Origin of the sequence: Aliirhizobium wenxiniae (assembly GCF_019511445.1) — a bacterium.
In the GTDB taxonomy this organism is placed as follows: domain Bacteria; phylum Pseudomonadota; class Alphaproteobacteria; order Rhizobiales; family Rhizobiaceae; genus Neorhizobium; species Neorhizobium wenxiniae_A.
This window is the reverse complement of the sequence record NZ_JAEUAN010000012.1, coordinates 1-182,901: the sequence shown is the minus strand read 5'-3', so window position 1 is coordinate 182,901 and position 182,901 is coordinate 1. Positions and strand designations below refer to the sequence as shown.

176 protein-coding genes, 1 tRNA gene and 10 pseudogenes are annotated in these 182,901 nt (G+C 57.2%); 87 read left to right on the top strand and 100 right to left on the bottom strand.

From position 1 onward, the window contains the following. Positions 1-128 precede the first annotated feature (128 nt). Positions 129-732 (bottom strand): annotated as a pseudogene (gene nadE / locus JNB91_RS16500) (ammonia-dependent NAD(+) synthetase); the annotation flags it as partial. Positions 733-2,503: 1,771 nt separating this feature from the next. Between nadE and JNB91_RS16495 the strand changes: the two are divergent. Both JNB91_RS16495 and JNB91_RS16490 read left to right on the top strand, forming a co-directional pair. Beyond that, a complete protein-coding gene (locus tag JNB91_RS16495) occupies positions 2,504-2,755 on the top strand; it encodes a DUF982 domain-containing protein (protein ID WP_220326602.1) in 252 nt (83 codons plus the stop codon). A gap of 85 nt (positions 2,756-2,840) precedes the next feature. Continuing rightward, positions 2,841-3,029, top strand: coding sequence for a hypothetical protein (locus tag JNB91_RS16490; RefSeq protein ID WP_220326601.1), 189 nt, complete (start codon positions 2,841-2,843; stop codon positions 3,027-3,029). Between the two features lie 2 nt (positions 3,030-3,031). On the opposite strand, the pseudogene JNB91_RS30745 reads toward JNB91_RS16490, so the two are convergent. Both JNB91_RS30745 and JNB91_RS16485 read right to left on the bottom strand, forming a co-directional pair. After that, positions 3,032-3,311: pseudogene (locus JNB91_RS30745) on the bottom strand (plasmid maintenance toxin (PemK-like)); the annotation flags it as partial. Further along, positions 3,298-3,576, bottom strand: a complete 279-nt coding sequence (locus tag JNB91_RS16485; protein WP_220326600.1) for a type II toxin-antitoxin system Phd/YefM family antitoxin — start codon at positions 3,574-3,576, stop codon at positions 3,298-3,300. The pseudogene JNB91_RS30745 and the gene JNB91_RS16485, both read right to left, overlap by 14 nt. 148 nt (positions 3,577-3,724) lie before the next feature. On the opposite strand from JNB91_RS16485, the gene JNB91_RS16480 reads away from it, so the two are divergent. The 3 genes from JNB91_RS16480 to JNB91_RS16470 all read left to right on the top strand — a co-directional run bounded on the left by JNB91_RS16480 (position 3,725) and on the right by JNB91_RS16470 (position 6,120). Continuing rightward, positions 3,725-3,898 carry a type II toxin-antitoxin system Phd/YefM family antitoxin gene (locus JNB91_RS16480; RefSeq protein ID WP_220326599.1) on the top strand — a complete coding sequence of 58 codons (174 nt, stop codon included), beginning with the start codon at positions 3,725-3,727 and terminating at the stop codon, positions 3,896-3,898. Continuing rightward, entirely contained in the window at positions 3,895-5,025 is a 1,131-nt protein-coding gene (locus JNB91_RS16475; protein ID WP_220326598.1) for a site-specific integrase, read from the top strand. Before JNB91_RS16480 ends, JNB91_RS16475 begins: the two co-directional genes overlap by 4 nt. Before the next feature lie 126 nt (positions 5,026-5,151). Further along, positions 5,152-6,120 (top strand): LysR family transcriptional regulator, encoded by a 969-nt coding sequence (locus tag JNB91_RS16470; RefSeq protein WP_220326597.1) that lies wholly within the window; start codon positions 5,152-5,154, stop codon positions 6,118-6,120. On the opposite strand, the gene JNB91_RS16465 is transcribed toward JNB91_RS16470, so the two are convergent. The 3 genes from JNB91_RS16465 to JNB91_RS16455 all read right to left on the bottom strand — a co-directional run bounded on the left by JNB91_RS16465 (position 6,094) and on the right by JNB91_RS16455 (position 9,223). Further along, positions 6,094-7,371 (bottom strand): CitMHS family transporter, encoded by a 1,278-nt coding sequence (locus JNB91_RS16465; protein WP_220326596.1) that lies wholly within the window; start codon positions 7,369-7,371, stop codon positions 6,094-6,096. The two genes, JNB91_RS16470 and JNB91_RS16465, sit on opposite strands and share 27 nt — an antisense overlap. A 164-nt stretch (positions 7,372-7,535) precedes the next feature. Next, positions 7,536-8,234 carry an RraA family protein gene (locus tag JNB91_RS16460; RefSeq protein ID WP_220326595.1) on the bottom strand — a complete coding sequence of 233 codons (699 nt, stop codon included), beginning with the start codon at positions 8,232-8,234 and terminating at the stop codon, positions 7,536-7,538. Positions 8,235-8,239: 5 nt separating this feature from the next. Next, the gene (locus JNB91_RS16455; RefSeq protein ID WP_220326594.1) at positions 8,240-9,223 is read right to left on the bottom strand and encodes a hydroxyacid dehydrogenase; all 984 of its coding nucleotides are present in this window, start codon (positions 9,221-9,223) and stop codon (positions 8,240-8,242) included. A gap of 708 nt (positions 9,224-9,931) precedes the next feature. Between JNB91_RS16455 and JNB91_RS16450 the strand changes: the two genes are divergently transcribed. Beyond that, positions 9,932-10,849, top strand: a complete 918-nt coding sequence (locus JNB91_RS16450) for a recombinase family protein (RefSeq protein WP_220326593.1) — start codon at positions 9,932-9,934, stop codon at positions 10,847-10,849. Positions 10,850-11,010: 161 nt separating this feature from the next. Here the strand turns inward: JNB91_RS16450 and JNB91_RS16445 are convergent, their stop codons facing one another. From JNB91_RS16445 to JNB91_RS16425, 5 genes are all read right to left on the bottom strand, one after another. After that, a complete protein-coding gene (locus JNB91_RS16445) occupies positions 11,011-11,577 on the bottom strand; it encodes a type II toxin-antitoxin system VapC family toxin (protein WP_220326592.1) in 567 nt (188 codons plus the stop codon). 1 nt (position 11,578) lies between these two features. Continuing rightward, positions 11,579-11,902: a hypothetical protein gene (locus JNB91_RS16440; RefSeq protein ID WP_223218210.1), complete on the bottom strand. Its 324-nt coding sequence runs from the start codon at positions 11,900-11,902 to the stop codon at positions 11,579-11,581. Between the two features lie 1,267 nt (positions 11,903-13,169). Next, on the bottom strand, positions 13,170-13,574 hold the full coding sequence (locus JNB91_RS16435) for a type II toxin-antitoxin system VapC family toxin (protein ID WP_220326591.1): 405 nt from the start codon (positions 13,572-13,574) through the stop codon (positions 13,170-13,172). Then, on the bottom strand, positions 13,571-13,804 hold the full coding sequence (locus tag JNB91_RS16430) for an AbrB/MazE/SpoVT family DNA-binding domain-containing protein (RefSeq protein ID WP_220326590.1): 234 nt from the start codon (positions 13,802-13,804) through the stop codon (positions 13,571-13,573). The genes JNB91_RS16435 and JNB91_RS16430 overlap by 4 nt, the downstream gene beginning before the upstream one ends. Before the next feature lie 195 nt (positions 13,805-13,999). After that, entirely contained in the window at positions 14,000-14,305 is a 306-nt protein-coding gene (locus JNB91_RS16425) for a hypothetical protein (protein ID WP_220326589.1), read from the bottom strand. Between the two features lie 504 nt (positions 14,306-14,809). On the opposite strand from JNB91_RS16425, the gene repA reads away from it, so the two are divergent. From repA to JNB91_RS16390, 7 genes and pseudogenes are all read left to right on the top strand, one after another. After that, entirely contained in the window at positions 14,810-16,018 is a 1,209-nt protein-coding gene (gene repA, locus JNB91_RS16420) for a plasmid partitioning protein RepA (protein ID WP_220326588.1), read from the top strand. Continuing rightward, positions 16,015-17,031 carry a plasmid partitioning protein RepB gene (gene repB, locus JNB91_RS16415; RefSeq protein WP_220326587.1) on the top strand — a complete coding sequence of 339 codons (1,017 nt, stop codon included), beginning with the start codon at positions 16,015-16,017 and terminating at the stop codon, positions 17,029-17,031. The genes repA and repB overlap by 4 nt, the downstream gene beginning before the upstream one ends. A 157-nt stretch (positions 17,032-17,188) precedes the next feature. After that, the gene (gene repC / locus JNB91_RS16410) at positions 17,189-18,403 is read left to right on the top strand and encodes a plasmid replication protein RepC (RefSeq protein ID WP_220326586.1); all 1,215 of its coding nucleotides are present in this window, start codon (positions 17,189-17,191) and stop codon (positions 18,401-18,403) included. Positions 18,404-18,795: 392 nt separating this feature from the next. Further along, positions 18,796-19,788, top strand: a pseudogene (locus JNB91_RS16405) (DUF3991 and toprim domain-containing protein). Between the two features lie 141 nt (positions 19,789-19,929). After that, entirely contained in the window at positions 19,930-20,532 is a 603-nt protein-coding gene (locus tag JNB91_RS16400; protein WP_220326585.1) for a DUF1419 domain-containing protein, read from the top strand. Positions 20,533-20,544: 12 nt separating this feature from the next. Continuing rightward, a pseudogene (locus tag JNB91_RS16395) lies at positions 20,545-20,832 on the top strand (DUF3085 domain-containing protein); the annotation flags it as partial. Positions 20,833-21,023: 191 nt separating this feature from the next. After that, a pseudogene (locus JNB91_RS16390) lies at positions 21,024-26,129 on the top strand (DEAD/DEAH box helicase family protein). A 211-nt stretch (positions 26,130-26,340) separates the two neighbouring features. Here JNB91_RS16390 and JNB91_RS16385 read toward each other — a convergent pair. Further along, the gene (locus JNB91_RS16385; RefSeq protein WP_220326584.1) at positions 26,341-26,853 is read right to left on the bottom strand and encodes a hypothetical protein; all 513 of its coding nucleotides are present in this window, start codon (positions 26,851-26,853) and stop codon (positions 26,341-26,343) included. Between JNB91_RS16385 and JNB91_RS31170 the strand changes: the two genes are divergently transcribed. Beyond that, entirely contained in the window at positions 26,854-26,988 is a 135-nt protein-coding gene (locus JNB91_RS31170; protein WP_262928010.1) for a hypothetical protein, read from the top strand. A 256-nt stretch (positions 26,989-27,244) separates the two neighbouring features. Here the strand turns inward: JNB91_RS31170 and JNB91_RS16380 are convergent, their stop codons facing one another. Together JNB91_RS16380 and JNB91_RS16375 are read right to left on the bottom strand one after the other, a co-directional pair. Next, positions 27,245-27,460: a hypothetical protein gene (locus tag JNB91_RS16380; protein ID WP_220326583.1), complete on the bottom strand. Its 216-nt coding sequence runs from the start codon at positions 27,458-27,460 to the stop codon at positions 27,245-27,247. A 63-nt stretch (positions 27,461-27,523) separates the two neighbouring features. Continuing rightward, positions 27,524-28,774, bottom strand: coding sequence for an ATP-binding protein (locus JNB91_RS16375; protein WP_220326582.1), 1,251 nt, complete (start codon positions 28,772-28,774; stop codon positions 27,524-27,526). A gap of 415 nt (positions 28,775-29,189) precedes the next feature. Here JNB91_RS16375 and JNB91_RS16370 point away from each other — a divergent pair, with 415 nt between their 5' ends. From JNB91_RS16370 to JNB91_RS16360, 3 genes are all read left to right on the top strand, one after another. Beyond that, complete coding sequence (locus JNB91_RS16370) at positions 29,190-30,950, top strand: ParB N-terminal domain-containing protein (RefSeq protein WP_220326581.1); 1,761 nt, start codon at positions 29,190-29,192, stop codon at positions 30,948-30,950. Positions 30,951-31,072: 122 nt separating this feature from the next. After that, a complete protein-coding gene (locus tag JNB91_RS16365; RefSeq protein ID WP_220326612.1) occupies positions 31,073-31,546 on the top strand; it encodes a hypothetical protein in 474 nt (157 codons plus the stop codon). After that, positions 31,543-32,436 carry a DUF7007 domain-containing protein gene (locus JNB91_RS16360; protein ID WP_220326580.1) on the top strand — a complete coding sequence of 298 codons (894 nt, stop codon included), beginning with the start codon at positions 31,543-31,545 and terminating at the stop codon, positions 32,434-32,436. The genes JNB91_RS16365 and JNB91_RS16360 overlap by 4 nt, the downstream gene beginning before the upstream one ends. A gap of 172 nt (positions 32,437-32,608) precedes the next feature. On the opposite strand, the gene JNB91_RS16355 is transcribed toward JNB91_RS16360, so the two are convergent. Next, a complete protein-coding gene (locus tag JNB91_RS16355) occupies positions 32,609-32,752 on the bottom strand; it encodes a hypothetical protein (protein ID WP_220326579.1) in 144 nt (47 codons plus the stop codon). 29 nt (positions 32,753-32,781) lie between these two features. Between JNB91_RS16355 and JNB91_RS16350 the strand changes: the two genes are divergently transcribed. The 4 genes from JNB91_RS16350 to JNB91_RS16335 all read left to right on the top strand — a co-directional run bounded on the left by JNB91_RS16350 (position 32,782) and on the right by JNB91_RS16335 (position 36,475). Beyond that, positions 32,782-33,162: a hypothetical protein gene (locus JNB91_RS16350; RefSeq protein ID WP_220326578.1), complete on the top strand. Its 381-nt coding sequence runs from the start codon at positions 32,782-32,784 to the stop codon at positions 33,160-33,162. A gap of 386 nt (positions 33,163-33,548) precedes the next feature. Continuing rightward, positions 33,549-34,160 carry a hypothetical protein gene (locus JNB91_RS16345; protein WP_220326577.1) on the top strand — a complete coding sequence of 204 codons (612 nt, stop codon included), beginning with the start codon at positions 33,549-33,551 and terminating at the stop codon, positions 34,158-34,160. Positions 34,161-34,479: 319 nt separating this feature from the next. Next, a complete protein-coding gene (locus JNB91_RS16340) occupies positions 34,480-35,406 on the top strand; it encodes an ArdC family protein (RefSeq protein WP_220326576.1) in 927 nt (308 codons plus the stop codon). Between the two features lie 751 nt (positions 35,407-36,157). Continuing rightward, positions 36,158-36,475 (top strand): DUF736 domain-containing protein, encoded by a 318-nt coding sequence (locus tag JNB91_RS16335; RefSeq protein WP_220326575.1) that lies wholly within the window; start codon positions 36,158-36,160, stop codon positions 36,473-36,475. A gap of 132 nt (positions 36,476-36,607) precedes the next feature. On the opposite strand, the gene JNB91_RS16330 is transcribed toward JNB91_RS16335, so the two are convergent. Beyond that, positions 36,608-36,886 (bottom strand): HU family DNA-binding protein, encoded by a 279-nt coding sequence (locus JNB91_RS16330; RefSeq protein ID WP_139679322.1) that lies wholly within the window; start codon positions 36,884-36,886, stop codon positions 36,608-36,610. A gap of 349 nt (positions 36,887-37,235) precedes the next feature. On the opposite strand from JNB91_RS16330, the gene JNB91_RS16325 reads away from it, so the two are divergent. The 15 genes from JNB91_RS16325 (at position 37,236) to JNB91_RS16255 (ending at position 54,263) form a co-directional block, all read left to right on the top strand. Further along, on the top strand, positions 37,236-37,442 hold the full coding sequence (locus JNB91_RS16325) for a hypothetical protein (RefSeq protein WP_220326614.1): 207 nt from the start codon (positions 37,236-37,238) through the stop codon (positions 37,440-37,442). A 1,855-nt stretch (positions 37,443-39,297) separates the two neighbouring features. Further along, complete coding sequence (locus JNB91_RS16320; RefSeq protein WP_220326574.1) at positions 39,298-39,750, top strand: hypothetical protein; 453 nt, start codon at positions 39,298-39,300, stop codon at positions 39,748-39,750. Between the two features lie 459 nt (positions 39,751-40,209). Continuing rightward, entirely contained in the window at positions 40,210-41,019 is an 810-nt protein-coding gene (locus tag JNB91_RS16315; RefSeq protein WP_346269351.1) for a lytic transglycosylase domain-containing protein, read from the top strand. Continuing rightward, positions 41,016-41,387, top strand: a complete 372-nt coding sequence (locus JNB91_RS16310; RefSeq protein WP_220326572.1) for a TrbC/VirB2 family protein — start codon at positions 41,016-41,018, stop codon at positions 41,385-41,387. The genes JNB91_RS16315 and JNB91_RS16310 overlap by 4 nt, the downstream gene beginning before the upstream one ends. A gap of 2 nt (positions 41,388-41,389) precedes the next feature. Then, on the top strand, positions 41,390-41,716 hold the full coding sequence (locus JNB91_RS16305) for a VirB3 family type IV secretion system protein (protein ID WP_220326571.1): 327 nt from the start codon (positions 41,390-41,392) through the stop codon (positions 41,714-41,716). A gap of 2 nt (positions 41,717-41,718) precedes the next feature. Then, positions 41,719-44,238 (top strand): VirB4 family type IV secretion/conjugal transfer ATPase, encoded by a 2,520-nt coding sequence (locus tag JNB91_RS16300; RefSeq protein ID WP_220326570.1) that lies wholly within the window; start codon positions 41,719-41,721, stop codon positions 44,236-44,238. Beyond that, on the top strand, positions 44,216-45,391 hold the full coding sequence (locus JNB91_RS16295) for a lytic transglycosylase domain-containing protein (protein WP_220326569.1): 1,176 nt from the start codon (positions 44,216-44,218) through the stop codon (positions 45,389-45,391). Before JNB91_RS16300 ends, JNB91_RS16295 begins: the two co-directional genes overlap by 23 nt. 91 nt (positions 45,392-45,482) lie before the next feature. Further along, on the top strand, positions 45,483-46,205 hold the full coding sequence (locus tag JNB91_RS16290) for a conjugal transfer protein (RefSeq protein WP_346269350.1): 723 nt from the start codon (positions 45,483-45,485) through the stop codon (positions 46,203-46,205). Further along, positions 46,202-46,411, top strand: a complete 210-nt coding sequence (locus tag JNB91_RS16285) for a hypothetical protein (protein ID WP_220326567.1) — start codon at positions 46,202-46,204, stop codon at positions 46,409-46,411. Before JNB91_RS16290 ends, JNB91_RS16285 begins: the two co-directional genes overlap by 4 nt. Before the next feature lie 40 nt (positions 46,412-46,451). Then, entirely contained in the window at positions 46,452-47,525 is a 1,074-nt protein-coding gene (locus JNB91_RS16280; RefSeq protein WP_220326566.1) for a TrbL/VirB6 family protein, read from the top strand. Between the two features lie 67 nt (positions 47,526-47,592). After that, positions 47,593-48,327: a VirB8 family type IV secretion system protein gene (locus JNB91_RS16275; protein WP_220326565.1), complete on the top strand. Its 735-nt coding sequence runs from the start codon at positions 47,593-47,595 to the stop codon at positions 48,325-48,327. Continuing rightward, positions 48,324-49,157 carry a TrbG/VirB9 family P-type conjugative transfer protein gene (locus JNB91_RS16270; protein WP_220326564.1) on the top strand — a complete coding sequence of 278 codons (834 nt, stop codon included), beginning with the start codon at positions 48,324-48,326 and terminating at the stop codon, positions 49,155-49,157. The genes JNB91_RS16275 and JNB91_RS16270 overlap by 4 nt, the downstream gene beginning before the upstream one ends. A gap of 9 nt (positions 49,158-49,166) precedes the next feature. Continuing rightward, complete coding sequence (virB10, locus tag JNB91_RS16265; protein ID WP_220326563.1) at positions 49,167-50,531, top strand: type IV secretion system protein VirB10; 1,365 nt, start codon at positions 49,167-49,169, stop codon at positions 50,529-50,531. Continuing rightward, the gene (virB11, locus tag JNB91_RS16260) at positions 50,528-51,577 is read left to right on the top strand and encodes a P-type DNA transfer ATPase VirB11 (protein WP_220326562.1); all 1,050 of its coding nucleotides are present in this window, start codon (positions 50,528-50,530) and stop codon (positions 51,575-51,577) included. Before virB10 ends, virB11 begins: the two co-directional genes overlap by 4 nt. Next, on the top strand, positions 51,546-54,263 hold the full coding sequence (locus JNB91_RS16255) for a type IV secretory system conjugative DNA transfer family protein (RefSeq protein WP_220326561.1): 2,718 nt from the start codon (positions 51,546-51,548) through the stop codon (positions 54,261-54,263). Before virB11 ends, JNB91_RS16255 begins: the two co-directional genes overlap by 32 nt. A 228-nt stretch (positions 54,264-54,491) precedes the next feature. Here JNB91_RS16255 and JNB91_RS16250 read toward each other — a convergent pair whose 3' ends face one another. Both JNB91_RS16250 and JNB91_RS16245 read right to left on the bottom strand, forming a co-directional pair. Further along, on the bottom strand, positions 54,492-55,832 hold the full coding sequence (locus JNB91_RS16250; protein ID WP_220326560.1) for a hypothetical protein: 1,341 nt from the start codon (positions 55,830-55,832) through the stop codon (positions 54,492-54,494). Between the two features lie 12 nt (positions 55,833-55,844). After that, positions 55,845-56,129, bottom strand: coding sequence for a hypothetical protein (locus JNB91_RS16245; RefSeq protein WP_220326559.1), 285 nt, complete (start codon positions 56,127-56,129; stop codon positions 55,845-55,847). A gap of 349 nt (positions 56,130-56,478) precedes the next feature. Here JNB91_RS16245 and JNB91_RS16240 point away from each other — a divergent pair, with 349 nt between their 5' ends. Next, the gene (locus tag JNB91_RS16240; protein ID WP_220326558.1) at positions 56,479-56,814 is read left to right on the top strand and encodes a helix-turn-helix domain-containing protein; all 336 of its coding nucleotides are present in this window, start codon (positions 56,479-56,481) and stop codon (positions 56,812-56,814) included. Positions 56,815-56,831: 17 nt separating this feature from the next. On the opposite strand, the gene JNB91_RS16235 is transcribed toward JNB91_RS16240, so the two are convergent. The 4 genes from JNB91_RS16235 to JNB91_RS16220 all read right to left on the bottom strand — a co-directional run bounded on the left by JNB91_RS16235 (position 56,832) and on the right by JNB91_RS16220 (position 59,176). Continuing rightward, positions 56,832-57,368: a hypothetical protein gene (locus tag JNB91_RS16235; RefSeq protein ID WP_220326611.1), complete on the bottom strand. Its 537-nt coding sequence runs from the start codon at positions 57,366-57,368 to the stop codon at positions 56,832-56,834. Between the two features lie 197 nt (positions 57,369-57,565). Further along, the gene (locus JNB91_RS16230; RefSeq protein WP_220326557.1) at positions 57,566-57,880 is read right to left on the bottom strand and encodes a hypothetical protein; all 315 of its coding nucleotides are present in this window, start codon (positions 57,878-57,880) and stop codon (positions 57,566-57,568) included. A 1-nt stretch (position 57,881) separates the two neighbouring features. Continuing rightward, a complete protein-coding gene (locus tag JNB91_RS16225) occupies positions 57,882-58,484 on the bottom strand; it encodes a thermonuclease family protein (protein ID WP_223218208.1) in 603 nt (200 codons plus the stop codon). 14 nt (positions 58,485-58,498) lie between these two features. Next, positions 58,499-59,176, bottom strand: a complete 678-nt coding sequence (locus JNB91_RS16220; protein ID WP_223218207.1) for a thermonuclease family protein — start codon at positions 59,174-59,176, stop codon at positions 58,499-58,501. A 678-nt stretch (positions 59,177-59,854) separates the two neighbouring features. Between JNB91_RS16220 and JNB91_RS16215 the strand changes: the two genes are divergently transcribed. The 4 genes from JNB91_RS16215 to JNB91_RS16200 all read left to right on the top strand — a co-directional run bounded on the left by JNB91_RS16215 (position 59,855) and on the right by JNB91_RS16200 (position 63,830). Beyond that, positions 59,855-60,265, top strand: coding sequence for a hypothetical protein (locus JNB91_RS16215; protein ID WP_220326555.1), 411 nt, complete (start codon positions 59,855-59,857; stop codon positions 60,263-60,265). Positions 60,266-60,332: 67 nt separating this feature from the next. Beyond that, complete coding sequence (locus tag JNB91_RS16210) at positions 60,333-61,082, top strand: ParA family protein (protein ID WP_220326554.1); 750 nt, start codon at positions 60,333-60,335, stop codon at positions 61,080-61,082. A 4-nt stretch (positions 61,083-61,086) separates the two neighbouring features. Further along, the gene (locus JNB91_RS16205) at positions 61,087-61,491 is read left to right on the top strand and encodes a hypothetical protein (RefSeq protein WP_220326553.1); all 405 of its coding nucleotides are present in this window, start codon (positions 61,087-61,089) and stop codon (positions 61,489-61,491) included. A 356-nt stretch (positions 61,492-61,847) separates the two neighbouring features. Further along, positions 61,848-63,830 carry a relaxase family protein gene (locus JNB91_RS16200; protein ID WP_220326552.1) on the top strand — a complete coding sequence of 661 codons (1,983 nt, stop codon included), beginning with the start codon at positions 61,848-61,850 and terminating at the stop codon, positions 63,828-63,830. 48 nt (positions 63,831-63,878) lie between these two features. Here the strand turns inward: JNB91_RS16200 and JNB91_RS16195 are convergent, their stop codons facing one another. The 4 genes from JNB91_RS16195 to JNB91_RS16180 form a co-directional block, all read right to left on the bottom strand. Further along, the gene (locus JNB91_RS16195) at positions 63,879-64,262 is read right to left on the bottom strand and encodes a DUF5321 domain-containing protein (RefSeq protein WP_220326551.1); all 384 of its coding nucleotides are present in this window, start codon (positions 64,260-64,262) and stop codon (positions 63,879-63,881) included. A gap of 500 nt (positions 64,263-64,762) precedes the next feature. Beyond that, the gene (locus JNB91_RS16190) at positions 64,763-65,470 is read right to left on the bottom strand and encodes an acyl-homoserine-lactone synthase (RefSeq protein ID WP_220326550.1); all 708 of its coding nucleotides are present in this window, start codon (positions 65,468-65,470) and stop codon (positions 64,763-64,765) included. A 75-nt stretch (positions 65,471-65,545) separates the two neighbouring features. Further along, complete coding sequence (locus JNB91_RS16185; protein WP_220326549.1) at positions 65,546-66,289, bottom strand: LuxR family transcriptional regulator; 744 nt, start codon at positions 66,287-66,289, stop codon at positions 65,546-65,548. 245 nt (positions 66,290-66,534) lie between these two features. After that, entirely contained in the window at positions 66,535-67,275 is a 741-nt protein-coding gene (locus tag JNB91_RS16180) for a LuxR family transcriptional regulator (RefSeq protein ID WP_220326548.1), read from the bottom strand. 115 nt (positions 67,276-67,390) lie between these two features. On the opposite strand from JNB91_RS16180, the gene JNB91_RS16175 reads away from it, so the two are divergent. The 7 genes and pseudogenes from JNB91_RS16175 to JNB91_RS16145 all read left to right on the top strand — a co-directional run bounded on the left by JNB91_RS16175 (position 67,391) and on the right by JNB91_RS16145 (position 71,949). Then, positions 67,391-67,816, top strand: a complete 426-nt coding sequence (locus tag JNB91_RS16175) for a hypothetical protein (RefSeq protein WP_220326547.1) — start codon at positions 67,391-67,393, stop codon at positions 67,814-67,816. Between the two features lie 3 nt (positions 67,817-67,819). Then, entirely contained in the window at positions 67,820-69,223 is a 1,404-nt protein-coding gene (locus tag JNB91_RS16170; RefSeq protein WP_220326546.1) for an amidase, read from the top strand. A gap of 226 nt (positions 69,224-69,449) precedes the next feature. After that, on the top strand, positions 69,450-70,040 hold the full coding sequence (locus JNB91_RS16165) for a hypothetical protein (RefSeq protein ID WP_220326545.1): 591 nt from the start codon (positions 69,450-69,452) through the stop codon (positions 70,038-70,040). Between the two features lie 76 nt (positions 70,041-70,116). Beyond that, positions 70,117-70,374: an IS66 family insertion sequence element accessory protein TnpB gene (gene tnpB, locus JNB91_RS31655; protein ID WP_220326544.1), complete on the top strand. Its 258-nt coding sequence runs from the start codon at positions 70,117-70,119 to the stop codon at positions 70,372-70,374. Next, positions 70,364-70,588 (top strand): annotated as a pseudogene (locus tag JNB91_RS16155) (IS66 family transposase); the annotation flags it as partial. The gene tnpB and the pseudogene JNB91_RS16155, both read left to right, overlap by 11 nt. A gap of 181 nt (positions 70,589-70,769) precedes the next feature. Beyond that, on the top strand, positions 70,770-71,261 hold the full coding sequence (locus tag JNB91_RS16150) for a GNAT family N-acetyltransferase (RefSeq protein ID WP_223218215.1): 492 nt from the start codon (positions 70,770-70,772) through the stop codon (positions 71,259-71,261). Positions 71,262-71,724: 463 nt separating this feature from the next. Beyond that, the gene (locus tag JNB91_RS16145) at positions 71,725-71,949 is read left to right on the top strand and encodes a hypothetical protein (RefSeq protein WP_220326542.1); all 225 of its coding nucleotides are present in this window, start codon (positions 71,725-71,727) and stop codon (positions 71,947-71,949) included. A 273-nt stretch (positions 71,950-72,222) separates the two neighbouring features. On the opposite strand, the gene JNB91_RS16140 is transcribed toward JNB91_RS16145, so the two are convergent. Next, positions 72,223-72,495 (bottom strand): hypothetical protein, encoded by a 273-nt coding sequence (locus JNB91_RS16140; protein ID WP_220326541.1) that lies wholly within the window; start codon positions 72,493-72,495, stop codon positions 72,223-72,225. Beyond that, a complete protein-coding gene (gene budC, locus JNB91_RS16135; RefSeq protein ID WP_220326540.1) occupies positions 72,476-73,237 on the bottom strand; it encodes a meso-2,3-butanediol dehydrogenase in 762 nt (253 codons plus the stop codon). The genes JNB91_RS16140 and budC overlap by 20 nt, the downstream gene beginning before the upstream one ends. A 189-nt stretch (positions 73,238-73,426) precedes the next feature. Between budC and JNB91_RS16130 the strand changes: the two genes are divergently transcribed. The 3 genes from JNB91_RS16130 to JNB91_RS16120 all read left to right on the top strand — a co-directional run bounded on the left by JNB91_RS16130 (position 73,427) and on the right by JNB91_RS16120 (position 74,393). After that, positions 73,427-73,711, top strand: a complete 285-nt coding sequence (locus tag JNB91_RS16130) for a hypothetical protein (RefSeq protein WP_220326539.1) — start codon at positions 73,427-73,429, stop codon at positions 73,709-73,711. Between the two features lie 19 nt (positions 73,712-73,730). Beyond that, positions 73,731-73,976 carry a DUF2934 domain-containing protein gene (locus JNB91_RS16125; protein WP_220326538.1) on the top strand — a complete coding sequence of 82 codons (246 nt, stop codon included), beginning with the start codon at positions 73,731-73,733 and terminating at the stop codon, positions 73,974-73,976. A 261-nt stretch (positions 73,977-74,237) separates the two neighbouring features. Then, a complete protein-coding gene (locus JNB91_RS16120; RefSeq protein ID WP_220326537.1) occupies positions 74,238-74,393 on the top strand; it encodes a hypothetical protein in 156 nt (51 codons plus the stop codon). A gap of 279 nt (positions 74,394-74,672) precedes the next feature. Here the strand turns inward: JNB91_RS16120 and JNB91_RS16115 are convergent, their stop codons facing one another. From JNB91_RS16115 to JNB91_RS16070, 10 genes are all read right to left on the bottom strand, one after another. Further along, positions 74,673-74,909, bottom strand: a complete 237-nt coding sequence (locus tag JNB91_RS16115; protein WP_220326536.1) for a Uma2 family endonuclease — start codon at positions 74,907-74,909, stop codon at positions 74,673-74,675. Between the two features lie 21 nt (positions 74,910-74,930). Beyond that, on the bottom strand, positions 74,931-75,551 hold the full coding sequence (locus tag JNB91_RS16110; protein ID WP_220326535.1) for an ATPase: 621 nt from the start codon (positions 75,549-75,551) through the stop codon (positions 74,931-74,933). Positions 75,552-75,554: 3 nt separating this feature from the next. Further along, positions 75,555-75,728 carry a hypothetical protein gene (locus JNB91_RS16105; RefSeq protein WP_220326534.1) on the bottom strand — a complete coding sequence of 58 codons (174 nt, stop codon included), beginning with the start codon at positions 75,726-75,728 and terminating at the stop codon, positions 75,555-75,557. Positions 75,729-75,901: 173 nt separating this feature from the next. Next, the gene (gene acnA / locus JNB91_RS16100) at positions 75,902-78,523 is read right to left on the bottom strand and encodes an aconitate hydratase AcnA (protein ID WP_220326533.1); all 2,622 of its coding nucleotides are present in this window, start codon (positions 78,521-78,523) and stop codon (positions 75,902-75,904) included. A 193-nt stretch (positions 78,524-78,716) separates the two neighbouring features. Next, the gene (locus tag JNB91_RS16095) at positions 78,717-79,601 is read right to left on the bottom strand and encodes a GntR family transcriptional regulator (RefSeq protein WP_220326532.1); all 885 of its coding nucleotides are present in this window, start codon (positions 79,599-79,601) and stop codon (positions 78,717-78,719) included. Between the two features lie 86 nt (positions 79,602-79,687). Continuing rightward, the gene (locus tag JNB91_RS16090; protein ID WP_220326531.1) at positions 79,688-81,187 is read right to left on the bottom strand and encodes a tripartite tricarboxylate transporter permease; all 1,500 of its coding nucleotides are present in this window, start codon (positions 81,185-81,187) and stop codon (positions 79,688-79,690) included. Positions 81,188-81,196: 9 nt separating this feature from the next. Further along, positions 81,197-81,670, bottom strand: a complete 474-nt coding sequence (locus JNB91_RS16085; RefSeq protein ID WP_220326530.1) for a tripartite tricarboxylate transporter TctB family protein — start codon at positions 81,668-81,670, stop codon at positions 81,197-81,199. A 53-nt stretch (positions 81,671-81,723) separates the two neighbouring features. Next, entirely contained in the window at positions 81,724-82,656 is a 933-nt protein-coding gene (locus tag JNB91_RS16080) for a Bug family tripartite tricarboxylate transporter substrate binding protein (protein ID WP_223218213.1), read from the bottom strand. 1,025 nt (positions 82,657-83,681) lie between these two features. Continuing rightward, positions 83,682-84,278: an aldehyde dehydrogenase family protein gene (locus JNB91_RS16075; protein ID WP_223218206.1), complete on the bottom strand. Its 597-nt coding sequence runs from the start codon at positions 84,276-84,278 to the stop codon at positions 83,682-83,684. Then, entirely contained in the window at positions 84,193-84,903 is a 711-nt protein-coding gene (locus tag JNB91_RS16070) for a helix-turn-helix domain-containing protein (RefSeq protein ID WP_220326528.1), read from the bottom strand. Before JNB91_RS16070 ends, JNB91_RS16075 begins: the two co-directional genes overlap by 86 nt. A gap of 333 nt (positions 84,904-85,236) precedes the next feature. Here JNB91_RS16070 and JNB91_RS16065 point away from each other — a divergent pair, with 333 nt between their 5' ends. Beyond that, entirely contained in the window at positions 85,237-88,320 is a 3,084-nt protein-coding gene (locus tag JNB91_RS16065; RefSeq protein WP_220326527.1) for a GAF domain-containing protein, read from the top strand. 118 nt (positions 88,321-88,438) lie between these two features. Continuing rightward, a complete protein-coding gene (locus tag JNB91_RS16060) occupies positions 88,439-88,978 on the top strand; it encodes a hypothetical protein (RefSeq protein WP_220326526.1) in 540 nt (179 codons plus the stop codon). 140 nt (positions 88,979-89,118) lie between these two features. Here the strand turns inward: JNB91_RS16060 and JNB91_RS16055 are convergent, their stop codons facing one another. The 7 genes from JNB91_RS16055 to JNB91_RS16025 form a co-directional block, all read right to left on the bottom strand. Beyond that, entirely contained in the window at positions 89,119-90,279 is a 1,161-nt protein-coding gene (locus JNB91_RS16055; protein ID WP_220326525.1) for a M20 aminoacylase family protein, read from the bottom strand. Positions 90,280-90,666: 387 nt separating this feature from the next. Beyond that, positions 90,667-91,905 (bottom strand): CapA family protein, encoded by a 1,239-nt coding sequence (locus JNB91_RS16050; RefSeq protein WP_220326524.1) that lies wholly within the window; start codon positions 91,903-91,905, stop codon positions 90,667-90,669. Between the two features lie 91 nt (positions 91,906-91,996). Then, positions 91,997-93,679, bottom strand: coding sequence for a dipeptide ABC transporter ATP-binding protein (locus JNB91_RS16045; protein ID WP_220326523.1), 1,683 nt, complete (start codon positions 93,677-93,679; stop codon positions 91,997-91,999). 1 nt (position 93,680) lies between these two features. Beyond that, positions 93,681-94,535 (bottom strand): ABC transporter permease, encoded by an 855-nt coding sequence (locus JNB91_RS16040; protein WP_223218205.1) that lies wholly within the window; start codon positions 94,533-94,535, stop codon positions 93,681-93,683. Between the two features lie 26 nt (positions 94,536-94,561). After that, on the bottom strand, positions 94,562-95,533 hold the full coding sequence (locus tag JNB91_RS16035; protein ID WP_220326521.1) for an ABC transporter permease: 972 nt from the start codon (positions 95,531-95,533) through the stop codon (positions 94,562-94,564). Between the two features lie 10 nt (positions 95,534-95,543). Further along, positions 95,544-97,136: an ABC transporter substrate-binding protein gene (locus JNB91_RS16030; protein WP_220326520.1), complete on the bottom strand. Its 1,593-nt coding sequence runs from the start codon at positions 97,134-97,136 to the stop codon at positions 95,544-95,546. 301 nt (positions 97,137-97,437) lie between these two features. Further along, positions 97,438-98,082, bottom strand: coding sequence for a hypothetical protein (locus tag JNB91_RS16025; RefSeq protein WP_220326519.1), 645 nt, complete (start codon positions 98,080-98,082; stop codon positions 97,438-97,440). Positions 98,083-98,216: 134 nt separating this feature from the next. On the opposite strand from JNB91_RS16025, the gene JNB91_RS16020 reads away from it, so the two are divergent. Both JNB91_RS16020 and JNB91_RS16015 read left to right on the top strand, forming a co-directional pair. Beyond that, positions 98,217-98,441: a helix-turn-helix domain-containing protein gene (locus tag JNB91_RS16020; RefSeq protein ID WP_220326518.1), complete on the top strand. Its 225-nt coding sequence runs from the start codon at positions 98,217-98,219 to the stop codon at positions 98,439-98,441. A gap of 38 nt (positions 98,442-98,479) precedes the next feature. Continuing rightward, complete coding sequence (locus tag JNB91_RS16015; protein WP_220326517.1) at positions 98,480-98,926, top strand: site-specific integrase; 447 nt, start codon at positions 98,480-98,482, stop codon at positions 98,924-98,926. A gap of 21 nt (positions 98,927-98,947) precedes the next feature. Here the strand turns inward: JNB91_RS16015 and glmS are convergent, their stop codons facing one another. Continuing rightward, positions 98,948-100,774: a glutamine--fructose-6-phosphate transaminase (isomerizing) gene (gene glmS / locus JNB91_RS16010; protein WP_220326516.1), complete on the bottom strand. Its 1,827-nt coding sequence runs from the start codon at positions 100,772-100,774 to the stop codon at positions 98,948-98,950. A gap of 236 nt (positions 100,775-101,010) precedes the next feature. Between glmS and JNB91_RS16005 the strand changes: the two genes are divergently transcribed. From JNB91_RS16005 to JNB91_RS15990, 4 genes are all read left to right on the top strand, one after another. Next, positions 101,011-101,694, top strand: coding sequence for an acylneuraminate cytidylyltransferase family protein (locus JNB91_RS16005; RefSeq protein WP_220326515.1), 684 nt, complete (start codon positions 101,011-101,013; stop codon positions 101,692-101,694). Beyond that, positions 101,691-102,719 carry an N-acetylneuraminate synthase family protein gene (locus JNB91_RS16000; protein WP_220326514.1) on the top strand — a complete coding sequence of 343 codons (1,029 nt, stop codon included), beginning with the start codon at positions 101,691-101,693 and terminating at the stop codon, positions 102,717-102,719. Before JNB91_RS16005 ends, JNB91_RS16000 begins: the two co-directional genes overlap by 4 nt. Beyond that, positions 102,716-103,846 carry a UDP-N-acetylglucosamine 2-epimerase gene (gene neuC, locus JNB91_RS15995; RefSeq protein WP_223218204.1) on the top strand — a complete coding sequence of 377 codons (1,131 nt, stop codon included), beginning with the start codon at positions 102,716-102,718 and terminating at the stop codon, positions 103,844-103,846. The genes JNB91_RS16000 and neuC overlap by 4 nt, the downstream gene beginning before the upstream one ends. 167 nt (positions 103,847-104,013) lie before the next feature. After that, a complete protein-coding gene (locus tag JNB91_RS15990) occupies positions 104,014-105,219 on the top strand; it encodes a DUF6716 putative glycosyltransferase (protein WP_220326513.1) in 1,206 nt (401 codons plus the stop codon). Positions 105,220-105,345: 126 nt separating this feature from the next. On the opposite strand, the gene JNB91_RS15985 is transcribed toward JNB91_RS15990, so the two are convergent. Next, positions 105,346-106,662 carry an alpha-2,8-polysialyltransferase family protein gene (locus JNB91_RS15985; protein WP_220326512.1) on the bottom strand — a complete coding sequence of 439 codons (1,317 nt, stop codon included), beginning with the start codon at positions 106,660-106,662 and terminating at the stop codon, positions 105,346-105,348. A gap of 571 nt (positions 106,663-107,233) precedes the next feature. Between JNB91_RS15985 and JNB91_RS15980 the strand changes: the two genes are divergently transcribed. Beyond that, the gene (locus tag JNB91_RS15980) at positions 107,234-108,115 is read left to right on the top strand and encodes a hypothetical protein (protein WP_220326511.1); all 882 of its coding nucleotides are present in this window, start codon (positions 107,234-107,236) and stop codon (positions 108,113-108,115) included. 16 nt (positions 108,116-108,131) lie between these two features. Here JNB91_RS15980 and JNB91_RS15975 read toward each other — a convergent pair whose 3' ends face one another. From JNB91_RS15975 to JNB91_RS15935, 9 genes are all read right to left on the bottom strand, one after another. Continuing rightward, complete coding sequence (locus tag JNB91_RS15975; protein ID WP_220326510.1) at positions 108,132-108,527, bottom strand: hypothetical protein; 396 nt, start codon at positions 108,525-108,527, stop codon at positions 108,132-108,134. An 811-nt stretch (positions 108,528-109,338) separates the two neighbouring features. After that, on the bottom strand, positions 109,339-110,982 hold the full coding sequence (locus JNB91_RS15970) for an FGGY-family carbohydrate kinase (RefSeq protein WP_220326509.1): 1,644 nt from the start codon (positions 110,980-110,982) through the stop codon (positions 109,339-109,341). A 31-nt stretch (positions 110,983-111,013) separates the two neighbouring features. Next, positions 111,014-112,642: a fucose isomerase gene (locus JNB91_RS15965; protein ID WP_220326508.1), complete on the bottom strand. Its 1,629-nt coding sequence runs from the start codon at positions 112,640-112,642 to the stop codon at positions 111,014-111,016. Beyond that, entirely contained in the window at positions 112,639-114,141 is a 1,503-nt protein-coding gene (locus tag JNB91_RS15960; RefSeq protein WP_220326507.1) for a tripartite tricarboxylate transporter permease, read from the bottom strand. The genes JNB91_RS15965 and JNB91_RS15960 overlap by 4 nt, the downstream gene beginning before the upstream one ends. A gap of 3 nt (positions 114,142-114,144) precedes the next feature. Then, entirely contained in the window at positions 114,145-114,639 is a 495-nt protein-coding gene (locus JNB91_RS15955) for a tripartite tricarboxylate transporter TctB family protein (protein WP_220326506.1), read from the bottom strand. Positions 114,640-114,784: 145 nt separating this feature from the next. Continuing rightward, the gene (locus JNB91_RS15950) at positions 114,785-115,753 is read right to left on the bottom strand and encodes a tripartite tricarboxylate transporter substrate binding protein (RefSeq protein ID WP_220326505.1); all 969 of its coding nucleotides are present in this window, start codon (positions 115,751-115,753) and stop codon (positions 114,785-114,787) included. A 78-nt stretch (positions 115,754-115,831) separates the two neighbouring features. Then, on the bottom strand, positions 115,832-116,509 hold the full coding sequence (locus tag JNB91_RS15945; protein WP_220326504.1) for an RraA family protein: 678 nt from the start codon (positions 116,507-116,509) through the stop codon (positions 115,832-115,834). Further along, entirely contained in the window at positions 116,510-117,214 is a 705-nt protein-coding gene (locus JNB91_RS15940) for a FadR/GntR family transcriptional regulator (RefSeq protein ID WP_223218212.1), read from the bottom strand. A 41-nt stretch (positions 117,215-117,255) separates the two neighbouring features. Beyond that, complete coding sequence (locus JNB91_RS15935) at positions 117,256-118,074, bottom strand: SDR family oxidoreductase (RefSeq protein ID WP_220326502.1); 819 nt, start codon at positions 118,072-118,074, stop codon at positions 117,256-117,258. A 266-nt stretch (positions 118,075-118,340) separates the two neighbouring features. Between JNB91_RS15935 and JNB91_RS15930 the strand changes: the two genes are divergently transcribed. Continuing rightward, positions 118,341-118,688: a RidA family protein gene (locus JNB91_RS15930; RefSeq protein WP_220326501.1), complete on the top strand. Its 348-nt coding sequence runs from the start codon at positions 118,341-118,343 to the stop codon at positions 118,686-118,688. A gap of 77 nt (positions 118,689-118,765) precedes the next feature. Here the strand turns inward: JNB91_RS15930 and JNB91_RS15925 are convergent, their stop codons facing one another. Further along, the gene (locus JNB91_RS15925; RefSeq protein ID WP_223218203.1) at positions 118,766-118,939 is read right to left on the bottom strand and encodes a hypothetical protein; all 174 of its coding nucleotides are present in this window, start codon (positions 118,937-118,939) and stop codon (positions 118,766-118,768) included. 187 nt (positions 118,940-119,126) lie between these two features. Between JNB91_RS15925 and JNB91_RS15920 the strand changes: the two genes are divergently transcribed. Further along, the gene (locus JNB91_RS15920; protein WP_220326500.1) at positions 119,127-119,324 is read left to right on the top strand and encodes a DUF982 domain-containing protein; all 198 of its coding nucleotides are present in this window, start codon (positions 119,127-119,129) and stop codon (positions 119,322-119,324) included. 768 nt (positions 119,325-120,092) lie between these two features. On the opposite strand, the pseudogene JNB91_RS30740 reads toward JNB91_RS15920, so the two are convergent. The 5 genes and pseudogenes from JNB91_RS30740 to JNB91_RS15900 form a co-directional block, all read right to left on the bottom strand. Continuing rightward, positions 120,093-120,568: pseudogene (locus JNB91_RS30740) on the bottom strand (helix-turn-helix domain-containing protein); the annotation flags it as partial. Between the two features lie 629 nt (positions 120,569-121,197). Then, a complete protein-coding gene (locus JNB91_RS31650) occupies positions 121,198-121,449 on the bottom strand; it encodes a DUF982 domain-containing protein (protein ID WP_220326499.1) in 252 nt (83 codons plus the stop codon). A 561-nt stretch (positions 121,450-122,010) separates the two neighbouring features. Then, complete coding sequence (locus tag JNB91_RS15910) at positions 122,011-122,250, bottom strand: hypothetical protein (RefSeq protein WP_220326498.1); 240 nt, start codon at positions 122,248-122,250, stop codon at positions 122,011-122,013. Then, a complete protein-coding gene (locus tag JNB91_RS15905) occupies positions 122,247-122,420 on the bottom strand; it encodes a hypothetical protein (RefSeq protein WP_220326497.1) in 174 nt (57 codons plus the stop codon). Before JNB91_RS15905 ends, JNB91_RS15910 begins: the two co-directional genes overlap by 4 nt. A 451-nt stretch (positions 122,421-122,871) precedes the next feature. After that, the gene (locus tag JNB91_RS15900; RefSeq protein ID WP_220326496.1) at positions 122,872-123,399 is read right to left on the bottom strand and encodes a hypothetical protein; all 528 of its coding nucleotides are present in this window, start codon (positions 123,397-123,399) and stop codon (positions 122,872-122,874) included. 127 nt (positions 123,400-123,526) lie between these two features. On the opposite strand from JNB91_RS15900, the gene JNB91_RS15895 reads away from it, so the two are divergent. The 3 genes from JNB91_RS15895 (at position 123,527) to JNB91_RS15885 (ending at position 124,824) form a co-directional block, all read left to right on the top strand. Continuing rightward, a complete protein-coding gene (locus JNB91_RS15895) occupies positions 123,527-123,877 on the top strand; it encodes a hypothetical protein (protein ID WP_220326495.1) in 351 nt (116 codons plus the stop codon). Between the two features lie 60 nt (positions 123,878-123,937). Continuing rightward, a complete protein-coding gene (locus JNB91_RS15890) occupies positions 123,938-124,096 on the top strand; it encodes an entericidin domain-containing protein (RefSeq protein WP_220326494.1) in 159 nt (52 codons plus the stop codon). 542 nt (positions 124,097-124,638) lie between these two features. Further along, the gene (locus JNB91_RS15885) at positions 124,639-124,824 is read left to right on the top strand and encodes a hypothetical protein (protein ID WP_220326493.1); all 186 of its coding nucleotides are present in this window, start codon (positions 124,639-124,641) and stop codon (positions 124,822-124,824) included. Positions 124,825-124,962: 138 nt separating this feature from the next. Here the strand turns inward: JNB91_RS15885 and JNB91_RS15880 are convergent, their stop codons facing one another. Together JNB91_RS15880 and JNB91_RS15875 are read right to left on the bottom strand one after the other, a co-directional pair. Further along, entirely contained in the window at positions 124,963-125,604 is a 642-nt protein-coding gene (locus tag JNB91_RS15880; protein WP_220326492.1) for an outer membrane protein, read from the bottom strand. A gap of 694 nt (positions 125,605-126,298) precedes the next feature. Further along, the gene (locus tag JNB91_RS15875) at positions 126,299-126,667 is read right to left on the bottom strand and encodes a hypothetical protein (protein ID WP_220326491.1); all 369 of its coding nucleotides are present in this window, start codon (positions 126,665-126,667) and stop codon (positions 126,299-126,301) included. A 1,975-nt stretch (positions 126,668-128,642) separates the two neighbouring features. Here JNB91_RS15875 and JNB91_RS15870 point away from each other — a divergent pair. Together JNB91_RS15870 and JNB91_RS15865 are read left to right on the top strand one after the other, a co-directional pair. Continuing rightward, positions 128,643-129,131 (top strand): PRC-barrel domain-containing protein, encoded by a 489-nt coding sequence (locus JNB91_RS15870; RefSeq protein WP_220326490.1) that lies wholly within the window; start codon positions 128,643-128,645, stop codon positions 129,129-129,131. Between the two features lie 282 nt (positions 129,132-129,413). Continuing rightward, positions 129,414-129,719, top strand: a complete 306-nt coding sequence (locus tag JNB91_RS15865) for a hypothetical protein (protein WP_220326489.1) — start codon at positions 129,414-129,416, stop codon at positions 129,717-129,719. A gap of 644 nt (positions 129,720-130,363) precedes the next feature. On the opposite strand, the gene JNB91_RS15860 is transcribed toward JNB91_RS15865, so the two are convergent. The 4 genes from JNB91_RS15860 to JNB91_RS15845 all read right to left on the bottom strand — a co-directional run bounded on the left by JNB91_RS15860 (position 130,364) and on the right by JNB91_RS15845 (position 133,490). Next, a tRNA-Ser gene (locus JNB91_RS15860) sits at positions 130,364-130,453 on the bottom strand. Between the two features lie 149 nt (positions 130,454-130,602). Next, positions 130,603-130,938, bottom strand: a complete 336-nt coding sequence (locus tag JNB91_RS15855) for a hypothetical protein (protein ID WP_220326488.1) — start codon at positions 130,936-130,938, stop codon at positions 130,603-130,605. A 60-nt stretch (positions 130,939-130,998) separates the two neighbouring features. Further along, on the bottom strand, positions 130,999-132,231 hold the full coding sequence (locus tag JNB91_RS15850) for a hypothetical protein (protein ID WP_220326487.1): 1,233 nt from the start codon (positions 132,229-132,231) through the stop codon (positions 130,999-131,001). 188 nt (positions 132,232-132,419) lie between these two features. After that, a complete protein-coding gene (locus JNB91_RS15845; RefSeq protein WP_220326486.1) occupies positions 132,420-133,490 on the bottom strand; it encodes a class I SAM-dependent methyltransferase in 1,071 nt (356 codons plus the stop codon). A 503-nt stretch (positions 133,491-133,993) separates the two neighbouring features. Here JNB91_RS15845 and JNB91_RS15840 point away from each other — a divergent pair. Together JNB91_RS15840 and JNB91_RS15835 are read left to right on the top strand one after the other, a co-directional pair. Next, entirely contained in the window at positions 133,994-134,242 is a 249-nt protein-coding gene (locus tag JNB91_RS15840; RefSeq protein WP_220326485.1) for a hypothetical protein, read from the top strand. 256 nt (positions 134,243-134,498) lie between these two features. Further along, positions 134,499-136,145 (top strand): hybrid sensor histidine kinase/response regulator, encoded by a 1,647-nt coding sequence (locus JNB91_RS15835; protein ID WP_223218201.1) that lies wholly within the window; start codon positions 134,499-134,501, stop codon positions 136,143-136,145. A gap of 14 nt (positions 136,146-136,159) precedes the next feature. Here JNB91_RS15835 and JNB91_RS15830 read toward each other — a convergent pair whose 3' ends face one another. The 6 genes from JNB91_RS15830 to JNB91_RS31165 form a co-directional block, all read right to left on the bottom strand. After that, positions 136,160-136,780, bottom strand: a complete 621-nt coding sequence (locus JNB91_RS15830; protein WP_220326484.1) for a LuxR C-terminal-related transcriptional regulator — start codon at positions 136,778-136,780, stop codon at positions 136,160-136,162. A gap of 139 nt (positions 136,781-136,919) precedes the next feature. Continuing rightward, positions 136,920-137,855 carry an ATP-grasp domain-containing protein gene (locus JNB91_RS15825; protein ID WP_220326483.1) on the bottom strand — a complete coding sequence of 312 codons (936 nt, stop codon included), beginning with the start codon at positions 137,853-137,855 and terminating at the stop codon, positions 136,920-136,922. A 98-nt stretch (positions 137,856-137,953) separates the two neighbouring features. After that, positions 137,954-138,151 (bottom strand): hypothetical protein, encoded by a 198-nt coding sequence (locus JNB91_RS15820; protein ID WP_220326482.1) that lies wholly within the window; start codon positions 138,149-138,151, stop codon positions 137,954-137,956. A gap of 152 nt (positions 138,152-138,303) precedes the next feature. Then, entirely contained in the window at positions 138,304-140,439 is a 2,136-nt protein-coding gene (locus tag JNB91_RS15815) for a peptidase domain-containing ABC transporter (protein ID WP_220326481.1), read from the bottom strand. Further along, on the bottom strand, positions 140,436-141,737 hold the full coding sequence (locus tag JNB91_RS15810; RefSeq protein ID WP_220326480.1) for an HlyD family secretion protein: 1,302 nt from the start codon (positions 141,735-141,737) through the stop codon (positions 140,436-140,438). The genes JNB91_RS15815 and JNB91_RS15810 overlap by 4 nt, the downstream gene beginning before the upstream one ends. A gap of 143 nt (positions 141,738-141,880) precedes the next feature. After that, entirely contained in the window at positions 141,881-142,003 is a 123-nt protein-coding gene (locus JNB91_RS31165) for a hypothetical protein (protein ID WP_262928009.1), read from the bottom strand. A gap of 440 nt (positions 142,004-142,443) precedes the next feature. Here JNB91_RS31165 and JNB91_RS15805 point away from each other — a divergent pair, with 440 nt between their 5' ends. The 3 genes from JNB91_RS15805 (at position 142,444) to JNB91_RS15795 (ending at position 143,234) form a co-directional block, all read left to right on the top strand. Then, a complete protein-coding gene (locus JNB91_RS15805; protein WP_220326479.1) occupies positions 142,444-142,599 on the top strand; it encodes a hypothetical protein in 156 nt (51 codons plus the stop codon). A 245-nt stretch (positions 142,600-142,844) separates the two neighbouring features. Then, on the top strand, positions 142,845-143,024 hold the full coding sequence (locus tag JNB91_RS15800; protein ID WP_220326478.1) for a class IIb bacteriocin, lactobin A/cerein 7B family: 180 nt from the start codon (positions 142,845-142,847) through the stop codon (positions 143,022-143,024). A gap of 42 nt (positions 143,025-143,066) precedes the next feature. Beyond that, entirely contained in the window at positions 143,067-143,234 is a 168-nt protein-coding gene (locus JNB91_RS15795) for a hypothetical protein (RefSeq protein ID WP_220326477.1), read from the top strand. 659 nt (positions 143,235-143,893) lie between these two features. Here JNB91_RS15795 and JNB91_RS15790 read toward each other — a convergent pair. Further along, positions 143,894-144,742 (bottom strand): polyprenyl synthetase family protein, encoded by an 849-nt coding sequence (locus tag JNB91_RS15790; protein WP_220326476.1) that lies wholly within the window; start codon positions 144,740-144,742, stop codon positions 143,894-143,896. Between the two features lie 243 nt (positions 144,743-144,985). Here JNB91_RS15790 and fni point away from each other — a divergent pair, with 243 nt between their 5' ends. The 4 genes from fni to JNB91_RS15770 are packed head-to-tail and all read left to right on the top strand — an operon-like array spanning position 144,986 to position 149,707. Continuing rightward, entirely contained in the window at positions 144,986-146,014 is a 1,029-nt protein-coding gene (gene fni / locus JNB91_RS15785) for a type 2 isopentenyl-diphosphate Delta-isomerase (protein ID WP_220326475.1), read from the top strand. Further along, positions 146,014-147,297, top strand: coding sequence for a lycopene beta-cyclase CrtY (gene crtY / locus JNB91_RS15780; protein ID WP_220326474.1), 1,284 nt, complete (start codon positions 146,014-146,016; stop codon positions 147,295-147,297). Before fni ends, crtY begins: the two co-directional genes overlap by 1 nt. Then, positions 147,294-148,787, top strand: a complete 1,494-nt coding sequence (locus JNB91_RS15775) for a phytoene desaturase (protein ID WP_220326473.1) — start codon at positions 147,294-147,296, stop codon at positions 148,785-148,787. Before crtY ends, JNB91_RS15775 begins: the two co-directional genes overlap by 4 nt. Further along, complete coding sequence (locus JNB91_RS15770; protein WP_220326472.1) at positions 148,784-149,707, top strand: phytoene/squalene synthase family protein; 924 nt, start codon at positions 148,784-148,786, stop codon at positions 149,705-149,707. The genes JNB91_RS15775 and JNB91_RS15770 overlap by 4 nt, the downstream gene beginning before the upstream one ends. A gap of 17 nt (positions 149,708-149,724) precedes the next feature. On the opposite strand, the gene JNB91_RS15765 is transcribed toward JNB91_RS15770, so the two are convergent. From JNB91_RS15765 to JNB91_RS15750, 4 genes are read right to left on the bottom strand one after another with little or no spacing between them, the layout of a single operon-like run. After that, on the bottom strand, positions 149,725-150,219 hold the full coding sequence (locus JNB91_RS15765) for a sterol desaturase family protein (protein WP_220326471.1): 495 nt from the start codon (positions 150,217-150,219) through the stop codon (positions 149,725-149,727). A gap of 20 nt (positions 150,220-150,239) precedes the next feature. Next, entirely contained in the window at positions 150,240-151,001 is a 762-nt protein-coding gene (locus JNB91_RS15760) for a fatty acid desaturase (RefSeq protein ID WP_223218200.1), read from the bottom strand. Between the two features lie 11 nt (positions 151,002-151,012). Further along, positions 151,013-152,221: an ABC transporter permease gene (locus JNB91_RS15755; protein WP_220326469.1), complete on the bottom strand. Its 1,209-nt coding sequence runs from the start codon at positions 152,219-152,221 to the stop codon at positions 151,013-151,015. After that, complete coding sequence (locus JNB91_RS15750) at positions 152,218-153,162, bottom strand: ABC transporter ATP-binding protein (RefSeq protein WP_220326468.1); 945 nt, start codon at positions 153,160-153,162, stop codon at positions 152,218-152,220. Before JNB91_RS15750 ends, JNB91_RS15755 begins: the two co-directional genes overlap by 4 nt. 244 nt (positions 153,163-153,406) lie before the next feature. Here JNB91_RS15750 and JNB91_RS15745 point away from each other — a divergent pair, with 244 nt between their 5' ends. Further along, the gene (locus JNB91_RS15745; protein WP_220326467.1) at positions 153,407-153,961 is read left to right on the top strand and encodes a DUF2585 family protein; all 555 of its coding nucleotides are present in this window, start codon (positions 153,407-153,409) and stop codon (positions 153,959-153,961) included. 23 nt (positions 153,962-153,984) lie between these two features. Then, complete coding sequence (locus JNB91_RS15740; protein ID WP_220326466.1) at positions 153,985-155,256, top strand: glycosyltransferase; 1,272 nt, start codon at positions 153,985-153,987, stop codon at positions 155,254-155,256. Positions 155,257-155,492: 236 nt separating this feature from the next. Here JNB91_RS15740 and JNB91_RS15735 read toward each other — a convergent pair whose 3' ends face one another. Together JNB91_RS15735 and JNB91_RS15730 are read right to left on the bottom strand one after the other, a co-directional pair. Beyond that, positions 155,493-155,891 (bottom strand): nuclear transport factor 2 family protein, encoded by a 399-nt coding sequence (locus JNB91_RS15735; protein ID WP_220326465.1) that lies wholly within the window; start codon positions 155,889-155,891, stop codon positions 155,493-155,495. Positions 155,892-156,030: 139 nt separating this feature from the next. After that, entirely contained in the window at positions 156,031-156,984 is a 954-nt protein-coding gene (locus JNB91_RS15730; RefSeq protein ID WP_220326464.1) for an NmrA/HSCARG family protein, read from the bottom strand. A 132-nt stretch (positions 156,985-157,116) separates the two neighbouring features. Here JNB91_RS15730 and JNB91_RS15725 point away from each other — a divergent pair, with 132 nt between their 5' ends. Further along, on the top strand, positions 157,117-157,539 hold the full coding sequence (locus tag JNB91_RS15725) for a winged helix-turn-helix transcriptional regulator (protein ID WP_220326463.1): 423 nt from the start codon (positions 157,117-157,119) through the stop codon (positions 157,537-157,539). Here JNB91_RS15725 and JNB91_RS15720 read toward each other — a convergent pair. Continuing rightward, positions 157,521-157,694, bottom strand: coding sequence for a hypothetical protein (locus JNB91_RS15720; protein ID WP_220326462.1), 174 nt, complete (start codon positions 157,692-157,694; stop codon positions 157,521-157,523). The two genes, JNB91_RS15725 and JNB91_RS15720, sit on opposite strands and share 19 nt — an antisense overlap. A gap of 265 nt (positions 157,695-157,959) precedes the next feature. Here JNB91_RS15720 and JNB91_RS15715 point away from each other — a divergent pair, with 265 nt between their 5' ends. Further along, a complete protein-coding gene (locus JNB91_RS15715) occupies positions 157,960-159,114 on the top strand; it encodes an alpha/beta hydrolase (RefSeq protein ID WP_220326461.1) in 1,155 nt (384 codons plus the stop codon). A 91-nt stretch (positions 159,115-159,205) separates the two neighbouring features. Here JNB91_RS15715 and JNB91_RS15710 read toward each other — a convergent pair whose 3' ends face one another. Next, positions 159,206-160,123 (bottom strand): LysR family transcriptional regulator, encoded by a 918-nt coding sequence (locus JNB91_RS15710; RefSeq protein ID WP_220326460.1) that lies wholly within the window; start codon positions 160,121-160,123, stop codon positions 159,206-159,208. Positions 160,124-160,263: 140 nt separating this feature from the next. Here JNB91_RS15710 and JNB91_RS15705 point away from each other — a divergent pair, with 140 nt between their 5' ends. From JNB91_RS15705 to JNB91_RS15690, 4 genes and pseudogenes are all read left to right on the top strand, one after another. Then, the gene (locus JNB91_RS15705) at positions 160,264-161,253 is read left to right on the top strand and encodes an LLM class oxidoreductase (RefSeq protein WP_220326459.1); all 990 of its coding nucleotides are present in this window, start codon (positions 160,264-160,266) and stop codon (positions 161,251-161,253) included. A gap of 515 nt (positions 161,254-161,768) precedes the next feature. Then, positions 161,769-162,755 carry a zinc-dependent alcohol dehydrogenase family protein gene (locus JNB91_RS15700; RefSeq protein ID WP_220326458.1) on the top strand — a complete coding sequence of 329 codons (987 nt, stop codon included), beginning with the start codon at positions 161,769-161,771 and terminating at the stop codon, positions 162,753-162,755. Continuing rightward, positions 162,752-163,081, top strand: a complete 330-nt coding sequence (locus tag JNB91_RS15695) for an antibiotic biosynthesis monooxygenase family protein (protein WP_220326457.1) — start codon at positions 162,752-162,754, stop codon at positions 163,079-163,081. The genes JNB91_RS15700 and JNB91_RS15695 overlap by 4 nt, the downstream gene beginning before the upstream one ends. Before the next feature lie 139 nt (positions 163,082-163,220). Next, positions 163,221-164,241, top strand: a pseudogene (locus JNB91_RS15690) (zinc-binding alcohol dehydrogenase family protein). Positions 164,242-164,504: 263 nt separating this feature from the next. Here the strand turns inward: JNB91_RS15690 and JNB91_RS15685 are convergent. The 12 genes from JNB91_RS15685 to JNB91_RS15630 all read right to left on the bottom strand — a co-directional run bounded on the left by JNB91_RS15685 (position 164,505) and on the right by JNB91_RS15630 (position 175,627). After that, positions 164,505-165,881, bottom strand: coding sequence for a sensor histidine kinase (locus JNB91_RS15685; protein WP_223218198.1), 1,377 nt, complete (start codon positions 165,879-165,881; stop codon positions 164,505-164,507). Further along, complete coding sequence (locus JNB91_RS15680) at positions 165,868-166,542, bottom strand: response regulator transcription factor (RefSeq protein ID WP_220326456.1); 675 nt, start codon at positions 166,540-166,542, stop codon at positions 165,868-165,870. Before JNB91_RS15680 ends, JNB91_RS15685 begins: the two co-directional genes overlap by 14 nt. Positions 166,543-166,546: 4 nt before the next feature. Then, the gene (locus tag JNB91_RS15675) at positions 166,547-167,161 is read right to left on the bottom strand and encodes a hypothetical protein (RefSeq protein WP_220326455.1); all 615 of its coding nucleotides are present in this window, start codon (positions 167,159-167,161) and stop codon (positions 166,547-166,549) included. A 731-nt stretch (positions 167,162-167,892) separates the two neighbouring features. Continuing rightward, entirely contained in the window at positions 167,893-168,288 is a 396-nt protein-coding gene (locus JNB91_RS15670) for an ester cyclase (protein WP_220326454.1), read from the bottom strand. 301 nt (positions 168,289-168,589) lie between these two features. Then, positions 168,590-169,720 (bottom strand): pyrroloquinoline quinone biosynthesis protein PqqE, encoded by a 1,131-nt coding sequence (pqqE, locus tag JNB91_RS15665; protein ID WP_346269349.1) that lies wholly within the window; start codon positions 169,718-169,720, stop codon positions 168,590-168,592. Then, the gene (gene pqqD, locus JNB91_RS15660; RefSeq protein ID WP_220326453.1) at positions 169,717-170,016 is read right to left on the bottom strand and encodes a pyrroloquinoline quinone biosynthesis peptide chaperone PqqD; all 300 of its coding nucleotides are present in this window, start codon (positions 170,014-170,016) and stop codon (positions 169,717-169,719) included. Before pqqD ends, pqqE begins: the two co-directional genes overlap by 4 nt. Further along, on the bottom strand, positions 170,013-170,837 hold the full coding sequence (gene pqqC, locus JNB91_RS15655) for a pyrroloquinoline-quinone synthase PqqC (protein ID WP_220326452.1): 825 nt from the start codon (positions 170,835-170,837) through the stop codon (positions 170,013-170,015). Before pqqC ends, pqqD begins: the two co-directional genes overlap by 4 nt. Continuing rightward, positions 170,809-171,714, bottom strand: a complete 906-nt coding sequence (gene pqqB, locus JNB91_RS15650; RefSeq protein ID WP_220326451.1) for a pyrroloquinoline quinone biosynthesis protein PqqB — start codon at positions 171,712-171,714, stop codon at positions 170,809-170,811. Before pqqB ends, pqqC begins: the two co-directional genes overlap by 29 nt. Before the next feature lie 20 nt (positions 171,715-171,734). Next, positions 171,735-171,830 (bottom strand): pyrroloquinoline quinone precursor peptide PqqA, encoded by a 96-nt coding sequence (gene pqqA / locus JNB91_RS15645; protein WP_220326450.1) that lies wholly within the window; start codon positions 171,828-171,830, stop codon positions 171,735-171,737. A gap of 194 nt (positions 171,831-172,024) precedes the next feature. Next, a complete protein-coding gene (locus JNB91_RS15640; protein WP_220326449.1) occupies positions 172,025-173,005 on the bottom strand; it encodes an SMP-30/gluconolactonase/LRE family protein in 981 nt (326 codons plus the stop codon). 30 nt (positions 173,006-173,035) lie between these two features. Further along, the gene (locus tag JNB91_RS15635) at positions 173,036-173,779 is read right to left on the bottom strand and encodes a 3-oxoacyl-ACP reductase family protein (protein WP_220326448.1); all 744 of its coding nucleotides are present in this window, start codon (positions 173,777-173,779) and stop codon (positions 173,036-173,038) included. Between the two features lie 96 nt (positions 173,780-173,875). Beyond that, on the bottom strand, positions 173,876-175,627 hold the full coding sequence (locus JNB91_RS15630; RefSeq protein ID WP_220326447.1) for an outer membrane protein assembly factor BamB family protein: 1,752 nt from the start codon (positions 175,625-175,627) through the stop codon (positions 173,876-173,878). Between the two features lie 303 nt (positions 175,628-175,930). On the opposite strand from JNB91_RS15630, the gene JNB91_RS15625 reads away from it, so the two are divergent. The 3 genes and pseudogenes from JNB91_RS15625 to JNB91_RS15615 all read left to right on the top strand — a co-directional run bounded on the left by JNB91_RS15625 (position 175,931) and on the right by JNB91_RS15615 (position 178,727). Next, the gene (locus tag JNB91_RS15625) at positions 175,931-176,593 is read left to right on the top strand and encodes a hydrolase (protein ID WP_220326446.1); all 663 of its coding nucleotides are present in this window, start codon (positions 175,931-175,933) and stop codon (positions 176,591-176,593) included. 112 nt (positions 176,594-176,705) lie between these two features. Beyond that, positions 176,706-177,680, top strand: a pseudogene (locus JNB91_RS15620) (LLM class flavin-dependent oxidoreductase). Between the two features lie 156 nt (positions 177,681-177,836). Next, the gene (locus JNB91_RS15615) at positions 177,837-178,727 is read left to right on the top strand and encodes a LysR family transcriptional regulator (protein ID WP_220326445.1); all 891 of its coding nucleotides are present in this window, start codon (positions 177,837-177,839) and stop codon (positions 178,725-178,727) included. Position 178,728: 1 nt separating this feature from the next. Here JNB91_RS15615 and JNB91_RS15610 read toward each other — a convergent pair whose 3' ends face one another. The 5 genes and pseudogenes from JNB91_RS15610 to JNB91_RS15590 form a co-directional block, all read right to left on the bottom strand. After that, positions 178,729-179,667, bottom strand: a complete 939-nt coding sequence (locus JNB91_RS15610) for a LysR family transcriptional regulator (protein ID WP_220326444.1) — start codon at positions 179,665-179,667, stop codon at positions 178,729-178,731. A gap of 549 nt (positions 179,668-180,216) precedes the next feature. Next, positions 180,217-181,290 (bottom strand): NAD(P)H-dependent flavin oxidoreductase, encoded by a 1,074-nt coding sequence (locus JNB91_RS15605; RefSeq protein WP_220326443.1) that lies wholly within the window; start codon positions 181,288-181,290, stop codon positions 180,217-180,219. Between the two features lie 81 nt (positions 181,291-181,371). After that, positions 181,372-181,767, bottom strand: coding sequence for an L-alanine exporter AlaE (alaE, locus tag JNB91_RS15600; RefSeq protein WP_262928007.1), 396 nt, complete (start codon positions 181,765-181,767; stop codon positions 181,372-181,374). A 125-nt stretch (positions 181,768-181,892) separates the two neighbouring features. After that, a pseudogene (locus JNB91_RS15595) lies at positions 181,893-182,660 on the bottom strand (alpha/beta fold hydrolase). Positions 182,661-182,803: 143 nt separating this feature from the next. Continuing rightward, on the bottom strand, positions 182,804-182,901 hold a 98-nt coding region (locus JNB91_RS15590), incomplete at its 5' end, for an integrase core domain-containing protein (RefSeq protein WP_220326603.1).

The window sequence follows — 182,901 nt, the reverse complement described above, 5'->3', positions numbered from 1 at the left end:
CAGCGACGGCGGCGCTCAGGGCCGGACAGGACTTCTATCTTAGGACTGTGACTGGTCATAATGGGCACATTACCTCGCACACTTGTTAAGTGGGAGATCGTGTCCGGATATTTATGGGGCCATTACAGTGCGCCCATATGTTCCGCAATAGCCCTCACCCGCCGTTTGGTGAGACCTGCGAGCGGCAGGACGTCAGTCCCCGAATTTAGTAAAAAATCCCATCAGCGCTTCGGCCGCTTGATCGGTCCCGATCACCAGTCCCCCCGTTGCACCTGCCAAAGCATATTGTGCAATCATGCGTTGGCGAGGTTTGATGTTCCCAAAATGGAAGTCCTTCCGATCGGCACCAAAAAGATCCGCGCCATCGACCATCACCGCGGCAAGCATCGCGTCAGCAGCTGGCTTGATATCAATCGAGACGACACGATCCGGTTTGATAACGGCCAGAGATCGTTGGGCGTCCGCCTCGTCGGCTTGAACTCCGTATGGTAAGCGGACCGCTATGAACCGTGCCTGATAGCCGTCATCGCGAAGTCCTTTCGATGCGGCTTGGGCAAGCAGACCTGCAACAAGAGAATCGACACCGCCGCTTATGCCTAAGACGAAAGTTCGGCCGGATGCACTGCGCAGATAGCCCCTGAGGAAATCAACGCGCCTAGACACCTCTTGCGCTACATCGAAGTTAGCAGCTACGCCAAGAGTTTTGGCGATAGAATTTTGTGTTTCGTCCATCTTCAATCCTGTCAGGCGGGAACGGTTATCATCTGCCGAGGGGCTATAAGGAAACCGCCGTTTCTCTCTCCAGTTCCCTAGGCGCGCCGATATGGGAGGCCTGTCCTCGAGCCTGTTCTTGAGCCCTTCTGCTTACGCCGACTGTCCGGTCGAAAGTGGGGGCAGTTCATTGATAGTAATTAAAGCGAAGACTGTAGCCTTGGAACGATGTACCACCAACACGGTTCTGATCTTCAATTCGGGAGAACAAGATGGCGAACCGTAAAGTTGTCGAGACTGGCACAGAAGCACGACGGGGCAGAACCGGTCGTCCCATCCTGATTGTTCTCATCGCAAGCCTGGCGCTAGCTGGCATAGCTTGGCTCGGAGCAGAAATTTGGGGGGAGTCGACCGACGCTCCAGCGGAAAACACTGCAACGCCGCCCGCCCAAACCAACTCATCAACACAGCCGGCGGCGCCCAGTACGGGACCTGCAGTCTCGGCACCAACTGATCATGCCCCGCATCCAGACGGCGGCACAGGCGGTCCCTCTCAGTCAAATCAGCCAGCGGGTAGCACGACAGGACCGTAAGATGCGAGTATCCGGCCGGCAGCTCACGTAGCCTGTAGAGCAGCGGTTAAAGACAAATGCAACCTTTCGTGGCTTCATAACTGTAAGGCGCATTTGGTGCGCCATTGACTTGCAGTCCTTACTCGCCCCTCGGAACCACCCGAGGGGCCATTTGTGTGTACGGTTTCGTACTCTTTTCTTCAAAAGCATGGCGACTATATCGATAATCTGGGTGCGATGGAGGCTTGTCTCTTTCCAACTACCGTTTCTCTAGGCAATTGACATGTTGCTGCGTCGACTGAAGCGGTGCAGGCACCCGCAAAATGTCAGCGCCTCTGGGTAAGGGTTACACGAGTGCCCCCGTCAGCAGCGCCCCTCACGTTATTCATGACGGTAATCCTATGCTCGCCATCGCAACGATACACCAACGGGCCCAATCGAAAGCGTAGAGGCATGGTCTGCTAAACGGCTCGAGATGGCAGGCTGTTAGTGACGATGGAACCGAAGCCCCGCTTTCGCATTCTCGCTTCCGTCAGCCACTCACATTTCAGAGGAAATGATTATGAATAACATCGTTTGGCTTGTTGGAGCCGTCGTCATCTTACTCGCAATCCTTAGCTTTTTCGGATTGCGGTAAAAGTTAAGCTGCGTTCGAAGGCTGCAAAAACGTGCAGCGCAACGGGGCGTCCAGTACAAATTCAGTGTACAGGGTTGATATTGGGATCGCGCTTAGTGCGCGCCTCCTTCGACCTCATAGGGGCATCGGTTGCAAGAAAATTCCCCAAATCCTCTGCTGCGTACTCCGCCAACTTTGTCGCTTCATGAAAGTTATTGTTTGTCGCAACTACCAAGTCGCCTCACCGCGTCGATTGTATGAAGGCCTCATATCCACGAGCTCCACCCAGTTGGCGAAGGCTCCTCGCTGCGACTGCCTCGGCCAGTACGCTAACCTGCCGATCTGACGATGCAGCCAGCGCACGACGGAACGTGTCGCGCTTCTCGTGCCTGGTGCAGATGCCCTGCCAAGCCTCGTTGCCGGTCATCCTTCTTTTCCTCCCTCCTCCCGATGGAGACTTAGCGTCGGTTGCTTGGGCAGTTTGGCCAACCGTCCCGTCACCAGACAGTCTGTGGTCTAGTGTGAGTTTTCGGGAACCTCCACCCATCGACCGGGTTATGTGACGTCGGACTAACGTCTGACACATTGGGTGAAGGAGCATGCCATGCAGAAAATCTTTTGGGATAAGCCAGTAGTCGCCGGCGGAAGATTAATTTTCGGTCCAATGGAGGCGCAGCGTTTCCTTCACGCCAATTGGCCTCATGCAAAGAACCTAGATTATGCCGCTGCCGATATTTGCATCCTCAAGGTGCTTGACGGTCGAGCTACTCCCGACGAAGCGCGCGAAATGTTCGAGATTGCTGTCCAGTCTGCCGATCCGGCTCGTCACCCCGACGCGTTGAAACTGGCTGGCTAGCTTGGCTGGATTGCAGATCTCATGACCAGCGTCTCTGTCGGAACATCGCTCCGGTGTGGCGTTTGGATAAAATGAGGACAGCCCAATGACCACAATGACTTTTGCGCCAATGATTGCGCTCGCGGTCTTTCTGATCGTCGTTATCGGTGTTTTCACTTTCATCATCCTGCGACGCGGAAAGCTGAAGAACCGTAACCCTAGCCAGGTCGATCCAGACAAACCGACCGCCGAATGGCTGAAGCGCGAAGCTGCCAACGGGAAGCGCCCGTTCTGATTCCTTTCAACTTTGTTTTTAACGATCCACGAGCGCTCGTCGTCGAGCCCCAGGCGCCGTTTGGTCGCCGGCGGGATCTCAATTGCGTCTTCAGGATTGTTGGGCGGGCTATGGGTGATCGGCAGCACCGTACGGCCGGCGTGCCGTCGTCGAGATGCGCAACGATCGCCAGCACCAGCGCCGGGCGATCCTTGTCGCCCTCGTCGCGGCCTTCAACAAACTGCCAGTGCCATAGATACGAGTAGCGAAACACCACCCGATTCTGGGCTCAGTCGGCAGCATGCTTGCCCGTCAGCAGTTCGGCATTGAGATGATCGAGCGACCCGTCCATCTCCGAAGTTTCTATCGCGGTCAAATCGTCGTCGCCGAGCGCGCTTGTCAGCTCGACGCGCCGGTCGCGCTTTGTCAGCCGCAGATAATCTTCGTAGGCGATCAGTACGGTGCGCGGCCGGCCGTTCTTGGTAATGATAACCGGATCGCGGACGGCGGCATCCTGGTAGGCACCAAAGTTTTTGGAGACTGCAGCGGCCGTGACTGTGGAGGTCATGTCAAAACTCCTTTTTACGGGATATACGGAAATTACGGAAGTTTTGGAACGGCATGCTGCCGTCAGCACAGGCGGCGCCAGTGTGTGCCGCGTCAGGCGCTCTTTACGGCCTGCAGGTGTCGCGACCAGCGTGGATTAGGGGAAGAGAATGCGTATTTTCGTTGATGTCGATGAAGCTGCCGAGCGGTTTGAAGAATTGATCGAGCTCGCGCTCCGCGGTGACGAGGTGCTGATCTGCCGGGCCGGAAAACCGGTTGCGGAGCTTACCTCGATCCCGAAAGGTGTTAGCGCCTCGTATGAGAAGAGTGGAACACAGACATGAGTGTTGTGGATCGCCGCGCCCACGAACTCGACACGATCGCTGCTGTTTTGCCGATGGAGCGCCGCGACGAGCTTGCCGAGCTGTTGACCGACCAAGACGTCGAGACCTTGCGTCACCTAGTCAACGAAGGGATGGGCGCAAACACGCTTGACGCACTCACCTCTGATCTTACTTACCTGCAGGCTTGGTCGCTCGCGGCGACCGGAAAATCGCTGCCCTGGCCGGCGCCCGAGGCGCTGCTGCTAAAGTTCGTCGCGCATCACCTGTGGGATCCGGCGAAACGTGAAAATGATCCCGAGCATGGCATGCCGGCCGAGGTCGAGCACAACCTCCGCGGCCAGGGTTTTCTGAAGGTGACCACCCCGCACGCTCCCGACACGGTGCGTCGGCGGTTGGCCACCTGGTCGACCCTGACGAAATGGCGCGGTTTGACCGGGGCCTTCGCCTCCCCTGCCCTCAAGTCGGCCATTCGCCTCGCTGTCCGGGCCACGCCGCGGCCGCGAAAACGCAAGAGCGCCAGGGCAGTCACCGGCGATGTGCTGGCCAAAATGCTGGCGACGTGCTCGAGCGGCAGCCTGCGGGACATCCGCGATCGGGCGATCCTGATGGTGGCGTTTGCCTCCGGCGGACGGCGGCGCAGTAAGATCGCCGGGCTTCGCCGCGAGCAGCTGACGGTCGAACCGCCAATCGCCGTCGAGGACGGCCCTCCCCTTCCCTCGCTTGCCATCCATCTCGGACGCACGAAAACCTCCGGTGCCGATCACGACGAGGTCGTGTATCTCACCGGCCGACCGGTCGAGGCGTTGGATGCCTGGATCGACGCTGCCAGGATCGACAAGGGGTCCGTGTTCCGAAGAGTGGATCGCCGGGGCAATGTTTCGAAGCGGACGCTCGATCCGAAGTCGGTCAACGATATCGTCAAGCAGCGGGCGGTGCTGGCCGGGTTGGAGCCTGGGGAGTTTTCGGCGCACGGGCTGCGGTCAGGTTATCTCACAGAAGCAGCGAACCGCGGCATCCCACTCCCCGAGGCCATGGAGCAGTCACGTCATCGGTCGGTGCAACAAGCGTCAAGCTACTACAATAATGCTACCCGCCGTAATGGCCGGGCTGCTAGGCTGCTAGACTGAGTGTTGCATACTGTTAAGGACGTGGCAGCGCTTTTCTGGTCAATAGGTCCGTCGATCTGAGTTTCTCCGCAAGCGCTACTTTTAGCACTCAAAGTCAACGACCTCTGGCGGCAAGAGGAGCATTTAATGATCGATTTGAGAGACGCGAACTATTTTGTTGCGATTGCGGAGACGGGAAACCTCGCGCTTGCGGCGGAAAAACTTGGACGAACCCAACCAGCGCTAACGAAATGCATCCAACGGCTTGAAGCGGATCTGCGCACGGAATTATTTCGCCACGAAGGACGACGGCTTGCATTGACGGAAGCTGGCAGCATCTTTCACCTCCGAATGCTCGGCATGCTTCAATACGCCGCAGAGGTCCGTCGGGAGATTTCGGACCTTGGTGCCGGCATCGCCGGCTTGGTTCGCATCGGCAGCGCCGCCACTGCGGCGGAGTACATGCTGCCGGCCCTGACGGCGGAGTTGATCAGGCAGGCGCCAGCAGTAACGCTGGAACTAACGGTTGGGATGAACGACGTCCTGGTTCGCGCTCTTGTCGAGAAAAACCTCGACCTCGTATTCGGGCCCCTCACCCAGACGACGCGCGAGACAGACAGGTTCGAGGCATATCCTTTGGTCGGAGACGACGTGGTCGCTGTCGCGAGTAATGATCATCCGATCTTTGAACAGCCGATCACGATTGACGACCTATCCAGGTATAAATGGGTGCTGTCTGGTCGCGCAGTCGCGACGCGCCAATGGTTGGAAAACAGGTTTAGATCGCTTGGACTGGAAACACCTCGGGTTCAGATGGAAACTAGTTCTATCTCGCTTCTTCCGCGGCTGATCGCCGAAACGAAACTGCTCAGCTTCATATCCCGACGGAACTTGACCCCAGGTGCCGTCGGCTCGCAGTTGCGGGAAATTCCGCTGACTGAGACGACCATGCGCCGCGAGTTCGGTCTCATTCGGTTGAGGGACGCCTATTTCACTCCAGCGGCGAAGCTGCTCGTGCAGATCGCCGGAGAGAGCAATCTTAAGGCGGACGGCGGCGCGATGGAAGCGCCGCCGAGTGAGCCCGATCCCTTATCGATAGAGCGGGATCACGCCTAGAAGGAGGGCTGCTACGAGCATGATCAGCGAGGCCGCGACCGACCAACGGATCGTGTATTTCTGTGTTTCACCGTAATTGAGTTCAAGCCGGCTGATGAGAAGATAGGTCGAGGCGACCAGCGGGCTCAGGATATGGACGGGTTGGCCGACGAGCGATGCCCGCGCCATTTCCGCTCCGGTGATCCCAAAATGGCTCGCGGCCTCGGCCAGGATTGGCAGCATGCCGAAATAGAAGACATCGTTCGACACCAACCAAGTGACCGGAATGCTGATGAGCGCCGTAATCACGGCCATGTAAGGTCCGACAGTATCCGGGATGATCGCGACGATCGACTGCGCGAGCGCATTGGCCATGCCTGTCTCGTTGAGAATGCCAATGAAGACACTCGCGGAAAACAGCATCAGCGCGACCGATAGAATAGCGGAAGAATGTGAGGCGATGACTTCCTGCTGACGCGCATACTGAGGAAAATTGACAGCTACCGCGATCGCTGCGCCGATCATGAACATGTAGGACAGCGGCAGGAGCTCCAGGACGAGCGAAGTCATCAGGACGATCGTCAGCACCCAATTGAAATAGAGGCGCCATGTCGTGGGGCCGTGGTCTTCTATCAACTGGCTGGAATTGAACTCGATGATGCCGATGCGCTTGCGTTCGCGCATGCCGAAAATCCATGCCATGACGAATGCCCAGACGACGCAAGCCAGAAGCGGAAGGATGAGTGGCGTGAAGACATCCGACATCTCCACCTTCATCGAGGCGGCCGCACGCGCAGTCGGACCACCCCAGGGAAGGAGATTGCCGATGCCTGTACATTGCAGGAGCAAACAGGCGACCATCGGAAGCGAGAGTCCAAGACGCCGATAAAGCGGCATGAAGGCCGAGAGCGTGATCATGTAGACTGTTGCACCGTCGCCGTCGAGCGCAACGAGATAGCCCAGCGCTACGGTGCCGATGAATATCTTCACCGGATCGCCACCGACAGCGCCAATTATTCGCTTCACGATCGGGTCGAACATGCCCGCATCCGTCATCACCATGAAATAGAGCATGGCGAAGATGAGCAAGACCCCGGTGGGAGCGATCGTCTTGATCCCCTTCACGACCATGTCGCCCATCTCGGGGCCAAATCCGCCGATCAGGGCGAAGACGGTCGGGACGAGGATCAGCACGGCCATGGCAGACATGCGACTGCTGACCAAAAGATAGATGAAGCACACGAACATCGCGAAGCTGAGCGCTATGAGCATATAGGTTTCTCCTCCCACAGGCAGTTGCCCGCGAGCTATGTCGGTTTACGTTATTTAGGAACCAGCTGTGCCGTTTAGTTCGGAGACCAATCCGGTGGATTTCGGCTGGCGCGTCCCAAGGCGCCGGCCTGCTGCGGACCGTCTTCCCGCGAGACGAAACGGAATTAGACGGGCAGACCCTTTGCCCGCAGGATCGCATCGAAGCGCTCCGGATCGGAAGTACCTTTTATATTCGTCTCACGGATCTTTGCCTCGCGGTCCAGATGCGCAAGAGTTTTCGGCAGCAGAGCTGCGGCATCTCGCGCCGGTATGGCGATGACACCGTCGAGATCGCCAAGGACCAGATCGCCCGGTTGGACCACAAGGCCGCCAACGGAGACGGGAACGTTAATTTCTCCCGGGCCTTCCTTACTCGGACCGCGATGCGTATGGCCGCGGGCAAATACCGGGATTTCGCCCTCCGCCCATTCTGCCAGGTCACGAATGGCCCCGTCGATGACGAAGCCGCCGAGTTTCTTCGTCATCGCGGTCGTGCGGATGAGACCGCCGATCACCGCCTGGGTCAGGTCGCCGCCGCCATCGATGACGATGACGTCGCCGGCACCTGCCATCATCATGGCCTTGTGAACCATGAGATTGTCGCCGGGCCTGACACGGACGGTGATAGCCTGACCGCACATGATTTTGCTGCCATGATAGGCGCTAAGCCCCATCGTGCCGATCGAACGTCCCATACAATCGCCTGCGACGGCGACCGGGATCTTGCCGAAGGCGTCAAGGAGGTCCGACGGCAGGCTGGTATGGCGAGGATTGATACGATAGCCGGCCGGCCAAACGAGATCATTGGGATTCTGGTCGCTCATCGAATTTACTCCTTCGTCGATGACAGAGTGATCGGGTTCACGCAGGCGCTGGCCGGCGGCCGCGTCCCTGAAAGAAAGCCAAGCACATTTCCGGCTGCTCCCCTGGCCATGCCGGCAAGAGCCGCAGGGGTCGAGCCGCCTACATGCGGCGTCAGCACGACATTGGGCAGGCTCAGCAATGTATTATCCGGCGAGATCGGTTCTTCTGCGGTCGTATCAAGACCGGCCGCATATAGTCTGCCGCTCTGTAATGCGGCGATGAGGGCCGGCTCGTCGACCACTTCGCCACGGGCGGTGTTGATCAGAATCGCCTGATCCGGCATGGCGTTGAAGGCTGAAGCATCGATCATTTTGCGGGTGTGCGCGTTAAGCGGAACGTGCAGGCTCAGCACGTTGCTGGAACCGAGCAATCCATCCACCGCGGCAACCATCGTCACTCCATCGACAGGTGAGACCAATCCAATGCCGGGGTCGAATGCCTGGACCTTCATTCCCAAGGCAAGGCAGGCGCGAGCGAGTTTCTGTCCGATCTGCCCGAAACCGACAAGTCCGAGCGTCTTGCCGTAGAGTTCGATGCCGTCCTGCGCGCGCGACCAGCGGCCGGACCTGAGCTCCCCATCCATCCAGCTGATCTTGCGTGCCGCTGCCAGCAACAGCCCCAAGGCCATCTCGGCGACGGACTGAGCATTGGCGCCCGGTGTAACGAATACCGGGATCCCGCGTTCGGAGGCGGCCTCGACGTCGATATTGCTGACACCAACGCCGTGTTTGCTGATGACCTTGAGTGTCTCGCAGGAGCTGATAGCCTTCCGCGACAGTGTGACGGTGCGGGAAATAACGGCATCAACCGGATTTTCTGCCATGATCCGATCGACATCGGCCTCATCCGCACCTTTTGCGAGGAAGACGAGATTACAATCCGCGCTTTGAAGAACAGCCAATCCGTCTGGATGGAGAGAAGGCGCGGTGACAAAAACTGTATAAGACAAACGACTGGACTCCCTCGCAGCATCGGCACCAGCAGTCGCGAGCTACTTCTGCAGTGCCATCGCCAATACTAAGCGCGGAGTGGGGGCGGCGTTTGTGAATGTCTGGCCGGCTCCTCCGCACGGTCCTATCGTTCTATGATCTAGATCAATGAAATCAATTTCATTATTTTCATAAAAACATGCCTGCGGGGAATGTTTTACCGCTGCTCGTGGCAGAGAGGCGTTTCCGATGGATTTACTGGGTTCCGATTTGTTCAAGGCTTGCTCACGGGGATCAGTCGCGTAGTTCGACTGCCTTGAGACTTCTGTTGCCAACGCGTGGAGGAATGGCTTTATTTCTCGCTACCATGACTAATTCTCTGGCCGGCGGCCCTCCCCGTTCGTTTCGAGGCTTCTAACGGAGCTCGCAACGCAAAGCGCAAGCAGGAAGACATAGGCTAGTGATTACGAGGCGAGCAGAAGCCAGAGCCGTCGCAGCCGCTCTGACGCTTGCACCGCTGTTTTTTCTTCCGTCGTGCCATTCTCACAAATTTCAGCCGTAGACGGCCATCAGAGTGCATTTCACTCACGTAGTGGCCCTACGCTCATTTGAAGTCGCTTTTCGATTCTGGTGAGGCTGCATTTAGCCAATAAAACACGCTTGCAACTGATCCTTTTCTCACGCATTGCTTTTCTGTACAGAGCACCTGAAGATCGCAAGAGAAAACCATGGCAAAACGGCAAGCTACCGATCCATCGCCGGCCCCTAAACGTCTTATCGGCTATGCCCGCGTCTCGAGCGACGATCAGGTCCATGACGCGCAGATGGACGAGTTGCGTGCCGCCGGCTGCGAGCGGATTTTTCAGGAGCACGGCTCAGGTGCATCGCGCGCGCGGCCGGTGTTGACTAGACTACTCGGAGACCTGATTGCCGGCGACGTGCTTGTCGTCGTTCGGCTGGATCGCCTCGCCCGTTCCATCAGCCATCTGTTGCAGGTAATCGAGGATCTTGAAGAGCGCGGCGTTCATTTCCGATCGATCCGCGATCCGATCGACACGTCCACCCCGCAGGGGATGTTTTCTCTACAGGTGCTCGCAGCTGTCGCGCAGCTCGAACGGGCTTTGATCGCCGAACGAACCAAAGCCGGCATCAAGGCGGCAAAAGCGCGTGGCAAGCTGCCAGGCAATCCCGGGCTTCGAGAACGGCGCCCAGAGGCGGTCAAGGCGGTGTCGAAAGCACGAGAAAAGCTATATCTCGATGAGCTAGCATCGTCTGCCCAGACCTGGCTGCCCATGGTAAGGAAACTTCGACCTCAGCATAGCTGGGACAACGTCGTTAGGGTCCTCAATTTCCAGGGCCAAGACTGGACGGTGGAACGCCTGCGCCGCGCCGTGCATCGTATGGTCCGCGAAAAGCTGGCCGAGCCCGAGCTGGTCGCGCGCTCGCCGCGTCGTGCGCCGGAAGATCACCTGATGAAGGTCGTCGCGTCGATTGCAATTGCTGATCCTAGTCTGTCACTACGCGACATTGCCGCCCAACTGGATCAGATGGGAGAGCGGCCGGCTCGCGGTGGGCGGAAATGGCAGCTCTCTTCTGTCCGTCACCTGCTGAATGAGGCACATCGATTTGGCCTCATTCGTTATTGAGGGCGCAGAGCATACCGGAACATTTCCTCCCATCATTTTCGGGAGCCAACCGTTACGTCGTGCAGCTCCAGGCGATAGCGATCAGCCAATTCTCCTAGTGTCATCCTCTCGCATCTGACCGAATGCACCTAAACGGAATCCCATTCCACGCAGACGCCATGTCAAACAGCTCGGTAGAACAGAGCCCGGCCGGCTGGTATCAGTTGGAGCAGGTAATCGAAGTCGCTTACATTTGCCGTCAAGATCGTGAGACCCAGTTTCTGCGCCTGAAGGAACAGCACGCAGTCGTGCAAAGCTCTCAATCGCGCATCTCGCTGATAGCCCTGCAATCTGCAAAGCATACCAGAAAGCAATGCGGCCCGGCCCAGCACATCTATGTCGGGAACAAAAATACGGTGGCTCGGCATAGCCTCAATCACCCGACGTATTTGTCCAACCGCAGTGCCAGTGCTCGGATGATTGGGATCCAAGACGTCCACTGTATGCATCAACTCCTGAACAGCGATACTTGAATGATTGCTCAAACGAATATCCAGAAGGTCCGCGACCCGGTCAGGCGCCCGGCCCTGCAGGCCGTCGATATAAACGCATGTGTCGAGGAGAAGCTCCCTGCCCGCAGAACCTTTGTCCCCGAGAAACGGCAACTCCTCGTCCGGTCTCCGTGCCAGTGTCCGGCCAGGATCGAAGCGCGCCCAACGAACCGAGGCGGCGAAGTCAAAATCTGGCACGTCAGAAACCGAGTTTTAGATCGGGATCGACAGTACCGCGCGTCTCACGGAAAGTCCTTCCGAAGTTCTCATCGAGTGCAACGGTCGCCAGAGCAAATTCGATAAGATCGGTGTCGGTCATTATTCCGGTATGGTTCTTGGCTTGCTCGAGAAGGGCTGGGCTGATGCGGCCACCAATGCGCTTGCTTTTGTCTCCAAGCAGTCCGGAACGGGCTGCGGCCTCCATAACAGCATCGAAACGGCTCCTACTCACGCCATGTGGGGCATCCGCCGATTTCAGAACTGGAGGCTGAGTACTGGTCTGCCTTGGCATGTTGAAACCCATGTTGGACGATTTTCGATATTGTCCAACAACATATCGTTTCGGTCCTTTAGATACAAGGGGGCATGCCCCACGCGCCATTTGATTGGCGAGATGCCCAAAAGTCTGCCGACTAAGGCCAGTGCAGCGAACAAGGACCGCGCCTCCTTACTAGCAAAAACATCCTGCATCGACTTGCCCGCCACATTGATGTCCGGGCTATAGAGGTGGACGGATCGCTGCCATGTCATTTTTCCACAGCCGCACTCTAGCAACAAATCCCCATACTGCTTGCTCTATTCTTCAGAGCGTGAGCATATACTCATCGTGTCCGCTACGCCGCCGCACGGCGGGCGCTTAGAGTGGAGGTTATTCCTGTTTTGTAGGGCAGTAGCAGTAACCTCCACCACTCTTCTCAGTACGGTTTCGTACAGTTGCTGTCTGACGCTGAAGCGCTACTTCGCCCAGGTCGAGTGAGGGAAGACGCTCGACAGGTGGAGGTTTGAGCTTCTTAGGGGTAGGTCGTTCACCTCCACCATCTATCGCCTTAATTGCGGCGTAGAATTGTTCTAAAGAACGATGCGGAAGCGATTACCCCCGTAGGCTTCCAAACTGGCGACTGTTCTTTCTTGATGATGGACAGTCGCCTTCGCCCGTACGATATCGTACGGGCCAATTTGATATCTTCCCGACTAATTGGGATCGTGCTCATATCCTGTTGTCGCGAGGTAGGGACTTCCGACTTTGGTGGGGATTGTGCTCCGGCTTTACAGCGATCTCCACCCTGCTTGATCTTTGTACGATATCGTACCCTTCTTGCCCTCTCATCGACTCTCGCTCTCATAAGCGTATGCTTGAATAATCGTCACCATACGAATTCGTGGGCGGTGACGGCTGAGGGTTACTATGTGCTCTTGCCTGCTAGACAGGAAGGAGCCGTCAATGACAGACTCTGCGAAAAGCGATTATCAAGCGAACGCTTTTGATCGCAGCCTTTGATGACCGGTTTGTTGACAGGACGATCGGTAATGAGGACGTGCGCAAGCTTCTTCATCAGGTAGCACATGAGATGCTCATGGAACCACCTGTTCCGCTCGCCACCAGTGACAGTGAGGATCCAACAAGCTATGACCCGCCACCCATGGCGGGGCCCTAATTACGAAGACTACCATTGAGAACATGGCTGCGATCTCCGAGCCTGGCGGCTTCCACTTGCTGGCCCCCTCCCCAGGTCAATGGAGTATTCGCCCGATCGGTCTCCACTGCACATGGGCACCTGCTTCTGTCCAAGTTATTGAGCGGGTGAAATCAACTCGACGGTTGGAAAATACGTGCGGTAGCGGGCGACGTCTCGCGTCAATACCGGGAGCTGATGCACCGCGGCATGCGCGCCTATGAAGAAATCAGGCAATACGCCCGTGCGAGAACCACCTGCTCGCCTATATCGGGTGAATACCTTCCCTGCCAAAAAAAGAGCGGCCTTTGGTAAGGCTGAGATGACTAACCCGGCTTCTTCGACAAATGCATCCAGATCTTCAATGCGCTCATAGCGCACTGCTAACTCGGCGTAGATGACATCATTGATCAACAGCGGGCCAGCAATGCTCGCCGTTTCGAGACGTTCGATTGACCAGTCAGCCCAGGTCTGATCGTTCGTCACCACATCCAGCAGAACATTTGTGTCGATGAGAGTCACGTCTCACCGCGTGTAAGGGCCATGATCGCGTCGGTATCGAGGCCGTTTCCCGCGTGACCGCGCAAACGCTGGAAGCGGCTTGCCGTCACTTTCTTGTCAGCACGCACCAGCACGACACTACCGTCCGCAGCACGATGGAAATCGACTTCACTTCCCGGGACGAGATCCAGCAGTTCCCGAACAGCTTTCGGGATCGTAACCTGGCCTTTCGCTGTCACTGTCGTCGTCATCTGCACCTCGTAATACCTGCGATCTCGAAAGTATTACTTTGCGCGTGCGTTTTCAAGTTCGACAGTTTTCACCGGCGTGATGAAAGAGGTGCCAAGGCCCTATGCGGTCACGGTGGACCCAGGCATCCCGGTCGCGTCAACCAAGCCGGGCCTCGCAAGAGGAAAAGTTTCAGGCTTGGAGCGCCTTGCTCCGATTCAGGCGTTCTCTGCCAAGTCTTTTCGATAGAGATCAAGGACGAGATTGAAGCGCACACGCTTTTCGCGTTGCTTAGGAGTCTCCATGGTCTCACGACCGACAATTTCTACAGCTTTGGGATCAAATCCACGTTCCTTCACCCCGAGGACATTGATATCCGAGTCGATCTTTGTCCGCTCCTCGACCAATCGATCAACTGAGAGCGTTCTTTCCTCTCGTCGCGCTTCCATTATGGCGTCAACGACGTCGTAACGCTCCTTCCAGAGCGGCACCAATCGCGCGACATACACAACAAGCATGCTCATTGCTTATCCTCGGATGAGATACGGTCATCGTCGCAGTTTTGTCCTGATAAATGCTATAAGTCGATGGTCACCTTCGTCGAATAGCCTCTCGGTGTGGTCCGCCTGGGAAGACGCCGATTTGCCGGACCGAAATCAGCATGGGCATCAATGCAAGGTGTTGATCGCGGAGTCGAAAACCTCTCCCATATCGCTATGCGACTCACTGCCCCTCGATTCGCAAGAAAATGATCTTCTCAGGCTCGCCAAGCGCGCGGCACGTCCGCCAGCGAAGTTGTCGACTCTTTTTTTGTGATGAGTTGGCTTCCATCGAGAAGCTCTGCAATCGCCTGAAACGTCAATGTTTTGAGCCATCTGGCGACGGAATACCTTAACGGATCAACTCGTTGTTAATCTTTCATTAACCCTAAATAGCTTGCCGCCATATCAAAATCGGTGCTTATTCTCAGTAGCGGAAGTCACCAGACTTTTCGCACATAAGCGCTAATTTCAGATGATGGTTTTAACATGGCGAAGATCGCGACCCAAATCGCCCCTGTTGATGAAGACCTGATGGGTATCATCACACGACATTCGCATGCCCTCTCGGAACAGCTTCAGGACCATCATCTAGCGACTTTCCCGCCGGACGCGATGAAAGGCATTCGGAGATTTCAGCCGTCGGAAACGGCGAAGCTGCTCGGAGTGAAGGAAGTGTATCTCCGGCGCCTCTCAAATGAAGTTGAAGGGTTGCAGGTAGCCACAGGCCTTGGCGGCCGTCGTTCCTACAGCGTGGAGGACATCGCCCTTATCCGCAGACACCTCGACGAGGTTGGCCGGGGATCGCGGCGCTATCTGCCGCACCGCAGAGACGGCGATCAGCTTCAAGTTATCTCAGTCATGAACTTCAAGGGCGGCTCTGGAAAGACAACCACCGCAGCTCATCTGGCACAGTATCTTGCACTTCGAGGCTACCGCGTCCTCGCCATAGACCTCGATCCGCAGGCCAGCCTCTCCACTCTATTCGGCTTGCAGCCCGAAACGCTTGGTGCCGGAGAGAGTCTCTATGGCGCAATCCGCTACGCTGATCCGCGGCCGATGGGTGAGATCATCACAGGGACCTATATCCCTGACCTGCATCTTGTGCCCGGAAACCTCGAACTGATGGAATTCGAACATGAGACGCCGGCGGCGCTGATGAAACGTAAGCCCGGCGACACGATGTTTTTTAGCAGGATTGGCGAGGTCTTGGGACAAGTCGCGCATGCCTATGATGTGGTGGTCATCGATTGCCCGCCGCAACTCGGCTATTTGACCCTCTCTGCGCTCACCGCAGCCACCTCAGTGCTTATCACCGTTCATCCACAGATGCTGGACGTGATGTCGATGAACCAGTTCCTGGCTATGATGGCGGATCTCCTCAGAGAGATAAAAGCTGCCGGCGCTGACTTCACCTACAACTGGATGCGCTATCTGGTCACCCGTTTTGAACCGAGTGACGGGCCACAAAATCAGATGGTTGGGTATCTGCGAGCGATCTTCGGCGAGAATGTCTTGAACTTCCCCATGCTGAAGACGACTGCCGTCTCCGATGCCGGTCTGACCAATCAGACGCTTTACGAAGTGGAACGGGGACAATTCACGCGGTCCACCTACGATCGAGCCTTGGAATCCATGAACAACGTCAATGACGAGATCGAAACCCTAATCAAAAAAGCATGGGGTAGAGCCGCATGAGCAGGAAAGACATCCTTCGCGTTCCCCAACCGAAGTCCTCGTCCGAACCGTCGCAGGCACGGCCGATCCGAGCCAAGGTACTGCCTATGCTTAACGCCGAGGCACCTCCTGCTGCGTCTCGGTTGACGCATCAGGTCGGTACCGCCCTCGCCGAGGGTAAAGCGCGCTTCGAGCGCGCCGAGGAAATTGAGCGACAACTGGCAAAGGGACAGGCGGTCGTCGAACTTGACACCAGTGAGATAGACCCTTCATTCGTCCAGGACAGGATGGAAGGCAATATTGATGGACTGATCGCGTCAGTTCGAGAGCATGGTCAACAAGTGCCGATCATGGTGCGTCCCCATCCCGATCAGAGTGGGCGATATCAGACCGTTTTTGGCCATCGTCGTTTACGCGCAGTCAAAGAGATTGGCCTTCGCGTCAAAGCCGTCGTCCGTGAACTGACCGATGAAGAGCTGGTGGTCGCTCAAGGTCAGGAAAACAACGAACGGCAAGATCTGACTTTTATCGAAAAAGCGCGCTTTGCGGCACAGCTGAGAACGAGATTTTCGCGAGATGTCATTATCGCCTCCCTTTCTGTCGACAAGGCTGACTTGTCGAAGATGCTGGCGATTGTCGATGCCCTGCCGCCCGAGCTGATCGATGCAGTTGGCCCTGCTCCCGGTGTTGGGCGTCCCCGTTGGCTTGAACTCGCAGAGCTCATGGAAAAGGCCCCTGCCCCGCAGGATGCCGTAAGCTACGCATGGTCCGAAGTTGTCCAGCATCTCGGTTCGGAAGATCGCTTCAAGGCGGTCGTCACGCACCTGAAGCCTCGTCGCGCTGCGAAAGGCGCGCCAGGTATTCTCGCCTCGCCATCGGGTGTCCGGTTGGCCGAAATCAGGAACAGCAAGTCAAAGCTCGAAATCACGGTCGACAAGAAGCTGTCGCCGGCATTCGCTGCATTCATTTTAGAGAAATTGCCAAAGCTTTTCGAAGAGCATTTGGCTGACGATCAACAGAACAACGGAGAGTAAGCCGGGAAAAGAAAAAGGCCCCAACAGCGTCGCCACCGTGGAACCCATTTCTGTAGTCGTGAGAAACACAGAATCGCATTTCCACGAATCCTCGTCAAGAGTCTTTGGCATCGTTTTGGTGAGCAGATTTCTTTTGCCTTCTGAAAGGTGAGAGACGATGCAGACTGGAAGTGTGACGACGCCATTCGGGCGGCGGCCGATGACGCTTGCGCTCGTTCGGCGCCAAGCGGCTACCGCCGAAATCGCGCCAGGCAAGACGGCTGACAAATGGAAGGTTTTCCGCGACGTCGCAGCTGCCATGGCAGTCCTTGGAATTCATTCCAACAGCGTTGCCGTGCTCGACGCATTGCTGACCTTCCATCCGAATAATGATCTGTGTCAGGATGACAGCCTGATCGTCTTTCCCTCGAACGCCCAGCTCGCGCTACGGGCACACGGCATGTCGGGCGCGGCGTTGAGGCGCCACCTTGCGGTTCTCGTCGAAGCCGGTTTGATCGTGCGTAAGGATAGCCCCAATGGCAAGCGGTACGCCCGCAAGGACCACGACGGCGAGATCGAGACTGCATTCGGATTCGACCTGGCGCCGCTCTTGGCCCGTTCTGAAGAACTGGCGTTGATGGCGCAGAAAGTTGCGGCCGATCGTGCCGCGTTGCGCAAGGCCAAAGAGAGCCTCAGCCTTTACCGGCGTGATGTGCGCAAACTGATCACGGCAGCAATGAAGGAGGGTGCTCCAGGCGACTGGTTTGCAATTGAGGCTATCTACGTCGAGATCGTCTCTCGAATTCCGCGCATCCAGACGCTCGCCACCACCGCTCCGCTTCTCGATGAAATCCGAATGCTTCACGAAGAAGTCGTCAACCGGTTGGAAATTCATAAAGAAACTGAAAATAAGAGCGGCAATGGCGCTCAAATAGAGCAGCACATACAGAATTCAAATACCGAATCCACATATGAACTTGAACCAAGCTCTCGAAAAGAGCAGGGGGCAATGCTGCGTCAAAACAACACCCGCAAGAGCGAGCCGATGAAAGTCTTTTCTTTGGGTGTCGTGCTGAAGGCATGCCCGACAGTGATCGATTACGCGCCCGGCGGAGTTGTTTCGAGCTGGCGCGACTTGATGACGGCCGCAGTCACGGTCCGGTCTATGCTTGGTATCAGTCCCCCCGCTTACCAAGATGCTTGCGAGGCCTTGGGGCCAGAGAACGCTGCCGTTGTTTTGTCGTGTATTCTGGAGCGGGCCGCGTTTATCAATTCTCCGGGCGCCTACCTCCGCGATCTGACACGAAGGACTGAAATTGGCGAGTTTTCTCCTGGACCGATGGTAATGGCTGCGTTACGGGCGAACGGTCTCGGGCATTTCATCGCCGGATAACAGTTGGCAGCTGCCAACATTGATAACCAACTGAAAATACTGCGCTATTTTCGTTGCTATTTTTCGCCTCGAAAATCAAAACCGTCTTCTTGAATTTCTTCATCCGTTCTCTGTCTGCCGGATAAATCCACAGACTGGGGACGTGAAAAACCCTGCGGGCTCATTCCAAGGCTCTGTTTCCACGTGCTCTCAGCTCGCTTAGGTGCCGCTTGCGATCGGCAGGCGGCAAGGTAGGCTTCGCCGCGGTTGGCATTCGCTCGCGGAGCTATCCGCTCGACATGAAGCGCCATCCGCGCCCTTGCCTCCTTTGCTCTTCGCGGCATGCGGAGGGCACCTGCGTAATGTGGGGAAAGAAAAAACAAACAAGGGCGGGCCTCCGGCTCGGGAAAATAATGGAAAGAAAGGAACTGGAAACGCTGCGGGACCGCGTCCCGTGCGCTGCCGTGCTCGAAGGAGCCGGCTTTGCAATAGACATGAAAGAAAGCACGCGGCGGGCGGTCAAGTACCGGCGCGGCTCAGAAATCGTCATCGTAATTCACGAGGGGAGGGGATGGTTCGATCCCCTTTCGGACGTGAAGGGCGATGTATTCGGCCTTGTCGTACATCTCCACGGGCTGTCCTTCGGTCATGCCGTTGAGCGTGTTGCAGGTTTGATCAGCGTTTCCATGCGGCAGACTTCGTGGCCCCGGGTGACGAATATCCGGGCCCTTGGCGATAGCGATCCGAACGCCACCATCCAAACGCGCTGGGCAGAACGCCGCATACCGTGGCGGGGGTCGGCAGCCTGGAGCTATCTGCGGTCGGAACGCAGCCTCCCTGCCCCCGTAATCCTCGCCGCCGTTCGGGCTGACCTCCTGCGCGAAGGTCCTTATGGCAGCTTATGGGCAGCACATTTCGATGACGACGGAGCCGTGTCAGGCTGGGAAGAGCGTGGCCCGGCCTGGCGCGGCTTCGCCACCGGCGGTTCAAAAGTACTTTTCCGATTTGGTGCCGAAGACGCCTTGCGGCTCTGCGTGACCGAAGCAGCGATCGATGCCATGAGCCTTGCAGCGTTGGAGGGACTCCGCGAGGGCAGTCTCTATCTCAGCACCGGTGGCGGCTGGTCTCCGACCACGGACAAGGCGATAAGGAGGCTCGCCTCTCGCCCAGGCGCCCGGCTCGTCGCTGCAACGGATGCCGACAGCCAGGGCGAAACCTTCGCCAGCCGGCTGCGCGATATCGCCGATGCGGCCGGTTGCGACTGGCTGCGCCTCAAACCGCCAGAGGAAGACTGGAACGATGCGCTGCGCGCGCGAAAAATAGAGAGAAGGAAAAGCTAGATGGAAAGGGCAGGGGACGGGAGCGGAAGAGGCCTGCCGCATGCCCGGCGGGCGCGTCAAGGGTGAAGCTTTGCCCGGCTTTGCCGGCCCTTGACCCGACCGGACGGGGAGGCGGCCTGAGGTGAGGGGTCCAGAAGGGCTGAAGAGACTATGGCGACCAAGCGGATCGCCAGGCTTCAAGCCCGGACATGGCCGAAGGAGCCCGCAATGACCGTCACCTCCATCCGCAAAGTCTTCCAGGGTATCGCCGATCGCCGGCAAATGTTCCGCATGTTCGACCGTCATATTCAGCGTCCTAACCGATGGACGGGCGACGACAGCGCTCTTTACCGTGGCGAGTGGTTCGAAATCGACGAAGCTTCACATGACTACATGTTCGAGATCCTTCCGCCGCTGTTTATGCGTGGCGACCTGTTCGCGATGCGTGAATATCTTATCGGCTCAATCACAAGCATCTTCTTCAAACTCTCGATCGACGGGACTATCCGGCACTTTCATGGCTATTGCGACCTTTCCGAACAGGGGTCGCTTGAACGTATGCGCGGCGCCATCGTCGAGCGCGAAACCCGCCCGGTTCGCGCAATGACCCGCGAGGAACGACTGGAGCATATCTGGTCGAGCACTGCGGACGATTATCGCGGATATGCCAGCGATCGCTGGTCCGAAGACGATAGGGGGCAGCGGACGATTATGTTGTGGAGCGCCGGTCGCGGGACCATCCTGAAACTGCTTGCCGATCTGACTGACGATGAGGTTGCCGCCAAGCTTCCGGTCCAGCTTCGCCATCTTCCCGATGTGATTGCAGCGTGAGGTGGCGAGACGATGCTCACCTTCTCGATTGAGGCTGTACGCCAAGTCATTGCCCGAGGTATCGCCGACGCAGATGCCAATGGCGGGTTTCGCGATCCCCATGGCGGGTTCTCAGACATCGACAACCGCAAGCCGGGTCTCTGGCTGGTCGGCGACCATGGCGTCTATCTCTGCTCGAATGGAAAGCTTGCCGGAGCGCGGCCGCTCGTCGTCTATGCTTACGAATGCGATCCCACTCAGAACGACGATTGGTTCGAGGTCAAGCGCTGCACATTCGGCGGCGATGATGGTGTGGAGTTTCTCGACGCCGTCGAGCTTGAACGTCTGATGAGCGCCGCGCCGGACGCCGCGCGTATTCGACAGCGCGATGACGATCGACCTCATCCGTCTCTGACGCCGACTACCGGTCATCCCTCCCACAATCGAGCGCCCAAAATGCCACGGCCTTGTCCGCGGATGCAGGCGCATGTCCCAAGACAGGAGAATTTTACATGGCACAAGGTGATCCCTTCACCTACGACATGTTCGGCTCAAGCGCTCTTTCGTCGGGCCTTGGTCTGGGCGTTACCGATTTCGGTGGCCTGTTTCGCGATGCTGCCAATGACGACGATCCCGATCCAGTGTCGCCAGCGCCAGCACCCGCCCTCCCGGTTCCCGCAAGCCCTTCTCGTTGTGCAGGGCGAAGGGAGAATTTCTATCTCGACGGTAACCGCGAACTGGGTGCTTCTTGGAAGGATCGCGCCCGCGCCAATGTCGCGGCTATCCTCGTCGCCGACGGCATTGCCAAGCAGGAGCGGCCGGCAACAGTTGAAGAGCAGGCGCAACTGATCCGCTTCACCGGATTCGGCGCCGGCGAGCTAGCCAATGGCATGTTTCGCCGTCCGGGTGAGGTCGATTTCCGCCAAGGCTGGGACAATCTCGGCTCCTCGCTCGAAACAGCGGTCTCTGAGGCGGATTATGCGTCGCTCGCCCGCTGCACCCAATATGCCTACTTCACGCCAGAGTTCATCATCCGGGCGATCTCGGCTGGGGTTCAGAAGCTCGGCTGGCGCGGCGGTCGGGTGCTGGAGCCGGGCGTCGGTACGGGCCTATTCCCGGCCCTGATGCCGGAGCACTATCGCGAGACCGCCTATGTCACCGGCATCGAGCTCGATCCGGTCACTGCCCGAATCGTCGGTCTCCTTCAGCCAAAGGCCCGAATCATCAACGGCGACTTCGCCCGCACTGATCTTACGCCGATCTACGATCTTGCGATCGGCAATCCACCCTTTTCCGATCGCACCTTCCGCTCGGACCGCGCTTATCGAGCGCTCGGCCTTTGCCTTCACGACTACTTCATTGCACGGTCGATCGATCTCCTGAAGCCCGGTGCACTTGCCGCCTTCGTCACGTCCCATGGTACGATGGATAAGGCTGACAGGACCGCGCGCGAACATATCGCCAAGTCTGCCGATCTAATTGCGGGGATCCGATTGCCCGAGGGAAGCTTTCGGCAAGGTGCGGGGACCGATGTCGTCGTCGACATCCTGTTCTTCCGCAAGCGCAAGGCCGACGAGCCGGAAGGTGATCAGACTTGGCTCGATATCGGCGAGGTCCAGCCTGCTACCGATGACGAAGGTGCGATCCGCGTAAACAGGTGGTTCACCCGCCATCCGAATTTCGTGCTCGGCACCCACGCGCTGACCTCCGGGCCGTTCGGTGAGACCTATACGTGCTGGCCCCACAGTGGCGACGATCTCGAAAACGCCCTCACCGTGGCAATCGATCTCCTGCCAGCCGATCTCTACGACGGCGAGCCGACGCCGATCAACATCGATCTGGAGGATGAACTCGCCGAGATCGTCGGCCTGCAGCCGGAGGACGGACCTGTTCGCGAGGGTAGCTTCTTCATCGACCGGTCGAAAGGCTTGATGCAGATGGTTGACGGATCGGCTGTGCCGATTACCGTCCGCAAAGGCCGCACTGGCGAGGGGATTTCGGAAAAGCATGTCCGGATCATCTCGAAACTGATCCCGATCCGAGACGCCGTGCGTGAGGTGCTGAAGGCGCAGGAGACCGATCGGCCCTGGCGCGATCTTCAGGTTCGGCTGCGCATCGCATGGTCGAACTTTGTCCGCGATTTCGGGCCGATCAACCACACCACCGTCTCCATCCAGGAGGATGCCGCGACCGGTGAGGTGAAAGAGGCCCATCGCCAGCCGAACCTTGCACCCTTCCGCGACGATCCCGATTGCTGGCTGGTGGCCTCTATCGAGGACTACGACCTCGAAACAGACACCGCCCGACCGGGGCCTATCTTTTCTGAGCGGGTCATCTCGCCGCCGATGGCACCCAATGTTACTTAGGCCGCGGATGCGCTTGCCGTCGTCCTGAATGAGCGAGGCCGTGTCGATATCGATCACATCGCCGAGCTCATGCATCGCAATTGCGATGCAGTGATATTGGACCTCGGCGAGGCAATTTTTCGCGATCCGGCCGAGGGCTCGTGGCGGACCTCCGATGACTACCTCTCGGGGCCGGTTCGCACCAAGCTGGCCGCAGCCCAGGCCGCTGTCGAACTCGATCCGACCTACGAGCGAAACGTCCGCGCCTTGACCGATGTACAGCCGGCAGACCTTCGTCCCTCCGACATCACCGCGCGTCTTGGGGCACCGTGGATCCCGGCCGCCGACGTCGTTGCCTTCGTCAAGCAAAGGATGGACGCCGATATTCGGATCCACCATATGCCGGAGCTAGGGTCCTGGACCGTGGAGGCACGACAGCTCGGCTACAGTGCGGCCGGTACGTCCGAATGGGGCACGAGCCGCCGCCACGCCGGCGACCTTCTCGCCGATGCGCTCAACAGCCGGGTCCCGCAGATTTTTGACGTGTTCAGGGACGCCGATGGCGAGCGTCGGGTCTTGAACGTCGTCGATACAGAGGCTGCGCGCGACAAGCTGCAGAGGATCAAGCAGGCGTTCCAGGATTGGGTCTGGACAGATCCGGACCGAACCGACCGGCTGGCCCGCGATTACAATGATCGCTTCAACAATATCGCGCCGCGCAAATTCGATGGCTCCCATCTCAAACTTCCCGGCGCCTCTGGCGCCTTCGTTCTTTATGGGCACCAGAAACGCGGTATCTGGCGGATCATCGCCGATGGCTCCACCTATCTCGCTCACGCCGTCGGCGCCGGCAAGACAATGACCATGGCCGCTGCCATCATGGAGCAGCGCCGTCTCGGCCTGATCGCCAAGGCCATGCTCGTCGTACCCGGCCATTGCCTGGCGCAGGCGGCGCGCGAGTTTCTGGCGCTCTATCCGAATGCCCGCATTCTCGTCGCAGACGAGACCAACTTCACGAAGGACAAGCGCGCACGGTTCCTGTCACGTGCGGCGACCGCGACCTGGGATGCGATCATCATCACCCATTCCGCGTTCCGTTTCATCGCCGTCCCCTCGGCCTTCGAACAGCAGATGATCCAGGACGAGCTGCAGCTCTACGAGGACCTGCTGACCAAGGTCGACGGCGAAGACCGCGTCTCGCGCAAGCGCCTCGAGCGGCTGAAGGAAGGTTTGCAGGAACGGCTTGAAGGTCTCGCTACTCGCAAGGACGATCTTCTCACGATCTCGGAGATCGGCGTAGACCAGATCGTCGTCGACGAGGCGCAGGAATTCCGCAAACTGTCCTTCGCCACCAACATGTCGACGCTGAAGGGCATCGATCCCAATGGATCGCAACGTGCCTGGGATCTTTATGTCAAATCCCGCTATATCGAGACGAAGAACCCAGGCCGGGCACTGGTTCTCGCCTCCGGCACGCCGATCACAAACACGCTGGGTGAGATGTTCTCGATCCAACGGCTGCTCGGCCATGTAGCACTCGCCGAGCGCGGGCTGCATGAATTCGATGCCTGGGCCTCCTGCTTTGGCGATACGACGACGGAGCTCGAAATCCAGCCATCGGGCAAATACAAGCCGGTCAGCCGCTTCGCGAGCTTCGTCAACGTGCCGGAGCTGATCGCCATGTTCCGCTCCTTCGCAGACGTCGTCATGCCCGACGATCTTAGGCAATATGTGAAGGTGCCGAACATCTCGACCGGCCGCCGGCAGATCCTGACAGCCAAGCCGACGGCGCTGTTCAGGACCTATCAGCAAAGGCTCGATAGTCGAATCAAGGCGATCGAAAAACGCGAAGGGCCGGCCAAGCCCGGCGACGACATCCTGCTCTCGGTCATCACAGATGGTCGCCATGCGGCGATCGACCTGCGCTTCGTCATGCCGGCGGCCGAGAATGAGCAGGACAACAAGCTCAATCTGCTCGTCCGCAATGCCCACCGGATATGGGAGGAAACCGGCGAAGCGATTTATAAGCGCCCCAACGGCAAGGATTTTGATTTGCCGGGCGCCGCCCAGATGATCTTTTCCGATCTCGGCACGATCAATGTCGAAAAGACCCGAGGCTTTTCGGCCTATCGGTTCATCCGCGACGAGCTGATCCGGCTCGGCGTACCGGCATCGCAAATTGCCTTCATGCAGGATTTTAAGAAGACCGAGGCCAAGCAGCGGCTGTTCGGCGACGTTCGCGCCGGCAAGGTGCGGTTCCTGATCGGCTCGTCCGAAACGATGGGCACCGGCGTTAACGCTCAGCTGAGGCTGAAGGCCCTCCATCATCTCGATGTGCCATGGCTGCCATCGCAGATCGAGCAGCGCGAAGGCCGCATCGTGCGCCAGGGCAACCAGCACGATGAAGTCGATATCTTCGCCTATGCCACCGAGGGAAGTCTCGACGCCAGCATGTGGCAGAACAACGAGCGCAAGGCCCGGTTCATTGCCGCCGCGCTCTCCGGCGACACCTCGATCCGACGGCTCGAAGATGTCGGCGAAGGCGCGGCCAACCAGTTCGCCATGGCCAAGGCCATCGCTTCAGGCGATGAGCGGCTGATGCAGAAGGCCGGACTGGAAGCTGATATCGCCCGACTTGAACGGCTGCGCGCTGCCCATGAGGACGATCAATATGCTGTCCGCAGGCAAATGCGTGATGCCGAGCGTGAGATCGAGGTCTCGACCCGGCGCATCGGCGAGATCGGCCAGGACATCAAGCGCCTTCGGCAGACCGCCGGCGACGCCTTCGCCATGGTGGTGCTCGGCAAAGATCACACCGAGCGCAAGGAAGCCGGTCGCGCTTTGATGAAGGAGATCCTCACACTGCTTCAGCTGCAGCAGGAAGGTGAGGTGCATCTCGCCACGATCGGCGGCTTCCATCTGGTCTTTGAGGGTGAGCGCTTCGGCAAGGGCGACGGTTATCGCTTCGAGACGCTGCTCCAGCGCACTGGCGCTGAATATGAGATCGATCTGTCGATCACGGTCACACCACTGGGCGCGATCTCGCGCCTGGAGCATGCGCTTGACGGTTTCAATGAGGAGCAGCGGCAGTATCGCCGCCGGCTTGAGGAGGCCGAGCGCCGTTTGGCGTCTTATCGAACGCGCACCGGTGGCCAGTTCCAGTTTGCCGCCGAGCTCGATGCCAAGCGAAAGCAGCTGCGTGAGGTCGAGGATGATCTGGCCGCCGAGGTGGTCGCCGAGACCGAGGGAGCGAGAGCCGCGCCAGCTGCATAGCTACGCTGCACAATAAATGGATGCGGCGTGATCAAAAAAAGATCATAACGCCTACAGCTGATGCACATGACGGTCTCCTCCCAGTTCCGTCGCAGCAGCTGTTCCCCTCTGGAGGTTCAAAATCTCCACACTTTACGGGCCGCGGTTTTCACCGGCGGCCCTTTTTTTTATTCGTCCGTTGGCTCATCCGATGATGCCGGCCGGGCTCTGCCTATCCGGCTCCTCCAACGGCCTCGCCGCTTGGCGGCCTGGAGCGCCAAAAGGTCCAGGTATCGCTCGCGCGCAACTCCTTGAACTCGATCTGACCTTGGCCCCACTCGTCCAGCAAAGCGAGGAAAGCAGGATCCTGGTCGATCGGAACGCCGCGGGCTGCTGCGCGGTCGATGGCGCGCTGCGCCATTGCTTTCCGGGCTTCGGAATCAGTGGCCATATGAACCTCGAACATGTTTTGGCGTGGGCCGAGACCTGTATCAGCCACCAATGCGGACGGCGACTTGAAAACCTGCCTCGTCAACAATATCTCAGGATCACTTCCCGATGAAACGACGTCCTGCTCGCGGCACACGCCGCGGCGTCCGACATTGTGCCGGGATAGAGAAAAAGGCGCTCCCCGTTCGGGTTGAGCGCCTTTTTTGTCCGGATGAAGGCTGCAATAGAGATGCTGTAGCTTGACCGGGGCAGCAACGCGGATGAGGTCTACGCCAAGAAAATACAGCGGGAACACATGCCATTTTATCTCGTAACCCAGACATTGCTGGTTGAAGCCGAAAACGAACAGGAAGCCGCTGAGAAAGCAGCTGCACGGGTCCGCTCCGGAGAGAAGATCACCGTTTCCGTCAAAGCCGACGAAGCAACATAACGCATATCACTGTCGCCCCGACGGTTGATGCAGGGTCTGCGATCTCGCCTTTGACTGCGCAAGTCAGTGAGCAATCACTCGCCGTTGAGCCCGAAACTCTCATTGCCAGCCCGGCTGACAGGAAACGTATCTTGAAGCGTATATTGGTGGATGCTCTGTCGCTTGTGAGGTCGAGAACCTAGAAGGCATCATTCGATGGCTCTACTCTGTTCTGACAATCTCTATCTCCCGCGCCTGGATGCTGACCGTAAGTCAACTACTCGCTGCCTCCTGCGCGCCGGATGGTGAGCGTCGATTGTACGGGGATCGATACCACAGCTTCGCACTTGTCGCAGACCGCAGCCAGGATGCCTCTAACTATACCGTTTCCGTCATCGAATGGCACATCGCGATAGGCGAAGGTCGTTGAAACGAGCGTGCCACAGTGCGGGCAGATCGCCTTGCTCGTGTCGCCGGGTTGATAAAGCTTCATGGGTTTTCTCATTCAAGCACGTCGGCTCTGACGCTGGCCGGACCTCACCTTATGGATCGTTGATCAACTGCTCCAGAGAAAGGAAAGTGGGACGGCAGCCAGTTTATCGCCGAATGGCAGGATCTTATCGCCGTCATAGAGGACCCAACCGGCCTTGAAAGCGTCTCCGGAGGCACTGGCGACTTTTCTCAGACCTTTGAAATCGTGGGAGGTGACGGTCGCAGCGGCCTTAACCTCAAGGCCGATCAAGTCTCCGGCTTCGTCCTCCAGGATGATATCGACCTCGTCCTGGTCCTTATCGCGATAATGATGGACGGTCGGGCGAACCTCGCTCCATGTAGCGAGCCTGAGGATCTCATTGGCGACGAACGTCTCCAGGAGTGCTCCGACCGCGGACCTGTCTTTCGCCATGCGATCTGCCGTCAATCCCGTCAGCGCCGCCAGGAGCCCGCTGTCCAGGAAGACCAGCTTTGGCGTCTTTACCAGGCGCTTCAGCGGATTTCGAAACCACGGTTCTATGCGGCGGACGAGAAACAGGTTTTCGAAAATGCCGATATAGCGACGCGCCGTCTTGTCATCGAGACCGATCTGGCCCGCGAGCTGCGCAAAATTCAACAATTGTCCGGAATGATGTGCCAGTGCGCGAAGGAGTTGAGGCATCTGGTCGAGGCGCTCGACATCGGCAATTTCGGTTACGTCGCGCTCCACGATTGCGCGAATGTATTCTCTGGCCCAGGCGGATCGGCGACGAGGATCAGCGCGTGCGACCATTTCCGGATACCCCCCGGTTAGGGCGCACTCTATCAGATCTGGTCCCATCACGAGGTTTCGCGGCGCTGTGAGGTCTCCGGCGAACGCCTTGTCGAGAAAATTGCCAGTCCCCTGCCGGATCTCTGCCTGTGCGAGGGGCAAAAGCGTGACGACTTCCATCCTGCCAGCAAGGCTTTCCGAAACCGTGGGAAGGGCGAGGATATTGGCGGATCCCGTCAGAAGAAAGCGACCGGGTCTACGGTCAGTGTCGACCGCGCTCTTGATTGCGCGCAGCAATTCGGGAGCGCGCTGCACCTCGTCGAGGATTGCGGTATCGATTTGCCGGACGAACCCGACCGGGTCGGCTTTTGCGGATGCAAGCGTCGTCTCGTCGTCCAAGGTGAAATAGGGCCGGTCGCCGCTGAAGAGGGAGCGCACCAGCGTGGTCTTGCCGCATTGTCGCGGCCCATTTACGAGAACCACCGGCGTGTCAGTGATCGCCACGGCCACACGTACGGCCGCTCCTCTCGGATAGAGCTCGTTTCCTTTGTTCGCGCCGGTCATTAGCTAATTTCCTCTGAAGTGATCGCAATGATCCGTCCGATTCGGAAATTACGCCCGTCCAATCCGGATTTCAAGTGCGTCCAATCCGGAACGTAACACCGTCCAATTCGGGTGCAGGATGCCATGCCGAGCATATTTCCCATCTGAAGCGAGAAACATGAAGAAGGAAAAGAAGAAAAGAGGGCCCCCCCTCGCAGATCGCCCGATCCGGCGCCGCTTTGCTCAACCGCCCCCTCCACAACCCTGCCCGTCGGTCTCGCAGGGCTGAAAGCCCCACTCACCCTGCCTGGCAGGGTCGCTCGGGCGCAGTTGCGCCGGCCCGCTCGCTCCGCGGTCCGGAAAATGTCTTCGGAAAGAACTGAAGGCAGAAAGGGGTGGCGACCGCCGCTCTAAAAACCCGCAAGGAGCAAATGACATGCAGATCCTCAAAATCGATCCTCGTGCGCTGAAGGGCAATCCCGACGATGCCCGCCGGTCCAAGTCCTCGCCGCAGGCCGACGCTCTGCTTCTGGCCACGGTGAAGGCTGTCGGCATCATCCAGCCACCGATCGTTTCGCCCGAAACAGATGGCGGCAATGGCCTCATTATCCAGGCAGGCCATCGTCGTGTGGCCCAGGCGATCGCCGCCGGACTCGACGAGATCGAAGTCATCGTTCGCGAGGCCGCCCACGACAACGGCGCCATGCGCTCGATGGTCGAAAACATCGCCCGCGAGCCGCTTAATCCGATCGATCAATGGCGTGGCATCGAACGGCTTGTGGCCCTCGGCTGGACGGAAGAGGCGATCGGCGTCGCACTGGCGCTTCCCGTCCGTCAGATCCGCAAGCTGAGGCTTCTCGCCAATGTCCTGGCCGCGATGCTCGATCATATGGCACTCGGCGATATGCCGAACGAGCAGCAGCTGCGCACGATCGCCGCGGCGTCGCTTGAGGAGCAGAAGGAAGTCTGGAACGCGAACAAGCCCAAGAAAGCCGAGCGGGCCGACTGGTACAATATCGCGCGGGCCCTCTCCAAGACCCGCATGTTCGCCAAGGATGCCAGCTTCGGCGATGATCTCGCAAGCGCCTACGGTATCGAATGGGTCGAGGATCTCTTCGCACCGGCCGATCAGGACAGCCGCTACACAACCAATGTCGAAGCGTTCCTCGGGGCGCAGCAGGAATGGATGACGTCCAATCTGCCGAAGAAGGGCGCGATCGTCGAGGTCAACAACTGGGGGCAGCCTGAGCTGCCGAAAAAGGCCGAGCGCGTCTATGGCAAGCCGTCGAAGTCCGACCATGTCGGCATGTACCTCGACCGCGACGGCAAGGTGCAGTCGGTCGCGTATCGCATGCCAGAAGAGAAGAAGACCAAGGGCGCTGCGGCCAGCGGTGGGAGCGACGACGGCGCCGTGATCGAGGCTCCGAAGGTCCGGCCTGACGTCACGCAGAAGGGGCAGGACATGATCGGCGACTTCCGCACCGATGCCCTGCATGAGGCGCTCGGTCGCGCGCCGATCGAGGACGACACGCTGATGGCGCTGCTCGTCATCGCGTTTGCGGGGCTGAATGTCCGCGTCGATTCCGGCGCGAGCGATACCGTGATAGGACCGGGTCGGCTCCGCCGGCATGCCGCGCGTCTGCTCTCGGATGACGGCGAACTTAGCACGGACATGGAGACGGTGCGGGTTGTGGCGCGCTCGGCCCTCATCGATGTCCTGTCGTGCCGTCGTGGCATGTCGAACAGCGGTGTCGTCTCACGGATCGCCGGTGCTACGATCGGCGCCGACAGTTTCCTCGCCAACATGGGGTCGGAGGATTTCCTGCTTTGCCTGTCCAGGCAAGCGCTTGAAACGGCTTCCAAAGACGTCGGTGTCACGCCGCGCCAGAAGGTGCGGGAGACGCGCGCCGCGCTCGTCAGTCATTTCGGCGAGGAACGCTTCGTTCACAACTCGGCGCTTTTCGCTCCCGAACCGAAGGAGATCGCCGACCTCAAGAAGTATGGCGACGCATTCGATCAGACCGAAGTGGAGGAGGACGGCATTGCCGATCATGTCAGCCATGACAGTGATCACGAGGGCGCAACAGATCCCGGTGATGATCCCGTTGAGGATGACGCAGAGGACGGCGACACCACCGAACCCGGCATCGACGATCTCGATGACGACGACGGCGCCTACGCCATCGCGGCGGAATAACCGCACCCTTCGCAGCTAACGGAACCTCTCCTCAACGCTCAGCCGCCGCCCGTGGTCTCCAACGGCGGCGGTTCCGTTTTCACGATCCTCAAGTCACCCAGGAGTTTTCCATGCCCTCCCATATGTCCACCCATCTCGTTTTTCTGGCGCCGATCGGTTCCGTCCTGGCCTGGTCCGACGGCATGCCTCGCCCACCCGAACGCCACGTCAAGAAACTCTCCGCATGGCGGACCCGCAATAGTGCCGGCCGGCTGGTCAGCCGTCAGGACGAATATCGGCGCGGCAGCATGATCGTGCCGGCCGGTTTCAAGTTGCACGAAGGCGATCATGGCGCCGGCGGGGTCATCGCGATCCGAGTCTATCGGAGCTTCACGATAGACAGCAAGCTGACCTTCAGCGTGGTCGAGGTGCCGGCCGTTGGCAGTTGCCGCATCTTCGACCGTGCCGGCGAGAATGCCGAACTCGTCCATCTCGCCGCCGGCCGTCAGGGTGCCGAAGAGTGGCTCTCCCGCCACGGCTATCCTTCAGCCGTGTTGGAAGACGTGACCGCCGAGGAGGCGGTCGTCGATGCGGGGCAGGGGAGGGCTGTCGTATGAGCGATCGTCCAGGGATCAGCACCGCTACGGCCGCATCCGACTTTCCGGAGGTCGTCTTCGATCGATCGGCCGACGGCCTCATTGTCGCCAGGGTCGGCGATCTCACCCTTGCCATGCTGCCGTCGGGTGACGGTGCTGCAGGCGGCTTCATCGCCAGCGCCTGGCGTGTCGATCGCCCCATGGGCGAACTTACCCGCCAGTCCTTCTACAGCCACGAGGGCCGGGTGGCGCACGAGGCTGACTTTCGCGCGCGCGTGCTCGAGACGGCAGAGCATCGGCGTGACCTCTCGCGCCTCAATCGCGTCCAGAAACGGCAGTCCTGCGGCACCCCATGGGGTTGGTCGCAGATGGCTACGGTCTATGCCGAGGGCATCGTCAGCCACGCAACTGCCAGCCATGGCGGCTTCCATCTGTCGCCTGAACGCAACCGACAAGTCCATGCCTCATTGCGATCGTCCGATGGGTTCTATGAGGAAGATTGCTGCTGGGCCGCCGTCGCCATCACTTTTCCGGATTTCTTCACCGGCTATGAGAGGCGAATTGCAGACGAGACCTGCAAGACATGGCAGCCGGATGCCTGGGAAGCGATCCATGGCGTCGTGCTCTCGTCAGGAGAATCCGACGTCAAGGATCGCCGCAGCTTCGAACGCGATCATGCAGACGACTGGGTGGTGATATCGGCAATTCGGTCGGATCATCATTCCGGTATGACGGAAGTGATCGCCACACGCGGCGGCAAGCGGACGCTTGGCGTCGAAGAGCGGCGATATCTGGTGCCAGTGAGCGAGTATGAGGTCGGCCGCTTCGGTTTTGTCATCAATGAGACCCGGCACCAAGCCTATGCCGGGCCGTCGTCCTTTCTGTCCTGGTCGGGGAGGACGACGACATGAGGTGTCCGGTTAGTTCCCTCGACGACGGCGCGTTTCTTCTGGCTCGTATGGAGGCGGCCCGCCGTCAGACACGCAACATTTCGATCTGGTCTACAGACAGATCGAGGCACGGGCAGAGCGCGTCGCGACCACTCGAAGGGGCAGGGCAGTTCGGCCGTGCGGGCGATCTCGATTACGTTGGACCCAGTCGCGTGAAGCGCTGCTTCGATTGAACCTCGAGCGTCTCGAATTCGAGCGCCGGGGCGATATCGAGCCGCTGATCCGAACGCTGGCGCGCCAGGAATCGGCAATCTCCGCCCTCCGGGATCATCAACACGTCATCCCCCAACACGAAAGGAGCGCAGCATGACACGCTTTCGCGTCGACACCGAATATCATCTGCCGGGTTATCGCCGGCGGTTTTACGAGGCCGCAACCATCGAAGACGCATGCCGGATGGCCACCAGCGACGAAGAATGGGACGACGAGCAATGCGACGTCGATAGCTCCGGTGACACCTATGTCGCCGACATCCGCGAACAGCCAACCGACGGGGCGGAACCGACCTATCATCCGGTTCCCGAGGCGTTTCGCGAGACGGTGCAGCGGAAAGCGGATCTCTTTGACGATCTTGTCGCGTTCTTGCGGGAGCCGGCGCGTGAGATGGGTCTGTCAAAACGGGACTTTGAGGATTGGCTGCCGCGGGCGCAGACCGGTCTATCGAGGGCTGACGCAATCGGCACCTGAGACGGCCCCGTTGTAACCGCCAGCGGTCTGGTCTGATCCTGGCACGGGTTTCCATGGCCTCCGCCGGGATCCTTCCGCCATCTCGACCGGCAAGGTTGTTCCCCTTGGCCGGTCCGCCCTTCGGTTTCGTTGCGGTCTGGACCAACGCCCGTCCGGTTCAAGGCCGCTGTCGCGCCGCGGGGCGGCAGGTCATGCCGCTTGTCGCAAAGCAGGAATGCGGGACTTCGCAGGGCTTTGGCCCCGCTTGCCCGCACCCCAGCCTTGCTCGATCTGGCCTGCCCGGACCCTGAACCGGCCGGCTTGCGTCGGTCCCTTTCTACCGCACCGAAGGACGGGCCGGCCAAGGGGGCCGAAACCGCCTCGGCAGACAACGAAAGGAAGCCATCATGGCAAAGCCAGCAACCCAGTCCCGGCAATCCTCCAATCAGGCCTCACGTCCATCCGCCCGCGTCCTCCAGCTCCGCAAGGGCGCCACCGTCGAGATGGTCCGCCTGACGTGCCCCGATGAAGCCCAGGCGCTGAAGATCGCGGAGAGTTTTGGAGCCGCCATTCTCGACAGCGACGGTATCCGTGACATGCACGAGCGCCTGATCGTCGAGACTGCAACGGGCCTCTCGGACGGCCTCGGGGAACGCGCAATGCAGATCCACCTCCAGCGGATCGTCGGTGCCTATGTCGGCTCGGCCCATGGTGCCGGCCAGTTCTACTCCCGCGCCGTCAGCGAGGCACGCGATGCCACCGCCAAGGGTGCCGCTGAAGCCCGCGACGAGGATCTCGACGGTCCGGTTGGTTATGACAGCGCCGCCCAGCGCAAGCGCGAGTTCGCCGCCGACATGGGCATTCAGGCTCATGCGCTGCGGATGGCAGCGGAAGGCGCCGTCTCAGCCTACGAGCAGATTGTTGGAGAGGTCTGGAAGCCCTTCGACCGTCCGGTCGAAAATCCCGGCCCGACGCTCGACCGCAAAGCGGCCGCAGCTCAGATGTCGGCCTTCGATTGACGTCATCCCAACGGCGGAGCTCAGGCTCCGCCGCTAAATCTATCTTTGAAACTGGCGGTCGCCCTATCGGGGGCGGCTTTTTCCATGACGGCCGTCATGACTAAGGTGAAGGAATAAAGGAAAGCGGGGCTCTCGGCGCCTCTCGCAACCCCGTCCCGGCCTTGGTCCTGCAGGAGCCGGATGCAGATCGCAACGGCTTCGCCGTCCTCCACATGCGTTTCGGCCGTTCCGGTGCGCCTGCCCCCTGACCGCTCCTGCAATCGGTCCACTGTGACGAGGTCGCGATCGACGCGGCCTTCCGTAAACGGAGATTTGGACAATGAGCAGGAAGACAGACAACACCCGCATCGACATTTATGCGCGCATCACCGACCGTATCGTCGCCGATCTGGAAAACGGTGTGCGCCCATGGATCAAGCCATGGTGCGCCCGCAATATGACTGGTCGGGTCAGCCGGCCGCTCCGTCATAACGGGCAGGCCTATACGGGGCTCAACGTCCTGCTTTTATGGTCGGAAAGCGTCGCCTGCGGGTTTTCCTCGGCGACATGGATGACTTTGCGTCAGGCCAACGAACTCGGCGCCCATGTCCGCAAGGGCGAAAGCGGCGCCACCGTCGTCTATGCGAGCCGCTTTACGAAGACGGAAACCGACGGCGGAAGTGGGGAAATCGAGCGCGATATCCCGTTCCTGAAAGCTTACACAGTTTTCAACTGCGATCAGATCGAAGGATTGCCGGATAGATATTATCATGCTCCCGAGGTGATCGGCAAACCGTTCGAGCGTATCGAGCATGCCGATCGTTTCTTCGACAATACCGGTGCGGTTGTCCGCTATGGCGGCAACCAGGCCTATTACTCGCCGCCGACTGACCACATCCAGCTCCCCGAGCCCGCGCAATTCCGCGACGCGGCGTCTCTGATTTCAGTTCGCGCACATGAAACACTGCACTGGACGTCTCCGGCCCATCGGTTGAACAGGGATCTGTCCCGCTATCACAAAGATCGCCGGGAGCGCGCCTTCGAAGAAGTACTCGTGGAGATCGGCGCTGCGATGCTTTGCGCAGATCTCCGGATCGTTCCGGAACTGGAGCCGCGGCCGGACCACGCGGCCTATATCCAGACCTGGGCAGCGATGCTCGGGTCCGACAAGCGCGCCATCTTTCGGGCTGCTGCCCATGCGCAGCGCGCCGTCGCCTATCTCCACAGCCTTCAGCCGCAGGCGCCATCTGCTCAAGAGGCTGCTTGACAGTGTTCGAACCCCGGCGTGCTGATTACGCTGAAACATTGACGATCCGGCTCAGAGCGGTCTCGCTCGGGGCCGGGGTTCAATCCAGGACAACGGCGCACATACGGCAGATACGCGAACTCCAGAAGGCGCTCCGCCACCAATGATGGGTCATTTACGGCGAGGTGTCGCAACACTCTGCGTCCCGCTCGATGAAGCCGATCTCGCCTCTGCTGCCGACCATGGCCAGCTCGACCTATGGCCGAACGCATGCGAGGGACGTGTGGTGCCTAGCCAGACAGGTCGAGGAGCATCAGTGTCCTTGGCCAGGCATCACCGGCCGACGCAATCGCGACAGCGTCGTCATGGACGAAAATGGTGACCTGCGAACTCATTCCGACCGGTCAGCATGGCTAGGCAATCGCGGGGGGCACAAGGTCACAGCGTTTTGGGCATCATGTCGGTCGCGAACTGCCGTTGACTGCGTATCATGACCTGCCCATCCGGATCGACGGACGACACCCACGCAGACCTCGATGGGACTGGTGTGACCGAAGGACGCCTTCGTCTCGATCGCCTGGACCGCAACGGCCGTCCGCAACTTTCTTCCCCTGCGAACAGGTTCGCATTCCTCGCCCGACAAGAAAGCCGCTCCCGGCCGCCCTCCACTGACGTTTCGGCCCAAGGGTGCGGCGTCGATCGCCGTCGGTCTTGACACCGCCATCGAGGCCGCGATGGGCGCGGCCCGAACACACCGGAAAAGGACACGACAATGGCAGTCATCGGCGAATTCACCACCAACGGCAACAACTCCATCATCGGCAACGTTCGCACCCTCACCGTCAGCATGAAGGCCCGCCTCAACCCGATCGAACGCGTCTCGCGCGACGCCCCGGATTTCCGGATTACTGCCGGAAACGGTGTCGAGGTTGGCGCCGGCTGGAAGGCGGTTTCTACCGACGGTGAGCAATACATCTCGGTGAAACTCGACGACCCGAGTTTCAACGCACCGATCACCGCGGCCTTGTGGCCGAGCGAGAAAGACGGCGAATACGCCCTGATCTGGAACCGGCCGAAGCGCGAGATCTGAATTACGCAATACCGAGTCCCGCCGGGCAAGGCGGGGCTCTTCTTCTTCCAGCTTGACGGGCTTGCGACGGGCACCGGTGAAAAAAATAAAGGCCGGCACGCCGCCGGGCCTTTCTCTGATCGCCTCAAGACTTTATTTGTTGAGGGCGTCTTTCAGAGCCTTTGCAGGCGTGAAGGCCAGCTTTCTTGCCGCCGCCACCTTGATGGTCGCACCCGTCGCCGGATTGCGGGCCTCGCGCTCCGGCGTCGCTTTCACCTTGAACTTGCCGAAACCTGGCAGGCTGGTTTCGTTACCGGCAACCGCGGCAGAAGTGATCGAGGCAATCACCGCCTCGACAATGGTCTTGGCTTGCGTTTTCGTCAGGCTATGGTCAGCAGCGATCTTGTCGGCAATCTCGTTTGTGGTCGTCATTATCTTGTCTCCGCATCTTTGACATCAAATTCCTTGCAGCGAAACTGCGTCGTGTCATTGGCGCAGTGCAGCAGAAACATCTGGAAACACGGCCTTTCCACAGGTTCTCGACGCAGAAACCAAGTCCTGGAACACCCAACTGGCCGCACCTGTCGAAATGGGTGCCATACGGAGAGGTTATATCTGCTCAGTCTCGCCAAGGGTGCCATGAGCGATCGCGCCGCCTCAAGGTCGCGCGGCACCTCCAATTTTGCCTCCGCTCCGGTTCCCTGCGCTCCAACAAAATCGGCTCCTCCGCACGCCGGCTCCGCCGGTCGCTGACGCGAACCTTGACCCGACCCGACCCCTCATGACCGCGGGCGTCGTCATTCACAACGTCAAGGAGACGAAGATGCATCTGGAACAACACATCGAAGAACTGCGCCTGGAATTGAATGCATCGAACGACGCCATCGAGCGCCGCGAGATCGAACTCGAACTCGAGCTGGCACGCGCCGAGCTTGCGGTAATCATCGCCGAGCAGGACGGCCAGGTTCCGGCCTTGCCTCCCTTCTGAGGGAGGCTTTTGCCGTCATGTCTTGCCCGGCCCGCCGGATCGACCGGCGCGCCAAACACGAAGCTTCGCTTCGTAATAGCCATGGGCGGGCTTGGTGGCGTCGGGAATGGACCGGGCTGCGTCGTCAGTTCTTCGAAACGGAATGGGAGCGGCGGAAATGATAGGAACCCTCATACACGTTGCGCCGCGCATTGCCCTCATAGGGCCAACCAATCAGGCCGGATGTCGCCGTTGTGTCGGCAGATAACAATCTCGGCGATTGGGACGATATGGATACCGCAAGCCATCGAGACAAACGAGACAAACGAGACGGCAGTCGATATCCTGGTCACCCAACGTCGCACCCATATCGGCACGTGGAAGATTGGCGCCGTGATCCGCGAACTTGCAGGATCTTCTGTACGTGATGATCTCGATAACCTGGCACACTGATCTAGAGGCGAGAGACGGCAGATGCCGTCTCTCGCACTCGCCGAACCATTGACCGCTTGCAGGCTTCGAGCCTGTGCGCTGCCTTGAGGGGAGAGGCTCGCCGCCTCTGCCCTCAAACATCCCTCTTCCTGCGGAGCAGGTCGGGACCCGCCCGGCCTTTTGGGCCGGTCAAGCGGACGCTGCCGCGACTTCCCCAAACAATACGGAGGCAACGCGCAGCGTTCGCTCCACCCTCATGCTTCGGGTGTCCGCTCGATCTGCCCATTTACTCCTGCGGTGTGCTCGCCGTCTCATCGCTCGCAGCCTTCGATGTTCAATCCCTGCGGTCCGATCATCCCGGCAGCTCACGATGACGGCTCGCTTCTGCATCTTTCACGGACCAGCCAAATTCCGTGCGGCTCTTACGACGCGGATCATCGGTGTGACACCTCCGATCGCTGTTGCATCGTCTGGCAACGCGCAACAGCATTTGCGTCTCGGGCACGGCATTTGGCCGGTCTGTGTAAGATGGCAGGATAGGCTATTGGTATACCCATAGCCGTTTCGCCCGAGGGGCGAGTGCAAGGCGCGGCCTTGCAGGGGCATCGGATGGTTGCGGAAAACAGTCGATAAGAATGGTGGGGAGCCATCTCTCGAATTTGTCGAGGATGGCAAAACACGCATTCGGTAGATGGAGGATCACTTGTCGGTTGCAATCGGCGAATGCGTGGTTGAGCGTTTCGGCAAATCGGCAAATCGGCAAATCGGCAAATCGGCAAATCGGCAAATCGGCAAATCGGCAAATCGGCAAATCGGCAAATCGGCGCCGTGCGCATCTACCGAATAGGCTTATGCGAGGATGCGTGAGGCGGCGAACGAGCGCTTCGGGGAATAACCTATTGAGCGATTACGTCGATCGACGAATCGTCACGGCGCCTATTCTGCGAACGAGATTAGAGGTGAACAAATCGATCGGCCTTTAAGCGTAACGGCCATTACGCGAATGACGTTTGCGCTCATCAGGTGTCTTACCTATCGAGCGAATAGGCTTGTGGGCAAATGCGTGGATCTGCGTATCGTTGATTGCATTGATCGCACAAAGACATAAGCGCCCACCTCCATATCTTCGCAGCTTGCGGGTCGACAACACTCCCCGAACGGATCTGGGGAGACCGCCATGCTGCGCTGTGGGACTCGGTTACCGGAAGCGAGAGGGCTTGGCGGGGAAGGCGGTAAGTATCGCCGTGGAGCATATTTGCCCCAAAGCTCCCTTGAGCGACAGATGGTGCAATGGTATAAATTATACCGCAGTGTCATTTATTCGTGACGTCTGCATCCGGCGAGCGCTCAATCTCTTTTGGCGATGGCGCGGTCCCAGATTTGTATTGCGATTCACGCCTCACCATTGAAGCTGGCTATGGCCGAGAAACTCAGGAGTAACGGTATGCTGAATGCCAAGGCGCTTTGCCTGGTCTCGATCTTCGCGACATCGTTGACGGGATGCGTGAGCGTCAACCCGCGTCCACTTCCGCCGCCGCCTTATGCCTATCTGAACCTAGCTGATTGCAGGCGCTACGGCTCGATTATCGTCGACTGCCAGCTGGAATACGGCACGGATTTCGCGCGCCATCGTCTGGGCTCGGTTCAGCAGACGGGTCGCGGCTATTCGTCCGCTGACGACCGCCGCTATCAGGTTGCCTCCTGCGCGTCGATGCCCCGAGTTCAGAAGGAGCTGCCAAACTACATCTGCGAAATCTACGGGGCGCGATCGGGAGGTGATGCCGGCTCGGTACTGGTCAAGGGCGGCGCGGCGGTCCGTCTTGCCATGATTTTCGGGGATCGGGAGCAAGCCCGGTATCGCTGGATGCCGGACCGTTGGTCACGCTTACGCGACTGAACCTTCGCCGGTTGAAGGGTGCCAGCGAAGTTTCCATGGTGCTGAAATTATACGCAAGTGATATTTGTGGTTGATTTTTACCCGAGAATGCAGTTCAAAACTTATATCGCAGTGTAATTTTGAACTGGTTCGGAAATGGATCACAGCTCGTTTTACCTCAAGAAGCTACCCCAAGGCGCACGGTCACGGGTTTCCGTATGGTCCGCAATCGCCTCGGTCTTTTTCCTCAAGGGGTATGGATCAAGCCTCAGCAACGAACATCATGTCTGGCAAGCTACAGCGACCGTCCGGCATCCTGCGGGTCCAAACGAAGCGCCAAAATCTGCAAGGCCGTCACCAAGATCCATCAGACAGGCGGAAGTATCTCGACCGATCCCTGTTTCTGCTCCAGCGATCGCCGCAGAGAGCCTTGCGGCGCAGTTCGCCGAACTGGAGTCCGGCTCGAACTACCCACTCCCTGTGACCGCAAACGGCCCGACACGCTCCGCGTCGCTTCCGTCTTTTGTCCCTCTGCAGCCAAGCTATAATGAAAGCGCCGAACGCCGGCGCGCCGCCTATTCTTCGATCAGCGTATTCTCAACCGGAGATGGGCAGACCGAAATCGATCCCGAGCTGGATATAGGAAGCCTCCAGACAGCTCAAAGGGTATCGCCACGAAGCGATCTTTTGGATGGCGTGCCGGAAGCCTATGGGGCACTTGCTGTTAGGATCGCGGTCGAAGAAGAGGTCGACCCGAACTGGGTGCTGACCATCATGCGTGCCGAGAACGCCGGCTTTGATCGGCAGCTTGCCAGTCCGGCCGGTGCCATCGGCCTTATGCAAGTCATGCCCCAGATCGGTAGCGCCTTCGGAGCAACAGATCTTACCGACCCCGAACAGAATATCCGCGCCGGGACGCGCTTCCTGCGTCTACTGATCGACAAATATCGGAATCCTGTCCTGATCGCGTCGGCCTACAACGCCGGTGAGCCGCGCGTCGATGCCCACCATTCGCTCCCTTTGATCCAGCAGACCGCCGACTATGTCACGCGGGTGGTGGGATACTACACGGGCATGCCTGAAGCAGCGCCGGCGGCTCACGCGACTATGCGGCGCCGGGCAGGCACCTCGCAAGCTGCCCACAAAGGGCGAGAAGAGCGCGCAAAGTCTCCCATGCTTGTTTTCTCAGTCGCAGAACCGTCCGCGGCGCTCGGGCCTGCTCGTCAGGAGCGTGGTCCCATCGTTTCCGGCGGTCCGGTCAAGATCGTCAAGGAAGAGGTAGTCCAATGAAACACTCCGAAGTCGCTGTTGAGATCGCCACGCTTTACGGCAGAGCCGCCTGGTGTTGGCTGGCAAAGCGCAATGCTCTTGGCAACACCGCGTGCGTCGTCGCAGCCAGCGTGATCCTTGTGTTGGTCCAGTATGAACCCGCGGTGGCCCAAAACCTGGATGCTCTGGAGAATGCGGCCGACAGGCTAGTCCAGTTTTTCACCGGACCCTTCGGCCGTTCAATCGGTGCGGTCGCATTCATCGGCATGTTTCTGGCAGCGGCCTTTGGCTACTGGTCGTGGGGGGCGTTGTTGCGGGTCGGCGGAAGCCTTGCCGGCATGTTTGCAGCTGCCGAGCTGGTGGATTTTATCGCCGGCGGAGGTGCCTGATCATGGCGGGCGCCCCAACCACGATAGACGGGACTGATGAGAACATTGAGTCCTATCCTGTCATCCTTGCCCTGACGCGTCCGCCGACGGTGATGGGCATCCCCTACACCTACTTCCTCGCCGAATGCTTCGTGTCGCTGATGGTGTTCATGATCGTTGGCTCGATCCTCTGGTTTCCGGCCACGTTCATCATCCTCCACGGCATTCTCTATGTCCTCACCGTCAAGCTCGACCTGTGGTTTTTCGACATCGTCGGGCGGCTCAGCATGTGTGGCGTCAATCCCGTCGGTCGCCGGCTGGGTGGCGGAATCAGGACGTACGGAGTCTAAGTATGAGCACGATGGCACGATCGTTGAAGGGCCGTCTGTCGAAAGGTTGGGAGATTTTCGCGGACAAAAGCGTGGCGACCCACGTCCCTTTCTATGTCCCGATCGAAAACGGCATCATCCGTCTGAAGAACGACTGCCTAGTCTCGACCATCCAGCTAACCGGGTTCTCCTTCGAAACCGCCGATATCGAAACCATCAACATGCTGCAAGGCCAGCGTAACGCGGCCTTCCGTGCGATTTCATCAATCGGCAATTTCGCACTCTACACGCATGTCATCAGGCGCAAGGTCGCGCCATCGCTTCCCTCGACCTTTGCCGATCCGTTCATGCAGCGTCTCGACCTTGTCTATCAGTCTAGCATCTCCAGGAACGAGATGTTCGTCAACGATACTTATATATCGCTGGTCGTCCGTCCCTTGTTCAAAAAGGGCTCGACCCTGTCTCGCGTCATGGGCATCGGCGGAAAAGTCGTTCGCAAGGAGCAGCTCCGGGCAATGCGTGACCGGCTGGTCGAGGCGACCCGGGCGATGGAAAAGTCGCTTGCCGTCTACAGTCCGAAGGTTCTGCGCGACGTCCAGCGTATCAAGGCCGATCTTGGGAATGGTCGAGCTATCTACAAGACGATCGCCGACGATGCCGTCCTGGAGGAGGGCGCTCGAAAGGTCTGGTTTTCTGAACAATGTGAGTTCTTTTACACCTTGCTGAATGGTGGGCGCGTGCGTCCGGTCCGTCTCGGCAATACCCCGGTCGACGAGATGCTGCCGGCGCGCCGCACCTCGATCGGCAACCGCCTCATTCATCTTGGAGGCGACACGGCTGCCGATGACCGGTTTGCCGCCATGGTGTCGCTGAAGGAATATCCGCCCGAGACCGGTGCTGGCATGCTCGACTACATCCTCAAGCTGCCGTTTGAAATGGTGCTGACCCAGTCGATGTCTTTTGTCGACGACATGTCCGCACGTGGGCGCATTGAGCGTCTCGATCGCCAGATGTCGAAATCGGACGAAGGCGGTTCGAGTGTTCAGGCCAATCTCGACATCGCTCGGGACGAGCTTGCCCGCAAGCGTGTCGCCTTCGCCGAACATCATCTGACCGTGATGCCGATCGCCAAATCGATCGCCCAACTCGACGATGCGGTTGCCCTGATCGGTAATGAACTGGGGGCGCTCGGCGCATCTTATATCCGCGAGGACCTCAATACGGAGCCGGCCTACTGGGCACAGCTTCCGGGTAATCAGGCCTATATCGCACGCCGGGCGCTGATCTCCACCTTGAACTGTGCCGGCTTGAGCAGCTTTCACGCCTATCCCTATGGCAAGCCCGACGGCAATCATTGGGGACCGGCGATCACGATCTTTGAGACGACGTCCGGCACGCCGTTCTTCTTCAATTTCCATCAGGGCGATGTGGGACACGCGACTGTCTTCGGGCCGACCGGCTCCGGCAAGACGGTGATCATGTCCTTCCTGATCCTGCAGGCTTACCGGGTCAGCCCGCGGCTGAAAACGATCGTCTTCGACAAGGACCGGGGCCTCGACATCATGGTGAGAGCCGCAGGCGGCACCTACATGACGCTGGAGCCCGGAGAGCCCTCGGGCTGGAACCCGTTGCTTCTCGACGATACAGAGGAAAACCGCGTTTTCCTCTATGGCCTGCTAAGCTTCATGCTGAAGCCGACAAAGGAGGGAGAAACCCTCTTGCCTCAGGAAGAGGCGATTATCCGCAATGCCATCAAGTCGGTTCTGAAGACCAAGAACCGGTCCTATCGGCGTCTATCGTCCTTGCGTGCGCTCCTTGCCGGCAGCGAGCGGACAGAAGGCAGCTTGATCGCCAGGCTCGACAAATGGGTCGACAAGGGCCCCTATGCCTGGCTCTTCGACAATGCCGACGACAGTCTCGACATCTCCCGTCCGATAATCGGCTTCGACATGACAGCGATCCTGGACGACCCAACGGTTCGAACCGCAGCACTCCTCTACATGTTCCATCGCTTGGACAAGATCTACGACGGCAGGGCGCCGATCATCAACCTGATGGACGAAGCCTGGAAGCTGCTCGACGACGACGAATTCAAGCGCACCATGAAGGATTACTTCAAGACCATCCGAAAGCGGAACGGTCTGGTGATTTTCGGGACCCAGTCGGCCGACGACGTGGTCCAGTCGAGTGTCAGCCGCACCATCATCGAACAAACCTCAACCAATATCTTCTTCGCCAATCCGAAGGCTGACGAGAGCTCCTACATGGAGCATTTCGGGCTATCGCGGGCCGAGTTCGACTGGGTCAAGAATGGCGATCCGAGCTCTCGTTTCATGCTGATCAAGCAAGCGAAAAGCAGCGTAATCGCGCGTGTCGACATGTCCCACATGCCTGAATTCATCAAGGTCCTGTCCGGGCGGGAAGAGACCGTTCGCGAGGTCGAGATGCTCCGGGACGAACACGGTGATGACCCGAAGAACTGGCTTTCGAAATTCTGCGGCTGGGAGGGGGATGCGTCGGATGACAACGCCAAGACTTCCTGAACTGGCAACCGTCGGTGCGCTTGCGATTGCCACCATCATGGTGCCCTCGGCCTCTCGCGCGCAGGTCCCTGTGATTGATGATACCCGGTTGAAAAGTGACGAGGCGACCCGCGATAGTTACGGGTCCTACCAAGCCGACACGCAGAGCGTCAAAGGCGCTTCCGGTGGGGCCACCGACAGCGTCGCTCCAGGGCAGGGATCCGGGGCGCCTGCAGATTGTTCAGCAGCCGGAATGGCTGGTCAAACCGCACCGGCGGGCCCATCGAAACGGAACCTGAGCCAGCAGGAAGTCGCCCGCAAGGTCCGTGACGAAGCGATCCGACAGGGTGTTGACCCTAATTTTGCCATGGCGATCGCAGAGCAGGAATCGAGCTTCCGCCAATCGGCCCGCTCCGGCGTCGGTGCGACCGGCGTGATGCAGTTGATGCCAGGGACGGCAGCAGGGCTTGGTGTGAACCCCTACGACACGCAGGATAATATCCGCGGCGGGGTCAAATACCTCAAGCAGCTCCAGGGCATGTTCGGCGACCGTTACGACCTGATCGCCGCGGGCTACAATGCCGGTCCCTATCGGCAATCGCTTCAAAACGGCCAGATCCCGAACATTGCCGAGACCCAGGACTATGTCAAAAAGGTCTCAGGGTATTACGAGCGCAACAAGGCCGAGAATGGCGACCAGACGCCGACCGAGACCGAGACGACCGAACCTGAAGCGGTCAGCGATAGCACGGGCTGTGGAGAACAGCTGAAAAAGGCTGTCGACCGCAACACACAGGCGCAGGTCGAGCGCGCAACCACCTGGAATGCCTTCACCCAGAAATCGCTAGAAGCGAACCAGCAGTATCTGCAGCGCCTTCAGGCTGGTCTGCAATCATCTTCGTCGAGCCTGCGAGGTTCTGGAGGCGGCAACTCCAAGGACAGTGACGGCTCGCTGATCATGGCACAAATTCAGTGCCCGACGACGATCATCGATACCGGCAGCACACGCTGCTTTGCCGTCCCGGCGAACGCTACGACAGAGCAGATACAGCGCTGGCTCGAGGATCTTCAGGAGGCGGCGCGCGCCAATGGTGACACTGCAACATTCTCGGCGATCGACGATCCGGCGCTTGGCTTGGTGACGGTCGTCGACGCCCGGCCAACGGAAAACTGACGAAAAAGCAAAGGAGAGGCTTATGAATAGGATTGTTCTTGCCATCGGACTCGGTCTGGTCGGCGCGCCGCACGCCTTCGCACAGGTTCCTGTGAAGGACACCGCCAATATCGCCGCAGCGCAGGAAATCGAGCGGCTGTCGAAGCAGATTCAGCAGGATACGTCGGTCGTCAAAGATAACGTGACGAAGACTTTGCAGGCGATCGTAGGGGACCGCACACAGGATGCGAGTCAGTTTGCCAAGCTCGCCACCGGCAATGGCTTCAGCATGGGCCAGGCGCCCGACTTCAACTCGATCATGTCGAGCAACCAGGCTGTGTTCGGCGAGATCAGCGGCCAGTTCCAGAATACGGCCGCCAAATTGATCAATGGTCTCAACCTCGTGAAAATGGTCGTCGACACGGCCAATGGCGGGGAACTGTCCGGCGCCAATCAGGCTTACTCGCAGGGGATCAACGCCTTGACGACCCTGACTGCGCTGACCGACGCGATGAACAGTGCCACGAAAGACCGCCAGAATTCCTTTTTGCAGGCGACCGAGAAGATCGGCTCGGCGCAGGACCTGAAAGGCGCGCTGGAGCAGAACACACAGATGGTGCTGCAGGGAAACCAGACTGCCAACGAGGCCGTCGGTTCACTCAACAACCAGGTCATGCTGTTGAACCAGCAGTACAAAGCGGCTCTGGCGACGTCCTCGCAAAACCTGAAGACCTTCGCCACGCTACCGGACAGTGTCCTCCGTGATGGGGGAGCGAGTACCGAAACGGCGTCAGTGCGCGATCAACTGAAAGCCTTCGAGGAGAAGTCCCAGTGAAGGTTCTTGTAGCGATGGTCAGCATCACCCTGGCTCTCGGTGGCTGTGCTGGAAAATACGAGCAACTGGCGAAATGCTCGGCCGATGACAGCCCGGTGCCAGCACTCGGCTACGGGCCGGCGCCCCAGCCGGACCCGTCAACCTCAGCGTTCGATGCGGTGCTGCCGTACGATTGCGGCCCGATGCGACCGGTCAATCAGTTTTAACCGGCAATTCCAACCCGCAAACAGGGCTTCAGGGGACGAGATGGATCCAGTCAGCTACGCGATCAATTTTTATGGCGACGCGCTCAGATATTTTGACAAGATCAATGAGGCTTCACTGGAGCGGGCATGGGGGTTGTTTGCTGAGAACGGCGAACTTGTCAGCGCCATCCTGGCGATCTTTCTTGCCGTTTATTTCATGATGGCAGCCCTGGGCCAGACTAGGATTTCAGTCGCCGATATGGCGATCACCGGTTTTAAGGTCGCCCTTGCCTATGCACTGATCATGTCCTGGGCGACGTTCTACGACAATATTGGCCAGTTCGTGCTCTCCTCACCGCAGGATCTCGGATCGGCGATTTCCTCGGCCATGGGGGGGCAGTCGGCAGGCGCCGATTTGGCTCAACAGGTCGCGTCAATGGCACGAAAAGTCTACGACTTCGCCATGAAGCTGTTCAATTCTTATGAATCGGGTTGGCTGCCGAACGTGACCGGCGCCGTGGTCGTTTTCATCGTACTGGTCTTCGGTCTTCTCCCGATGCTGCTGATCCTCACTGGCGTCACGCTGTTTGCCAAGATGATCACCGCCGTCATGATGGCGATCGGTCCGATTGCCATCCTTTGCTATTTCTTCGGCAGTACCCGCTTTGTCTTCGATGCATGGAAGAGGGGTATAGCTTTTGGCATGTTCATGCTTCTCTTCACCTACATCATGGCCGGTCTCTCGTTCGGCTTTCTGATCGGCATGATGGACACCATTAACGATGACATGGCCACAAGCGAAAACGCGCTCGCGATAATGGTCGCCATGGTGCTCTACCTGGCGCTGATAGCTTACTTCATTTTGCAGGTGCCGGAGATTGCAAGAGCCTTCGCTTATGGCGCAGCCATATCGAACGTCCCGAGGGGCGGTGGTGCCGACATCGTATATGGAGCGACGCGAAATGCACTCTCGTCGAGTTCGTCACGCAGCGGCCAGGCCGCGGCCGTTGCTCTTGGTATGGTTGCTGGGCCGCAAGGCGCTCTGACAGCATCTGCGCTCGTCGGCCGTGGCACAATCGCAGCAACCGGCAGGCTCGGCAGAACGCTGACCACGCGACGGCGCAACGGCGGATGAAGCGGCAATCATGGCCGCGAACGCGCGACCGAAAAGATTTTCATAGCAAGTATTTTGGGGACAGACTTTGACACTCTTCAAAAGACATAAACTCACTGAGCCTGCTGATCGGGTCGCAGGCCCTCAAGACATTTACGATCGACACCATACCTGGGGTGATAGGAACCGGTCGCTGCGGACACTGATCGGGATGATATCATTGGTCTTTGCCATCGCCGGCTGGGCCATCGCCGGCATCCTGTCTTTCTCGGTCGCACAACTCTTCCCGCTTGTGCGCACCGAGGTCGTGCCGCTGATCGTCGACAAGAATACCGGCTACATGGAGACCGTCACAACACTCGAGAAGGATCGCTCAAGCGTCTCGGAACTCCAGGCGGTACAGGCGTCGTTTGTGGGAAACTATGTAATTCGTCGCGAAACATACGACCCCCGCTACCTCTCCGATAATTTCGACATGATCGCCCTTTGGTCAGAGCCAAATTCGTCGGCTTTCAAGGACTACGAGGACTGGATGAACCCCAGCAATCCTCGCGGGCCGGTCAAGACCATGAGCACGACAGGCAACATCCGCCCGGAGATCCTGTCGGTCAATCCACTCAATGCATCGACCATGGCCGTACGCTTCGAAACACGCGAGCGGCACCGCGGCGGCGATGTCGTCAACCGCTGGTCGGCGACCGTGCGCTATCGGCAGATCAATCTTCCGGCCAGCAATCGCGTCCGTCTTTACAATCCCCTCGGCTTTGTCGTCACGGAATATGCCAAGGTCCCGGAGAACATGCCATCGGGGATCGTGCCATGAAGCGATGGATGATGGCACTTTCCATCTTAGCCGTTCTTGAGCCGACGATCGCGGATGCCGAACTGCTGGCGCGACCTGGCAGGCTCGACCCGAGGATCCGCTCGCTTCCCTATTCCGCCGAACAGGTCTTCCAGGTGACGGGCACCTACGGTCTGGTGACTACTATCCTGTTCGGCGCCGACGAGAACGTCACGCAGGTTGTCGCCGGCGACACCGTGTCCTGGCAGATCCTCACCTCTGCCGACAGGCGGTCGCTGACCCTGAAGCCGATGGAGAAGGATGCTGCGACCAACCTTTCCGTCGTCACTTCAAAGCGCACCTATTCCTTCGATTTGCGGGTCAACGACAGCAAGGCGATGCAAAATCAGACCTTCAAGCTGAAGTTCACCTATCCAGAAGATGCCGGCCTTAAGGGGACAGCCGAGCTGTGGAAACAGGCACAGGATGCCCAGCGCAATCCGAACATCAAGAACATCCGCCGCGACAAGGTCAACTATGACTATGGCTTCAAAGGCAATGATGTGGCCAAGCCCGTTTGGGTCTTTGATGACGGTCTGAAGACATTCATGAAGTTCACAGGTGATATTCCTGGAATTTTCATTGTCGATACGAAGCGCAGGGAAAGCCTCGTGAACTATCGGCGGGAAGCGGACTACATCGTTATCGACAAGGTCTCTCGGCAATGGTCGCTGCGCTACGGCACGGAAGAAGAGACATGCCTCTTCAATCTGCGGACCGTACCCGCCGACAGCCCCGCACCGATCGAAGGCGCCGTTGCCCCGAAACGCATGGGTGGCGCAATCGGCCCGCAACCATCGCAATCACGATAGGAGGGCAACATGTCGGATCCGAACTTCAATTCGCCCAATTATCGCTCGCTGGATGGTGATGCGTCGCTCGGCGGACCGGTCAGACGGTCCGGAATTGGCCTGATGCGCCCGTTTGCAATGATTGCTGCGATCGCCGGTGTTGGCGTTATTCTCTATTTCCTCGTGTCCGGCGGCGAAAAGGAGCAGGTTGTCGACAACACGCCGCGCGAAGAATTCCGCCCGGTGCAGACACCTCGAAATGAGGGTTTCAGGGCACCCGCCCCACCGCCATTGCCGACGGTGCAGGTGCCTGAGGCGCCGCCTCCACCACCGCCACCGTCACCGGCTCCCGTCATACCAGCCACTGCACCTGCACTTCCACCAGCAGAGGTCGATTGCACCAGAGGAAAGAACCCGGACAATCCCCACTGCATCGAGCTCGCCCGACAGGCAAAGCTCCTTGAGCGCGTGAGGTCCTCGGCCATGGTCTTCGACAAGACAAACGAGGGCCAAGGTGCTGCGCAGGCCTCGGCCAGCGGATCACCAAATTCGGCGTTCGGCATGGGATCGGCGTCAAGTGCTGATGCTGCCTCTGCACCATATAATGGCGGCACAGTCGATGGCGCCAATGATCGTGACAGGGCATTTCTCAAAGCGATGGGCGGCCAGGGTGTCCAGGTCTCGGTTGCTACCGAAAACCGTCGGACAGACGCATGGATACCGCAAGGCACGATGATCCGCGGCACGCTGGAGACCGCTATCAATTCCGATCTCGCAGGCATGGTGAAGGGGATTGTTCGGGAGGATGTCTACTCCTTCGACGGGCGACGTATCCTGATCCCCGCTGGTTCGTCCCTGATCGGGGATTACAAGTCCGGTGTCGAGCGAGGGCAGGAGCGGGTCCTGATCGTCTGGACGAGGATGATCAGGGGCGACGGTGTTTCGGTGCAGCTTGGCTCCTACGGGACCGATGGTCTCGGACGCTCGGGCATGACCGGCACTGTTGACCGGAAATACTGGGAGCGGTTCGGGCCGCCGGCGCTGATGACCTTGATCGGAGGTGCCACGCAATACATCGCCCAGCTCGGTCAGAAGCAGAACGAATACATTACCGTCGTCAACAGTGACGGTAGTGTCACGCGTATACCCCAAGATAGCGGCGACACGTCCCAGGATCGCGCCCGGCAGATTGCCGCCGAGACGATCGCATCCGGCATCCAGCAATTGGGCAGCGAAGCTTTCCAGGATAGCCGCAACATTCGGCCGACCATCCATATCCGCCAAGGCTCCGACATGAATGTCTTCGTCACACGCGATCTCGATTTCGCTGGCCTCTATCCCGATCCGGTCCGCGAAGAGTTCGATCGGTTGCGCAAGCAAAGAGGTGGCAAATGAACGCCCGCCCAGTAATCTCTGCCGAGCACCATTTCCTGGCCGAGGCTTTGGAGCCGATCAGGCGCTTTCTCGATGATCCAAGCATTGTTGAGATATCTTGCCAGGCCAATGACGAGGTCTGGCTGGAGAGGATCGGACATATCGCGATGGTGCGGGAGCGGGTCGAAGGTCTCGATCAGGAGGCGATCCGGCACATGGCGTCCCGGGCGGCATCCTTCACGAAGCAGACGGTCAATGCCGAAAACCCGTTGCTCTCCGCTACCCTTATCGGCGGGGAACGTGTCCAATTTGTGCTCAACCCGACGTCGGCGACCGGTCATGCGTTTTCGATCCGCAAGCAGTTCATCCGTCGCTTCGATCTTAACGACTATGAGCGGGCCGGCGCCTTCCGCTTCACCAGGGTCACCGGTGACGACTATATCGATGACGTCGACATCGAATTGTCGCGCCTTCTGCGGGCGCGACAGGTCCGAGCTTTTCTTGAACTCGCATCAGCCAATCGTCGAAGCATGCTGATCTCGGGCGGCACGTCGACCGGCAAAACCACCTTCCTCAACACGATGCTGACCGCTATCCCTAATCAGGAGCGCTTCATTCTTATGCAGGATACAGCCGAGCTCGAGCCCTGCCAGGAAAATGTCGTGTCCCTGCTCGTCTCCAAAGGCGGGCAGGGGCAGGCGAAGGTGACGATGGGTGATCTGCTCGCCACAGCACTGCGCCTGAGGCCTGACCGGATTTTCATGGGCGAGTTGCGTGGTGACGAGGCGTTCGACTTCCTCAATGCCATCAATACGGGTCATCCCGGCTCGATGTCGACCATCCATGCGAACTCGCCGCATCACGCGTTCAATCGCCTGTCGACGCTGGTGCTCAATAGCAATGTGCGCATGGAGCGGGATGATATCATTCGCTACATCCGCTCCATCATCCCGATCGTAGTTCAGCTGAAGAAGAGCGACGCCGCGGGCGGCCGCGGCGTCAGCGAGATCTATTTTGCCGATGAGGTCGATGAAGATGGCAAGCGTATCCACGCCCAGCGAGATTGAGCGCCCGAAATGGTCTGGACTGCAGAAAGCGTCGCCGCTCACCCTTCCTTTAGCGCTTCTCGGCGCGGTTGGCCTGTGGCTCTTTGTATTCGCGACGATATACGACGCCTATATCGTCTCGTTCGAGCAGGGGTCGTATTTCGACTATGTTGGTGCTGCGCCCTTTGTTGACGCCATGCACTACACATGGTCGATCATCCACACCAGAAACACTGTTGGTCTGAGCATTCTCTCCTTCGTTTTGGCGGCACCGATACTGTTCTTCGTGTTGAGTCTCTGGATGCTAAAGGCCGGAAGGGGCTTGTCGCGCAAGATCCTTTATCTGTTGCATGTCCGGTCGATGTTCAGTCTGATCGTGCTGACCGCCATGATCTTCGCGGCTGCCTATGCCGGCATCATCGTCTACGGCATTGCCTTTTATATGGTCGCGACAAAGGCGGGGGAGCACGCCGAGATCGCCAGCTATTACGGTGACCATCTTGCGGCCATGTATCAGGCGCCCTTTGGTGCGACGGACGCGGCCGGAGCCTTTCAGAAACCTTCTCGCCAGACAGTCTTTGCGGCGCTGGCCGGCCTTGCCGCGGCTAGTGCTGTGGTCGGCTTTCCGATCGGTGCTGCCATCCAGCGACGTCAAAGGATGATCATGGGCCGGGCAAGGCTCGCGACGCTGAAGGATGCTGCTGATTTTAGATTGAGAGACAAGTATGGCATCGTGCTTGGCCTGAAACAGGGCCTGCTTCTGCGCAATGACGGTGACCAGCACGTCATGGTCATCGGATCGCCTGGGCAAGGCAAATCGCGCGGCTTCGTCATCCCGACGATGATGAGCTTTGAAGGGTCGCAGGTCGTCCTTGATATGAGCGGCGAGCTCTTCGATGAGACCTCGGGCTACCTCAAGGATAAGGGATACGATATCTTTCTTCTGGCACCGGGATCGAAGTTCACCGACGGCTACAATCCACTCGATCTGATCAGCACTGAGCCAAACCAGCGGATCACTGATCTTCAGAAGCTGACTCAGATGCTGCTTCCCGAGCGGCTACGTTCGGATTCGTCGGATTTTTGGGAAGAGAGCGCCAGGATCCTGCTGACGGCGATGCTCGGCTTCGTCCTGGAATGCCCTGATACCCGCAAATCGCTGAGCGAGCTCTATCGCATCCTCAACTCCATGTCAGACGAGCGGAAGGCGATCGTCCAACTCCTGGAAAATTACGAGGCGGTACTCTCCGACCAGACGCGGATGCAGCTGACGAAGTTCGCCGGTCGCCACGAGAAGCTAGGCGAGGGCATCGCCGCGGAAATCGTGGCCAAGCTCAACTTCCTGCAGAACCCTCTGGTCGAGGCGCTGACATCGATCACCACGATCCCGATCGACACCATCAGAAAGCGCAAGCTCGCCATCTTCATCCAGGCGGACTGGAATGCCATTCAGATCTACGAGCGGCTCATCTCGATGTTCATCCAGCAAATGGCCGACAAATTGGTACAGCTCGGGCCACTACCGAACGGCGAGCACGAAGTTCTGATGATGCTCGACGAGTTCGGCAATGGTGGTCGCATCGATACCGTGCTGACACTGGCGCCGCTTATCCGCAAGAACGGCGTGCGTTTCGTTTTCATCCTGCAGGACGGCGCCCAGCTTGAGCGGCTCTACCAACGGTCGGGTCAAAAAATTCTGATGGGGGCATCGACAATCAAGCTGTTCATGAATTTCCAGAACCCGGAGGATGCCACTGCCGTGTCCTTGGCAGCCGGCAAGACTACAGAATGGGTCGAACAGTCGTCCTATTCGCACCGCCATGGCCGCAGGCAGCGCTCAATCTCGAAAGTGCCGGTCTCGGTCGATCTTCTTCCGGTCAACACGCTGATGATGATGAAGCCGGAAGAAGCGATCCTCCAAGTGACCGGGATGCCACTGATGCGCATTATGAAGCTTGATTCCGGTGGGGAGCGGATGTTCGCCAAGGTGCGCAGGTTCAAGCCGATAGCAAAGCCCTGCATTGAGCCGATTGAGTGGACTATCAATGATGGCGCTGAGGTTGCCATCGTCGATAACGGTTCACCGACCCCGCCAACGGGAAGGCCGAAAAACCTGCATTTTGCCGTTAAGAACGGCGTACGACAGGTTTACATTTCCTCCCTCGACGAGCTTCGCCAGCGTCTTGATCTCGACGAAGCAAGGGAGGTTGGCGTAGCGGAACCTGAGCCGTCAGCGGAGAATCCGGGTCCAAACTCGCCAACGAAGCGCCCCACTTCCCTACGAGTAAAGCAAATGAGGAGGTCCGCGTCACCGCCTGCAAGCAAGGGCAATATCGATCCCGAGATTGACGAGGAGGCGCTGGCGCAGAAGCTGTATCCTAGCGCGCCTGATGATCGGAATGAGGTGACAGTTTCCGGGGCAACTTATCCTGTTGAGAGACGCCCACTACGACGTAGCTTGCCGGTCCTGCGGCGGCAGGATGTCAGGGAAGTCTTTGGCAAGGATATTGAAGCCCTTAACGAGGTGATTTTCCAGCGGACAGATGACAGTTCGATTGACGTGCTTGAGCTCAACACGGACGTCGACCTGCTGATCCAGAGTTTGTCAGATCGGCTATCGGACGACAACTCGAGGAAACATCTGCAAGCGTTTGCCGAGGCCGCCCGCGATCCTTTGGGCGAGGATACTGCACCCGTCGAGCCTTAAGGCGGTTCAGCCTGCCGCAAGCGGCCGATATGCATTTGATATCTGGCATGTGTGGCATTGGGCAGTTTGCGAGCTCCCAATCTTAATGTAGGTCGCAAGGTCGCGCGAGTAACTGCCTCGAGGAGGTGGGACTGGATATCTCTGCACCGAAGCAGGTTCCGATAGCCCTCGATGGCAGGCTGGTTTAATTCACTTGAAGCGCGGCCAGCCCCTACGATATGGGGTCGATTAACGGATATGTTCGATAACCCAAGCTAACAGGCGGCGCGCCGACTTGACCGCCTGATCCTTGGCAAGATCCGATGGGGTGAGCAGAAAAACCGGCCCGATCTGCTCCATTCGCGGCAATGTCTTCGCCTTCGCAGTTCGATATTCTTCTGTTTCCATGCCCATCGCCTCAATGATGAGCGTTGTGCTGGGATTGTCTCGATAGGTGGCCTCAATGACGAAGTCTGGCCGGCACAAGCCGCTTGGCGCGTCCATTGCAAAGAGCGGCTTGACGATCCGGATTTGCAAGTCCGGCAGCAATTCGAACAGAGCGTCCTGCAGCCAGAACAGCAAATGGGACACTTGTCGTTCAAAGCCCGATTCTATCGGGAAGAGCGTATGGGAATTATAGACAGGCTGGGCATAGGCCTGGATTGCCCTGGCCGGCCCGTCATCGTCTTCCCCGAAATCGGCGTTGAGCAAGACCAGAAATGGTCCCCTGTTCGCTGGATCGCCCCGCCGCGGTTGTCGAACCTTGCCCATGACATCGATCGCTCGAGCAGAGGATGCCGGCATAATAGACTGGGCAGATACGCTCTTGGCATAAAGGAGCATGAACCCGGTCCGTCTGACTGCAGGAGGCCAGTCTTCGCGTGAAGCCGACAGCAAGCTTTGCCATCGGCTGTCGGCATTCCAGTAATCCGCGGCCCAGGTTGATGTGAGAGCATTGAGGGTCCAGGTCCGTAAGACCCTGAACTCCTTTGCTGTGGCGCGCAACCTCGAAATCTGGTTCTTGAGAGAGAACTCAGACTGGTCCTGCAAGGGTGGGACGATGTTGATTTGTGCCTTGTCCAGAACGCGCCACAAAATGCTCCCAAGCCTCGATGGGCGATCATTTTTCTCAGCTGACCGCTGGAGCTCTCGGTCTGATAGATTGGCAAGGCGATCGGGGATAGCAGGAAGTGGATCGACGTAGCGCTTGGCGAGTTTCGGTATTGGGCGGATGTGAAAATGGCGATCGATCCGCGCGGGGCTTCCATCCATCTCAACATGAAACGGGCAGGACACGGCGTGATTGGGACGTCGTTCTTGGTGAGGATCGCCCTGACCTTTCGAAGTTAATCGCCGCAGTGTGAAGGTGCGTTCCTGCTTGATGGGCGCCAGCAAGGGTTGGAATTCTCCGCTGACGCAGTCACAGACGATCCAACCGTCCATTGCCTTTGCCCGCCGGATCACGGCAAGGGCGACGGCCTCATCCTCCCTAGACGCCGCATTACCATACCAGGCACGAAGGGCAGCTCCTTCAGGGTTCGTGAGCGTATCAAGTTCATGACTGGGACTATTGCGAACGACGATCCGCATCTCACAACACCGTCAATAGCCAAGCATCCATAGGCAATATCCGAGATAACCTACGCCAGCTGCAGCCGCCCCTGATACCGCCGTCTCAATCCAGAGCGCGCCGGAGCGATGGTTTTCGATACGGGCATCTTCAATGACAAAGGACAGGATTACGAAAACCGGCACTGTCATCGTGTAACCCAACGTCAGCACATCCGAAGTGGCAAACCACGCGCAGATGAAGACGACTGTGAGAATTGTGATTGCACCGAGAAGTCTTCGAACTCGGATCCTGTAGCTTCGTAGCTCAAGTGACATTGCTCACTTCCTCGCTTTGTGCGTCTTTCGCGTGTGACCGGCTAACCAGCACGGATGATCCTAACGGCGGTCAAACAGGTCGGTGTCTAGGTCTTCACGACCTATCGACAACACGTTCGGTCACCCCGTGCTATTGCGATAATCTGTCACCCCGGTGTAAGTAGTCGCAAACGCGTTGAAGCCGCTTGTGCAGAGGGATAAGCAGTTTCAGCTCGTGTGGTAGTTCTTGGCCTTGGGTGTGTCACGATCCGCAAAACCTCTCTGTCTTTGCAGGATCGCGGCTTCCTCTGTCGGCCGGGAGCGCACGTCACCGTTCGGCGAAGGCACGTGATTTGGGAGAAGGCCGCAGATGGGGCGCGTGAAAGCAAACGAGTTCGCCGGGTGGATCGACATATCGGTGGTGGAAACACTTCCGCTGTCGGATCGGCTCGCAATTGGCCTAGATCGGCTGAAGCGTGCTCGGGGAACGACAAATAAGGAACTCGCTGAGCCCCTCGGCTTTACGGAATCGTATATGTCGCAGGTCATGCGCGGCATGCGCGACGTCAAATTGTCTACTCTCGACAAGATGGCGAAGGAATGGAATGTCAGCATCGAGGAACTCCTAACGGTCACCGAAGCCGATCTCCCTCGCGTTGCCGCTCTGCTGGCCCGCCGCAAGAAGAAGAGTGCCTTTCCGGGCTGATGTAGCATTTGGAACGCCTAATGGCTTAGATTGAACCAGAACCTCTGCTTCACGCCCTGATCATTCGGAATGTCAAAAAAATAAGGATCTGCCCGGCGAGGCCGCTGTGTTGTAATCTGCTGCAGGCACCCATCGTTGCCATTCTCATAAACTCCGCGGATGACGGCGCCAAAACGCTGCGTGTGGGTGCCTCGATTGCCTGAATACTGGCAGACATTGACAGTCTTGATGCACTGATCGGGCGCGCCTTGCCAATCATTGTCCCCTTGCGTGCTATATCCGATCGTCGTACCAGCCGGGCACTCCTCGTAGACTTCATGTCCGGGTTTGCCGGTGTTAGCTTCTTGACAGATCGGCCATGAGAAGCCCGGCTTTTTCATCGCGGAGATCAGTTTGGTCATCGGCGGAACGCAATAGCCGACGCCATGCCAAGACGGATTTTGGGAGGCGGCGCATAACAGCACCTGACATCCCCAGGACGCGTCTTCCGATCTGGCCGATGCTGCAATGAGAACTAATGCAAAGCCGACAAAGGTCGTCCTGGCAGACAGCATCCTTTTCATCCTAAGCCTCCTTGTCTTGCGTTTGTCGTTGATCCAAGCAATCGCCGACCCCGGTGAAAAGAAGGTGTGGCGAGCTGATTATTCCTGCGGTTGCATCGACGACCTCGACGCGGATTGTTGTTCGGCATCGCCTGGCCTTGCACCCAGTGCGGCGATCGGCCAATCAAAAGAGATTTGGAGGGCATGGCTCAGTATCCTTCGATACCAAGCCGCCTCAGGACAGCGGTGGGGTCAGTCTCACACTCCTGTTTCCAGTCTGTATGCTGAACGCATGCATAGGCGTATTGACTAAGATCGGCCGACGACAGATCGGCAAGGCGGTTGCCGACCTCTTTCCAATGCTGAACTTCGGCCGGATCGCAACCGGCCCCTGCGGCTCCGCAAACGTTAGGGTCACGCATTTGTACATCTGAGGATGTCACGGCGTCCTGCGCCTGCGTGACCATTCCGCAAGATGAACCCAGAAAAATTGCAATCGAAAGAAGTTTGAGAAAGCGACGCATTTCAGCCTCCATGCGCATCGTTGACATCACCGGTCTTTTTGGCGACTGGCAATGGGAGGGGTAGGCCGGGTGTGGTTTCGGGCTGCTCGGGATCTTGCGTCGCCGGCTTTGTCATCGGCGTCGAATAGAGCCAAGGGGGGATAAGACCCGGCGACGACCATACACCATAGCCCAGCCCTCGCGCCTTCCTCTCGATATCGAAATAGGCCGGGACCCGGGGTTCGTCGCGATAGTTGAACGCATATCCGATGCCCTCCGCTATCGCGGTTGCGGCAAGGTTTGTCTCTCCGACAAAGCAGTGGGCGATGAGGACCTTGTTTCGATCGCGGCCGATAGGCGCGCAATTGACGTCTTGCCCAAGTGTTCTCAGGATCATCCATGCCCGAGATACCTGGCCAGCCGGCCAGGAGACACTTTCGCTGGTTGCCATCTGATCGAGGCGTGGGGCTTCAAATCCCGCCAGTCGTACGAGCTGTTTTGTCCTGACGAACTCCAAGGTCGTGCTATCGACAATCTGCACCTTCCCATAAAATTGGCGCGGTAGATCGGTTGGCCGTGATTGAGCCATCGTTGGATGGGGCATAACAGTCAAGGCGATCAGCATTCTCGAAATAATCCTCATCGCTGACCATCCCTCTGCTGCCGCAGAACTGAGACAGGATGGGGGAGATCGGATGATGCCCAGAGGCCGGCGCGAGCTGACCGGGCGCTGTCTTCGGCTACCCTGTAGCCAGGCACGACGAGCTGGCCGCTATCGTCGAATGCTGCAAATCCCCAACCTTGCGCAATTAGATAGGTTGCAAGATCGTATCGATGCTCACCAGCTGTTGTTTGGCAAACGACGACTGCGTTGTGTTGATCAATGTCGTTGACGGTCTCGCAGACGGGTCTTGTATCCCTGATGATCGCCTGCGTCATAATGATGTTCAGCTCGCCGCAGTCGCGAGCCATACCGCTCGAGGCTGTAACACGAGTTCCTCTGAGGCAGGACTGCATTCCATAGAGCCGATATCGACGGCCGCCCGACACCCAGGTGTCACCGGTCTCGAATTGTGCAGGATTCGGAAATGGGGCGAGGAGGGAGGTGGCTCTCTCGCTTGAGGTCGAGGCGATGTCCGCTTGAGTTGCCTGGATCATGGTGATCGGACGAGAGACTGGCTGCCCGGCGTGGGCACCATCCGAGGTGATAGATGGGAGCAGGTAGATGCTTGCATACAGTCCGGAAGCGAAGATCGTGGAGATAAACATCAGGTTTCCCATCCGCATCAATTCATCGACGGCCTTGAATGGCCACATTCACCGCGGGGATGTGCGAAAAGCGTGATCGCCCTTCGATCGCCGCCTCAGATATGCTCTGGTCAGATCCACCTTCAGAGAAAAAGCCGAGGCCACAGTGCGCCGTAATGATGCTTGGCCTCTGTCGTTGTTCAGGAGGTAGAGAATCTCTTCGCGCTCCATTCTCGATATCAGTGAGAGCGGCGGTCATGCCCACATTCAGATGTGTCGAGCTCGCTGTGCCCTGGTGAGTGCTTCGAATGGCTGCCATCGATAGACCTCGTCGCGCCCCGTCGGCTCTTACAATGAGCGTTTCGGTCGCGATGCTCGCGCTTCCGCCTGTCGCCAATTCCACTATTTCGTTTTCAGTATCGAGCGCTGGCGGTATTAAGGGCGCGCAGTGGCCTGCCTGCATTCGCCCAATAGGATCTGCTTCTGCAGGATAAGAAAAATGACCGCCCATTGATGTCGCGTCCAAGGTCTCTGGCCGTCGCGGACGGGGAAACGCGGCGATAGCGAGAGGAATTGTCCTAAACACCGTGAGATTGAGAAGTCGCGCGTCAAATCCCATGTTTGCATCCGTCATATCTCAAGATTTCGAGAGTGCACAAAATTATACGGCAGTGCAAGTCTGGTCAGTTGGAAAAATTTGAGGTACGAATGTGACAGTCACTCATCTTGATCAATGAAGAGGTGCACATGGCAGCGTTGCGAACGGCTCTCGCTATCCTGACGTTCCCGATCCGCGTGATCTGGTTTCTTGCTCTGGTTGCATTTCTTGTGCTTGTTGCGCCAGTGTTTCTCATGCTGGCATGTTTCGTCGGGTTTTGGATCATCCTTGCGATTTCATACGTCTTTCTTCCTTCAGACTGGACGCTGATCCTCTGGCAATCGGCTTCCGACCTCTATGATCAGTCGGCCTGGTTCAAGGCTGCGACAATCACGTCCTGGACGCTGCTTTGTCTACCCATTCTCGCGGTTTGGCCCGGCCGTCCGCCTAGGAAAAGCCAGCGAGACCTTGATGACGAGGATTATACCGCTGCCCTCTTCACACGGCAGCAAGACGAGCATCGCGCGAAATCCAAGAGCTCATTCGGTCATCTTAACTGACCGCCGCCTTCGGCGTGGAGAATTTGATTGCGCCACGGCATCACGTGCAACGAAAATGAGGAGCACCATGGCAATCAAACCACTCTCATTGGCCATCTCTACGTTTAAGGGAGGTGCGGGGAAATCGACACTCAACGTCAATCTCGCTGCTGAGTTTGCCCAGCAGGGACATCGTACGCTTCTCATCGACTGCGACGAACAGGAGTCCTCAACGCGTTGGTACAACGTCTCTATGAAGCGAGGCTTGTTGCCGACCGATGGAACCTTGCTCCACCTGCGTGTTGCCCCGGGCGACCGCTTCTGCGAGCGCCTCTCGGAAGCGCCCGAAGCTGACATCCGAATCTATGACGTCGGTGGTTATGTCCACCAACGGGCGATCGAGGTCTACCATCAGTGTGACGCCATTCTCATTCCGATCATTCCCGAACCAACTGCGGCGACATCGGCCATCAAGGTTGCAACCATCCTAAGAGAGATCTCGAAAAAGCGTGCGGCTGGGCCAATTCCCTTCGCGGCGATCTGGAACTACGTTGATATGATTGCGCTGAAGCACAACCGATCGCTTCCTGAGGTCCATGCAATCTTGACCAATGGCAAGATCCCCATGGTGGAAACTGTCGTACGCAAGAGCAATCACTTCAGCGACGTCGGTGCGGGCTTCGGCACGCTATATTCCAAACTGGCGACGATCGAGAGGAATTCCGCTTTGACGCCATCTGCCAGGCGCCGTGCGTCGGAGAGTGTTCTCGACGCGATCGATCTCGTGAAGCGGATCAACAACGAATTTATCGGCCTGTTGAGGACAGAGGTGGCATAGGTTCATGTCACGCGAACGAACAGCAGTTGGAAACATACTGGCCTTATCGCCGGCCACGGCAGAACAAGTCGAAGCGGTCAAGGACGCAGCGACCTCCTATATGCCGACGAATATCGATCTCGAAAAGTGGTTGCCAGACGAGGGCGGCCCGGATCAGAATCAGATCGTCACTGAGAAATCTGGTTCTCCCAGTACGACACAGGAGAGCCGCCATGATCGCCACGAAAAGCCTCCACTGAAGCACTCTAAAGACGCTGTCGGTCATAGCACCGGAAAGAAGCGCATTTCTCTCTATCTGGATGACGAGGTGCTAACGAAAATCTTTCGCGTCTCGCTGGAGAAGCACGAACAGCTGTCTTCGGCTACGCATCGCTTGATCCGGGAAGCCTTGAAGGCAAGGGGGCTGTAGTCACGTGCGAGAACCAGCCGTCATGTTCCGCCTGCCCGGCCATGTTCGCGTCGAACTCGAAAAGGTTGCTGAGCGGCTCGAGGTATCCGCCAATATAGTAGCGAAGCTAATCGTCACGCGAGAAGTCACGCGCATCCCCACTATGCTCGAAGAACATGATCGCCAACTTGCGAATATGCATCAGTTCCTTCGGGAGCTTGCCTTCCGCAATGAAGACTTCCTTGCGAAACCTTCTTCCTCGGGGGGCGCTGCAATTATGGAGCGACTGACGGCTGTAATGGCAGCATTGGACGCAATTCGGGACGCTAGTTTCGTACGCCCTTCACCTTTCATCACAGACCTTATCAGGAAGCACGATGACCGACCGATCCAAACGTTACTCAGTATCTAGATCGGCTGGCCGATCGCTGCCGAGCTACTTCGACTTGATTGAGGAGGAGAACCGCCGACGTGGAGGCGGCGGTGGAGCAGCAAAAAAACGCGCAGGTGTGGCGGCCAGATCGGTCAGAATTGGCGGGCACGCGGGTGCGGCCTCGGCATTTAGCCGCGCAACCGGGAATAATGCGGTCGTCGTGAAGGTTTTATCTTACGGTGCGGGAGCACGCTCAGCAAAAAACGTTCTTGTTTATCAGGGCAGAGAGGAGACACCTCGCGATCAGGACGGAGCAGAAGTCACCGACATCAATGCTGCTGTGCGATCTTGGGAGCGCGAATTCGGCAATCGCAGGGGTAGCGACGATGTCCTGCGGCTCACGTATGAGCTGGAGAATACTGATCGCGGGACGATCGCGCACGCTCTTCGCTCGCTTGCCAAAGAAGGGTTCTGTAAGGAAGGTGATACCGATCGGACCTATGCCTTTAGTGCGAGTGATGGAGTGAAGGGGCAGACAAGGCTGCAATTTGCGTTGGTCATCGCACACGAGAAGAAGGACCGATCTGATCGTGGCCAGGGTAGCCGTATTTCCTCCGATATCGATACTGTGCATGCGATCGACAGACGTCTGGAACTCGCCATGCGTGGTGCCGGAATAGTCCCGATTTCGCGCTATCCTGCCGACTTTTCGTCGGGAGCAAATGGCTTTACGGCCACGCTCCACGCCATGCAACGCAATGGTGCGGAGGTGACGGTTTCAACGAAAACCCAGGTCGTTGAAAGACCGGGGAAAAGCGGCCGTTATGAACAGAGCAGCGAACGCAGAGACCTGACGACGGCCGATCACCGGGAATTGACGAAGCACGGTCAACTGGTTGGGTCTCTTCTCCAAACACGCCAGCCGCGCGACTTCATGCATCTTCTGTTATCGGGTCCAGCCAATGTCGATCGCGACCGTTTCGTTTTGGCGGGCCGGGATTTCCTGAGAGAGCAGTTTGCCGGCCACCGCTTCGCTTACGCAGTCCACAATCGAAGAGACAGGCAGAAGCACCCGCATCTGCATGTTCTCGTGGCACTGCGATGCGCAACAGGTCGCACGCTAAATCCAAACATCCGCGATTTCACCGAATGGCGGCTCCGCTTCGCCGAAAAGGCGCGTGATCGAGGTATACCAATCGATCGCCAGAAGCGGTTGGAACGCGCAGGACCGCCGCCGATCAAGCGGTGGGAATGGGAGATGTTTCAGCGCATGGGGGCGACTGCTCCGTCCAACGTGATAGACAAAGTGGTCTCGAAAGTCTGGGATAAACCCACGGCGCCGCGCCGGGATGATGCGAAACGAAGGGTTGAACAAACCCGTAGCTCGGTCAAGCGAGTAATCGAAATGCTTGATGGTCTCGGGCGAGACCGGGCCGCACCGAGTACGGTAAGAGAGCTGAGCCAGGATCTTTCGGTCGGGCTGAGGCGCGAATATCAGAGGCTTGAGACCGCGGTTCAGAAGGGGCGCGATCCCGCGCGCGAGAAAGGACAGGAAAACATGCTGCGCTCCACACCCATCAGCTCCTCCCAAGCGAAGATTGCCAAAGAAACGCTTGCAAGAAGCGCAGTTACGATGGCAGCGGAGATTGTCGATCCCTCCGACCGATTGGTCTTTGAACAGGCGACCAAGATTATCGGCAAGGTGGTCGGTCTGCAACTTGATGCTCGCGTGGCAAGAAATCGCGACCGCAATGCGCCCCGCCAATCAGAAGCACTCAACACGAAAACTGCTGCCGGGCGCGATCACGTCGCCGAGCATAATGATAGCAACATGGGGTCGAGTGATCGGTTCGTGAATGCATCGCGTATTGAGCGTTCCGATGCCATCGATAAAGATCAGGATAAGTCGCCTCAGCGGGACCGCAATACAGCGAAATCAATCAGGCTGCGCCCCTCGCGGGACAAAGACAACGGCCGCAGCCGTTGATAAGAAGGTTTCTCCACAACCGGACCATCGTGAGTGGTAGCGACAGAGCTAAAGACCCAAGGCCGTTTTGACCACATTTTCAATTCGTTCGATTTCGAGCAGATCTGCGGATCGACTTTCGTCCGCCTGCGACGTCGACGCTGAATATTCGAGTGCTGTCATACCGTCCGCACCTGCCAGCATTCTGCAGGCGCGCGAATTTCCTACCAGGACAACCTGGCTCTTTTCCATGCCGTACCATTCGATTGCACGCAGGAGCATGATGGAGCTGCGGGCATCATCTCGAGCTTTACGAGCGTTTGGGTTGCGTGTTGGTTTTGAAAAGGGCATTGCCATCCAGAAGTCCGGCTCTGCGTCATTGACCCGTAAAATGGCATCGATCAAGTCCATCAAAGCCAATGACGCTACCCACCCAGCACTATCAGCATCCATTCCCCTATCATTGCAAAGAAAACCGAAACGTATCCCACGACTCCGGAAGCGTCTCAACAATCCGATCAGCGCATGATTGAGGTCTTTTAGGACTAGATCTTCGGATAGGCGTTTCGTTCTTAGGAGGATGCCGTCTCGCTCAAAGACTACAAGACCACGCGATCCAAACGCCCTAAACCTTGAGACATTATCGGTTCTGTATGTCATTCATCAAAACTCAGCCTCAATAAATTCTTCAAAATAAGCTACTGCTTGCAATTCGGCTTCGGCCGAAACCTGAAGCGGCATCAAGGGTTCTGCCTGTGGTAGGGTGACCGGCTCGTATTGTTCCGAATAGATTGATTTCGAATTCGGCGGTCGTATCCGCCCATATGGCAACCCGGAAATAGAGTTCGCAAGGCGAAATGGCCTTTCGCATTTACACGCAGTCAATTCCCAGAGCTGTTAGCTGCGGACTCTTTAAAGAAAATGATTGGTTGCCTTTGGCCGTGCCCACGGCGTCACATCCTATCGATGTAAGGCAGATTGCAATGGTCAGGAAACGGCGGCCATGTGACACGAGGAGACCGATCGGCGAAAGCAATTGATTTACGATCACCGTATAGCGGATGCGTAACCTGTAGCGCCGCTCTCATCTTCGAAAGGATTCTGGCTGAAACCTCAAACAGCCCGCAGCATACGGGAAGTCGACCGAAACCATCTGCGCGACCGACTTCCTCGATCTCCGCGCCCGCGCGCCTGTAGAGGCGTCGCATGTGAGGTTCGTAATTCGACACGAGTGTATCGATACCATTTGACATCGCAACTTCGCAGAGGGCGAGCAGGAGTAAGCAGAATGCCCTGTCCGGTCTCAGATCGGGCATCTCTCGGGATATTGCCACTTCGTCAATGCACATTCGGGTCCCTTCCCAGATTGATGGCGCCACAAGATCACAAGCATTTGGGAAGGTACTTCTGAACACGTCGTAGAGGAGTGTCGGTCCAGTGGTCGGCATCAGCCGCACGCAGCCGTAGAGCGTAAGCGCGTCGTCGTCGCACCACAAGAAATAGGCAGGGCTGAGATCGTCATAAATATCTTTTTCACAGTCTCCGACAACAGAGACCGACCATCCTAATCGGTCAACGAAAACGCGCTTTCTCAGCCGGAAGGATTGGACGAGCAGATCCTTATACCTGTCATATTGGTGTGCTTGAATAAGGCGGTACATGTTCATCTCCAGTGCTTGGGGCACTGCAGCATGGGGCTGCTTCCGGAGACGACAAATATCCTCTTCTGCGCTCCCTCATATGAGGGTATTGCCATACGGATGTATGAGGCGAAGATGCCGAGCCTTGGTGGTCGCCGCGGCCGTGGTGATACAGCCGAGCTTGTGACGCGCGGATTTCAGGTACGTTTTTACCGTATGTTGCGAGAGACTAAGGATCGTTGAGATACCCTTGGCGTCGTTTCCGAGAGCGGCCCAATGGAGGCATTCGAGCTCGCGTTGGCCAAGGAGAAGCATGGGATCGCGAGCACCGTATAATTGCAGGATGGCTTTGCGGTGAATGAGCTGCGCAACCTCAATCCATTCGCCTCGATATCTTTTCACCCTTGCGGTCCAAATTGTGTCGTCCATACGCGAATTGAGGGTCAATAGTGCCCGTCGGGATTTGTCGATGATCGGAATGGAAAACCCATTCTGTGCAACACCGTGTTTTCGAGCATCGAGCATAAACGCTCGGACAGCGCTGTCTTTCACCTCAATCTCACGCCAGTCGAAGGGTAGTTGCCGGACGAGTCCCTCTTGGACCACCGGGTCAATTCTGACATAGCCGCGTAGAAGGTACCGAGCGATCCAGGCATCCTTGTAGGTCGTGCGGACAAAAGGCGTATCGACAATGTCGGAAATTGTGTGTGCCAGATGATAGGTCGTAAAATCAATGTCGTAGATTTCTTGCACACCGATTAAGGCGTCAATTAATTCAGTGGCTTCGGATATCTGCTCAGAAGCTGCGTGAAGTTTTTTTGAATGAAGTTCGCTCGTCATTGTCCATTGATTGAGAAGTTTCGATTGGTGCGGATCGCCGAACTGACACGGCCTCAGATAAATATGATTCACTGTCATATTTATGAAGTTTGGCTTAACGAACTCTCAAATGGCCAGCTTCAAGGCCGAGACGGGATGCCGCAGCGGCTATGACTGTCTCACATGGCGCATCGTGCATTGGACAATATTCTCGACAACCTATCGAAATCGACAGATTGATGATCTTGAATGAGGCGCTGATTTTATCAGGGTCCGCTATTTGCGGAGACGATCTCAAGCATGATGGCTTTGGCAACCGCATGGTGGCTCGTGCGGACCCCAAGTTTTTTTCTGGCAGATTGGAGGTACAGCCTCACAGCGCTCTCTGAAATTTGCAGATGCATCGCCGTTTGCTTGGCGATGTAACCGTTCGCCAAATAGGAGAGGCATTGACGCTCGCGCTTTGACAAACGAGGCAGGTAATCGTCCTGGACAGATCCGCTGATGCGCTCGATTTTCTCGTAGAGATAGTGTGACAGGACAAGCATATCGTGGGTACGGTGATCGCGGAACTCAAACCATTCCCTCCCCACTACTGCAGATGAGGCGGAAAACAGGCTTTGAGCACCTCTCGGTCCTCGAACAGGGACCGAAAGACCGTTCGGGCCGATGTCGTAAGATAAGGCCTCGAGACGAAATCTCTCCGCTTCTGCCGATCGCCAGTCCAAAGCAGCCCAATCGATCGGCAACAATGCCAAGGGAAATGCACGCATCACCGGATCGATCGAGACGAAATTATGGGCTGAATACGAAGAGGTCCATTCCGAGGGATAGGTTGTGCAATGGAAAGGATAATCGTCCGAGGTCCCGCGACGACGGGCGATCACGAACGTCATGTGGTCGAATTCGTAGGCGCCAGCAAGTTCACCAAGGACCGGTTTCATTTCCTCTATGTGATGCACATCATCCAGCCTCGCAAGAGACCGGGAAAGCAGTCTTTGATCCATGGTGATCCTCCCTACGCCGCGCGACCAGGCAAGTGCTCGGCGATGTGCGCGATTTATCGAGTATGGATATGGACACGCGAGACTAATGAAATTATCGCGACCATAGGTGGAGCATATGAGTGCCATGCACAGCATATCACAGAGTCTCCTCTTACCCATGATCGGCTTTGGCCTCGTGTCGATCGCGCAAGCCGTGACATTAACGCGCATGGCAGTCGAGCCGAACACCAAGTTCGAACCCACTCAGTTCGGATCGGTTCGGACGCCGCCGTGCGGACCGCGAAAGGTAAAATCAATGAAGACTGACAGGATCAGGCGGGAAGACCTTGCAGCGCTCATCGAACGCGCTGGATTGTCGCTGAATGCGGAGCAGCTCGAAGCTGCACGACAATCCTATGGACATCTGCGCGAACTGACGGATCTGTTACGGATTCCCCGAAATCGAGCGACAGAGCCGGCACACGTCTTCCGCGTTCCGCTATCACCGCAACCCGATACAGAATTCGTCAGAACCGAAAATCAGCACAATTCGGAGGGCTGACTGATGCCGGAAATCTGGGAGCTCGGCCTGTCAGGAACGTCTCGGTTGATCGGCGAGCGCAAAATATCGCCGGTCGAAGTCCTCGACCATTATCTGGATCGTGCCAATAGGCTCAATCCGACACTCCACTGCTTTAACACTATCGATGCTGAGCGGGCCCGGATCGACGCTCGATTTGCCGAGGCCGAGATATCGGGTGGCTTCTACAAGGGACGTCTGCATGGGATCCCATTCGCCGTAAAAGACATCATCGATGTTGAAGGGGTCGCGACCACCAACGGGTCGCGACTGACGATCGATGAGATTGCCGAAACGGATTCTGCGGTTGTTGAGCGATTGCGCGCCGCAGGAGGGATCTACCTTGGCAAGACCGAGACCCAGGAGTTTGCGATGGGTGGCCCGGATTTTAGCCTGCCCTTTGGACCTGCACGCAATCCCTGGGATATCGAACGATTTACGGGAGGCTCGTCCAGTGGTTCAGCCTCTGCGGTGGCGGCCGGAGCCGTGCCACTCGCCATCGGAACCGATACCGGCGGATCAATTCGAACACCATCTGCCTATTGCGGCATTGCCGGAATGAAGCCGACCTATGGTCGGCTAAGCCGTCGCGGCATTACACCGCAGGCCTTTTCGCTGGATACGGCTGGGCCGATGACGTGGACTGTCGTGGACAATGCGATCGCGCTGGAGGCGCTTGCAGGTTATGACCCCCACGATCCATCGTCGGTCGAGATTGCATCGCAGCCATGGTCGCGCGCCACGGCACTTGGCGTTAGAGGCTTGAAGATAGGTCTCGTGCGACACTTTCACGAGGAGGAACGGGACCGCTTCTCGCATGACAGTATCTCGGCCTTCGAGATGGCTGCACTTCTTTTGAAGGACGCCGGCGCCGAAACTGTTGAGGTGCGGTTGTCTCCCCTTCGTCACTATTTCGCAGCACAACGCATCATCATGTATGGCGAAGCAGCAGCCGTCCATGAACACGATTTCAGGCACAATCTCGATCAGTATGGACCATTCACTGTTGAGCGCTTCCTGCCCGGTTACCTGCTTACCGCGGTCGACTATATCCAGGCCTGCCGGCGGAGAGGAGAACTTGTCCGCGAGCTGGCGGAAGCATTCCGCTCCGTTGATCTCCTTCTTGTGGTTGGCGCACTTGGCATTGCGCCACCAATCAGAAATGTGGCCAGAGACTCGTTGGTGAACGGGACGCCGTCTGCGAATGCTCCCTTCAACCTCACAGGCTCCCCAGCGATGAATGTTCCCGCCGGCCTGAATGCCGACGGTCTCCCGCTCTCCGTTCAGATAGTCGGACGCAACTTCGATGAATTCAGCATCTATCGTGCCGCACAGGTCGTGGAGACTGGTATCGGCTGCAGGGATATCCGTCCGCATCTTGCAGTTTAGACGGCTTGATCTGCACTCTGGCAGTCGCTGACCGTTGATCAGGCTGTTCGATAAGACCGAAGTCCTGGTTAGATGCCGATGCCGGGGCGCACGGTGGCGCAATTGAAGAGGCTATCGGAAGTTTGCATGAGACGCCTTGTACCTGTAAATACAGTGCGGAAACGGGACAGGCGTGACAGGTGCTCTAAGTCACAAATCGTCACTAATCAGAACGAATCTGTAAGTAATGCCTGAACATGGCACGCGGGAAAACCTCTTGAAAAATCCAACCAATCGTCCTCAACGCAATTTTGTCGTCGAGTACAAATCAAACCGCAAGCAGCCTCGAGAAACCGCGAAGTCGATTTGGGGCAATACGGATTTGCGTGCGCTGTCGGAGGCCGTAGCCGACGACATGCCGGCAACAAAGGCGGCGGTCCAGCCATCCGAAACCCTGCTGAAAATCGAGACAGCGGCTACGCCTCAACCGGTTCCTATGCTGCAAGTCGCGCCGTCGGTTGCCCCTACGCTCGAAGACTGTCCCGTAGCGGAGGCGACTGTGCCGGCGATCGAGGCAACCGAGATTGCCACGGCTGAGGAAATGGCTCTGGAGCAGAAAAAAGTGCGCAAGCAGCGCCGCGCGAAAACCACAAGGACGCCAGCGCAACCGGCACAGAAGAGGCCGGTCGCGATGTCAGCTTCACCAATATCATTCGACGATCGCGACATTTTGTCGGCGCTTGAACTGGAGAACCGCCGCCTGAAAGGCCTCCTGGTCGACAAACTGCGTCGCGAGAATGAGGAATTGGCTGCAATGCTGAGTCGGTTTGAAGATTGACCGGTGATAGCGGGAATTGACCTACCGACTGTAGCATCGCGCATCGTGCACGCGGCAGTGTGATCGATGGCACGACATGTCACGCCGGGGGAGTGGACTGGTCTTCGTTTTCCCCTCACGCAAGGCGGATCGGTCAAAGCTGATCTACTGGCGTGGCAGCGGTCTGGTGATGGCCAAGGGGTTGGATGAGCATACGTTCACCTCGCCAGATATACGAGACGGTCTGATGGCTCACAAGCGCTGTTCGCCGGACTCGACTGGCGACGGGTTCGCTCTGTTGAGACGAGAGTGCCAACGGCAATCGAGTAGGTGCGTCACGGTGAGGCCGGATTGAGATCGACGACAATGCCGTCGAGCGGACCGTTCGGCCGATATCATTAAATCGGAAGAATGCTCTCTTTGCGGGACACCATGCGGAAGCGGTGAACTGGGCGACCAGTGCGTCGCTCTTCGAGACCTGAAAGCTAAATGTCGTCGATCCATTGGCCTTGAGCGCCAAGCTGACCGCCATCGTAAATGGTCTGCATATCAACTCCGTCTCGTCCTAAATACTATATCAAAACGCGGTTCTGACTCTGCGTGTACCCGAAAACTGGCTTCGTCCGCCATTGCGGACATCGGCAGACTCACTAGATTAGCCATGGTTTTGGAGTTCTAAAGGCTGAAGAACGCGTGCAAGCTCGAACATCACCCATTGTATTAAAGCGTGTCAGCAAACTTTCGTTGGCGATGCTGGCAAAAGCGGATTTCTCCATCACCGTCCGGCAAGAAGCGCTCCCCCCTTTTGAGGGACCAAACCTCGTCAACGTTCAATGTGTCGCTCCATATGAGAAAAAGTATCCGTGCGACGAGGCCTTGTTCGAGGAAGCGATGGCGAGCAAGCGCATGATCGCAACCGCTAACCTTTCGGGTGACACTCTCGGCTACGTGGCTGTATCGCAGGCTTGGAATCAATGCGCGGAAATAAATGACATCATGATCTCGCGGGCGTATCGAGGTGCTGGCCTGGGGAGGGCTCTAATGGACGAAGCAGTCTCGTGGGCGAAGGAGAATGGTCTGGCGATAGTTCGGCTAGAGACACAGACGAGCAACGTGTCCGCTTGTCGCTTCTACGAACGATACGGTTTCAAGCTCGGTGGATATGATCGTCACCTCTACGATGCGCTCAGGCAGTCGGATCGTTCAGAAACGGCGCTGTTCTGGTATCTACACCTGCACTAAGGATGACCGATCGTGGCGCAATCCGGTCATGGAAATCGCCATGCTACAACGTGGTCATAAACTTGGGTGATTTGAAGAAAGCTGGCCTTCTCGAGAGGACGTTATGGTTCAGGAGTAGAAGGGCCCATGCTGAGCGAAATCGAAATCGCTTAATTCCGTAGCAGGATCGACGGCGGTCTGCGCGAGGGCCAACCCACAGCATGGCAGCGACAATTCCTGGCTGACATCCGCGGAATAATTGATCGCTATGGCACAAAGACCCGGCTCTCAGAAAAACAACTGGTGATGCTGACGCGGCTGACGAGGCTCAAGGGAACGGCAGATGCGAGTGTCATTCCTATGCAGTAGTACCGACCCAGTAGGGAACAGAAAACCTGGAGGCGATCAGCTCTTATTCCGACGATGGCGATACCAAGAAATCAAATGGATCGCATTCCCAGCTGTTTTCGTTGCTTTCGGCTTCATGCAGCTGTTCAATACGAACGGTGATCGAGCTGATTTCTCGGAGGCAACGACAACAACTTCACAGTCGTCGTTCGACGGGCAACGTTTCACGGTGACCGACGGAGATACGATCAGAATGGTTGACGGCACTCCCGTCCGTCTTGTTGGCTTTAACACTCCCGAAAAATTTGAACCTATGTGCGCGCGGCAGGCCGAACTAGGCATCGGGCCAGCGACAGGCTGAGGCAACTTGTGGCCGCGGGAAAAGCACGGTCACCATAGTGGCCTGTGCCTGCGCGCCCGGGACCGAGGGGACCGACAGGTGTAACTTTGGCCGAAGCTGCGGCATCCTTCGCGTCGATGGGAAGAATGTCGCCCATACCTTGATTTTAGAGGGACTTGCAGTGTCGTTTGAATGCGGGCGAACTCAGTGCCCACGGCTACCACTACCGTCGTGCGGCTGATGAGCGGGAACTAGCGGTCGTCCGACCGATGCCCTGAAGACCTTCAAGAGTATCTAATCGAAATCTCCAATCCTGCCGACACTGAATATGACCTCAGGATCGCCCTCCTCGCCGACGACAGGATCGTTATCCCGTCGCCAGACAACCACACCAGCGTGTCGTCGCGTCAAGTCTTCCGCCTCCTCAATCGCCGCTGCTTCACTGGAGGCGACGCGCGGCCTGAATGCTTGGATAGCTTGATCCCTATCATCGAGATCGAATGCGACGACGTAGACCGTCCTGAACGTTCCCGGCATCTCGTATTCCTTATTGCGGCGGCTGGCCATTCGATGCGGACATCCCGCCGTCCACAGGTAGGTTGACTCCTGTTACGAACCGCGCGTCCTCGCTCGCGAGAAAGGCGATGACGGCTGCCACATCCTCGGGCTTTCCGGGGCCTTCGAGTGCAAATCGTTCGTTGAACTTATCGATCAGTTCTTGATCGTCGACCATGTCCTCAGTCATGCCAGTCTTTGTGAAGCTTGGGCAAACAGCGTTCACTCTGATCCCATCCTTGCCATGGTCCATCGCCATCGCTCGGGTTAGGTTGGTGATCGCCCCCTTCGCGGCATTGTATGCGGCCATCCCCCAGTCACCGCCAGTACCCGAGACGGAGCTGACATGGATAATCGACCCCTTAGTCGATACAAGATGCGGAATAGCTGCGCGCGATGCATAGAAAACACCATCAAGATCGGTCGCCATAACTGTGCGCCAATCGTCCGTCGAAAGCGTTGCCACATCGCCTTGGGTGACCACGCCTGCGTTATTGACCAGAACGTCTAGGCGGCCGAACTTCTCGACCGTCGCGACGACGAGTTGATTGACGTCCTCTTCGCTCGAAACGTCTGCTTCGAGAACTATCACTTGGCTTTCGGGAAATGGCTTCGCTACATCTTCAAGCTTGGACTTCGTGCGACCGACCAGAGCAACCTTTGCGCCTTCGTTCAAGAAGCGTTCGGCGGTCGCCTTTCCAATGCCTGAGCCTGCGCCCGTGACGATGACGACCTTGTCTATAAAACGCTGCATGAAATTCTCCTTGAAATGAAACTGGCGTTACCGGAGCTGGGAACGGGGCGACGTCAAATTATGTTCCCGGCGCAAGGGTTCAGCGGTTCGAAGAAATCAAAGGCGACTTCGCTGCGAGGTCACCGGAAGATTGCCTGCATCTTTTGAGGTTCTCAAGCGTTAGCCGCACTTGGAAGAAGGAGAGCCCGTATGAACGTGAACGCTGCCCGACAGATGACTCCCGCTGATGCTAGCATCGAAGAAGTGCGACGGCTGAAGGCCGAGGTCGCAGACTTGAGAGAGAAGCTGGCCGCTATCCATAGCGAATCCGATGTCGAGTTCCCTCCTGAAAAAGACCATGCTTGGCTTAGGATCGCCACGACCGTCGCCGTGACCTTTGCGTTAGGACAATTGGTAAGGGCGCTGAAACTGCCGACTGCCACCGCCGTGGCGATCCCGATGATCAGCAACGAAGTCAACCGCCGTTTCCTTTGAAGTTCCCGTGAGGCCTCAGATGTCAGACGAAGAGAACATCCGTGAAGACGCTTACGCCAGGTGGGAAGCCGAGGGCCGACCGGATGGACAACACGAGCGCCATTGGCGGGAAGCAAACCAGGAGCGCAATGGGAAGCTTCCACAGACCTGGTCGGCTGACCGCGGAGGTGGTCTAGGTTCTTCTTCAGGATCATCTGAAGAGCAAGCGGACAATGGGATTAAGCCTCAGGACTTGAACTCAGAGAACGACCAAGGCGCTGGCTGACCCCTATCAGCTATACGGTGACGTCCCGGTTTCCAAGCGGCGGCAGTGAGATTGCGTTTGCAGCTTCAATAGGACGGGCGAAAGCTCACTAATGGATCGCACCGTCCTCGGTTTTTTAAGAACAGCGGCGAAGTGGGTGGCTAGCGCGGCAGTCGAACCACAAGAAAGGCGCAGGTCTTCGATTGAACGCTAGCGTACAGAAGGTTGAGGTCGGAAGTCATGGCGCTACGTGATACACGGGACGGCAATGAGGAGACTTCCATGAAGCTCGCTGACAGGATCGCGAAATTCGAGGAAACAGACCGGGTCGCTTATGAGATTATAGACGCAGAGGTGATCGCGCGTGAGAAGAAGACGGAGAAGTTGCGCGCCCTCCGACTGGCGCGTGAGAAGTCTGGAAACGCTTCGTCAAATTGAGCCCTAATGGCGGGGTTCTGACTGCTCGTCTGAGGAGCCGTCCTGGTTGCCACATGCAGAGATTTTACGTCCTGCGCGAAGAATTTGTTGCTCTGTCGATGACTTAACGCCCTTCGCTCGACCTTCCAGAAGAGTGATAGGCGGTAAGCCTGAAGCCGAGATTGATTATTATCACCGTCTCGCGTGTCTCCGATTCCGCATTGCACTACGTGACGCACATCGAGCGTTTGCGTTTCGGTACGATTTCGTACGGAAAGCTGCCTGCGCACCCCCACCGGCTCAGTTCCGCGTGGAAACCAACAGAATGATGGTTGCCAGCGTCTGAACGGCTGTGTCGCTCGAAGTCGTTCGGCAGCCACCAGACTTCGATTGCGGACCCAGTGAGGAAACCATGTTCGAGACGACGACGTTGTGGGCCAGCTTGGCACCTGCCATCATCTCGATGACATACCCATCGACCAGCTCGTATCGGCCCTCTTGGCTGAGAATCCATTCGAGGAAATCATCCGCTGACACCCGATCGTGTTCCAGCGGCGGCTACCTCTTCCTGAAGACACGGCCGACACGGTACAGGTCGTAGGCAATGCAGATGCTCTCGATCATCCGATGATGCAGATATAGCCGATCATCGAAGTCGGCCGACACGACCTCACCAAATGATATCCGGAAAACTTCATGCGGTTCGAGGCCACTGTTATCCATCAGCAGGGCTTCGTCCGCGTACTGCAGAGCCGCCGCCAGCTTATTCAGTGATCCAGCATAACGCCTGCGGATGTCGTCTTCAGGGATGTCATGGCCGCCTGCCTCGACACGCTGCCTGACGCGCTCGATGTTCGTCTCGACGGAATCCAGGGCAACATAATAGAGGCCGACCGAGAACCCGGCCGCCTTGGCATCGCGCATCAGGTTGACGGCTTGCTGGCTGCTCAGGGTGGTCTCATAGATGAAGGAGGTTTTGGTCTCGATCATCTCCGCCAGCTTACGGATCGCCGCCCTACCCGCTGCCATCGCCGCCGCTCCGCCATCACTGGTTCCCGTCAGCTCCTTGGCGATCTCATCTGCATTGATCCAAACGCCGTCGAGCTTCAGCTTCGCATATGCGGATGACTTGCCGGATCCGTTAGGACCGCCCAGAATGATGCAAGATGGCTGCGACAATGATTACCGCCCCATGGCGGCGTGAACACGGATGTCCTCGTGTTCGGCGCGATCCTTGGCTTCGTTCGCCAGATCCTTGGCGGAGATCGGCAAGCCCAGACGGCGGCGCTCGGCGATTGCTTCCCGGCCGATTTCCTTCAGGGCATCCTTGTTTTCGTCGTACTTCTTCAGAAGCATGGTCGATCTCCTATGACTTAAATATAGCGCCGATCCGGCCTGACGGCAAATTAAGGCTTCGGAACGCCAACCTCAAATTCTAAGCCGTTGAATCCGAAATCAACGGAGGCGAAAAACTTCTTCTTGTACGCCGGGAGTTTTTGGCGCTTTGCGGTCATCTTCCAACCGCCGTATCACACCGCAGTTTTGCTGCTGTTACCTGCTGAGACAAGGCCAGACAGGATAAGCGGCAACACACCACCAGCGTTCAAAATCTTGATCTCAGCACCAGTCTCGATCGCGGCAGTGGCCTGAATTGAAGTCGCCTCACCATTGGCCCGCTTGATTACAACTTCGATCGGGCACCGAGGCGAAATCGAAACTGGATCCGCCTTGATGACCAAGACGTCTTCAACTGTTAGGGCAAGACTTTCGACGTTCAGCGTTTCTGGAAGGCGCAATGGCAGGACGCCCATGCCGATCAAGTTCCAGCGGTGGATCCGCTCGAAGCTGGACGCCAGCACTGCGCGAACACCTAGTAGAGCAACTCCCTTTGCCGCCCAGTCACGTGAAGAACCCATCCCGTAGCGCTCGCCTGCGACAACGACCACCGATTTTCCCTCAGCTTGGTAGCGTTGAGCCGCATCCCACAGTGGTAACACATCTCGGGTCTCCGCATGTACCGTAGATCCCGGCGGAATATTAGAAGCAAGCAGGTTGCGAACCGTCTTGTTGGTGAACAGCCCCCGGATCATGACCTCCCAATTGCCACGCCTCGATGAGAAGACATTGAGGTCCAGGGGGTTCTCCCCGCGCTCGACAAGGTGCTTTCCCGCCTGGGCCTTCGCGGGGATAGCCCCTGCAGGAGATATGTGGTCGGTGGTGATGTCATCGCCAACTGCCAGGATCGGTGTCGCCTCGTAACTCCCCAACCTGGTTCCACTGCCAAAACTGGCGAAAGGTGGTCGGCGGATATAGGTCGACTTGTCATCCCAAGGAAAGAGCGTGGTCGTCGGCGCAGGAAGCTCCTTCCAAGCCCTGCTCGCCTCGGCGGCGTCATAAGCGGGCGCAAAGTCCTCGATGCTGGAGGCAATGGCCAGGGCGTCATCGATTTCCTTGGCGCTTGGCCAGATCATGGCAAGAGTTACGGCCTCGCCATCGGCAGAAACACCGATTGGATCGACCATGATGTCGAGCTCGACGGTACCAGCCAGCGCGAACGCGACGACCATCGGCGGTGACGCAAGAAATCCCGCTTCAAGCTGCGGATGAACACGTCCAGGAAAGTTACGATTTCCGGAGAGGACCGCCACGGGGACGATCCTCCGTTCCGCCATTGCATTCGCGACAGGCTCCGTCAGCGGACCCGAATTGCCGATGCAAGTCGTGCAACCATATCCAACGATCCCAAATCCAATGGCCTCCAGATCACTCAGCAATCCAGCACGGACCAAATATCGCTCCGCAGTCGGCGAACCAGGGGCGGTCGATGTCTTAACCCAGTGTGGCGGACGCAGCCCGTAGGCATTGGCTTTTCTGGCCAGAAGTCCCGCAGCGATCATCAGGCGTGGATCGGACGTGTTGGTACAGCTCGTTATAGCGGCGATGGCAACCGCACCATCGTTCGGCTGCCCTTCAACGACATTTGCCCCTTCGGACTTTATCATGCCCGCTATGGCGCTGCGCGTTTCACTAACGGCTATTCGATCCTGCGGCCGCCGGGGGCCAGCCAGGCTTGGTTCTACGGTGGCAAGATCAAGCTCAAGAACAGACGTGTAACGAGGATCAACATCAGGATCGAACCAGATGCCGACGCGCTTCGCATAGGCCTCAACGAAAGAAGCGTGTTCATGCGAGCGTCCCGTACTCGTCAGGTAGCCGATGGACTGCTGATCAATCGGGAAATAGCCACTGTTGGCTCCAAACTCGGGCGTCATGTTCGCTACGACAGCACGATCTCCAGCCGTGAGATTTGAAACGCCAGGACCAAAGAATTCGACGAACTTGTCTTGAAGATCAACCTGACGAAGCAGATGGGTGACGACCAAGGCAAGGTCTGTGGCGAGGACGCCATCCCTCATCTTCCCCGTCAATCGCACGCCGACCACCTCGGGAACGCGAAGCGCGACAGGCATCCCGAAGAAGACGCTTTCCGCCTCAAGTCCGCCGACGCCCCACGCCAAGACCCCGATCCCATTGATCATAGGGGTGTGGCTGTCTGTTCCGATCAGCGTGTCAGGAACCGCCCAGCGATTACCATCGCGGTTCAACATTGTGGCGACAGTCGCGAGGCGTTCAAGGTTAAGCGTGTGCATGATGCCCGTGCCGGGTGGATGCACCCGAAAATCAGAGAGCGTGTTCGTCGCCCATTTCATGAAGCTGTAGCGCTCTGCATTTCGCTCGTATTCACGCGACATATTACTGAGTAGGGCCGCTGACGTCCCGAATGCGTCGACCGCCACGGAGTGATCGGTGGAGACATCGACGGGCACGACGGGGTTCAAAAGCGCCGGATCGCCTCCCGCTTCCGCCAAAGCCGACCTCATTCCGGCTATGTCCACCAGCGCTGGTCCGCAGGTGGTGTCGTGCATCAATACGCGGTTCGGCAGGAATGGAATCTCGACATCGCTCTGCCCCGTTTCCAGCCATTCGATCATGGCGGCTTTCGCACGAGAAGCATCATCACCTGCCGTCCTGAGTACGTTCTCGAGCAAGATGCGGTGGATATATGGCATCATTGCTAGATGCTCGCCTGCTTCGCGGGGAAGATCGATGATGGCGTAGCTGACGCCGTTAATATCTGTCTTGGCAGGCATGCGATTTACCTCAATGTCCAATAGCGAACGAAGCCTCCTCCGAAGGTACCACCTATCTACATATTGTGTTTATAAAATGCAATTTTAATTCACGTGAGACGACATATTTCGCATTATATCCGTATGAAACGTAGCGCAGTGAAGCTAAGCGCAAATGTCGTGAGGCCTCAAAAGCACTGGCGGCCGCTATAGATCAGATCTTTGGGGTCTTGATCCGACCAGCACCCATGATGTGGGTGTAGAGAAACGCAGCCGCCTCGTTACGACGACCATCCTCAAGCAGATCAAGGATCTGCAGGTGTTCAACCGTTTGCTTCGGCAAACGGCTCCGGTCGATGGTGATGTGGTATTCGATCAGGCGGCGCAGGCGATTGATGCGCCTCAGAGATTCCAGGAAGAATTCATTCTGCGAGCAAGCAACGAGCATTTCGTGAAACTCGTTATTCGCACGGAAGATTTCTGCGCGAGACCACGTTTCAAAGCCACCATCTCGCAATCTCGTCTGGACATCGCGAGCACGTTTGACCCCCTCGATATTCAGCTCGAACGTCGGAAGAAGCATTGCCTGCTGCTCGATTATTGCCCGAAACGCATAGCCGTCTTCGTAGCTCTTTTTCGATGTCAGAGCCGGAGTAAATGCCCAACCGTTCCCGGGAAGGCGCTCCATCCATCCCTCTTCGGAGATACGACGAAGAACCCTTAGCAACCTTGTCCGCGGCAAGTCGTAGAACCGCATAAGCTCGTTCTCGCTGACACGATCTTCCAGCTTCCCTGAGACGCGATCCTCCGCGATGCGGAAATAGATGGGATCATCTCCCTCATCATCGGCGCTATTGACTGGCTCGGCAGCCCCCAGATCCCGAGGGTCGACGGCAAGAAAATAGCCACGATTAGACTCTGCTTTCACCACACCTTGGATCTCGAGGAGCTTCAACGCGCTCATAATCGGTGCTCGAGAAACACGAAACGCGTCTGCAAACATCTGCAACGGCAAATGATCGCCCTTCTCCAACTCGTTTGCCTTCACGTAGTCGAGTATGTTTCCGGTGATCTGTGGAGTTAGGCTTTTGCGGGGCATGGAACCTGCTCGTTGATAATCTCCGTTCTAGTATCATCGCCACGACTGGTGCAACAGTCGGCAGCCGAGAAGGCTGCCGACAACTCTCAATCCTCGTCCTGCTGGAACTTGGACAATCCGCGGAAGATGAACGGGGCAACCAGGGCCACGACTGCAACACCAATCATAATGGCAGAGCTGGGATGCTGGAGCAGGATCATAGGGTCACCAAGACTCATCTGCATCGAACGGCGGAGGGCACTATCTGCAAGTGGCCCAAGGATCAAGCCTACGACCGCTGGCGCAATTGGGTAGTCGAACTTCCTCATGAGGAACCCGACGACACCGAACCCAGTCAGAAGCAGCAGTTCGACGACCGATGGATTGGCGGCAATTGTTCCCATCGAGGCGAAGACCAGAATGCCTGCGTAAAGCCATGGAAGCGGGATGGCCAGCAACCTTACCCAAAGGCCGACCAGCGGCAGGTTTAGCACCAGAAGCATGACGTTAGCGATGAACAGGCTAGCCACCAGCCCCCACACCAGGTCGGCATGTTGGGTGAACAGCAATGGGCCTGGCTGGATGTTATACTGCTGGAATCCTGCCAGCATGACGGCCGCGGTCGCTGAAGTCGGAAGCCCCAATGTGAGCAATGGGACGAGCGTACCCGCGGCAGATGCGTTGTTGGCGGCCTCGGGACCCGCAACACCCTCGATAGCACCGTGACCGAACTCCTCCGGCTTCTTTGAAAGCTTTCGTTCGACGTTATAGCTCAGGAATGTCGGAATTTCCGCGCCACCCGCTGGGAGGGCTCCAATCGGGAAGCCTAGTACGGTTCCACGCAGCCAAGGCTTCCAAGAACGGTTCCAGTCTTCCTTTGTCATCCAGATCGAGCCTTTGACGGGCATTGGCTTTTCCGGCTTGAACAGATGCCTGGATGCGACCAGCAGTGCTTCACCGATTGCGAACAGTCCAACGGCCAGCGTAGTGACCTCAACGCCGTCAAGAAGCTCAGGCACGCCAAACGTCAAGCGTGCCTGACCGGTCAGCTGATCGATGCCCATCAGGCCAAGCCACAAGCCGAACGCGAGACTAGTCAGACCACGAAGCGGTGACGAGCCAAAGGTGGCCGAGACCGTGACAAAGGCGATCAACATCAACCCGAAGTAGTCCCAGGGACCAAACTTGACCGCGACTTTGACAAGGATAGGCGCAAGGAATGCCAGTCCGACGGTGGCAATTAAAGCCGCGACAAACGATCCGATGGCGGCGGTCGCCAGTGCCGGACCACCCCGCCCTGATCTCGCCATCTGGTTGCCTTCAAGCGCCGTGACGACAGATGCACTTTCCCCTGGGGTGTTCAGCAGGATCGCTGTTGTCGAGCCACCGTACATGCCGCCGTAATAGATCCCTGCGAACATGATGATGGAGCCACCGGGATCGAGTTTGAACGTAACTGGCAATAGCAGAGCTACCGTCAATGCTGGGCCGATACCCGGCAAAACGCCGACCGCGGTTCCGATGATGACACCTACGGCTGCATAGATCAGGTTCGCAGGTTCAATTGCCGTCGCAAACCCTTGGAATAGGAAAAACAGGGAATCCATCTCGGCACCTCAGAGCAGTCGCTCAAGCGGACCCTGCGGGAGCGCGAGCGTCAAAAGCTTGTTGAACATCAGAAAAATCAGTACGCCGATGACAGCCCCGAGACAGATGTCCTTTAGGAGGGCCCGTCGCCCGAAACCTCTGGCGGTAAGCGCGAACAGCAAGGTCGAACCCAGGATGAAGCCACCGCCCATCCATATGGAGCCAACCAATCCGGTGAGCGCCAAACCAATCCATCCCACGGCCTTCCAATCGACAGCTTCCTGTTCGATGTCCGTGGGACGGAATGCGCTAAACAGGTGGCCAATTGCCAAGACCAGAAACAGCACGGCGACGAAATAGGACGCAGCGTTTGCACCCATGCCGTAGGTTGCCCGCACCTTCATCTGCGACGCATCCCAGTAGGTTATGAAAGCGATCGCAAGCAGAACGATCGCCACGACCGCCGCAGGGCGGTTAGCAATAGATGGTGTCTTCGATGTCATGATTTTCCTCGTGTGCGGAAAGCGACGTCAAGCCGCTTTCCGCCCTGATAGGATCAGTTTGCCAGTCCAATCGACTTCAGCACTTCATGGACGCGCTCTGTTTCCGAGCCAATGAAGGCCTGGAATTCGTCGGACGGCGCATAGTAGTCGGCCCAACCGCGGGTCTTGAGTACGGCCTGCCATTGCTCGGACTTGACCGTCTTCTCAACAGCGGCCTTGAGTGCATCGAGATCTGCGCCCTCAACACGAGGGCCAGCAAATACACCGCGCCAGTTTACGAGCTCAATATTGAGGCCCTGTGCCTTCAACGGCTTGGCTTCGATGCCCTCGATCGGCTCAGGGTATGAGATGGCAAGAGCGCGGAGATCGCCTGACTCAATCTGACCTTGCCATTCGCCGTAACCGGAGACACCTGCAGTGGCCTGACCGCCCAGCATTGCCGCGAGAGACTCGCCACCGCCGGAATAGGCAACATAATTGACCTGCGCAGGATCAGCGCCCGATTCCTTCGTGACCAGAGCGGCAAGAATATGGTCCGCGCCGCCTGCCGAGCCACCAACCCAGATCGTCTTAGCGACGTCGCTTTTGATCTGAGCCTGGAGATCGGCGATCGTCTTGATCGGCGAATCCTTGGGAACGACGATGACCAGCGGATCGCCAGTCAGACGGGCGACAGGCGTAACTTTTGTGAGGTCGACAGGCGAATTGTTGGAGATGCTCGCCCCAACAAGAGTGATGCCAGCGACCAGCAATTGGTTCGGGCTGCCCTTGGCAGAACCAATGAACTGGGCAAGGCCAACGGTGCCACCAGCGCCTGGGACGTTGACGACTTGGACGCTTTTTGCAGCTCCGGTCGCCATCATGACTTCTTGCAACGAGCGTGCGGCGGAATCCCAGCCACCACCTGCCCCTGCCGGGGCCATGATGTTGAGCTCCAGACTCTGGGCATTCACATTAGAGACTACGCCCACGGCCGAAATGGCCATTGTCGCAGCGAAACAAATTTTAAGCAGCTTTCGCATGTCGTCATCCTCCACTGACTAGCAAGCTCCTCCGAGCTGCACGCAAACTGCATTAAATGATTACAAAAGTAAATCGACTTTCGGAAATTCGGTGGGCGGCCATTGTGAAGTCGGTAAGATGACGGGTAATTCAATAAGCAAAAAAGCCCCGAGATACCGGAATGGCCGATTAACAGCAGAGCCGACAAACCAAGAGATAGATCCACCTACCACCTCGGCGGGGCCGGGTGATGGTGTTAGGCCAGCCAAGCGGAAGGGTTAGGGTTGGCAGTACCCCCCCGCGCCTAGATCAACATGAATTCTTCGCCAGGCTGCTGGATTAGCTCGCCAGTACTGACACGACCGCCCCTATTGCGTTTTATCGCCGCAAAGAACACGACGACTTAGAGCATTCTTTCTCCGTAGTCGTTGGCAATCTGAGTTTCGCGCATGATCAAATGAGTAGCGAAGTTTTTGGAGGGGATGGCTAAACAACCACTAAAAGCCACTCCAGCACGCCGGCGGCTTAGGTTCACAAAAGCGAAAGCGCATACGGTTACCTTTTCACGAGATATGACATCCGGACGGACCGCGGAGCAGTCGGCTTGAATCCGAATTTCTCATAGAGTTCATTTGCGGGCACGCCGCGAATCAAATCGATGGCTCAACGACTTGGAGGTGAAGTCTTCCGTCGACAATCTCTGATCAACCGCCTCGACAAACGGACCTCACTTGCAGGAATTAAATGCCCATGCCTCGTCATCGGCGGCGAGTATGATAACCTCCGAAGCCGAACGGAAGCAGCAGAACTTCACCATGGAATTGATGGGCAGGTGATCAGTTCTTCGCTCGCTTAGATGCGTTTCGGTCTTTCGCTTTGCGCTACCTTTTGTCAGCTTCGGGCCGGAGGCCGTCATGACGCAGACGGGCCACAAGTAGTCATCAGCCTTCGACAGTTCGGAGCCATCTTTCGATGGTCGTCGCAAGTGTGTCTGGCGCTTCTAATGGGATCATATGGCCGGTTTTATCGATGATGGTGAATTCCGAACCTCTCGGTAGACCCGCATGGTGGGGGTGACTGGTGCTTTGCCGCCAAGTTCGAGCACGGTGCGCTTGAGGTAGGTCCCGGCCTTCTCAGCAATGATGCGGCCAATGCGCGTCGATCCCGTGAAGTGAATGCGGCGCGCGCTGGGGTGGGCGATCAGAGCCTCCACGAAGCCACTGGCGTTCTCGGGGGCGTTCGCGATGAGGTTCACCACGCCTGAAGGAAAGCCCGCGTCAACGAAACAAGCCGCCACCAGGCAGTGGGTACGAGGTGTCTGTTCAGATGCTTTGATGACGACAGTGTTGCCCAGAACAAGTGCCGCTGGCACAGATGCACCGACGAGAAGTGCCGGAGCATTCCATGGCACGATGCTGACCACCACCCCGGATGGTTTGCGGATCGCGATCATCGTGCGAGCTGGGTTCTCCGAGGGAATAACCTCTGTCCATACCGAAGACATAGGTAGCATTTTGTACCTAAGACATGGGTGACAACCTCGTGCCGAACGGGTTGTCGATTGTTTGCAGTGTTTTCTGTTCCAGGTCGATATATCCGAGATCATACTGCATGAAGCTGACAAGCCAAATGCCGTCATCGACTTCTTTTATTCCCAGTTTCTGCCCTGCCATGACGATCGATATGTTGATCTTCTTTCGATAAATGCAGATGCGTCCGCAATTGGTGACCAGCGCGTCCCTGTCGCGGAAGGGTATTCGATATCCGGCAGGCCCGTAGAGGCTTTTGTCGATGCACAATAGACGTCTGCCGGGCTCTTCATGGCCAGTGCCTTCTGCCTTGTTGCGATGACGATGGCGGGCATGGGTGACCAGGCCGTGGCGATCGAGGATGGCATGCACCGTGCTCGTCGAAGGGATGCGCATGTCGCCGGCGAGCTTGCGGACCAGCAACTCCCGAATCTTGCGCGCTCCCCGATGCGGCTTGCTCTTCTTCGAAGACACGATCTGAGTCTCGATCTGAGCCGGGAGTTGATTGGCATAGCGAACCGGACGCCGCGACCGATCCGTCAGGGCCTCCAGCCCCTCATCCTTGTATCGGTTGAAGATCTTGTAGCCGGTCTTGCGCGAGATGCCGAACTCCCGGCACACATCGCTCATTCCTTCACCCTCCAGAAGACGGGCGACAAAGCGCAGACGTTCTTCCATGACCGAAGTCTCTCTCCACGGCATCAACACCTCCCGCAAAACGAAAAGTGTTACCCATGTCTCCGGTACAATGCGTCACCTATCTCTGCGAACGGACATGACTGAGACTGAGACCTCCTTCCATCGACCATGCGGGTGCACTGGTCATTTGCGATTAAAGCGTCCGATAGGGCGTACGGTGGCGAAACAGCAGATCGTTATGGCGTCTTACGTCTCTGGTAATAATCGAACTTAGCGTTTAATGGTTTGCTTCGAAGGAGCCGATTGGCTTATCGACAACTGAATAGCGTTCTGCCGTCTGCTTCAGCATTACCCAGAGGCGCATTCCAGAATAGCAGCACTGGAGGGCTTCTTCCCATGCTTGAGTTCACGCTCGGCCTCGATCTGGATCATAGGGCACCGGAATGGGATGAGGCGAACCGTCTAGCCGCGCTTGAGCGCTACGGAATACTTGACAGTGGCCGGGAAGACGCCTTCGATGATATAGCCGAGCTGGCTGCGGACATCCTCGAAGCACCCATCGCCGTCGTCAACTTCATCGCTGCCGATCGCCAATGGTTCAAGGCGGAGGTTGGCGTCGGGACGGAGATCCTCCCGCTTGACGTGTCCATCTGCCGGCACGCAATCTTGCAGTCGGGCGTTCTCGTCGTGTCGGACCTCACGCAGGACAAGCGCTTCCAAGGCAATTCGCTGATCCATGTCGCCGACGGACTGCGTTTCTATGCAGGCGCGGTTCTGGAGACGCCCGACGGCCTACCGCTCGGCACGGTTTGCGTCCTTGACAGGAAGAGCCGGCCGCAGGGTATCAGCGAACGGCAGAAGCGCGCGCTCCAGGTGCTCGCCAAGCAAACCATGGCGCGGCTCGAGCTCAAGCGATCGGAAATTACCGCGCAGGCCGAGCGAGCGCGGGCCGAGAAGCATGCCCGACGCCTGTCACTTGTCGCCAAGGCGTCAACGATTTTGCTTGGTGCGAACGATCAAATCGACGCCGTTCGAGCCTTGCTTTGGCTTGTTGCGGAGGAATTTGATCTCGACGTAGCTTTTCATTACCAGTGCGGCGACGGTTCTCTCAAGCTGGTCGCAGCCGCGGGGTTAACGCCGGAACAAGAGCGAGCCGCATCCCGGATCGAATTCGGCCACACTGTTTGCGGAATAGTTGCCGCCAATCGCGCAGCCATGCACGTGACCGATATTCAGACCTCCGACGAGGCGCATGTCGTTATCCTGAAGAGGTTTGGCCTCGACACGTATTTCAGTGCACCGCTCATGGCCGGCGGTGATTTGCTTGGCACCGTGTCGTTTGGTCGTAAGGGCAAACCCTTTTCGCCGGGAGAACTTGAGGCGCTGAACGCGCTCGCCGCTCAGCTCGCGTCCGCGATCGAGCGTGGACATGCCGAAGCAACTTTGCGCGAGAGCGAGGCGCGACAGGCATTCCTGCTCTCGCTGGCTGATGAGATGCGCTTGCTGAACACGCCAAACGAAATCGCCTCGCTGGCGGTCGAGCGACTTGGCGAGCGCTTCAACCTCAGCCGCGTCTTCTACGCTGAGTATTTCGGCAACATCATGAAGATCGAGCAGGACTTCACCCGTGGCGTGGTATCGATCGTGGGCGAACACGATCTCACGGCGTTCGGACCGGAGCTGTTGCGCGCCTATCACGAGTGTCCGGTCGTCAAGGTCGACGATGTTCAGACGGATTTGAGATTCAATGAAGACGCGCGGGCCGGCCTCCAGGCAAGGCAGGTCGGAGCCTACCTTGATGTTGTCCTGTTCGAGGATGAGCATTGGGTCAGCCTCTTGGCCATGCAGAGTGTCAAGCCTCGCGCATGGACGGCCTCGGAAGAAGGCCTGTTTCGCGAGGTCGCCGAGCGCGTAAAAGCGGCAATCGAACGCGCTCGGGCCGAAGATCGCCTTCGCGAGCTGAACGACACCTTGGAGCGGCGGGTGGCGGAAACCAGCGCAGAGCGAGATCAGATCTGGCGTCACAGCCTGGACCTGCTCTCCGTAATCGATCTTGTCGACGGAACATTGGATACCGTCAACCCCGCCTGGACGGCCGCGCTTGGCTGGACCGCGGGCGAGATTGAAGGTAAGCCGTATGCGCACCTCGTCCATCCCGACGATGCAGAAGCTACTGCCGCCGCCTATGACCTCGTGCGGCGTGGAAAACCAGTTACTCGCTTCGACAACCGCTACCGGACACGGGGTGGAGACTGGCGTTGGCTATCCTGGGTCGCGGTCCCAGAGGGCGGCAAGCTCTATTCGATTATGCGCGACGTGACCGAAGAGAAAGCGCGCCAGGCTGAATTGGAAGCAGCGCAGGAGGCGCTCCGTCAGTCGCAAAAGATGGAGGCGATGGGCCAGCTCACCGGTGGAGTAGCGCACGACTTCAATAACCTGCTGACGCCAATCGTCGGAAGTCTCGACATGCTCCAGCGCAGGGGTCTGGGGAATGAGCGCGAGCAACGGCTTATAGCGGGGGCAGTCCAGTCGGCCGAACGTGCAAAGACGCTTGTGCAGCGGCTGCTCGCTTTCGCCCGGCGACAGCCGCTTCAGTCGGTACCTGTTGATGTCGCGAAGCTCGTTGCCGGAATGGGTGACCTCATCGCAACCACCACAGGCCCGCAAATCAACGTGCTAGTCGAGACGCCCGAAAACCTCCCGCTTGCAAATGCCGATCCGAACCAGGTCGAAATGGCCCTCCTTAACCTTGCAGTGAACGCGAGGGACGCAATGGCGGAGGGCGGCGGAACGCTGCGAATCTCGGCTGGAGTGGAAAGTGTCTCGCTAGGCCATCGCACCATGCTTCGCTCAGGACGGTATATCTGCTTGTCAGTCGCTGATACGGGGGCGGGCATGGACGAGGCAACATTGGCACGCGCGATCGAGCCATTTTTCTCGACCAAAGGTGTGGGGAAGGGGACAGGTCTCGGCCTCTCAATGGTGCATGGGCTCGCGTCCCAGCTTGGCGGAGGACTCACCATCCACAGTCGCTTAGGACTGGGGACCACTGTCGAGTTGTGGTTGCCGCTGAGCTCTGCAGCTCCAGAGACCGCCGACACTGCGACGGGATCGGTTGAGGTGCCGCCGCAGAGATGCGGGACCGCGCTCCTAGTCGACGACGAGGATCTTGTGCGGATGGTTACGACGGATATGCTCAGCGATCTGGGTTACGTGGTTGTCGAAGTCGCTTCTGGCGAAGAAGCGCTTCGTCTGATCCGATCAGGGCAGCGTTTCGACCTTCTTGTGACCGATCACCTGATGCCAGGCATCAGCGGGACTGATCTGGTTCGCGAAGTGCGGCGCGCGAAGCCCGACATGCCCGTCCTCCTGGTCTCCGGCTATGCTGAGAGCGAGGGCGTCGACCCGGACCTCCCGCGCCTTACAAAACCTTTTCGTAAGGACGAACTGGCCGCGAGTCTCTTACAACTGATGACCTGACCCCTTTCCTGTTGGTTTCCACGCAGAACTACCAAGGCCGCGATCTGCTAACAAGGTCAATGCCATCGAGAGCAGAATCGCTCCCCTCACTGATGCCGAGCGGCTTCGCTTCTCTGTCGTGAAGGTGTCAGCGGGGCAATGGGTAACGGACCTTCTCTGCAAGAAGGCCGCCGTTTTGGTCGGCGGCACCTCCGTTTTGCTACGTTTCATTGCCGCCGATCATGTCCTCGACATCGGCAGGCGGGAGGCCGTAATCGGTGTAAGAAACCGTCGCCCTGATCAGATGGGTCTCGCAGGTCGGCGTATCGGCCGAGTGCAGTTCGCGGTTTATGCGGTTGATAGCAATGTCGTGACTTGGGCTCGGGTGATGGGCACGACCCCTTCCGCACGCTGGCTTGGCGAGAGGCTTGGCGATAACCCTGCGATCGAGGTCACGAACTCGCGCAACGCGCTCGACCTTGCTTTGGCGGGCGCAGCGCGTGCCGTTCTGCCTACCTTCGTGGGTGATGCGCAAAAGGGGTTGCAACAGGTACAACCAACAATCGAGGTGCTGGAGCATGAACAATGGCTAGTCACACACGATGAGGATAGGTCTTTGCCAGAAGTCCGACACATGATCGAACGTATCTATGCGGTGCTAAGAGTGACCACCAAATGAGACGTTCCAATGTCGCGAATATACCAATTAATGCGACGTTTGTATCCCTGACTTTTGCGACGTCGCAGAATAGGGAGTTCTGCGGCAGCCGCAATGTCTCCTATTGGCGCGAACGGAAGACAACCTTCGGCCCAAACCGGTCATTCCAACGGCAGTCCCTGCTCCACAAGAGCCTTGAAATATGCCACTCCAAAAGGGATCGCTTCGTCGTTGAAGTCAAAGTGGGCATCGTGAACGGACGGTCCATCTCCGTTCCCTATGAGCATAAAGTTGCCGGGGCGAGCTTCGAGCATGAAAGCAAAATCCTCTGATCCCATCAGCGGCTCCATGGTCCCATTCACGTTCTTTGCACCGACGAGCGATTTCGCCACATTGACTGCAAAAGCAGTTTCATTCGAGTGGTTCACTGTTGGCGGAAACATCCGCTTGTATGTGACCATAGCCGTTGCGCCGTAGGCTTCTGCGACATGCGAGGCGATTTCAGTTATACGCTTTTCGATCAAATCGTGTGTTGCCGGATCAAAGGTTCTTGTCGTTCCCCCCATTTCAGCAGACTGGGGAATGACGTTTCCAGCCTTGCCGCCACTGATCCATCCGACAGTGACGACTGCGCATTGGCGCGGATGGACATTGCGCGATACGATTGTCTGAAGGGCCAGAAGGATATTTCCACCCACGACAAGTGGGTCAACACTGACATGCGGCGACGCGCCGTGTGCGCCTTTGCCTTCGATCTTTATCCTGAAGCCGTCTGCAGATGCCGCTAGGGGGCCACTCGCAGTAGTGAATTGGCCGATTGGCAATCCCGGCTCCGTATGCATGGCATAGACTTCGTTGATTTTGAAGCGATCCATTACACCGTCGTCAACCATTGCCTTGCCGCCACCACCACCTTCCTCTGCTGGCTGGAAGATGACTATCGCGGTGCCGTCGAACGCGCGTGTTCGCGCGAGAATACGTGCGGCACCCAAAAGCATTGCGGTATGTCCGTCATGGCCACAGGCATGCATGATTCCCCGATTGATCGATGCCCACTTTGCTCCGGTCTCCTCTTCGATTGGCAAGGCATCCATGTCAGCACGTAAGCCGATGACTTTTCCGCTGGTTTGCCGGTGTCCACGGATTACCCCAACGACCCCCGTCTTGCCGACACCTGTCACTACTTCATCACAGCCGAACTCCCTGAGCTTTGTTGCCACCAATCCGGCCGTTCTGTGGACTTCGAACTGAAGCTCAGGATGTGCGTGCAAATCACGTCGCCATTCGACAAAATCAGCGTATTCGGTATCTACCTCAGCCATAGGTTACTCCTCTCCCTCATTTCGGAAGGTCAGGCGAAAAGAGAATACGAGATTTCTGAGAAGGCACAACGACCGCTGTTGCGCCCAATGCTGCAGCGGTAGCTTTCGGAACGGCGCACAGGGCCCGGTCAACGTTCGAGGAAAACACCCTTACTGTAGACCCGAGCTTTTCACAGGAAGAACTCGCTCACCGGGCGGACATCCGACGAACTGTATAAGTTCACCGGAACGGTGCCAATCTTCGGCAACAATCGACATGGTCGACAGCTTGGCACGCATCCTCAACGTCAAAGCTGCAGACCTGTTGAAAACTGACAGCGGAGCTGGCGGACAGGAACCGAAAGCTCAAGCCGGAAAGCAGGCCGTACCGCTCCCTGGCGCCGACTATCAAGCAACATCGTAGAACCCGGCATTATCCGAGATCCTGATCTGCGTGCCGAATGCTGCGCACTGGCTTTGAAAACGTTGCAGGATCCGCTGGGCGTCCTCGCCGATGGCGATTTCGGGGGCGATGCGTTGATCGAGCGCTTCCTGCTTCAGCCCTTCGCTGCCACCAATGACAACCGGATGAAACTCCATTCCGGCGAGGGACCCGTTCTCATCGAAAGAGCAACGCCCGATCACGCTCTCCCAGATTTCGCGGGCGGTCCATTTGGACTTCCCGGGCCGAAGGTGGAAGATGAAGTTACCGAGGCTGTAGAAAATAGGCTTGCCCTTATAGATTTCGACCGGCTGAAGCACGGGAGCACCGTGGCTGACAAACATGGTGGCGCCGGCGTCAATGCAGCGCTTCGCGACCGATCCGACCCAGCCCGGCACCAGGTACCAGTCCGACGCCCAATGGTGGTGATGGAGATAGGCGATGACGTGGCATCCGTCTTCGGCCGCAGCGGTGATCGCGGCAAGGTTCCTTGCCAGATCCTGCTGATCGATCTTGACGTTTCGAGCGAACCCCTCGGAGCGTCTGTAAAGGCCCCGAGCAAGCGCAATCTCTGACACTTCATCGACGACGGGCTTGTCGTCGGGCTGGCTGTCATTGCCGAGATCCATCATCGTATAGCCGACCTTGTCTCGGATCGCGGCAATCTGTTGGAAGGCCTCATCATCCACATCGATGATCTGGCTCAGTTTCAGGCGGTTGACACCTGGCCGTTCAGGCCGGTCGGCGGATGCGTCCGAGGCGTACATGAAGTCTGGGCCAGGGCCACCATCCATGGCGACGAGAGCAACCTTGCGATCGCTGAACGAGCCCTTGCCGGAGCGAGCCGCAGCCGTCTGGTTCCGGCCTATGCCGGCATGCAGGAAGCCGCGGCGTTCGACCTCCTCAAGCGTCGAAAGGATGCCGGGCGAGCCCAGGTCGAATGCATGATTGTTCGAGAGGGAAAGACCGTGGAAGCCAAGCGCCTGAAGGGTATCGAGTACGACAGGCTGGCTGGCGCCGAAAAACGAGCCCTTAAGCGGCCACCCACCATGGCTGCCGAATATGGTGCTTTCAAAATTGGTGAAGGCGAAGTCGGATTTCGCGAGCGCCTCGCGTACGGCGTTGAACCCCGGCGTCTGAAGTGTGCGAATGTCGTGTTTGATAAGGGACTGGCCTGTTACGGCAACCGTGAAGATACTGGACATGATTGGGCTTTTCCTGCGTGGCAATCAGGCGTGAAACCTGCTGAAATGATCATTGAATATTCTTGGCATCGGATCGGGGGACGACCTTCCGTCAATGCGTAAACCGGCCGGGACGAGCGTCGATGAGACGTCGGGTGTATGGGTTTTGAGATTTGGAGAAGATGAAGTCGGCACTGCCGGCATCCTCGACGACACCGTCCTTGAAAATGTAGATTTCGCTGCAAAGGTCCTGCACCAGCGCGAGGTCATGAGAGATGAACAGCATCGAGACACCTCGCTCGCTGACGGTTTTCTTCAGCAGCCTTACGATGTCCGCCTGGACCGACACGTCCAGCGCCGAGGTCGGTTCATCAGCAACGATGATGCTGGGATTGGCGAGAAGTGCTCGGGCAATGCACACTCTCTGTTTCTGGCCCCCTGAAAGCTGATGCGGATAGCTCAGCAGCAGCGATCTTGGAAGCCCAAGGCGATCCATCATCTCGCCGACATCTTGTCGATCCGACGGTGTTTCCCGGCTTGCGAACCAGACGCTTTCCTCCAGGGCGGCACCAATCGACATGCGCGGATTGAGAGACATCGCCGGGTCTTGGAAGATCATTTGAACCTGACCGAGCAGCCCATTTTTCTTGCCGGCGAGAGAAATATCGAACTGCCTGCCATTAAGGTCGAGTGATCCTCGCCCGGCCGTTTCCAGCCCTGCAACGATGCGTCCCATTGTGCTCTTGCCGCTGCCGCTCTCACCCACGATGCCGGTTATGGAGCCGCGCGCGAGTTCGATGGAGACATCCCGAAGGGCGGGAGATTGTGGGCCACGCCGAAGCCAGGGGAAACTGTGACCGGCGTAGATTTTGGTGACATCCTTCACACGCAAGATCGGGTTCTGATCAAGCGTAGCCTGTGGCACTACCTTGGTTTGAGGATCGACCGAACGAGGCCCATCGGTGATCTGCGAATTGGCTGGAACGACACGCAGACGCGGAACTGCAGCGAGGAGGTCCTTCGTATACGCCTCGGCAGGCGTGTCGAGGATGGAGGATGTTGCTCCGTGTTCGACGACCTTGCCGTGACGCATCACCACGACCCTGTCGGCGATCTCCGAGATCACGCCCATATCGTGCGTGACCAGGATAAGGGAGACGCCTGTTTCGTCGGTCAGGTTTCGCAACAGGGCAAGGATCTGTTTTTGGACCGTCGCGTCGAGAGCTGAGGTTGGTTCATCCGCAACGATGATATCCGGCCTGCCGGCCAATGCGATGGCAATGACAATACGCTGTCGCTGACCACCAGAAAACTGGTGGGGGTAGTGACCGAAGCGTGTGGCCGGATCAGGGATCCCGACACGCTCCATGAGCTGGAGCGCCTGGCTCTTCGCCAGTCGCGATGTCACGGCATCGTCCAGCGCCTTTATCGTTTCGACGATTTGAGATCCGACACTCATCAGCGGGTCGAGGGAGGCTGTGTGATCCTGGAAAATCGCCGAGATCCGGCGCCCCCTCAACTCCATTCGCTGCTTGTCGCTGAGCTCATTGATCGCGCGTCCTTCGAACAGAATGCGTCCACCGGTCTGGCTAAATCCGGACGCAAGCAGGCCGAGGACCGCATTGCCGAGCGTCGATTTTCCAGCACCGGACTCGCCAATCAGTCCGAGTATCTCACCTCGTCTCAACTCGAGACTGACATCGCGTAGGATGGTCGTGGCCGCCGCGGCGCCCTGATGTTTGAGGGTGAGGTTTTCTACGAGGAGGAGGGGTTCGTGGTGTTCTTGCTGTTCCATATTAACGGCTCCGTGGATCGAGCCGCCGGCGCACATCCTCGCCGACGAAATTTATGCTTGCGATGAGGCCGAACAGAGCCAGACCGGGAAAGAGGCTGATCCAGTATTGTCCTGTAAGCAGATACTGAAACCCGTTGGCGACGGCGGAGCCGAGAGACGGCTTGTCGATCGGCACACCGAGTCCGAGAAACGAAAGCGTCGCTTCCAGCGCTACGGCATGACCGAGCTCGATCGGGACGAGGGTGATCGCGGGCGCAATACTGTTCGGAAGAAGATGGCGAAAGATGATACGCCGGGCCGGCAGGCGCAGGAGATGCGCCGCATCCAGGTATGACTTGCTCGCCTCGCTCATCGCCACGCCGCGTGTCACGCGAGCGTAGGTAGCCCATTGGACGATCACGAGCGCCAAGATGATGCGGTCGATACCCGGCCCGAGCGTCACGATGGCGATGAGGGCAACAAGGATGGTCGGCAGGCTGAGCTGCAGATCGACGATCCGCATGATCAAGGCGTCGCCCAACTTGCCCGCATAGGCTGCTGTCACTCCGGCAGTCACGCCGATGAACGCTGCGAGTGCCGTACTGGTGAAGGCAACGAAGAGGCTTATCCGCAATCCGTAAAGGACGGTGCTGAATATGTCGCGGCCCAGTCCGTCGGTTCCGAGCAGGTACGTGTAACCACCGCTGCCGGCGGTTCCCGGAGAAGACGAGGACTCCCAGGCATATATCTGCAACGGGTCATAGGGATTTTGGGGAGCGATCAGAGATCCCGCGACTGCCAGCACGACGTAGGCCATCAATATCAGCAGCGGCAGGCTGACGCGAGATCGGCCGGGGCGCTTCCAGAATGTGCGCATTGTATCTGTTTTCATAGGGATCCCTTTCAGGCGCTGTGGCGTGTTCGCGGATCGAGAACGACGTAAAACAGGTCCACGAGTGCGTTGAGGGCGACGAAGGCGATGGAGATGAAGGTAAGGGTCGCCATGACCACCGGTCGGTCGAGAAGCTGGATCGAATCGATCAGCAGTTTTCCGACGCCTGGCCAGTTGAAGATCGACTCCACCACCACTGCAAAGGCCAGCATTCCACCGAACTGCATGCCGATGATCGTGACGATCGGAATGCTGATATTCGGTAGCGTATGCCTGAACAGGATGCGGCGGGGCGAGAGACCTTTCGCCTGGCAAAACCGTGTGAAGTCCTGGGTTTCGACCTCAATCGTTCCGGATCGGGTCAGCCTTGCGATGAGTGCGATGTTGGGAAGTGCAAGTGCCAGCGCCGGAAGCGTCAGCTGCCTAAGCCCATCGAGGGTCAGGAAACTCCATTCGGTTCCAAGGAGCGTCCCTGTTGGTCCTCGGCCGCCTGACGGGAACCAGCCCGTCAGGATAGCGCCGATCAGGATGAGCATCATGCTCAGCCAGAAGGACGGTATGCTGAGTGCGATGACGCTTAACCGAAGGATCGCCCAATCCACCGGCTTGTCCTTCCGGCGGCCTGCAAGCAGGCCCAGCAGCACCCCTGTCGGAGCAGCGATCATCATCGCAACGATTGCGAGCTCGAGGGTTGCGGGGAGCTTGCCCATCACCAGCTGGAATGCCGGCAGGTGATAAATGTAGGAGGTCCCGAAATTCCCGGTCAAAACATTGCCGATGAACCGGAAATACTGATGCCAGACCGGTTGATCCAAACCGAGAGCCACGGTCGCTCTCCTGATATCCTCAGGAGTAGCGGCTTCGGCGTTGACAAGATTGAAAACCGGGTTGCCGACGCTGTGAATGCCGATGAAGCCGATTACGGACATGACGAGGAGGAGGAGGAAGGCTTGTGAAAGCCTTCCAATGATTGCTGATACCATGGTGTCGCCCTCACTCGGTCGGCGGGGCGGCCTGCATGGCCATTGTCCAGCCACGCGGGTGGACGGTATAGGAACCAACCTTCTGGCTATGCCCGACGATCAGATGGAAGTGATAGAGCGGAATAGTGGGATAGTCGGCCATGACGAATTCCGTCGCGCTGGCGAGGGCCTCGCTGCGGCCAGGTCCGTCCTCCATCGCCTTGGCTTTGATCAGCATCTGGTCGAAGGTCTTGTTTTCATAACGACCGTAATTCAGCGACCCGGTGCCCAGCGCTTCGTTTTGGGATGCGAGGACGCCATCGAGGCAAAGGGTGACAGCTTCTCCAGAGCAGCCGCCATACCAAAGAGGATACTCGCCACTTGAGCGCTTGGTCATGAAAACGGAGAATGGCGAAACGACAGGCTGTACCGTGACGCCGATACGAGCCCAGTTCTGGGCAACGGACTGAAGCGATTCCGCGTCGCCTGGATAGCGGCCGCCAGGCCCTGCCAGCACGACGTTAAAGCCTTCCGGATAGCCTGCTTCAGCAAGAAGGGCCTTCGCTCCGTCATAGTCCGGCGGCGTGACCTTGAGCTTGTCCGACGTTCCTGAAAGGCCCGGTGGGAATATCTGGGAAGCAGCCGTGCCGTAACCCGAGAGGATCTTTTCGGTTATGAATGGACGATCGGTCGCCATCGTCAAAGCCTGACGAACGCGGCTGTCGCGGAAGGGATTGGCGATTGTTTTGCCGGACTTGTCGGTGATGCCCGGATGCGTTTCGCTCGCGATATCGAATTGCAGGAAATTCGAACGCGATGCGCTGGTGCTCTCGATCTTGATGTTGCGCTGCTTGAGATTTTCGACATCGCGGGCAGGGATGTAATCGGCCAGATCGACATCACCCGTTGTAAGCGCCGCGACCCGGGCAGCCGGGTTTTCAATGACCCGGAACGTGACATCGGACCATGCCGGCGCCCCGCCCCAATAATCGGGATTGCTGGCAAGTGTCAGCCGCTCGCCGGACTGCCAGCCCGCGAATTTGTAGGGACCGGTGCCGTTCGGCTTCGCGCCCGAATTCAGTTCCTCGGAAGTCGCGAAACCACTAGTCTTGTGCGGCAGGATGAACAGCGTTGTCATCTGAAGAGGAAGGGTAGGGGCTTCTCCATCAGTTTCGATGACGATGATCATCGGGTCGGGAGCGGTCACAGACTTGATCGGCTTGGTGTAGGACTGGAAGCCGCCACTCGGGGGCTTCAAAAAGTCGCGGACTCGCTCGATCGAGTAAATGACATCCTGGGCGGTGAAGGGAGAACCATCATGGAACTTCACGCCCTCGCGCAGCTTGAATTCCCATTGCGTTGGGGCCAGCCGCTTCCAGGATACGGCGAGAGCAGGCTGCGGAGAGAGATGCTCGTCCTGCCTGACCAGGCGCTCATATATATGGGCGAGAAGCGCGTTGTTTTCGTTGAGATCGGCATAATGCGGATCGAGCGTCATCAGCTTTAGCTGTGTCCCGATACGCAATTCATCCGCCATCACCGTTGTTGCGGCAAGACCGGGGGAGAGCACGGTCGCGAGTGCCAGCGCGAGCAGAGGCTGGCGGAATTTTCGCATAAATTGCATTACTTAGTTCCCTTCGTTTTTTGATTTATTCAGCAGTCCTTCGACGCGAAGAGGATTTATCTCGACGCGCACGCCATCCTTGCCGCGACACGCGCTGATGGCGTCGCAGGTCAGGAATTCTCAATTATGAATTGCATGCTCGGCGGTGGCGCACTGCGCATTGTGCGTGGCGATGAGCATCAAATGCGGAAAGCTCGTCTAATTTTTACAGGTCGTCGATCAACCTCTGATTGGAGAAAACTGATGTGAATGCAAAGAGTGCCGGCCAAATCGGTCCTCGAGCTCTGATGGTCGACCTAAGTCAGCGATCACGACCGGGCAGGGAGAACACGCCGTTCATACCGAGGAGATTGACCAGCATCGCACTCAGCTGCGGCCAAAGAAACTCATTGCTATGAGATCGCGGCGCTCCGCGCTTGAGAATACAACGCAGTTTCGCAGAAGCGGCTGCCGTCAACATAGCCGGCGCTTCCGACAGCTCGGCGGCCAATCGCCCCTCAGCAATCGACCCTTCGCTTCCCGGTCGCTCGGCACGGTTATACGCGACCAAAACGTCCGCCGAATCTCGCCGCTGCCGCTTTATCAGACGTTCGCCAGCCGCATTGGCTCGCACATCTAAGAAATTTCCGCCGCTAGGCTTCCCTTGGATCTCATAGATGGAGGGTACGACGGCCACTCCACCGTAATCGGGAAGCTGGATCTCTACTCTTGCACCGGGGACCATGGTAAACAGCTTGGTCTCCAGGTCCTGTTGCTCAAGGCTTCTTTTGTCGAGATCCCGGAAAGCAAGCGACCAGGCATTCCACCTTATGAGAACAACGTTGCGCATGCCGGGGATCCGGCGTTCGTGATCCACGACATTCTTGGCCAGAAACCACTCTGTTGTTTGTAAAGGGTTTCTGCACGTGATTGCAGGCAAAGTTCTGCTATTCTCAGAATCAGCCATGATCCGAGCTCCAGACAGCTAGGGTTTGGTCAGGCTGTGAGAGGTGGTTGCAACACCCTTCACAGCCGGTTGGTCGAATTAAAGGTACAAGCTCAGAACCCGATGCGCAACAAAAATCAGTGCAGTGTGATGATATGAACGGCTTGCAGTGCAAACTTGCGCGTACGGCCGTTGGTTGGGGCGTTCGTGAACTCTCGAAAGCAGCCAAGGTATCTCAGCAGACCATCACCCGCCTAGAAAAGGGCGAACAGCTTCGTGAACCCACCCTAGCCAGGATAAAGAGTGCCCTAGAAGGAGCTGGCGTAGAGTTTATCGCTGCCAATGGCGGAGGTGTTGGGGTACGCCTCAGGGACCCTTAATGACGGCACGTGCCACTTTGAAAGGTCTCCCCTGTCATTTGAAGACATCCGGTGGGCCGTTCGGCGGCTGGCTTTGGACCATTCCCGCCGCCCGCATTAAGGGCAATGTCCTACATCGCGCTCCGCTCGGCCCAACGGCATTCGATATCCTGGAAAGGCAGCTCGACAAGTCGGAGACCTGCGGAGGACTGGTTCTCCCATCGCGCTCACGCAAGCCAATGACCGACATGGTGCTGACCAAGTACCTGCGCGACAAGAAGATCCTGAGCGACACCCCGGCCGCCTCGCCACCGCTCACGGCTTCCGCTCCAGTTTTCACGACTAGGCATCAGCATCCAAGAGCGGATATTCCGCGATATTGCGGAACGGGCGCTAGCGCATACGATCAAGAATGCGGTGGAGGCAACGTATCATCGGAGGGATTGTTGGAGCAGCGAAGGGCTATGATGCTGGAGTGGGAGCGGTATTGCCTGCAGGACGGTTGATGTGATTCTGGCTCGCGTGACTTACTCAACGGTAACTGACTTCGCCAGATTTCTAGGCTGATCGACGTCCGCACCGAGTATCGCAGCCGTGTGATAGGCAAGCAACTGGATCGGCAGCGAGAAGATCATCGGCGCGATGATCTCATCGACATTCGGCAGGGTGATCGTCGCCAAGGTTTCGAGCTTGGAAGCGGCTGCCCCCTTCTCATCCGTGATGAAGATGATCTTGCCGCCGCGGGCCGCCACTTCCTGCATATTCGACACGGTCTTTTCGAAGAACCGGTCATGCGGGGCAATCACGATCACCGGCATGTTTTCATCGATGAGAGCGATCGGCCCATGCTTCAACTCGCCAGCCGCATAGCCTTCGGCGTGGATGTAGGAAATTTCCTTGAGCTTCAGCGCGCCTTCCATGGCGAGCGGATAGCTGGTGCCGCGGCCGAGATAGAGCACGTCCTTGAAACGGGACAGATCGCGCGACAGGGCTTCGATCTGCGGCTGGATCTCGTTCAGCACGCGGCTCATGATCCGCGGCATTTCGGCCAGATGCTTGACCATCGCCTTCTCGTCAGCCTCGGAAACAGTGCCGCGCGCACGACCGGCTGCAATCGACAGCGAGGCCAGAACAGCCAGCTGGCAGGTAAACGCCTTGGTCGAGGCAACGCCGATCTCAGGCCCTGCGAGAATCGGGAAGATCGCGTCGGATTCCCGCGCAATCGTCGATTCGCGGACATTGACGATCGCGCCGATCTTCAGCCCTTCATCCTTCGAATAGCGCAGCGAGGCGAGCGTATCGGCGGTTTCGCCGGACTGCGAGATGAACAATGCCGCCTGCGTCGGCGACAGCGGCAGTTCGCGGTAGCGGAATTCGGAAGCCACATCGATTTCGACCGGCAAGCGGGCATAACGCTCAAACCAGTATTTGCCGACGAGACCGGCGAGATAGGCGGTGCCGCAGGCGGAGATCGCAAGGCCCGAAAGTTTTGAGAAATCGATCGCCTTGTCGGTCGCCTTCACCGTGTGGCTGGCGAAATCGACATAGTGACCGAGCGCGTGAGAAATGATCTCCGGCTGCTCGTAGATTTCCTTCTCCATAAAGTGGCGGTGATTGCCCTTGTCGACCATGAAGGCAGTGGCCTGGGAAATCTGGCTTTTGCGCGTGACCGGGCGGCCCTGGTAATCCATCACCTCGAGACGGTCATGGGTGATGATGGCGCAGTCGCCATCGACCAGATAGGTGATCTCGTTAGTGAACGGCGACAGCGCGATGGCGTCGGAGCCTAAGAACATCTCGCCCTTGCCGTGGCCGATCGCAAGCGGCGGTCCGAAACGGGCAGAAAGAATCGTGCCCGGATCATCCTGAAACATCACGACAAGCGCATAGGCACCGGAAACGCGGTTCAGCATGGCCAGCATCGCCTCGCGGTGGCCCAGGCCTTCGCGGGTGTATTTGGCCAAGAGATGGGCGACGACTTCCGTGTCCGTCTGGCTGGTGAAGACGGCGCCGTCTACGATCAGCTCGTCCTTCAGCTCGGAAAAGTTCTCGATGATGCCGTTATGGACGACGGCGACGCCTTCGACGAAATGCGGATGCGCATTTTCCTCGTTCGGCACGCCATGGGTCGCCCAGCGGGTGTGTGCGATACCGATCGTGCCCGGCAGCAGCTCGCCGGCGAGTTTCGATTCGAGATTGAACAGCTTGCCTTCGGCGCGGCGGCGATCGAGTTTACCCTCGTGGATCGTGGCGACACCGGCGGAATCATAACCGCGATATTCGAGCCTGCGCAGCGCATCCACCAGACGCGCAGCCACCGGCTCTCGACCGACGATACCAACAATTCCGCACATGTAAAAAAGCCTTTCTGCAATTCAGCTAGATGCACCTCCTAGACGAAGGCAAGACATAATCAATTGGAAATGTTGCTAAGCGCCCGGCGAGCCGTGGCAGCTAAGGAGTGGAGAGAAAACATTTTGTGTGAGATAGCCCGTAGATGCACTCGGTGCAGTGCAGTGCGAAAAATCAGTGTTTCAATTTGCGCAACCCTCGGCTACATCGCTTTCATATTGTGATGGGAAAACACCATATGCATTCAGATGTCGTCGCGATCGTACCTGCGCGAAGAGGTTCAAAAGGACTTCCTGGTAAGAATACCATGAATCTTGCGGGTAAGCCGCTTTATCGCCACAGCGTTGATGCGGCACTAGAAGCAGGAATATCCAAAGTAATCATTTCAACTGATATCGATGAGATATTTGACCACAAGCTTCCTGCACAAGTTTCTGTGCTGCGACGTCCTGAATCGCTGGCGGGTGACAACGTTCCGATGAAAGATGTGTTGCTTGATGTCTTCAAGCATCAACAGATTGGCGCCAGCACTATCGTGCTCTTACAGCCAACATCTCCGCTTCGGAGGCCACGGCATGTTTCAGAAGGAATCGAAAAGTTTCTTTCAGCCGAATGGACGCTCGTTATGAGCGTGTGCGAAGCGCCGTCCTCCGTGCTCAAATGGGGAACAGTGGAAAGCAATAAATTCATTCCGCTGTCTGAGCCAAGGTTCTGCTTTGCAAATCGCCAATCGTTGCCTGCAGTGTTTCGGCCAAACGGAGCACTATATGTGTTCAACTCAAAACAGTTCGTTTTTGACGAGGGTTTTAATTCTGACGCGATTGGGCCTGTGTTGATGACACAAGCAGAATCATTGGATATCGATACCCTAGAAGATTTTGAGCGATGCCAAATGGCGTTGCAAGGAGACGACTTTAAATGAGAATCGGAAATCGCGAAATCGGCCCGCAGTCACCACCGTTGGTTATTGCAGAAATTGGCATCAATCACGGTGGAAGCCTCGCCGTGGCCAAAGAAATGGTTCTTGCTGCAGCTAAAAGCGGCTGTGAAATCGTCAAGCATCAGACCCATATCGTCGATGACGAAATGACCGAGGAAGCGAAATTGATATTTCCGCCTAATGCGGACATATCAATCTGGCATGTCATGGAGCAGTGCGCGCTTTCTCTGGATGATGAAGTTCAGCTTAAGGCGTATGCGGAGAGCCTTGGTCTCATATATATCTCAACGCCATTCTCGCGGAAAGCTGCGGATTTCCTGGCTAGCATCGACGTTCCAGCTTTCAAAATCGGCAGCGGAGAGTGCGATAATATTCCACTCATTCGCCACATTGCATCCTTCGGTAAACCAGTGATTATGAGCACCGGGATGCAAACTATCGCCTCCATTAAGAAGTCGGTAGACGTCCTCGATGGTGCCGGGATTGAATATGCCCTCCTTGAGTGCACAAACCTTTATCCATCCCCGCCAGAAATTGTTTCCCTTCGAGGCGTCCGTGATCTCCAGGAGGCTTTTCCCAATGCCATTGTAGGTTTTTCTGACCACAGCATTGGTCCTGACATGGCACTCGCATCCGTTGCGCTAGGCGCCTGCATCTTAGAGCGCCACTTCACAGATACGCGCTATCGCAAAGGTCCAGATATATCCTGCTCGATGGATCCAGCGGAGCTGCGGTATCTTATCGACAGGTCCCGAGAGGTTCACATCGCTCTGAATAACGAGAAAACTCGATCAGCTGCAGAAGAGCCGGTATATCGCTTTGCGCGCAGCTCTGTTGTTGCGGAAAGAGATCTAACCCCTGGTGATGTGATCGGTGAGTATGATGTATGGGCTCGCAGGCCTGGAAATGGTGAAATTCCTGGTTATCAGCTCGATGAGCTGATCGGAAAGCGAATAAGAAAAGCACGCAACCGTAATGAGCAGCTTCGGTGGGATGATTTTGAATGAGCGTCCCAAACATGATGCGAAAAATTCTCTTTGTAACCGGAACTCGAGCAGATTTCGGAAAGCTCGAGCCGCTCGCGAAAGCGACGCGGGATGCCGGCTATAACGTTTCTTTTTTCGTAACTGGGATGCACATGCTTGAAAAGTATGGTGCGACTAAACATGAGGTGAAGCGGCTCTCCGGCGTTGATGTGCATGAATTCATCAATCAGCGCATCGGGGATTCCCAAGATATGGTTCTCTCTAAAACCGTACTGGGATTTTCGGACTGGATTTACGAGCACAAACCAGACTTGGTCGTTGTGCACGGCGATCGAATCGAAGCGCTGGCCGTTTCTCTTGTGTGCGCGACTAACTACGTCCGTTGTGCTCATATCGAAGGCGGTGAAGTATCGGGTACGATTGACGAGGTCTATCGCCATTGCAACTCCAAGCTTTCAACCTATCATTTTGTGAGTTCTGAGGCCGCAGGATCACGTGTCAAAGCGTTGGGTGAAGATTCTGAGTACATTTTCAATATTGGCTCGCCGGAGCTCGATTTCCATGCATCCTCTTCCGGCGTTTCTATTGAGGAAGTTCTTCAGCGTTATGAAATACCGTTTGCTAATTATGGCATAGTAGCTTTCCATCCAGTGACATCTGAACGCAACACTATCGGCGACCAAGCGCGCAGCCTGTTTGCAACTTTGTCCCAGAGCGGGCGAAATTTCGTTGTCATTTCTCCCAACAACGATCCGGGAAGCGAAGAGATATTCGCTGAAATAGAGAAGTTGGATCGAGCAAGGTTTCGCCATCTTCCTAGCATGCGTTTTTCCTATTTTTCCGAACTTATGAAAAATTCGAACGTGATGGTAGGAAATAGCAGCGCTGGCGTGAGAGAAGCGCCTTTCCTTGGTGTGCCGAGCTTGAACATTGGAACGCGTCAAACGAACCGGTCGGAAGCTCGGTCAATTTGCAACGTGGACGCACTAGACGCTGAACAGATAACGGGCTGCCTGAATAGGGTTTGGGGAACCCGAATGCCACGAGACGAGGGTTTTGGCCGAGGCACGGCCGCAACATCATTTGTGGAAGTTCTGAATACCCCGTTTTTTTGGAATGCACCTCTCCAAAAACACTTCAATGATTGAGTGAAGGTACGTCTTGCGGTGCCACCTCGGTTAGCATCCGAACAGACGACCCAATTGGTAGTCAGCAAGGATACTCTTCCAATCGGAACGGACCCAGGTTCTGCCTTTATGTTAGATTGGTCGACAGACCTGTTGGATAAAGTTGCCCCTATTGAGTTGGTTTCAAGTTGCAAAACGCACACCACCGTTCCAAAACAAGTGATGAAGAGGTCAAGATTGGCCCGACGAAGGCAGTCTTGGTATATGCCGCCGATTCCTACGTCGGGTTTTGCCAGATACTCTATGAGTACCTCACCCTCAAAGGCGTAGCGGTTTCGGTTTTAGAGGTGTCGGACGTACAAGAGTCGACAGGTCTCACGGAGCGTCAACGCGAAAAATGGGGCATCACCATTCCTCCGGGCGTTATCACTCGTCTAAGGTCGGACAAGCTTCTTGACTACATTTCCGCTTCGTCAGCTGATTATTTGTTTCTGGGCTTAACCGGGCGAGCGGTCTTTCGAATTTGCAAAGCTCTGCACCACCAGAAAAAAAACTCTCAGACACCCATCATAGCGACCGGATTTCCGGGATTGCAGTTTCGCCTAATGATGGAAGGCGTGATATTACGTTGCTTCGTAGACAGGCTGTTGTTTACTGATCCGACGCTGATGAAGAAGTCCAGAGCTTTCCTGTCGCTTCTGCCCTTTAGAACTGCTCAATGCATTCTTTTTGGATCGCCACGGCTTCGAGCGGCACCTGTTTATAAGCGCGCGCGTGACCGGCCGTATGTGGTGTTCTTCGACCAAAACGTAGTTCCTCAGGAATATGAAGCACGCGTTCGTTTAGCGGATAGCATCCTAACGTTAGCAGCAGAGTTCCCCGAAAAGATTTTCTTGGTTGTTGGCAGAGCGAACTCCGGGGAGATGTCATATCATTCTCTAGCGGGAGACGTGTCGATAGAGGCTCTCATAGCAGGAAGGACGCCCCAAAATGTGGCTTCTTTTTCCGGCAACTGGACAGATATCCAAGCGGATATTCATTTAAGCTTCAGCGTCTCTTCCACGGCTATCTTAGAGGCTGCGGCCTTAGGTATACCGTCCTATAGTATCGTCGTGGAAGGTGACGTGAATACACGCTTCAGCGCTCAAGCGTTCTATCGCAGCTTAGGCCTTCAACGGACGCAAGCAGAACTCGCGCAAGAAATAAGAGAGCCATGTTCCGACATGTCGACGTCAGCCGCAAGAAAGCATATGGCACCTTTCAACAAGTCGTCTCTTCCTTTGCTATTTTCTCCAGCAGAAACGGCAAGTCGTCCGGAGGCGCCAATCTTCGTTCAGAATTACCTGTTCCGTCTTTCCAAAATTGGCGATTGGATACTCTCGAAACTACGTTGAAAAAATGATGCCATATTAATGCAGCCGACTGAATTCTGCCCACGGGAACTAAAAGCTAGTTACCGATGAACCTCTTACCCAGCCACATGAAGCGCCAGAGAGCTCCTCTGACGTATTATGGTTTCCTCATTTTAAGGGATTAATCTCTCCAGGATCGTACTGCCTTACGTGCGGGATAACATCTAGAATGCGAATGTAGTCTTTCAACTGCTTAGTTTGCTGGTTTCTGATCTTCGCCCTATCCAGCTCTTTCAACAGCGCGTCTCCAATCGAAATAGCCTTCAATTTTGGCTTATGGATAGGAGCGTACACAAGAACAGACGACGACATCGAGATCACTGCAGGGCTATCGCTATACAATGCGAGATATTCCGCGGCAGGTAAGCCATCGGGCAAAATGAAAATGTTTGTAATCCCGAAATCATTGATCATTTTGGTGTATAGCTTTGCAGCCTCAACTCCTTCTCTCGGGTGGAGTTTTATTCCGATACGATAGCCGTAACGAATGGTTATTCCGTTCAGGATTTGCAGAATGATCGGCCCAATCAGCGCTGGCGAGATACTCATAGGCTGAGAGCAGAAAATCGCGGTATTATGGTCTATTTCGTAGGTGTTGATCGCCGCCCTAGCGTTAGCAATTTTTGTTCTGTCAACAAAAGTCGGAAGGAACCGACCAGCGGCTCTCCATGTGAAGTGGTCCTTAACCAGGCTCGGGTCGGCGCCATAAAATTCATCGAATGTTGTCCAGCTGGCTAAGAAAGCTGGGTATCGCTTTCGCAGCAGTCGTCTCTGCCAAGCAGACGACCTATAAACTTTTTCCCCAGTCTTGTAGAGTAGGCTCGGTAGGTCGTAAATCTGCTTTAAGGCGACGTATATCGGGTTGAGTATATATCGAAAAACGGGCTGCTGCGACCAGACGGACTTGTAGATGTCGTTAATGGAGTGCTTCCAGTCCGGGTCCCGAAATGTCTCGTATCCTTCGATCCTGCTCTTGTAAACGCTGGTACCTTCCTCAAAATACGTAGTGGGGATGCCGCGCTCTGCTGCCACTTGAAGAAGCAAGGCGTAATGGCGTTCATAGGAGCACACCAGAAGCCGCGATGGAGAAACATCCTCAAGGAGCTTGACGTAACCGTTATATGAACGCTCAGCCGCCCTAAGGGATAATTTGTTGGCGTCCTGGTGGATTTCGTGGAGCCTAACCTTCCATCCTCTGGATTCATCAATAGCTGCCTGAGTGCGCATCGGCATGGCCATGTTCTTCTTAGTGAACACGATCACAACTTCGACGTTTGTCAGGCCAAGCTGATCGGCTAGCTGATGCACACGCTCGACATGATTTATCTGAGTAACAACAAAAACAGACTTCTCTTGAGGTGACCCGATCGCGGCCGGTCGCAATGGCTCAATTCTGTCTTTCTGAAAGCGGTCTAGGTTGTCCATATCTTCCAAACTTCAATTACGAGCCACGATGGATTTATCTAAGAGCTCTAAGAACGGCTGCACATAAGGCCAAAGCGGGGGTGGCGGCATAAGAGACGGCTTCTTCGCCATCAATCGACACTCTAGCTTTACCGTCCTCCCATACGCATGCAAAGGCTGACCCTGGAAAAAGATCTGTTGCCAACCTGTAGGCAGCGTTAAAGCTGGACGTAAGGCGTGGGCAAACGATGGGGATATCTTCGCCTGGCTTAATCCAAGAGTTACGATTCCTGGCGTCCCCAGTCTTCGGCTCCACATACCGCTCAAGTTTTCGGCGCCAGCCTAGAGCACTCGCTAACTGACCGTCTAACGTTCTTGATCCCTCAGGCGCGTCCAGCAATGCTTGGATGGTTTCGTCATTCATGGTGCTTCCTATCGAGGCAAAAGGACTATTAGTTGACTTGTCCGAGAGGTTCAACATTCAATTCGGGATTGTCTTTTTCAACAGGGCAGTCAAATGTCAACTTTGGAGGACCTTGATTTGGTTGCTCTCGACTCCCCGTCGAGTCTTCTGTTCCGAAAGAGATTTTCAATGGCTTCTGAACCGCGTAACTGTCCCCCGACTGACGACCTGATAAATATCCGCACTGAAGCGTACAATCTGCTTAAGTCATCCTTGCATGCTATTTATGCCACAGATTTTATGGTTAATGGCAGCAAGTCGCTTACGATTGTATTCTCGCCCAATTCCAAGTTCATGTTGCGGAAATACGGCTTTGCAAATGATGTCCTCTACATCGCCGATAGAAAGCTTCATTATTACACCCATAATCCTGGCCGGCAGTGCAAACTTCTCTGGTCCTTCATCCAGCAGTCTGGCTACGAGGAAGTAGTTTTTCTTGGATCGAGCAAAGGTGGTACTGGCGCCCTCCTTTGGGCTTCACTTACCTCTCGGTACAGAGCAGTTTGCAGGATCACTGCCATCGCATTTAGCCCGCAGGTCCAACTCTATCCATTCAATGACAATCTCCGGCCTTTGCCTAGCTACGTAAACAATATGAAGCTTGTCGATAAAAACGAAGCGCACCGGATAAACTTCATGACATACGGCGACTTGGTCGAGATCATCGGCTCGTCTCCAGTTCAAGCGGTGGTAATATTTGGCGGAAAATCGCATATGGATGCGGTGGAAGCCTCCAGGCTGCATGCGTTAACGAACGTACTTCTTAGGCCAATTGATGTATCGTTCCACGGCTCGGTCATTCCTTTCGTCACCGAGTTGACTAGTCATGACCGCATAGTGGCGTTGGCGGACAAGCTTGCAAGCGATGCATCGGCGGATAACGATCTGAGCGCGACCATCACTCAAACGAGAGATGAGTTCGTAAGCGAAATGAAGAGAGTTCGTTGTCCCGAGCTGAATGACCTAATCGAGCAATGTGCAGGCCGCACTCGGGACGGCAAGTTCGTCTAGAAAAAGTATTACAGACTCATTTGGTTTCCGCCGCTGCAATGGTAATCACGGCTGCAACGCACAGAGCCAAAGCTGGAGTAGGCGCAGAAGAAAATCTACGGATGTTACCGATGGTCGCAGTCGCCTCGCCATTTTCCCAGCTCATTGCGACAATGTCGCCACTCGCAACGTCTACAGCCAGTTTATGAGCATCATCCAAATTGGATGTGTAATGGGGAACCTTGCCAGGTTCATCTGCTCCCGGTGGGATCCATTGAGGAGTGGTTCGAGCTGCCCCAGTGGATATGTCAGTGATAAAAGCGGCGGAACGCTCCCAACCAAGAAGTTCCGCTATGGCGATATCCAGATCGCGCGAGCCTTCTGCAGCAGATCTTAGAGCCACATAGATTTCTTTGACAGTTGGGCTGCTCACTTGAATATTCCTTATCATTGAGCGATCAGATTGCTCGCCGTGTATCGCTGACGTACCGCTGGCCGAGAGATATCACAAGCTGGGCCACCGACCAAAAGAGGCACATTTTCAAGAGAAATGATTGGACTTCTATTTGGCATAGATAGGTTGGGTTTGCAGGCGTGATCTTCATTCGGCAGAGTGCGCGGCAATAAGGGTTTGCTCCAGTTTCCTCAGCGATATTGGTCATGGCAGCGGGCCGTTTGATATTATATCGTTGCTGCACCCCTCAAGGGCATCGCATCATCTGGTTCCTGACCCTTTCCCCAATCTTCAGAATAGCCGACACTCCCGCTTGCAACTCAGGGGCAGTGTTATGGAAGCGCTCGGCAATCTCCGTGTCGATTGAATTCTTCTGTCGCCCGCGCAGCCAAGGAGAACGCGCTTTCCGTTGCTATCAAGCGGCATCCGCTTTGCACGACGCCGAAAGTTTCGCAGTCTCTCTCGAAGCTTGTTATCGAGGGTCGGGTAACATAGGTCTAATCCAGCATCCGCGCCGACAATTCCGATGTCGGCGCCGAGGCTCTCCTGCATGAGAAGCCGGTCGATGTTTTCAGGCTAGCCGACCACTTGGCCGGCTGTTTTGTGTACTGCCAGCCGGGCTGTTTTGCGGCTCAGTTAGTTGCCGGATAGTCCAGGTTCAGCCAGATGAGCTGCGGAAGTTTTGGTTTCTACTGCGAAAATCGTTGCGTGATCGATCTACAGGACTGAGAGAAGGCGGCCGCAGCCATCGAAGCGCGCGTCATGGATGTTTGGTTCATCACGCGGCAATTCATTGTTTCGGCCTGAAACGCTCCATAAGATCACGAGCGTTCCGATCCACCCGCTTCAGTTCGCCGTATATCTGGCGCTTGAGGTGGTGGAACTCGGCAATTCTGTTCGTCTGAGGCTGCACCTCGCTGGCAATAGCGCTCATGGATGATGCCGTCTCGATCAATGGCATTTGTCGTGATGCAGAGGCGGCGATGACGGCTGCGCCGAGTAAAACCGGCTCCGGCGATGATGGGATGGCGACGGTCAGGCCGGTCGCATCGGCGAGCAAGCGTCTCAGAAGCGGGCTTTTTGCTGCGCCTCCGGAAACGACCATCGTCTTGATAGGAACATCTTCCGCGGTCAATGCGTCGACGATACCGGCCGTGCCATAGGCAAGACCACACAGTCCCGCGACGAAGACATCGATGAGATTGTCCAGCGACGCATCGAGGCGAAGGCCGGACAAAGTGGCGGAAGCTTCCGGATCTGCATCCGGTGCACGATTGCCGAGAAATTCCGGCACAACATGGATATCACGCGCCAGCAGTGCCGCGTCTTCGATCCCTCCAGCCTTTAGGATTGCCTGCTGCTCCAGCCAGCCAAGCAATGACATGGATGCGGCTTCCGCTTCTTTTCGTGCAGCCGATACCGCAGGATGCATGGAAACGAGGTGATCGATCCCGGCTCCAAACGCCGATTGCCCCCCTTCATTCAGCCATATTCCCGGCAGCATCGCTCCTGAATACGGTCCCCAGATGCCCTTCACGAAAGTGGGCTCATCGGTGACGGTCATCGTGCACGAAGATGTGCCTAGAATCAGCGCCATTCGCTCACTGATCTCTGAGGGAGATCCACCCACGCGGCGGGCGGCGATCGTGCCGACGCCGCCGGCATGTGCATCGATCAGGGATGCGCCGACCGGTGTTCCAGGCAACAGACCAAGATCGGCCGCAGCCCGTTCTGTCAGCCCGCCGCCGATCGGTGTTGCAATGTCGACGATATCCTGGCCGATCCGGACGAAATCACCGTCTGCAAGATCGGAGAGTCCGGCCTGCCTAAAAAACTCCTCGTCCCAGCGCCGCTCATGACCCAGATAGGTCCATTTACAGACGACGGTACACAACGAACGAGCAAAGCTACCGGTCGCCCGCCAGCTCAGATAGTCGGGCAGATCGAAGAAATGCGCCGCCGCGTCATAGGTCTTGCGGTTGTGTTCCTTCAGCCACAAAAGTTTCGGAACTTCCATCTCCGGCGAAATCCGGCCCCCCACATAGGAGAGGACCGAATGTCCCATCTCGTTGATCCGACGCGCCTGTTCGACTGCGCGGTGATCCATCCAGACGATAACATTCCGCTGCGGGTCTCCGCCTGGGCTTGCAGGCAGAGGCTTTCCATCCGCGCTGACAATAACCATCGAGCAAGTGGCGTCGAAACCGATACCCTTGACCTGACTTGGCTCGACTGCAGCAAGCGACATTGCCTCCCTTAAGGCATCCCCGATTGCGGTCCAAATATTGTCCGAGGACTGCTCCACGACATCGCTTCCCTCTTTCCATAGGGTGATGTCGCGCTTGGCGGTTGCGAGCATCGTGCCGTCAGTGTTGAAAAGTCCCGCACGCGCGCTGCCCGTTCCGACGTCTATTCCAACGAATATATCTGTCATCGTCTTCCGCAATCAGTTTGCCGTCGTTTGTTCAGGCTGTCTGGAATGGCCGGCCGTCCGCCCGGTGACCGCAAAGCGCGACCTCCATGCCCAGTTGATGTGCCAACGTGGCCTTCGAGAGCATCGCCTCGTCCGCTGCCGCAGCGTCGGTGGCGTAGACGACCTGCACGTGGTTGGCCTTGTGGCGAGCCATCATCTGGTCACGTGTAACCCCGTAAAGCACCCCATGCATCATCGGCCACTCGCGGTTGGTGAGATCCCAGCGGCGATCTGTTTCGGCCTGTGGCAGTGTGATGGCCTTGCCTCGCCCGATATCCATTTTCAGGCGCCCGTCCTCGACAAAAACACGCGACCAGACGATTTCTCCCGGTCGTGCCACGCCGCGAAGCGTGCCGCCGCCCTTGGCGAAGAACATTGGCGGCTGGCGAACGGAATCGGATCCCCTGTAGCCGCCTTCGTGGTGAGCAGGAGGAGCTGCACCGGAAATCTCGAATACCCAGACATAATCGTCGGTTGAACCGCTGCGATCGGCATCTCCCCAGCGCAAATCGTGCAGTGTCGTTTCAACCGGCTGACCAAGCGCGCGGTGCAGACGATTGATCATCAGCGCGTCGATACCTGCGCACTCGTCCACTTCGTTGAAATGCACGACCGCTTGGCCATCGCGGATGACCTTGCCATGCGCGTCCTTCACCGGAGGCCGGTCGTCGTTGTTAAGCAGCCCCTCGACGAGATCGGACGCCGGCAGAAGATCCTTCAACCCCTGTTGATACTGGATGCCGATCGTTTCGCACCTGAACTGGTCGGCAATCCGCACCGCTGCAATATACATCCGGCATTGGCCGAGTACCTGAGCTTCAGTGAGATGTTGCGCCTCATCGGTGCCGAGGTGGAAGGTCATGCCGGCATTGAGCAGCCACTGGTAGACTGCCCTTGCGTCCTCCTCGGAAACATTGATCGCCGCGTGATACAAAGCCGACTGAGAAAGGCGCTCCTTGAAGATACCGAGTGGGAAAAACAGCTCGTCAGGCACAATGGCGTTATACATGCCCATGCATCCCTCATCGAAAATGCCCATGATCGAGCGTTTTTTCCTGAGGTCGTCGGCAATGCTTTCGGCCAGATTGCGGAGTTCCATCGGGACGGCAGCAAGGTCGAAGGGGCGTACATGCGAAAGATCATGGCTAGCGATCGTGCCGGTCTCCAACCACTCGGCCAGCTTCTCCGTGAACCACGCATCCTCGAAGTCTTCACTCCAGAGCGTCGAATAACGAACTCCCGCCTTTGTCAGCGAGCCGTTGAGGTTCAAAAGACCGACCAGCCCCGGATAAGTGCCGGACCAGTTGGCGACCGTGAGGATTGGACCGCGGTGAGCGATCAGTCCCGCAAGCACGTTTTGGGAATACTGCCAGACCGCTTCGGCAACGATCAGAGGTGCATCCGCATCGATCCCGGCAAATACCTCGATGCCTTCCTTCTGCGTGGCGATGAACCCGTGGCCAAGATCCTGCTTTACCTGATGTCCACGCTTGACGCGACCACCGAGTTTTGCGATGGCGGCGCCAAGACGCGCTTCCATGTCCGCCTGGGCGCCCCAGCACTGGATGTTTGCGCTTTCACGCAGGTCGCCACTGCAAACGAGTATGATTTCCTTGGTCATAGTGTTTCTCCGGCAATTTCTTTTGGTCGAAAGGTCTTTTTGACGGAGCCGAAGATAAACAGGCTCCACACGGCGATCGTCGCGATACCGAGAACTGCGGAAATCGGACGCTCGAACAGGCCTAAGACGTTTCCATTGGTGATGATCATCGATGTCGTGAAGTTCTGCTCAACCAGCGGACCGAGAACGATACCGAGGATAATCGGCGCGATGGCAAAGCCAGATTTCTCAAGGAAGAAAGCGATGACACCGAGGGCGAGCATGATGGTGACACCGAACATCGTGTTATTGATCGAGTAGGATCCAACGATGCAGAACAACAGGATAGCCGCATTCAGAAGTGCGCGCGGTACCTCGAATATCCGTCGAGCTGACCGCGCTGCGATATAACCGAGCGGCAGCATGAGGATGTTGGCAATGACGAAGACAAGCATCACTGCGTAGAAATTCTGCGGATTGCTGGTCAGAAGCTGCGGCCCCGGCTCCATGCCCTTCATGACCAAGACACCGACGGCAATCGCAGTCACCGCATCACCGGGAATGCCGAACACCATGGCCGGGATCCAGGAAGAACTCAGTGCGGCATTGTTGGTAGCTCCCGCTTCGACGAGCCCCTCAGGATGCCCCTTGCCGAACAGTTCCGGCGTCTTCGATGTCTTCTTTGCCAGCGAATAGGTGACCCATGCGGCTAGGTCGCCACCAACCCCCGGCAAAGCGCCAATGAGACTGCCGATTACTGAACCACGGATCTGGTTCTTGCGATACTTCCACAGGCAGGCCAGCACGCCCTTGAATGGATTTCGGACATTGGCCTGTGGCACGCCCAACCTGAAGCGCCGGCCTGTCCGCATGACTTCGGCAAGCGCAAACATACCGATCATCGCAGGGATGAAGCTGATGCCGCCGGTCAATTCCGAGACGCCGAAGGTGAAGCGCGGCGTGCCTGTCAGCGGGTCGACGCCGACCTGCGCGATGAGAAGGCCAAGCAGCAAGGATAATCCGCCTTTGGCAACGCCGCCAGACGAAATGAGCGCAGCACAGCTCAAGCCGAGAACCGCCAGCCAGAAATATTCGAAACTGGAGAAGCCGAGCGCGAACTTGGCGAGCGCCGGAGCCGTGAACATCAGGAACACGAAGCCGAACAAGCCGCCGAGGACGGATCCGATGACCCCGATGCCGATGGCAAGTCCTGCCTGGCCTTTCTGGGCCATGCGGTAGGAATCCTCGACATAGGCGGCGGAAGCCGGCGTGCCTGGAATGCGCAGAAGCGTTCCCGGCAAGTCGCCGGCCGTGATCGCCATTGCCGTCGAGGCAATAATCGCAGCGATGGCGGGAATAGGCGCCATGTAAAAAGTCAGCGGCACGAGCAGAGCCGTTGCCATCGTCGCCGTCAGCCCCGGCAGGGCGCCGACGAAAAGACCGAATATGGCCGAGGCCAAGATGACAAGAAGGGTCTCTAGATTAAAGACTAGAGAAAGCGCTTCGACAAATGCATTCATGGCTTAACCCCACAATCCGGCTGGTACCGGAACCCGCAACCCGTAGACGAAAAGAGCGTAGGTCAGGCCTGTCATAATCAGACCGAAGATGATTGCCTGTAGCCAGGAACCGCCGCCAAGAAGCACCATCGCGACGACAAAAATCGTGCCCGTGATGAGGAAGCCCAGCACCGGCATGAATAAGATCACGGCCAGGATCGCCAGCAGCAACAGCGGATTGTAAAGGCGATCGATCAGGGTTTCCGGCTCGTCATCACCGTTGACCGATGCGTCATACAAAGGCTCCTGTGGCGGGAGCACGTTGCGCTTCAGCCACGTTTGCACAAGCATGACGAGGCCAAGCAGCAGCATGGCGGCACCGGTTACGCTCGGAAACAGGCCCGGTCCGACAGCCATACCGGGCATGGCTTTCATTTGCAGAGCGCCAGCCAGGACATAGCCGCCGACGAGCGTGAAAAGGATGGATATTACTAAGTCGAGTCGATTGACCGTCGTCATGCGAGTTTCTCCTCCCGGAGGTATTCGCAGGGGTCCCCGATAGAACGCAGTCTGCCGTTATTGAACGCCAGATTGACATTCGACGAAGCCGTGCCTGAAGCGGTAGGGGTGAATGGCCCGGTGAAGGGCCATCCGGGGCAACAGATCAGTTTGCCTTGATTCCGGCAGTCTTGATCGCGGCGCCGAAAGCCTCGTCGCGCTGTTTCAGATAGGCTTCGAAATCCGCTCCACCCTTCCAGATGACGCCGAAATTACGACCATCCATGAAGGTCTTGAACTGGTCGCTGGTTACGACCTCCTCAAGCGTTGAGGCCAGTTTCTTCTGAACATCTTCCGGCAACCCCTTCGGCGCTCCGATACCGCGCCAGCCCGAGACTGCAAATTCGATACCGGCTGCCTCGCTGATCGGAGGAACATCAGGCTGCTTCGGATTTCTTTCGTTTCCTAGATAGGCGAGGGGCCTTATTTCACCGGCATCGACGAGAGCTTTGGCTTCCGGAAACTGCGAAATTGCGACGCCGATGGCGTTGGATGCCAGGAGCTGCAGCGAAACGGTCGCACCGTCAGTCGGTACCCAGAATACCTTGTCCGCTGGCGCACCCAGAAGCTGCACAAGACTGATCCAGGCAATGTGGTTGTTCCCGCCAAAATTTGCCCCGCTTGCCTTGATGGCCGAGGGATCTTTTTTGATCGCTGCAATCAGGTCGTCGATTGTCTTGTAGGGCGAGTCTGCCCTTACGAAAATCGCCGAAGGATCCGCGTTGTAGAGGCCGATCGGCGTAAAATCTGTGTAAGTGAGATCGGACGAGCCAACGGATTTGTACATCGAAAGCTCGGTGGTGATGACACCGATCGTATAGCCGTCGGGTGTCTGGGTTTTCAGTTCCTGATGTCCGACGATACCACCTCCGCCCGTGCGATTGACGATGGTGATCGGCTGTCCGAGCTTTTCTTCCAGCAAGGTCGCGATGATGCGCCCGCTTGCATCTGTTCCGCCGCCGGCGGCCCAAGGAATGATGAGCGTGATCGCCCGTTCCGGATATTCCGCCAATGCCTGACCGGAAAGCGCAACAATGGCGCATGCGGCGAGTGCGGCCTTCTTAAAAAATGACATTCCAATCTCCTCCCGATTAAACCGCCTCCACGCGGCCGTTGAACACGGTGAGGCGCAAGCGCCCCACCCTTGAACACGTCAGACTGGGCCGGTTGAGCCGAGCGGCCAGACCTCCCTCAGCTTTTCTCCCGACAGGATTCGCTCGCGGCACCGAGCCTCACCCTCACCATTGCGATCGGCATCATCCGCGATCACTGCGACAAGCTCCTGGGGAATGACGACAACGCCTGAAATGTCTGCAAAGATCACATCGCCGGGGCGCACTTTCACGCCCTTGATGTCGAGATCGACCTGCGCTTCCTGCGGCTCCATGCGTCCGGAAACACCGACCGGGCTCACGCCGCGGGCAAAGAGCGGGTAATCAAGCTTTCTGACCTCAGCCAGATCGCGAACCGTGCCGTGCACGATGGTGGCGGCCGCACCGCGCGTCTTTGCGCCGGTCGACATAAGTTCGCCGGTGCCTGAACCTTCGGCGCATGACGAATCCACCAGCAGGATGCCGCCCTTTACGACGGAATCGATTGCCCCATGGTAGACATCCTGCGGCTGGCCCTTGCGGCTGCTCGGCGCATAACGAACGGTGGAAACCGGACCGCAGATGACCTGGCCGGGCTTGAGCATTCCGTAAAGGGAGATCCCCTCCAAAAATCCGTAGAAGCCGTGATTGTCCATCACGTCGTGAATATCGCCCGAGTACCAGCGCGAGAGACGCTTGATCGCATCCCAGTTCACGGTGCTGTAGTCATAAGCAGTCATTCAGGTATTCTCCTCCCGATTTCCAGATCTCATCATGGCCTGCTCAAGGTAGGCCAAGCTGTTGTCGATATGCTCGCGCATCGCCAATCGGGCGCCTTCGGCATTGCCGGCCACGATCAGGTCGTAAATGTTCTCGTGTTCTCCCAGACCATCTCCCAGGGTCTTGCGCGGCACGCGGCTCGCCACACGGATCACGTCGGCGATCAATGCGTGAAGATTGCCATGCAGCGAGGTCAGAATTTCATTGCCAAGTGACTGAACCAGCGCGCGGTGGAACGATGCATCGGCCTCTGTGAACTGGGAAAAGTCATTCTCGCGAACGGATTTCCGCATGGCATCGAGCGCAATCGTCACACCGTCGTTGAGTTGCCCTTCCCCCGAAGCCAGCCGTACGGCCACCTCCAGTTCGATCATCCGGCGAACATCCATGGCCTGAACGAGATAGGAGATATCCCGGGCGAACAGCGAGCCGACTGAAGACACGAGGGCGTCCATGAAACGTCCCACGTCATCACGTACCACTTCTGCGCGCTCACCATGGCGACGCCGCACGAGCCCCTTGGTTTCGAGGATCTGCAAAGCTTCGCGTACGGACCTGCTACCCACGCCAAAACTGCGGGCGAGCTCTGCTTCCGAGGGAAGCCGCTCACCGACCTGCATTTCACCATTGAGGATGCGGGTCTCTATGTCAGAGACAACCTGCATATGCAGCTTGCCCCGGTCATGCGCAGATATGGCGACAGTTCCTACCATGCGGTGAACCCACCATCGACGACGACATTCGAGCCGGTCATGTAGGTCGAGGCATCCGAGGCGAGGAAACGGATCACGCCGTTATACTCGCCCTTTTCGGCTTGACGCCCAAGCGGGACCCGCTCGAGGAAGGCATCGATAAATTCCTTATCGAAACTGCCGGTTTTGACGCCGCCGAAGGAGATGAGGTTGCAACGCACGTTCTTCGGCGCCCAATAGGTCGCGACGTATCGAGTGAGGTTCAGCAAGCCTGATTTGGAAGCGGCATAGGAGACAGCCTTGATGAACGGCACCCCGTCACGCTTCTCACGGTAAGCGTAGAGCGCCTGGTTCGGCGACACCATGCCGTAGATCGAGCCGACATTGATGATGCTGCCCCGCCCTTCTTCAGCCATGCGCGAACCAACAACCTGGGAGCACAGCATGACGCCGGTTAGGTTCACATCGATGATTTCGTCCCAGTACTTTTGCGGATAGGTCTCGAACGGACCGTTCTGATCCGCCATGCCATCCGGCTTGCTGTCGATCCCGGCATTATTCACCAAAGCGTGCGGGACACCCCAATCGGCACAAAGCGCATCGGTCGCAGCTTCAAGAGCGTCTTTGTCGGTCACGCTGGCGAGATAGACCTTGAGCCAACCATCGTGTCCGGGGAACTTTTCATCGAGCAATTTGGCGTCCACGGCCCGGCGGCTGAAAATAGCGACCTTGGCTCCAGCCGCCAGAAGCGACGACGCAAACTCCGTTCCGAGCTGCCCAAGGCCGCCCGTCACCACGATTACCTTGCCCTCAACGCTAAATAGGTCGCCCATAAAACTCCTCCATGTTCCTCAACTCATGACATATGACATATGTCATGAGTAAGTCAAGCTTTCGTCTTCCTCTTGCGAAAATGCCGCGGACGACCGAATTGAGTGGAGGTTTGTGCTATCGGCGCCCGGTCATTCTGAATTTCAGTGACTCAGCCCGCCCTTCGAACCAGCCTACCCAGCAGGACCGGCGCTTTGCTCCTCGAAGTCTTCCAAATTCGCGATCACCGTTCTACAGGTCCGGCTCCCCACAGCAGAAGGACGTCATCATGATTGAAAGAATTGGCCTCACCGATCGCTGGAGCGATGCGGTTGTTGTCGGCAACCTGATTTTCCTGTCCGGTCATATTGCCGAGAAAACCCGTGGCCAGTCCGTGAGAGTGCAAACGGAAGAGGTTCTGCTCGACATGGAAGACACGCTGGCCAAGGCCGGCGTGACCAAGGACAATCTCGTCAGCGTCAACATCTTCCTCGCCGACATGTCCGGTTTCAACGAGATGAACGAGGCCTGGGACGCCTGGGTTTCGAAAGGTCATGCGCCAGCGCGTGCAACTGTTGAATCGCGCCTCGCTCATCCCGACTTGGCTGTCGAGATGACGGCAGTGGCCGCGAAGTAGCGACAATCAGCCGTCGAGCGAAACCGCCGGCTCCTCCCTCCGATAGCCGAGTTTTTCGGAAATCTCGTTGGCAGCTTTCAACAGATGATTGAGATCGTTTTCGCGGTTGCGCCCGCATCCTCCCGCTTGTGATTGTCATTGGCCGCGACCAGCGATCCGGCGTCATTTACGTGCGGTCGCATCTTAGCCGCGTCGTTCAGCTTCTCGAATGCAGCGCGCGTGCCGCGCGGCAGGATCTTGTCATGCACCATTTCAGGCGCTGCGCCCTTTCCTGGGAATGGGCCGCCTACGTTTTGAAACCGTCGCATCGATCTCCTCTTCGGTTTGAGTGAATGCTTTCTGCGGAACCATCGGGTTGCAGGCGTGTTTCCGATAAGACGAGGGTTCTGACGATCGGAGACATGCGTGTTTTGGGACAAACCCGTTTCGGTAAATGGCATGCTTATTTTTGGCCCGAAGGAAGCGGCACGCTTCCTGGTCGACTGGCCGCATCCCACTAATCTTAGTTTCGCCACGGCGGTTGCTTGCATCCATCGAGCTCTCGATGGCCGGGCCTCGCCCGATCATGCCCGCGAGTTGTTCGAGGCTGCTGTGGCAGCTGCAGCCCCATTAGCCGCTGGAGCGAAAAATGCCTGATCCAACCATGATGATCGTCTTCGCCATCGTAGTCCTCCTGGCCATCGGCGTTTGGACCTTCGTAATCCTACGCCGGGGTAAGATACGCCGGCGTCCATCGGTCGAAAGTGACCCCGCGTCGGCCACGAGAGATTGGATACAGCGAGAAGCACAAAACAGCGGATCGCGCCGTCCGCTCTGAGGATTTGCATGACGACCTACCTCCCAATGATCGTTCTTAGTGCTGCGCTACTATTTGCCCTTGGTGCCGCGGCCTATTTTACAATTCGCAAGTGGCGCCGGAGCCGGGCACCGACGCCGCAGACTTCTCCAGAGAGGGTCACCGACGAGTGGATGGTGCGAGAAGCCCACAATGCAGTCGATCAGCGGGCCTCACGGAAGTACGGCGCCCATCCCGGGAAATGATCCAAAACGGCGCAGCTTGGTAACCAGTCGTTAATGCAATCTTCGGCATAGTCACTGGCAGGGGACTTTGCTGGAGTTTGAAATGCGTATAACTGGCGCTGTCCTCTTAGTAATACCCATGATGGCATGTATCGCATTGGGCGCTTCCATTCTTTGGGAGCGCCCTTCGTCGATCGATTACACTTTTACCAGTAGCATTCCTTAGGCTGCTGGCCTTTCATGCCAGTTGGCAAGGAATCGTTGCCAACTGGCAGCGCAACTCATGCACTTTCTGCATCGGTTGGCAGCGTGGCCCGGTTTCCGACCGGAGCCGGTGCTTCCAACCGGCTGGGGTTACAGGGGGTGGAAGGAACACCCAGTTGGAACCGGTTGGTCGCTCAAGTGAGAGACCAGAAGCCCTCCGAAGCAATCCCAGGAATTGAAACAAGCTCTCCGATACTGGAGGAGATGCGGAAAGGCCTGATGCCTTCTCGCATCGTCGCACAGTGTATTTCCGGCCTTTCAAGGTACACATCTGTGCGGTTTCTCGCGTTTCTTCCGCAAGTCGCCCAACACGTCGCGTTCACGCATCAGATCGAACTGTTCTGCATACGCGGTTCCAAGGAAATAAAGTCGTCGACTGAGAAACACTCTTCCATCGCCAGCCTGGTAATCGAGCATGCCGTTGCCGAGCAGCAGATTGACGAGTTCGCAGACAGAAGAGGTGGGCCCCCGATCTCTGCAGCAATCTCGTTCGGCCGTATCGGTTGGCCTTTTACATGCAGGAACTCAAGCGTCTCTAAGGCGCGATCCAGTCCTCGTGCACGACGTGGTCCCGAGTTACTGGCAAGAGTATCTATCACATCGTGGAACACCGAAACAGTACGCCCAGGAAGACGCCACTGTGGGAGCAACTGAACCCGCTTCCTGACATCAAGTGAAAGGCGGGCCGGACCAAACACGGCCCGGCCCGTTCAACTGTCCAAGAGGGGGTAATGACAGCTATCGAAGTATGGTCGAAATTGCTTGCGCGAGGCTGCTCACTTCCAAGTCCAATATCGACTGCCGTTATCATTAGACGGTTCTACGAATACGTGATCCAAGATTTCGTCAGCATAAACGTACACAATATCGGGCTTCGATGGGCGAATGGGTGGCGGTACATTTTTAACGGGTGTCTTCGGGCGCTGCCGAAATGTAAGTCTCGGAGAACGGACAGTATAAAGCCTTTTGCCTGCCATAATATTCCTCGCGATTGAACGAGGTAATATTCAGGTAACTATCTAGAACCGCAAGAGACTAATCGGATAATGGTAAGCGTAAAGGGTTAATTCTGCTAATGCTGCCCTGACACCAAAAGCCCTGCTACGCTTCGTGATCGTAGCAGGGCTGCCTTATTCTCAAGTAGGCAACAAGAGTATGGCGGCTACAAAACATCGAATGAAGCGGAAGGTTCCGCCAGCCTCCTGGCTCCCGGCTAGGGCGTCCCTCACTGCTCGCGCACGAAAATATCCGCTTCAGCCGCAGCCTCAATAAACGCCTTCCGAGCCTCGCTTGGCGGCTTAGATCCTTCCAGCACGGCCAGACATGTCTTTCTCGCTTTTCCGTATTGTCGCCCGCGATCGAGTGGCCACTGACTAAGGAGCATCCTCGCAGCTTCTCCAGTGTTTGTCACAGTCTTGTATTTTCCTAGGGTGCCTATCTCCAGAGTGACGGGCTTACTCCAATATTTCGGATCCATGACGCGATACCTCCAGTGGCTGAACCGGGCAGGGGCACGGCTGGTTCCATCACATCATCGAAGCGGCAATCTATTCGCGTAGCGCTTTCGAACGTTCAACTCCTCGCCACCTTTGGCGGCTTGCCAGTGTTCCGGCTTCTATCCACGGTGCGGCATACTGATACGGCGCTTGAACCCGTCTTCTCCATGAGCGCCGCTTGACCACATGAACTCGTTCTTGTGCGTGTGCGTCGTCAGGTCTCGCATAATGTGCCCAATGTAGATCGACGCGACATAGCAGATCGAGTAATCGTGGCCTTCTCCGGGCCACGTCACCCGCCGTTGCTAGGTTGGATGCCAGTCCATATCACATCAGCATGTCCGCAACCCCGGTCGCGGCTAAACGCGCCTCACCGTGCCGCGGCAGGCCACGATAGAGCCGAGGTTGATGATCCGAGCAAAACCAGTGAGTGACGGTTCGGTTTTCCTCAAAGCCGTAGCAGCCCCAGGCCTTACAGCCATCGTGCTCGCAGTAGTGATCAACGATAGCGAAGCCGGTGCGTGCTGATCTACCCTCATCGCTCATCGGCGTTCATCCATCAGAATGTTTGCGGTCAGAAGGCAAGGGAAGCAAGCTTCGCAGCCGTCCGTGCCCCGGCGATCGCATCCGATGGCCAAGATCCGGCGAAGTTCGACGAACTCGATGGCTGCGCCGAACTTCTTCACTAGAGCCTTGCGATCGTAGACGCCGTGGCGGTCACATCGGCGACAGGACATGTCGATCTTCTCGGCGCGGTAGTCGCTGAGGCGTGGAAGGCTCATTGCAAGTTAAGGCGCAGTTGGATGCCCTTCGGAATGGTAGGACGCATGACGGAGGCAATCTGCACTCGCTCGTAGACTTCACGCCGTTGCTTTTCTTGCTTTTCACGCAGCGCGCGCGACGCGGCAACAACGGCTAAGGCTCGAGATACAACTTCATCGGTACGGTTCATCTGCACCTCCATTATGTTCTCTTTTTGTTCTCACGAATGACACCGAAAGTCAACGGTCATCTGCATCTGCCTGCGATGTAGTGAGGTGTCGCGAGAGTTTGAGTTCGAGGGGGACTTAAACTCTTGTCGGGGGACGGGGACGACTCTCGCGACGTTCATACAATGCGCGAGGCCTCTATCAGTTCCGTGAGAAGCGGCCAGAGCTGCGCTTGGCGCGCTCCGGCCACACTCGTCCCCACGAGAACACGACAGCATGTTACGAAAGTGCGGTCATCATTACAAGCGCCCTGTTCGTCACCGCGGACGGCACTCTTTTTGTTTCGAGGTCGGCTGACATTAATCAAAATGTAGATCTTAGGCGGCGATGAGCATCGTAGCAGGCCTAGATCGGGACGCAATATCGCTACACCCTTCCGGTCTCCTAAGGAGTGCGTAAAACCTACTCGAACTCCTACATTCTGATGAACCCGTGCAAACAGTTTCGCAGATCTGAAACGGCGCGGATAGAAGGATAAAGAGGTAAAATTTGCCTATCGTGCATCGGAGGTATTCGAAGAACTGAAGGCCTCTGGTCCACCAAAAGATGCTTCGTAAGCAGTAGGCCCAATTCAGCATCAAGGCTCCCCTGACCTTCGCCCTGCCGACACTGCCGGTTAAGAAGCCGTCCCTTCGCGAGGGGCGGCTTCTCCTGGTCGACCCTATCTGTTGGGCATCCAGATCTTGCCTTCCCCTCCAGCGCGACCGTCTCTACGATCCGACCGATCGGCTTTCTCGCGCCAACCGTCGCGCCGACGCTCGCTTCTCTCCCAGTCTCGGCGGCCACGATGGTCATCTCGCCGTGCGTCCCGGTGACGGTTCCAATCGCTCCGCTCATGGTGTCGACGGTCCCAATCTCTATGTGGCCGCTCAGCACGATAGACGTAAGAAGGTCCGTTATATCGGCTGTATCCTCGGTCGTAGGTTGAATAGCCGCTCTCATTGACACAGCCGGCCAGTGTAAGACAGGCCATAGCTGCCGCAGCGAGCGTAGATAACTTCTTGAGCATTCGGGTAACCCTCCATTTGATCGGCACGGAAACGGGCGTGGTGTTGGAACGTTCCGGCAAGTGAAGCTGATTAAGTCGGGTTCGGAAACTTGTGCCGGTCATTTTTTCCTTATTGCGGAACGAAAGTTGCGGCCGCCGATTATGACGGTCACAACGGGAGATTACGTGATGATGATCATACACGATTGGATTGACGACCGCCTTGAAGAGCGTCGGTTTGCAGCCTTGCCAGCAGGCAATGAGCACGATTTCGCGATGCTCGCGGGCGTCCTTAGGGCGGAAGCCGAAGCGGCAGGATACAGCGCAGATCGTCTGGTTGAGGCGTGCGACGGTGACGTTGTGGCGTACCTTATGTCTCGGCAAGTGCAGTCAGTTTCTGCTGAGGGCGCGAGTGTAGATCTAACGCCCTGAGGTATGGTCACGGCGCTGGACCCCTCTATTTATGAATGGGTCAAAACTGGAGAGGATGTCATGAAAAGAGCAATTATCACTGTATTCGCCCTCGCTTTTGCTACCGGCGCGTTGTCGTCCTGCGGCAACACCATCCGTGGCATGGGGCAGGACACGGCTAACACCGTGAACGCCACGCAGGATGCCGGCAACCGTGTTGGAAATGCTGCTGCCAAGTGAGGCGGACAAATTGACGAAAGGCGGCAGAGATGCCGCCTTTTTTATTGTCTCGACCGGCCGATTCACCAAACACCGAAGCCAAAAAGGGCGAGGCAAACGAGCGCAAGCGCCCGGTCGCAATTCCGATGTTGGCACGGAGGTTCCGCGCACTGTCTGACCCAGTGCGCGCTCCAGTGGCATTACCGTGCAACCGCGCCGGGCGGTGTGTCGCGCGCACGGTTCTCAACAAATATAATCGGCCCTCGTATAGACGAGGGACACTAGGAACCTTCCGATTCACCACGAATCCAAGGAGCGTCGGGCTACAGAGCATCTGACGTCTTTAGTGGGGCCCGCCGCGTAGCGGGGGATGGGCTCGCGGATATCCCTAAACTACGCGTACTGAGACGCCGTGGTGAAAAACCGCCACCCCAACACCAAACAAACGACTAAATAACTGATGTGATGGCGGGCAAGGTGTCCGCTGTTCCACCGCACTTTCGGGATATCCGGTCCTTCGCCGGACACCTCCCCATTGAAAAAAAACATGAAATTCAAACCAAATGGACTTTTTTGTCGGTTATGATAACTGCGCATACCATATGCAGCCCCTGCCGCGCAGGCTCTTACCTGCCCTCGCTCGCGATGAGTTGGCGGCGCATAAGCTGCACGTGGCCGAGACCTACATCAACAAGGCTGGCATGCGCGAGACGGCAGAACAAATCATGGAGGCTATCCATGGCGTATAGCAGGCCGTCGACCACATGACGGTACGCGCCGATCGCATCGTTGAAAGCCTGCCGCGCCGTCCACGCGGACCAACTGAAGCGTAGCGAAAACAAAAAAAGGGCCTCATCTAGAGGCCCTTATTATTTGGCAGTTTGGTATCAGAACTTGACCGCGATGCCTGCCTTGACGACGTGCTGGTCGATGTCCACGTTGACACCGTCGAAGTCCTTATCACCGAAGTCGTTGTAACGATATTCGCCGCGGAGGAAGACGTTGTCAGTGACTGCGAAATCAACACCGGCGCCGACGGTCCAGCCGTGGAACGTCTCATCATCATCGCCAACCGGCGTGTCGAGGAATGCGCGCGTGGCAGTCCAGCCGCCCGCAGCATAAACCAGCGCGCGGTCGAAGGCATAGCCGACACGGCCACGAACCGAGCCCGCCCACTTGGTGCCTGCGTCAACGCCATCTATGCCAAGGATGTTGTCTTCCTTGTTCCAGTTATAGTCGACATCGCCTTCGATACCCATAACGAAGCCGTTGCTCATCTGCCAGTTGTAGCCAACAAAGCCACCTGCGATAGCGCCGTCGAAGTCTTCGTCGATGCTGGCGCCACCGGCGCTGAAATCACCATTGCCCCAGCCGTAGCCGGCGGCAATACCTGCATAGGCGCCGTCCCAAGAGAATACCTGGGTTTCAACGGCGACTGGCGCGCTTGGAACTTGGTCGACTGCGTCTGCTGCGTAAGCCGCGGTCGAGGCGGAAAGCGCAAGCACAGCAAAAGCAATAGTTTTGGTCATATTCAGCCCTCTCATCGAACTAGTAATGGATAACTATGCTGATCAGCAGATAGAGTCTGTAGCATTTGAGCAACTGTCGACGTGTAGCTGGCTTTGTCATTTACCGTACAAAGTACTCGAAAGCACTGAGCAAAATAAGGAAGCCATCAGCGGCGTGAAGAGTTCCTTGACGCCATGACGCTCCGCATTGTTCGTGTGGTTAAAGGGCAGCCTAGGGTGCGTTACCAGGAGTGATATATATCTTCTGCCCGCGAGCGTGACACGTTATTTCGACGGGTTGGCAATGGGCGCTTTCCCATCCGTGTTGCCAAAACGGTCAGTCATCCAGGCTTGCGCAGCGTAGAAAGAAAACACGATAACCAAAGTATCGGAGAAAGGTGACTAGGGGACGTTGTTCAAGAAATCTCATGAAAGCTAAACAGCGTCCGCTTCCATCGTGTTCCACATGCAGGAATATCATCTTTGAAGGGAGGGGCCGACCCGCGACGACACAACCGACTTACCAGAGTCAGCGGTTGCGTTTTCGATGTAGATCAATTTCTGAAGCCAAGGTTTAATATCGAAAAAGCCCCGCTACAACTTCGTGGGAGCAGCGGGGCTTTTTACCCAGCCCCGGAGCGGACAAAACAGGGTGTGGCGGTTGTTAAACAGCGGACGCGGCAAAAAGTTCCGATTTTCGCACACAACCCTGACATCAAAAGCCCCGCTGCGGCTTTGGGATCGCAGCGGGGCCGGCCCTATTCTCGATGTGTAGGCAACAAGAGTCTGGCGCCCCTAAAACAGCGAGTGGAGGAAAAGGTTCCAGGTTTACGCCGTCCCAGCGAGCAATCTGCATTCCTCGACGAGTCGCGCCTAAGTGGTGTCTTCGGCAAAACCAGACTTGCCAATCGGTGCCACGGAAAATGCCCGAGAAGGCGCTCGTTTCGAGCATCGCAGCGGCCTGCATGGACTCTGTGTAGGCATCGATATTCTCGACGATATGGTCGATAAGCTCGCCATTGGTGATGTCACGGATGAATGAGAGGGAAGCGGATGCAAATCCAGCGTGTACAATTTCGTCCATATCTGCAGTTTCCCTCAACCATAGACAGACACAGCGTTAGTTTGAACCAACGAAAATTTAACCGAACTAGAAATCCCGCCTTGATTAGTGTGATGTATTCAAGTCTGCTTATGTTTAAGTGTCGATGGTGACGGTGGCTCATGAAAGAGTTAGCAGAGCGCCTTGCTCAGAATTCGAAAATTTCCAGTGATCGGTTGGCGTCCGTCTCATCCTACCTCAAAGTTAGATTACGAAAACAGATTAATGAGAAGCGTCCGGTACATTTCGTTTTGTATCGGGACATGCGTATAATAGAGTTGGCGCTTAGCATCCGAGACCCGAAAAGACAACATCGCTGGCATCTGTAACGAACGGGTTCGTGAATAGCGATCCTGATGAGATAAAAACACCGCCCTGACATCAAAAAAGCCCCGCTGCAAATTCGTGGCAACAGCGGGGCTTGTTACCCAACCCCGGAGCGGATGCAATAGGGTCTGGCGACAGTCAAACGGGGAGGGCAATAAAAGGTTCCATTTTCGTGCCGCCGCCCTGACATCATTTGCGAGCCGGCTTTTTCTGCGGCCGCTGAGGTGAACTCGGCGCGAAAGGCTAGGCACTGCGTCATTTACTTTTAGTGAAGTGGCCGGAGTCGATTGGCCTTCAAAATCTCGATCCGGCCTTCGCCCTGCAGCGCATATAAAACACGGACAAGTTCGTTTTGGTTGTACCCAACACTGAGAGCCTTCATCGATGCGATCGCCGCTTGGGTAAGGGGCGAAGTCGATGGAGATGCGGTGTGACAGGGAATGGGGGTCGCCACCTTTAGCTGGTGCAATCCATTGGAAGTCGGCTCCATTTGCGAATTGCTAAATGCTGCCTGTCGCAAACCACGCCATGCCGGTCATTCCCCTTTATGGGTTCACGACCAAGTGCGGTGTTAATGCTCCACGTGGCTCCGCTGCACACATCGTCGCGCTCCGCACAAGCCGCTACCGCCCACCGTATAATGCGCGTCCAGCCCGATCGATATCCTTTGAATAGGTTCGATGACGGCCACGATTTCCGTAGAAATACTCGGCCAACCGCTTAGCCTCTTCCTTGCCTACCTCAGTTACAATCCAGGTCGGATCCCCTTGCTCATCTTTCTTCCCCGCTTTGATGGCGCCCTTTTTCGGCAGGACTTTTATCGTGTGAGCGCCGGCATTTGGGGCGGCTAGGAATCGGACGTTTGGGTGCGTTCTGACGCTCCGCCATGACGATCAATGCATGCCGGCTGCGCATCAAGAGCTAGCTGAGGCTTCTTCATGTCTTGTGGGCGTCGCCCCGTCCATATCTTCAAGAACTGTCCAAGCTCCGGATACTGAAGGCGGACGCGATGGGCCTCGGACATATGGCAAGGTACCGCCGTCTTGTAGGTCTGGACTCGGGTGCAGGGAGGTTGTGCAGTGAACGCAATCCTTCTGGCCGAGCAAGCGGTTGGCTCGATTTCGTCAATTATTCACGAAATCGCTGGCGACTTGATGGCGCTAACTTACGAGCCCGGCCGCCACGCTGTGATCTGTGTGCCCTTCGAAGGATACCTCTGCGAAGGCGTCTACCTAGTCAATGGGATCAAGTTGTGACGATGCCAGCGAGAAGGTCACAACGTCCGTATGTGGCGTGACAACAGGCTATTCCGAGGTCGTCCACCCTATCGACATTTTCAATACCGCTGATCTTGCACTGGTTTAGGGGACGTCAGGATCACGAATCCGTCGCTACTTTGAGAGGCCCAACTGGCTGCTTGATTTTCCGCATTAAGGTTCACCAACCTTGGCCCTGCCGACACCACCGGCAAAAAAGCCGTCCCTTCGCGAGGGGCGGCTTTTCTTGCAGAGGCGTTCGGCCAGGCTTCGAGATACATAATTTTCATTCTCCTTCGGAACCAAAAAGCAGCAAGGTCGTTCCTGACCGCCACGAAAAACTCGTGGGATCAATTGCATACGAGGAATTACTCATGAAGACGATTATCGCCGCCGCCCTTGCTCTTGGCACGATGAGCACCGCTGCTTTCGCTCAGCAGCCGGCAGCTCCGGCTGAACAGCCGACAGCGACTGCCCCTGCTGCTACCGCAGCTTCTGGCGCTGACGCGACGATGGTCGGTCCGGGCATTACCATGGGCACGGCAGCAACGATGCCGCTCAAGACGGTAGAGATCAAGGACACCGACCTCGTCACTTCGAATCTGGTGGGTCTGAACATCTACAACAAGCAAAACGAAGAAGTCGGCGAGATTTCCGACGTGGTTATTGGCGACGGCAAGTCTGTCATTGGCGTTATCGCGAGCGTCGGCGGCTTCTTGGGCATGGGTGCAAGCTACGTTGTGATTGATCCAGCTTCTATGGCACTTGCCGACGATAACGGCACCTGGAAGGCATATGTCGACACCAACAAGGACGACCTGTCCAAGGCTCCGAAGTTCGATTACGACAAGCTGAAGAAGTAATCATCGCGCTCTGCCGGCGACCACGGATGTAATGGCGTCTGGCTAAGTTCGAGACGAAGGTCGGTGCGAGAAATCGCTCCGGCCTTTTTTGCGCGAGAGAACCGAACGCAACGGCCGTTCGCTAACCGCAAGCGATAAGTACCATTCGCTAAAGATTTTGTTCCCTAGAACAAGCTACTTCTGTGGAAACCTGTGGGAGCCGAGTGGTCTGAATGCCATGACTGGAAATCCATCCGAACTTCGGTTCAATCTCTGACACACAACTAGCCAGCGGCTCGAGCCGTGAACACTCTACCGACATTTTCAGTATTTCTCGACGGGAGTAGTCAGACGAAGCACCGCTTCCTCACGCCAGGTTGCCTGGTCATAGAGACACGGTTGGTGCCGTATTTCGAGCAGGCGATCCGGTACAGCAAGCAACTTGAACTACCGGACAGCGAGCTCAAGTCGAATAAGGTGTCGGCCGCCAAGCTTCACGCATACAAGCTGGTGATTGATCGCTTTTTCGATTTCGCGGTCGGCGAACGCCCAATCCAGTTTCATTCTCTGATGGTCGACACCTCGAAGCTGCGGGATGGCCTGCAATGAGGCAGCCGAGAAACCGGCTTCAATGAGGAGACCTACCAGCTACTCATGAAGTGCGCCAAGATCTACCCGAACGCGATATTCCACGTTCATCCCGATCACCGAGACACTGAGGTAACTACGGAGGAGCTACGCGCATACTCAACGCTGGCTGTCGAAAAAACGGAGATCTGCGTGCACTCTCCGCCGAGTGCAGTTCAGGGACTCGAAGAAGATAATTTGCCTGCAGATGACAGACTTATTCTCGGCGCGAGTACGTTTCGGATTAATGATCATCACAACCGCCCTGATGCCTTGGCGTCGAAGGCGCACGTGAGTTCTTATGTGTTGGAGCGGGCGGGAATAAGAGACCGATGCAGAATTCCCCGATCAGAGGCAAATACACGATCTGGCATCACCGCCTCCTTGAGAAGGTGTCTCGCAAGATCAAGGCCCGATCGTAGCCGCCGTCGAAACGGTTCACACTGCTCTTGGTAGCGGAGTCACCTTGCGAGAGTAGTAGGAGGATATCGTAGAAACGATTCGTGTCAAAGCACGTGAACTCTCGCCACTAGCGGCCCAAACCGAGATCGAAAACACGCAAAACTTCGGCGGTTATGACAAAGCAACACACGCGCGGCCGTGTTTCGTCTAAGTTATTGAATTGATGGCGGACAAGGTGGGATTCGAACCCACGGTACGCTTTCACGTACACACGCGTTCCAGGCGTGCGCCTTAAACCACTCGGCCACCTGTCCTTCAGGATGTTCTGTGTCGCTGCGGACCCAAAAACGTTGGAACGGCGCGATATATACCGATGAATTTACAAGGATCAACCGATATTTACAGAAAAATCTCTGATCTTCGGCATTTCCTCAAAAAATTTTCGAAAAGAGTCGGCGGCGATTCAGTTTCGCCCACCCCGAAGTTTTCTGCCAGCAGGTTCGATCCGATCGGCCAGCCTTCGAGCCCAGTCAGTCCATTGGTCAAGACCGTTATCGAGAACGAGAGGAACGGCATCGGGACGGTCTACCACTGAGGAGACATACGCGCGGATTTCATCAGCTTGGCGCGATGCCTTGCCCTCGCCAATTAGCTGCTCCAGTTGCATTCTCTCGACATCGCGGCGAAGCTCGTCCTCCGACCTTGCTTTTCGAAGGCGATGGTCCTCCCATAGCAACATCAGCATCCTTCGTTGTTCGAGCAGATCTGTTCCGTGGAAGGCAGCCTCGACGACGCTCAATGACCGCCGCGATCACATTACGGCAGAAATCATGTATTGAGGGGTATGCCGCGAAAACCATCACACCGCTGCCCAGGACCATTCAGGTGAGACAGGCGAAACGCGCCCGCTCGCGAGATTTTTGGACATTTCGGCCCAGATCGCGTCTTTCGTGAAGGCCGACAAGTTGCCACTTGCCTCAGCCACAGTCATCCTTCGGTATTCATCCAGCAACGATTGAACGCCATCGGCTGCATCGATTTCCATGACGGGATTTGCGTTTGCAGGCAGAAGCACTCGATGCCCCCAGTTTCCGGGTCGCTCATCCCGCTTTAGCGCCTCCAATAGCTCGCGATCGCCGGACCGCATCAAACTTAACGAGGTGAGGTAGCGCATAAGTGGGAGGTAGACTGTTTGCCGGCATCCTCCGAGTGCGCGGACACCAGGAAGTATCGAAAGCACGAGAAACGCCGTAAACAGACTCGGAAGAAGTCTTCGTTCACGGATTGCTGCAGAGATTGCAGACGGAGAAAATTCGATGTCGAAATGGGATGCATCGCTGCTGCGCAAATACCCAGCACTCAGCCGCAATGGTACAACACTATTTTTCTCGACCAGCCAGAAATGATCTGTCGTCCTTCGGATCCATCCTTTCCACGGCCCCAAATTAAGGCCATCGATATCTGCAGAAAGCCTGTCTGCTTCCCCTCCTGAAACGAAGTAGTTCGCCATCCAGGAGGCAGTGTCATCCAGGTGGTCGGCGATGAGCTCGGCAATATCGAAATCATCCAGCTGCAGTAGCTTTACAGGTGAGGTGATCCGCTTTCGCCATAAGACCTGGTTTGCGCTTTTAATAGCGTCGGCGGCGGTGTCAAAAGAGGACGAGGGGAGGTCGTCCAAGTATTGCCGGGACGCCAGGCTCGGCCCTTCATCAGCCTCCGAACTGGTCAGGGCGAAACGATATGGGCCGTTTGGACAGCAGATGCTACGTCCATCCATACGACTGCGGGGCAATCCGAAGAGATTGAGCGGCTTCCCGTCGATTCTTAACCACCCGGGACCCTTTTTTGCCGATTCCTTGAAAGACATTGTCGTGCCGAAATAGGTGATGTGCCAGTCTCGGTTATGCGCGGTCAGCCCCAGAAGGCTGAACAGGTGCGTATAAAAGGCATCCGGCTCAAAGAGGAGCAGACAATGAGGGCCAGTTTGTATGACTGGAGATCCAAGCATTTCACGGCCCGCAGCCATCGCTTCGCTGGCATCGTAGCCTGCTCTGAGTGCGGCGCGTTCAACCGCTGCACGCAGAAGCGTCATTGCGTGATTACGGACGAAGCTTGCCGATCGCGCTCTATCTAGTCGGTAGGCCTCCGCTGAATATGCCTCGAGCGGCTGACTCCAGAACGGCTCGATTGATGGCATAAGGGCCGTAAGCGCTGACCGGATCTCGGAAACGCTACTATGGTGCGTGGTTGAAGTAGACACGTTCGACGACCAATGTTCAATCAGGCAACGAGCGATCGGCGGGGGTCGAATGTCCCCAATTGATTTGGTGGGCGCCACGCAAGCGCAGGCGCGATAGGATCAGTATCGGTATCAACAAGGACGATAGGCAGTAGATGGTAACAGAACGCCGGCGGTATCGCAGGTTTCGCCATGAGAGCGATGAACTCGCGAATGGGTTCGCGCGCATTCGACGAGACGAAAGTGTAAAAATTACCGCTGTTCCAGGTGATTACCGAATAGCGAAAGAATGCGCGTAGCGCGGTCGCGGTGGTCGCAAGATCGACCTGCAGCCTTTCCATTGTGTCGAGCACTTCGTCCTTCTTATCCGTTATACCGGATGGCGAGAAGTAGCGCGGCTTGAAAATCTCGTCTTTCTGCCGCTCGCGCATTCGGTAGATCTCAACATCTTCGTGAGCGAGCTTCTGAACCTGGATCAACAAGCCCCCTGGCTTGATCTTTGGAACCACGAATTCGAGCTGTCTTGTCCTGTCGCGGTGATACATCTGGAATGTCGTGTCCTCAAAGAGCACGTCAAAACCGTCGCAAAACTGTTTTAGTTCGGGATCGTCCGCCAGGCGTTCATCATTCAAATCGAAGAATGGTCCCAGGAAGAAATGCGCATGGTCGCTACCGCGATTGGCGTAGAAGGCTTCACGGTTGGCCGCAGTGGGACTGCAACAAAGAGTTTCGATGCGCCCGCCACCAAGCGATGCAATCGTGCGTGACAGGCAGCCCGTCCCCGTACCAAGCGTATAGATTTTCGTTTGCGCACGGGATCGCGCCCAGGCTCTTAAAGAATAGGTCAGCATCGACGAACCTAGCCGACATTCTTCCTCAATTCGGTAGGGAATGCTGGCGAAATAATGCCTGTCAAACGGTCCCCACAGCTTGCGGTGGGTGTCGGCGAAAACCGCGCAATCAAGGTCAAAGTCTAGCAAGCTCAAATCGACCAGAGGTTCCCCGCGATCGGGCGCCCCTCCGGTGCCACTCGCCGTGCGGTCAAAGAATGCTGCAAAAGATGTAAGCCTTGGCGCCGAGCGCCACTGTTCGATCACGTCGATATCAACCATGGTCGCGTCCTTCCGTATCAGACGTTACAAGGCCTCCCTGGATGTTTACGTGTGCTTTTTGCGATCATTTGTGCGCATCGCGATCGGATGCCGCAACCTGTCGATTTCGCCAGGTTGGGGAACCGAGACTAGGTTTTCTATCAGTTCGAGACAGATAGCTTTGGCGACAGCGAAATAAGTCGTGCTGGCACCAAGCTTCTTCCTGGTCGCCGCTTCGCACTCGTTCAAGAATTTGATGATGGCATTGCCGACCGGTGTTATCTACCGATCTGTTTCACGCCATAGTACAGTTGCGCTAATAGTAATATATGCGTGCTCGACCTAACTTGTGGTTGGGATCGCATCGGCATCACTGTCCTTGTCGGTTCTGATGTTTCCTGATGTTCGATGACAGATATCGATCGTCGGGGCGGCATCGCCTTACTGAAATGAACCGGTTGGTTGATGACAGGCTGGAAGTTCCGGTCTGCTGTCGGTCCCGAATTCACATGAAAGGAAAAACCATGAACAATCCACCTGTTGAAAATGCAAACCACGACATGGTCATGTTCGAGCTCGACTCGAACGAAATCGAGGCCGTCGGCGGTGGTATCTCAAACGACACGGGCTATGGCGCGGCGCTGGGGGCCGCTGGCGGATTTCTGGCGATGGGCGCCCTTGGGGCTGCGGCTCTGACCCCGGTTGGAATGGGCGTGATGCTTGGCGCATCGATCGTTTCCTCCGGAATGGCGATGTATTACGCGGCACAGTGACGTGACAGCGGTTAGCGACGGCGGAGAAAACCGCCGTCGCTGGCTTTGGATTTAGGGTTTCCTCATGCGTTAGTAGGCTATCCAACGCCAACGTGGACCGCGGTTGACCTGCACCAACCTCCCAAACGTAATATTATTACCGTCATGTATTGATGCCGCCAAGACCGGGGGTGACCAGCAACAGGCTCACCTCTATGTGATAGCCGATAGAACACCAGTGCTAATGGCTGGAACCACTTTTCGGTGCGACAGTCACATGGGCAAATTTGGGGACACGTTGGCGATCAATCTGAAAAAAGACATCAATACCGATCTGGTTCATGCCGTACTGAGGGTCACATCGATCGTTTGCATGACCACGTACGGTGCCGTCCTGGTTGGCACGGGGCTTGCCGAACCGGAAGACGGAAGGCTGATCTATCTCGGTATTGCGACCCTTGTAACCTCGCTTCTCTTCCTTCTCTGGGTGGTCAAGTCCAGCTATGGCCAAAGTTGGCGACACTGGCTTGCCATGCTCCACGACTACTCCGCCATGACAATTGCCATGGCACTTGGCGGCGCCCCCTTCATGCCCGTCTATGCGTTTGCCCTTTGCACCGTCGTCGGCCATGGACTTCGTTACGGACGTGAGGCGCTCTGGGGGGCCACCGCCATCCTGGTCGGCTCGCTTCTGGTCACCATGACCTTGAGCGACTACTGGCAGAACAATATCTATCTCGGCATCACCATGATCGTCACGACATTGATGCTGCCGATCTATGTCGGCATTCTCCTGAGAAGGCTGCAGACGGCCTACAGAGCGGAACAGGAACTCAGCCTCTCCAAATCGAAGTTCCTCGCCCAGGCAAGCCATGATCTCAGGCAACCTATTCACGCCATCAGCCTGTTTACTGCTTGCCTTCGCGATGCAGGATTGGCGCGCAAGGAGCTGGAGATGGTCGACAATATCGACCGATCGCTGCAGGGAGTCTCACGCCTGTTTAAATCCTTGCTGGATGTCTCGACGCTCGACAGCGGGCGTGTCGTACCGAAGTTTGAAAACATCGCAATCGCCGATATCGTCGAGGATGTCGTCCGGCAGAACCGGGAAAACGGGTTGCGAAACGGATGCGAAATCCGGATCGTGAAGTGCGGAAAGCGGGTCATTACCGACCGCGCCCTGCTGACGACCATGCTGCAGAACATCGTCAACAATGCCATCAAATATGCGCCCGGCAGCACGGTCCTTATCGGCTGTCGGCGCGGAGGCGTAACGCTTTCCCTTTCCGTGATCGACCAGGGACCCGGCATTGAGGACAATCATCAGGCGCGAGTGTTCGACGAGTTTTACCAGATCCGCGAACGGGGCGATCGGGATGTCGAGGGCGTCGGGCTTGGCCTGTCCATCGTCTCGCGCCTTGCCAAGCTTCTGTCGCTGAAGGTCTGCCTCTCTTCTCGCCTCGGGAGCGGAACAGTGGTGACACTCTCGGGCATTCCGGTCGCGGCCGCGCCTGCCCCGTCTCTCGGCCGCCCGCCGGCGCGCGCCACCGCAAGCGTCGAAGGTCTGCAGATCCTGCTGGTCGAGGATGACGAGGCTGTGTTGACGGCAACCGCAAGCCTGTTGCGGCGGTGGGGCTGCGAGGTCGAGGCCGTGCAGTCGATCCCCTCGCGTTCCATCTTCTGCGATCTGCTCATCACCGACTTTGATCTCGGCGGCGGGGTCACAGGCTCCGACTGTATTGCTGAGGTTCGCCGGTTGGCGGATTGGGATGTGCCGGCAGTCGTGATGAGCGGACATGACGCGACCCGCGTGCGCGAAGAGATCGGCGACGAGACGATCCCTATCCTGTCGAAACCGGTACGCCCGGCAGAACTACGATCGGTCATCATGGCCGCCGCCATGGATGCGTCCGACCGAAACTGAAGATCCGGCGGACGTCAGGCGCGCATGGGAAGCAGTCCGTCATTGACCGCCTGCGAGACCGCGGCGGCTCTGGTTGTGACACCGAGCGCCCTGAACAGGGCAGAGACATGGATCCGCACCGTGAAGGGGGAGATGCCGAGAACGATGGCAATCTCCTTGTTGCTCTTGCCTTCGGCGATGTATCGAAGCACGTCCGATTGCCGATCTGTCAAAAGCGGAGCTGCGATCGTATCCGCTTCCGGCACTCTGGTGACCACATCGCCCTCACGGATCGCCGCCAGTGCCTCGGTCAGAACCTCCGGGCGTACTGCCTTGTTAATGAAGCCGTTGACCCCGCAGGCCAGGACGTCGTCGATGGTAAGCTTGTCGTCGGCCATAGAGACCACCACGATCGAGGAACTTGCAAACTCTCGACGGAGGGCTGGCAGGTCTTCCTTGATGCTGCGTCTGGTGAAGTACAGGTCCAGTATGAACATCGACGGCGGCCCCTGGCGCGATCGAGCCAATGCAAGCGCGTCATCGAACGTATCCGTCGCGGAAATCTCCGCGTCGGGCAGCATCCGTGTCAAAAGGGTCGTGAGACCGTCACGGAAGACAGGGTGATCGTCCGCGACAATGATCATATCTTCTTGCAAGGCTGAAATTCTCCTCTCCCACGCCTGCTCCGGACCAACGATGTGGAGGCTGAAATCCTGTCGAGCACCAAAGCTCGTTACTCATCGGTTCCGGAATATGACGTTCGGAAAGGCTGAGATGGACAGGGCAGGGCAGATTTCAATAGCTGGAATTAGCAGGTGCAGCATGGGCCTGGCGAAACGCAAAAACACGGCCGTGATCAGGGCCGGTATCCGCTGAGATCTGTCTTCCGTCGGCGAGAAGGTGGTCGATGATTGCGTCGGACACTGCGCCGTCGGCGATCCTGTCGAACGCGGCAAACATCGGCTGCGAGTTCACCTCCAGGAAATTCAAGTTTCCGAGGTCATCGACCATGAAGTCGGCCGCCCCGAAGTCGAGTTCGAGCCGGTCGCAAAGTTCGAGCAGCTTTCCGCCGACCTTCTCCGGCACGGCGACCGGTTTGATTTCGACATCGCGTGTCTGCCGGTAATCCAGTTCCGGCGATTGCAGCTCGAATGCCAGAAGTCGTGACCCTATGCGGTAGATCCGAATTTCGGGACGGTTGAGGCGGGGCTGCACAAAGCGCGGGCCGGCGTCCTTGGTGTTCAGCGCGCTCAGAAGTGTAGTGTATTCGCCACCTGCGACCGGCTTCTGGATCAGCTTTTCTGATCGACCGGTAAATTCCTCGAAGGCGTTTGTCGCGATTGTCCGCGGAATCGCCAAACCGATGCTTGCCGCCTCGATGAGGTTGTGAATCTTGTTGTTCTCCCGCAGGCCGGTGCGACGGTTGAACAGCCTGGCACCTGCCCGGCTCTCGGCCCAGCCGCGAAGCGTATAATACCAGTTGTGGGCTTGCGCATGGGCATGAGCGAAATCAGCCGTCTCGTAGAGAAAGACATCGTGGCGGATGAAATAGGCCGTCGGACTTAAGGTTTCCCCGTTCAACTCGAATGTCTCGTTTTGCATATCGAAACGAACGCGTGGTGGCACGTCCGGCCCCACCAGAAGGGTGCGGAACGGCAGGCTCCGTTCTCTCAAACGCTTGATGAGAACACGCAGATTGGGATCGTTCTGGCCGCCGCATACTAAAATCATGATTGTCCCGCCTTCGCTCGGCCTTGCAGCCGGCACCTTAGTGATCGAGGAGGTCAGCCCGGACGAACCGGACCGACCAATTGGATGGGAGCACGGTCTCAACCGTGCAGCTTGGCCTCCAGGACCGGGAAGCGGATAATGCCGCCGTCTTCTTCGCCGACAGCAAGCGTCGTTGCCCGGCCACCGCCATCTTCCTCACCGATCGCGAGCGTGGTGATGCGGTCAAACCCGGCTCCGGAAACCGCGTTGGTTTCTTCTTCGTTCAGTACCCGGTGCTCGCGTTTGTCATTCGTCATTTCTGCCTCCTGTTATCTGAAACACTGCGGGACAGACTCTCTTTGCCTCTCCCGGTTGCGAACATGGCCGCCGGGCAGGACGGCATCAACTCGCGCGAATGTGCTATAGGCTGCGGTTCGAGGAAGGGGCGCAGCAGTGCGCCCACGCCACCTCAGGACGCGACTGGCGACAGGCCGTTTGGCGACAACGGAACATCGTTCACCCGGCCGTTCTGCACCCGGAAGACCCGCGAAGCATTTCGTATCAGCGCCGGGCGATGGGCGATGACGATCCGGGTGATCGGAAGCGATGCAACCAGCATGGCGATCTCCTCCTCCGTCTGCTCGTCGAGATTGGCCGTTCCTTCGTCGAGCAGCAGTAGCTTGGGCTGGCGATAAAGCGCGCGCGCCAGGAGCAGCCTCTGGCGTTGGCCACCGGACAGCGCCGCTCCCATGTCCCCGATCAGCGAGAGATACTGCATCGGCATCTTCACGATGTCGTCGTGTACGCGAGCCGCTGCTGCGGCCATGACAACACGCTCCATGTCGAGATTGGGATCGAAGAAGGCGATATTGTCGGCGATCGATCCGGAGAGAAGGCGATCGTCCTGCGCCACCACCCCGATCTGGCTCCGCCAGGCCTGCCAAAGTTCAGGTGTCGCCCTGCGCCCGTCGAGCCGGACCTCGCCCGTCTCCGCTTCGTGCAGGCCGAGGATGAGTTTGAACAGGGTGCTTTTGCCCCCGCCCGACTGGCCGGTGATCGCCACATAGTCGCCCGGCTCAATTCTGAGATTGACCTCTTCCAGCACCAGTGGGTCGGAGGTGCCGTAGCGGAACGAAACGTCACTCAGTTCGATTGAACCGCGTGCTTCATGGGCAACCGAACCGGCATTCGGCTGAAGGGCGCCCTGTGCGGTTGCTATATCGGCGATACGGTCGAGATGCACCTTCAAAAGCCGGAACTGGATGATCTCGGCCACCAGCGACATGGTGCGGTCGCTGAAGGTCTGGCGAAAGGATAGGAAGGCCATCAGCATGCCGATCGACAGGCCATCGGCATTGAGGATTGAGCGCGCACCGAGATAGATCACGATAACGGTCTGCAAACCGATGATGATGCTGTGCACCAGCTTCAGCGTGATCTCGTATTTACCGAGCGAAATCGACGCGTTGATGACGGATGCGTAACGATTGCGCCAGTTGCTCTCGCGCTCCGATTCTCCACCCATGATCTTGATCGTTGTGGCAGCCCGGACGGTCTCCATCAACTGCGACTGCTCCTTGGCTGAGGCGATCAGTTGCTCCTGCGTGCGTGAACGCATCACCGGATAGAAGGCGAGTGATGCGCCCAAGACTAGAAGCAGTGAGAGGCAGACAACGAAGGCCAGGAGTGGGGAATAGAGAAACAGGATGAAGGCAGCCACCAGCGCCATCAGGCCGTCGATCAGCGCCACTGCCATGCCGCGCGTCACCGCATCCTGGATGGCATTGGTCGATTCGATACGGGAAATGATGTCGCCGACATGACGCTTTTCGAAGAAGGAAGAGGGCAGCCGGAGTAGATGGCGAACAAGATTGCCGACGATCTGGAACAGCATCATCGAACCGAGAATTCTGACCACCCAGGCTCTGACCGCCTCCAGCCCCGCATGGACGATGAACAAAGCGCCAAAACCCAGTGCCAGCACTGCGAGAAGGTCTCTGTCCGCCCGTCCAATCGCCTCGTCGACCACCAGCTGGATCTGGAACGGGATGCCGAAAGAGGCGATCTGGAAGGCGAGCGAAAGGCCAAGTATCTGAAAAATTGCCGGCCAGATACCGGTCAGGCGCGACCACAGATCGGTCAGCCGCAGCGTTTCCGTCGCTTCGATCTTTTCGAAGACTGGAGCCGGAGCCAGTTCCAGCACAACCCCAGTGAAATGCCGGGAAAACTCCTGCAGCGGCAATTCGCGCATGCCAAGCGCCGGATCGTGAATGACCGCCTTTTTGCCCGAAACCGACTTCAGAACCACGAAGTGGTTGAAGTCCCAATGCAGGATGGCGGGCAGGCTCACCTTGGACAGGGCATCGAGACCCACGCGGAGCGCGCGCGGCGCCAGAGACAACTTGCTCGCCATCTGCATCAGGCCGCGCAAGTTTGCGCCGCTCATTGACAGCGGAAAGCGCTGCCTCAGTCCGTTGAGGTCGATATTGTGGCCGTGATAGCTGCCGACCATGGTCAGGCAGGCAAGCCCGCATTCGGCTCCCTCGCTGGCAAGCACGACTGGAAGCCTGCGGCCGCGTGAAAAATTCAGTTCCTGCAGGCTCATCCCATCCGCCCCACTGCATAAAGAGGATCGAGCAGCCACTCCAGAAGCGTGCGGCGATCGATGATGACATCGGCTGAAAGCAGCATGCCGGGTTGCACGGGCATGTCCTGCCCATAGGCGCTGACAAGTTCATGCTTGAGCCTGACTTTCACCCGGAAAACCGGCTCGTTCAGTTGCAGTCCCGGAACGGAAATCTCCTCAGGCCCGAGCACCGTGCGTGACACCTGCACGACCTTGCCTTCGGCGCTGCCGAATTTCTGATAGGGAAATGCCTGATACATTAGCCGGACATCCTGTCCCGACTTGATGAACCCGGCAGCGCGAGATGGAACGAAGAGTTCCGCCTCGAGCTTGCTGCCGGCCGGTGTGATCGCCGCAATCATGGTACCTGCCGCAACATCCTGTCCCTGACTGACAGGCAATGCTACCACCCGACCGGAAACCGTAGCGCCAACGATATAGTTGTGACGAACGGCCGCCTCGGTCTGACGCTGTGCAAGGGCTGCCTGGGATACGCGCGCCTGCGCCTCTGCTGCATCGATTTCCAGCGGCAGGGTCCGGTGGCGTGCGTCGAGATCACTGATCTGCCGCTCGTAATTGAGGATCGATGCTTTCGCCTGTGAGACATCCTGGCGCGCCACCAGCTCGCCCATCCGGGCATCTTCCAGACCTTTCTGGGTGAAAGCGCCTTGTTTTGCCAATTGTGTGGCACGGGCTACGTTAAGTTTGAGAAGCTCGGCCTTCTCCTCCAGCACTGCCAGTCCGGAGCGGGTTTCATCGAGTTCGCGCAAGAGAGCAATTTTTCGCAAGCCCACCTGCTCACGTTCAGCCTGCAACTGGCCCTTCGTTGCCGCGGCCTGGGCCGCTGCTGCCTCGGCCTCTGTCCGCAACTGGTCTTCCAGCAGCGTTCCGGCATTGCCGTCGTTGAAATCGGAAGAGATGCGCACCTGCGCAAGCGCCTGATTTGCCTGAACCTCGTCACCTTCGACGACATCGATGCGCTCAACGATACCGCCCTGCCGCGCGCCGATGCGGATAATGCCGCCTTCAGGCACGACCCAGCCGGACACGCTTTCCATCCGGGCATAGGTCGCCGTCGTCAGAAAAAGCAGGCCCACCGCAACAATCGCCATCCCAGCATAACCGAGCAGGCGCGATTGCAAGGGCTGGGTCAGTATAACCTCACCCTCCAACCGGGCGGTCTGACTGGATACCGCTTCCTGCCGAAACAGGCCGTTCTGCGGGGGAGAGGCTTTTATGTCTTGTGGTTCCGCTTGCTTGCGGGCGGCTTCACTCATCATTGCCTGCCATGCCTGTTGATTGTGCTATGGAGCGAGATGCAGATCGTATGGAAGGCCTACAAATCCCCGCTCCGCCTGATCGTGATGACGGGCCATGAGCAGTAGTCGAGCGCGTGGCGCTCCGACCCGTCATCGGCAGGTTAAAGGCTTCGGCTCCAGAGATACTGAGCAAGCCGGTTAACGAGGCCGCCGAGATGGACCGCGCCGGATACGTCGTCGATTTCGGTCACCGACAGTTCCCTGATTTCAGTGCTCTTTTGCATGATTGCTCCTGTCTATTTCTTGCATAAGCTTCGTGGATGTTCGGGCTCTCGACCGGCTGGTCTGTCAACGCGGCGCGAGCACGCACTCCACACCCGTCGTTTATCGTTGAGCGGGACGCCGATATTTTAGCGCTTGCAGGGCAATATCAATTAGTGCGAATGGGCTATAGCCTTAGGTCGTCTTCGACCGGGGCAAAAACCTCCATCAACGCAAAAATCGCAATGGAAACTTGGACCATGCGGTTAGTGCTCTGTATTTATTGACGATTTTTTGACACGGCTCGGCGTTGATCAAATCTCGTTTTGACTGACCTGCACATTCGCTGCGCCGTAGTAGATCGCCATAGGGCGTCTGTGCTAGTTGCGGTGGCAAAAACCTCCAGCATACCGTGCTTCCGGCCTCGGGATGCGAGGCTACTTGAAAAAATCAGGAGGTTTTGATGAATACGACCAAGATGAAAGACGAGATCGTCGAACTGTGTGCAGATGACGTCGATCTCGTGTCCGGCGGTGTCGTCGGTCACGTCGCGGTTGCCGTGGGCATGCTCTATATTGCCTACCAGGTCGTCCGGCATGTGGAACAACAGGCCATGTAAGGCTCCCAACTTCCGATCCTGTGAAAACTATTCGGTCGACAAAATCCGCAGGACCGATTGCGCTTGGATGGAGGAACTTGAAGGCAAGTAAAACAATACCTTCAATTGGCTTTGTCATACCACGTCCAATGGAGCATATCGGGCAGAGCCGTTCACGCTGGGCGTCTGCGGAAAGCCGAATATTTCCGAGCGTAGGCAATTTCTAATCTCAACAGCTCATGCATAAATCTAAGGAGAATACTTCGATGAAACGTATAGAATCTACCGTTCCGGCTCGACTGGCCTGCACGTCCGAGGCTGATTTTCTGACGCTCGACGATAATGACCTCGATCAGGTGTCGGGCGCAGTCGCACCCGTGCTGCTTTATGCAGCCGCTGCTGGTCTAGGGTGGGGAATTGCGGCCGGCTATTTGTCCAATCGCTGACAACGGTTTCACTCCGCGTTTTTAGCAAAAGGAAAATTAAATATGAATGAGATTATCTCTACCCGCGAAGACGAATTTTCAGAGATCTCCGATGCCGTTCTCGGAGACGTCAACGGTGGCCTTCTTCCTGCCGCCGCGGTCGGCATCTTCTTCGCCGCCGCGGCAGTTGGCTACATGATGGGTGCCGACTGGGCCAAGCAGGACAAATAGTTACCTGATCGCCGTCTCTCGTCCAAGCTGGCGGCGATTTGTGCTCTTTAACGGAAAGGAGGTGCACTCATGTCGACGAATGCATCTCCTTTTTTCTGCCGGATTACAGACACTGGCCCTCGTAGCCTTATTTGGCAGAATTTGGGCTCCACCTTCTCAAGAGCGAGCTTGAGAGACAAGCCTTTTGAGACCAAAAAAAAAGGACGTGAGCCGCTCCGATCATGCTGTCGCATTTGGTGATGCAATCAAAAAGCAATTTATATCCGTGCTGCATCGTCCTCGGATAAGCCTCGCTATATCGAGCGCTCGAGATCGAGAGTCGCCGGTTCGATCCCCATCAAGACTTGAGACCTAAATGAGGGAGCGAATGCGAGTGACATAGATCGATCCGTTCAAGGAACTCTCGCGACATGTTCCAGTTAGTGGGTAGAACGGAGACATGTAGCAATGACGAGAGACGAACTGCGGAACGCGTGCTTTTCTTTCGAAGAGGAGCATGGCATGGAGGGATTCTGCGACGCCATGGCCGATATAATGGCTGAACGAATGGCGCTGAAGGGGTCAGTTCTTGAAGATGAGCTATCAGCGGTCAATCGGAATGACGCGAGGCAGCCCCTAAAGGACGCCTCCGATAACTGAATAACTTTCGGCGCTTGGGGCTACCCTTCAATCGGCTGCTTCGCGGCTCTTTCGCGTCCTACGGTCGGTACCATCTTGTGTATTGAACGCAGCATGAAACGGATAGGTTCTTCCTCGACGCCACAGCGGGGAAGGGCTAGATTTGCAGCGTGAAGATAATCTATATAGGTGCGGCGAGTAGCAGCCTCACCACTTTTGGTCACCATGGTGTCCCGATCAGTGTCCTTGCCAACGTCCTTCCCCAAAGCACTTGTTGCTGCAATCGCGTCCACAAGATCGTCTAGCGCCTGGAACGCCGAGCCTAAGTGAAACGCAAACTCCGTCAACGCTGTTTGCTGGTGAATCGGCCGTGATGAGAGGGTCGACGCCATTTCCGCCATCGCGGCAAATAGCCTTCCGGTCTTCAGCCAGTTTTTCTGCTCGACATCCAGCGAGGTGCCGCTGACACCCCTCAGATCTATCTCTTGCCCGGCGGCAAGGCCAGTGTGTCCTACCGCGTGGCTCAGGATTGCCGCCATTCGGGCTCGAGAAGTATCTGTCACACCATTAACGGTTGAAAGAACACGTATCCCCAGCGTCAGAAGGGATATAGCCGCAAGGATCGCTGTGGCCTGGCCGAACGCTCTGTGGGTTGTGGGCTTTTCTCTTCGAAGTTCCGCGTCGTCCATGCAGGGCAAGTCGTCAAGGATCAGAGATGCCGTGTGAACCATCTCCACGGCGCAGCCGATATCGATCGAAGCATCCAAACAGTCCTCGCGACTGACCATCATCACAAATATGAGTGGCCTGAACCGTTTGCCGCCATCAAGAAGCGCGTGGCTCATGGCCGACAGAAGGTGAGCCGGGGCATAATCGTCGGAAACGAGCAATGTCCGAAGTCGATCGTCAATCCTGGACCGTAGCTTGCTGGCCGTTTGCGCAACGAACTCTTGGTCATCCAGAGTTCGCAGCCATTGCGGTTCAACCAGCTGCCCGGTTGTTGCGCGAAAAGTCGTAGAGTTTATCACTCGTGTACCGGACATTCAGCAAGCCTACCCTATATGACATTAAAGTTCCGGCTTGCCGGTCGCTCTAATATATCTGTAGCACACGCCGCTAGATGAAAGGCCTCGATGCTTGAAGAACGGAAAAAACAGCACTTAGACATAGTTCTGGGCAGTGAGAGTATCTCGAGCGGCGTTACGACAGGTTTCGAGGCAATTCGCTTCGAGCATGTTGCGCTACCTGAATTAGACATGTCCGCCATCGATATATCCACGGATTTTCTTGGGAAAAATCTGAAAGCCCCATTCCTTGTTAGCTCGATGACGGGTGGAGCAGAGCAGGCCCAGAAGATCAATCACAATATTGCTATCGCCTGCGAGTGTCTTGGCGTCGCATTTGCTGTCGGCTCCCAGCGGGTGGCTCTCGATACAAATTCCGATTGGGGGATGAACCGCGAACTGCGGCGTCTCGCACCGAGCATACCAATTCTCGGCAATATCGGCGCAGCTCAGCTCAACACCGGCTACGGCATCGATCAGGCGCGCAGGGCGATTGAAATGATTGATGCAGACGCCCTGATCATTCACCTCAACCCGTTGCAAGAAGCAGTCCAGCCTGAAGGCGATCGCGACTGGAGAGGACTGACCGAGAAGATTGGCTTCCTTAGCCAATCGCTCCATGTGCCACTGGTCGTCAAAGAGGTCGGCTCGGCCGTCTCGCCGATGGTTGCAAAGAAACTGATATCGCTTGGAGTCCGTATCATCGACGTTGCGGGTGCAGGAGGTACGAGCTGGGCAGCTGTCGAAGCACATCGCGCAACGACCGTTTCCGAGGCCGCTATCGCGTCGGCTTTTGTCGACTGGGGGCAGCCAACCGCTTACGCAATCTCGGCGATGCGCAAAAGTTTGCCAGACGTTTTTATCATCGGTTCGGGAGGCGTACGAAATGGCGTGGATGCTGCGAAGGCAATTCGGCTAGGCGCGAATATCGTCGGGCAGGCCGCCTCGGTGCTTCGGTCGGCAACGTCGTCACCGGAAGACGTCGCCGATCACTTCGAGGTCATGTCGGCGCAGCTAAGGGTCGCGTGTTTTTGTACAGGATCATCCAATCTCGCAGATCTCAGGGTCGCGAGGCTCCAAACTGACTCATTTCCTTGATGGTCGATCCCGTGGTACCAGAAACGCCAGCGCCGAAGGCTAAAGCCGCCGCCAGGGCGGGGCCCGACCTCGACTGTGGCGGAAATTCCGGGTCGATGGAGAGCGGACCGGCCGGTCCGACTCCACCCCTCGTCCTCGTCGGGGCAGGTCTTGCTAGCGCGATCATCGCGCAACGGCTCTCGACTGTCCAAAATGCGCTGCAGGTCATCATTGTCGAATCGACGGACACGCCCTTCGGCGAGCATACTTGGTGCTTCCACAAATCAGATGTTCAACCCACCAGCCTTGGCTGGATAGCGCCGCTGATCGCTTATGAATGGGAGGAACAGTCGGTTCGATTCACCGGTTACGAGCGCCACTTGCCGTCTGGATATTGTTCGCTAACGTCGGCGTCCGTCAGCGAAGCAATCGGGCGTTTGCCGACTGTGTCACTCATTAAGAACACTGAAGTAACAGCGCTTTCGGCTGCTCAGGTCACGTTCGCCAATGGCGGTACACAAGCAGCCTCGTGTGTCATCGATTGCCGGGGGTATCGACCAAGCGCATCGATGGTCCTTGGCTACCAGAAGTTCGTCGGCCTTGAAGTGGAGTTGTCGGAGCCTCATGGCTTGCCGCACCCAGTCATCATGGACGCAACAGTGGAACAGCTTGACGGCTACCGTTTCGTCTACCTGCTTCCGGTGTCGCCGACGCGCGTGCTGATCGAAGACACCCGCTACTCAGAGGGCGCCGACCTCGACGGTGCGGCGCTTTCCGAGGATATCCACGCCTACGCCAACAGCCACGGTTGGAACATTCAGCGAGTCGTCCGCCGCGAGAACGGCGTTCTGCCGATTGTGCTTGCACATGATTTTGAGCGCTTCTGGTCGGAATTGCCGGTGGACATCGCCCATGCCGGTCTACGCGCAGGCCTCTTCCATCCGACCACGGGCTACAGCTTGCCCGATGCGGTCCATGTCGCTGATCTGATCGCCGAAAACTGGCCAATCGGCACCGCCGCTCTGGCTGCCGTGATTCGCCGACATGCCGCACGTCAACACAGGAAACAGGGCTTCTACCGCCTGCTCAACAGAATGCTGTTTCTTGCCGCGGAGCCCGACAAGCGCCATCTTGTGCTCGAACGTTTCTACAAACTACCGACGCCACTTATCGAACGGTTCTATGCCGGACGGACAACGACGACCGATATACTACGCATTCTTACCGGAAAGCCACCGGTCCCCATCCACAGGGCTCTTGCATGTTTAAGCGAGGCCCAGTTGTTCGAGAACGACTCCTTATGAGCGGAAGCAATAAAACAGCAGCGGTTATCGGTGCGGGCTTCGGCGGGCTCGCGCTCGCCATCCGGCTGCAGAGTGCCGGGATCCAGACGGTCGTTTACGAGAAGCGCGACAAACCAGGCGGCCGCGCCTATGTCTACAATGATGACGGCTTTACGTTCGATGCGGGACCAACCGTGATCACAGATCCAGACTGTCTGGAGCAGCTGTGGGCTCTTTCCGGACAGCGGTTGTGCGATGATGTGACCCTACTTCCAGTAACTCCATTTTACCAGTTGTGCTGGGAAGACGGATACCGCTTCAACTACGCCAACGACCAGGCCGAGATCGATAATCAGATCGCTGCGAAATCGCCTGAGGATGTCGAGGGTTACAGGCGCTTCCTCGCCTATTCCGAAGATCTTTACCGTGAGGGCTATGAGAAGCTCGGCACAGTGCCGTTTTTAAACTTCTGGTCGATGGCGAAGGTTGCGCCGCAACTAATACGGCTGGAAAGCCATCGCAGCGTCTATTCCAAGGTGAGCCAGTTTATCAAGGACGATCAACTGCGCCAAGCCTTCAGCTTCCACTCCCTGCTGGTCGGCGGCAATCCCTTCCGCACCTCTTCGATTTACGGCCTCATCCATGCGCTTGAACGCAAGGGCGGCGTGTGGTTCGCCAAGGGAGGGACCGGCGCGCTGATTGCCGGCATGGTCAAGCACTTCGAACGGCTTGGCGGGACGCTCCAGCTAAATGCGGAAATCGACCGCATTGAGGCTCGGGACAACAAGGTCTCCAGCGTTACTCTGAAGGATGGCAACAGCCGGAGCTTCGACCAGATCGCGTCGAATGCCGATGTTGTACACACATACAAGCATATGCTTCGCGATACGAACCGTGGGCGGTCGAATGGCCGCGCGCTGGAAAAGAAAAGCTACTCCATGTCGCTGTTCGTCGTCTATTTCGGCCTGAAGACCCAGCACCCCGAACTCAAGCATCACATGGTCCTGTTCGGTAACAGGTACAAAGAGCTCATATCGGAAATCTTCTCTACGGACGGCCTGGCGGAAGACTTCTCACTCTATCTGCACGCGCCTTCCGTGACCGATGACAGCCTCGCGCCTCCGGGGTCGAGCGCCTACTACGTGCTGTCGCCCGTGCCGCATCTTGGCACCGCAGACATCGACTGGAGCGTTGAAGGTCCGAAATATCGTGACCGTATTCTGCGATATCTGAACGACCGCTATATCCCAAACCTTCTCAAAGACCTCGTGACGGTCAGGCACTTCACGCCCTTCGATTTCCGCGACGAGCTCAACGCGCATCACGGATCGGCCTTCTCCGTCGAACCCGTCCTGACACAAAGCGCCTGGTTCAGGCCTCACAACCGCGACGACAGTTTCTCCAACCTTTACGTGGTCGGAGCAGGCACGCATCCCGGTGCGGGCATTCCGGGTGTGGTCGGATCCGCAAAGGCAACTGCGGGATTGATGATCGAGGACGCGCTGAAATGACTGACGCCGTTATCGCCAAGAGCGAGCAAGCCATCGCGCAAGGGTCGCAGAGTTTCGCCACAGCCGCGCGGCTGTTCGACCGCAGGACGCGTGACGACGCGGTGATGCTCTATGCGTGGTGCCGCTATTGCGACGACGTCATCGATGGGCAGACGTTGGGGCACGACCAGACTGGCAACTTTCGTGACGGCCAGCAGTATCGGCTGTCGGTTCTTCGGCATCAGACCGCGGCGGCCTTGTGCGGCGGTCAGACGAATGAGCCGGTCTTTCAGGCTCTCTGCCGAGTGGTTGATCGCCACCAGATCCCGGTACGCCATCCCGAAGAGCTTCTGAGAGGTTTTGAGATGGATGTGGAGGAACGCAGCTACGCCACGATCGAAGACACGCTTGACTACTGCTATCATGTGGCGGGGGTCGTCGGCGTGATGATGTCGATGATTATGGGGGCTCGCGACCCTCACGTTCTCGATAGAGCCTGCGACTTGGGCATCGCGTTTCAGTTGACCAACATCGCTCGCGATGTGGTAGAGGATGCGCGGGCAGGGCGGTACTACATGCCCGCTGACGTCCTTGCCCGGCACGGCATAACCGAGATCGATCCTAACGATAGAACGCAACGCACGCAGCTCCACGCGGCGGCGGTCGAACTTCTCGATGTTGCAGAGGCCTATTACCAATCCGCCTATCAGGGACTTGCCTCATTGCCGCCGCGCTCGGCCTGGGCGATTGCGACGGCTCGCCGTGTATACAGGGCTATCGGCACCAAGCTGCGGACAGCAGGTCCGAACGCCTGGGAAGAACGTGTCTCGACGACAAAGGCCGAGAAGGCGGCGCTGTTGAGTGTCGCGCTTGGAGACGTTGTGCGCTCGCGTCTTCGCACGCAGGAGGTTCCCCGGCAAGGGTTATGGCAACGACCTTAGCTATGCCAAGCATCGCGTCATTCTTGTTCAGGCGCCTGAGTGCTGAGCTTCTGCTTGTTTTCCTGCAGCTCCCTCACTAGCGTTTCTGCCGGTTTCGCATAAACGAAGCCAAACGATACGCAGCCATCGCGACCTTCGACCGCATGATGAAGACGGTGCGCCTGATAGACGCGCTTCAGATAACCTCTGCGTGGAATGTATCGAAAGGGCCAGCGCTGATGGACGAGACCGTCATGCATAAAGAAGTACAGAAGGCCGTAGACAGAAACGCCGATGGCGATCCACCATATCGGCCAGTACCAGTTGCCGATGACGAACATGGCAATCGAGATGACGGCGAAGATGACAGCGTAGAGATCATTCTTCTCCAACGCGTGATCATGGGGTTCGTGGTGTGATTTGTGCCAGCGCCATCCCCAGCCGTGCATGATGTGTTTATGGGACCATGCGGCAAACCATTCCATAAATACGATAGTTCCGATGACCAGCGCGGCCGGGACCAGATAGCTCATAAGACTCTCCAAAAACGACCTTAATCCTGCCCATGGCGCAAAAGATGAGCGCGATGAGCCGGCAACTTCCACCATGGCACCCAGGGCGCTTCATGATGTTCATGATGATAGCCAAAGTGGAAGCACGTCAAAAGCGACAGAAGGGGCGAAAATTCGTTGCTTCTTGCGCGATGCTTGTCCGCAAACGGCATGTCATCGACGCGGTGTGGCCGATACGTTCCAAAATAGAAGAGCTGGACAGACGACATGATTGCAGGCAGCGCCCAGAATATCAACATCGTCGGGAAGCGTTCCTGCAGGATGACGAGGTAGACAATCACGGCCACTGTCAGAGTCGCGAACTCCCGCCAGCCGAAATAATATTGGAAGAACTTGACGTACCACGGCCAGAATTGCGCCGAATGTTCGGTGTCGAAATCGGGATCGTCGGCGGTGCCTGCGTGGCGGTGATGTTCGTGGTGGTTCTCGTGGAGCTTTTCGTACGAAAATCCCGCGTAAATAAAGACGCAAAAGCGACCGATCGCCCGGTTGATGGCCGGATATTGCGGTAGCATCGAGCCATGCATCGTGTCGTGCGCAACGATGAAAAGGCCAACACTCAGCCAGCACTGGATAGCGATCACGAAAGGTGCAGCAAGAAATCGGCCGGGCACCGTCCAGTCGATCAAGAAAATCGCAGTGACATGGAGCGTCATCCATGCTGCGACGATGAGGCCTGCCAACAACAAGCCTGTCGCGACATCCCTCCGGTCACCTTGCTTTGATCCTTCGTTGGTGCTCATCGCTCCATTCATCAGAACCTCAGCCTCCGTCGCGAGACGACAAGAGCGCAAGCTGTGCCGACGACAGCCATTGCCACAAGTGAAACTATCTCTGGAATAACATCCGACAAGGTCTCTTGTCTCCAGAATACCCCGTAATAGGCTTCGATCGCCCAGGTGTTCGGGGTGAAGCGACCGATGGTCTGCAGGAACTCCGGCATCATGAAGCGCGGTACCATAGAGCCGCCGACGGCCGAACAGATGAGCACGACAAAGGTGGAAACAGTCTGCGCCTGCTGTTTCGTTGTGCAAGCCGTCACAACCGCGAGCGCGAGACCGGAGGCGCCCAGCGCCGCGGCAACGGTAATCAGCATCCACAGATCCAGTCGCCTGGTAACGTCGACCTCATACATCAGCTGCGCGACGATGAAGATAAGGCCGACCTGCATGATACCCTGGACCGTCAGGAACATAAGTTTACCCAGCACGACCACGGCGCTGCCGCCCGGGCCGATCGCAATACGATCGATTATGCCCGTGTTTCGCTCCTCAATCAGGATCGCAGCGCTTTGCAGAGACGCAAACAGCAGAAAGAGAATGGCGACGGCGCCCGCATAATAGGTCACCGTAGCCCCGGAGCTTTCGGATGAACCGACGGACGCCGTCGTGACTAGGCCGGGCGCATGGGTGGCCGCCTGCGGTTCGCTTACAAGTGCGGCCGCTTCGATAGCGGCTGCAAGCCGTGCCGACTGCTCCGGCGTGAATGTGCGGACAACGCGCTTAAGCGTGATGGCTGTGCGCGAAAGGAGGAGATCTGGTAGCCGACGCGCAACCAGTTCCTGGACGCGACCGGAAACGATACTGCCGACCATCAGTTTAGACGGTTCAACAAGCACCTCGAGAGGTGCGGCTCCGGTATCGTCGATCTCCCCTCGGATGACAAGGCCGACATCGGCAGCACCTTGTTTGACAAGGCTCTCGACCTCGGCCCGGTTTAAGCGCAAAGCGCCGATGACCTCAAATGCCGGCTCCTTACGGAGCGCCTCTTCCAGACGCTGCGACGCTGGCGTGGATGAAAGGTTCGCGATTGCAATCTTCAGATCCAGCTTGTCGCTCGTCGTTCCCGAGAATATGGAGGCGAAGATCACGAAAATCGCCGGAGGCAGCACAAATGCCAGAACCAGCGCCCCGCGATCGCGCAAAAGCCCCAACGTCATCACACGAAGCATGGCGAGGATCATGGCCGAGATCCTCTAAGACCGGTATCCGATTGGTCCGCAAGGCGAAGGAAAAGGCTGTCAAGGCCGGGCTTGCGAAACCGGATCTCCTTCGTTGCGATGCCGGATTGTTCCAGATGTTCGGTGATCTCTTGAAGCGGCGAGTTGCTGATGACGCTCCAGCACTGCCCTCCCTCGACAGGGGAAAACCCGCGCCCGCGCAGAACGGCCTCATCTGTCGCGGAGACCGGCTGTTCCGACACGATGATGATCTCGTGCTGTCCGTCAAACGCCAGATCGAGGAGGGCGCGCGGGGCTCCCTGCGGTCCGATAACGCCCTGATGGAGAAAGCCGACCTGCGTGCAGAGGGTTTCCGCTTGCTGCAGATCATGGGTGATCAGCAGGATCCCGACTCCGCTGTCACGAAGGTTGAGAATGACGTTCTGCAAGGTGATGCGAGCCTCGATGTCGACGCCGACCATCGGCTCATCCAGAATGAGAAGAGCAGGGCGATGCAGGATTGCAGCGGCTATATTGACGCGACGCTTCCATCCCCCGGACAAGACTTCGACCCGCTCATGAAGACGGTCCGCCAAAGCTGTGTGCTTGATGACCTCAATAATCGCGTCTTTGGTTGCGGCAGCGCTCAGGCCGGACAACCGTCCGAAGACCTGCAGGTTCTCCAATATCGTCAGGTGCTGATAAAGCGCTATTTCCTGCGGGACAAGTCCGATCTGCCGGACAACGCCGTGCCGTATCGCCTGTCCGCTGATCATGATCGTTCCTTTGCGCGGCTTTAGCCGACCGCATATGGCACGTATCAACGTTGTCTTGCCGGCGCCGTTCTGGCCAAACAGACCGAATATCTCGCCGCGCTCGATGCGCATGTTGATCCGACGGAGTATTTCGCGGTCGCCATAGCAGGCACTGAGATCATGAATCTCGAGAGCAGCGGGAATTTCCATGAAATCGCACTCCTTCCGTCGTTACCATTAACACGGACAGTCTGATCTGACAGCTAGCACCGGATCGATAACGGCCATCGACAATTCGAACCATTTGACGCCTGGCTAGTTGAACGCTGCGTAATTTTTTCGAATGCAAATCAAGGGGTCGCGCTTGAGCCTTGCCAAACTGACCGCGTCCCGAAGATCGCAAATGCTTGTTGCGGCTTTCGTATGTGGGTACTTGGCGGATTAGGAACGTGGAATGCATAGCAGTAACGACTTTGTCTCGCGGTCGCGTCGCCATTTAACAATCTCTTTCCTGCTCGTTTGTTCGCAGATTATCTGGTTGCTTTCGCTCGGGCGAAACTGGTTCTGTACCTGCGGGACGATCAGGCTTTGGGCGGGAATAGACCCGGGCCAGAACTCGCAACAGCTTTTCGACCCGTATTCTCTCCTCCACTTCGCATTCGGCTGCGGCCTCTATCTCTGGCTCACATCCGTGCGGCCGCAGTTCACGCTAGCCCGGCGGGCGGCCTATGCTGTGATGAGCAGCGTATTGTGGGAAATGTGCGAGAACCTTCCTTTCGTCATTGGTATTTTCGGTACCGGAGGTACGCAGCTCGCCTATTCCGGTGACAGTATCGTTAACTCGCTGTCCGACACATTCAGCGTTATTATCGGCTTCACAGTTGCCTCGCGCATCTCTACACCCATAACCGTATCGGCAATCCTCGCGCTGGAGGTCCTGACCTTTACCTGGATCGGCGATAGCGTGCTTGCGGGTGCCTTGCGCATCGTATCAGCGTCGATTGCATGACATTCAGCGAAACTTCTCAACGCGTGCTTGAAGACATTGTCGTCCACCCGAAAGGCACACTTTTGCATCTCGCATTGATCAGCCCCCCATTCAAAAGCCATATCGCCGTCTTCGAGACGGTCGGAGCCGAGCTTGTTCGCAGAGGTCACTCGGTTACCTTCGTCCTGAATGCCGGAGCCGAGCGGTACGTAGCTGAGGAGCATCGTGTCTGCGCGGTGGAGGGGACCGATGCTCGCGAGATGGAACGCGTGATCGATCGGGCGTCACGCCCCAGCGGACTTTTCGGCGTTCTGAGAACCGTTCACGACACGGTCATGCTGACGGACGCCCTCTGTGAACATGCGCCGGAACATCTTCGTGCACTCAGCATAGATGCCGTTCTTGGCGATCAGATGGAGCCAGCGGCTGGACTGCTCGCTCGTCATCTTGGGGTACCCATTATATCGATCGCTTGCGCACTCCCGATCGAACGCGATGAAACCATCCCGCTCCCGTTCCTGCCGTGGCTCTATGATCCGTCGCCCAAAGGGATCCGTCGGAACAGGGGAGGTGAGCGCGTCTCCCGACTGCTGCTGCTAGAGCAGAACCGGGTCATCAGGAAATGGTCACGCCGCTTTGGTTTTGGCGAGACATTCCACGACCTTCAATCATGCCTTTCCGATGTTGCGACAATTGCCCAGACGACGGTCGGATTCGATTTTCCCCGTGCCTCAGCCACTAGTCGTTTGCACATGGTCGGTCCGCTTCGAGAAGAAGAGCGGGAAGAGGACATCCCGTTCGACATCGACCCGGCCAAGCCCTTCGTCTTCATGTCTCTCGGCACGTTGCAGGGGCACCGCCGGTCCCTTTTCGCTGCCGCCGCCCGAGTCTGCCGCGAGCTTGATGTGCAGTTGCTCGTCGCCCATTGCGGTGGGCTTGATCGGAAACAGGCAGAAGTCTTGGGCGCCACCTGGGTCGTGGACTTCGCACCGCAGCGCGCCGTGCTTGCCCGTGCTGACCTTTGCATCACCCATTGTGGGATGAACACGGTCATGGACGCGCTCGAGTTCGGGACGCCCCTCCTTGCGCTCCCGATAGCATTCGATCAGCCCGGCGTCTCCGCCCGGATCGTCCATCATGGCGTCGGATTGCGACTTTCGACCCGACTTTTGAAAACGGGCAAGATGGAGCGAGCGATCGGGACGCTGCTGAGCGAGCCAGGCTACAAAAAGCGGGCGGGGGAGATAGGCCGTACTATCTCGGCAGCAGGCGGACTGCGCAAGGCGGCTGATATCATCGAGGCTGCCATCATCTGACCCCCTGGTGAAGATTTCCGGCACGCCTAAGGCGCTTACTGCTGAGTCGCATGTTCCATTCCTGTCAAGACCGAGGCTTCGGGATTGCCAACACTGAAAAGAATGGATCACAACATTTCACGGGGTGGCATCGAGAAGCTTTCCCTACGTGGGCAGTCCCGAAGCGACGATGCGCAATCCGCCGCTTCGCCACTGGGTACGCCGTAACTTTAACGGCGTCGCATATGAACCAAAGATCAACCAAATGTTTCCTGCACATGCATGAGGTCAGTGTATTCCCTCACGATCGCGATTTTTCCGTCACGTATCTTGAAGAGGAAAAAGTACTCGTTCTTATAGGCTTTGCCCGACTTTGTGGTTGCTTGCGATTGAGCTTCGGCAGCAACACTGTCACCCTCGCCCACCATGTTGATTATTTTCATATTCAGACCATTCGTGTAGGCCGAAAACATGTTGCGAAACATGGCTGCGGCCTCTGCTCGGGTCTTGGTGCCTGCGGACGAAAACAGGTGAGGCTTGCCGTTAACCCACCATGTTGCGTCCTCGGTCATGGCATCAATCAGTCCGGCCGTGTTCGACGTTCTGAAATGGTCGCAGAATTCTCGTACGATTTGCTTGTTGTCTTCTATGCTCATTGTTGTTTCTCCACTGTTAGGGCTGAAGGGAAACGGGCGGCGTGCGGGCTTCGAATGCAGATAAGGGCCTGACCGTGCTGTGCGGCGTCGGCGTCCACGGGACGATCTGCCTGCGCCCTGCTGACGCCGGTAGAGAGGTTCAAAGGCCGAACTGGGTCTTGTCGCCGCGCCATCCGGTCGACTTCAGGAACTGCTCCCAAGAGAGCGTTTGTGGGTTCAGGCGACGGCTCCACTCCAGGTCGTGTTCCTTGCCGAAGTAGCCGTACTCGGCAGCGAACTCGACCATGCCGATCAACTCGTCGACCAAAAGCTCGTTGGCGGCGAAACCCGGAAAGAATTTCAAAAGCTCTTCGCGCTTGAAAGCACTGCGGTATTCAGCTTTTACACCGGTGACGCGCTGGAATGTATCGACCATTTCGCGCGGAGAAAGGATGTCGCCGACGATCGGGAGTGTCTTGCCCTTGAAGGTCTGAGGGTTGGAGAACACGGACAGCACTGCCGGGCCGGTCGCGGTAACAGGATCGACAAAGGGTGCACGGAAATCCTCCGGCAGGTAGATCGGCATCAGGAGCGTATCGCCCTCCATCTGTGGCACATAGTATTCCAACAGGTTGGTATAGAAGAAGGCCAGCGAGACGAACGAGTGCGTTATCGGCAGCGTGCGAATGTAGTCGGCGACAAGGGCCTTGTCGGTGAAGTGCGGGGTGTACTTTTTGCCGCCGGAAATTTTTTCGACGTTTTCGAGGGTCGAGAAAACGATGTGCCCGACGCCGGCCTCAACCGCTGCATCTGCCAGCTGTTTGCCGAGAGCAAATTCGGCGTTGTATTGGGGCAGGAGCTGCGGCGTCATAAGATACGCGCCGTCGGCTCCCTTGAAGGCCGCCAAGAGATCCTTCTCATGGCCGAGGCCAAGCGGGGCGACGACGACTTCGGCACCGAGCTCCGCCAAGCTGCGGGCCCCGGCAGTGTCACGATCGCGGGTCAGCGCCCGGACCCGATACTGTTTGCTCTTGAGCAGCGTCGTGGCGACGCTGCGACCCTGCTTGCTGGTGGCGCCAACGACTGAGATCAGCGGCTTTTGTTCCATAGACATTTGAGTTGATTTCCTACTTTGGATGTGCGGCTGGACACGCGGCGCACCGGGTAGCGCGCCGTCTTTCCATGCCGCCCAAGTAAGGATACAATGACTATTGCTGAAGTACGTACAAAAAGAGCATGTAGTATCATGAATGATAGTGTCCCTTTGAAACGCAAGCGGCGGACGGCTCTCAGGACGGGCTGCGCTGTTGAAGCGACGATCTCAGTCATCGGCGGCGTGTGGAAACCGGTGATCCTCTTCCATCTGCTCGACGGCAAATTGCGCTTCAATGCCATTTGCCGCCTTACACCTGCGGCGACGCCGAGAATGATCACGCTTCAACTCAGAGAATTGGAGGCCGACGGCATCATCAGCCGGATCATATACCCCGAGGTGCCGCCGAAGGTAGAATATGAGCTCACCGATTTGGGGCGGTCCCTGGCTCCGGTACTTGTCAGCATGTGCAAGTGGGGGGAGAAACTGCAGGAACTCAGCGGGCTCCCGGTCGATACGGGCGCATGTAGAAGCACGCTGAGGCAGGAGGCCGTTCTTCACGAGAAGGACGCATAGTTGCCGTCTGAGGCGGCCTTACTGTCATTCGCTTTTCCAAGGCACTCGATCAGGATCTCGATCAGTATCTGGATATTCCGGGCAGGATACTGGCTGAGCGGTCCCACGACAAAATGCCGGTAGGCAAGATCGGGGCCATGCTCGGTATTGGCCAATAAGCTGTCTCGCCAACTCCCGCTTTCTGGCAATGATACAGGACGCGCTCCTGCAGTGGCGCGCTAGAGACCTTCAATCGTCGTGACCGTTCCGGATTTTGCAACTTAGATGATCGCAAATGGCACCTATCGCTCCTTTCACCAAGGTGCCAGTCTCCCCCTCGTTCAATCCGATCTGATCTTGTCTTAGCCAAAAATGCCTTGGTACCTTACCTCGACAGATGCTGCGAAGCATCCCTCTATGCCGCTTGGCTCTCGCATGGTGATGGCCAATACCGCGTTGCCAATCCATCGGCGAGCGCGGAGAGCAACCATTCGCATCAATATCGCATTAGCAGCGATTGCTTCATCAATTGCGCTATCGGGCTGTTCGTCACGCCCCACAGAAGACGTACTATCTCCCCTCGTGACCGCTTCCGATTCCAGTGAAACCGAGGGCGTCACACTGATTACAGCCACAAATCGCGCAAAGTCCAAGTCCGGTCTGGGCTATACACGCGAGTGGGAAAAAGGCCTCCACTTCGAACGCTATCGGTTCTCCGTACCAACAAACCGAAGTGGGACGAATATTTCGTATCCAAAATCAAATCCAAAGCCTGGAAGCGATTATCTCGTCACTGGTCGCGAAAGTCTCACGGCGGACGATTTTGTCGGCAAGATCGTTGACGATCCAGCATTCGATGGGACGGCCAGTGTTTTCGTGCACGGATACAACAACAGCTTCGTGGAGGCATTGTATCGAACCGCGCAAATGACTGCTGATGTAGATGCGGCTCGCCCGCCGGTCCTTTTTGCGTGGCCTTCTGCGGCGAGTGTGATGGGCTACGTTACCGATCGTGATGCTGCTCTCTACTCTCGTAGCGAACTGACCAGTGTTCTCGAAGCTCTCGGGGAATCCGCTAAAATCAAACGGATCACCTTGGTGGCTCACAGTATGGGCGGGTTCCTGTCCATGGAAGCGGTAAGGCAGCTCAGGTTGAACGGGCGCGCCGGCATTTTGGGGAAATTGCAGATTATCCTCGCCTCGCCGGATATCGACGTCGATGTATTCCGCTCCCAAATCACGGATATCGGAGAGCTATCAACACCGATTACCCTGCTGGTTTCCAAATCCGATCGAGCCTTGGCGGTATCGAGCCTTCTTGCTATGCGGCGCAAACGCGTTGGAAAGGTAGATGTGCACGACCAAATCATTAAGGAAGCTGCCAAGTCAGACAGGTTGAGGGTCGTAGATATTTCGTCCCTGCAGTCTGTCGATGGTCTCGGCCATGACCGATTTGCCTCTTTCGCGCGCTTCGCCGGTACGCTGGCAGAAACGGAGGCTCGAGATCGCAGGATCCTCGGAAATGTTGGTGCCTTCGTATTTGAGACAGCCAGTTCTGCAGTGACAGGCCCATTCCAGGTCGCCGGTGAGAATTGAGGAGCTCAAGCATCTGAGGGTCTAAGAGGTACTGCAAATTAGCCGCTCGCACAGGCGGCTCACTCGTTTACCGATCCATTGATCACCCTCTTTACATGAGGATATCCTCGAGGCCCTTGTCCCAATAGGGTTGAGGCCCAAATCGATTGACAAGCCAGTCGATGAACACGCGCACTTTCGGTGCCAGTTCGCGGGAACTTGGATAGAGCGCCCAAAGCGTCTGTGTTGAGATCAACGGGTATTCGGGGAGCGCCGGTACGAGGGTGCCAGATCGCAGTTCGTCTGATGCGCACCATGTGGCCATGAGAGCGATACCAAGACCGGCCGAGGCCGCGTCGCGCACTGCAGTTCCGTCATTGATGCGCAGGCTCGGAATGACACGCCGCTCGATTACTTCCGAATCTTTCCCTTGAAACGTCCAAAGATCCAGCGTGCCGACGACGAGGCAAGTGTGTTTCGCCAAGTCGTCGGGCGTGCCAGGCCGGCCATGCTGCTCGAGATATTCGGGCGAGGCGACCAGAACCCGATTGTCCGGAGCAAGCCGCCGCGCGACGAAGGACGAGTCGCTGAGTTCGGTATAACGAACCGCCACATCGAAGGCTCCCTCAACCAGATCAACGATGCTGTCGGAGATGCGCAAGTCAAGCGTCAAGTCGGGGTATAGCCTGCAGAAGTCGGGCAGGCCCGGTACAATGTGCATGCGCGCGAACGAGGCGGGGGCGGCTACGCGCAATGTGCCGCGAGGCGTGGCCTGCTCTCGTCCGAGCGCCGCTCGGGCAGCTTCCGCAGCGAGCACAACATGTTCCGCATGGGGCAGGAAAGCGAGACCGTCTTCGGTCAAGGTCGTTTGCCGCGTGGTGCGATGGAGGAGCCTGGCGCTGAGTCTTCGTTCAAGAGCGGCCAGTTTGGCGCTCGCTCCCGCGGGTGTGAGACCCAGGTCGCGGGCTGCGGCACTGATACTGTGCATCCGGGCGATACGCACGAAAAGATTCAGATCGTCCACGTCCATGAGGTGACTTTCAAAATTTTATTGAAAATGATCCTAAAACGGGGCGCTACCGAAAGCAATCGCGATAGATCAAATAGGAGCCATCGAGACGGCACCATGGTTGGTGAGCCCGTCACAGCGACTGTTCAAAGGATATCGCCATGACCATTATTCCATCACCGGCCGTAAGGGCCGGTCCGAACCTGTTCGGCCGTGGCTATGTGTCCATGTTCGCGCCGGAGCAGTTGACACTAGGCGTCTATTTCCCGATTGAGGCTTTCGATGGGCCCGAGCCCGCCATGCGCGACCAGATCGAGCTTGCCCAGCAGGCCGAGCGTCTAGGCTTTGCTGCGCTCTGGGCGCGGGATGTGCCGCTGAACGACCCGACCTTCGGCGATCTGGGCCAGATTTACGACCCTTTCGTCTGGCTTGCGACGATCGCGGCGAGCACGTCCACCATCGCGCTTGCTACAGGCGCCGTCATCCTGCCGCTTCATCACCCGATCGATGTCGCCAAGGCCGCGGCATCGCTCGATCGCCTATCCGGCGGACGTTTCGTGTTCGGCGTGGCTTCCGGCGACCGCCCGGTCGAGTACCCGGCATATCGCCGGGATGCCGATCTGCGTGGCGACCTCTTCCGTGACGCGTTCGACTATGTCGAGGCATTGCTGACGAAGCGTTTTCCCGTCCACGCGTCGGCGCATTATGGCCGGCTTACGGGCGGTGGTGACCTCGTACCCAAACCGCATTCGCCCCGGCTGCCCACTCTCGTCACCGGCCAGAGCCAGCAATCGCTGGAGTGGATCGCGCAACGCAGTGATGGCTGGCTCACCTATCCGCGGGACAAGGTTCAGCAAGCGCAGGTCGCCAAACGCTGGCGCGACGCACTTGATAACAGCGGAGCAGCATTCAAACCGCTCGCGCAATCGCTCTATCTCGATCTGGACGCAAATCCGGACATGCCGCCCAGCGCCATCCATCTCGGATATCGGGTAGGGCGACGACGGCTGGCAGAGCTGTTGGATGCCCTGCGCTCGATCGGGGTCAACCACGTCGCGCTGAACCTCAAGTTCAGCCGGAGGCTTGTTGCCGAGGTTCTTGAGGAGATCGGAACTGAAGTCATTCCGCATTTCAGGATCGGTCCGACATGAGGCGCGAGGCCGCTGTCAGTGAGTACCTCTTCTCCGTAATTCGACACAAAAACCGGGCGGGAAACGCCACGGTATCACGTCAAGAAAGGAAAATACTGTGACTTTGACAAACCGAAAGGCCGTCGCCGCTGCCATTTTGCTGGCCGGTCTGATCGTCCAGGCGGCACTGGCTACGAAGGCACGTGCATTCGAGCCTATTCCGGGCAGTCTCTCGTTTCAGGGACAGCCAAAAACGAAGCTGCTGAAGTCTCCCGTAGGAACCACGTTTTCCCATCGCTTTTATGCGGACGGAGCACATTACGAGGAAACCTACAAAATCGGGGAGGATCGGTCGCTGGAGCTCCTACGCCGTCAACAATTGAGCAATCGATAAATTGACTGAAGCACAGCCGCGGGGAGCGGACTTACGACAAGCCAGCTATCCGCTCCTTCGGAGACCACGGTGAGAGCATCTGAATTTCACGAAGCGGCGTCGAAAACCCCGATATGCAGTTTTAACAAAGTGAGGATTTGCAATGAAAGCGATGACACTCAACTCCTTTGGTGGTCCGGAGACCTTTGAGCTTTCCGACGTGCCGAAGCCAATTCCTCAGGCTGGACAAGTCTTGGTGCGGGTCCACGCCACCTCGATCAATCCACTGGACTACCAGGTTCGGCGAGGCGACTATCGTGACCTTGTGCCGTTGCCGGCGATTACCGGTCATGACGTTTCCGGAGTAGTCGAAGCCGTCGGTCCGGGCGTAACGACGTTCTCTCCCGGAGATGAAGTCTGGTACACGCCGCAAATATTCGACGGGCCGGGGAGTTATGCAGAATACCACGTCGCAAACGAGAAAATCATCGGAAGGAAACCCAAGGCGCTCAGCCACCTTGAAGCAGCCAGCCTAAGCCTGGTCGGCGGAACAGCTTGGGAGGCCCTTGTCTCGCGCGCTGCGCTGAGAGTGGGAGAAAGCATCCTTATCCATGGCGGCGCCGGAGGGGTAGGGCATGTGGCGATCCAGGTCGCGAAAGCCATCGGTGCGAAGGTCTTCACAACGGTGCGCGAAGAGAATTTCGAGTTTGCGCGAAGTGTCGGAGCGGACGTTGTCATCGACTACAGAAAGGAAGATTATGTCGACGCCATCATGCGGGAAACCGGGGGCCTCGGAGTAGACGTCGTCTTCGACACACTCGGCGGCGACACATTGACCCACAGCCCCAAGGTGCTCGCGCAACTTGGCCGCGTCGTCTCGATCGTGGACATTGCACAGCCGCAAAACCTCATTGAGGCATGGGGCAAGAACGCGAGTTACCACTTCGTCTTCACGAGGCAGAACCAAGGCAAGCTCGACGAGCTCAGCACACTGGTGGAGCGCGGTCAGCTGCGGCCGCACGTGGGTGCCGTCTACTCACTTGCCGACCTCCCGCTCGCCCATGCGCTGCTTGAAAAACCCAACAACGGCTTGCGGGGCAAGATCGCAATTGCCGTCGACCCGTCGGCCGACACAAAGGTGCAACCATGATTTATGAGATAGCTGTGCTGCCTGTCCATAAGGATAAAACTGAAGAGTTCAGGCAGGCCTTCGAGGACGTTGCTCCCCTCCTCACGCGAGCGCAGGGGTACCGCGGTCACGTATTGGCCCAGGGCATCGAAACCCCGGAAGCTTTCAACCTGATCGTTCAATGGCGCTCACTCGAGGATCATACTCCTGGATTCGAAGCAAGCGACGACCATGAAGAGTTCATGAGAGGCCTGCAGGAGTACTTCTCGGAGGAACCGACGGTCTATCATCTCGAGGGCGGCGCCTTTGCCGCAAGCGATCATGAAAATGGGGATGCCGCCGGCTGACACGAGCAACATCCGCCATGCCAGCACCCTAGCAAGTTCCAGAGTAGCGCAAGGAAGGAGCCTGTCGGCTCCTTCCGGCGCCCGCGCGAACGCAGGAAGATAAAGAAGTGACGTCGAAGACTCCGAAATGGAGACACATATGAAAGCCATCGGATACAAAATTCCTTCGCCGATTTCCGAGCGGGATTCGCTCATCGACATCGAACTACCAAGGCCACGGACCCAAGGCCGAGATATCCTCGTTCAGGTGAAAGCGATTTCGGTCAATCCGGGTGGACTACAAGGTCCGTCGTAGCGCCTCACCAGACGACGGTGCTGAATGGAAAGTCATTGGTTGGGACGCGGCAGGGATCGTCGCGGAGGTCGGCGACGAAGTCACCAACTTCAAAGTGGGAGACGAGGTCTGGTGTGCGGGGTCCATCACCCGTCCGGGGGCAAATGCCGAATTCCATCTGGTGGACGAGCGCATCGTTGGCAAGAAGCCGTCAAAACTCGACTGGGCCGAAGCTGCGGCGCTGCCGCTGACATCGTTGACGGCATGGGAGGCCTTATTTGACCGTCTGGATGTGAACAAGCCGGTTCCTGGTGCTGCTCCCGCCGTCCTGATCATCGGCGGCGCCGGCGGAGTGGGGTCTATCGCCATTCAGATCGCCCGGCAGTTCACCGATCTGACCGTCATTGCGACGGCTTCGCGTCCTGAAACGCAGGAGTTCGTCAGATCGCTCGGTGCGCATCATGTCGTTGATCACTCCAAGCCGCTCGCCAGTCAGATCTCGGCTCTGGGTATCGGCGCTCCGGCCTTCGTTTTCTCGACAACTCAGACCTCACAGCATGTCGATGAGATCGTCGAGCTGATTGCGCCGCAGGGTCGTTTCTGCCTCATCGATGATCCATCGGGCTTCGACGTCATGGCATTCAAGCGGAAAGACGTATCGATCCACCATGAACTCATGTTCACGCGCGCCATCTATGGCACACCGGACATGAACGAGCAGGCACGTATCTTGAACGAGATATCGGCCGCCGTCGACATTGGAAGGATTAGCACAACGGCCACGAACAACTTTGGTAGGATCAATGCTGCAAACCTGAAAAAGGCTCACGAGCAGCTCGAGAGCGGATCGACAATCGGCAAGGTCGTGCTTGAAGGCTTTGCCTGATTAGCAGTTCGGGCCTGATCAGCAGTCCGGCGGGCAGGATAGTTGCCCGCCGGACCATCAGATATCTCAAAGACAAAGGCGAGGTATGACGACATTATCCGGATTTCAGATTTCTATGGGCGCGGCTTTGGCTGTCATCATCACAGTTGGCTGGGTTGTCCAGCACTGAGCAGGAGCGGTCATTATTTCTATGAGGCCTGGAATGTCGGCTACCTTGCCAAGCAAGGGGGCTTCCATGTTCCGTCCGTCACGGTAGGCCAGATCTAGGGTTCTTGACGACGCTTTTCGATACGCAATGCATTGCGCCAGCGAATAGCGAAGACACTTCCTTGGCCAGGAGATGACCCGAGCTCTATAACGCCACCATGCTTTTCAATAATCTCGCTGACCATGCTCAAGCCAAGGCCAGCACCGGATCCATGCGGATTCACGCGGTAAAATGGCTCGAAAATGCGTGAATGAAGTTCCTTTGCTATACCGACGCCTTGATCGGAGATAACGACGGATCCATCGGCCTCCACCCTCACTGCGATGTCGCCGCGCCCGCCTCCATATTGGATGGCGTTACGAACGAGATTGGAAAAGGCGCGGTCCAACGCTTCGCTATCACCTTCCATCGATACCTTGAAAACATTGGTGTCGAAAGAGATGTCGTAACCTTCCGAAATCGCGAATGGCGCGAGGTCGGCGACAACCTTTGACAGGAGATGCGTTAATTCGATGTCCTGCGAGATCGGCGTATTTTGCCGATATCGCTCCATATCCAAAAGCTGGTTCGTGATGGCCGTCAGCCGTTTTATGCTCCTTAGGATGTGAAGCTTCTCGTCACTTTGCGGCAAACTGTCCGCGCGAACCTGAACGATGGCGATTGGCGTGCGCAGTTCATGGGCTGCGTTGATAAAAAAGCGCTCCGTTTTCTCAAACCCGGCATCGAGCCGATTGAGCGCGAGATTGATTTCCCTGACAACCCGCAATAGCTCGCCTGGCAATCCTCGTTCATCCACAACGCCGCGACGAGCCTCGATGTCGATCCTGTTCAAGCGCTCGGTCAGTTGCCTGAGGGAGCGAAGCGACCATTTCGTAACCCACGGGACACCGACAAGGGTGACCACCAGAAGTATCAAGGCTGGGACACCGATCGTTATCTGTCCCACTACAAACACGAGTTGGTATAGGGACATAGATACGCCACCGGCTAACACCGTTGCTTCTCCTGCGGCGGTTGACATCGTGTCAATCGTGGCTTGCCGGTCCGGAGCATCGACATAGCCGCGCAACTCAACACTGCGAAAACTGGTGAGAAACGCCGCGTTCTCGGCGATATCTATCGGCATCTCGCCGTGCCGAAGCGTGGATCCGTCGGCGAGGCGGATAACAAACCAGGAGGTGGGCCATTCATCCATCACTGTCTTGAGTGCCGGCGTCGGATCGATCGCAGCTTTGCCATTGTGGTCAACTGTCACCGACTTCGAGATCTCCTGTGGGTACCAGGCAGAGGGTACCGCCCCTCGAGGAGCGCTCAGGGTCGCGATGTAAAGAACGAGCCCGAATGAGACGCTGATCGTGACAAGCTGAAGCGTGATGAAGCCGAGTGTGAAACGCCCGCGCAGAGAGTGGTGAGACATGTCATTTCTGCTCAAGAAGGAAGTATCCGACACCGCGAATATTACGGATGACGATATCGGCACCAGCGTCCGCCAGTTTTCGCCGGAGGCGAGACATGTTGGCTTCCAGCGAATTGGATTGGATCTCGTCGTCGAAGGAATAAACGCTTTCCTCCAACGAAGATCGCAGCACCGTTCGTCCGAGATTCTTGAGAAGGGTCTCGATGATAAGAAGTTCTCGTCGAGCAAGTTCCTGCCGAGTGCCTTCGACATACAGATCTCGCGTCACCCGATCATACCGGACATTGCCGGCCGTGATAACGTCTGCCTTGGCTTCAGGCGTTCGGCGTGCCACTGCATTGAGGCGGGCGACCAGTTCATCGACCTCGAACGGTTTGGGCAGATAGTCATCGGCGCCCCCGTTAAGCCCGGCAATCTTGTCTTTTGTGGATCCCATGGCGGAGATAATTATGGAGCGGGGTGGATTGGTGGTTTGCCGGATCTCGGCGAGCAAAGTGCTGCCGTCCCCGTCGGGAAGCTGGCGATCAATAAGAACAACATCATATCGTTCGATGACGATCGCTTCTCGCGCCGTGGTGAGATTCGCCACCGTTGCCAAGACGAAGCCATGCCTTGACAGCGCTGTCCGAAGCGCTTCGGCCATTTCGGGATCGTCTTCGACCAATAGGATTTTCATGTCGCTAAATGAAGTATCTTACGAGATAGATGATTTCAAAGGCTTCATAGACCGCGCCCAAGAGAAGAAGAGGAACAACGAGCGCGTAAAGCGAGAGGACATGCGCGGCTGCAGCTGCGTATCTTTTGCCGACCGACCGCTTTTCTCCCGCCACAGGCAAGAAAATGGCGCGCCCAGTTAGATAGGCGCCTAGGGCCGCAATGATATAAGCCTGGAATTCGATCAGCACCGTGATGGAGTGGGGGATCATTGCGGCCGCATGAGGACCAATGGGCGCTAGCGTCACACCATAAGTCACAGCAAAAACCATCGCAAATGCGGTGCCGAAAAAGGGGATGAAAAACGACGGGATAGAAATGAGCAGCACTGCAATCCCAAGATTGACCGCCAATGTTGCTGACGCTGCATATAGGACGCTTCCGCTGAGATAGACCTGAGCGGCGAGGTCTGTCCGCACGATCCCCGAGAAAATGTTCAGTATGGCTGGTTGGATTTCCGGGATCAGCAGCGTCACCGTCATCGTTGCTGCAAACAGGCTAAAAAATGCTGCATTGATGACGATGAATTCTGCTCTATGCCACCGGACGAGAACTAGCGCATGGCGCAATGGAGTGGACATGAGCCTTCAGTCTCCAGGTTTGGGGCAGTGATCGGACGCTGGGTGGAGGTTTGCCCTCATAGTGAGGAGGCTTATGCACTTTCGGCTCGCGACTGGCTTGCATCAGCCGAAGGCTGGTCAAATAGGTCGAGTGCAATCAGCTCAAGCCTCCCTCCGAAGTCGAAACTAGTCCCGCCGTCTCTCTCTTCTCATGCGCTCTTGCTGCCGGCGCGCATCTTCCGCCATGATCTGACTCAGCCTGGCTGACTCAAGAGTTCGCAATTGCGCGTCATCACGACGCTGCTGCTGTTGAAGCATGCATCCGGTATGGGATGATGAGCCGTATCGCGCGCCCATTGCAGAGCACGTATCCAGATCGGCATGGCGTTCCTGTTCCGGCGTCTGGCAACCTGTCAGGATGAGGAGACCCGCGAATACCATTCCGACAGATAGGCGTCGCATGAAGACATGATCTCGTGAGGCTTTGCTCATTTCTTGTACCTTCTTTTCGGTGTGTTATTCGACTGCGAGAGCGAAGCGCGACCCCGCCGGGAAGGTTATGGAATCTCATAGTTACGCAGAAATTACATGATCGATGCCGTCTGGCGTCTTACCGCATCGGCCAACACCCCTCTATTTTTAGTCCGTTAAACGGAGCGAACTCTCGTGTTTGTCCGGGACAAACCGATGAATAGAAACCTTATTGATTAATACGGTCACGGTTTCAGAGGCGGGAACTGATCAATGGCCGCTTACTGAGGGGCAAGCTGATTTTGCACTGAAAACTTATCAAGCAGAAAGTTCTGTTCGTAAAACCGACCATCGCGGATCTTATGAAATACATGCTCAGCGAATTCGACGCTGGAGCCGTTTGGCATAGAGCCAAACCATTCCCTCACTGGAGTCCCCTTGTTCATTAAGTGAGCCGCGACCTGGTCACCTTCGACGGCAATGTTTTCCACGCGCCATACTAAATCGGGGACGGCGGCCACATGGCCTTCGAGTTCAAGGATCATCTGGCTCAAAGTCACTCTATGCCCATTAACCAGAAGCTCGTCATGCATAAACTCGATGAGCTGATCAAACTTGTGAGTGTTCAAAACGGCGATATAGCGGGTGAAAAATTCTCGTAAGTTCATTTCGGACATCTGTTTCTCCACGAGATCAAAAATAGGCACCTCAAGTCGGGATCGCTTCTGTGACTCTGGCAAAGAGTGATTTCGAAGGGGTGGGCCACAACACTAGATATGCAGTTCAGTCATTTGAAGCCTTGGGCTTTGATTAACTGTGTCGCGCCCAGAGGAACCAACATTAATCGGCCGCCATGCTATATTTGGACGCTATCACCCTGTAACGACACCCCAATTTTCAAGAGTGTTCGCTGTTTTCAGCCGGAAATGAATGAAGAAAGCTTCAAGGGAGATCATGACTTTCTTATTCAAATTCCGGTCAGCGCCCTCGATAAATAAAGTCCGGGGGCTCGATGCAGCTGTCGATTTCGGCCTGTTCCACCAGCGCCTGCCGCTTGAACGAACGAATGCAGACCGGATCGGTGGCGGCCGGATCGCCAGCCAGCGCCATCGCCTGGCAGCGGCAACCGCCCATGTCGATCGCCTTGCGGTCACAGGAGCGGCAGAGATCTGGCATCCAGCTATCGCCGCGATATGCATTGAAGGCGTCGCTATCGTACCAGATGTCGGCGAGCGGCTTGTCGCGCACCGTCTCGAACTGCAAGGATGGAATGCTTTCGGCCGCGTGGCAGGGTAGCACCTTGCCGGATGGCGTGACGTTAAGACCGGTGCGCCCCCAGCCGCCCATACAGGCCTTGGGGTATGTCGAGTGATGGTCGGCCGGCACGTAGTCGATGACGATGATGCCTTCCAGCCGCTTGCGCGCTTCGTCGACAAAGGCGTTGGTCTTCAGTACCTGTTGCCTGGTCGGCATCAGCGCCTTGCGGTTCCGCTCCGCCCAGCCGTGGAACTGCACGGTGGCAATCTCGATGCGGCGGGCACCGAGCTTGACGGCGAGATCAAGCATATCGCCGATCTGGTCCATGTTCTGCTTGTGGCAGACGGCGTTGACGGTGAGCGGGATGCCGGCCGCATGGGTCCATTCCGCCGCGGCTATCTTGCGATGATACCCGCCCTTGTAGCCACCCACCTTGTCGGCCAGATCAGGTGTCGCGCCCTGGATGGAAAGCTGCAGGTGGTCGAGGCCAGCCTCGGAGAGTTCGGCAATGCGCTTCTCGGTCAGACCGATGCCGGAGGTAATCAGGTTGGTGTAGAGCCCGGCCTTGGCGGCAGCGATCGTCAGTTCGACCAGATCGCGTCGCGCCGCCGGCTCACCGCCGGACAGATGAAGATGCAGCACGCCGAGTGCTGCCGCCTGTTCGAAGACAGAAATCCACGCCTCGGTGGAAAGCTCGGCCTTGACGCCGTCCAGCTCCAGCGGGTTGGAGCAATAGGGACAGGCAAGCGGACAGCGATGGGTCAGTTCCGCCAGCATGGCGATCGGCGCGGGGATACGAACACGTCCACCGTTCCATTCGCTTGTGCGCGCAATGTTGACGTGCTCATTCACGACTTCAGCTCCAGCATCCTGCGTTTGGAAAACTCGTCGACAAAAGCGATCATGTCGGAAAGGACCTGATCCTTCGGCGCTTCGAACTTGACCGAAAACTCCTCGGCAATAGCGTCCAGACTGCGTTCGCCATCCAGCGCATTGACGATCATGACGGCAATCTCGTCGAGTGCGAGTGCTCGTTCCGGCGCCAGTAGCACCGTCTGGCCGCGCACGGGATCTTCGCGCAGGCGCACGCCGCGGGCAAGCTTTGCCACCGTCTGGGCCGTGACCGCTACCGCAGAAGGCTCGCTCATTCGGCCGCTCCCTTGGTGTCATGCTTCAGCGCCGGCTGGTCCAGGTCGCCAATCACGCCTTCCTTTCCGTCCCAACCGCCCGGAGGCAGAAGGGCCGGCGAAACATAGGCATTATGCAGCGCATCGAGCTGCGCCCAGAGCACGTCAGTCTTGAAGGTGAGCGCGGCCGCTGCCGCATCCTGCTTTTCCTTCGTGTCGGCATGGTCAAGCACATAAGTGAGGCCGAAGGCGACATCTACCGGAGCCTCGTCGAGACGCTTGCGGAAATAGGACAGCGCCTCGTCATTGGCAAAGGCGTAATGCTCGATCAGCCCGGCAATGCGGTTCTTGTGAATGGTCGGCGCGAAAAGCTCGGTCAGCGACGCGGCCACAGCATCCAGTATCGGCATCTCGCGCACGAAGCGCACATAGGCATCGCAGGCAAACCGCGTGCCCGGCAGAACGCCACGCGTGGAAGCGACGTAATCGGGATCGAGCCCGACCGCTTCGGCCAGTTTCAGCCAGCGACGAATGCCGCCACCTTCCTCACGGCCGCCATCATGGTCCTCGATGCGCTTGCGCCATGCGCGGCGGATTGCGGCATCCTCGCAGCGCGACATGAAGGCTGCATCCTTGAGCGGGATACGGCTCTGGTAATAGAAGCGGTTGATGACCCAGGCGCGCACCTGAGTGATCGTGCACTGTCCGCCATGCAGCATGCCGTGGAACGGATGCTTGTCGTGATAGCGGGCGTCGCCAATCGCGCGCAGCCGGGCTTCGAAATCGGTTCTGTTCTGTGCGGCGTTTTGAATGTCAGGCAAGGTCGATCTCCATCCCGTCATGACCGACCTCGAAACCGGCGGCTTTAACGGCATCCCGCTCCGCGCCATCTCGCCAGATCGGGTTGGTATTGTTGATATGCACATAGACCATGCGGCCTATGGCGAGCTTCGACAGCGCCTCGAGGCTGCCGCCGTCGCCCGTAATGGGCATGTGCCCCATTCTCTGGCCGGTTTTGATGCCGGTGCCCACGCGGATCATCTCGTCATCGGTGAAGACCGTGCCATCGAAGAACACCAGATCCGCGCCGCGAATGCGCTCGCAAAGCCAGTCCGGCAGCGTCGCGCAGCCGGGAATATAGTAGGCGCGCTTACCTGCGGCAACGAATTCGACACCGATCGTCTGCTCGCCTTCGAGTCCCAGTTCCGGCTCGCCCTTTTCGAGGAAAAGAGCGACCTTGCCCGGTACGGCAAAAATGCGGGCCTCAAGTCCTTCTAGCGGCGAAAATTCCTCGTCGAGACGGATCGCGTGGCGCGCAACGAAGGCCGGATCGAGCACCCGAAACACCGGATTGGCGTCGATGACGGCGCCGATCGCCGAGGTCGAGAAAAGATCGAAGGCCTGCTTTTCGCGGATCGTCAGAAGCCCGCCGATATGGTCGACATCGGCATTGGTGATGACGACGCTCCTGATCGGGCTGTGGCGAAGTGCCTTCGGATGAAGCTGCGGCGTCTGCTGAAACTGCTGGCGAATATCGGGCGAGGCGTTGAAGATCGCCCAGTTCTTACCATCGATGCTGACGGCAAGCGAAGACTGCGTCTGGGCGACAAGTCCCGAAGAAGGATCGCGGGCGGCGGCGCAATTGGAACAATTGCAGTTCCATTGCGGCAGTCCGCCGCCGGCGGCAGCGCCGAGCACGAGAAACCGGAGACCGGTCATCAATCCCGTGCCCTTCATGATTAGAACAGGACCGGCTCGTCGCCGTCTGCCTGTGCGTAGCGGTTGATTTCCATGCCGCAAGTTACCTCAACAAACTTCGGTGCAGTCCATTTCATATCGCAACTCCTATCGTTTTTGTTTTGCGACCAAGGCCGCAGGGCGAAGGTAATCGACCAGGCCACTTTGTGAACCGGCCCTCACAAACACGTTAACCGCTTTGCAGCGAACGTGGTGTTGCAGCGTATCTGCGCGACGTGCTGGAGGCATGTCGTGCAGTGCTGCACTTGGCGCATCTAGCGCCAAGATCGTATCAGTCCCCAGCCACGGGAACTGCATAAGCCTTGAATGGCGCCGGATCGACCTTGGATTGTCCGCGCATTGAAAGCTTTGATTCCAAGGCCCAGATAGTGTCGCCGACAATGGTGACGCCGGCCGGGCCGATCAAACCGGATCGCAGCGTTTCCACCTCAATCGTGTCACCGTTGACGGTAAGAAGATCAATGGTGCCCCCGCCTTCCGCCATGACGAACTGCGTGTCGTTTAGCCGACGCAGCCCGTCCGGCTGCATCAATGGGCGTGATGTAGTCAGCGTGACCGGTGCACCAGCGGAGCCGTCTGCCTTCAATTCGATGCGGAAGAACTTTCCCGTGGTGAAGCTGTTTACGAACAGCTGCCGCTCCTGAAAGTCGAGGCCGTCCGCGCCATCGAGTTCCGCGGATCTGGACCATTCCTCCAGGGTCTCGCCGCCGTCCGGCAGGCGCAGGATGCGCCCCCCGGTCGTGTCGGCGACATAGGCCGCCTTATCGGGGCCGACAGCGATGTCGTTGCAGAGGCCATGGTCGCCCGGAAGCGGGTGTTTGCTGCGGAAGGCGCCGGTATCGAGATTGTATTGGTAAAGTGCTGGGACTGCAGGCGGCGCCCCAGCGGCGGGCGGGTCCATGCGTGAAGAGCAGACCCATAAAGTGTTTGATGCGTCGTCGGCTAGGACTCCGAAAGTGTCGAGTAGGCCGTTGTCGCCAGGGGCAATCCACTGTGTGGCGATAGCCGCGCCTGGTGACGCCCTAAAGATGCCGCCCGAGCCGACCGAACCGGTGATAAGGGTTCCGTCTTGCGTCGATGTAATATTTTCAGGGAAGGTGTCCGGCCCTTCGATGACAATTTCGGTGGGGGATGCAGCTGCGTTACCCGCGCAAGCTATGGCAACTGCGGTCAGGATGGCCCGTGACAGCGCAATCGCAGGTTTCCGATGCGGTAAAATCGAAATGGCTCTTTCAATTCTGACGCGGCCCATAGTCATTTCCTCCAAGGCGAATAAAAGGTGCTAGGCGCTGATCCCGCCGTCTACGTTGAGCACTGTTCCGGTGATGAATTTCGCCGCAGGACTGACGAGAAACGCTACCGCCGACGCGATATCACCGGGCTCGCCGTAATGTCCCAGCGCGGTGAGGGCCCGTAGTCCATCCGCGTGATCCCCATTTGCCGGGTTCAGATCAGTGTCGGTCGGCCCCGGCTGCACCAGGTTCACAGTGATGGCCCGTGAACCGAGGTCACGCGCGAGGCCCCTGCTGAAAGCCGAGAGTGCGGATTTGGTGGTCGAGTAAAGCGTTACTCCGGGAAACGGCACGCGCTCCGCCAGAAACGATCCGATCATGACGATGCGCCCGCCTTCACTGAGATGCTGCATCGCGGCGCCCGAAGCCACCACGGCCGAACGGACATTCACATTGAACATGGCATCAAGGTCTGCAAGGCTTCCGTCGTCGCCGACGCTGGCGTAACGAGCAATTCCGGCATTGTTGACAAGAATGTCGAGCCCGCCGAGGCCGGCGACCGTTTCCTCGACTGCACGCTTGACCGCTTCGGGATCAGCGCTGTCGGCTCGAATGGCAAGGGATTTCCGCCCTGTTCGCTCAATCTCGCTCACCACGTTGCCGGCTTTGTCAGCGGAGCTTCCGTAGGTAATGGCAACGTCAGCGCCTCTCTTGGCCAGCATGACCGCGATGGCTGCGCCGATGCCTCGCGACGCGCCTGTCACCAGCGCGCGTTTTCCAGCAAGTTCACTCATGAATCACCTGTTCGGTTGGTTCGTGGAAAGCTGCGGTCTAAGCAAAATAGCGGCGTACCGAGTTGCGAGACCGCCGGTTCGTTCAATGTTTTCGCGTTAGGGGAGGCCGTAGACGACGATGCTGCTGCGCGTCACGTCGATCGGCCAGACCCCGCCGCCATTGCCAACGGCCGCCGCCACGAACTGCTTTTCGCCCGCCCGATAGGTTATGAGGCCACCGCCGAGAGGCTGGCCCAGATTGTCGTTCCACAACCGCTTACCGCTTGCCGCGTCGAGTGCGAACAGGTTGCCGGAAAGGTCGGCTGCGAAGACCAGTCCGGTTGCCGTAGGGGTGATGCCGGCAAGGACGGGTTTCGGTGTCTCCAGCTTCCAGCGTATGTCGCCCGTGTCGGCATCGAAAGCGGTGAGCCAGCCACGTGCTGTCGACCAGTCTGCGAGAACTTTGTTGAGAGGCTCGAGAACCCCGAGCCAAATATCGCCTGTAGGCGGAACAGGAGCGTCACGGGACTGGAGCGTCACTGTTGAGCACCAATCGACAGCACCGACGAATAGGGTGTTTTCAGCGGGATGGTACGCAGCGCCGTTCCATTCAGTCCCGCCGAATAACCCTGGGCAAAATTTTGTAGGGCGCTCGCGGGAAAGCGGCACATCGCCGTTTAAGCGTGTAGTCGTTGGCTGCGCATAAACGAAAGGTAAACCTGCTTTGAGATTCGTTCTGTCAAGGACCGTGAGCAGTCCATCCTTATTAGCAGAAGCCGCGATTTTGCGCCCGCGGGCAGTCGTAACAAGCGCTGGAGCAGCACTAACGCCCCAATCGTGGAAGTCGCGTTTTACGACTTGGTTGTGGGTGATCCGCTTGCCTGTTTCACCATCGATGGCGATGATCGAGTTAACATACAGGTTGTCGCCTTCGCGAAGTTCGGCGTCGAAATCTGGCGCGGGATTGCCGGTGGGCGCATAAACGACGCCCGTCTCCTCATCATAACTGAGAGAGACCCACACACCACCGCCCGAAAGCGGGTTGCCCTGAGGCATTTTCCAAGTCGCCCGGATCTCGGGCGTGTCAGGGATCACCTCGAAGCGCCAAAGCAGGCTGCCTGTCTGCGCGTCATACGCATAGACGTGCCCCCTGACATTGGCGCGGTCACCGCCGGCATTGCCGACGAAAACCTTGCCGTCGGCAGCGATCGGCGCCATAGGTATGGTGACGCCCGGGCCAGCGTCAGGGATCCGGGCATCCCATACCGTCCGGCCATCCTCTGCAGAGAGTGCAAGCACATGCCCCTCCATGGTGCCCCGATACAGCTTGCCATCGAGATAGGCAAAGCCGCGGTTTGCCGAGATAACGCCCTCGCCTTTTGGTACGGAATGGGTGACGCGCCAGCGCTCCTCGCAGGTCGCAGCGTCGACCGCGAAAGACCCGCTGGGTGAGGTGAAGTAGAGAACACCGTCGATCACCAGAGGACCGGTCTGGAACGATGCTGGTTCCGGAAGGGCGTATTCACATTTGCGCGTCAGGTTGGCAACATTGTCCTGGCTGATTTCATCAAGCGGCGAATATCGGTCGCCTGCCAGCGTTCTGTTGTAAGATGGCCAATTGTTTTCGTTCACCGGTTTCGGGTCAGCATGAGCAACCGATCCCGAAAACGCCACAAGCGCTGACAGGGACAAGAGGAGTTGTCTGCTCCCTCCCATTCTCTTCTCAGCTGCTTGTTCGTTTGGCTTTAAAGCGGACGTAGGTGTCTCGCCTGATACGCCTGCCGACCGCAAATTGATAAGATCAATGTCAGTGTTCGCAACGGAAGCCTCGCGATGGGCTTCTGCTCTGGCGGTTGAATTGTTGACCACATCATTCCTCCTTGGTGATGCCTAACCGTAGCGTCGACGAAGGTTTGCCAACAGTCGCACGTTGCGAGGAAGTGTGTCGCATAAATAGGAACAGGCAGTCGGGCACGGCCCCTTATCCTCACCAGCGGGGTAGCTTTTCAAGCATCGAAGGTCCGGTGAGCGAGCGTCTGACATCGCAGCGTTCCGCGAAGCGCGACAGAGTGTAGCGCGAAGCCTGACTAGCTGACACGGAACCCGGATGACACGTTCTCTTCGGCAACGTGATCGTTGCTAACCGGTCAACTTCAAAATCAAAGGATTATCATGAGCTTGCGCAATGGACTCAACTCGCTACTTCGCCCAGAGGAATCGGTGCTTGTCCTGATCGATCATCAGCCCTTTCAGCTTGCGAACGTAAACAGCCACTCTCCAAGAGATGTAGTAGCAAGCACAGCCGGTTTGACCAAGTCGGCCAAGGCGTTTGGTGTGCCGACGATTATCACGAGCGTCGTAGCCGATCGTGGTGGACTGATCTTCCCTCAAATCACAGGGATATTTCCCGACCAGGAAGTCATTGATCGCACCACCCTCAACACGTGGGAAGATAAGAAGGTTGTTGATCTTGTGAAGGCAACCGGTCGCAAACAGCTTATTATTGCGGGACTCTACACCGAGATTTGCGTCGCCATGCCGGTTATTCACGCTCTCGGCGAAGGTTGGGACGTGACAGTGATTACTGACGCTTGCGGTGGCGTATCCGTTGAATCGCACGAGCGAGCCGTCCAGCGAATGATCGCTGCGGGAGCCAATGTTATGACATGGTTGGCGCTCGCATCCGAATGGTACCGAGACCATGCTCGGACCGAGCACACTGACGCATTCGTGGAAGTGCTCAAGGAGTTTGAACCCGGTATCGGCATCGCGTTCCTTTGGGAGCAGCAACTGCTTAAAACCCCAGTCGAGTCACTGGAAAGCTCCGGTTTCTAAGCTGGTACGGGCGAGGATCGGTGGCTGGATCAAACTCCACTGAACCCTCGCCACCTTCAAGCCGGTCTACCAACATCGCACTCAGCTCACTTAGGCTAAAGACGCAATTCCCATGGACATTGGTATCCACAGCTTCGCTGGCTTCTTTCCAAATTCCGCAACCGGAAAATGCCCGCGGGTGCCGATCGGATGGCTAGCCTCCTTGAGGAAGTCGAGGTCGCTGACAGCGTCGATCTCGACTTCTTCGGTATTGGCGAGCATCATCGAAGTGAATTCCTCGACTCAGCACCTGCGGTTATTTTGGCTGCTGCGGCTGCTCGCACTCGGCGGATTAAACTAACAAGTGCCGTCACCGTTTTGAGCGCGGCCGATCCGGTGCGGGTCTTTCAGGAGTTTGCCACACTTGATCTCATTTCGCGCGGGCGCGCCGAAGTGGTCGTCGGGAGAGGATCATCTGTGGAGGCCTTTCCGTTGTTCGGTTTACCGTTGCAGTATTACGACGCAGGGACGTTTTCGTTCTTCGTTGAGAGGGCAAGGCGTATTCCCGCGGTCGCATCAGCCACAGTTACCCATATGGATAGGCGTGGGCGGCACGCCGGAATCCTTTAAACGAGCGGGAGACCTCGGCTTGCCGCTGATGATCGCAATCATCGGAGGGACGTTCGAACAATTCCGATCTCTTGTAGATCTCTATCGCGAGGCAGGGCGGCGTGCCGGGCATGACCCGGTTAAGTTGAAGGTGGGAGTGCACGCAATGCGTTTCCTGGCAGACAGCGACAGTGAAGCACAGAATATATTTTTTCCTGGATGGGCTAGAATGGTAGGCAAATATGCGCGTGAGCGCGGCGTACAGGAACCAACGCGTACAATTTGATGAGCTGACGAGCTCTCGTGGGCATTTTTAGTTGGTAATCCGGCTACGGTAGCGGCGAAGCTAAGACACGCTAGTGACGTACTTGGAGGGATTTCCCGCGTCGCCTTCCAAATGACGTCCGCAGCGTCCGAATCCGCAGCGATGGTACGATCGATTCAACTTCTAGGAGTTGAATTAGCAGCCGCCATAAGAGCGCTGAAGTTGGCTCGATAGCTGCGGCAGCATCGAGAGATGCAGCAGTATACCATTTGACCTCACAATCAACCGGGCACCATACTAACAACCTTGTGTTAGGAGCGGACGGAGCGAGTTCCAAGCCCGGGTCAGGCGATGTGTCTCGCATTGAGCGTCTTTAAGGAGATATCTGTAATGGACACTGATGATCTGAGGACATTCCTTGAAGTTGCTGATTCTGGAGGCGTAGCTCCAGCGGCGCAACGACTTGGGATTTCAAAGTCGATGGTAAGTCGTGGTGTTGCCCGACTTGAGACTTCGCTTGGTGCCCAGCTTTTTATAAGATCAGCGCGTGGGTTATCTTTGACTGATGCCGGTACGACGTTTTACGATTATGCCACAAGGGTTTGCGCCGAGCTCGATTCGGCAAAGGAAACCATACTACCGCCTGGTGAGCTTCGAGGGCTCCTCCGCGTAGCGGCCCCCCTTTCCTTCGGGCCGACCCATTTCGCGCCCGTTTTGGCAGAGATGGGAAAAAGGCACCCTCAACTCCAAATCCATACATCATACACTGATCGCTTCGTTGATCTTGTAAGTCAGGGTTTCGATTGTGGCATTCGGGTTGGCTTCCTTGACGACTCGAATCTAATCGCCCGCCGCATCGGGCCTCTTCATGGAAAACTCGTAGCGAGCCCGGAATATTTACGCAAAAACGGTCGTCCAGAAACCTTGGACGATTTGTTCTCACATCAAGTACTGCTAGGGGCGGATACATGGAAGCTCATGGATGGTGATAAACTCATTGTCATAAAGCCAAAAGGGCGCTTCAAAGCAGACAGCGGGACTGCTCTTGCCGCCGCCGCCGCCGCAGGTCTCGGTATAGCTGCGTTGGCCAACCAATTCATTCACGATCATCTGGCTGCTGGGACTTTAGTTCCAGTTCTGGCGCGCTATCCTCTGCCGCGAGCAGGCATCTTCGTGGTCCGGCCACCTGGACTACAGCCTAACCGAAAGGTGAGAGTACTGACGGAAATGCTTATCGAGACCCTCGAACCAGAATTGACTCGTTTCGCCGATGGGCCTTGATTCATTTATCAATCGCTCGGTTCGACCCTGCTACCGCCAGCGACTGTTCGAAAGGCGCCCCCGAGACCGGACTGTGGTCAAAACTCTCTGAGAGCATTTCTGTAAGCACCTGTATTTTTCGTGCTGCATACTTCGAATGTAAACACACAACATCTATGCCAGCTTCAGGAACAGGAAAATCTGTCAGCACTGGCACTAACGTGCCCAAAGCCAAGTGATGGCTGATAAGACCAGTAGGAAGAATAGCGACTCCCAGCCCTTCAAGTGCTGCGGCGACTAGGGCGATCCCGTTATCCGCTCTGAACCGGCCAATTGGCTTGATCGAGACGACCTTGTCGCCGTCTATAAGCTGCCACGCCTCATCTCCTTGCGTCAGGGCGACGTGATTTGAAACAAGCTCCTCCAAAGTTTCCGGCGATCCGTGCTCTTCAATGTAGGCCGGACTGGCGACGACTTTCCCGAAAATAAGCCCGACACGATGAGAATTTAAACCAGGATGTTCAGATCGGCCGAGGCGAATCGCGCAATCGAACCCATCGGTGGCGAGATCAACAGCATGATCACTAAAACTGATGTGAATCCGGAGATTGGGATGACGTTTCGCCATTTCGATGAACACGGGTGCAAAATGTGTCGGTCCAAAAGAAAGCGGGGCTGCGATCCTTAGAAGACCACGTAGATCACCCATTGGAACAATCATCTCTCTTGCTGCGTCTATCTCCGCGCACACGCTAGCCGCGTGATCGCGAAATGTTGCACCCGCTTCAGTCAACGAGGCACCGCGGGTCGTGCGCGCCAGAAGCTGGACGCCGAGCTTGGCTTCCAGTCGATGCAGTTGTCGGCTAACCATCGATTTTGGAACACCGAGCCGTCTTGCTGCCGCGGAAACTCCACCAGTGTCCGCGACTTCCACAAAGGTTCGCATATCTTCAACGTTCAATTTGCATTCCTCGTTATGCGACGATGTTTGCCATGGTGCGGCACTATCGCATTGCTAGGACAGATAACAAGGTCCTGCCGTGTAGCTGAATCAGTTCGCCATGCTCAATAAAACGGCGACCAAGCGGGCTTCTTATCTCGTCCGCATCTAGCGTGAAGGATTCTTGTCCGCTCCACAAAACATCCTAGAACGCGTCGTCGCTGACTATATCGTAGCTCGAGTAAATGGCTTAGAGCGCTTTCGTGGGTCAAATCCGTTGACACGGCTACGACCTTACGTGCTGGCCGTTTCAAAGACCACTCCGGTCGATAGAAGACCTCCGCTTGTTCGTAAGCTACAATCCGCTTCGCAATCGAACGGGTGCCGAATGACTTAAGAAATATCATCATTCTAGCGCTGTCGGCACGTTCGATCCGATCGTCCGAAAGATTCGATCGCTGAGGCAGCGCATATCTGAAACACGGCTCACGCCGCGCAAATGAACGAGAAAGAAGAAATCGGACGTGCTGTCAGCGATGATGGTGAAGGATAATTGTGCATGACTGTAGCCTATCTCCCGGAAAGAATGCTTAAATCAGACGCAAACCTAAGTTCCCTTATCAAAGTTTGCATCAGCTCTGCTGCAGGTAACTCGCGGGCGTAGGGCGCTCCTTTCCCGGCCCAGTAACTGGAAAATTCAAAGTTACCTCGCATGGCAGCTGCCGAATGCAGCTGTTTTGCCAAGTCGTAGGCTAGGGGGTAGCTAGCCGGCAACGGGCTATTTGGGCCCTCTCCATGCGTGATTAAGTCGTTGATAAACCCACGAGCAGGTCGACCAGAAATCACCGAAGTCATGGTCGTAGGGCATGACTCCGAGGCTCTGAGCCTTTCTTTGTATGCGAGTTCAGCTGAACTTTCCGGGCACAGAATGAAAGCTGTTCCAAGTTGAGCGGCAACAGCGCCATGCCTGAGCGCGACACTTATTCCGGCGCCATCCATAATGCCGCCGGCCGCGATTACCGGAAGATCGACATCTCGCACTAACCGCTGCACCAACGCAAAGGTACTTAGCTGATCGTCATCACCTTGCGGATCGAATACGCTTCGATGGCCTCCAGCCTCATAGCCCTGTGCGATGATCCCGTCTATCGCGGCAGCTTCAGCAATTCTCGCCTCCTCCCGGCTGGTTACGCTCGCGAGTGTAGTGATGCCAGCTGTCCTTAAGGCGGCTATCCGGTCGAATGAAGGAATGCCGAAATGAAAGCTTACGATTGGCGGGCGCAATTCCAGCAGCATCAGAAATGCTTGCTCATCTACCAGGAAGCTCTGATAAATCTCATTCAGCGCTCTCGGCGCCTTTACTCCGAATTCCTCAAACAAACCGGAAAAGTGCCGGATCCAAGCCCTCTCTACGAGTTCATCCCGTTCCGGCGGCCTGTGGCAAAATACGTTCACATTAAAGGGTTTATCGGTAAGTGTGCGGGTATGAACTATTGCGGCTCGCGATTGGCTGACGGAACTTGCTCCTAAGCCCAGAGATCCCAAACCGCCTGCGTTGGAAACGGCAGCTACTAGCGCGGGGGTGGATATTCCAGCCATCGGCGCCTGCACCACCGGGTGCTCGGTCTGAAGGAGTTCAATCATGCCGTCCTCATATCTCTTGCACTGTTGACCAAAGTCGATTCTTGAACTCTTCCAAGTGTCAAAGGTTTAATGACATCGGCTTCACTCCCCCTTCGGAAGCCCGAAACAACTTCTCACCCAATTAAGGAATGCACCATAGGGCGGTCCAAGCACCAGCCTCATGACCGTAGCGCCAAGAGTGCCGCTGAGTAGACTAGCGCTTTGCGCGCCGCTTAGAGCGAGAATCGCGGCGTAAATTGGCACCTGGAACGTGATGAGAGCACTGCTATTCCAGAATAAGCGAGAGAGCTGTTTGTCGGAAGCGCGTCGCATCAGGAAGTCGCGCCAAATGCCGTACGGACGCGCTACCGGAATCATAAGAACGGCGCCAAGCAAACGCGCATTAAAAATTTGCTCCCAACTCATAGCGGCAATCATACGCTCGTTGATTACGCCTGTCGCAGTGAAGAACAGGAGGAGCGCCAGAGTGTCCGCCATAAAGGAGCGTCTACTGTGGTTTGCTCTGTTACCCACGATGGGAGCCTCTACCGCATCGTCCACGCTCTGCGGGCAGTATCGCAGCACTAGAGGCTGCAATGGGTACTTCGATAAAAATGAAAGCGTTAATTCGCCGCATTCTCAATTAACTCTGCCACAATGTTCGGTTCCGAGACCATGACGACATGCGACGCGCCTTTAACGACAACCGTGCGCCTTGAGCCAGCCCGCTCGGCCATAAACCGAAGCGCCTTTGCCGGGATGTTTTTGTCGCTGTCAACGAAGACGAAGTAGGATGGCAGCAACTTCCACGCGGGATTAGGCGACTTCTCCGCGAGTGCCGCTTCGTTGATAGGCCGTTGCGTAATTGCCATCAGTGCAGCATCCTCGGCCGATATATCGTGCGCGAACTGGTCGTGGAACTTCGTCTGGTCGATATAAAGATCGACACCGCCTCCAGCAAGCTTGACGAGAGGGGCGAGCGCTTCACCCAAAGTACCACCGGGGAATTTGCCCGCCAGATCGGCCGCAGCTTCCCCAGTGTCCGGCGCGAAGGCTGCCACGTACACGAGCGACTTGACGTTGTTGTGCTTGTTTACGACGTTCGAGATCACTTGCCCACCGTAAGGATGTCAGACAAGCACTTCCGGCCCCTCGATGCTGGCGAGAATATCGGATACAAAGCTGGCGTCGGTCGAGACGCTACGCAGCGGATTTGCGACCGTAATCGCTTTGTATCCCTCTTTTTTGAGGTGGTTGACGACGCCGTTCCAGCTGGATGAATCAGCGAATGCGCCGTGCACAAGGACGATTGTGGGCTTGGATTCCTCAGCGGCTACAGTCCCAAACAATAGGGTATTCGCGACAGCAATCGTAGCGGCAAATTTTGACATCTATGTCTCCCTGCAAAGATCGGCACGCTTAGTTTCGATCAGTTTCTAATCGCTTGGGCGCGATGGGCCTAAGTTCGCGGGGGCGTGCAATCCGTACTGATCGAACAATGGATATGGAGTTGCCCCATAAAAACCGGACAGGATCAGTTTTCTGTTTGACGGTTTAAGAACTCGCGCGGTGAGCGATATCCCAAAGCTTTGTGCGGGTGAAGCATGTTGTAATGCTCGAACCACAATGGCA

Coding starts and splice junctions, on each gene's coding strand:
- JNB91_RS16495 (WP_220326602.1), top strand. CDS start 2,504: ATGCAGAAAATCTTTTGGGATAAGCCAGTAGTCGCCGGCGGAAGATTA.
- JNB91_RS16490 (WP_220326601.1), top strand. CDS start 2,841: ATGACCACAATGACTTTTGCGCCAATGATTGCGCTCGCGGTCTTTCTG.
- JNB91_RS16485 (WP_220326600.1), bottom strand. CDS start 3,576: ATGACCTCCACAGTCACGGCCGCTGCAGTCTCCAAAAACTTTGGTGCC.
- JNB91_RS16480 (WP_220326599.1), top strand. CDS start 3,725: ATGCGTATTTTCGTTGATGTCGATGAAGCTGCCGAGCGGTTTGAAGAA.
- JNB91_RS16475 (WP_220326598.1), top strand. CDS start 3,895: ATGAGTGTTGTGGATCGCCGCGCCCACGAACTCGACACGATCGCTGCT.
- JNB91_RS16470 (WP_220326597.1), top strand. CDS start 5,152: ATGATCGATTTGAGAGACGCGAACTATTTTGTTGCGATTGCGGAGACG.
- JNB91_RS16465 (WP_220326596.1), bottom strand. CDS start 7,371: ATGCTCATAGCGCTCAGCTTCGCGATGTTCGTGTGCTTCATCTATCTT.
- JNB91_RS16460 (WP_220326595.1), bottom strand. CDS start 8,234: ATGAGCGACCAGAATCCCAATGATCTCGTTTGGCCGGCCGGCTATCGT.
- JNB91_RS16450 (WP_220326593.1), top strand. CDS start 9,932: ATGGCAAAACGGCAAGCTACCGATCCATCGCCGGCCCCTAAACGTCTT.
- JNB91_RS16440 (WP_223218210.1), bottom strand. CDS start 11,902: ATGGGTTTCAACATGCCAAGGCAGACCAGTACTCAGCCTCCAGTTCTG.
- JNB91_RS16430 (WP_220326590.1), bottom strand. CDS start 13,804: ATGACGACGACAGTGACAGCGAAAGGCCAGGTTACGATCCCGAAAGCT.
- JNB91_RS16425 (WP_220326589.1), bottom strand. CDS start 14,305: ATGAGCATGCTTGTTGTGTATGTCGCGCGATTGGTGCCGCTCTGGAAG.
- repA (WP_220326588.1), top strand. CDS start 14,810: ATGGCGAAGATCGCGACCCAAATCGCCCCTGTTGATGAAGACCTGATG.
- repB (WP_220326587.1), top strand. CDS start 16,015: ATGAGCAGGAAAGACATCCTTCGCGTTCCCCAACCGAAGTCCTCGTCC.
- repC (WP_220326586.1), top strand. CDS start 17,189: ATGCAGACTGGAAGTGTGACGACGCCATTCGGGCGGCGGCCGATGACG.
- JNB91_RS16400 (WP_220326585.1), top strand. CDS start 19,930: ATGACCGTCACCTCCATCCGCAAAGTCTTCCAGGGTATCGCCGATCGC.
- JNB91_RS31170 (WP_262928010.1), top strand. CDS start 26,854: ATGCCATTTTATCTCGTAACCCAGACATTGCTGGTTGAAGCCGAAAAC.
- JNB91_RS16380 (WP_220326583.1), bottom strand. CDS start 27,460: ATGAAGCTTTATCAACCCGGCGACACGAGCAAGGCGATCTGCCCGCAC.
- JNB91_RS16375 (WP_220326582.1), bottom strand. CDS start 28,774: ATGACCGGCGCGAACAAAGGAAACGAGCTCTATCCGAGAGGAGCGGCC.
- JNB91_RS16370 (WP_220326581.1), top strand. CDS start 29,190: ATGCAGATCCTCAAAATCGATCCTCGTGCGCTGAAGGGCAATCCCGAC.
- JNB91_RS16365 (WP_220326612.1), top strand. CDS start 31,073: ATGTCCACCCATCTCGTTTTTCTGGCGCCGATCGGTTCCGTCCTGGCC.
- JNB91_RS16360 (WP_220326580.1), top strand. CDS start 31,543: ATGAGCGATCGTCCAGGGATCAGCACCGCTACGGCCGCATCCGACTTT.
- JNB91_RS16350 (WP_220326578.1), top strand. CDS start 32,782: ATGACACGCTTTCGCGTCGACACCGAATATCATCTGCCGGGTTATCGC.
- JNB91_RS16345 (WP_220326577.1), top strand. CDS start 33,549: ATGGCAAAGCCAGCAACCCAGTCCCGGCAATCCTCCAATCAGGCCTCA.
- JNB91_RS16340 (WP_220326576.1), top strand. CDS start 34,480: ATGAGCAGGAAGACAGACAACACCCGCATCGACATTTATGCGCGCATC.
- JNB91_RS16335 (WP_220326575.1), top strand. CDS start 36,158: ATGGCAGTCATCGGCGAATTCACCACCAACGGCAACAACTCCATCATC.
- JNB91_RS16330 (WP_139679322.1), bottom strand. CDS start 36,886: ATGACGACCACAAACGAGATTGCCGACAAGATCGCTGCTGACCATAGC.
- JNB91_RS16325 (WP_220326614.1), top strand. CDS start 37,236: ATGACCGCGGGCGTCGTCATTCACAACGTCAAGGAGACGAAGATGCAT.
- JNB91_RS16320 (WP_220326574.1), top strand. CDS start 39,298: ATGCTGAATGCCAAGGCGCTTTGCCTGGTCTCGATCTTCGCGACATCG.
- JNB91_RS16310 (WP_220326572.1), top strand. CDS start 41,016: ATGAAACACTCCGAAGTCGCTGTTGAGATCGCCACGCTTTACGGCAGA.
- JNB91_RS16305 (WP_220326571.1), top strand. CDS start 41,390: ATGGCGGGCGCCCCAACCACGATAGACGGGACTGATGAGAACATTGAG.
- JNB91_RS16300 (WP_220326570.1), top strand. CDS start 41,719: ATGAGCACGATGGCACGATCGTTGAAGGGCCGTCTGTCGAAAGGTTGG.
- JNB91_RS16295 (WP_220326569.1), top strand. CDS start 44,216: ATGACAACGCCAAGACTTCCTGAACTGGCAACCGTCGGTGCGCTTGCG.
- JNB91_RS16280 (WP_220326566.1), top strand. CDS start 46,452: ATGGATCCAGTCAGCTACGCGATCAATTTTTATGGCGACGCGCTCAGA.
- JNB91_RS16270 (WP_220326564.1), top strand. CDS start 48,324: ATGAAGCGATGGATGATGGCACTTTCCATCTTAGCCGTTCTTGAGCCG.
- virB10 (WP_220326563.1), top strand. CDS start 49,167: ATGTCGGATCCGAACTTCAATTCGCCCAATTATCGCTCGCTGGATGGT.
- virB11 (WP_220326562.1), top strand. CDS start 50,528: ATGAACGCCCGCCCAGTAATCTCTGCCGAGCACCATTTCCTGGCCGAG.
- JNB91_RS16255 (WP_220326561.1), top strand. CDS start 51,546: ATGGCAAGCGTATCCACGCCCAGCGAGATTGAGCGCCCGAAATGGTCT.
- JNB91_RS16250 (WP_220326560.1), bottom strand. CDS start 55,832: ATGCGGATCGTCGTTCGCAATAGTCCCAGTCATGAACTTGATACGCTC.
- JNB91_RS16245 (WP_220326559.1), bottom strand. CDS start 56,129: ATGTCACTTGAGCTACGAAGCTACAGGATCCGAGTTCGAAGACTTCTC.
- JNB91_RS16240 (WP_220326558.1), top strand. CDS start 56,479: ATGGGGCGCGTGAAAGCAAACGAGTTCGCCGGGTGGATCGACATATCG.
- JNB91_RS16235 (WP_220326611.1), bottom strand. CDS start 57,368: ATGCTGTCTGCCAGGACGACCTTTGTCGGCTTTGCATTAGTTCTCATT.
- JNB91_RS16230 (WP_220326557.1), bottom strand. CDS start 57,880: ATGCGTCGCTTTCTCAAACTTCTTTCGATTGCAATTTTTCTGGGTTCA.
- JNB91_RS16225 (WP_223218208.1), bottom strand. CDS start 58,484: ATGCTGATCGCCTTGACTGTTATGCCCCATCCAACGATGGCTCAATCA.
- JNB91_RS16220 (WP_223218207.1), bottom strand. CDS start 59,176: ATGTGGCCATTCAAGGCCGTCGATGAATTGATGCGGATGGGAAACCTG.
- JNB91_RS16215 (WP_220326555.1), top strand. CDS start 59,855: ATGGCAGCGTTGCGAACGGCTCTCGCTATCCTGACGTTCCCGATCCGC.
- JNB91_RS16210 (WP_220326554.1), top strand. CDS start 60,333: ATGGCAATCAAACCACTCTCATTGGCCATCTCTACGTTTAAGGGAGGT.
- JNB91_RS16205 (WP_220326553.1), top strand. CDS start 61,087: ATGTCACGCGAACGAACAGCAGTTGGAAACATACTGGCCTTATCGCCG.
- JNB91_RS16200 (WP_220326552.1), top strand. CDS start 61,848: ATGACCGACCGATCCAAACGTTACTCAGTATCTAGATCGGCTGGCCGA.
- JNB91_RS16195 (WP_220326551.1), bottom strand. CDS start 64,262: ATGGATGCTGATAGTGCTGGGTGGGTAGCGTCATTGGCTTTGATGGAC.
- JNB91_RS16190 (WP_220326550.1), bottom strand. CDS start 65,470: ATGTACCGCCTTATTCAAGCACACCAATATGACAGGTATAAGGATCTG.
- JNB91_RS16185 (WP_220326549.1), bottom strand. CDS start 66,289: ATGACGAGCGAACTTCATTCAAAAAAACTTCACGCAGCTTCTGAGCAG.
- JNB91_RS16180 (WP_220326548.1), bottom strand. CDS start 67,275: ATGGATCAAAGACTGCTTTCCCGGTCTCTTGCGAGGCTGGATGATGTG.
- JNB91_RS16175 (WP_220326547.1), top strand. CDS start 67,391: ATGAGTGCCATGCACAGCATATCACAGAGTCTCCTCTTACCCATGATC.
- JNB91_RS16170 (WP_220326546.1), top strand. CDS start 67,820: ATGCCGGAAATCTGGGAGCTCGGCCTGTCAGGAACGTCTCGGTTGATC.
- JNB91_RS16165 (WP_220326545.1), top strand. CDS start 69,450: ATGCCTGAACATGGCACGCGGGAAAACCTCTTGAAAAATCCAACCAAT.
- tnpB (WP_220326544.1), top strand. CDS start 70,117: ATGTCACGCCGGGGGAGTGGACTGGTCTTCGTTTTCCCCTCACGCAAG.
- JNB91_RS16150 (WP_223218215.1), top strand. CDS start 70,770: ATGCTGGCAAAAGCGGATTTCTCCATCACCGTCCGGCAAGAAGCGCTC.
- JNB91_RS16145 (WP_220326542.1), top strand. CDS start 71,725: ATGCAGCTGTTCAATACGAACGGTGATCGAGCTGATTTCTCGGAGGCA.
- JNB91_RS16140 (WP_220326541.1), bottom strand. CDS start 72,495: ATGGCCAGCCGCCGCAATAAGGAATACGAGATGCCGGGAACGTTCAGG.
- budC (WP_220326540.1), bottom strand. CDS start 73,237: ATGCAGCGTTTTATAGACAAGGTCGTCATCGTCACGGGCGCAGGCTCA.
- JNB91_RS16130 (WP_220326539.1), top strand. CDS start 73,427: ATGAACGTGAACGCTGCCCGACAGATGACTCCCGCTGATGCTAGCATC.
- JNB91_RS16125 (WP_220326538.1), top strand. CDS start 73,731: ATGTCAGACGAAGAGAACATCCGTGAAGACGCTTACGCCAGGTGGGAA.
- JNB91_RS16120 (WP_220326537.1), top strand. CDS start 74,238: ATGAAGCTCGCTGACAGGATCGCGAAATTCGAGGAAACAGACCGGGTC.
- JNB91_RS16105 (WP_220326534.1), bottom strand. CDS start 75,728: ATGCTTCTGAAGAAGTACGACGAAAACAAGGATGCCCTGAAGGAAATC.
- acnA (WP_220326533.1), bottom strand. CDS start 78,523: ATGCCTGCCAAGACAGATATTAACGGCGTCAGCTACGCCATCATCGAT.
- JNB91_RS16095 (WP_220326532.1), bottom strand. CDS start 79,601: ATGCCCCGCAAAAGCCTAACTCCACAGATCACCGGAAACATACTCGAC.
- JNB91_RS16090 (WP_220326531.1), bottom strand. CDS start 81,187: ATGGATTCCCTGTTTTTCCTATTCCAAGGGTTTGCGACGGCAATTGAA.
- JNB91_RS16085 (WP_220326530.1), bottom strand. CDS start 81,670: ATGACATCGAAGACACCATCTATTGCTAACCGCCCTGCGGCGGTCGTG.
- JNB91_RS16080 (WP_223218213.1), bottom strand. CDS start 82,656: ATGGCCATTTCGGCCGTGGGCGTAGTCTCTAATGTGAATGCCCAGAGT.
- JNB91_RS16075 (WP_223218206.1), bottom strand. CDS start 84,278: ATGATCTCGGATATATCGACCTGGAACAGAAAACACTGCAAACAATCG.
- JNB91_RS16070 (WP_220326528.1), bottom strand. CDS start 84,903: ATGCCGTGGAGAGAGACTTCGGTCATGGAAGAACGTCTGCGCTTTGTC.
- JNB91_RS16065 (WP_220326527.1), top strand. CDS start 85,237: ATGCTTGAGTTCACGCTCGGCCTCGATCTGGATCATAGGGCACCGGAA.
- JNB91_RS16055 (WP_220326525.1), bottom strand. CDS start 90,279: ATGGCTGAGGTAGATACCGAATACGCTGATTTTGTCGAATGGCGACGT.
- JNB91_RS16050 (WP_220326524.1), bottom strand. CDS start 91,905: ATGTCCAGTATCTTCACGGTTGCCGTAACAGGCCAGTCCCTTATCAAA.
- JNB91_RS16045 (WP_220326523.1), bottom strand. CDS start 93,679: ATGGAACAGCAAGAACACCACGAACCCCTCCTCCTCGTAGAAAACCTC.
- JNB91_RS16040 (WP_223218205.1), bottom strand. CDS start 94,535: ATGCGCACATTCTGGAAGCGCCCCGGCCGATCTCGCGTCAGCCTGCCG.
- JNB91_RS16035 (WP_220326521.1), bottom strand. CDS start 95,533: ATGGTATCAGCAATCATTGGAAGGCTTTCACAAGCCTTCCTCCTCCTC.
- JNB91_RS16030 (WP_220326520.1), bottom strand. CDS start 97,136: ATGCAATTTATGCGAAAATTCCGCCAGCCTCTGCTCGCGCTGGCACTC.
- JNB91_RS16025 (WP_220326519.1), bottom strand. CDS start 98,082: ATGGCTGATTCTGAGAATAGCAGAACTTTGCCTGCAATCACGTGCAGA.
- JNB91_RS16020 (WP_220326518.1), top strand. CDS start 98,217: ATGAACGGCTTGCAGTGCAAACTTGCGCGTACGGCCGTTGGTTGGGGC.
- glmS (WP_220326516.1), bottom strand. CDS start 100,774: ATGTGCGGAATTGTTGGTATCGTCGGTCGAGAGCCGGTGGCTGCGCGT.
- JNB91_RS16005 (WP_220326515.1), top strand. CDS start 101,011: ATGCATTCAGATGTCGTCGCGATCGTACCTGCGCGAAGAGGTTCAAAA.
- JNB91_RS16000 (WP_220326514.1), top strand. CDS start 101,691: ATGAGAATCGGAAATCGCGAAATCGGCCCGCAGTCACCACCGTTGGTT.
- neuC (WP_223218204.1), top strand. CDS start 102,716: ATGAGCGTCCCAAACATGATGCGAAAAATTCTCTTTGTAACCGGAACT.
- JNB91_RS15985 (WP_220326512.1), bottom strand. CDS start 106,662: ATGGACAACCTAGACCGCTTTCAGAAAGACAGAATTGAGCCATTGCGA.
- JNB91_RS15980 (WP_220326511.1), top strand. CDS start 107,234: ATGGCTTCTGAACCGCGTAACTGTCCCCCGACTGACGACCTGATAAAT.
- JNB91_RS15970 (WP_220326509.1), bottom strand. CDS start 110,982: ATGACAGATATATTCGTTGGAATAGACGTCGGAACGGGCAGCGCGCGT.
- JNB91_RS15965 (WP_220326508.1), bottom strand. CDS start 112,642: ATGACCAAGGAAATCATACTCGTTTGCAGTGGCGACCTGCGTGAAAGC.
- JNB91_RS15960 (WP_220326507.1), bottom strand. CDS start 114,141: ATGAATGCATTTGTCGAAGCGCTTTCTCTAGTCTTTAATCTAGAGACC.
- JNB91_RS15955 (WP_220326506.1), bottom strand. CDS start 114,639: ATGACGACGGTCAATCGACTCGACTTAGTAATATCCATCCTTTTCACG.
- JNB91_RS15950 (WP_220326505.1), bottom strand. CDS start 115,753: ATGTCATTTTTTAAGAAGGCCGCACTCGCCGCATGCGCCATTGTTGCG.
- JNB91_RS15945 (WP_220326504.1), bottom strand. CDS start 116,509: ATGACTGCTTATGACTACAGCACCGTGAACTGGGATGCGATCAAGCGT.
- JNB91_RS15940 (WP_223218212.1), bottom strand. CDS start 117,214: ATGCAGGTTGTCTCTGACATAGAGACCCGCATCCTCAATGGTGAAATG.
- JNB91_RS15935 (WP_220326502.1), bottom strand. CDS start 118,074: ATGGGCGACCTATTTAGCGTTGAGGGCAAGGTAATCGTGGTGACGGGC.
- JNB91_RS15930 (WP_220326501.1), top strand. CDS start 118,341: ATGATTGAAAGAATTGGCCTCACCGATCGCTGGAGCGATGCGGTTGTT.
- JNB91_RS15925 (WP_223218203.1), bottom strand. CDS start 118,939: ATGGTGCATGACAAGATCCTGCCGCGCGGCACGCGCGCTGCATTCGAG.
- JNB91_RS15920 (WP_220326500.1), top strand. CDS start 119,127: ATGCTTATTTTTGGCCCGAAGGAAGCGGCACGCTTCCTGGTCGACTGG.
- JNB91_RS31650 (WP_220326499.1), bottom strand. CDS start 121,449: ATGGATCCGAAATATTGGAGTAAGCCCGTCACTCTGGAGATAGGCACC.
- JNB91_RS15910 (WP_220326498.1), bottom strand. CDS start 122,250: ATGAGCCTTCCACGCCTCAGCGACTACCGCGCCGAGAAGATCGACATG.
- JNB91_RS15905 (WP_220326497.1), bottom strand. CDS start 122,420: ATGAACCGTACCGATGAAGTTGTATCTCGAGCCTTAGCCGTTGTTGCC.
- JNB91_RS15900 (WP_220326496.1), bottom strand. CDS start 123,399: ATGAGAGCGGCTATTCAACCTACGACCGAGGATACAGCCGATATAACG.
- JNB91_RS15890 (WP_220326494.1), top strand. CDS start 123,938: ATGAAAAGAGCAATTATCACTGTATTCGCCCTCGCTTTTGCTACCGGC.
- JNB91_RS15885 (WP_220326493.1), top strand. CDS start 124,639: ATGGACTTTTTTGTCGGTTATGATAACTGCGCATACCATATGCAGCCC.
- JNB91_RS15880 (WP_220326492.1), bottom strand. CDS start 125,604: ATGACCAAAACTATTGCTTTTGCTGTGCTTGCGCTTTCCGCCTCGACC.
- JNB91_RS15875 (WP_220326491.1), bottom strand. CDS start 126,667: ATGGACGAAATTGTACACGCTGGATTTGCATCCGCTTCCCTCTCATTC.
- JNB91_RS15870 (WP_220326490.1), top strand. CDS start 128,643: ATGAAGACGATTATCGCCGCCGCCCTTGCTCTTGGCACGATGAGCACC.
- JNB91_RS15850 (WP_220326487.1), bottom strand. CDS start 132,231: ATGACGCTTCTGCGTGCAGCGGTTGAACGCGCCGCACTCAGAGCAGGC.
- JNB91_RS15845 (WP_220326486.1), bottom strand. CDS start 133,490: ATGGTTGATATCGACGTGATCGAACAGTGGCGCTCGGCGCCAAGGCTT.
- JNB91_RS15840 (WP_220326485.1), top strand. CDS start 133,994: ATGAACAATCCACCTGTTGAAAATGCAAACCACGACATGGTCATGTTC.
- JNB91_RS15835 (WP_223218201.1), top strand. CDS start 134,499: ATGGGCAAATTTGGGGACACGTTGGCGATCAATCTGAAAAAAGACATC.
- JNB91_RS15825 (WP_220326483.1), bottom strand. CDS start 137,855: ATGATTTTAGTATGCGGCGGCCAGAACGATCCCAATCTGCGTGTTCTC.
- JNB91_RS15820 (WP_220326482.1), bottom strand. CDS start 138,151: ATGACGAATGACAAACGCGAGCACCGGGTACTGAACGAAGAAGAAACC.
- JNB91_RS15815 (WP_220326481.1), bottom strand. CDS start 140,439: ATGAGCCTGCAGGAACTGAATTTTTCACGCGGCCGCAGGCTTCCAGTC.
- JNB91_RS15810 (WP_220326480.1), bottom strand. CDS start 141,737: ATGAGTGAAGCCGCCCGCAAGCAAGCGGAACCACAAGACATAAAAGCC.
- JNB91_RS31165 (WP_262928009.1), bottom strand. CDS start 142,003: ATGCAAAAGAGCACTGAAATCAGGGAACTGTCGGTGACCGAAATCGAC.
- JNB91_RS15805 (WP_220326479.1), top strand. CDS start 142,444: ATGAATACGACCAAGATGAAAGACGAGATCGTCGAACTGTGTGCAGAT.
- JNB91_RS15800 (WP_220326478.1), top strand. CDS start 142,845: ATGAAACGTATAGAATCTACCGTTCCGGCTCGACTGGCCTGCACGTCC.
- JNB91_RS15795 (WP_220326477.1), top strand. CDS start 143,067: ATGAATGAGATTATCTCTACCCGCGAAGACGAATTTTCAGAGATCTCC.
- fni (WP_220326475.1), top strand. CDS start 144,986: ATGCTTGAAGAACGGAAAAAACAGCACTTAGACATAGTTCTGGGCAGT.
- crtY (WP_220326474.1), top strand. CDS start 146,014: ATGGTCGATCCCGTGGTACCAGAAACGCCAGCGCCGAAGGCTAAAGCC.
- JNB91_RS15775 (WP_220326473.1), top strand. CDS start 147,294: ATGAGCGGAAGCAATAAAACAGCAGCGGTTATCGGTGCGGGCTTCGGC.
- JNB91_RS15770 (WP_220326472.1), top strand. CDS start 148,784: ATGACTGACGCCGTTATCGCCAAGAGCGAGCAAGCCATCGCGCAAGGG.
- JNB91_RS15765 (WP_220326471.1), bottom strand. CDS start 150,219: ATGAGCTATCTGGTCCCGGCCGCGCTGGTCATCGGAACTATCGTATTT.
- JNB91_RS15760 (WP_223218200.1), bottom strand. CDS start 151,001: ATGAGCACCAACGAAGGATCAAAGCAAGGTGACCGGAGGGATGTCGCG.
- JNB91_RS15755 (WP_220326469.1), bottom strand. CDS start 152,221: ATGATCCTCGCCATGCTTCGTGTGATGACGTTGGGGCTTTTGCGCGAT.
- JNB91_RS15750 (WP_220326468.1), bottom strand. CDS start 153,162: ATGGAAATTCCCGCTGCTCTCGAGATTCATGATCTCAGTGCCTGCTAT.
- JNB91_RS15745 (WP_220326467.1), top strand. CDS start 153,407: ATGCATAGCAGTAACGACTTTGTCTCGCGGTCGCGTCGCCATTTAACA.
- JNB91_RS15735 (WP_220326465.1), bottom strand. CDS start 155,891: ATGAGCATAGAAGACAACAAGCAAATCGTACGAGAATTCTGCGACCAT.
- JNB91_RS15730 (WP_220326464.1), bottom strand. CDS start 156,984: ATGTCTATGGAACAAAAGCCGCTGATCTCAGTCGTTGGCGCCACCAGC.
- JNB91_RS15725 (WP_220326463.1), top strand. CDS start 157,117: ATGAATGATAGTGTCCCTTTGAAACGCAAGCGGCGGACGGCTCTCAGG.
- JNB91_RS15715 (WP_220326461.1), top strand. CDS start 157,960: ATGGCCAATACCGCGTTGCCAATCCATCGGCGAGCGCGGAGAGCAACC.
- JNB91_RS15710 (WP_220326460.1), bottom strand. CDS start 160,123: ATGGACGTGGACGATCTGAATCTTTTCGTGCGTATCGCCCGGATGCAC.
- JNB91_RS15705 (WP_220326459.1), top strand. CDS start 160,264: ATGACCATTATTCCATCACCGGCCGTAAGGGCCGGTCCGAACCTGTTC.
- JNB91_RS15700 (WP_220326458.1), top strand. CDS start 161,769: ATGAAAGCGATGACACTCAACTCCTTTGGTGGTCCGGAGACCTTTGAG.
- JNB91_RS15695 (WP_220326457.1), top strand. CDS start 162,752: ATGATTTATGAGATAGCTGTGCTGCCTGTCCATAAGGATAAAACTGAA.
- JNB91_RS15680 (WP_220326456.1), bottom strand. CDS start 166,542: ATGAAAATCCTATTGGTCGAAGACGATCCCGAAATGGCCGAAGCGCTT.
- JNB91_RS15675 (WP_220326455.1), bottom strand. CDS start 167,161: ATGTCCACTCCATTGCGCCATGCGCTAGTTCTCGTCCGGTGGCATAGA.
- JNB91_RS15670 (WP_220326454.1), bottom strand. CDS start 168,288: ATGTCCGAAATGAACTTACGAGAATTTTTCACCCGCTATATCGCCGTT.
- pqqD (WP_220326453.1), bottom strand. CDS start 170,016: ATGAGCGAGCCTTCTGCGGTAGCGGTCACGGCCCAGACGGTGGCAAAG.
- pqqC (WP_220326452.1), bottom strand. CDS start 170,837: ATGACGGGATGGAGATCGACCTTGCCTGACATTCAAAACGCCGCACAG.
- pqqB (WP_220326451.1), bottom strand. CDS start 171,714: ATGACCGGTCTCCGGTTTCTCGTGCTCGGCGCTGCCGCCGGCGGCGGA.
- pqqA (WP_220326450.1), bottom strand. CDS start 171,830: ATGAAATGGACTGCACCGAAGTTTGTTGAGGTAACTTGCGGCATGGAA.
- JNB91_RS15640 (WP_220326449.1), bottom strand. CDS start 173,005: ATGGGCCGCGTCAGAATTGAAAGAGCCATTTCGATTTTACCGCATCGG.
- JNB91_RS15635 (WP_220326448.1), bottom strand. CDS start 173,779: ATGAGTGAACTTGCTGGAAAACGCGCGCTGGTGACAGGCGCGTCGCGA.
- JNB91_RS15625 (WP_220326446.1), top strand. CDS start 175,931: ATGAGCTTGCGCAATGGACTCAACTCGCTACTTCGCCCAGAGGAATCG.
- JNB91_RS15615 (WP_220326445.1), top strand. CDS start 177,837: ATGGACACTGATGATCTGAGGACATTCCTTGAAGTTGCTGATTCTGGA.
- JNB91_RS15605 (WP_220326443.1), bottom strand. CDS start 181,290: ATGATTGAACTCCTTCAGACCGAGCACCCGGTGGTGCAGGCGCCGATG.
- alaE (WP_262928007.1), bottom strand. CDS start 181,767: ATGGCGGACACTCTGGCGCTCCTCCTGTTCTTCACTGCGACAGGCGTA.